Below are 230,686 nucleotides of genomic sequence, written 5' to 3'. Positions count from 1 at the left end.
AAACATCAGACTCGTTTTGAAAGACTATCCGAATTTAAAATACTTTTCCAACAGGGATCGTATGACGATTACATTAAATGGAGAGGATCCTGAGGCTCTTTTTCCTCATTTAAAGCAAGTGTTTGGGATTCAAAGCTTCAGCCTGGCAATTAAATGTGACAGCCGCCTTGATGATATTAAGGCAACCGCACTAAAGGCCATCAAAGATCAATATAAACCAGGTGATACGTTTAAAGTCGCGACAAAGAGAGCGTATAAGCAATTTGAATTAGATACAAACCAGATGAACGCTGAAATCGGCGGCCATATTTTGCGAAATACAGAAGGATTGACGGTCGATGTTCGCAACCCAGACATCCCGCTCAGAATCGAAATCAGGGAAGAAGCAACATTTTTGACAATTCGTGATGAAAAAGGTGCAGGCGGGCTGCCAGTTGGTTCAGCAGGAAAAGCGATGCTGATGCTTTCTGGCGGCTTTGACAGCCCTGTGGCCGGTTTTTATGCGATGAAACGGGGATTGTCGGTAGAAGCTGTTCATTTCTTCAGCCCGCCATACACGAGTGAGCGCGCAAAGCAAAAGGTAATGGATCTGGCGAAATGTCTGTCCCGTTTTGGGGGAAGCATGACACTTCATATTGTTCCATTTACAAAAACGCAAGAGCTCATCCAAAAACAAATTCCTGAAAATTACACAATGACGGCAACCCGCCGCCTCATGCTTCAGATCGCCGACAGAATCAGAGAAAAGAGAAACGGGCTTGCCATTATTACGGGAGAAAGCCTCGGTCAGGTAGCGAGCCAAACGCTTGAAAGCATGTATGCAATTAATGCGGTGACGTCAACACCGATTTTGCGTCCGTTAATCGCCATGGACAAAACAGAAATCATCGAAAAATCACGGGAAATTGGCACATATGAGACAAGCATTCAGCCGTTTGAAGACTGCTGCACGATCTTTACACCGCCAAGCCCGAAAACACGCCCTAAAAAAGAGAAAATTGAACACTTTGAAAGCTTTGTTGATTTCGAGCCGTATATTCAAGAAGCGGTAGATAACATTGAGACAATGACCCTGTATAGCGAACAAGAAGCTAACGATAAATTCGATGAACTCTTTTAAATCAATTTTCAGCTCCTGTATACAATTACCAAAGTTTTTCTGAATGAAGCCATGTGTTTTGACACATTCTATACTCACAAGGAGGTGAGACACATGGCTAACAATAACTCAGGTAACAGCAACAACCTTTTAGTACCAGGAGCTGCTCAAGCGATCGACCAAATGAAATTAGAAATCGCTTCTGAATTCGGTGTAAACCTTGGAGCAGACACAACTTCTCGCGCTAACGGTTCTGTTGGAGGAGAGATCACAAAACGTCTTGTATCTTTTGCTCAACAAAACATGGGCGGAGGACAATTCTAATTTACAATTTCACATAATGGCTTAGGAGTGGGGGTATCCCCACTCCTTTTCATTTTTTACATATAAAAAAGGACCAGCGGCCTATAAAATCTATGTTTACAGAGGTTGCTTTTAGGCATATCCTTACGGAAAGAGCCTGTATTTATGTATAATGGGTGGAGAAAGTGAGGAGTTGTTCGTGTTAAAACGTGAAGATTTAATTGCCCCTATGCAATATAATTTAGTGAATGAAATGGAAAAGTTCAGTGCCGCTGGACAAAAAACCGCTCTTCTGTGGGAGGACGAGTCGGGCAAGCAAGAATCTTGGTCGTATGAAAAGCTGATGGAAGAAACAAATAAAATCGGAGCGGCCTTAGCTGATCTTGGATTTAAAAAGGGAGACAAGCTGATTGTAATGGTTCCGCGGGTGCTTGAAGCCTATGCTGTTTATTTGGCTATCCTGAAATCAGGAATGGTTGTCATTCCGTGCTCCGAAATGCTTCGCGCGAAAGATCTTGAATACCGGATTGAACATGCAGAGGTAAAAGGCGCCATCGTCTACTCAAAATTTATTGGCGCTTTCCGGGATGTCAGTACGGCTGATAAACTGATTACACTGTCTATTGGTGAAAATGATGCCGGCTGGAAAAACCTCTTATCAATTGAAGCGGACGGAAGCCAATTTAAAACAGCTGACACAACAAGAGATGATATGGCTTTCTTATCTTATACATCCGGGACAACAGGTCAGCCGAAAGGTGTTGTACATACACATGGATGGGCATTTGCTCATTTAAAAACTTCTGCCGGCGCTTGGCTTGATATTTCTGAAAAGGATATCGTCTGGGCAACTGCTGCCCCTGGCTGGCAAAAGTGGGTATGGAGTCCATTTTTAGCGGTGCTTGGCAGCGGAGCAACCGGTTTTGTGTACCACGGCAGATTCAAAGCAGAAAAATATCTAGAGCTTTTAAATCGCTACAAAATCAATGTTTTCTGCTGCACGCCGACAGAATACCGCTTAATGGCGAAGGTTGAAGGCTTGGACCGCTTTGATCTTTCTGCCCTGCACAGCGCTGTTTCCGCAGGTGAGCCGCTCAACCGTGAAGTCATTGATGTTTTCCAAAAGCACTTTGGCATTAAGGTACGGGACGGATATGGCCAAACAGAAAGCACGCTTTTGGTTGGTGTTTTGAAGGATACGCCTATTAAACCGGGAAGCATGGGAAAACCAACACCGGGAAATCAGGTGGAGATCATAAATGAAGACGGTGAAATCTGCAAACCTGGTGAGGTTGGCGATATCGCTGTTCACCTCAGTACGCCTGCGCTCTTTAAAGAGTATTTTAAAGATCCGGAAAGAATGAAAACACAAATTCGCGGCGATTATTTCCTAACGGGAGACAGAGCAAGAAAAGATGAGGAAGGTTACTTCTGGTTTGAAAGCCGAAATGACGATATTATTATCAGCTCCGGCTATACGATCGGGCCTTTCGAGGTGGAAGACGCGCTTGTTAAGCACCCAGAAGTAAAAGAATGTGCTGTTGTCGCAAGCCCTGATGAAATCAGAGGCTCCATCGTAAAGGCGTATGTAGTCCTGCAAAATCATGAAAAACGCAGTGATGAGCTTGTCAAAATGCTGCAAAACCATGTGAAGACGATTACCGCTCCATACAAATATCCTAGAGAAATTGAATTTGTGGAAAGCCTGCCGAAAACGGCTTCTGCAAAAATAAGACGAGTGGAATTAAGAAGACGTGAAGAACAGCTCAAAGCCAATAAAAAGGCGTAAAGAAAGAGAGTGAACGTGAATGAAGGCGATATGGCACGGCGGTTTCATTTATACGATGCTCAAAGAAGGTGATCGGACTGAGGCAGTTTATGTTGAGGATGGTGTCATAAAAGGCACCGGCAGCTATGAACGTTTGAAGGAAAAGTACGGGTCGCCGGAAACAGAAGAAATCAGCCTGAACGGAGCAGTGATGTTCCCCGGTTTTGTTGACAGCCATCTACATTTGATCGGCCACGGTGAGAAACAGCTTCAGCTCGATCTATCCGCACTGACGTCGAAAGATGCAATTTTACAGGCTGCGAAGGAAAGAGAGCGGCAGCTTCCTAAAAACGATTGGCTCATTGGAGAGGGCTGGAATGAAAATCAGTTTGAGACACCTGACTACTTGACTAAGCATGATCTTGATCGCCTGTTTCCTGACAGGCCCGTCTTGCTCAAGCGTATATGCCGGCATGCAATAGCTGTCAATTCTGCGGCTCTTCAAGCAGCGGGAATTTCAAGAAATACCCCTGACCCTGACGGCGGAGTCATTGTAAAAGATGCAAATGGAGAGCCGACCGGACTCCTGTTTGATAAGGCGCAGGATTTGATTCTGAAGGCTGTCCCGCCAGTCTCCCAGCACTATGTTGATGAGGCATTAACGGCTGCAATAAAGGATTGCTGGACAAAAGGCCTGACGGGCGGCCATTCGGAAGACTTGTCCTATTATGGTGATGTTTCGGTGCCGTTGAAAGCTTATGAGAAAGCTGCCGCTGGCGGAAAGTATCCGTTCCGCTGCCATTTGCTCGTTCATCATGAAGCGGTCGATCGATGGGAGCAGCTGGAGAAACCGTCCGGCCCGTATGTGGAGTTTGGTGCGATGAAAATCTTTGCGGACGGGGCGCTTGGCGGGAGAACGGCTTTATTGAAGGAACCATATCAGGATGATCCATCAACAAATGGTGTTCAGGTTCATGATGACGAAACCCTTGGCCGGCTCATTCGCAAAGCGAGAGAAAAAGGGATGGAGGTTGCTGTTCATGCAATCGGCGATCTTGCTTTTGAAAAAGTGCTGAACGCAATTGAAAAGCATCCACCCAAAAACGGCCAGCATGATCGGCTTATTCATGCCCAAGTGCTTGATAACGAATTAATCGAGAGAGCAGCACGCATGCCGATCGCACTTGACCTTCAGCCGCACTTCGTTGCAAGCGACTTTCCGTGGGTCATTGACCGTCTCGGAAAAGACCGGATGAAGACTGCATTTGCCTGGAAAACTCTTATATCTAAAGGCATTTTATGCGCTGGTGGTTCAGATGCCCCGATTGAGCCTGTTGACCCGCTTCTAGGGATACAGTCCGCGGTTCTCAGGAAAAGCAGTCATGAGCAAAACGGGCCAAGCTATAATGAAAGTGAATGTTTACCTGTATATGAAGCGATAAAGCTTTATACAGAAGGTAGCGCCGGTATCATTTATAAAGAGAAGTCACGCGGAAAAATTGCGGAAGGCTATGACGCGGATTTTACAGTTCTCAGTGGTGATCCGTTTGCCATTGACCCCGCACAGCTTCATCTTTTAGATATTAAAAAAACCGTGATTAACGGCCAGATTGTATATGAGAAATCGTAAAAGGACAGGCAGCTGCCTGTCCTTTTAGTTTCTATAAAAAAGTACGCTTCACTTTTTCCCAAAATGAATTGTCCTTTAGTTTGACTGTTTTGATTTGCTTATTAGACAGTTTGATTTCGATCGTTTTCACATTTCTCGTGCTGAGTGCTTCATTGTCTAAGCCAATGATTGGGTGCTCATTGCCGTCCTGTACCACACGAAGGGTCAGCTTTCGGTCAGAGCTGAGGACAAATGGCGAGCCGAGTGTCCGGTAGGTGTTATTGTTAAGAGAAGCAAGCTCAGATACCTGCATGCATGGGAGCAGCGGATCAACAACCGCTCCTGCAACAGACTTGTTATAGGCGGTGCTGCCTGTAGGCGTTGAGATGATCATTCCGTCACCTCTAAACGTTTCAAAGTGGAGATCATCAATCAGCACGTCCATCACAAAGGTTTTAATGATGCTTGAACGGATGGAAACCTCGTTTAAGCAATGAAAAGGACTGGCGTTATCCACTGTCACTTCAATCAGCGGATATTTTCTGACTTCAATTTGTTCAAACGTCATAGCATCGACCATTTTTTCACGCTCATCACTATGAAAGTCGCAATATAAATGAGCTTTCCCCTTTTTGGTAATGCCGACGTACAAGCAGTCGTCACGAAAATTCGTCTTTCTGACTGCCTGCAAAAATGTGCCGTCCCCGCCAATGCTAGCGATAATATTGGCGTCTGAGTGCTGGTTCACAACGGTAAATCCATGCTCTTCAGCCAATTGTGTTAACGAGCGGGCTTGTTCGTTTGTTTCCTGATCCTGTTTGTGAAAAAAATAAACATTACGGCGTTGATCGGTCATATCCCATTTCCCCTTTGCTGTCATATTTAAGTTTTTCTGCCATCCAGTATTTGTGATAAAATACCTTTGGCCATAAGTGTACCACGTTTGCCGGCAGCCCGTTAAGCCGGAGCTTTCTCATGAAGTGAAACATTTTTCATATTGAATCGTATAATGAGAGAGTTTAGGAAAAAGGAGGAGAAAAAATGAATGCAAAAAGATGGATTGCATTAGTGATTGCTCTGGGGATTTTCGGCGTGTCTATTATCGTCAGCATCTCTATGAGTTTCTTTGAAAGCGTCAAAGGCGCTCAAACGGATCTCACATCACTGACGGATGAATCGCAGGAAAAGACGCTGGAAAACGGCAGTCTCTCAAGTAAAATTGCCGTATTAGAGGTCAGCGGCACCATTCAGGATAATGGGGACTCAAGCAGTCTGCTTGGTGCAGACGGATATAACCACAGAACGTTCTTAAAAAACCTTGAGCGCGCAAAAGATGACAAGACGGTCAAAGGTATCGTTCTGAAGGTGAATTCTCCGGGTGGCGGAGTGTATGAAAGTGCTGAAATACATAAGAAACTGGAAGAAATCAAGAAAGAAACTAAAAAACCGATTTACGTGTCAATGGGTTCGATGGCAGCATCAGGAGGCTATTACATCTCAACAGCGGCTGATAAGATTTTTGCGACACCGGAAACCCTGACCGGGTCACTCGGCGTCATTATGGAAAGCGTCAATTATTCAAAGCTTGCCGATAAGCTTGGCATTTCTTTTGAAACGATTAAGAGCGGGGCCCATAAGGACATTATGTCTCCTTCCCGTGAGATGACGAAAGAAGAAAAAAACATCATGCAATCGATGGTTGATAATTCGTATGAAGGCTTTGTTGATGTCATTTCAAAAGGGCGCAGCATGCCGAAAGCAGAGGTAAAGAAAATTGCGGACGGCCGCGTGTATGACGGACGGCAGGCAAAAAAACTGAACCTCGTTGATGAGCTTGGTTTTTATGACGATACCATTACGGCGATGAAAAAGGATCACAAGGATTTGAAAAACGCCTCTGTCATTTCTTATGAGGAAAGCTTCGGATTAGGCTCACTGTTTTCCATGGGCGCGAACAAAATGTTTAAAAGTGAAATTGATTTTTTGAATATGAGAGAAATTCTATCGCAATCCGGTTCGCCGAGAATGATGTATCTCTATGCGAAGTAGGAGGGAACAATAATGGACGCGACATATGAAGAGTTAGAGCGCAATGACATCAAAGGCCCGCAAGAAGCGGAGCAGCTGACACATGCCTATGCTGGCTTTTGGGTTCGTTTCTGGGCTTTCCTGCTTGATTGGCTCGTGATATGGGGATTAAACCATTTGCTCGTTTCTCCCCTCTTTACCGTATTGGAACTGCCGAAAACATCCGGCATGTTTACCTTCTCGGCTTACAGTGTGACAACGCTTATTGTGTATCTTGCTTACTTCGCACTAATGACTAAATACTTCAGGCAGACGCTTGGTAAAATGGTGTTCGGCCTCAAAGTGGTTTCTGTGAAGCAAGATAGCAAGCTGACATGGAGTACAGTGATTTTTCGTGAAGTGGTTGGACGGTATATTGATAAGATTTGGATTTTATATATCGTTGTTGCTTTTTCACCAACAAAACAAGGGATTCATGATTACATCGCGGATACCACCGTGGTGCATGAAAAATTATACCGCAAATAACCGATAACCCGGACCTCTGTCCGGGTTTATTTTTTTAGGAATTGGCGATAATGCTCCTAGAGGAAGTGAAGAATATGGTGTATGTACTGACAGCCATTCTTATTCTCATAGGGATCGTACTGCTTCTCAGAATGAAAATCCATGTCGCGCTGGAGTATCTTCATGCCGCTGATAATGACAAATTGACTTTGAAGATTACGGCGCTGTTTGGCCTTATAAGGATCAAAAAAACAATCCCGGCGATTAAGGTGAACAAAGAAGACGGAACAGTGGATATCAAACAAAAAACTGAATCTAAAATGAAAAAAAGCAGCGGAAAGAAAAAAATTACACAAAACGATGTGCAGCAAAGCATTAATAAAATCGAAATGCTTTTGCATCAGGTCACCAGACTACGGAAAATCAGCGCGTCTTTTCTCGCGCATTTACATATCACAAAACTAGAATGGGTTACAGTAATCGGAATTCAGGACGCGGCAGTGACAGGTGTGTTAACAGGTGCTGTTTGGGGTGTGAAGGGCGGTATCGCAGCAATGCTCTACGACCACCTGGACTTTGTGAATAAACCTGTCTATGAGGTAATCCCGTCGTTTCAAGTCCCTGTTTCCAAGACCCATTTTCAGTGTATATTCTTTTTTCGCTTTGGACATGCTATGCTTGCAGCTTTCAAATTCGTCAAATACGGACGGGAGCTATCCGTATTAAAGAAGAATCCGTCGGCTAGAATGACTTCAAAGAATGATTCATCAGTTTAAGGAGGAAGCGTATATGGCAGACCATCCCATCCAAGGGTTAATGAAAACCGCAATGGAAAACTTGAAGGAAATGATTGATGTTAACACCATCATCGGAGATCCAGTAGAAACGCCTGATGGAAGTGTGATTTTAACTGTTTCTAAAGTTGGATTCGGATTCGCCGCAGGCGGAAGCGAGTTTGGCGGAAAGCCGGCCGAAAAGAAATCGGAAGACGATGAGACAAGAGAACAGAAACTTCCTTTCGGAGGCGGAAGCGGGGGCGGTGTGTCCATTACGCCGATCGCGTTTTTAATTGTCGGATCGACAGGCATCAGAATGCTTCATTTAGATGAAAATACCCATTTAATAGAGAAAATTTTAGACGCAGCCCCTCAAACACTCGAACGCATCCAGCAAATGTTCAAGAAAAATAACAAGAACCAAGGCCAGGGCCAAAATCAAAACCAAATGAACAATATGAATTATTAAAAAAAGGTTAACTGCGCTGGCCGCAGTTAACTTTTTTTTGGCATAAACTTTGCAGTTTGCAGGAAACTTTACTATGATAGAGACATACATACAAAAGGGAGGAATTATAATGGCTGAAATTACATTCAAAGGCGGTCCGGTTACAATTGTCGGACAAGAAGTGAAGGTAGGAGATCAAGCTCCTGATTTCACAGTGCTGACTAACAGCCTTGAAGAAAAATCGTTAGCTGACATGAAAGGAAAGGTAACGATTATTTCTGTTATCCCTTCAATTGATACAGGTGTTTGTGATGCACAAACACGCCGTTTTAACGAAGAAGCTGCAAAGCTTGGAGATGTCAACGTCTACACAATCAGTGCAGACCTTCCATTCGCGCAAGCGCGCTGGTGCGGCGCTAACGGAATTGACAAAGTGGAAACACTGTCTGACCACAGAGATATGTCATTTGGCGAAGCGTTCGGTGTGTATATTAAAGAACTTCGTCTGCTTGCGCGTTCCGTATTTGTCCTTGATGAGAACGGAAAAGTCGTTTACGCTGAATATGTAAGCGAAGCAACAAACCACCCGAACTATGAAAAGCCAATTGAGGCTGCTAAGGCATTAGTGAAGTAAGCAGGGAAAAAAGCTCCAGGCTGCCGCCGGAGCTTTTTTCATGGCAAGGAGGAACACAATATGCAAAAAGACCATGTAGGTGCGGTGTATGAGCTGTTAAACGAAGCCGCGATTATGATAAAGAATGAATTGCAGATTTCATATATAGAGGCGCTGGCCGAAGCAGGAGAAATGTATTTTCTTGAAAAAACGGATCAGCTGAAACTGCCTGCTGATCAGAAAACCAAACAACTTCAGGCTCTGCTTGAAAAAGCGGAATTCGGCACGTATGAGCATGAGTGGGTACGCAAGGCTTTTCAGCTTGCCGTCCTTAAAGGAATGAAAGATATCTCCCATCCAAACAGACAAATGACGCCGGATACGATCGGGCTTTTCATCAGCTATTTGGTGAATAAGTTTATGGCGGACAAAAAGGAACTGAACATTCTTGATCCAGCCTTGGGAACTGGTAACCTTCTGTTTACCGTGCTGAACCAGCTGTCTGAAAAAACGGCAAACAGCTTTGGCATTGAAATTGATGATGTGCTCTTGAAGATCGCCTATGCCCAAGCGAACCTTCTGAAAAAAGAGCTTGAGCTTTTTCACCAGGACAGCCTTGAGCCGTTGTTTATCGATCCAGTTGACACGGTCATTTGTGATCTGCCAGTCGGCTATTATCCGAATGACGAAGGAGCAGAAGCGTTTGAGCTCAAAGCTGACGAAGGCCATTCCTTCGCTCATCATCTGTTTATTGAACAGAGCGTCAAGCATACCAAACCGGGCGGCTACTTATTTTTTATGATTCCGAATCATTTGTTTGAGAGCTCCCAAAGCGGCAAGCTGAAACAGTTTTTCAAAGATAAGGTTCATATCAACGCACTGTTGCAGCTACCAAAATCTATTTTTAAAGACGAAGCGCATGCCAAAAGCATCCTTGTGCTTCAGAAACAAGGAGAGAATACGAAAGCGCCGGGGCAAATTCTGCTTGCGAATCTTCCGTCTTTCTCCAATCAAAAGGCGATGCTTGATATGATGGCTCAATTTGATGAATGGTTTAAAAAAGAAAAGTAAGTGTTTTAAAAGCAGCTTAGGCAGCCGTATGAGGTCGATGCCTAAGCTGCTTTTATTTATGCTTTTGAAGACCGGACTTGACGAATTGAATCCAGCTTTGAAACACAAAATACAGAGGGAAAAACCGCAAATTGTAAGCGTTCATCAATACAAAACTTATAGGGAATGTGTCTGAAAATAACGACTTCTTATTGTAAGCGTTATCAATACGCAAGTTGACTTGAAAAGCCGACATGACAATGTTTAAATGGAAAAGTCAGATATTTTTCGGAGAAGATGTTGATATTCACCGGGAAAAAAGTACGAAAAACGAAGTTGTTGATACAGAGTATAAAGGAGCGTCAATCATGTCCAAAATTATTGCAATTAACGCAGGAAGCTCGTCTTTGAAATTTCAGCTTTTCGAAATGCCTTCAGAAACCGTTTTAACGAAGGGTTTAGTTGAACGAATCGGTATCGCCGACAGCGTATTCACAATTTCTGTGAACGGCGAAAAAAATACAGAAGTAACTGATATTCCGGATCATGCGGTAGCTGTTAAAATGCTGCTGAATAAGTTGACGGAATTCGGCATTATTAAAGACTTGAATGAAATTGACGGAATTGGCCATCGTGTCGTTCACGGCGGAGAAAAATTCAGCGATTCTGTTTTATTAACGGATGAAACCATTAAGGAAATCGAAGATATTTCTGAATTGGCACCGCTTCACAATCCGGCAAATATCGTTGGAATTAAAGCGTTCAAAGAAGTGCTTCCAAATGTTCCTGCGGTAGCTGTATTTGATACGGCATTCCACCAAACAATGCCTGAGCAGTCTTACCTGTACAGCTTGCCGTATGAATACTATGAAAAATTCGGCATCCGTAAATACGGCTTCCACGGCACTTCACATAAATATGTAACTGAGCGTGCGGCAGAGCTTCTCGGCCGTCCGTTAAAAGACTTGCGCCTGATTTCCTGCCACCTTGGAAACGGAGCAAGTATTGCCGCTGTTGAAGGCGGAAAATCAATTGACACATCTATGGGCTTTACGCCGCTGGCCGGTGTAGCAATGGGTACACGCTCTGGAAACATCGACCCTGCCCTGATTCCATACATCATGGAGAAAACAGGCCAAACGGCTGACGAAGTATTGAATACATTAAACAAAAAAAGCGGACTGCTCGGCATTTCCGGTTTCTCAAGCGATCTTCGTGACATCGTTGAAGCAACGAAAGAAGGGAATGAGCGCGCGGAAACGGCTCTTGAAGTATTCGCAAGCAGAATCCACAAATACATCGGTTCTTACGCTGCAAGAATGAGCGGTGTCGATGCGATCATCTTTACTGCCGGTATCGGTGAAAACAGTGTGGAAGTCAGAGAACGCGTTCTTCGCGGTTTAGAATTCATGGGCGTATACTGGGATCCTGCGCTTAATAACGTGCGCGGCGAGGAAGCTTTCATCAGCTATCCGCATTCTCCGGTAAAAGTCATGATCATTCCGACTGATGAAGAAGTCATGATTGCGCGCGACGTTGTTCGTTTAGCAAAATAAATCGCATGAAAGCACATTCTCTTGAATGTGCTTTTTTGTTGATGCATGATAGTGACAGACAGAAAACATAAAAGAGGTGGGCCAATGAGCGTTCAAGAGCATAAACAAGAAGCTCCCGATATCGTTCGGTGCAAAGTGATTACTGTCAGTGACACGAGGACAGAGGAAACCGATAAAAGCGGCAAGCTGATGATCTCATTTTTAGAAGGAGCCGGTCATCATATTGCTGCATATGAAATTGTAAAAGACGAAAAGGATGCTTTACATCGGTCAGTGCTTGCGGGCTGCATGGATGAACAGACAGACGCGGTACTCTTAAACGGAGGGACAGGCATAGCAGACCGGGATGTCACAATTGAAGCCATTACGCCGCTGTTTTCGAAAGAACTGCCCGGCTTTGGAGAAATATTCAGGATGCTGAGTTATACAGAGGATATCGGCTCTGCCGCAATCATGTCGAGAGCAACTGCCGGCGTCATTCAGCATACCGCTGTTTTCTCAACGCCAGGCTCAAGCGGCGCAGTAAAGCTGGCAATGAATAAGCTGATTATTCCCGAACTTGCACATGTGGTCAGAGAAATCAGAAAAGACAAGTAAATGAATAAATACTACGAAACTTCACCTGAAATTTAGGTGAAGTTTTTTTTATAAAAGGCTTGAAAAAACCAAACGTACTTGTTAAAGTGTATACATACAAAATGTATTTTTATTAAATATAATTTATTTTTATACAAAATAGCAACACGGTTGAGAGGGGATTATTATCATGTCAGAACAGAAAAAAGTCGTATTAGCATACTCAGGAGGTCTTGATACTTCCGTCGCAATAAAATGGCTTCAGGAGCAAGGATATAATGTAATCGCCTGCTGCCTGGATGTCGGTGAGGGCAAAGATTTGGCATTTGTTCAGCAGAAAGCGCTTGAAGTCGGCGCGACAAACTCCTACGTGATCGATGCAAAAGAAGAATTTGCACAGGATTACGCGCTTATCTCTTTGCAGGCCCACACGATGTATGAAGGAAAATACCCGCTTGTTTCGGCATTATCTCGACCGCTGATCGCGAAAAAACTGGTTGAAATTGCGGAAAAAGAAGATGCACAGGCGATTGCCCACGGATGTACAGGGAAGGGAAATGACCAGGTTCGTTTCGAAGTCTCCATTAAATCATTAAACCCTGACCTTGAAGTCATCGCGCCGGTTCGCGAATGGCAGTGGTCACGTGAAGAAGAAATTGAATATGCGGCTAGCCGCGGCATTCCGATTCCGATCAATCTTGACAGCCCGTATTCTATCGACCAAAACCTCTGGGGACGCGCCAATGAGTGCGGTATTTTAGAAGATCCATGGGCGGCGCCGCCAGAAGGTGCATACGATTTAACAGCTCCGCTGGAAAAAACGCCGGACACGCCGGAAGTGATTGAAATTGCATTTGAACAGGGCGTGCCTGTCTCCATTGACGGTGTTTCCTACTCGCTTTCTGAGCTGATCTTGAAGCTGAATGAAATGGCGGGCGCGCATGGTGTCGGACGTATCGACCACGTGGAAAACCGCCTCGTCGGCATTAAATCCCGGGAAGTATACGAATGCCCTGGTGCGATGACACTGATCAAAGCGCATAAAGAATTAGAAGATTTGACACTGGTGAAAGAGGTAGCCCACTTTAAACCGATCATCGAGCAAAAAATGTCAGAAATCATTTATAACGGCTTATGGTTCTCGCCGTTAAAAGACGCGCTGCACGCTTTCTTAAAAGAAACGCAAAAGCATGTCACAGGCATTGTCCGCGTGAAGCTGTTTAAAGGCCATGCAATTGTAGAAGGACGTAAATCGGAATACTCTCTATATGATGAAAAACTTGCAACATATACAAAAGACGATGCATTTGATCACCATGCAGCAATCGGATTTATCGAGCTTTGGGGACTTCCGACAAAAGTGAACAGCATCGTGAAAAAGAAGGAGCAGATTAAAGCATGAAGAAGCTTTGGGGAGGCCGATTTCAAAAAACACCGGAAAAATGGGTCGACGAGTTCGGCGCGTCCATATCATTTGACCAAAATTTAGTTGCTGAAGACATTACAGGGTCTCTCGCACATGCTGCCATGCTGAAAAAATGCGGTATTCTGACAGCAGAAGAAGAGCTGAAAATCCGAGAGGGCCTGAATACCCTTTTGCAAAAAGCAGAGGAGGGAACATTGGAATTCTCAGTCGATTATGAGGATATTCATTTGAACATTGAGAAAATGCTCATTGACGAAATCGGTCCTCTTGGCGGCAAGCTGCATACCGGCAGAAGCCGGAATGACCAGGTGGCGACTGACATGCATTTATACTTGAAGAATCATGTCGGCCACGTCATCGAGCTGATTGAGGAATTCCAAAGTGCGCTGATTGAAAAGGCGGAAGCGAACGTTGAAACGATTCTGCCGGGCTACACACATCTGCAGCGCGCCCAGCCGATTTCATTCGCTCACCATCTGCTTGCGTATTTCTGGATGCTTGAGCGCGACAAGGAGCGTTTTCAGGATTCAATGAAGCGTATTAACAAATCTCCGCTCGGCTGCGGGGCGCTCGCGGGAACAACCTTCCCAATCGACCGTGATTATTCAGCGGAACTGCTCGGCTTTGATGCCATTTATGAAAACAGCTTGGACGGCGTCAGTGACAGAGACTTCATTTTGGAGTTTTTAAGCAACAGCAGTATGCTGATGATGCACCTATCCCGTCTCGCTGAAGAAATCATTTTATGGTGCTCGCAGGAGTTTAAATTCATCGAGCTTGACGATACGTACGCAACAGGAAGCAGCATGATGCCGCAAAAGAAAAATCCTGATATGGCGGAGCTGATCCGCGGCAAAACAGGACGCGTATACGGCGATATGATGGGACTGTTTACGATCATGAAAGGACTTCCGCTCGCTTACAACAAAGATCTGCAGGAAGACAAAGAGGGCATGTTTGACACGGTGAAAACGGTGGAGGGCAGCCTGCAAATCTTCACAGGCATGATCCAATCAATGACTGTAAACAAAGACGTCATGAAGCAAGCGACAAAACAAGACTTTTCAAACGCGACGGAACTGGCCGATTATTTAGCTAAAAAAGGAATGCCGTTCAGAGAAGCGCATGAAGTGGTCGGGAAACTTGTGTACACATGCATCGAAAGAGGGATCTATTTAAGCGATATGCCGTTTGGCGATTTTCAGCAGGCGAGCACACTATTCGAAGAAGATATTTACACTGTATTAGACCCTTACTACGCAGTTGAAAAAAGAATGAGCGCCGGGGGCACCGGATTCAAACAGGTAAAGCAGGCGCTTGAAAAAGCGAAAGCTTGCGTGGCAGCAGGAGTTTGTTAAAATTTCCTTCATAAAATCCCGTCATTATAGCCAACCTACCTCTATAATGATGGGAGGCAGAATGATGAAAAAAGAACCGGAACGCTATATTTATGATGAACAAGAAAGCCAGGAGACAACAAGGCTCATTTCAGAAGCATATCAAAGCGGTTATGTCGATATGCCTGATCAGGAGTCTTCATCTCCTGCAGAATAAGCTGTCTGTACAGGCAGCTTTTTTTGTATGCCAAAGTGTAAAAAGTGATATTGCAAGCCTTTTATAGTAAAGTAGAAGAAGAAACACTTTATTGAAAGCGGCGACGTTGCTTTGGGAGGTATTCATGTGCGACATGCTTTAATTACTGCCGGTTCGAAGGGTTTAGGCCGCAAAGTGACTGAAACGTTGCTTGCAAAGGGGTATTCAGTAACAGTCAATTACAGACAGGATGAGGAGGCAGTCGGCCGCCTGAAGGAAGCCTGTCCCGATTGTCTTGACCGGCTGCAATTTGTAAAAGGTGATGTCACCAAAAAAGAAGATCTGCTGCGTATTGCAGAGGCTGCCTTAAACCGCTTCGGAAGGATCGACTTTTTGATTAACAACGCGGGACCATACATATTTGAACGTAAAAAGTTAGCCGATTATACTGATGATGAATGGTATGGCATGCTGGAAGGAAATTTAAGCGCCGTCTTTCATTTATTCAAAGCGGTTATTCCTATTATGAGAAAACAGCAATTTGGACGCATCATTACGTACGGATTCCAAGGTGCGGCTCACGCGCCCGGCTGGCTTCACCGATCGGCATTTGGCGCTGCGAAAGTGGGCTTGGCTTCTTTGACGAAGACAATTGCCATTGAAGAAGCCGAATTCGGCATAACCGCCAACATGGTTTGCCCGGGAGACATTGTCGGCGACATGAAAGAAGCATCGATAGAGGAAGCCAGAATGCGAATCGGCAAAGAAAAAACGCCGATAGGAAGATCCGGTACAGGCGAGGATATCGCCCGGATTATCGCTTTCTTGTGTGAGGAGAACTCAGACCTTGTGACAGGGACTGTTATTGAAGCCACCGGAGGCCTCAATGTCATTAACAAGAATCAAACAACATAAGTTTTTCAGCTTTTTAAAAAGGGAAAATAAAAAAATCAAAATCATGTGACGAGGTGAAAGAAATGAAAGTGACATATCACGGACATTCTGTAATTACAGTGGAAACGAAGGACCATCATATTATTTTTGATCCGTTTTTAACAGGGAATTCATTAACGGATATAAAGCCGGAGGATGTAAAAGCGGATGTCATCTTACTAACGCACGGCCACAATGACCATGTCGGTGATACTGAACAAATCGCCAAGCAAAATAACGCGTTGGTTATAGCCCCAAACGAGCTCGCTGTGTACTTAGGCTGGAAAGGCTTGAATGTTCATCCAATGCATATTGGCGGCTCCCGCCAGTTCGATTTTGGAAAAGTGAAGCTCACACAGGCCTTTCATGGATCAGCCATCACAGATGAAGAAAACAAAACGATCACTTACACAGGCATGCCTGCCGGTATTTTGCTGACTGTAGAAGATAAAACGATTTTCCACGCGGGCGATACGGCTCTTTTCTCTGATATGAAACTCATTGGCGAATTGAATCATATCGACCTTGCTTTCCTGCCGATTGGCGATAACTTTACGATGGGACCTGAAGACGCCAAGCTTGCCGCTGAATGGCTGCGCGCAAAACAGGTCGTGCCGGTGCATTACAATACATTCCCGGTCATCGAACAAGACCCAGAAGCATTCGCTGACAGCCTGCCGGGCGGAGTCGGCAAAGTCATGTCGGTCGGTGAGACGATCGAGCTTTAAACCGTGAAACCATCTCCTGATGAATCAGGAGGTGGTTTTTATTTTTTCAGTTATCCTGTAATGGTCTTATTAGAGGTTCCTTCCAATTCTTTGCTGTGCTGCTGAAAACGTTTGGTTATCCGGGCGATTAAGTCCTTCGTGGCGCGGTCAAAATGATTTTCTTTTTGATTTGTCAACAGCCCTATGGGCGGGGTGATATCCAGGTTCAGAATTGGAATGACTTTAGTGCCGTTGAACGGTTTAGAATGTGCGGTGCTGGTAAAGATTGAAATTCCGATGTTTTCACGTACGTAATATTCATGTGACATGCTGCTTGTGAGCTCCATTTTTTTGTAGCGATTCCCGAGTTCTCTATGTAAGTGCTGTTCAATTTGTAAGCGAATGGGGCAATTGGCGGGCGTAAATATGAAGCGCTCTTCTGCTAAATCAGACAAATGGACAGCCTTCTTCTCAGCGAGCGGATGTTGATCAGATACAATCACATTTAATGTGTCATAAAAAAATGGATGGTAGTAATTTTCAAGAATCAGCTCCGGCTCGCCGCAGACTGCAAAATCAATCGTCCCGTCTAAGAGCTTTTGACTGCAAGTATTGGCGTCATCAACCTTGATATTAACCGTTATCTTTGGGTAATCCTTTAAGAAATCCTTTAAAATCTCGGGGAATATCAGACTGGCGGTCGGCTCTGAAACCCCGATGTTGATAATGCCTGCCTCTTCTTCCTTTAAGTCGGAGAGGTTGTGTTTAAGCGCCTCGTATTGCATCAAAAGATCTCCTGTTCGTTCATAAAAAAGTTTCCCTGCTTTTGTCAACTGCAGGCTTTTTCCTCTTTCAAACAGCAGTACGCCTAAATCCTGCTCCAATTGCTTCATACGCATCGATATCGTCGGCTGCGAGTAGTTGAGTTTTTCTGCTGCTTTATAGAAGCTTCCAAATTTTACAATCGTATGAAACGTTTTGATTGAGCGTAACTCCAATGTGTTCCCTCCTGTTTTTCATCATTAAAAATACTGAAGTGAAGGTTTACTTTTTTTGATTAGTCAAAGATCAGAGTATGCTTTATAGTATAAACAATAAAAGCTTAGTAAACAAATAGGAATTATATATTTTGAGAAGAGGAGTGACATAAATGAGTGAGGATATTTTTCGACTGGCAACTGTTGAAGATGCATCGGAGCTGTTGAAACTGGTTAACAGCGCATTTCAGCCCATTCGGCAGCTGGATATTGATTGGCCATCCACGAGAGCTGATATCCAAATGGTATCAGAAAATATTGAACATCATTCAGCGATTGTGCTGGAGCGGGATGGGAAGCTGATTTCAACGATTACAATCAGGTTCCCGTGGGAGAGTGAGACGCCTCCTTCAAAATATCCGTTTGTGTGGTGGTTTGCGACACTGCCGGAATATAAAGGGCAAGGCGCCGGAAGTAAGCTGCTTACGTATGTTGAAGAAAAAGTGCTTCGAGATATGCTGAAGGCTCCTGCGCTGACACTCGGCACATCGGCGCGCAAGCATCCTTGGCTTGCTGACATGTACAAAAGGAGAGGGTATGAAGTGTATTTTGAGCAGGAAAAAGACGGGGACATAGGTGTGATGATGCACAAGGTTTTGATTCCGGAACGATTTAACCCAACGCTTTTAGGTGCGCCCAGCTGGGCATGATGTGAGGCAGCCTATGAATAAGCGTAAAGGATTGGTTTTGCTGCTGTCAGTGTTTGCATTACTTGGCGGGGGATGTTCGCAAACAAATAACAAAACAGATCGTCAGGCTCAAACGGTCATAGTCGGCACTGGAACAGATTTTCCGAATATTGCGTTTTTAAATGAAAAAGGCGATTTGTCCGGGTATGACATTGAAGTGATGAAAGCCATCGATAAGGAGTTGCCTCAATATACATTTGAATTTAAAACGATGGATTTCTCAAATTTGCTGACGAGGCTCGGAAATAAAAAAATTGATGTGATTGCACACAATATGGCCAAAAATAAAGAACGAGAAAAGCGTTTTTTGTATCATAAAGTCCCATATAACTACTCGCCGATGTACATCACGGTGAAAGAGGATAATCACAAGATTCATACATTAAAAGACTTACACGGAAAAACAGTCATAGTTGGCGCCACGTCAAATGCGGCAGATTATATTACAAAGTACAACAAAACGCACGGCAGCCCGATTCATTTGAGATATGCGGGACAGGGAAGCAATGACACCGCCAATCAAATTGAAACCGGGCGCGCAGATGCAACAATAGCTACACCGTTTGCCGTCGATTTTCAGAATAAAACGCACGCCTTCCGCCAAAAGACAGTCGGTGACGTGTTATTAAATACCGAGGTGTACTTTATGTTTAATAAAGGCAGCCAAACCTTGGCGGATGACACGGATCAAGCGATTAAAAAGCTGGAGAAAAACGGAACGCTAAAAAAACTAAGCCGAAAATGGCTCGGGGCAGATTATTCAAAATCAAGTTTTGAAAAATAAATGGGGCGATGAGATGAAAACGAAAGCAGCATTCATGGCAATATTATTTTCGCTTATAACAGTTCTGTCAGCTTGCGGTGCAGGCAGTCAAACGACGGGAGCCGGGCAAAAGAAGGTACAGACGATCACGGTCGGAACTGGAACCCAATTTCCGAATATTTGCTTTATCGATGAAAAAGGCGATTTAACCGGTTATGATGTCGAACTGATCAAAGAGCTTGATAAGCGCCTGCCACATTATAAATTCACATTTAAAACGATGGAATTTTCCAACCTGCTTGTCAGCCTCGGACAGCATAAAGTCGATATCGTGGCACATCAAATGGAGAAAAGCAAAGAGCGTGAGAAAAAATTTCTGTTTAACAAGGTTGCTTACAACCATTTTCCTTTAAAAATTACTGTGCTTCAAAATAACGATACGATCCGTGGAATTGAAGACTTAAAAGGAAAACGGGTGATTACGAGTGCAACCTCCAACGGAGCGCTTGTACTGAAAAAATGGAATGAGGATAATGGACGGCCGTTTGAGATTGCCTATGAGGGCCAAGGCGCAAATGAGACTGCGAATCAGCTGAAATCGGGGCGTGCGGACGCAACGATCTCAACGCCTTTTGCAGTAGACTTTCAAAACAAGACGAGCGCTATTAAAGAAAAAACCGTCGGTCATGTGCTTTCAAATGCTAAAGTGTATTTTATGTTTAACAAAAATGAACAAACGTTAAGTGACGATATTGATAAAGCCTTACAGGAAATCATTGATGACGGAACGCTGAAAAGGCTCAGTTTGAAATGGCTTGGTGACGACTATTCCAAAGAGCAGTATTAGGTAAAAAGAGAGGGAGCAGTGATGGAAAAAGCGTTTGATATGAACATGATTGGAGATTTTGTGCCGACGTTAACCGCTTATTTACCGGTTACATTATACATTTTAACACTGTCCTTGCTTTTCGGTTTTGTATTAGGACTCTTTCTGGCACTGCCCCGCATCTACAATATGCCAATTGTAAATCAATTGGCAAAAGTGTATATCTCATTTTTCAGGGGAACGCCTATCATGGTGCAGCTTTTCATCGTGTTTTACGGAATCCCGGCGCTTACGGGGCTTATCGGGATTGATACAACAAAAATGGACCCGTTTTATGCTGCTGTCGCAACCTACGCGTTAAGCAATGCAGCGGCAGCCGCAGAAATCATTCGAGCGGGGGTGGGCAGTGTAGATAAAGGCCAAACGGAAGCGGCGTACAGTATTGGCTTAAGCGGTAGTCAGGCCTTCAGGCGAATCGTTCTGCCCCAGGCACTTGTCCAAGCGTTTCCGAATATGGGAAACATGGTGATCAGTTCTTTAAAAGATACATCTCTAGCTTTTTCAATAGGTGTTATGGATATGTCCGGAAGGGGCCAAACACTGATTACCTCAAGCAACCATTCTCTTGAAGTTTACATTGCGCTATCCATTGTTTATTATGCTGTAGCGATTTTATTCGAATGGTTCTTTCGAGTGGCAGAAAAACGAATCAAGAAGAATCAAACAAGGATTGTTACTGTTTTTGACATGAACATACATTGATATATTTCTTCGGATGAGGGGGGAGAAGATTGCAATTTGACTTTCCGTTTATCGTTTCCGCCATGAAAGAAATGGTAAAGACCATTCCTCTGACATTGATGATGGCTGTTTTGCCGATTGTGTTTGGATTTCTCGTGGCTCTTGGAAATATAATTGTTAGAATTTTTAGAATTAAGGGCTTGGTGGCTTGCTCAAGGTTTTATGTGTCTTTCTTTCGAAGTACACCTGCAATTCTTCACATTATGTTGATTTATTTAGGGATACCGCCTGTTGCAGATCAAGTCAGCAGTTTTTTTCATCTCGGCTGGTCCGCCAATGAGATACCGGTCTCCATGTTTGTCATCATAGCCTTGTCTTTAACTGCCGGAGCTTATCTGACAGAAATCATCCGGTCGGGCATTCTGGCGATGGATACCGGACAGGTCGAAGCGGCTTATTCAATCGGCTTGACACACAGCCAAACCTTTCGGCGTGTAATATTGCCGCAGGCGTTGATGGTTTCCATCCCAAACTTCACAAATTTGGGTATCGGCTTTTTGCATACCACCTCTATCGCGGCTATAGTGGCTGTCCCAGAGATTACAGGGATGGCGACTATCGTTGCTTCTGATAATTATGCATTTTTAGAAGCGTTTATCGGAGCAGCGATTATCTATTGGGTGCTGACTCTTATCCTAGAATCCGTAAATGGAGTATTAGAGAGAAAGGCAGCCAGATTTCAAGGAGGCACTTTATGATTGAGATTAAGAATATCCATAAACAGTTTGGCATCCACCATGTATTAAAAGGGATAAATCTCACGGTACGCAAGGGAGAAGTTGTGACGATTATCGGGCCGAGCGGATCAGGGAAAACCACCTTTTTACGGTGCCTGAATTTATTAGAACGTCCAGACGAAGGGATCATTTCTATACATGACAAAGTGATTAATTGCAGCTTTCCGTCCAAAAAAGAGGTTCACTGGCTCAGAAAACAGACGGCAATGGTATTTCAGCAATACCACCTGTTTGCTCACAAAACGGTAATTGAAAATGTCATGGAGGGCTTGACGATTGCCCGGAAAATGAGAAAACAAGACGCGTATGCCGTAGCGGAAAATGAACTGAGAAAGGTCGGGCTTCAAGATAAATTGAACGCTTATCCGAGTCAGTTATCGGGAGGACAAAAGCAGAGGGTCGGGATAGCAAGGGCGCTTGCCATTCATCCTGATGTGCTGCTGTTCGATGAGCCGACGGCAGCGCTTGACCCGGAGCTGGTCGGTGAAGTGCTTGAGGTAATGCTGGAAATCGTGAAAACCGGAGCCACCATGATTGTTGTTACACATGAAATGGAGTTTGCAAGAAGGGTCTCTGATCAAGTTGTTTTTATGGATGAAGGAGTCATTGTTGAGCAAGGAACCCCGGAGGAAGTCTTCCGCCATACCAAAAAAGACAGAACGAGGCAGTTTCTCCGCCGTGTTTCGCCGGAATATTTATTTGAACCAAAAGAACACATAAAGGAGCCGGTGATATGATCCGCTTAAGTATTTTAGACCAAAGCTTGATTGGTGAAGGGGAGACAGCAGCTGATACATTACAGCATACAGTGAAATTGGCGCAAATGGCTGAAGAGTGTGGATATTACCGATTTTGGGTGGCCGAACATCACAATAATGATGAGATTGCAGGGTCTGCACCCGAGGTTCTTTTAGGCTATCTTGCTGCAAGCACAAGAAAAATTCGTTTAGCATCAGGCGGAGTGATGCTGCAGCATTACAGCTCCTATAAAGTAGCGGAGCAATTCCATCTTCTATCAGCGTTAGCTCCCGGCCGTATAGATCTTGGAGTGGGCAAAGCGCCCGGCGGGTTTCAGCTGTCCACAGACGCGCTGCAGGCTGAATATAAAAAACCGGTGCGTCAGTTTGATGAAAAACTGGAGGAGCTTACTCATTTCGTTCGGGATGATTTTCCTGATACCCACCGCTATGCTGCATTGCGTCCTAGGCCGCAGGTTGATCGGAAGCCGGGTATTTTTCTATTGGGAGGAAGCGCAGAGAGTGCCATTTCGGCTGCAAAACTGGGAATCTCTTTTGTCTTTGCTTACTTTATTAACGGTGAAGAGGAAGTGCTGAAGGAAGCCCGCCGAGCATTTGACGCGCATCTCCCGCCAGGATCTGAGGCTGAATTTCATCTTGCCCCCGCTGTTTTTGCGGCACATACAAAAGAAGAAGCGGAAAAACATATTGTGTCGCGTGAATCGATAAAAGTGGTTTTGAAAGACGGGCGTAAGGTCAACGTCGGTTCCCGCGAACAGGCTGAGGCCTATCTGGAAAACGTCACAGAGCCCTATGACATCATCGTGCAAAAAACCGGGATTATTGCCGGAACAAAGGAAGAAGTGGCAGAAGAATTAACACGTTTATCAGGCACATACAAAATCAATGATTTTGTTATTTTTACACCGATCAAAAATGCTGAAGAAAAACAGCTGTCTTATCAGCTGCTGAGCGATGCAGTTTTAGCTGCAAAACGTTAAGGAGGGACAGAAGAATGAGTGATGTTTTGAACATTGTGGTTTGGAGTAAAAAAGGCTGTTCGTATTGTGAAGAAGTCAAGAATTATTTGAATGAAAAAGGGTTCCCGTTCCAAAATATCGATGTTTCAGAAAAAGAAAAGCTTAGAGATATTTTACAGGTGAAATATGGGGTACGCCATGTGCCTGTGGTTGAAATTGGGCGCGGCAATCACTATCAAGGGATAACTGAAATCGGCATTGAACACCTTGATCTTGCACTTGCGAATTATATCCAAAGATAAAGGAGGCAAAAAGATGACACGTTCAGATTTTATTCAGTTTGGAGCCATGATTCACGGTGTCGGGGGAACAACTGACGGCTGGCGTCATCCCGATATTGATCCCTCGGCCAGCACGAATATTGAATTTTACATGAAAAAGGCGCAAACAGCCGAAAAAGGCTTGTTTAGTTTTATTTTCATTGCAGACGGCTTATTTATTTCTGAAAAATCGATTCCTCATTTTTTAAACCGTTTTGAACCGATCACCATTTTATCTGCGCTGGCATCAGTTACCAAAAATATTGGTTTAGTAGGGACGTTCTCTACATCTTTTACTGAGCCATTCACTATCTCCAGACAATTGATGTCGCTGGACCATATCAGCGGGGGCAGGGCAGGCTGGAATCTTGTTACTTCTCCGCAGGAAGGAGCGGCGCGCAACCATAGTAAGTCTAATTTGCCAGAACATACTGAACGTTACGCGATCGCACAGGAGCATTTGGATGTTGTGCGCGGGCTGTGGAATTCCTGGGAGCATGACGCATTTATACACAATAAGAAAACAGGGCAGTTTTTCGATCCGGCGAAGCTTCATCGCCTGAATCATAAAGGAAAGTATTTTCAAGTAGAGGGGCCCTTGAATATCGGGCGCTCTAAGCAGGGAGAGCCTGTAGTGTTTCAAGCGGGTTCATCAGAAACAGGCCGGCAGTTTGCTGCTAAAAATGCGGATGCGATTTTTACCCATTCCAATTCATTAGAAGAGACAAAAGCGTTTTATGCGGATGTGAAAAGCCGAGCTGTTGATGAAGGGCGTGATCCTTCAAGTGTGCGGATTTTTCCAGGGATCAGCCCGATTGTGGCAGATACGGAAGAAGAGGCGGAAAAGAAGTATCGTGAATTTGCAGAATTGATACCGATTGAAAATGCTGTTACTTATTTGGCTCGTTTTTTTGATGATTATGATCTGAGTGTTTACCCGTTGGATGAGCCATTTCCCGATATTGGCGATGTGGGAAAGAATGCGTTTCAAAGCACAACAGACCGGATTAAGAGAGAAGCAAAAGCCAGAAATCTGTCATTGCGGGAGGTAGCACAGGAAATGGCTTTTCCACGGCCTCTATTTATCGGCACACCAGAGCGTGTCGCATCCTTAATTGAAACTTGGTTCAACGCTGAGGCGGCGGATGGGTTTATCATTGGGTCGGATATACCGGGAACACTTGATGCTTTTGTAGAAAAGGTGATTCCGATTCTTCAAGAAAGAGGGCTTTATCGTCAAGATTATCGCGGCGGGACATTGCGGGAAAATCTCGGTCTTGGCATTCCGCAGCATCAATCCGTTTTACATTTATCACATCAATAGGTTTCGTCTGATCGAATGCGGAAGCTGAGAGGGGAGGCTGACTTTTTTGACGATCATTGCCGGTACGGTTGTGAAAGGAAAACAATTAGGCAGAACGCTTGGATTCCCCACGGCAAATGTAGATGCAAAAATGCATGGGCTGCGTAATGGAGTTTATGGAGTTCTGGCGACAGTCAATCATCAATTTCATTTAGGGGTTATGAATATCGGTGTGAAACCGACGGTGGGCTCTAACCTTAAAAGGACATTGGAGATTTTTTTGTTTGACTTTCATAGAGACATCTATGGAGAAAAAATCGAATGCAGCATTCTCTTTAAAATTAGAGAAGAAAGAAGGTTTGATTCTTTGGAGTCTTTAACAAAGCAAATTAAAAAGGATATTTCGTGCGTTGCAAAACGCTTTGAGCTGATTGGGATTATGGCACCGAACAAAAAAGAAAGCCTGCTTTCCCATCAGGAGTTAAATCTTCCGGATCTCTGCTTTTACAAGAAGTGTAACAACCTATATGGCATCAACCGAGGCGTATACAATGTTATTGATAACTGGTTTTTTGAGTACGGAATTACACAAGTAGCTTACAGGCGCATTTATATTTTATCTTTTTTAAGCTTTTTGAAAGAAGATAATCCGAAAGTTTCCAGCAAGTATATAAGATTTGGGGCGGGCGGTCTTGCTGATAAATTGAACCGATTTATTTCATCTTATGTTGAAGAGTCTGAAGAAAATATATTGGGATAGGGAAAGGAGCGGAACATATGTCTTTGGATTATTGGAGAAATATAGAAGGCTCCTATCCATATCAGACTACAGGAAATGACATCCTGAAGTTGAAAGAGGAGTATAATCCCGTAAATTTCTCAACGCTAGAAAAGCAGCTCATCGGCATTCGCCGGCACTTGCACCAATATCCTGAACTGTCAAAAGAAGAATTTGAAACAACTGCTTTTATAAAAAAATGCCTTAAAGAAAAGGGGATACAGATTCGCCCTACTGCTCTAAAAACGGGTGTGTTCGCAGACATAGCAGGGGAGTCAGAAGGTCCGGCGATTGCTTTGAGGGCTGATATTGACGCCTTGCCAATTGAAGAAAAAACAGGATTGCCTTATGCGTCTAAACATAAAGGAATCATGCATGCGTGCGGTCATGATTTTCATACGGCAGCGCTTCTTGGTGCGGCCTTTTTATTGAAGGAAAATCAAGACAGTCTGAAAGGGAAGATTCGTTTATTATTTCAGCCGGCAGAGGAAGCGGGTGCCGGCGCTGCAAAAGTGATAGAGGACGGCCAACTGGATGGCATTGGTGCGGTTATTGGACTTCACAATAAACCGGATATCGCGGTTGGGACTGTAGGGTTAAAAACAGGCCCGCTTATGGCTGCTGTTGACCGATTTAAAGTAGAGATAGAAGGGAAAGGCGCTCATGCAGCATTGCCGCATAATGGTTTTGATCCAATTGTCGGCGCCTCTCAGCTTATTGTCGCCCTGCAAACGATTGTAAGCAGAAATGTAAACCCGCTGCAAAGCGCGATTTTAACCATAGGGAAAATCAACGGTGGCAGCACTTGGAATGTCATTCCGGATACAGTTGTCATTGAGGGCACTGTTCGTACATTTGATTCAGAGGTTCGTGATCAAGTGAAACAGCGTTTTTTGGCAGTCACAGAGCAGATTTCTGCCGCTTTCTCGTTAAAGGCAAATGTGAAGTGGCATTCCGGACCGCCGCCGCTTTGTAATGATGAGGAAATTACGGGGCTGGTGCGAGACGCTGCGCATAAAGCGAAACTTCAAGTCATTGATCCCGCCCCATCAACCGCGGGGGAAGATTTTGCTTATTATCTTGAGCATATTCCGGGATCCTTTGCGTTTTTTGGAACAGACGGTGATCATGATTGGCACCACCCTGCATTTACAATTGATGAAACTGCCATTATCAAAGCCTCTTATTTTTTATATGAAAGCGCCAAGAGATTGTTAGATTCGAATGAAGAATCAAAAATATCTGATTGATATAGATGGGGTGTTCTGATGAAGAAATTAATCGTTTTTGCATTTATTGGTCTATTGTCGCAGTTAATAGACGGTTCGTTAGGTATGGCTTATGGGGTTACCTCAACTTCTTTGTTATTGGCGTTTGGCATCACACCTGCTGTGGCTTCGGCTTCTGTCCATTTAGCGGAAGTCGTAACGACTGCCGCATCGGGAGTGTCGCATATTAAATTTGGCAATGTTGACAAACAAACCGTTTATCAGCTTGTCATTCCCGGCTCTATAGGCGCTTTTTTAGGCGCGGCATTCCTCAGCCATTTACCTGGAGATGTAGCGAAACCCTATATTTCTTTGTTTTTGCTCCTTCTGGGCGGATATGTATTGATCAGGTTTTTATTTCAATATAAACCGGCTCTTGAGAAGAAGCATGTGCCGTTAAACCGAAAACAATCCATCCCATTGGGAGTGATCGCTGGTTTTGCAGATGCCACAGGCGGAGGCGGCTGGGGACCGGTGACCACTCCGATTTTATTATCCCGCAAAGGCTTGAGCCCGAGGAAAGTTGTCGGGACTGTAGACACAAGTGAATTTGCCATCGCCGTATCTGCAACTGCCGGTTTTCTTATTTCATTAGGATGGGAGGACGTCAATTGGCTATGGGTGTTTTCACTAATGGCCGGTGGAATTATTGCTGCCCCTATCGCAGCATGGCTGGTGCAGAAGTTTCATCCGCAATTGATGGGTGTGCTTGTAGGAGGATTTATTATTCTGGTAAATGCCAGAACATTAATAAATGAATGGATCGCAAACACAGCTGTTTATCCATTGATCTATACGGCCATAGGGGCGATATGGCTATCCGCAGTTTTATTTGTTTTATCTAAAATAGGGAATCGAAATATTGTTAAGACAGCGGTTGATGTCCATTTAAAAGAAAAATAAAGGTTTTTCCGCTTTACGATGTAAAAGGAATCACGAGGGCCTTGCGCTTGACTGGAACGAAATCAACGCTGTAAGAAGCCGGTCGGGCTTCTTTTTTATTTTCCAGCCTCATTGCGTATAAATCCTTTGAAACCTTATAATAAAAACAAGAAGACTGTCCTTAGAGGTGAAAGGCTTGGCAACGAAGCATGAACAAATTTTAACGTATATCGATTCACTGCCTGTCGGTGAAAAAATTTCTGTCCGAAGAATTGCAAAGGAAATGAAAGTAAGCGAAGGAACCGCGTACAGAGCGATCAAGGAAGCAGAGAATAAAGGGTTTGTCAGCACGATTGAACGTGTGGGCACAATCAGAATTGAACAAAAGAAAAAAGAGAACATTGAAAAGCTTACCTATGCAGAGGTTGTAAATGTTATAGACGGACAAGTGCTCGGAGGCAGGGCAGGGCTCCATAAGACCTTGAATAAATTCGTCATCGGCGCGATGGAGCTTGACGCGATGATGCGTTACACCGCAGCGGGGAATCTTTTGATTGTCGGAAACAGAATCAATGCACACAGGCAGGCGCTTGAAGCGGGCGCGGCCGTATTGGTGACCGGGGGCTTTAACACGGATGACAGCATTGTGCAGCTGGCGGATGAGCTTGAACTGCCGATTTTATCCACAAGCTATGATACCTTTACAGTTGCCGCGATGATTAACCGGGCAATATATGACCAGCTGATCAAAAAAGAAATTGTTTTGGTGGAGGACATCCTAACACCTGCTGACCGCACGGTATATCTTTCGCCTAAGGATAAACTTGAAAAATGGTATGAGAAAAATTTTGAAACGGGGCACGGCCGCTTCCCGGTTGTCGACGATCAAATGAAAATCCATGGCATTCTGACATCAAAAGATATTGCTGGCCATGACCGAAATGCATCTATAGAAAAAGTCATGACCAAAAATCCCGTCACGGTTATTGGGAAAACATCTGTCGCTTCAGCTGCGCAAATGATGGTATGGGAAGGGATCGAAGTGCTTCCCGTCACTGACGGCCACCAAAAACTCATCGGCATGATCAGCCGCCAAGACGTATTGAAAGCTCTTCAAATGATTCAAAAGCAGCCGCAGGTCGGGGAGAAGCTTGATGATATCGTTTCAAGGGGGTTTAAAGATGAGGGTGATGATAAAGAAGATCAAACGGTTTACGAGTATGAAGTCACGCCGCAAATGACAAATCAGCTTGGAACCATTTCTTATGGCGTATTTACGACTATTTTGACGCAAGCGGCAAACCGATTTTTGCGCTCGAAAAAACGCGGCGAACTCGTCATAGAGAGCATCACCATCTTCTTTTTGAAGCCTGTGCAGATGGAATCAGTCATCGAAGTCAAACCTCGCATCTTGGAGGCCGGCAGAAAGTTTGGGAAAATGGAAGTGGAAGTGCACAGCCAAGGTCATATCGTGTCTAAAGCGATGCTGATGGTTCAGCTGATGGAAAGAAGCTAAGGGACGTTCAGGCGCCCCTTACGCGTGATCTCTTTCAGCTTCTTTGGCGTGAAGGGGATTGTAATGCCTGAAGGCTTTATAACCTGCCCAAGCGCTTCCTGCTCCTATGACGATAAAGATACCACCGATTACTAACGTTAATACTGAATGGAATAATATCATTTGGTTAAGCCCGTAGAACAGGACTAGTGACCCTAAGGCCATGCTTGATTTTGCTGAACATATTTCTTTTGCCAAAGATGGCTTTGCCCGTACGCCTTTTACTTTATAGTACACATAAAAGCAGGCTGAAAGCCCAATCAAAAAAACAAGAACCAGCATAAATGAAATCCTCCATCGTAAAAGTTTACAAACCCATTTTATACAAAAACGGGCTTGGTTTTGACGTTATTTTTCTTTTCCGTCGGCAGAGAATGTGATTTAATGAATAAAAACAATAAAGGAGTATCAAATGAAAACAGAATTGATCAGAACCATATCATTATATGACACGATTATCTTACATAGACATGTGCGTCCTGATCCGGATGCCTACGGATCACAGTGCGGGCTTACGGAAATCCTGCGTGAAACATATCCTGAAAAAAATATTTTTGCGGTCGGCACGCCTGAACCGTCCCTCTCTTTCTTATATTCCCTCGATGAGGTGGACAATGAAACATATGAAGGCGCACTTGTCATTGTCTGCGATACGGCAAATCAGGAAAGAATCGACGATCAGCGTTATCCTTCAGGCGCCAAACTAATGAAAATCGACCACCATCCGAACGAAGATCCATACGGTGACCTTCTCTGGGTCGATACAAGCGCCAGCTCAGTAAGTGAAATGATTTACGAGCTGTATTTAGAAGGAAAAGAGCACGGCTGGAAGCTGAATACGAAAGCGGCAGAGCTGATCTACGCCGGCATTGTTGGAGATACCGGACGCTTTTTATTTCCGAATACCACGGAAAAAACATTAAAATATGCAGGCGAGCTCATTCAGTATCCATTCTCTTCCTCAGAGTTATTTAATCAATTGTATGAAACAAAACTGAATGTGGTGAAGCTTAACGGCTTTATCTTTCAAAATGTGTCTTTGTCCGAAAACGGGGCGGCTTCTGTTTTCATCAAAAAGGATACGCTTGAAAAATTCGGCACAACGGCTTCTGAAGCGTCGCAGCTTGTCGGGACGCTTGGCAATATCTCAGGTATTCGCGCCTGGGTGTTTTTCGTAGAAGAAGACGATCAAATCAGAGTCAGATTCCGTTCGAAGGGGCCTGTCATTAACGGACTTGCCCGGAAATATAACGGCGGAGGGCATCCGTTAGCTTCAGGCGCCTCTATTTACAGCTGGGATGAAGCTGATCGGATTTTAGCTGATCTGGAAACATTATGTAAAGAACACGAGTAGAGGGGAGACCCTCTCTCTTAGTGTTCATCTGTGACGGGGATGAACCAGCAGCCGAAATCAGTAAGGTCCTCGTAGACTTGGAGATTGTGTGATTGAAGTTCTTTTTTGATGAGGGAAGCGAGTGAGTTTGTTTCGGCATATGCAGAAAAACCTTGTCTGAGACGGGCTGCTTGATCTTTTGCTAACTGACGGTCACTGTAAACCTCCATTTCCCTTCCTCCTTCCTTTCGCCATTAAGCCTCACATATAGTTTATAAAAAAGAATGGGAAAAAGCGACAGAAGTTTGGAGAATTTGAAAAAAATCCATAATTATGTGGCGAAAGATATTTCAAGTTCCACTGTCAGCCTCGTATAAATAATCAATTCTCTGACGGTTGCCTCGTATTTTTTCTCATTGATCATATAGACTTTATTTTCAATTGTCCGCTTCAAGAGATCCTTTGTTTGATAGACGCTCTCTATGTCTTTTGTAATCACCTCTGAAATATCATCCTTTACATGCTCCTCGAATTTCGTTTTATCCGGCTGTGATATTTTATATTTATCCCCATTCAGCAATTTGACGCTGACGCTTTGAATCAGCAGTTTTCTTTTATTATCTTCATTCAGTTTATGGAGGTCTTCCTGATAGATCGAAATTTGATTGTTCAAGTCTTTTACATGCTCTTTTTGCTTTTCGATGAGGCTGACCTGCTCCTCTTGGAATGTTCCGTAAGTAAACAGGAAAAAGAACCAGCTGATTACGGCCCCGCACATCATTCCCGCGAAAAAACGCTGCCATCCCGGTTTTTTGTAATGCTGGGGGACCCTCATGAAGAAAGATGCTCCTGGGTCAGCCATGATATAATAAGCCAGCCGCTTTGCGCGCCTCCCATGGCCGAAATAATTAAAAGAAGCTGTTTAAAGATATCTCTCGTATTGCCTTCGAGTATGCCGCGTTCAAAGCTGTATACCGCATCAAAGGTGCCTCCGATAGCTGCGACAAGCGCCCATATTTTTAACCGGTTGGCAAGCTTTGTAATGGCTGTAAGCGGGGGTTCGCCTGCCAAGTATGCTCCGAGCCCTCCAATGAGTGCGCCTCCGATCAGCACCCCTAACGCAATGAAGTAGCTATTGATAAAATTCACCATAAATCCTGCTTCCTGATCCATCTTTATCACCTCACCTTTTATATCATATTGAGCTTTCAGGACAAGTATGATGATGAGTCAAAAAAGAACATTTGTTTCTTTTGGAAACCGGCCTTATAATGAAGGAAGAAATGGATCGTAATGAGAAAGAGGTGATAGCATGTCTTTTGTTCACCTGCAAGTGCATAGCGGGTACAGCCTGCTAAACAGCGCCGCGGCTGTGGAAGAGCTCGTCAGTGAAGCTGACAGGCTCGGATATGCGTCTTTGGCGCTGACAGATGATCATGTCATGTACGGAGCTATTCAATTTTATAAAGCTTGCAAGGCGAGAGGGATCAACCCAATAATCGGTTTGACGGCTTCTGTTTTTACGGATGACAGCGAGCTTGAAGCATACCCGCTCGTCCTGCTGGCAAAATCAAATACAGGCTATCAAAACCTGCTGAAAATCAGCAGCGTTCTGCAATCTAAATCAAAAGGCGGACTGAAGCCGAAATGGCTTCACAGTTATCGAGAAGGGATTATCGCAATAACGCCCGGCGAAAAAGGATATATTGAAACGCTTCTTGAAGGAGGGCTGTTCGAACAGGCTGCTCAAGCCTCGCTGGAATTTCAGTCTATATTCGGAAAGGGAGCTTTTTATTTCTCCTATCAGCCTTTTAAAGGGAATCAAGTCTTGTCTGAGCAGATTCTAAAGCTGTCAGAAGAAACGGGTATCCCTGTTACGGCCACAGGCGATGTGCATTACATAAGGAAGGAAGATAAGGCTGCCTACCGTTGTTTGAAAGCGATTAAAGCGGGGGAAAAACTGACGGATGCACCCGCTGAAGATTTGCCTGATCTCGATTTGAAACCACTCGTAGAAATGCAAAACATTTATCGAGAGCATCCCGAGGCACTGCAAGCTTCTGTAGAGATCGCGGAACAATGCCGGGTTGACGTCAGTCTCGGGCAGACCCGTCTACCGTCTTTTCCGACCCCAGACGGAACGTCCGCTGATGATTATTTAACGGATATCTGTATGGAGGGGCTCCGCAGCCGTTTCGGCAAGGCTGATGAACGATACCTTCGCCGTCTTCAATATGAGCTTGATGTCATCAAGCGGATGAAGTTCAGCGATTACTTTCTGATCGTGTGGGATTTTATGAAGCACGCCCATGAAAAAGGGATTGTTACAGGACCGGGAAGGGGTTCTGCGGCAGGTTCTCTTGTGGCATATGTGCTGTATATCACAGATGTTGACCCGATTAAGCATCACCTTCTGTTTGAAAGATTTTTAAATCCCGAACGCGTCAGCATGCCGGATATTGATATTGACTTTCCTGATACTAGAAGGGATGAAGTCATTCAATATGTTCAGCAGAAATACGGTGCAATGCACGTCGCACAGATTATCACCTTTGGAACACTTGCGGCAAAGGCGGCGCTCCGGGACGTCGGCAGAGTATTCGGCGTCAGCCCGAAGGAGGCAGATCAGCTTGCAAAACTCATTCCTTCAAGACCGGGAATGACGCTGGATGAAGCGAGACAGCAGTCACCGCAGCTGGATAAGCGGCTTCGGGAGTCAAGCCTGCTTCAGCAAGTCTATTCAATTGCCCGGAAAATAGAAGGGCTGCCAAGGCATGCATCAACCCACGCAGCGGGCGTTGTCCTGAGTGAAGAACCGTTAACAGATGTTGTTCCGCTGCAAGAAGGGCATGAAGGGATCTATTTAACGCAATACGCGATGGACCATCTTGAAGACTTGGGCCTTTTAAAAATGGATTTCTTAGGTTTGAGGAACCTGACACTTATTGAATCCATCACTTCAATGATTGAAAAAGAAGAAAATATTAAAATAGATCTTTCAAGTATTTCCTACAGCGATGACAAAACGTTCTCCTTGCTGTCAAAAGGGGATACGACAGGCATTTTCCAGCTTGAATCTGCAGGGATGAGAAGCGTCTTGAAACGGCTGAAACCTTCAGGCCTAGAAGATATTGTGGCGGTCAATGCACTGTACCGGCCGGGTCCGATGGAAAATATTCCGTTATTTATCGACCGTAAACACGGCCGGGCGCCTGTTCACTATCCTCATGAAGATTTAAGGAGCATTTTGGAAGATACATATGGCGTCATTGTGTATCAGGAACAAATTATGATGATTGCTTCCCGTATGGCGGGGTTTTCTTTAGGCGAAGCAGACCTATTGAGAAGGGCGGTCAGCAAAAAGAAAAAAGAAATCCTGGACAGAGAGCGAAGCCATTTTGTTGAAGGGTGCTTAAAAAAGGAGTATTCTGTAGACACTGCAAATGAGGTCTACGATTTAATCGTCAAATTCGCAAACTATGGCTTTAACCGAAGCCATGCGGTGGCATACAGCATGATCGGGTGCCAGCTTGCGTATTTGAAAGCTCATTATCCGTTATATTTTATGTGCGGATTGCTGACAAGCGTCATTGGCAATGAGGATAAAATCTCTCAATATCTTTACGAAGCAAAGGGGAGCGGGATTCGTATCCTTCCTCCGTCAGTGAATAAAAGCAGTTTTCCGTTTACAGTTGAAAACGGATCTGTCAGATACAGCCTCCGCGCGATAAAAAGTGTAGGCGTCTCAGCAGTCAAAGATATATATAAAGCAAGAAAAGAGAAACCATTTGAAGATCTTTTCGATTTCTGCTTTCGGGTGCCGTCAAAAAGCGTAAATCGCAAAATGCTTGAAGCACTTATCTTTTCTGGTGCGATGGACGAATTCGGCCAAAACCGGGCCACGCTGCTCGCATCCATTGATGTTGCTTTGGAACATGCTGAGCTATTCGCCGCGGACGATGACCAAATGGGATTGTTTTTAGATGAATCGTTTTCAATTAAGCCGAAGTATGTGGAAACGGAAGAGCTTCCGCTAGTGGATTTACTTGCATTTGAAAAGGAAACGCTCGGCATTTATTTTTCAAATCATCCGCTCTCCGCCTTCCGAAAACAGCTCACTGCGCATGGAGCAGTCTCCATTCTGCAGGCTCAGCGGGCAGTCAAAAGGCAGCTTTCACTAGGCGTTCTGCTGTCGAAGATCAAAACGATTCGGACGAAAACAGGTCAAAACATGGCGTTTTTAACGCTCAGTGATGAAACCGGCGAGATGGAAGCCGTAGTCTTCCCTGAACAATTCAGACAGCTTTCACCCGTTTTAAGAGAAGGCGCTCTTTTGTTCACAGCGGGGAAATGCGAAGTAAGACAAGATAAGATTCAATTCATCATGTCCCGGGCAGAATTATTAGAAAATATGGATGCAGAAAAAGCGCCATCGGTTTATATAAAAATAGAAAGCAGTCAGCACAGCCAGGAGATCCTGGCAAAGATTAAGCGCATTTTGCTGGAGCATAAAGGGGAAACAGGCGTTTATCTCTATTATGAAAGGCAAAAACAGACGATTAAGCTACCTGAGTCGTTCCATATCAATGCAGATCACCAGGTGTTATATCGCTTAAAAGAGCTGTTGGGTCAAAAAAACGTCGTTTTAAAACAGTGGTAACGATTCGCTTTTTGTTATACAATTGGAGCAATTATGTGATCCTGTTTAAATATTCAGATAGATTTACTCCGCAGAATGCAGCAATCAACGCAGCAGTATACGAATCAAAAAATATCCATAAGGAGTGTTTAGGAGAATGTCATTAAGAGAAGAAGCATTACACCTGCATAAAGTCAACCAGGGGAAACTGGAGTCTAAATCAAAAGTAGAGGTCAGAAATGCGAAAGATTTAAGCCTCGCGTATTCTCCGGGTGTTGCAGAACCGTGTAAGGATATTCATGAAGACATTAACAAAGTATATGATTATACAATGAAGGGGAACATGGTAGCAGTTGTAACTGACGGTACAGCTGTGCTTGGCCTTGGAAACATCGGCCCTGAAGCGGCGCTTCCTGTTATGGAAGGGAAAGCTGTTCTTTTCAAAAGCTTTGCGGGCGTAGATGCGTTCCCGATTGCTTTAAACACAAACGATGTTGATAAAATCGTTGAAACTGTAAAATTGCTGGAACCGACATTTGGCGGCGTCAACCTTGAAGATATTGCAGCGCCAAACTGCTTTATCATTGAAGAGCGCCTCAAAAAAGAAACAAACATCCCGGTTTTCCATGATGATCAGCACGGTACTGCCATTGTAACCGTAGCAGGTCTTGTGAACGCGCTGAAACTGTCTGGAAAATCCATGTCATCCATTAAAGTTGTCGCAAACGGCGCGGGTGCGGCTGGCATTGCGATTATCAAGCTTCTTCATCATTATGGCGTTCGCGACATTGTGATGTGCGATTCCAAAGGGGCCATTTATGAAGGGCGCCCGAACGGCATGAACGATGTCAAAAATGAAGTGGCGAAGTTCACGAACCAAGATCGCAAAGACGGTTCTCTGAAAGATGTCATCGTTGATGCTGACGTATTTATCGGTGTCTCTGTAGCAGGCGCGTTAACAAAAGAAATGGTTCAAAGCATGGCAAAAGATCCAATTATCTTTGCAATGGCAAATCCAAATCCGGAAATCATGCCGGAAGATGCGCGTGAAGCCGGAGCAAGCGTTATCGGAACTGGCCGTTCTGATTTCCCGAACCAAGTAAACAATGTTCTTGCATTCCCTGGTATTTTCCGCGGAGCGCTTGATGTGCGTGCCACTCATATTAACGAGGAAATGAAAATCGCAGCGGTTGAAGCCATTGCTTCACTGGTTTCAGAAGATGAGCTTAGCGCAGACTATGTCATCCCTGCACCGTTTGATAAACGTGTTGCGCCTGCTGTTGCGAAGGCTGTGGCAAAAGCTGCGATGGAAACAGGTGTTGCAAGAATCACTGTTGACCCTGAGGAAGTCGCAGAAAAAACAAGAAAACTTACGATTATTGGTGAATAATTAATTCATTCCAAAAATGGCAGCGCGTTGGCGGAGACCGGCGCGCTGTTCTCAAGTTAAACTGACGGCTGAAATTTTTTTAGGGGGTTAGCCTTAAAAAAATTTCAGCCGGGTTTAACATTATTTTTGAATGCGCTGTCAACCTTGTCGTTTCAACACCTTATCTGATTTCATACAAGCCTTTCCGAGCACGTCATCGAATAAAAAGTTGTCGAATTGAGGATGACAGCGTTTGACAAAAAAAGTACAATAGTTTCGGTAAAGTTATTAGCAAGTCTATCTGTTTGATGACATGCGGTGAAGAGAACCCTTCACAAAAGGGAGGTAATCATTTGTTAAAGGATATATTCACGAAAAAGAAAAAGTATGCTTCCGTACCATCTGATCAAGCGAAGCACGATGTTCCGGAAGGCATTATGACAAAATGTCCTAAGTGTAAAAAAATCATGCTCACTAAAGAGTTGGATAAAAATATGCGGGTATGCATGAACTGCGATTATCATTTCCCAATGAACGCAAAACAGCGTATCGAAAGCTTGATGGATGAACAATCCTTTGAGGAATTCAATCAGGGAATGCTCTCGGAAAATCCACTTGGTTTCCCGGGATATCTGGAAAAGCTTGAAAAAGATCGCGAGAAAACATCCTTAAACGAGGCTGTTGTGACAGGCAAGGGCACCATCGGCGGACACCCGGCTGTTGTCGCCGTCATGGACTCTTCATTCAGAATGGGCAGCATGGGTTCAGTCGTCGGTGAAAAAATCACGCTTGCGATTGAAAAAGCAAAAACTGATAAAGTTCCGTTTATTATTTTTACGGCTTCAGGCGGTGCTAGAATGCAGGAAGGCGTATTAAGTTTGATGCAGATGGCTAAGACAAGCTCTGCGTTAAAACTGTTCAGTGAAGAACAGGGTCTTATTATTTCAGTAATGACGCATCCGACTACCGGAGGCGTATCAGCAAGCTTTGCATCCCTTGGCGATTACAATTTCGCTGAGCCTGGCGCGCTGATCGGTTTTGCCGGAAGACGGATTATTGAACAGACAATAGGAGAAAAACTGCCTGAGGACTTCCAAACGGCTGAATTTTTATTAAAACATGGACAGCTTGATGCGGTTATTCATCGCGACGATATGAAAAAAACGTTAGAAAATCTGCTGGATATGCATCAAACAGGAGGTGACATTGAGTGGCTCCAAGATTAGAATTTGAAAAACCGGTGATTGAACTGCAATCCAAAATCGCCGAACTAAAAAAATTCACCCAAGATTCCGATATGGATCTAAGTGCGGAAATCGAACGGCTTGAAGACCGTCTCGCTAAGCTTCAGGATGATATTTACAAAAATCTGAAGCCATGGGACCGGGTTCAAATTGCGCGTCTGGCGGACCGTCCGACAACTCTTGATTATATCGAACACCTGTTTACCGACTTTTTTGAATGTCACGGAGACAGAGCGTACGGGGACGATGAAGCCATTGTTGGCGGGATTGCGAAGTTCCACGGCCTCCCTGTAACGGTAATCGGGCATCAGCGCGGCAAAGACACGAAGGAAAACCTAGTCCGCAATTTTGGGATGCCGCATCCTGAAGGCTACAGAAAAGCGCTTCGTCTGATGAAACAGGCTGACAAATTTAACAGACCGATTATCTGTTTTATTGATACGAAGGGGGCATACCCTGGACGAGCAGCTGAAGAAAGAGGTCAAAGTGAAGCTATTGCCAAAAACCTGTTTGAGATGGCCGGCCTTCGAGTGCCTGTTATCTGCATCGTCATCGGTGAAGGCGGAAGCGGCGGAGCCCTTGGTCTGGGTGTAGGCAATCACTTGCATATGCTGGAAAACTCTACTTATTCTGTTATTTCTCCGGAAGGTGCCGCGGCACTTTTATGGAAGGACTCCAGTCTTGCTAAAAAAGCAGCAGAAACAATGAAAATCACTGCGCCGGATTTAAAAGAATTAGGTATTATAGATCATATGATTAAAGAAGTAAAAGGCGGAGCGCACCATGATGTGAAGCTGCAGGCAAGCTATATGGACGAAACCCTTAAACAATCGTTAAAAACTTTGCTGAAGCTGAGCGAAGAAGAATTAGTTCAGCAGCGCTATGAAAAATATAAAGCAATTGGCAAAGTCTCGGTTGAAGATCAATATATCGGGGTAAACTAAATAAACGTGAAGCCTTTGGCTCACGTTTATTTTTTGTGACATTCCTTAAATTTTATTTAAAAACAATTTATTTAATTGTATAATAGGTAAGGTTTCATAGGGAGGATGGAGATCCCTTTTCATTGTTTTTAGGGCAATGATCATGTTATGTTTAATCATATATGTTGCTGAGGTGAATGGAGAATGAAACGTATAGGGGTATTAACGAGCGGCGGGGATTCCCCGGGAATGAACGCAGCAGTTCGCGCAGTAGTCAGAAAGGCGATCTATCATGACGTTGAAGTTTACGGTATTTACAACGGATACGCGGGATTGATCAGCGGAAAGATTGAAAAGCTTGAACTCGGATCAGTAGGCGATATTATACATCGTGGAGGAACTAAGCTTTATACGGCAAGGTGTCCTGAATTCAAAACAGTTGAAGGCCGTGAAAAAGGGATAGAAAACTTGAAGAAGCTTGGTATTGAAGGCCTTGTTGTTATCGGCGGAGACGGTTCATATATGGGTGCGAAAAAATTAACGGAACACGGGTTTCCATGTGTAGGTGTACCGGGTACAATCGATAATGACATTCCGGGCACTGATTTTACAATCGGTTTCGATACAGCTTTAAATACAGTAATTGACGCAATTGATAAGATTCGCGATACAGCGACTTCTCATGAACGTACATATGTAATCGAAGTAATGGGCCGTCATGCCGGCGATATTGCATTGTGGGCCGGTCTTGCAGGGGGCGCGGAATCGATCTTAATCCCTGAGGCAGACTATGACATGCACGAAATCATTGCTCGCTTAAAACGCGGCCACGAACGCGGCAAGAAACACAGTATTATTATTGTTGCCGAAGGTGTAGGCAGCGGTGTTGAATTCGGGAAACGCATCGAAGAAGAAACAAACCTTGAAACTAGGGTATCTGTATTGGGCCATATCCAGCGCGGAGGTTCTCCGAGTGCTGCTGACCGTGTGTTAGCAAGCCGTCTCGGCGCATATGCAGTTGAACTGCTGCTTGAAGGAAAAGGCGGACGCTGTGTAGGTATACAAAACAATAAGCTTGTAGACCATGATATTATAGAAATACTGGAGACAAAACACACAGTTGAGCAAAACATGTATCAGCTTTCAAAAGAACTGTCTATCTAATGTACAGCTGAAGGCTGAAGATTTCAGAAGGAAGTGAACCAAATGAGAAAAACTAAAATTGTTTGTACCATCGGTCCGGCAAGTGAAAGTATTGAAATGCTTACGAAATTAATGGAGTCAGGAATGAACGTGGCTCGATTAAACTTTTCTCACGGAGATTTTGAGGAGCACGGTGCAAGAATTAAAAATATCCGCGAAGCAAGCAAAAAACTTGGCAAGAACGTTGGTATTCTGCTTGATACAAAAGGTCCTGAAATCCGCACACATACAATGGAAAACGGCGGTATTGAGCTTGAAACAGGCAAAGAGCTCATTATTTCAATGGACGAGGTTGTAGGAACAACAGATAAAATTTCAGTGACATATGAAGGTTTAGTCCATGACGTTGAACAAGGTTCAACGATTCTGTTAGATGACGGCCTTATCGGTCTTGAGGTACTTGATGTAGATGCCGCTAAACGCGAAATCAAAACAAGAGTATTAAACAACGGAACACTCAAAAATAAAAAAGGTGTTAACGTACCGGGCGTAAGTGTCAATCTTCCGGGTATTACTGAAAAGGATGCGCGAGACATCGTTTTCGGTATTGAGCAAGGAGTAGACTTCATCGCACCATCTTTCATTCGACGTTCTACGGATGTGCTCGAAATCCGTGAGCTTCTTGAAGAGCACAACGCTCAGGATATTCAAATCATCCCTAAAATCGAAAACCAAGAGGGCGTTGACAACATCGATGCGATTCTCGAAGTGTCTGACGGCTTAATGGTTGCACGCGGAGACTTAGGTGTGGAAATTCCAGCTGAAGAAGTGCCGCTTGTGCAAAAAGAACTGATCAAAAAATGCAACGCGCTGGGCAAACCTGTTATTACAGCAACACAAATGCTTGACAGCATGCAGCGCAACCCGCGTCCGACTCGTGCGGAAGCAAGTGACGTTGCAAACGCGATCTTCGACGGAACAGATGCGATCATGCTTTCTGGTGAAACTGCTGCCGGAAGCTATCCGGTTGAAGCAGTTCAAACAATGCATAACATCGCGTCCCGTTCTGAAGAAGCTTTAAATTATAAAGAAATTCTCTCAAAACGCAGAGATCAAGTGGGCATGACAATTACAGACGCAATTGGACAATCTGTCGCGCATACGGCGATTAACCTGAATGCTGCTGCGATTGTAACGCCGACAGAAAGCGGCCATACAGCACGTATGATTGCAAAATACCGTCCGCAGGCTCCGATTGTTGCGGTTACTGTAAATGACTCTATTTCCAGAAAGCTTGCCCTCGTATCTGGCGTATTCGCAGAAAGCGGCCAAAATGCGAGCTCAACAGATGAGATGCTTGAGGATGCTGTCCAAAAATCATTGAACAGCGGAATTGTAAAACACGGCGATCTTATCGTTATTACAGCAGGCACTGTCGGTGAGTCCGGCACTACAAACTTAATGAAGGTTCATACTGTCGGCGATATCATCGCTAAAGGGCAAGGCATTGGACGCAAATCAGCTTACGGTCCGGTTGTCGTTGCACAAAATGCAAAAGAAGCTGAGCAAAAAATGACGGACGGTGCGGTACTTGTTACCAAAAGCACTGACCGTGATATGATTGCATCCCTTGAAAAAGCGTCTGCTCTTATTACAGAAGAAGGCGGCTTGACTAGCCATGCTGCGGTAGTCGGATTAAGCCTTGGCATCCCGGTTATCGTGGGTCTGGAAAATGCGACATCTATTTTGACAGATGGCCAGGATATTACAGTTGACGCTTCCAGAGGCGCAGTCTATCAAGGCCGTGCGAGCGTTCTTTAATTACAGGTGAAAACGGAAGGGGAATCCCTTCCGTTTCTCTTTATCATGCCTTTTGTTGAACAGAACGTGTTACACGTGTGGGGGGCTTGGATATGAGATTTTTGTTTTTGCTTTTTATTGTGTTTCCGGCAATAGAAATCGGCATATTCCTGTTTTTAGGCAAGCTGATTGGCATTTTGCCGACAGTTTTATTCATGATTCTGACGGGCATTATCGGCGCAGCAGCTGCAAAAAAACAAGGAACCGAAGTGTATTATAAGGTTCAGCGTGATCTTCAATATGGCAAAATGCCGGGGGAAGCGATTGCTGACGGTCTGTGCATTTTCATCGGCGGTCTATTGCTGATGCTTCCGGGCTTTTTATCAGATTTGGCCGGCGCCTGTCTTCTTATCCCATTTACCCGCGGCTGGTGTAAGCCGATTCTGTTCAAATGGCTGAGAGGAATGTCGAAGAATAAGCGGATCATCATCAAATAAAAAACGGCAGCCATGAAAAAACGGCTGCCGTTTTATTTTTGCTGAACGGTGATATAGGACCATATTTCTTTTAATGCGCCTGTTGTGATGAAAGCTTGGATGATGACGAGTACAGCCGGTCCCGCAATCAGTCCTAAAAACCCGAATAATTTAAAGCCGGCAAACAGGGCGATGAGCGTTGCCAGCGGATCGATCCCGATAGATTTACTTAGTATCTTGGGCTCTGTCAGCTGCCGCTGAATAAGAACGACGAGGTACAGGATACCAATTCCGATCGCTTGGGGCAGCTGGCCCGTAATCGATAAATACAAAATCCAGGGCACAAATACGGAGCCGGCACCTAAGTAAGGGAGAAGATCTACAAGCCCGATTAAAAAAGCAATTGTTGCGGCGTGTTCAACCTTTAAGAGAGAAAGGCCGATAAATACAATCACCATCGTGATGAAAACGAGGACGGCTTGTGCTTTGATAAAACCAGTCATTGCTTTTTTTAATTCGCTGCTGATCGCTTTGCTGTTAGCTGTCACACGATCCGGCAGAATTAAAACAAGCATGGCTTTCAGCTTATGCCAATCTTTTGTCATAAAAAAGGTTGCCAGAAGAGAAAAAATCAGAACCGCCGCCGTATTGGGAAGAAGAGCGAAAAATCTCGGGATCATCTCTAGAATGTGGGACAGCAGGAGCCCGGCATTTTTAGCGGCAGAATCACCGAGTGTCTGGATATGAGTGACGATGGAAGCCTGCTGGTTCGTTTCCAATTCTTGAAACAAAAGAGTTAACTCGTTATAGAGCGGCTGAATATGAGTTGTAAACAATTTTTCGCAATATGAAATAAACGTGCTGATATGCGGAGGCAGCGTTTTTGCTAGATAGGCTGTTCCCGTTACGATTTCGGCTACCAGAATGGTGAGCACACCGAAGGCTGCGAGCAGAAAAAAAGCAAGAACGCCCAGAACATTTATCGTTCGGGGGAATCCTGTCACTTTGTCCAAATAATCGACAACAGGATGAATCACTGATGAAAGAATAAGGGCGATCAGGAACGGATAAGTTAACGGAAACGAATAATAGGCCGCAGCTATCGACCCTGCGGTCATTGATATGACAAAGAGGGTTCTGAAAAAAATAGTGATATAAGATTGATTCACGAAAACGGTCCTCCTCTCGTCAGCATGTCCTATTTTTTATATGTATTCACGCTGTTGCTGAATATGAATACATTCATCTTAAAGGAGGGATGGCATGTGTTTACACAAGCGAATTTATTTTTAATTTTACTCTTGGCCATCGCACTTATCGCAAAAAACCAATCATTGCTCTTTGCTGTATCCGTCCTTTTGATCATCAAAATCGTTGGACTTGATCAGAAATTATTTCCGACCATCCAGTCAAAAGGCATTAACTGGGGTGTGACCATTATTACCATCGCCGTTCTTGTCCCGATTGCCACGGGAGAAATCGGATTTAAGCAGCTTGGAGAAGCAATGCGGTCTTCCTACGCATGGATCGCCCTTGGAGCGGGGATCGCAGTGGCGCTGATTGCAAAAAACGGCCTGACCCTGCTTGAAAATGATCCGCATATTACAACTGCTCTCGTGATCGGGACCATTCTTGCAGTCGCGCTTTTTGGTGGAGTTGCGGTGGGACCGCTGATCGGAGCGGGGATTGCTTATTTAGCCATGCAGATCGTAAAACTGTTCACTTCATAAAAAAAAGCGGCCTTAAAGCCGCTTTTTTTTGTATGCAAAAACCCGCAAATAAAGGCGTTTTTTCGGGGAAATCACAGAATGAAAAAAAAAATTATAGGTAAACATTTAACAAATGTCTGATTATTGTTTATAATGAGAATAGGCTTAAACTTAAATAAGCTTATAAGAATTTGTTATGTTCTTTCATAAGCAAAGGGTTTTAGTACCAGCAGCCAGTAAAATGTAAGCATTTTCTTTTTGGGGGAGAGAAATACTTGCATCGTGCTTTTTAAGTAAGCCTCATGTTTTTACAACACTCTTAAAGGGGAAATTTATTGAAAAGGAGATGTTATATATGACAGCGACACGCGGTCTTGAAGGGGTTGTAGCAACAACATCATCTGTTAGTTCTATTATTGATGATACCCTTACATATGTGGGGTATGATATCGATGATTTGACAGAGAATGCAAGTTTTGAAGAAATCATCTACTTGCTTTGGCATCTAAGGCTGCCAAACAAAAAAGAGCTTGAAGAGTTAAAGCAGCAGCTTGCAAAGGAAGCTGCCGTTCCGCAAGAAATTATTGAGCACTTCAAATCTTATTCCCTCGAAAATGTTCATCCCATGGCTGCTCTTCGGACAGCAATTTCATTACTAGGCCTGCTAGACAGCGAGGCTGATACCATGAACCCGGAAGCCAACTACAGAAAGGCGATCCGCCTTCAGGCAAAGGTGCCTGGCCTGGTTGCAGCGTTTTCCAGAATTCGCAAGGGTCTTGAGCCTGTTGAACCGAGAGAAGATTACGGTATTGCGGAGAATTTTCTTTACACATTAAACGGTGAAGAGCCTTCACCAATTGAAGTTGAAGCCTTCAACAAAGCATTGATTTTACATGCTGACCATGAGCTGAACGCGTCAACGTTCACAGCGAGGGTCTGCGTCGCAACACTTTCTGACATCTATTCAGGCATTACTGCAGCAATCGGCGCGCTGAAAGGGCCTCTTCACGGCGGAGCGAATGAAGGCGTTATGAAAATGCTGACAGAAATCGGTGAAGTGGAAAACGCTGAGCCGTACATCCGCGCTAAACTTGAAAAGAAAGAAAAAATCATGGGATTCGGCCACCGTGTGTATAAGCATGGTGATCCGCGCGCGAAGCATCTGAAAGAAATGAGCAAGCGCCTGACCAACCTGACAGGCGAAAGCAAATGGTATGAGATGTCGATTCTTATAGAAGACATCGTCACATCAGAGAAAAAGCTTCCGCCTAACGTTGATTTCTATTCGGCTTCTGTATATCACAGCCTCGGTATTGACCATGATTTGTTTACACCGATTTTTGCTGTAAGCAGAATGTCCGGCTGGCTCGCTCATATTCTTGAGCAGTATGACAACAACCGTCTGATCCGCCCGCGTGCAGATTACACAGGCCCTGACAAACAAAAATTCGTTCCGATTGAAGAAAGAGCCTAAAGAACCATTGGAGGCTGGCTTGCGTCAATGAGGTTAGCCTCTTGTTCAGAACATCAAAATTGGGTTACACTTTAAATTGAATGTTGGGAAAAATCATTTTGTTTTCTATTTAAGAAAAATAAAATGTTTTCTAAATATGAATTACATACTGGGAGGTTTTTATTGTGGCACAAGGTGAAAAAATTACAGTCTCTAACGGAGTATTAAACGTACCAAACAACCCGATTATCCCATTTATCGAAGGAGACGGAACCGGTCCTGATATTTGGAACGCGGCTTCGAAGGTTTTGGAAGCAGCAGTAGAAAAAGCATACAAAGGCGAAAAGAAAATTACATGGAAAGAAGTTTACGCCGGAGAAAAGGCTTATAATAAAACAGGTGAGTGGCTCCCTGCTGAAACATTAGATGTGATCCGCGAATATTTCATCGCGATTAAAGGCCCGTTAACGACACCTGTCGGCGGCGGTATCCGTTCTTTGAACGTAGCGCTCAGACAAGAGCTTGACCTATTCGTCTGCTTAAGACCTGTAAGATACTTTACTGGAGTGCCGTCACCGGTAAAACGCCCTGAAGATACTGATATGGTCATCTTCCGTGAAAATACAGAAGATATTTACGCAGGCATCGAGTATGCAAAAGGCTCTGAAGAAGTGCAAAAGCTTATCAGCTTCCTTCAAAATGAGTTAAACGTCAACAAAATCCGTTTCCCTGAGACATCAGGTATCGGCATTAAGCCTGTTTCAGAAGAAGGAACAAGCCGCTTGGTCAGAGCTGCCATTGATTATGCGATCGAGCATGGCCGCAAATCTGTAACGCTTGTTCACAAAGGAAACATCATGAAGTTCACAGAAGGCGCCTTCAAAAACTGGGGCTATGAACTTGCTGAAAAAGAATACGGAGATAAAGTCTTCACATGGGCTCAATATGACCGAATTGCTGAAGAAGAAGGAAAAGACGCTGCCAACAAAGCGCAAAGCGAAGCGGAAGCAGCAGGAAAAATCATTATCAAAGACAGCATTGCTGACATTTTCCTTCAGCAGATCTTAACGCGTCCAAACGAGTTTGATGTCGTTGCGACAATGAACTTGAACGGAGATTACATTTCTGATGCTCTTGCTGCGCAAGTCGGCGGAATCGGCATTGCTCCTGGAGCGAACATCAACTACGAAACAGGACATGCGATTTTCGAGGCGACGCACGGAACAGCTCCTAAATATGCAGGCCTTGATAAAGTAAACCCATCTTCGGTTATTCTTTCAGGCGTTCTGCTTCTTGAGCATTTAGGATGGAACGAAGCGGCTGATTTGGTTATCAAATCTATGGAAAAAACAATCGCTTCTAAAGTCGTAACTTACGATTTTGCTAGATTAATGGACGGGGCGACTGAAGTGAAATGTTCAGAGTTCGGAGAAGAACTGATCAAAAACATGGACTAAGCAAGGAAAAAGCCTAAAACTAGCCATAAAGGAGAAGAGAGACATGGGAAATACTCGTAAAAAAGTTTCTGTTATCGGAGCAGGTTTTACCGGAGCTACAACTGCATTTTTAATCGCTCAAAAAGAGCTGGCAGACGTTGTTCTTGTTGACATTCCGCAATTGGAGAACCCGACAAAGGGAAAAGCGCTTGATATGCTTGAAGCAAGCCCGGTTCAAGGCTTTGACGCAAAAATTACGGGAACATCCAATTACGAGGATACAGCTGGCTCTGACATTGTTGTCATTACAGCCGGTATCGCAAGAAAACCTGGTATGAGCAGAGATGATCTGGTCTCTACAAACGAAAAGATTATGAGAAGCGTTACGCGGGAAATCGTGAAATATTCTCCTGACTCTATTATTGTGGTGCTGACAAATCCTGTTGATGCAATGACATACGCGGTGTACAAAGAATCAGGCTTCCCTAAAGAGCGTGTAATCGGCCAGTCCGGTGTGCTTGATACGGCAAGATTCAGAACATTTGTGGCAGAGGAATTAAACCTGTCAGTGAAAGATGTGACTGGTTTCGTACTCGGCGGACACGGTGACGATATGGTGCCGCTTGTGCGTTATTCTTATGCTGGCGGTATCCCGCTTGAAACTCTTATTCCGAAAGAACGGATTGACGCAATTGTGGAGCGCACTAGAAAAGGCGGAGGCGAAATCGTGAATCTTCTTGGAAACGGAAGCGCGTATTATGCGCCTGCGGCTTCTCTGACAGAAATGGTCGAAGCGATCTTGAAAGATCAGCGCCGCGTCCTTCCTACAATTGCTTATCTTGAAGGGGAATACGGCTATGAAGGCATCTACCTTGGTGTTCCTACAATTGTAGGCGGCAACGGTCTTGAGCAAATCATTGAACTTGAACTGACAGACTATGAAAGAGCGCAGCTGAATAAATCAGTTGAATCTGTCAAAAATGTCATGAAAGTATTATCCTAATAAAAAGAGAGAAAGGCTTGCTTAATACAGCCTTTCTCTTTTTACTATAAATGAAAGCGTTATCATGCACATCTATATTTCTTTTAAAAATGATGTAAAAGGCGAATTGTCGGAATGTCCTGCTTTCGCTAAAATAAAATCATGAAACATGTTAAGATGACATAAAATAGAGAAATAGGATGTCGGGGAATTATAATACTGGAGGCACAGCATGAACAAGAAAATTTTAGTTGTGGATGATGAAGAATCTATTGTTACTCTTTTACAGTACAATTTGGAACGGTCAGGCTATGATGTCATTACCGCCTCGGATGGGGAAGAAGCACTCAAAAAAGCGGAAACAGAGAAGCCTGATTTGATTGTGCTTGATGTGATGCTTCCAAAATTGGACGGAATCGAAGTATGCAAGCAGCTGAGACAGCAAAAACTGATGTTTCCCATTTTAATGCTGACAGCGAAGGATGAGGAATTCGACAAAGTATTAGGGCTTGAGCTCGGTGCTGATGATTATATGACCAAGCCGTTCAGTCCAAGGGAAGTAAATGCGAGAGTAAAAGCGATTTTAAGGCGTTCGGAAATGGCTGCGCCCTCTAGTGAGATGAAGAATGATGAAATGGAAGGCCAGATCGTAATTGGCGATCTGAAAATCCTGCCTGATCATTATGAAGCGTACTTTAAAGAAAGTCAGCTTGAACTGACACCGAAAGAATTCGAACTGCTGCTCTATTTAGGCAGACATAAAGGCAGAGTTCTGACGAGAGACCTGTTGCTGAGCGCAGTCTGGAATTATGATTTTGCCGGAGATACGAGAATTGTTGATGTGCACATCAGCCATCTTCGCGACAAAATTGAAAACAATACCAAAAAACCGATCTACATTAAAACGATTAGGGGATTGGGGTATAAACTGGAGGAGCCAAAAATGAATGAATAAATACCGTGTGCGCCTTTTTTCTGTATTCGTTGTCTGTATGATTCTGGTGTTTTGTGTCCTCGGGCTGTTTTTACAGCAGCTTTTTGAAACATCTGATCAAAGGAAAGCAGAGGAACACATTGAAAAAGAAGCAAAATACTTGGCTTCGCTTCTTGATGCCGGCAATCTGAATGATCAAGCAAATGAGAAAATCATTAAAGATGCAGGCGGCGCGCTTGATGTGAGCGCATCCGTTATCGATACAGACGGCAAGGTGCTGTATGGGTCAAACGGGAGAGCGGCTGATTCCCAAAAGGTGCAGGCGCTTGTTTCTGGCCATGAGGGGATTCTGTCAACAACAGATAACAAGCTTTATTACGGACTTTCACTTAGAAGCGAAGGTGAAAAAACAGGATATGTGCTGCTTTCCGCCTCTGGAAAAAGCGACGGCTTAAAAGGCGAATTGTGGGGGATGCTGACGGCCAGTCTTTGTACCGCATTTATCGTCATTGTTTATTTTTATTCCAGCATGACCTCACGTTATAAAAGGTCAATTGAGTCAGCCACAAATGTAGCCACAGAACTCTCTAAGGGCAACTACGATGCACGGACATACGGCGGCTATATTAGGCGTTCTGATAAGCTAGGACATGCGATGAACAGCCTTGCCATTGATCTGATGGAAATGACGCGAACGCAGGAAATGCAGCGGGATCGGCTGCTGACAGTCATTGAAAACATTGGCTCCGGGCTGATTATGATCGACGGAAGAGGCTTTATTAATCTCGTAAACAGGTCTTACGCCAAGCAGTTTCATATCAATCCGAATCATATGCTGCGCCGTCTTTATCACGATGCATTTGAACATGAAGAAGTGATCCAGCTTGTCGAAGACATTTTTATGACGGAGACAAAGAAATGCAAGCTGTTAAGACTGCCGATCAAAATAGAACGGCGTTATTTTGAAGTGGACGGCGTTCCGATTATGGGGCCGGACGATGAATGGAAAGGAATTGTGCTTGTTTTCCATGACATGACGGAAACAAAGAAATTAGAGCAGATGAGGAAGGATTTTGTGGCCAATGTTTCTCATGAGCTGAAAACGCCGATTACGTCCATAAAAGGGTTTACGGAGACGTTATTGGACGGGGCGATGGAGGATAAAGAGGCGCTTTCTGAATTTCTCTCTATTATTCTTAAGGAAAGCGAAAGGCTTCAGTCTTTGGTTCAGGATTTGCTCGATCTCTCAAAAATCGAGCAGCAAAATTTCACGCTCAGTATCGAAACGTTTGATCCGGCCAAAATGCTTGGTGAGATTGAAACGCTTCTGAAGCATAAGGCGGATGAGAAAGGCATCTCCTTGCAACTGAATGTCCCGAAAGACCCTCAATATGTATCTGGTGACCCGTACAGGCTGAAACAGGTATTTCTTAATCTCGTAAACAATGCGTTAACCTACACGCCTGAGGGGGGCTCCGTGGCTATCAATGTAAAGCCCAGAGAAAAAGACATTCAGATTGAGGTTGCCGATTCTGGAATCGGAATTCAGAAAGAAGAAATTCCGCGCATCTTTGAACGCTTTTACCGCGTAGATAAAGACAGAAGCAGGAATTCGGGCGGAACAGGGCTGGGCCTTGCGATTGTCAAGCATTTAATAGAGGCTCATGAAGGGAAAATTGATGTCACAAGCGAGCCTGGACGGGGAACTGTCTTTACCGTGACGCTGAAACGGGCCGCTGAAAAGTCCGCCTAATGTTTACAAAGGTTTAACAATATCTTCATGCACTGTTAAACCTATGCTGGTAGGATGTAGTAGAACCCCTTCATCCAAGGAGCCAATTTTGACGGCGGGAACCTATTTGTGTTCCCGTCCTTTTTTGTGTCTTCTCTTATAGTTCACGTATTTTCCTTTCAAATTGAACTTTGTTAAAATAAGAGGAGCTAATGACTATGTAAGAGATGAATGGAAGCCTGAGGCTTCTTAGGAGGAAATTGAATGACGGAACGAAAAAAATTAGTGCTTGTAGACGGAAACAGTCTGGCTTACCGGGCGTTTTTTGCATTGCCGCTGTTAAGCAATGATAAAGGTGTTCATACGAATGCTGTATACGGCTTTGCGATGATTTTGATGAAAATGCTTGAGGATGAAAAACCGACGCACATGCTGGTTGCGTTTGATGCCGGGAAAACAACATTTCGTCACGGCACATTTAAAGAATATAAAGGCGGCAGACAGAAAACTCCGCCTGAGCTTTCCGAACAAATGCCGTTTATCCGCGAGCTGCTGGATGCCTACCAGATCAGCCGCTATGAACTGGAACAATATGAAGCGGATGATATTATCGGCACACTGGCCAAATCGGCTGAAAAAGACGGATTTGAAGTTAAGGTTTTCTCAGGGGATAAGGATTTAACCCAGCTGGCAACGGACAAAACGACAGTTGCCATTACGAGAAAGGGAATTACCGACGTTGAATTTTACACACCGGAGCATGTCAAAGAGAAATATGGGCTTACGCCTGAACAAATCATTGACATGAAGGGTCTGATGGGCGATTCCTCAGATAATATTCCGGGTGTGCCCGGCGTCGGAGAAAAGACTGCGATTAAGCTTTTAAAACAATTTGATTCCGTTGAAAAGCTGCTGGAGTCCATTGACGAGGTGAGCGGAAAGAAATTGAAAGAAAAGCTTGAGGAGTTTAAGGATCAAGCATTGATGAGCAAGGAGCTTGCGACAATTATGACAGATGCTCCGATTGAGGTATCTGTTTCCGCTCTGGAATATCAAGGCTTTAATCGTGAACAGGTCATTGCCATCTTTAAAGATCTTGGCTTCAACACGCTTCTTGAACGGCTTGGAGAAGACAGTGCAGAAGCAGAACAGGATCAATCGTTGGAAGACATTAATGTCAAAACAGTCACAGACGTGACAAGCGATATATTGGTTTCTCCATCCGCATTTGTCGTTGAACAGATTGGCGATAATTATCATGAAGAGCCGATTCTCGGATTTTCGATCGTAAATGAAACGGGAGCTTATTTCATTCCGAAAGACATTGCCGTTGAGTCTGAGGTGTTTAAAGAATGGGTGGAAAATGACGATCAGAAGAAATGGGTCTTCGACAGCAAGCGGGCTGTTGTCGCTTTGCGCTGGCAGGGCATTGAGCTGAAAGGAGCCGAGTTTGATACGCTCCTTGCGGCTTATATCATCAACCCGGGCAATTCATATGACGACGTTGCGAGTGTGGCTAAGGATTACGGCCTGCATATCGTTTCAAGTGATGAATCAGTTTATGGAAAAGGAGCAAAACGAGCAGTGCCGTCAGAAGACGTACTGTCTGAGCACCTTGGCCGAAAAGCGTTAGCGATTCAAAGCCTTCGGGAAAAGCTCGTTCAGGAGCTGGAAAACAACGACCAGCTTGAACTGTTTGAAGAGCTGGAAATGCCTCTTGCGCTTATTCTCGGCGAAATGGAATCAACTGGCGTCAAGGTCGATGTTGACCGTTTAAAACGGATGGGTGAAGAACTGGGTGCGAAGCTGAAGGAATATGAAGAAAAAATCCATGAGATTGCGGGAGAGCCGTTTAACATCAATTCTCCGAAACAGCTAGGCGTCATCTTATTTGAAAAGATCGGTCTTCCTGTCGTAAAGAAAACGAAAACAGGCTATTCTACGTCTGCCGATGTGCTTGAAAAGCTGGCTGACAAGCATGATATTGTCGACTATATTTTACAGTACAGACAAATTGGCAAGCTTCAATCAACATATATCGAAGGGCTTTTAAAGGTGACGAGACCGGATTCGCATAAAGTGCACACGCGATTTAACCAAGCCTTAACGCAAACTGGCCGTCTCAGCTCGACTGATCCGAACCTGCAAAACATTCCGATCAGGCTTGAGGAAGGGCGGAAAATTCGCCAAGCTTTTGTGCCGTCTGAAAAAGACTGGCTCATTTTTGCAGCCGATTATTCACAAATCGAGCTGCGGGTGCTTGCCCATATTTCAAAGGATGAAAATCTGATCGAAGCTTTTACAAATGATATGGATATTCACACGAAAACGGCAATGGATGTGTTCCATGTCGCTAAGGATGAAGTGACATCTGCGATGAGACGCCAGGCGAAAGCGGTCAACTTTGGCATTGTTTACGGGATCAGCGATTACGGTCTGTCACAGAACCTCGGCATTACTCGGAAGGAAGCGGGAGCATTTATCGACCGCTATCTGGAAAGCTTCCAAGGCGTAAAAGCGTACATGGAAGATTCAGTACAGGAAGCGAAGCAAAAAGGATACGTAACAACGCTTATGCATCGCCGCCGCTACATCCCTGAGCTGACGAGCCGGAACTTTAATATCCGAAGTTTTGCGGAGCGGACGGCCATGAATACGCCGATTCAAGGAAGCGCCGCTGATATTATCAAAAAAGCCATGATTGACATGGCTGCCAAGCTGAAAGAAAAACAGTTGAAAGCAAGGCTTCTGCTTCAAGTACACGATGAATTGATTTTTGAGGCACCACAGGAAGAAATTGGAATTCTTGAAAAACTTGTTCCTGAAGTGATGGAGCATGCGCTTGCATTAGATGTGCCGTTAAAGGTGGACTTTGCATCAGGCCCATCTTGGTACGATGCGAAATAAACAGAGATAGGAAGTGATGGATGTGCCGGAATTACCAGAGGTTGAGACGGTCCGGCGCACTCTGACCGGGCTTGTAAAGGGAAAAACAATCAAATCGGTAGAGATCAGATGGCCGAATATCATCAAACGGCCTGCCGAACCGGAGGAATTTGCGCGAAAACTAGCAGGAGAAACGATACAGTCCATCGGAAGACGGGGAAAGTTTTTACTGTTTCATTTAGATCATTATGTTATGGTTTCTCACCTTCGAATGGAAGGGAAATACGGTCTTCATCAAGCCGAGGAGCCTGACGATAAACACGTGCATGTCATATTCACGATGACGGATGGAACCCAGCTTCGGTACAGGGATGTGCGGAAATTTGGAACCATGCACTTATTTAAACCGGGAGAAGAAGCGGGCGAGCTCCCGCTTTCTCAGTTAGGTCCGGAGCCGGATGCAGAAGAATTTACGAGTGCGTATTTAAAAGAACGGCTTGCGAAAACAAACCGCGCTGTCAAAACTGCCCTACTGGATCAAAAAACGGTAGTTGGACTAGGGAACATTTATGTGGATGAGGCTCTTTTCAGAGCGGGTGTCCATCCCGAGACAAAAGCAAATCAATTATCAGATAAAACAATCAAAACCCTTCACGCTGAAATCAAAAACACCCTGCAGGAGGCGATTGATGCGGGCGGAAGCACAGTCCGTTCATATATCAACTCCCAAGGGGAAATCGGAATGTTCCAGCTGCAGCATTTTGTGTACGGAAAAAAAGACGAGCCATGCAAAAATTGCGGCACGATGATTTCGAAAATTGTCGTTGGAGGAAGAGGCACGCATTTTTGCGCAAAGTGCCAGAAAAAAAAAGTAGCATAATGCTTCATCGTCCAAGCTGTCGGTGCATATATCAGTAACTCTGTAATGGAGGATGCCATTTTCGAAACACGGATTTTTCACTTTCCCATATATATGATTGTGATGAATCCCGGGCATTTCACATCTGATACAAGAGCACCAACAGAAAGGAAGAAACGGATATGCAAATGGTTTCTATACTGCTGCTGGCGTTGGCTGTCAGCTTGGACAGTTTTTCAGTCGGATTTACGTACGGATTGAGAAAAATGAAAATACCGTTTAAAGCGATTTTGGTTATCGCCTGCTGTTCCGGTGCTGTCATGTTTATATCCATGCTGATCGGAAGTTTTCTCACGAAGTTTTTTCCTGTATATGTGACGGAGAAGCTTGGCGGTTTGATATTGGTTGGAATCGGTGCGTGGGTTCTGTATCAATTTTTCAAACCGGCAAAAGATAAAGAATACCTCTTGCATGAAAAAACACTGCTTAATTTAGAGGTTCGGTCATTAGGGATTGTGATTCATATTTTGAGAAAACCCATGAGTGCGGATATCGACAAATCGGGTGTGATCAATGGAATTGAGGCGGTCTTATTGGGATTTGCCTTATCGATTGATGCCTTTGGAGCAGGTATAGGCGCAGCCATTCTCGGTTTTTCACCGATTGTGATGAGCATTGCCGTGGCAATCATGAGCTCGCTGTTTGTATCAATTGGAATCAATGCCGGCCATTTTCTGTCTAAGTGGAAATGGATCGATAAAATGGCGTTTTTGCCGGGGCTTCTATTAATCACGATTGGGCTCTGGAAATTGTAAAAAGGAGTGGATCTCTTGACCTTAGTCATTGGTTTAACGGGAGGAATAGCTAGCGGCAAAAGCACGGTAGCCAATATGCTGATTGAAAAAGGAATAACAGTTATAGATGCAGATATCATTGCAAAACAAGCGGTAGAAAAAGGGATGCCGGCCTACCGGCAAATCATTGACGAATTCGGTGAAGACATTCTGCTCCCAAATGGCGATATAGATCGGAAAAAGCTTGGGGCACTGGTATTTACAAATGAACAAAAGCGTCGCGCTTTAAATGCAATTGTTCATCCCGCAGTCAGGCAGGAAATGCTCAATCGCCGTGATGAAGCCGTTGCAAATCGGGAGACATTTGTTGTATTGGATATCCCGCTATTGTTCGAAAGCAAATTGGAATCATTGGTTGATAAAATTATTGTGGTCAGTGTGACAAAAGAGCTTCAACTGGAACGTCTGATGAAGCGCAATCAGCTGACGGAAGAAGAAGCAGTCAGCCGTATCCGCTCTCAAATGCCCTTAGAGGAAAAAACTGCAAGAGCAGATCAAGTCATTGATAACAGCGGCACGCTTGAAGAGACCAAAAGGCAGCTTGATGAAATCATGAACAGCTGGGCATAATCAAAAAACACCGTTCATATTGAACGGTGTTTTTTTGCCATTAAAAATCAAAGTTGTCCGGATCAGGACCGACGCGCAAGTTTTCATTCAGTGCATCGATTCGGTTCATGTCATCCTGCGTTAATTCAAAGTCAAATACGCTTGCATTTTCTTTAATGCGGTGTTCCTTCGTTGATTTAGGAATCGTAATGATGCCATGCTGCAGATCCCAGCGCAAAATAATTTGTGCGACAGATTTATTATATGTTTGAGCGATGTCAGCCAATACAGGATGATCCAGCAGCTGCCCCTGCATTAAAGGTGACCAAGCCTCCATCTGGATGCCCTGATTTTGGCAGTATCTTATCAACTCTTTTTGTGTAAGGCGCGGGTGAAATTCCACTTGGTTAATCATAGGCTTAATTTCAGCTGCCGTCATCAGATCTTCAAGATGGTGAATTTGGAAGTTGCTTACGCCGATCGCTTTGATACGGCCTTCTTTATACAGCGTTTCAAGCGCTCTCCAAGCTTCTTTATACTTTCCTTCTACAGGCCAGTGGATGAGGTATAGATCCAAATAATCCAGACCGAGTTTGGACAGGCTTGTTTCAAACGCGGCGAGTGTTTCCTCGTAGCCTAAATCCGCATTCCATACTTTCGATGTAATAAACAGATCCTCTCTTGAAATGCCTGCTTCTTCAATGCCTTCCCGAATCCCTTCTCCGACTCCAGCTTCATTTCCATAGATAGCTGCAGTATCAATACTGCGGTACCCGTGAACAATGGCAGTTTTAACTGCGTTTACCAGTTCAGATCCTTCTTCCACTTGGAACACGCCGAGGCCGAACCAAGGCATTTCCACCCCATTATGAAGTGTTGCTTTTGCTTGTAAATGTGTTGTCATGTTCATTTCCTCCTTTAAAATTGTCAGGCTTCCAGCCGATCTCGTTTTTCCATCAAGCGGCTCCAGCCTGTTAAAATGACTGCACCGACCACCATTAATCCGCCTATCCAAGCGGTATGAATCAATCCGATTGAATCGGTGATCACACCGCCAAGGTATGACCCAAGCGCGATCCCTGCATTAAAAGCAGCGATATTCATCGCGGATGCGACGTCAACTGCACTCGGGACAAAACGCTCAGCCAGCATGACGACATACACCTGAAGGCCGGGCACGTTCATAAAGGCCAGCAATCCCATACAGAGAATGGTAATGAGCCCAGCTGCTTGATACGGGGCTGTAAATGTCAGTACGAATAGAACAATTGCCTGTACGATAAACATATAGAATAAAGCGGCAATCGGATTTCGGTTTGACAGCTTTCCGCCAATCATATTGCCGATAGCAATAGCTATTCCGTATCCGAGCAGAATCACTGCAACAGTCCCGGCTTTGAAGCCTGTTACTTCCTGAAGCAGGGGAGACAGATACGTGAACACAACGAATGTTCCTCCGTATCCAAGCGCTGTAATGACAAATAAAAGCAATAACCGGCTGTTTGTCACAAGCTTCAATTGATCCCGCATCGTTGTTTTCGTCCCTTTTCGTAATTTGGACGGTACAAGAATGCCATTTGTAATGAAAGCAATGATTCCGACGGCGATAATGACCATAAAGGCGAAACGCCAGCCGAACTGCTGGCCGATAAATGTCCCAAAAGGAACTCCGGTTACAGTTGCCACAGTGAGGCCAGTAAACATAATTGAAATCGCGCTAGCCCTTTTATCTTCCGGGACAATATCCGCTGCGATTGTCGAACCGATCGACATAAACACACCGTGCGAAAATGCCGATATCACACGTGCTGCTAGTAAAATCCCGATGCTTGAAGCGGTTGCTGCCATCGTATTACCGGCAATAAAAATAAACATGATCCAAAGCAATAGTGTCTTACGTGACATGCTTGAGGTCAATGAAGTTAATATAGGTGCCCCAAATGTAACGCCGAGCGCATAAAGGGAAACGGTCAATCCTGCTGTCGTGACTGGAATATCCAGGTCATCAGCAATGAGCGGCAAAAGGCCGACACTGATAAATTCAGTTGTCCCTATTGCGAATGCACTTACGGCCAAAGCCAGTAGTGCAGGAATACTGCTTTTATTGGCTGAAGTCATGATGTTCCTCCTTTGTAAGATGTGTTGTATGATTGAAATTCTGCCGAGTAAGCTATATAAATAAAAAAGAGCAGATTCAAATCAGCCGGCAAATGTGATTATGAAACATATCGTTAAGAAATAAAAGTACGTACTTTTAAGTGCTATAGTCACTTTTTAGTGCCTGTGAGGAGAATGGATTGTATGGAGAAGAAAAAATATAACATTTCTGTTGAAGCGACTCTTGAAGTGATTGGAGGGAAATGGAAATGCGTCATTTTATGCCATCTGACGCACGGAAAAAAACGCACAAGCGAATTAAAACGCCTAATGCCCAATATCACGCAAAAAATGCTGACTCAGCAGCTGCGCGAGCTGGAAGCGGACGGTGTCATTAACCGAATCGTATATAATCAAGTTCCTCCCAAAGTGGAATACGAGCTCAGCGAATACGGCCGCAGCTTAGAAGGAATTTTAGATATGCTGTGTGCTTGGGGAGCGAATCATATTAACAGAGTGTACGGGGATACATTTTCTGTGCTAGAAGAAAGTGTGCTCAATGATAAGTTAAAACAGGAATCATAAAGCATGAGGGCAGTCAGTGCGGAGCGCTGGCTGCTTTTTGGTTCTTACGCCTGATATTCTGTGCAAGAAAACATAAGATGCATCATAAATTAGCGTTATAATCGTTGATTTTTATCAATATGTACTGGCGAATTTGTTTTAATGTGTTATACTAATTTTAGATAGTAACAAATTAGGATGGCATAATTGATAAGGGGTGTCCAACATGAAGGTAAAAGTAGCGATCAACGGGTTTGGAAGAATCGGAAGAATGGTTTTTAGAAAAGCGATGTTAGACGATCAAATTCAAGTAGTGGCCATTAACGCCAGCTATTCCGCAGAAACGCTGGCTCATTTAATAAAGTATGACACAATTCACGGCAGATACGACAAAGAGGTTGTGGCTGGTGAAGACAGCCTGATCGTAAATGGAAAGAAAGTGCTTTTGTTAAACAGCCGTGATCCAAAACAGCTGCCTTGGCGGGAATATGATATTGACATAGTCGTCGAAGCAACAGGGAAGTTTAATGCTAAAGATAAAGCGATGGGCCATATAGAAGCAGGCGCAAAAAAAGTGATTTTGACCGCTCCGGGAAAAAATGAAGACGTTACCATTGTGATGGGCGTAAATGAGGACCAATTTGACGCTGAGCGCCACGTCATTATTTCAAATGCGTCATGCACGACAAATTGCCTTGCGCCTGTTGTAAAAGTGCTGGATGAAGAGTTTGGCATTGAGAGCGGTCTGATGACTACAGTTCATGCATATACGAATGACCAAAAAAATATTGATAACCCGCACAAAGATTTGCGCCGGGCGCGGGCTTGCGGTGAATCCATCATTCCGACGACAACAGGAGCGGCAAAGGCGCTTTCGCTTGTGCTGCCGCATCTGAAAGGAAAACTTCACGGCCTCGCCTTGCGTGTCCCTGTTCCGAACGTCTCATTGGTTGATCTCGTTGTTGATCTGAAAACGGATGTTACGGCTGAAGAAGTAAACGAGGCATTTAAACGCGCTGCCAAAACGTCGATGTACGGTGTACTTGATTACTCAGATGAACCGCTCGTTTCGACTGATTATAATACGAATCCGCATTCAGCGGTCATTGACGGGCTTACAACAATGGTAATGGAAGACAGGAAAGTAAAGGTGCTGGCGTGGTATGACAACGAATGGGGCTACTCCTGCAGAGTTGTTGATCTGATCCGCCATGTAGCGGCACGAATGAAACATCCGTCTGCTGTATAAAATAAGGTCATGGACACATTTTAAAGAAAAAACCCTTAACAACATATTTCTGAAAAAACGCACCTTGCAAATTAGACTTAAACACAGTATACTATTTTTCGTGAACTTCTTGCTTGAGACTGTTTCGGAATTACTTAAAGGGTTAGGACCTCTCCGGACTAACTTTCCCCCGTGGTAAATGGCCGACCCAGTTGTTGGAATTTCACTTTTTAATTCTTGTTAAGGGGGGTCCATGACTATGGAAACAATGGGGCGTCACGTTATCTCCGAGCTATGGGGATGCGATTTTGATAAGCTGAATGACATGGATTTTATTGAAAAAACGTTTGTAAATGCTGCTCTAAAATCAGGTGCTGAGGTGCGCGAGGTTGCATTTCACAAATTTGCACCGCAAGGCGTAAGCGGAGTTGTGATTATTTCTGAATCACACTTAACGATTCACAGTTTTCCTGAGCACGGATATGCGAGCATTGATGTTTATACTTGTGGAGACTTAGATCCTAATGTCGCTGCTGATTACATTGCAGAGGCATTACATGCTGATACAAGAGAAAACATTGAAATACCAAGAGGAATGGGGCCTGTGCAGATTAAACAGGCGCAAGCGAAAGTACTATAAAGTAAATTGCGAACACAAAGGGAGCTGAAGCTAGAAAGCCATTATGCGCTTTTTAGCTTATGCTCCTTTTATTTTTATAAAGAAACGAGAGTGTCAGCTTTTTCTTTTTTCATTTTTTTTGTAAAATAAGAAGGAGATTTTCACAAACCACCTAATGCTAAAGAAACAAATTTAACACCGGCTCTCCCGACAGATGCTGTCACATCTATTTTTAAAAGGCGGAGGCTGCCGAAAATACATTGCAGGGAACGATATAGTTGGGAGCTGATTTTATTGAAATGTCCTTCATGCCAGCATAACGGAACACGAGTCCTTGATTCACGGCCTGTGGATGACGGAAAGTCGATTCGCCGAAGACGCGAGTGCGAATCCTGCCACTACCGGTTTACGACCTTTGAGAAAGTGGAGGAAACCCCGCTCATCGTCGTGAAAAAAGAAGGTGTGCGTGAGGAATTCAGCAGAGAAAAAATGCTGCGCGGCCTCATAAAAGCATGTGAAAAAAGGCCTGTTTCACTCAAAACGCTTGAAGACATGTGCTTTGATATTGAAAAAGAGCTTCGCAATCAAGGCTGCTCCGAGGTGAAGAGTGAGCTCGTCGGAGAAATGGTCATGGACCGGCTGGCTAAGATTGACGAAGTCGCATATGTGCGGTTCGCGTCCGTCTATCGGCAGTTTAAAGATATAAACGTCTTTATCGATGAATTAAAAGACTTAATAAAGAAAGAGCGTTAAAAGAGCTAAGAGGATTCTTCTAGCTCTTTTCTCATGTGCAAAATTGGCATTTGATAGATATAAGAAACGGTGTAAAATGAAAGGTAGAAACAAATTCGGAAGGTTTGAGAATGTATGGCTGACTATTGGAAAGATGTACTGCCTGTAGACCCGTATGTGGTTAAAAGCAGATCGATGCTGCAGGATATCGACAGACAAATTATTACACAACTGTACCAGCCCTTAATCGGCCCTGTTGCATTCTCTCTTTATATGACATTGTGGGGAGAGCTTGAACAAAACCGTCTGTGGGGCGGAGAGTCCACACATAGACAGCTGATGGGGATGACACAGTCCAACTTAAAAACGATCCATCAGGAACAGGGGAAGCTCGAGGGCATCGGATTGCTGAAAGTATATATGAAAGAATCCGAGCGGCAGGAGCGCCTCTTTATATATGAACTCCTTCCGCCGCTCAGACCAAATGAATTTTTTGAAGACGGAATGCTGAATGTTTTTCTGTATAATAGAGTCGGAAAAACGAAATATCAGCAATTAAAACAATTTTTTACGCACCCGGCCATTTCAGAAGATGCGAAGGACATTACGCGGCCGTTTAATCACGCGTTTGAATCGCTGCAGCCGAGTGAATGGAAGCTCACATCCGATATGGAGGAAACGGTAAGGCTTGCCGAGGGGTCCGAGTATACTTCTGTCGGACAGTCTCCGTCCTACACCATAACGGAGGATGTGTTTGATTTTGATTTGTTTTTAGCGGGACTTTCTGAGACGATGATACCGAGAAAAGCGATGACCCAGCAGGTGCGGGACACAATCAAAAAGCTTTCTTATCTGTACGGAATTGACCCTTTGCAAATGCAAAATGTTGTGATGAGCGCAATTGATGAGCGTGACGTCATTACGACGGAGGCATTAAGAAAAGCGGCGAGCGACTGGTATCAAATTGAAAGAAACGGACAGTTGCCCGATTTGGTGGAAAAAACACAGCCGGTGCATCTGCGTGAAGGCGAAAAACCGGCAGAAGAGGATTCTCTGGATGGGAAGCTGATCGCATTGCTGGAGGCGATTTCTCCGAAGAAGCTTCTGCAGGACATTGCTGACGGAACAGAGCCGTCAAAAGCTGATCTGAAGATCATAGAAGAAATTATGTTCGAACAGAAGCTCGAGCCAGGCGTCACAAATGTGTTAATTTATTATGTCATGCTGAAAACCGACATGAAGCTGTCGAAAAACTATATTCAAAAAATCGCTTCGCATTGGGCACGCAAAAAGGTAAAAACGGTCAGGGAAGCGATGAAGCTCGCAATAGAAGAAAACCGCCAGTATCTTGAATGGGCTGAAGGAAAAACAAAGTCTTCGAAACGAAACCAAAAAGTGATTCGTGAAGAAAAGCTTCCTGATTGGATGACAGAAAAGGAAACAGCGTCTGATTCAGAATCCGGACAGCAGAAGCTGCATCCGCAGGATTTGGAAGAACAGAAGAAAAAGATGATGGAAGAAATGCAAAAACTGAAAAAATACTCTGCCTATTAAAGACAGAGATGCGGGGTGAAGGAATAGATGGAACCAATCGGCCGTTCCCTGCAGGGCGTAACCGGCAGGCCGGATTTCCAAAAACGTCTTGAACAAATGAAGGAAAAAGTCATGAAAGATCAAGATGTTCAAGCATTTTTAAAGGAAAACGAAGAAGTGATTGACCAAAAAATGATCGAAAAGAGTTTAAATAAGCTTTATGAATATATCGAACAAAGCAAGAATTGCTCCTATTGTTCGGAAGATGAAAACTGCAACAATTTGTTGGAGGGCTACCATCCGAAGCTTGTTGTCAATGGGCGGTCTATAGATATCGAGTATTATGAATGTCCAGTTAAACGGAAGCTCGACCAGCAGAAGAAACAAAAGTCTCTTATGAAAAGCATGTATATCCAGCAGGATCTTCTCGGAGCGACGTTCCAGCAAGTTGATATCAGTGACCCGAGCAGGCTCGCGATGTTTCAGCATGTTACAGACTTCCTGAAAAGCTATAATGAGACGGGAAAAGGGAAAGGATTATATTTATACGGGAAATTCGGGGTAGGAAAAACGTTTATGCTCGCTGCGATTGCCAATGAGCTGGCGGAAAAAGAGTATTCCTCCATGATTGTCTATGTGCCTGAATTTGTGAGAGAGCTTAAGAATTCGCTGCAAGACCAGACATTGGAAGAGAAGCTCAATATGGTAAAGACCACACCCGTATTGATGCTTGATGACATCGGAGCAGAATCAATGACAAGCTGGGTAAGGGATGAAGTCATCGGAACGGTGCTTCAGCACAGAATGTCCCAGCAGCTGCCTACTTTCTTTTCTTCTAATTTCTCACCTGACGAGCTGAAGCATCATTTTACGTATTCGCAAAGGGGGGAAAAGGAAGAAGTAAAAGCGGCAAGATTAATGGAGCGGATATTATATTTGGCTGCTCCGATCCGCCTTGACGGAGAAAACCGCCGCCATCCGTAACTGCTGTGGTTCAAAGGGGAAGGAACTGAGGGTATGAATCGAAAAACCGCTTTTAAATGGCTGGCAGTGCTGGCAGGTGCAGGTTTAATCTTTTGGGGAAATAAAATATATTTGAATGTATCGCCGAAAGAGATCAGGGTATGGGTATTGTCGTTCGGAGTCTTTGCACCTCTGATGTTTATCGGGATATCCATCGTCAGGCCACTTGTTTTATTTCCGGTGTCTGTTATTTCAATAGCTGGCGGACTTGCGTTTGGCCCTCTTCTCGGCACGTTTTATACGTTATTCGGTTCGATGTGCGCTTCAGCTGTTTCGTTTTTTGCGGCCGGTTTGTTTGCGGCGAAAAAGAACGGGCATTACGAAAGGCTTGAAGCCATACAGAAGCAAATGGAGGATAACGGATTTTTCTATATCTTTCTTTTGAGAATCCTGCCGATCAATTTTGATTTCGTCAGCTATGCGGCAGGCCTTTCCAATGTCAAAGCTTTGCCGTATTTTGCGGCGACGGCTGTAGGAATCATCCCTGGGACCATTGCGCTGAATGTTCTGGGAGCAAGCTTTTTGACTGGCAATTTGCCAGCTTTCTTTCTTGTCCTCGCTCTATATATCGTGTTTATCTCGCTGCCATTTATCTTCAGAAAGAAAATGCAAAACTTGTTTCAGGAATCAAATTAAGATTTGCCAATGACCTTTACGTCTATTTTAAAAACATCCCCCATATACTTGTAACAGATGCCGTAAGGGGGGACAAACATGCTTGAAATAATCTTTGAAGATGACCATGATGCAGCCGCTTTTTTACATCTCATTCAGCATTCGGACGATCGGAACAATATCATTGTCCGTGAAGGCATACGAAAAATCGGGATTGAAAAAGCGAATCCGGCTTTTCCTATTCAGCGTTTTATGGAGCCGATTCTGGTCAAATTTTTTTTGGAATGCAAAGAAGACGAGCATATGCTGTCATTGATTGAGGAAACGTATTGTTTCACGGACCAGGATGAACAGCAGCAAATCCTTCAGCTCGCACACAGTATTATTGAAGGTGAAGCAGACGATCTTCCGTTTGAGCCGCTGAAGCTTTCACGGAAACAATCAATTTTGGATGAACTCCAAACGATCTGTTTAGAGGAAGGAGTATTTTACATTCGCTCCTTTCAGACCTTCCGACTTGGATCATACTATAAGCAGCTGAGAGATATTACAGAAGCAGCGATTGATGAATATAAGATGGAACAGGAATATCAAAACTTTATTCAAACACTCAGAGACTATGTAAACGCCAAACAGCCGCGAATCAAAAAAGTGCATATTGTCCATGATGGTTCCTTTACATTATGGGAGCTGCGCTATGTGCCGGAACGGGAAAAAATGAAATACATAGACAGGAGATTTGTCCGGGATCATCCTATGTATATTGATTCTCATTTGCTCGCGCCGCTGATTTCCATTGCGCCTGATGAAGTCGTGCTTTATACCGACCAGCCCGAGCACATGATGGCAAGGACCATTCAAAACGTATTTCAAGAGAGAGTGGAAATGCTCCCGCTGCACGCTTTTTCAGATGCAGAAATACCGGTGAAGCACTCGGAAGGATGAGGGCCGGCAGCCTGTCTATATAAGGCTGTCGGTTTAAAAAAAGGAAACGCGATCGTGTTGATTTTTTGGATTGAACAATTTATAATACATAGGAGATTAAGAAAGACACACGTATTGATAAGGACACGAAGGAATGATACCGGCTCAAAGAGAGGGAAGCCCTGGCTGCAAGCTTCCCAGCTAAGGACCATTCGCTTTACCGCCTTTGAACTTCAGCTGTGAACCTCTTGAAAAGGAACAGTAATGGCTGACGGGAACTCCCGTTACAGAGCTTAGAGCCGCAGGTGCCGTGTATTGGCTTTGCGGAAAAAAGGGTGGAACCACGATTCCGTTTATTCAACCTCGTCCCTTTCATAGGGGGCGGGGTTTTTATATGCAAAAAAAGGAGTGACAAAGATGTCAGATATGGTAAAAATCACATTTCCTGATGGAGCAGTCAAGGAGTTTGCGAAAGGAACAACAACAGAAGATATCGCGGCATCCATCAGTCCGGGATTAAAGAAAAAATCATTAGCCGGAAAACTGAACGGAAAAGAAATCGATTTGAGAACGCCGATCAATGAAGACGGTACAGTGGAAATCATTACAGAAGGCTCAGAAGAAGGTCTTCAAATTATGCGCCACAGTACGGCTCACTTGCTGGCTCAAGCGATTAAACGCATCTACAAGGATGTTAAATTCGGCGTCGGTCCGGTTATCGAAAACGGTTTTTACTACGATGTAGAAATGGACGAAGCGATTACACCGGAGGATCTGCCGAAAATCGAGAAAGAAATGAAAAAAATCGTTAATGCGAACCTTCCGATCGTTCGAAAAGAAGTCAGCCGTGAAGAAGCGAAAGCCCGTTTTGCGGAAATCGGCGACGACCTGAAGCTTGAACTATTGGATGCGATTCCTGAAGGAGAAACCGTTTCGATCTATGAGCAAGGCGAATTCTTTGACCTGTGCCGCGGCGTCCATGTTCCTTCAACCGGAAAAATCAAAGAATTTAAGCTGTTAAGCCTTGCTGGCGCATACTGGCGCGGTGACAGCAAAAACCAAATGCTTCAGCGCGTATATGGTACAGCTTTCTTCAAAAAAGCTGATCTTGAAGAGCATCTTCGTATGCTAGAAGAAGCGAAAGAACGCGACCACAGAAAGCTCGGCAAAGAATTAAAGCTGTTTGCGAACTCTCAAAAAGTCGGACAAGGCCTGCCGCTTTGGCTGCCAAAAGGCGCGACAATCCGCCGCGTCATCGAGCGTTACATTGTCGATAAAGAAATCAGCCTCGGCTATGAGCACGTATACACACCTGTGCTTGGCAGCAAAGAGCTGTATGAAACATCAGGGCATTGGGACCATTATCAGGAAGGCATGTTCCCTCCGATGGAAATGGACAATGAAACACTTGTATTGCGTCCGATGAACTGTCCGCACCATATGATGATTTACAAACAAGACATTCACAGTTATCGCGAGCTTCCGATTCGTATTGCGGAGCTTGGAACGATGCACCGCTATGAAATGTCAGGTGCGCTGTCAGGACTTCAACGGGTACGTGGAATGACGTTAAATGATGCACACATCTTTGTGCGCCCGGATCAAATTAAGGATGAGTTTATCCGTACAGTCCGTTTAATCCAGGATGTATATGAAGACTTCGGTTTAAGTGATTACACATTCCGTCTGTCTTATCGCGATCCGGAAGATACAGAGAAATATTTTGATGATGATGAAATGTGGAACAAAGCGCAATCCATGCTGAAAGAGGCAATGGACGAAATCGGCCACGACTATTACGAAGCAGAAGGTGAAGCGGCATTCTACGGCCCTAAACTTGATGTTCAGGTGAAAACTGCGATCGGAAAAGAAGAAACACTGTCTACGGTTCAGCTTGATTTCTTATTGCCGGAACGTTTCGACCTGACATACATCGGTGAGGACGGCAAGCAGCACCGTCCGGTTGTCATTCACAGAGGTGTCGTTTCAACAATGGAACGCTTTGTTGCCTTCTTAATCGAAGAACACAAAGGCGCGCTGCCGACATGGCTTGCGCCGGTTCAGTTCCAAGTCATCCCGGTTTCTCCGGCTGTGCATTTAGACTACGCGAAAAAAGTGCAGGAACGCCTGCAGCGTGAAGGCCTGCGTGTTGAAGTCGACAGCCGCGATGAAAAAATCGGCTACAAAATCCGTGAAGCGCAAATGCAAAAAATCCCGTACATGCTGGTGGTCGGTGACCAAGAAGCAGAAAACGGAGCGGTAAACGTGCGTAAATACGGAGAACAGAACTCTGAAACCATTTCACTTGATGAGTTTGTGAAAAAGGCAGTAGCTGAAGCGAAAAAATAAAATAAAAAGCATGATCTCATTGAAGAGATCATGCTTTTTTATTTCTCTAATATAGGAAACAAATCATGAAGGCTGCTGATGATGTAATCAGGCGTTACGTCAGTTTCGTTTTTCTTATCTGTCCGGTTGATCCAAACGGTTTTGATTCCGGCTCTTGAAGCGCCTAAAATATCAGTATTCAAATTATCGCCGACCATGATGGCATCGTCTTTTTCAATATTCATCAGCTTAAGGCAGTGTTCAAAAATTGAAACATCCGGCTTGCCCTTGCCGAATGCGCCCGAGATGACGATTTCATTGAAGTAAGGAGCGAGCTCAGGTACGCCGGCAAGCTTCTCCTTTTGCAGACTCGGATCGCCATTTGTCAAAAGCAATAATTCATACTTGCCTTTTAATTGATCGAGTACAGCAAAAGTTTCATCATATACAAACGGGCGTTTTCTGCGCTCTGCCGCAAAAAACTCTCCCAAGTATTCGCCATATGCAGGATCATCGATCCCAAGCGCTTTCAGTCCGTTTGTCCATGCATTTCTTCTGTACTCCGGCACAATCTTGTTCAGCTTTTGAAAGCCTTCACTGATTGGCTCTGAGAAATTGGACCACAATCCTTCAAACGGGTTAATGCCGATCATCACTGTATATGGATACGTCTCATATGACATGTACAATTCTCTCGCCGCTTCGCGAACAGCTGCTTCGAATTCCTCAGGGGCAAGGCCATATTTTTTCTCCGCCTGTAAGCAAGTTTCTGCAAATGTTGTTCTGACGCTTTTCTCGTCCCAAAGTAGTGTATCATCTAAATCAAAAAATACGGCTTTCATGATCTTCTCCTCTGCTTCAGATTCAAATCTTTCTGCCAAAAGGCTCATGTTTTATTTTACAATAGATAAAAGCCTTATGAAATATGTTTTCAGACGATTTTAAAAAAACAGTCAGCCGTAAAACGAAAACATGCTAGAATGAAAACGGAAAGAACAGGTGACATGAATGATTCATTTAATGATTATGATGCTGGAGAGAGTGGGGATTATTGTTATATTAGGGTTCATTCTCGCCCATACGAAACTTTTCAGACAAGCTCTTCAGAATCAGGACGGCTATAAAGGAAAAGCGATTTTAATTTCTATTTTTTCTCTTTTCAGCATCATCAGCAATTATACAGGCATCGAAATTCAAAGAAATATGATTGTAAACAATGACTGGGTGTTTACGATAGATCCATCGGGCTCTATCGCGAATACCCGTATTTTGGGCGTGGAAATTGGGGGCCTTCTCGGAGGTCCGTTTGTAGGGGCTGGGATCGGCATACTGGCGGGCCTGCATCGTTTTTCACTCGGTGGCAGCACGGCCTTAAGCTGTGCCGTATCATCTATTTTAGCGGGTGTTCTTGCAGGCTTGATCGGCAGGTATTTTACGAAGCGATATCGAATGCCGACACCGCGCATCGCCGCTCTTGTGGGAATCGGCATGGAGTCACTGCAAATGATCATTATTTTGCTGATGGCAAAGCCGTTCAGTGACGCTTGGGAGCTTGTCAGCATGATCGGAATTCCGATGATACTCATCAATGGAACAGGCAGTTTTATTTTTCTGTCTATTATTCAAGCGATCATTCGCAAGGAAGAACAGGCAAGGGCTCTCGAAACGCATCGAGTGCTGACAATTGCTGATCAGACACTTCCATTTTTTCGCCAAGGATTAAATGAAAACTCCTGTAAAAGTGTAGCGGCTATTATCCATAAGCTGACAGGAACAGATGCGGTGTCTCTCACTGACAAAGAAAAGATCCTTGCGCATGTCGGTGCGGGAATGGATCACCACATCCCATCGAAAAGTTTGATCACCGGCCTGTCCAAAAAGGTGATTAAAACAGGGCATATTATGAAGGCGATTTCGCAGGAAGAAATTGAATGCACGCATGCTGAATGCCCTTTGCACGCTGCAATTGTCCTGCCGCTGACATCGAACGGCAATACAATCGGCACCTTAAAAATGTACTTTAAAAGCCCGGCAGGCCTGAGTCAGGTAGAGGAGGAACTTGCCGAGGGGCTGGCCATGCTGTTTTCGACACAGCTTGAGCTTGGGGAAGCAGAGCTGCAAAGCAAACTTCTCAAGGATGCTGAAATTAAAGCGCTTCAAGCACAGGTGAATCCGCATTTTTTATTTAATGCGATCAACACGATTTCTGCGCTATGCCGTACAGATGTTGAAAAAACCCGTAAGCTCCTATTGCAGCTCAGTGTTTATTTTCGTTCAAACCTTCAAGGAGCGAGACAGCTGCTGATTCCGCTCTCAAAGGAGCTGAACCATCTTAACGCCTATTTGTCATTAGAACAGGCGCGTTTTCCCGGGAAATATAAAATTGAGCTTAATATCGACAGCAGACTGGAGCAGATTGATATCCCTCCGTTTGTTTTGCAGGTGCTTGTCGAGAACGCGCTTCGGCACGCGTTTCCGAAAAAACAAGACATATGCAAGGTTACAGTCTGTGTCTTATCTGATGATGCATCCGTCTATATGAAGGTGGCGGATAACGGACGCGGAATTCCGCCGGACGTCTTGTCGGAACTGGGAAAGAAACCGTTTCCGTCTAAGGAGGGAACCGGTACAGCGCTTTATAACCTAAATCAGCGGCTGATCGGTTTATTCGGACAGCAGGCTGCACTGCATATCAGCAGTGAGGTTCATAAAGGGACAGAGGTTTCCTTTCAAGTGCCAATGCAACAGATGAAAGAGGGAGAAGAACATGCTCAGGGTGTTAATAGTTGATGATGAGATGCTGGCAAGAGATGAACTGGCTTACTTGCTTAAGCGGACCAATGAGGAAATGGAAATCAATGAAGCGGAAAATATCGAATCCGCTTTTGACCAAATGATGGATCAAAAACCTGATTTGCTGTTTTTAGATGTTGATTTATCCGGAGAAAACGGTTTTGATATCGCAAAGCGATTGAAAAAAATGAAGCATCCTCCTGCTGTTGTGTTTGCGACAGCGTATGACCAGTATGCGCTCAAAGCGTTTGAGGTGGACGCTCTTGATTATTTAACCAAGCCTTTCGATGAAGAAAGAATTCAGCAAACGCTGAAAAAATATAAAAAAGTCAATCGGGATATTGTAGAAACAGAGCAAAACAGCCATGCTGGCCAGCACAAGCTCGCGCTATCTGTGGGGGAATCGATTGTGATTGTGGATACGAAGGACATTATCTATGCCGGAACAGAAGATGGTCATGTCAATGTAAAAACCTTCGATCATTCTTATACGGTCAGCGATACACTCGTTGTGATTGAGAAAAAGCTGCCGGATTCTGATTTTATCCGCGTCCATCGGAGCTTTGTCGTGAATACCGAATATATTAAAGAAATTCAGCCATGGTTTAATTCAACGTATAATCTGATCATGAAAGACGGATCGAAAATACCGGTCAGCCGGACATATGCGAAGGAATTGAAAAAGCTGCTCCATATTTGATGGGCGGCTTTTTGCATTTCAGCCATTTGATTCTGCAACTCAGACCCGCTATTCGGCAAGTTATCTTGTAAGCGCTTTATAACAGGGAATTCTTATTTATAATGAGGGTACCAAAGAGAAAGAGGTGAAGAAAATGAGTGCTAAAAAAGTGTACGGGTTTTTAACACAAGCATTTATTTTTGCCGTCATTATGCTGGTTTCGAATATGATTGCCGCTATTGTCCCAATACCTATCCCGGCATCGGTTGTAGGGTTGGTCTTATTATTTCTCCTATTATGTTTGAAAGTCATTAAACTGGAACAAGTGGAAACGCTCGGAACGTCTTTAACCTCTCTGATCGGATTTTTATTTGTTCCGTCAGGTATATCTGTTATGAATTCGCTTGGTGTGATGCAGCAATACGGCCTGCAAATTGTTCTTGTCATTCTGCTCGCAACGATTATTTTGCTGGGGGCTACGGGATTGTTTTCTCAGCTGATTCTTTCGCTGAGCGGAAAACGCAAAACCGCAGCGGACATGAAAACAAAAACAGTGCAAAGCCCGCAGAACAATAACGAACTCGTTCACCATTAAGGGAAACAGGAGGTTCTTCACATGGAAAGCACAATGAGTCCTTATTTTGGGATTGTCGTATCACTTGCTGCATTCGGCATCGGCACCTTTTTATTTAAGAAAACGAAAGGCTTCTTCCTTTTCACTCCTTTGTTTGTTGCCATGGTGCTGGGGATCGCATTTTTAAAAATCGGCGGTTTTTCCTACGCGGATTATAATAACGGGGGAGAGATCATTAAGTTTTTCCTTGAACCGGCAACGATCGCATTTGCAATTCCTTTGTACAAACAAAGAGATAAGCTTAAAAAATACTGGTGGCAAATCATGGCCTCCATTATTGCCGGCTCTATCTGCTCTGTCACGATTGTTTATTTGCTCGCTAAAGGCATTCATCTCGATTCGGCCGTAATGAAAAGCATGCTTCCGCAGGCGGCTACAACGGCAATTGCGCTTCCTTTATCAAAAGGCATCGGGGGCATCAGCGACATCACAGCCTTTGCGGTCATCTTTAACGCTGTCATCGTATATGCGCTCGGAGCATTGTTCTTGAAGGTGTTTAAAGTGAAAAATCCGATTTCTAAAGGATTGGCTCTTGGAACATCCGGACATGCACTTGGTGTAGCGGTCGGGATTGAGATGGGAGAAGTTGAAGCTGCTATGGCAAGCATTGCTGTTGTCGTAGTAGGAGTGGTAACGGTTCTGGTCATCCCAGTGTTCGTGCAGCTGATCGGAGGATAAGCCAAGGCTGAATGCCATGGCTTTTTTTATTTTATGGTGCGTCTTCGGGATCGATATACCCTTGTTTAATGCCCCATTCTACTTGATCGTCATGCCACTTTTTTCGTTCTTCATAACCATAACCATCGTCATCAGGAAGCTCTGAAGCCGGCTGTTGAATGGTTTTATCTGTCTGACTCGAGGAAGATGGTGGATTTTTACTATTAAATGAGGGTGCCTCGGTCTGCTGCCGTTGTGCCTGTGATTGCCGCTTTTTCTCAGCGTTCGCTTTCTGCTCTTTTTTGATTGCTGCCTGCCGCTGTCTTTCAAGTTCAGCTTGTCTTTTTGCTTCCGCTAATCGCTGATTCTCTGCCGCCTGCTGGTCTGCTAATCGCTGTCTCTCCGCTTTTTCCTCCTGCTGTTTCTTTCGTTTCGCCTCCCGTTCTTTTTCAAGCTTTTTCTCGGCGGCGATTTGTCTTTGCTTTTCAGCTTCTTCTTTTGCCTTCCGTTTTCCTAACTCAGTAGCGAGTGGACTCTCGAACTTCATGTCTAATGAAACGGGTTTTAGTTTTTTTAGCTCTTTCTCCAGCTCCTTTTGAGGAAATGCTGCAGTTGTCTTAACAGTTTCGACTTTTGATTCGGAAGATGTGCTGCTATTCGAGCAACCGGTTAATATCAATGTGAAAAATAAAGCAAGCTGTATCAGTTTGTTCATGTGTCAGGCTCCCTTCTGCTTCTTATATCGGTCAGAGATTAACTTTGTTTTACATTTCTTCCTGTCGGTGGTTTTGTTGTAAATTGCGAAATAAGGGGGGAATTGTTGGCTCTTTGCATTCTGGGTGGGGATGAAAGATTTTCTTTTTCTCTCTTGCGCTCATAGAAAACCCATGTTACAATGTAAAAGTTGTTCCGGATAAGTCGTCCTTGACTAAAGATCCGGTATTGTGTAGAATAGTTATTGAATTGAATATAAATCACAAGCAGAAGCACCCGCTTCTCACCTGATTGACACATGCATGTAGTTGGCAGGTTGACCGTACATTTTTATTGATACAGATGTTCGTAGTGTGGGTGTTTTATAATGCCCACACTTTTTGTTTGCCTGCAAAATGCATTCAAAATGAGTTGTGAATCAATTCGAAGAAACTATGGAGGTGGCTCATTATTAGCAAAGATCAATTGGTTAATGAGGGTATCCGTGCACGTGAGGTCCGTTTAATCGGACAAAATGGCGACCAGCTTGGAATCAAGTCCCGTCAGGAAGCACTTGAAATCGCCGGCCGCGCAAATCTTGACCTTGTGTTAGTTGCAGCGAATGCAAAACCGCCTGTCTGCCGAATCATGGACTACGGTAAGTTCCGATTTGAGCAGCAGAAAAAGGAAAAAGAAGCACGCAAGAATCAAAAAATCATTAACTTAAAAGAAGTTCGGTTAAGTCCGACAATCGATGAGCATGACTTTAACACGAAATTGCGCAATGCGATTAAATTCCTTGAAAAAGGCGATAAAGTGAAAGCTTCTATCCGCTTTAAAGGACGCGCAATCACTCATAAAGAAATCGGTCAGCGTGTATTAGACCGTTTCTCCGAAGCATGTGCTGAGGTTGCGACAGTCGAAACAAAACCAAAAATGGACGGCCGCAGCATGTTCTTAATGCTCGCACCGAAAAACGAAAAGCAATAAGGAGGAAATCCCATGCCAAAAATGAAAACTCACCGCGGATCTGCTAAACGTTTTAAAAAGACAGGTTCTGGGAAGTTAAAACGTTCTCACGCGTACACAAGTCACTTATTCGCCAACAAATCTCAAAAGCAAAAGCGTAAGCTTCGCAAGAGTGCTGTTGTAAGCGCAGGAGACTTCAAACGTATCAAACAAATGCTTGCTAACATCAAGTAATCGGATAAGGAACAATTAGGAGGGAAATTCAATGCCAAGAGTAAAAGGCGGAACTGTTACACGTAAGCGTCGTAAAAAGGTTCTTAAATTAGCAAAAGGTTATTTCGGTTCAAAACATACATTATACAAAGTAGCTAACCAGCAGGTCATGAAATCTGGAAACTATGCTTTCCGTGACCGTCGTCAGAAAAAACGTGATTTCCGTAAACTTTGGATCACTCGTATCAACGCAGCTGCTCGCATGAACGGCCTTTCTTACAGCCGTTTAATGCACGGTCTTAAGCTTTCTGGTATCGAAGTAAACCGTAAAATGCTTGCTGATCTTGCTGTAAACGATCTTACTGCATTCAATCAGCTTGCTGATGCTGCTAAAGCTCAATTAAACAAGTAATCATATAGAGCCGCTCTCCAGCAGAGCGGCTTTTTCTATATAAAGGATGAGGCAACATGATTATTGCAGCTTATTTGGTGTTGATTAATCTGTGCGGTTTTTGGGTGATGGGCATTGACAAACGCAAAGCGCAGCAGCACAAGTGGAGAATTTCTGAAGACCGGCTGTGGCTGATAGCCATCGTGTTTGGAGCGCTCGGTGTCTGGCTTGGTATGCAAACCTTCAGACATAAAACGAAACACGCTTCTTTTAAGTATGGAGTACCGCTTCTTCTGGTAATTGAAGCGATTCTCATCGCTATTTACTATAGCCCGTTTGATTTATAAAAAGCAGAAAAGCGTTTAACGCTCTTCTGCTTTTTTTGCGAGTTTAATGGGTTGGTCCCAGTCAATCTTACAATTTGGATATCGTTCCAGCACTTTTTCTTCAATGTTCTCAAAATCTTTTGCAGAGAAATGTTTCAGCTTCTCAGGAGATTCTGTCCAGACAAAGATCGTGTGAATAAACAGCGGATGATCCTTGGAAGGAATATGCTTTTCTCCCTCAAAAAGCACGCCTTTATACGTCAGCTGAAAATTCTTCCGGGTATTGTTTTGTTCATCAATAATATAAAAATGTTCTTTTGATTGGGCCAGCTTAAGCCTTCTCTTAGGATTCGCGACATATTTGACCACGGCATAAATACAATAAGCAAAAAGTGCAAGCAAAATAATCCTTAGAACCATGACAAACATTGTGTGAAGGCACCTCCCTTATTGTGATGATCTGATGTAATACGAAAAGCATAGAAAAAGGTTTCACTTTTTCTAAAAGAAAGCTGTAAAAACATATACCCGATTTTCAAGTGAAATAGTCGTATGGTTAGCGCCATGTTTTGTATAATAAGAATGCAGGACTGATGAAGGAGGGTTTGGAACATGGCAAAATTAGATGAAACATTGACCATGCTGAAAGATTTAACAGATGCAAAAGGCATACCGGGCAATGAAAGAGAAGTAAGGCAAGTGATGAAATCATACATAGAACCATTTGCTGATGAGGTGATAACAGATCGCCTGGGCAGTTTAATTGCCAAAAAAACTGGTGCAGAAAACGGCCCGAAAATTATGATCGCCGGACATTTGGATGAAGTCGGCTTTATGGTGACACAAATCACAGATAAAGGCTTTATCCGTTTTCAAACCGTTGGCGGCTGGTGGGCTCAGGTTATGCTTGCCCAGCGGGTCACCATTGTCACAAAAAAAGGAGAAATCACTGGGGTTATCGGATCTAAGCCGCCTCATATTTTGTCTCCTGAAGCAAGAAAAAAATCAGTGGAAATAAAAGACATGTTTATTGATATCGGAGCTTCAAGCCGGGAAGAAGCCTTGGAGTGGGGTGTACTTCCGGGAGATATGATCGTTCCGCATTTTGAATTTACGGTCATGAACAATGAAAAATTCCTACTCGCAAAGGCCTGGGACAACCGCATCGGCTGTGCGATTGCAATTGATGTGTTAAGAAACTTACAAAACACAGACCATCCAAATATAGTGTATGGCGTCGGAACCGTGCAGGAGGAAGTCGGCCTGAGGGGAGCGAAAACGGCTGCACACACCATTCAGCCTGATATTGCGTTTGGTGTTGATGTAGGGATAGCAGGAGACACGCCTGGCATTTCCGAGAAGGAAGCGCAGAGCAAAATGGGCAAAGGCCCGCAGATTATCGTTTACGATGCATCCATGGTCTCTCACAAAGGTTTGCGCGATGCAGTTGTAGCCACTGCGGAGGAAGCCGGCATTCCGTACCAATTTGATGCCATTGCCGGCGGCGGAACTGATTCGGGTGCCATCCATTTGACGGCAAATGGCGTTCCTGCGCTGTCCATTACTATTGCAACCCGCTACATTCATACGCACGCGGCCATGCTGCATCGTGATGATTATGAAAACGCGGTAAAGTTAATTACAGAAGTCATTAAGAAGTTAGACCGAAAAACGGTTGACGAAATTACGTACCAATAAAAAGATACGGAAGAATCCGCCTATTGAGGCGGATTCTATTTTTTTGTCTGTACAAATTACAGCATAGTGACTACAATAAAGAGGATACCGAAAATTTCCTGAACATGACGATATACGACACGCAGCTCGATTTGACAGGAAGGGAGGATAAACAATCTAATTTGTAAGCGCTCTCTAATATAAAGGAGGTTGAACAACATTGAAAAAGAAAAAAACATGGAAACGCTTCTTACACTTTTCGAGTGCTGCTCTGGCTGCAGGTTTGATATTCACTTCCGCTGCTCCTGCAGAGGCAGCATTTTGGGGTGCATCCAATGAGCTCCTTCATGATCCGACTATGATTAAAGAGGGGAGCTCATGGTATGCGCTCGGAACAGGGCTTACGGAAGAACGGGGACTGCGGGTGTTGAAGTCTTCAGACGCTAAAAATTGGACCGTACAAAAATCCATTTTTAGCACACCGCTATCGTGGTGGTCCAATTATGTGCCGAATTACGAGCCAAACCAATGGGCGCCGGACATCCAATACTATAACGGAAAGTACTGGCTGTATTATTCTGTTTCTACTTTTGGAAGCAATACATCTGTCATTGGCCTGGCATCTTCCACAAGCATTAGTTCGGGGAGCTGGAAGGACGAGGGCTTGGTGATTCGTTCGACAAGCTCAAATAATTATAACGCCATTGATCCGGAGCTGACATTCGACAAGGATGGCAACCCGTGGCTCGCGTTTGGCTCGTTTTGGACCGGCATTAAGCTGACCAAGCTTGATAAGAATACGATGAAGCCTACTGGCTCGCTCTATTCGATTGCAGCCAGACCGAATAATGGCGATGCCTTAGAAGCTCCTACTCTTACGTATCAAAATGGTTACTACTATTTAATGGTTTCATTTGATAAATGCTGTGCTGGAGTAAACAGTACGTACAAAATTGCTTACGGAAGATCTAAAAACATTACAGGCCCTTATCTTGATAAAAGCGGAAAAAGCATGCTCGAAGGCGGAGGCACCATTTTGGATTCGGGCAATGACCAATGGAAAGGACCTGGAGGCCAGGATATTGTAAATGGAAACATTCTTGTTCGCCATGCCTATGATGCCAATAACAACGGCATTCCGAAGCTTCTTATCAATGATTTGAATTGGAGCTCGGGCTGGCCGTCCTATTGAATCAAAAAGCCGGGGGGAGAGCCCGGCTTTTTTTAAAAGAAAAGATTGACAGTATAATAGTCAATTACTATAATAAAATTGTTCGTACAAATATTTATTTATAGGTTTATTATCTATCATTAGTACGTATCTTTTATAATTGAAAGCGTTTTATTTTATGAGAAAGGGGCAGTTTACATGCTTCAGACAAAGGATTATGAATTCTGGTTTGTGACAGGAAGCCAGCACCTATACGGGGAAGAGACGCTGGAACTTGTAGATCAGCATGCTAAAAGCATTTGTGAGGGGCTCAGCGGGGTTTCTTCCAGATATAAAATCACTCATAAGCCCGTCGTCACTTCACCGGAAACCATCAGAGAGCTGTTAAGAGAAGCGGAGTACAGTGAGACATGCGCTGGCATCATTACATGGATGCACACATTTTCCCCTGCAAAAATGTGGATAGAAGGCCTTTCCTCTTATCAAAAACCGCTTATGCATTTGCATACCCAATATAATCGCGATATCCCGTGGGGTACGATTGACATGGATTTTATGAACAGCAACCAATCCGCACATGGCGATCGAGAGTACGGTTACATCAACTCGAGAATGGGGCTTAGCCGAAAAGTCATTGCCGGCTATTGGGATGATGAAGAAGTGAAAAAAGAAATGTCCCAGTGGATGGATACGGCGGCTGCATTAAATGAAAGCAGACATATTAAGGTTGCCAGATTTGGAGATAATATGCGTCATGTCGCGGTAACGGACGGAGACAAGGTGGGAGCGCATATTCAATTTGGCTGGCAGGTTGACGGATATGGCATAGGAGATCTTGTTGAAGTGATGGATCGCATTACGGACGACGAGGTTGACACGCTTTATGCGGAGTATGACAGACTATATGTGATCAGTGAGGAAACAAAACGTGACGAAGCAAAGGTAGCGTCCATTAAAGAACAGGCGAAAATTGAACTTGGCTTAACCGCTTTTCTTGAGCAAGGCGGATACACAGCGTTTACGACATCGTTTGAAGTGCTGCACGGAATGAAACAGCTGCCGGGACTTGCCGTTCAGCGCCTGATGGAGAAAGGCTACGGGTTTGCCGGTGAAGGAGATTGGAAGACAGCGGCCCTTGTACGGATGATGAAAATCATGGCTAAAGGAAAAAGAACTTCCTTCATGGAAGATTACACGTACCATTTTGAACCGGGAAATGAAATGATTCTGGGCTCTCACATGCTTGAAGTGTGTCCGACTGTCGCTTTGGATCAGCCGAAAATCGAGGTTCATCCGCTTTCGATTGGCGGCAAAGAAGACCCTGCGCGTTTTGTATTTAACGGCATCAGCGGTTCTGCCATTCAAGCTAGCATTGTTGATATTGGCGGGCGTTTCCGCCTTGTGCTGAATGAAGTCAACGGCCAGGAAATTGAAAAAGACATGCCGAATTTACCGGTTGCCCGTGTTCTCTGGAAGCCGGAGCCGTCATTGAAAACAGCAGCGGAGGCATGGATTTTAGCCGGCGGTGCACACCATACCTGCCTGTCTTATGAACTGACAGCGGAGCAAATGCTTGATTGGGCGGAAATGGCGGGGATCGAAAGTGTTCTCATTTCCCGTGATACGACAATTCATAAACTGAAACACGAGTTAAAATGGAACGAGGCGCTTTACCGGCTTCAAAAGTAGAGGGGGATGTCACATGGCTTACACAATAGGGGTTGATTTTGGAACTTTATCAGGAAGAGCGGTGCTCGTTCATGTCCAAACAGGGGAGGAACTTGCGGCTGCTGTAAAAGAATACAGGCATGCTGTCATTGATACCATCCTTCCAAAAACGGGTCAAAAGCTGCCGCGCGACTGGGCGCTGCAGCACCCTGCTGATTACCTCGAAGTCTTGGAAACAACCATTCCGTCTTTACTCGAACAGACGGGCGTTGAACCGAAAGACATTATCGGGATTGGAATTGATTTCACGGCATGTACGATCCTTCCTATTGACAGCAGCGGGCAGCCGTTATGCATGCTGCCTGAATATGAAGAGGAGCCGCACAGCTATGTGAAGCTCTGGAAGCATCATGCGGCCCAAAAACATGCTGATCGGCTCAATCAAATCGCGGAAGAAGAAGGAGAGGCTTTTTTACAGCGGTACGGAGGAAAAATTTCATCAGAATGGATGATTCCAAAGGTCATGCAAATTGCCGAGGAAGCGCCTCACATTTATGAAGCGGCTGACCGGATCATCGAGGCTGCAGACTGGATCGTGTACCAGCTGTGCGGCTCGCTCAAGCGAAGCAATTGTACCGCAGGGTATAAAGCGATGTGGAGTGAAAAAGCGGGGTATCCGTCAGATGATTTCTTTGAGAAATTAAATCCTTCAATGAAAACGATTACAAAGGACAAATTGTCAGGTTCTATTCATTCAGTAGGAGAAAAAGCCGGCAGTCTGACTGAAAAAATGGCAAAACTGACAGGGCTTCTCCCGGGAACGGCTGTTGCGGTTGCCAATGTGGACGCTCATGTTTCCGTACCGGCGGTCGGCATTACAGAGCCAGGGAAAATGCTGATGATTATGGGAACCTCAACGTGCCATGTTCTTCTTGGTGAAGAGGTGCATATCGTTCCAGGTATGTGCGGCGTTGTGGACAATGGAATTCTCCCGGGCTATGCGGGATATGAAGCCGGGCAGTCCTGTGTCGGCGATCATTTTGACTGGTTTGTGAAAACATGTGTCCCGCCAGCTTATCAAGAGGAAGCAAAGGAAAAAAACATTGGCGTTCATGAGCTGCTGAGTGAGAAAGCAAACCATCAAGCGCCAGGTGAAAGCGGCCTGCTTGCTTTAGATTGGTGGAATGGAAACCGTTCAACTCTTGTTGATGCAGATTTAACAGGGATGATGCTTGGCATGACACTGCTGACGAAGCCTGAAGAGATTTATAGAGCGTTAGTTGAGGCGACAGCTTACGGAACACGGATGATTATCGAAACATTCAAAGAAAGCGGTGTTCCGATTGAGGAACTGTTCGCAGCCGGCGGAATAGCTGAGAAAAACCCGTTTGTCATGCAGATTTATGCGGATGTGACAAACATGGACATTAAAATCTCTGGTTCACCGCAAGCCCCAGCCTTAGGATCTGCCATTTTCGGCGCGCTTGCAGCAGGCAAAGAAAAAGGCGGCTACGATGACATCAAAGAGGCAGCGGCGAACATGGGAAAACTGAAAGATATAACTTATACGCCAAATGCCGAAAACGCCGCGGTTTATGAAAAATTGTACGCTGAATATAAAGAGCTGGTTCATTATTTCGGAAAAGAAAACCATGTCATGAAACGTCTGAAAACGATCAAAAATCTTCAATTTTCATCTGCCGCCAAAAAGAATTGATAAAGGGTGATGGAGCATGCTTGAAACATTAAAAAAGGAAGTGCTGACTGCCAACCTGAAGCTTCAAGAGCATCAGCTGGTAACCTTTACGTGGGGAAATGTTAGCGGTATTGACCGTGAAAAAGAAAGAATTGTCATCAAACCTAGCGGAGTCGAATACAGCGACCTGACAGCAGATGACTTGGTTGTTTTGAACCTTGATGGAGAGGTCGTCGAAGGCTCGCTTAAGCCTTCTTCAGATACACCTACCCATGTTTATTTATATAAAGCCTTTCCGAATATCGGGGGAATTGTCCATACCCATTCTCAATGGGCGACAAGCTGGGCGCAATCGGGCAGAGACATCCCTCCGTTAGGCACGACCCATGCTGATTATTTTGACAGTGCGATTCCATGTACTCGAGAAATGTACGATGAAGAAATCATTCATGACTACGAACTGAATACAGGAAAAGTCATAGCGGAAACCTTTCAGCATCATAACTACGAACAGGTGCCGGGTGTGCTCGTGAATAATCACGGACCGTTCTGCTGGGGCACTGACGCCTTAAATGCCATTCATAACGCAGTTGTATTAGAAACGGTTGCCGAAATGGCCTATCACTCCATTATGCTGAACAAGGATGTAACCCCAATCAATACAGTCCTGCATGAAAAGCATTTTTATCGAAAACACGGAGCAAATGCGTATTATGGCCAGTCATGATACGCCTGTGTCACCAGCCGGCATTCTGATTGACTTGGACGGTACTGTATTCAGAGGAAATGAGTTGATCGAAGGAGCAAGAGAAGCGATCAAAACGCTTAGGAGAATGGGAAAGAAAATCGTCTTTTTAAGCAACCGGGGGAATATCTCCCGTGCCATGTGCAGAAAAAAACTTCTTGGCGCGGGGATTGAAACGGACGTAAACGACATTGTTCTGTCATCAAGCGTGACAGCGGCTTTTCTGAAAAAACATTATCGTTTTTCAAAGGTATGGGTGCTTGGGGAGCAAGGCTTGGTTGACGAGCTGAGGCTGGCCGGTGTGCAGCACGCGAACGAACCGAAGGAAGCGGATTGGCTCGTGATCTCCCTTCATGAAACGGTCACGTACGAAGATTTAAATCAAGCCTTTCAAGCAGCTGCCGGCGGCGCTCGTATTATTGCTACAAACAAAGACCGCTCTTTTCCGAACGAAGACGGAAATGCCATTGATGTGGCTGGAATGATTGGGGCGATAGAGGCTTCCGCACAAGCGAAGACTGAACTTGTTGTCGGTAAGCCGTCATGGCTGATGGCGGAGGCTGCCTGTACAGCAATGGGGCTGTCCGCACATGAATGCATGATTATAGGAGACAGCATTGAATCTGACATTGCGATGGGGAAGCTTTATGGCATGAAAAGCGCCTTAGTGCTTACTGGTTCTGCGAAACAGGGCGAACAGCGTTTGTACACACCAGATTATGTGCTGGATTCTATTAAGGATGTAACCAAATTGGCTGAGGAGGGGATTCTGATATGAATCGTATCGCAGCTGACGTTCAGCGTGCTTTTGAACACGCCGGAGAAAAGACGTTTCCTATAAAAGTTGAAGAAATTGTTCTCGGTAAACAAGCAGCTGATTCGCTTTTGAATTATGTAAAACGAAAAAACAATAAACATATTGTCCTTGTCTGCGACGCGAATACACACCGCATTGCAGGAATTGATCTGGAAAATCAGCTAAATCAAGAAGGATTTCAGGCCGAGTGCCTGATCATTCCAGAAAATGAAGCCGGAGATGTGACAGCTGATGAACGATCGCTCATTCATGTGCTGATCCATACGAAACAAACAACGGATGTCATGATCGCAGTTGGTTCGGGCACGATTCATGATATCGTCCGCTTTGCGGCGTTTCAAAGAGATTTGCCGTTTATTTCTTATCCGACTGCTCCATCTGTAGACGGTTTTACATCAGCAGGGGCGCCGATTATTTTATACGGTACGAAAACAACCATTCAAACGAAGGCCCCTTCTGCACTGTTCGCTGATCTGGATCTATTAAAAGCGGCACCCCAGTCAATGGTGGCGGCTGGGTTTGGTGACATGCTCGGTAAAATAACGTCTTTAGCAGATTGGGAAATATCCCGGCATCTTGCCGGCGAGCCTTATTCGCCAGCAGGAGCTAAGATTGTTCAGGAGGCGCTTGCTGCCTGCATTGAACACACAGAAGACATTGCGATGAAAACGGAAACAGGCATACAGGTTTTGATGGAGTCTTTAATCGTATCGGGGCTTGTCATGCTGGCATTAGATCATTCCCGCCCGGCATCAGGCGGAGAACATCATATTTCACATTGGATTGAGATGGAATTAATGGAGAAAAAACGGCCACAGATTCTTCATGGGGCAAAGGTGGGCTGTGCAGCTGTTTTATTAACTGACACATACAGAAAGCTTGCTAAGGATGACGGGCTGAACGAATTTTCACCGAGCCGGCGGCAAGCCATCCAATCGGCTTATCAAACTCTCCCGGAAGGAGAAGTGCTGGCTGATTGGCTGAGATCAGCCGGAGGCCCTGCGTATTTTGACGAAATCGGTGTCGGGCAGGATTCCGTCAAGAATGCCTTCAGACACGCGCACACCTTAAGAGACCGCTGCACCGGATTAAGAATCATTAATGAAAACAAAACGCTGATCAACCATGGTCTATATGAATAGCCCGCACCTCGAATGGAAGGGGTAACGCAGATGAAAAAAATGACTGTCTGTTTTCTTGTGCTCATGATGCTGCTGACATTAGTCATTGCTGGGTGTTCAGCAGAAAGATCATCCGGGAAGTCGGGTGAAACCGAGCTGACCTTTTGGACATTTAACGGACTTCATGAGCAGTTCTATGTAGAAATGGTGAAGGAATGGAATGAAAAATATCCTGACCGCAAAATTAAGCTGAATACGGTCGTTTATCCGTATGGACAAATGCACGATAACTTGTCTATCTCCTTAATTGCAGGAGAAGGCGTCCCTGATATTGCCGATGTCGAATTGGCCCGTTTTTCAAACTTTTTGAAGGGCTCTGACATACCGCTTGCCGACTTGACTCCGCTGATTGAAAAGGACCGCGATAAATTCGTTGAGGCGCGGCTAACCCTGTACAGCAAAAACGGCAAGCTTTACGGACTCGATACGCATGTAGGAACAACAGTCATGTTTTATAACATGGATGTTATGAAGAAAGCCGGCGTCAATCCTGACGATATTAAAACATGGGATGATTACCATAAAGCCGGACAGAAAGTGCGCAAAGTGACCGGGAAGCCGATGGGAACGGTGGAAACAAATGATTCCGGAACGTTCTTATCTATGATTTCACAGCAAAACTCAGGCTATTTTGATAAAAACGGCAAGCTGATCCTCAATAATGACACCAACGTAAAAACACTTCAATATTTAAAAGACATGATCAATGATAAAACGATGATTCCTGCGCCGGGCGGCGGGCATCACAGTGAAGAATACTACGGCTTTATGAACCAAGGAGGAGCTGCTTCAGTCCTCATGCCGATTTGGTATATGGGAAGATTTATCGATTATATGCCTGATCTGAAAGGGAAGATTGCCATCAGGCCGCTCCCGGCATGGAAAGAGGGAGGCGACCGCTCGGCAGGTTTGGGCGGTACGGCAACCGTTGTGCCGAAGCAAGCCAAGCATGTTGAGTTAGCAAAAGAGTTTTTAGCCTTTGCGAAGGGTTCTAAAGAAGGAAACAAAAAGCTCTGGAGCGTACTTGGGTTTGACCCGCTTCGCTGGGATGTTTGGAGCTCCAAGGAATTGAAAGAGAAAAACAAATACACGGATTACTTCCAAAACGGAACAGGCATTTTTTCCGTGCTGCTCGATATCAAGGATGAAATCAATCCGATTTATTTACATGAGGATTTTGCCAAGGCTTCAGACCTTGTCAACAGAAGCGTGTTGTTCGACGCACTTAAATCTCAGCAAAAAACGCCTAAACAGGCCTTGGACAGAGCGGCAGGTGAACTGAAACAGAAATAGAATCCCATTCAAAAAGTGAAAGCGGGGAGGTTCTCATGAAACCTGTGAAAACAGGAACGGTTCATCCCGTTCCTTCAGCTGCGAAACAATCAGGCTGGCGAGATCTATTTTATTCAAAAAAAGCGGCGCCCTATCTGTTTACAGCGCCATTCGTTTTATCCTTTCTCGTATTTTTTCTATACCCCATCATTAGTGTCTTCATCATGAGCTTCCAAAGAATTTTGCCGGGAGAGGTGTCCTTTGTCGGATTGACTAATTATACAGCGCTAAACAACCCGACGTTCTATACCGCCCTTTGGAATACGCTGGAATACACCTTTTGGACGCTGATCGTGCTGATTCCTGTCCCATTGCTTCTGGCCATATTCCTGAATTCAAAGCTGGTCAAATTTAGAAATATATTTAAATCAGCGCTATTCATCCCGGCATTGACCTCCACCATTGTAGCGGGGATCATTTTTCGGCTGATCTTCGGAGAAATGGAAACGTCTCTGGCCAATTCCATCCTACTCAAACTCGGCTTTTCACCTCAGAACTGGATGAACAATGAACATACCGGCATGTTTTTGATGGTGCTGCTTGCTTCATGGAGATGGATGGGAATCAACATCCTTTACTTTTTAGCCGGTTTGCAAAATGTGCCGAAAGAGCTGTACGAAGCCGCTGATATAGACGGCGCGAATACAATGAAAAAATTTCTGCACATCACGCTGCCGTTTCTTAAGCCTGTAACCGTATATGTACTGACCATCAGCATCATCGGCGGATTCAGGATGTTTGAGGAAAGCTACGTCCTTTGGCAGAATAATTCCCCGGGTAATATTGGTCTGACGCTTGTCGGATATTTGTATCAGCAGGGGCTTGCCTACAACGAAATGGGGTACGGAGCGGCCATCGGCATCGTGCTTTTGATTGTGATCCTTGTTGTCAGCCTGATTTCATTAAAGCTGTCAGGCTCGTTTAAGGGGGAGGGATAAATGTTGCGGCACAGTCCTCAGTTCAGCGTTTATAGAATTGCGCTAACCCTGTTTTTTATTATGCTGAGCCTATTGTATCTTTTTCCGATTTTCTGTTTGCTTTTAGGATCATTAAAGCCGTCATCTGAGCTTTTGCGTGTGGGGCTCAATCTTGACATTGATCCTAAAGTAATGAGTCTTGATAATTATACATTTCTGTTTAACGGCGGAAGCATTTATTTCAAATGGTTTTTTAACAGTCTTGTACTTGGGCTTTTCACAACCGTGCTCACCCTGTTTTTTTCTTCGATGATCGGGTACGGGCTTGCGGTTTATGATTTTAAGGGCAGAAACATCATCTTTGTTCTTGTGCTGATTATCATGATGGTTCCGCTGGAAGTGATGATGCTTCCACTGTTTAAGCTTACCGTCGGACTGCACTTGATCGATTCATATACGGGTGTCATATTGCCGTTTATCGTTTCACCTGTTGCCGTTTTCTTTTTCAGGCAGTATGCTCTTGGCCTTCCAAGAGATCTGCTGGACTCTGCAAGAATGGACGGCTGTACGGAATTCGGCATCTTTTTCAGGATTATGGCACCGCTGATGAAACCGGCTTTCGGCGCGATGATTATCCTTCAGTCCTTAAACAGCTGGAACAACTTCTTGTGGCCGCTGATTGTGCTTCGGTCGAAAGAAATGTTTACGCTTCCAATAGGGCTGTCCAGCTTGCTGAGCCCTTATGGAAATAATTACGACATGCTTATATCCGGCTCAGTATTTGCGATTTTGCCGGTGATTATCATTTTCTTGTTTTTCCAAAAGTACTTTATCTCCGGCCTGACGGTAGGGGGAGTCAAAGGTTAATGAAGGAGGAAACGTGTGATGAAAAAAGCGCGAATGATTGTAGACAAAGAATATAAAATCGGTGAAGTAGATAAACGAATTTATGGCTCGTTTATCGAACATATGGGTCGTGCGGTATATGAAGGCATATACGAGCCTGATCACCCTGAAGCGGATGAAGATGGGTTTAGAAAAGATGTTCAGTCGCTGATCAAAGAATTACAGGTTCCCATCATCCGCTATCCGGGCGGAAACTTTTTATCCGGATACAACTGGGAGGACGGTGTCGGACCAGTCGAAAACCGCCCGAGACGGCTTGACTTGGCATGGCAAACGACAGAAACCAATGAAGTGGGAACAAATGAATTTTTATCTTGGGCAAAAAAGGTGAACACTGAGGTCAATATGGCCGTCAACCTTGGTACAAGAGGCATAGATGCCGCCCGTAATCTCGTTGAATATTGCAACCATCCGAAAGGCTCTTACTGGAGTGATTTAAGAAGATCGCATGGCTATGAACAGCCGTATGGCATCAAAACATGGTGCTTAGGAAACGAAATGGATGGACCGTGGCAGATCGGCCACAAAACAGCTGATGAATACGGACGGCTAGCCGCAGAGACGGCAAAGGTCATGAAATGGGTTGATCCATCAATTGAACTTGTTGCCTGCGGCAGCTCAAACAGCGGCATGCCGACCTTTATCGATTGGGAAGCGAAGGTGCTGGAGCATACGTACGAGCATGTTGACTATATCTCTCTTCACACCTACTACGGAAACCGGGATAACAATCTGCCAAACTACTTGGCCCGTTCTATGGATCTGGATCATTTTATCAAATCCGTCGCTGCAACCTGTGACTATGTAAAAGCAAAAACACGCAGCAAGAAAACAATCAATCTTTCTCTGGATGAATGGAACGTCTGGTACCACTCAAATGAGGCTGATAAAAAAGTCGAGCCGTGGATCACTGCGCGTCCGATTTTAGAGGATATTTACAATTTTGAAGATGCCTTATTAGTCGGCTCTCTGCTCATTACGATGCTGCAGCACGCAGACCGTGTGAAAATTGCGTGTCTTGCACAGCTTGTCAATGTCATCGCGCCGATCATGACGGAAAAAGGCGGAGAAGCATGGAGACAGCCGATTTTCTATCCATACATGCATGCTTCTGTTTACGGAAGGGGCGAGTCACTGAAACCGCTTATTTCTTCTCCTAAGTACGACTGTTCTGATTTCACTGATGTGCCATATGTTGATGCTGCTGTTGTGTACTCTGAAGAGGAAGAAACCCTCACTATTTTTGCGGTAAACAAGGCTGAGGATCAGATGGAGACGGAGATTTCGCTCAGAGGCTTTGAATCCTACCAAATCGCAGAACACATCGTACTTGAGCATCAGGATATCAAAGCGACAAACCAGCATAACAGAAAAAATGTCGTCCCGCATTCCAACGGAACATCGTCTGTCAGCGAAAACGGCTTAACTGCTCATTTCACGCCGCTTTCCTGGAATGTGATCCGCCTGAAAAAACAGTCATAAGAGAAGCTAAGCCGGAGATTTCTCTCCGGCTTGTCTTTCAACTGCCACGAGCCGGCCCGTTCAAGCCGGCTTTTTGTATAGGAAAAAATGACCGCTTTTCACCATGAAATTGTGATATATTTATGAAAAACAGCAAAGGGGATGGGAGAAAATGAATGCGGTTACAATTGTGATAGCGTCAATGTGTATTTTGGCTATTGCCTATCGTTTATACGGAACATTTATGATGGTGAAGGTTCTCAAAGTGAATGATGACAAGCCAACACCTGCTCATGCGCTTGAGGATGGGAAAGACTATGTGCCTACAAATAAATGGGTTTCGTTCGGCCATCACTTTGCCGCGATCGCAGCGGCCGGTCCGCTGGTCGGACCCATTCTGGCGGCGCAGTTTGGCTATTTGCCGGGATTATTGTGGCTGTTAATCGGGGCGGTAATTGGGGGAGCCGTCCATGATATTGTTGTGCTGTTTGCATCGATGCGCAAAAACGGAAAATCGCTGTCGGAAGTGGCGAAGGATGAGCTTGGCCCTGTTGCAGGATTTTGTACAGGACTGTCCATGCTGTTTATCATCACGATCACAATGGCGGGCCTGTCGATGGTTGTCTTGCATGCGCTTGAACGTAATCCATGGGGAACATTTGCGGTAGGGATTACGATTCCGATTGCGATGGGTGTGGGCTTATTTTATAAGAAAACGGGAAATTTAAAGCTCGCTTCAACGGTCGGCTTTCTCTTTTTAATGGCAGGAGTCTTTATCGGTCCATGGGTACAGACTACCGCGCTCGGTGACTTTTTAACGCTAGATACGAAAACGCTTGCAATCGCGCTTCCTGTTTATGCGTTTTTTGCGGCTGCGCTTCCCGTTTGGCTGCTTCTTGCTCCGCGTGATTATTTAAGCAGCTTTATGAAAATCGGTGTTTTTATCGCTTTGATTGTTGGTGTGTTTGTCGTCAATCCGTCCATTCCGTTCCCTGCGTTTACAGAATTCGTAAAAGGCGGCGGGCCGGTACTGGCAGGACCTGTCTGGCCGTTCATCTCAATAACCATTGCCTGCGGGGCGATCTCTGGGTTCCATGCCTTTGTCGGTTCAGGAACGACACCGAAAATGCTGAATAAATGGAGTGATATGAAGCCGGTTGCGTTTGGCGCAATGCTTGTTGAGTGTCTTGTCGGCATCATGGCGCTGATTGCAGCGACCGCTTTACAGCCTGCTGATTACTTTGCGATTAACAGCACGCCTGAGGTTTTCCGTACGCTTGGCATGAATATCGTACATTTGCCTGAATTGAGCAGGGAAATCGGTCTGGACTTAGAAGGAAGAACAGGGGGAGCCGTCACACTTGCGGTGGGAATGACTTATATTTTTACCGGAATGCCGTTTTTCAGCCATTTGGCCTCATACTTTTTCCAATTTGTCATTATGTTTGAAGCGGTCTTTATTTTAACAGCGATTGACGCCGGCACACGCGTTGCCCGTTATTTGATCCAGGATTTCTTCGGGGAGGTGTATAAACCGCTGAAGAAAACAGACTGGATTCCGGGCTCTGTATTTGCCAGCGCGCTTGCCTGTTTGATGTGGGGGTACTTGCTGTATTCAGGAGATATCGGTTCCATTTGGGCGCTGTTCGGCGTTTCTAATCAGCTGATGGCTTCAGTGGGGCTGATTATCGGAGCGACCATCGTGCTGAAAATCGCTGATAAACGCCGGTACATTCTGACTTGCCTTATCCCGCTTGCCTATTTATATGTCACTGTCAATTATGCGGGCTATTGGATGGTGCGCAATGTGTATCTCAATCCTGAAGCAGCAGGATATAGTGTATTGAATGGCGTATTATCTATCATCATGCTGGTGTTAGGCTTCATCATTATCGTGGCGGCTGTGAAAAAATGGGCGCAGATGTGGAAAGATCCGAGCTTAAGGATGGAAGCGTCTATACCGGGCTAGAAGGACTATTGAAAATGCTGAGGGGGGTTGGCAATGAATCTATCAATGAAATATCTTATTCTATACGTATCGGACAGCAAGCGGGCTATTCATTTTTACCGGGATATTTTAGGACTGCCGATTCGTGCTGAACACGGCACGTATGTCGAATTTGATACAGGGTCTACGATATTGGCGCTTAATACCCGGGAAAGCGCCAGAGACATCACGGCGCTGGACATTCCGGATACATCTGCTTCAAACACATTTGAAATCGGGTTTGTTACTGAAAATGTAGAAGCGGTCATCAAAAGGATGAGAGAACAAGGCGTCTCGATTATCGGGGAGCCGAAAGTGAAACCATGGGGGCAGACGGTCGCCTATATCGCTGATCCGGATGGACATTATATCGAAATTTGCAGTCCGATGGAATAACGCACAAAAGCCCAAAACAATTTCTGTTTTGGGCTTTCTCATGATGTTTTGTGCCCGGCTGCTTCCAATAGCAGATCAGCCAGGTGAACGGCTCTGACTTTACCGCTTAGTCCTTCGCGTTCAATCCCGAGCTTCATCTGCAGCAGGCAGCCGGGATTTGCTGTTACAATGAGGATCGCTTCGGTTGCTTTGACGGCAGCCATTTTGCTGTCCAGTATTTTCATAGACATTTCAGCTTCGACGATGTTGTAAATTCCCGCTGACCCGCAGCAGCTGTCTGCTTTCTCCATTTCTTTGAATTCCGCCCCTTTGATGCTTTTAAGAAGCTGGCGGGGCTCAAGCGACGTATGCATTACATTTCTTAGGTGGCATGAATCTTGGTAGGTAACGACCTGAGGTGTCTCGAGCGCTAAGTCCATTTGATGGAAATCGAGTTCAACCAAAACGGAAGAAAAATCCTTCAGCTTTTGAACAAAAGCGGCGGCTCGCTCCGACCATTCCGGGTCATCCTTCAGCAAATGATCATATTCGGTAAGAAAGGCTCCGCATCCTCCTGCGTTTGTAATGACTGCATCCACGTCTAATGCTTCGAAAGCAGCGATATTTTGTTTCGCGAGCTCTTTCCCTGTGTTTTTTTCACCGCTGTGTCCATGAAGCGCCCCGCAGCAAGCCTGTTCAGGCGGAATGACAATGTCGCAGCCTGCCAGCTGTAAAAGCTTCAGTGTGGCATTATTGGTCGGTAAAAACATTGTATCCATTAAGCAGCCCGAAAAAAAGGCGACCCGCTTTTTCATGGGGCCAATGGACGGCAGGAAACGCGGCCGATGTTTCATGTCTTTGCTTTTAGGAACATCAGGAAGAACGGCTTCCATCGTTCGCAAATGCTCAGGCAGGACCCGAAGCATGCCTGATTTTCGCACAGCGGTTTGCAGTCCTGACCGCTGATACAAACCGATAAGGCTTACAGCTGATCGCATGCGGTTTTGGTGCGGAAACAGCTCGTGAAAAGCCGTCTTTCGCATGACACGTGCGCCGAGCGAGTGTTTTTTGTTTTGGTGGATAATATCTCTGGCTTCCTCAAGCAGCTGTCCGTATTTCACGCCTGACGGGCATACAGGTTCACAGGCGCGGCAGCCGAGGCAAAGTGACAGCGACCGTTCGACATCTTCATCCGGTTCAATCATACCGTCGGCTACGGCTTTCATTAAGGCGATACGCCCACGCGGAGAGTGTGTTTCCTGAAATCCCGATTCGATATAGGTCGGACAGGAAGGAAGACAGAAGCCGCAGCGCATACAATTCAAAAGCTCGCCTTCATCCATGCGCTCTTTAAACTCATTTTGGATCTGTTTCATTTCTTTTTCTGTTGTCATCTTTCTGCCACCACACGTTTTCTGGCATCTTTCGCAAACACTTTGCCCGGATTTAATATGTTCTGGGGGTCAAATGCCGCTTTCAGCGCTTTCATCGCATCAATGCCTTCTTTTTTCAGCTTCATTTCCAAGTAAGGCGCTTTCATTTCCCCGACTCCGTGCTCTCCGGTTATCGTCCCGCCAAGTTCAATCGCTTTCTCAAAAATCTCGGCAAAAGCCTGTTCGACACGTTCCATTTCATCCTTATTTCTTATGTCTGTCGTGCATGTCGGGTGCAGGTTCCCGTCTCCCGCATGGCCAAAGGTGCAGATGGAAATATCATATTTAGCAGCAATATCATTAATCGCTTTTACCATATTGGCGATTTCTGAGCGAGGAACGGTCGCATCCTCTAAAATCGTCGTTGGCTTGAGGCGGGCAAGGGCAGAAAGTGCAGAGCGCCGTGCTTCAGTCAGGGCGAATGCTTCCTCCTCCGTTTGTGCGGTCTGAACGGAAACGGCCTCGCCTTTTTTGCAAATCGCCTCAATCTTTTCCATATCCCGTTCAACAGTTTCAAATGGCCCGTCTTGTTCAATTAACAGAACCGCCTTTGCGTTTGTCGGCAGTCCGATTTTGGCATAATCCTCAATCACCAATAGTGTAGGCTGGTCGAGAAATTCAAGCGTGGCGGGTATGATTTTTGCGGCAATGATGTCTGATACCGTTTGAGCAGCGGCATCGATATTTTCATATAGGGCAAGCAGCGTCTTTTTTGTTTCAGGCTTTGGAACGAGCTTGACGATTGCCTCTGTCACAATGCCGAGTGTTCCTTCTGAGCCGACAAAAAGACGTGTGAGATCGTATCCGGCCACATCCTTTGCGAGTTTTCCGCCGGTGCGGATGATGTCACCATTTGCGAGCACAACCTCCAGTCCAATAACATAGTCGCGGGTGACGCCGTATTTTAATCCGCGGAGCCCGCCGGAATTTTCATTGATGTTTCCGCCCATGGTTGATATTTTCATAGAACTCGGGTCAGGCGGATAAAACAAACCTTTGCTTTCAACCGCGCGAATCATATCCAGCGTAATGACGCCCGGCTGAACTGTGGCAGTTAAATTTTCTTCATCAATCTCAAGAATCTGGTTCATGTGCTTAAAGAGAAGCACAAGTCCGCCTTCAGTCGGGCACGTGCCGCCGCACAGGTTTGTCCCTGATCCTCTTGGAACGATCGGCACTCGATGTTCGCTGCAAATTGTTAAAATGCGTGATACTTCATCAGTATTCCTCGGAGCAATCACGGCATCAGGCATAGACTGATACTGAGGCGTCGCATCATATGAATAGACGAGACGGCCGGCAGTCGAGTCATCAAAGTTTTCTGGTCCGGAGACCCGAATCAGCTGCTCCTTTACATCCTTGGTGATCATTTTACCCATCCCCCTGTCAAAAAACGCTTTCAATCTATTGTAAAAGAAAAAAAGCAAAGCCTTCCATGGAGAAACATACAAAAAATGAAACTGAAACTCTCTCTATTTTGTATCTTGATCTAAAAAATAGAGGGCGACGTACATCGTGACGATGTCCTCGGTACGGTCAAAACGTAAACCCGTCAGCTGTTCAGCCTTAGCCAGACGATATCGCAATGTATTGATATGAATATGCATATCTTCTGCGGTTTGTTTCAAAGACAAATCGAGATGAAAGAAAGTCCGTAACGTATTCATAAGTTCCTGATGCTCTAGCGCCTCTCCTAATACTCTTTGCGGAAATTCGTTTCGGGTTCCCGGGCTGATCTCCGTCAGACACATATCAAGCTTCAGATCCTCTTCAAATATGGGCGTTTTTCGCTTAAGGCTGACAGCCAGCGCTTTTTCCGCTTGCTCGTATGAATCTGTCAGGCTGGAGCTTGCGACAGCCCTTCCGGCGCCAGCTGCTGTATATTGGCTGCTTGCGGTATTGGCAAACGAACAAATGTGAAGGATCTTCCGTAAAAGCTGATCCCTTTGTTCATGCTGCGGCACTTCATGATTAATCAAAATCCGTTCATTTCCCCACCTGATGAACAAATCCGCAGGGTACGAGGATTTCCAGCTGCGTGCCATTTGTTCAATATCATGACGTGACCACTCATACCCCTGAATAAGAATCATTTGGCGCCGGGAGGAAAGGTCAACACCAAGAAGCTGAGCTTTCTCAAGAAAACTGGGAGACCACTCCTTTAATTGCAGCCAATCGATCATAAAGGACTCCAGCATTCTCTCACGCCACTGGGATTGCTCTAAATGCCGCGATTCCTTAATGAACAGCTCTGTCATTTTTCGAAGCAGTTCTCCGAATGGCTGAATCTCTGCAGGCTCACCTGTCAGCCCGAAGACGGCGATCACATCATGGTCAAAAAATACAGGGAGGTTTATGCCTGCTTTCACTCCTTTTAACCTTGTTTCATCTTCTCTTGTAATAATCACGCTGCGTCTTTCTTTTGCGCAGATAAGCGCTCCCTCATGAAATTGTCCGACACGCTCATCGTTTGTGCCTGCCATAATAAGACCGTCCGTGTTTACAATAATGACTTCACGTTCGTACATTTTTTTAACTTCAGCAATAATTTTTTTCGCTAATAACGGCTGTAAAAACATGGCGTTCCCCCTCATCATGTTTTTATTATATAAGAAAAAAACCGGGCGCTGTCACCCGGTTTCATGTCTTATTCGGCGGGTTTTAATCCGTCTTCAAGCGTTTTCAGCATTTCGTTTTTCTCACTTTCAGATGCGTGCTGCCAAATGACTTCGAATAAAACGCCGAGCCCTGGAAGCATTTTTTCTTCACCGCTTTGAATCGCATCTACGATTGTATGCTCAAGCTGCTCCTGATTATTGCCGGTGACATTGGAGATGACGGCATGACGTAAATTAAGATCCATGTAAAACGCTCCTTTTTCTAAAATGTAATACGTATATTCTAACCCTGCACCTGGTTTATTATGTGCTGTTCTTGCGATATAATAACATCATGTTAAAAAAAGGAGCGCCACATAGACAGTGAAACAAATAGAATCGGCAAAAAACCAAAAAGTGAAGGATTGGAAAAAGCTTCACACAAAAAAAGAACGAACAAAAACAAATACATTTCTGATAGAGGGAGAACACCTCGTTGAAGAGGCGTTGAAAAGCCCGGGCATTGTGAAAGAAATCCTTGTAAAGGATGAAACGAAGATTCCTTCAGATCTTGAGACTGGTATCCAGTGCTATACGCTGAGTGAAGATGCGTTTTCAGCTGTGACTGAAACCGAAACGCCGCAGCAGATTGCCGCTGTGTGCCATATGCCTGAAGAAAAGCTGGCAACGGCACGCAAGGTGCTGCTGATTGACGCTGTTCAAGATCCGGGAAACCTTGGCACAATGATTCGAACGGCTGATGCGGCCGGTTTGGATGCGGTTGTACTCGGTGACGGCACGGCGGACGCCTTTAACGGAAAAACACTGCGATCTGCTCAAGGATCTCACTTCCATATTCCTGTTGTGAGAAGAAATCTGCCTTCATATGTGGACGAATTGAAGGCAGAGGGCGTAAAAGTATACGGCACGGCGCTGCAAAACGGAGCGCCTTATCAGGAGATTCCTCAGTCTGAATCCTTTGCGCTCATTGTAGGAAATGAAGGTGCAGGGGTGGATGCTGCATTGCTGGAAAAAACGGATTTGAACCTATACGTGCCGCTTTACGGACAGGCTGAATCACTAAACGTTGCGGTTGCGGCTGCCATCCTCGTGTATCACTTGCGAGGATAGTGTTGCGCCAAGCGTTGGATTTCTCTATAATAGAACATAATATTTCAAAAACCGTGACAGAGGACCTCAATTTCTGATCAACTGCTTTCCAGGGAGAAAATGCCGCTGACTGAGAGCATTTTTAACGCAGCCGGAAATTGGCTTCACCTCTTGAGTTGTCGCCGGGACCGCGTACACTGCGCGTAAAGGTGAACCGGAATCTGATTCCGTTATGTCAATGAAGCTGACGACAGCATCAGTCTGTCTGAAATAAGGGTGGTACCGCGGCCACAACTCGTCCCTTGTACAAGGGACGGGTTTTTTTTATTTTCCAAAGACATATGACGGTTTGTTTACATAAAAGGAGGATGCAAAATGGAAGAAAAGCTAAAACAGCTGGAACAAGAAGCTTTAGAACAAGTAGAAGCGGCAAGCTCATTGAAGGTTGTCAATGATATTCGGGTGCAATATCTCGGAAAAAAAGGGCCGATTACAGAAGTGCTGCGCGGAATGGGCAAGCTTTCTGCTGAGGAACGTCCAAAAATGGGGGCGCTCGCGAACGAAGTAAGGGAGCGTATTGCCAATGCGATTGCTGACAAAAACGAGAAGCTTGAAGAAGAGGAAATGAAGCAGAAGCTTGCAGGACAGACAATTGACGTCACGCTGCCGGGGAACCCTGTTGCAGTCGGCGGCCGCCATCCGCTCACTGTTGTCATTGAAGAAATTGAAGATTTATTTATCGGTATGGGCTACACAGTCGAGGAAGGGCCAGAGGTTGAAACGGATTACTACAACTTCGAATCGCTCAATCTTCCGAAAGAACACCCTGCGCGCGATATGCAGGACAGCTTTTACATCACAGAGGAGACTTTGATGAGAACGCAAACTTCTCCTGTCCAAACACGGACGATGGAAAAGCATGAAGGCAAAGGTCCCGTTAAAATCATTTGCCCGGGTAAAGTATATCGCCGTGATAACGATGATGCGACGCACTCTCACCAATTTATGCAAATTGAAGGGCTTGTCGTTGACAAAAACATCAGCATGAGTGATTTAAAAGGAACGCTTGAACTCGTTGCGAAAAAAATGTTCGGGCAAGACCGCGAAATCAGACTCCGCCCAAGCTTTTTCCCGTTTACTGAGCCTTCAGTAGAAGTGGATGTGACATGCTTTAAATGCGGTGGGAACGGCTGTTCAGTATGTAAAGGAACAGGCTGGATTGAAATCCTCGGCGCCGGAATGGTTCACCCGAACGTGCTTAAAATGGCTGGCTTTGATCCGAAGGAATATCAGGGCTTCGCATTCGGAATGGGTGTTGAGCGCATCGCCATGCTGAAATACGGCATTGATGATATCCGCCACTTCTATACAAACGATGTCAGATTTATTTCGCAGTTTAAACAGGCGTAAGAGGAGGATGCAAGGATGTTTGTTTCTTATAAATGGTTAGAGGATTATGTTGATTTAAAAGGCATGGACCCGGCTGTTCTTGCTGAAAAAATTACAAGAGCCGGTATTGAGGTTGAAGGAATTGAATACAAAGGAGAAGGCATCAAAGGCGTTGTCATCGGCCATGTGCTGGAGCGCGAGCAGCACCCGAATGCTGATAAGCTGAATAAGTGCCTTGTGGATATCGGTGCTGAAGCCCCTGTACAAATCATTTGCGGCGCGCCGAATGTGGATAAGGGACAAAAAGTCGCGGTTGCAACTGTCGGAGCGGTGCTGCCGGGCAATTTCAAAATCAAAAAAGCCAAGCTTCGCGGTGAAGAATCAAATGGCATGATCTGTTCCTTACAGGAGCTTGGTATCGAAAGCAAACTTGTGGCGAAGGAGTATGCAGAAGGCATTTTCGTATTCCCGAATGACGCTGAAACAGGAAGCGATGCCTTAGCGGCTTTACAGCTTGACGATGCGATTCTTGAGCTGGGTTTAACGCCAAACCGCGCGGATGCCATGAACATGCTTGGTGTTGCTTACGAGGTTGCCGCGATTTTAGACACTGAGGTAAAGCTTCCGCAAACGGATTACCCGGCTGCTTCAGAACAAGCGTCTGATTACATTGCAGTCAAAATCGAAGATCAAGAAGCGAACCCGCTGTACACTGCAAAAATCATTAAAAATGTCACGATTGCTCCGTCACCGCTTTGGATGCAGACAAAGCTGATGAATGCAGGCATTCGCCCGCACAACAACGTCGTTGACATCACAAATTTTGTCCTGTTGGAATACGGACAGCCGCTTCATGCGTTTGATTATGACAGATTTGGCTCTAAGGAAGTCGTAGTACGAAAAGCAGCTGAGAATGAAATGCTCGTCACTCTTGATGATCAAGAACGTAAGCTGTCCGCCGATCACCTTGTCATTACAAACGGAACGAAAGCGCAGGCCGTTGCGGGTGTCATGGGAGGAGCAGAGTCAGAGGTTCAGGAAGATACCAAAACGATTTTGCTTGAGGCTGCGTATTTCAACGGGCAGACGGTTCGCAAGGCTTCCAAAGACCTTGGTTTGAGAAGTGAATCAAGCGTAAGATTTGAAAAAGGAATTGATCCGGCGCGCGTACGTCTTGCAGCAGAACGGGCTGCGCAGCTGATCCATCTGTATGCCGATGGTGAGGTGCTTGCTGGAACAGTTGAGGAAGATCACCTGACAATCGAAGCAAATAACATTCACGTATCTGCTGACAAAGTGAGCAGCGTTCTAGGCCTGACGATCAGTAAAGAAGAACTGATCAGCATTTATAAACGTCTCGGTTTTACAGTCGGTGAAGCGGGTGAACTTCTCGTTGTGACTGTCCCATCACGCCGCGGCGACATTACAATAGAAGAGGATTTAATCGAAGAAGCGGCAAGACTGTACGGCTACGATAACATTCCGTCTACGCTTCCTGAGACAGCGGGAACTACAGGCGGATTAACGCCTTACCAGGCAAAACGCCGTAAAGTCAGACGCTTCCTTGAAGGCGCAGGCTTATCACAAGCCATCACTTACTCACTGACAAACGAGAAGAAAGCTGCAGCGTTTGCGATTGAAAAATCACTGAATACTGTGCTTGCGCTTCCAATGAGTGAAGAAAGAAGCATTCTCAGACACAGTCTTGTTCCGAATCTGCTTGATTCTGTTTCTTACAACCTCGCGAGGCAGACTGACTCAGTTGCACTGTACGAAGTCGGCTCCGTTTTCCTGACGAAGGAAGAGGACACAAAACCTGTTGAAACAGAACGCGTAGCAGGAGCTGTTACCGGATTATGGCGCAAGCAGCTATGGCAGGGTGAAAAGAAACCAGTTGATTTCTTTGTTGTCAAAGGAATTGTGGAAGGGCTGTTAGACAAACTCAACGTCCTAGACAGCATTGAATTTGTACAGTCAGAACGCAAACAGCTGCATCCGGGCAGAACAGCGAACATTTTATTAAATGGTTCTCTGATCGGCTTCATTGGCCAAGTCCATCCTTCATTGGAAAAAGAACTGGATATAAAGGAAACATACGTATTTGAGCTCGATCTTCATGCGTTGCTCGCAGCAGAAACAGCACCGCTTGTTTACAAGGCGATTCCGAAATATCCGTCTGTGACACGTGATATTGCTCTTGTAACAGATAAAACCGTCACAAGCGGCCAGCTTGAGAGCGTCATTAAAGAGGCTGGCGGCAAGCTTCTGAAAGAGGTAACTGTCTTTGACGTATACGAAGGCGAACATATGGAGGAAGGCAAGAAGTCAGTCGCTTTCTCACTCCAGTATGTCAACCCTGAACAAACACTGACTGAAGAAGAAGTGACAAAGGCGCACAGCAAAGTGCTGAAAGCGTTAGAAGACACATATCAAGCTGTTTTAAGAGGCTGATAAAAAAGCTTGCAGAGAAATCTGCAAGCTTTTTTCTATGAACGTTTTTTATCAGCAAGGCGCTGCGCTTTTTGCGTATTGGCGAAATGGAGTTTTGTAAAGGTTCTGAGTGTAGATGCCCCTTTTTTGAGGATCAGCTTGGCGGCCGCTTCATCGACGTGCGGACCGGCCCCTTTTGGAAGCGTCATTCCTGCCTCGCGTGATAGTTTATCCATTTCCATTAAAAACGAATATCTTGCAATGATTGAAGCAGCGGCGACAGCCAGGTGAATGCCTTCAGCTTTTGTGCTAAAATAGGTCCGCTCCTTCACAATGTCTCTGCCCTTTAAATGATTGAAGTAGACGCCTGGCTCAGCGAATTGGTCAATCAAAATGGCTTCAGGCTTTACTCCATCCAATTTTCTTAATAAATGGGTGATCGCTTGATTGTGCAGCAAAGCTTTCATTTTCCCTTGGCTCATGCCTTTTTCCTGCATGCTGTTATACTTTTCATTCTTTAAAACCAGCAGGCTATATGGAATAGTTTTGATCAGGTTTCGGGCAATCTCGATGATTTGCGGATCTTTTAAATCTTTAGAATCCTTAACACCGAGTTCCTTCATTAAAGGAAGCATGGTTTTGTCGACGTACGCACATACAACCGTCATTGGGCCAAAGTAATCTCCGGTTCCGACTTCGTCAGAACCGATAACAGACATTCCGGCGATATCTGCCGGAGGGGCATAGCGGGGATCAGCCGGCTTTTTGGCCGTTTTCTTCTTTTCCTGAGGCTCCGCTGTTCCCCAGCGCGCGGATTCTGCCGCTGCGTTTTTGCCTTGAAACAAGACCTTGCCTGATTTATATGCTGTAATGGTACAGCCGGGCGGTTTCGCCTGAAAAACGGCTCCCTGCGGAACAGAGGCTGTAAGCGAACCACTGTATGTCATTTTCATTTGGTCAATAGCAGACAACGATACTTTTATCACTGAATGGGACACGTAATAATCTCCTTTTTTTACACTTTTCGCTGTATATACCAGTGTATCATAACAGCGGGAGGCTCGTCTTTCCATTCATTTAATAAACGTGTTATGATAAGAACTAGGATTCTCGCGGAATGGAGGAGAAACGTTGTCTGACGGCAAAAAAACAAAAACAACCGTTGACATTTACGGCCAGCACTTCACGATTGTCGGTGAAGAAAGCAGAGCCCATATGAGGTATGTCGCCGGAATTGTTGATGATAAAATGAGAGAAATCAATGAAAAAAATCCATACCTTGATATAAATAAACTTGCAGTGCTGACAGCGGTAAATGTGGTGCACGATTATGTCAAATTACAAGAGAAATGTGAAAAACTGGAGCGTCAGCTTAAAGAAAAGGATTGAACAACTATGCTAGATATCATCATCTTAATCTTGCTCCTGATGGGGACTTTACTGGGGTTAAAACGCGGTTTTATCCTGCAGTTTATCCGCTTGACGAGCTTTATTTTATCAATTGCCTTTGCGGCTTTATTCTATAAAAACGTGGCACCGCATTTACATTGGATTCCCGCACCCGATTTTTCAGCGGGACAGCCGGCTCTTTCTTTTTTTACGGGGAATTTGGAAGCAGCGTACTATAATGCGATTGCGTTTATCGTTTTATTTATCATTGCTAAAATCTTACTGAGAATCATCGGCTCGTTCCTGAGTATTGTAGCCGGCATTCCGGTGATTAAACAAATCAACCAGATGCTGGGAGCCGTTCTCGGTTTTCTAGAAGTCTATTTATTTACATTTGTGCTGCTGTATGTCGCATCCGTTCTGCCGGTAGATGCACTGCAGCAAATGATGGGGCAATCGTCTCTCGCAAATGTGATCATTAACCATACACCGTACTTGTCAGGGCTTTTACAAGAGCTGTGGACACAGTACGGGGCATAAAAAAACTTCTCTTGTCCGGAGAAGTTTTTTTCAAGTATGATGGAAACATATGTGAACGTCTGGGGGTTATGATATGCATAAAAAAGATATTATCCGGCTGCTTGAAACCATTGCAGTCTATATGGAACTCAAAGGGGACAACCCGTTTAAAGTATCCGCCTTCCGAAAAGCGGCGGCAGCCCTGGAACAGGACGACCGAAGCTTATCAGAAATGGACGATATGATGTCGCTGTCCGGCATTGGAAAAGGAACGTACAGCGTCATTAAAGAGTATATAGATGAAGGAAAGTCAAGCACGCTCGAATCGCTTCAGAAAGAAGTGCCGGAAGGACTCGTGCCTTTATTGAAGCTGCCGGGGCTCGGCGGCAAAAAAATCGCAAAGCTGTATAAAGAGCTCGGCGTACACGATGCAGAATCTCTGAAGGAAGCCTGTGAGCAGCAAAAGGTCCAGGGTCTTGCGGGCTTCGGCAAAAAATCGGAAGAAAAAATATTACAGGCGCTCGGGGAAGCCGGAAAACAGCCTGAACGGTTCCCGATCGGCTACGCCCTCCGGATCGCGCGGGAAATTGAGGAGCATCTTTCTCAATTTACGCATATCATCAAATTTTCTCGTGCCGGAAGTCTCCGCAGAGCGCGGGAAACGGTGAAGGATCTGGATTATATCATTGCTACAGATCATCCGGCTGAAGTAAGAGAGCAGCTTCTTGAGCTGCCAAACATCAAAAGCGTGATCGCAAGCGGAGATACGAAGGTGTCCGTCATCCTTTCCTTTGAATATGAAACAAGCGTCGATTTCCGTCTTGTGACGGAAGAGCAGTTTCCGACAACACTCCATCATTTTACGGGATCAAAGGATCACAATATTAAAATGCGCCAAATCGCCAAAGAACGCGGCGAGCGGATCAGTGAATACGGCGTTGAGACAGTTGAAACCGGAGAGATCAAAACATTTCCGAGTGAACGTGAATTTTATGCGCACTTCGGCCTGCCGCTGATTCCGCCGGAAATTCGTGAAAGCGGACAGGAAGTGGAAACCTACAGCGACAGCATTGAACTGATAGAACCCGGGCAAATCAAAGGTGATCTCCACATGCACTCAACGTGGAGCGATGGTGCATTTTCGATCAGAGAGATGGCTGAAGCCTGCATCAAAAAAGGCTATCAATACATGGCGATCACCGATCACTCACAATATTTAAAGGTCGCCAACGGGCTTACTGCAGAAAGACTTAAGCAGCAGGCAAAAGAAATTGACGCACTGAATGCAGAGTTTGAAAACTTCCGTATTTTGAAAGGCGTTGAGATGGATATCCTGCCTGACGGTACGCTCGATTATGATGACGATGTGCTTGCGGAAATGGATATCGTTATTGCATCGATTCATTCCAGTTTTAATCAGCCGGAACACGTGATTATGAAACGGCTTGAGACGGCACTGACAAACAAGCATGTTGACATTATCGCACACCCGACCGGGCGCCTTATCGGCAGACGGGCCGGTTACGAAATCGATATTGATCAGCTGATTGAGCTTGCGAGGAAAACAAATACGGCGCTTGAACTCAACGCCAACCCTGCGCGCCTTGATCTGCGCACAGAGCATTTAATGAAAGCAAACGAACAAGGGGTTACATTGGTGATTAATACTGATGCCCATAATATTGAGATGTTAGACGATATGAAAACTGGCGTTACTGCCGCGCGCAAAGGATGGACGGAAACGAAAAACGTTCTGAATGCCCGGTCGCTTAAAGACGTAGAGGCATTTCTGAAGCGCAACGATTAAGTAAGGAGGCTCACACAATCGTGCAGCAAAAAGTATTATCAGCTCTTGAATTTCATAAAGTGAAAGAACAGGTTATTGGGCATGCCGCTTCATCGCTCGGAAAAGAAATGCTTCTCGAGCTTAAGCCTTCTGCTTCTATAGACGAAATCAAAAAACAGCTTGATGAAGTAGACGAAGCTTCTGACATTATCCGGCTGAGAGGCCAAGCGCCATTTGGCGGCCTTGTAGATATCAGAGGAGCGTTAAGACGGGCGGAAATCGGCAGCGTTCTCAGTCCTTCTGAATTCACTGAAATCTCAGGCCTGCTTTATGCAGTTAAACAAATGAAACATTTTATCACCCAAATGGCTGAAGACGGTGTCGACATTCCGCTGATCCATCAGCATGCTGAACAGCTTATCACGCTGTCCGATTTAGAGCGGGACATTAATTCCTGCATTGATGATCACGGAGAAGTGCTTGATCATGCATCGGAAACATTAAGAGGAATCCGCACACAGCTCAGAACACTCGAATCAAGAGTCAGAGACCGGTTAGAGTCGATGCTGCGTTCCTCTTCCGCTTCGAAAATGCTGTCTGATACGATTGTTACGATTCGGAATGACCGCTTTGTGATCCCGGTCAAACAGGAGTACAGATCCAGCTATGGAGGAATTGTGCACGACACCTCATCCTCTGGTGCGACACTATTCATTGAACCGCAGGCGATTGTAGATATGAACAATTCCCTTCAGCAGGCGAAAGTGAAAGAAAAGCAAGAAATTGAACGGATTTTGCGTGTGCTGACAGAGAAAACGGCAGAGCATACAGAGGAGCTATTTCTAGATTTGCAAGTGCTGCAGACGCTTGACTTTATTTTTGCAAAAGCTAGATATGCAAAAGCGGTTAAAGCGACAAAACCGATTATGAACGACACCGGCTTTATCCGTTTGAAAAAAGCCCGCCATCCATTGCTTCCGCCTGACCAGGTTGTTGCCAATGACATCGAGCTTGGCCGCGATTTTTCAACCATTGTCATCACAGGGCCAAACACCGGGGGGAAAACAGTCACCCTTAAAACGTTAGGCCTGCTAACCTTAATGGCGCAATCAGGTCTTCATATCCCGGCAGATGAAGGGTCAGAAGCGGCAGTATTTGAGCACGTATTCGCTGATATCGGTGATGAACAGTCGATTGAGCAAAGTTTAAGTACGTTCTCATCCCATATGGTGAACATTGTCGGCATTTTAGAACAGGTCAATGAAAACAGCCTTGTGCTTTTCGATGAACTTGGTGCAGGGACAGATCCGCAGGAGGGGGCGGCCCTCGCCATGAGCATATTGGATGACGTGCATCGCACCAATGCACGAGTGTTAGCTACGACGCATTATCCGGAATTGAAGGCGTACGGCTATAACAGAGAAGGCGTCATGAATGCCAGCGTTGAATTTGACATTGAAACGCTGTCACCGACCTATAAACTTTTAATTGGTGTGCCGGGTCGAAGCAATGCTTTCGAAATTTCAAAACGCCTCGGGCTTCCGGACCATATCATCGGGCAGGCGAAGTCAGAAATGACGGCCGAGCATAACGAAGTCGATACGATGATTGCGTCGCTGGAACAAAGCAAAAAACGTGCGGAAGAAGAGCTTTCTGAGACAGAATCAATCAGAAAAGAAGCGGAAAAACTGCATAAAGAGCTGCAGCAGCAAATCATCGAGCTTAACAGCAAAAAAGACAAAATGCTTGAAGAGGCAGAACAGCAGGCTGCTGAAAAAGTAAAAGCGGCAATAAAAGAAGCCGAGGACATTATTCATGAATTGCGCTCCATAAAAGAAGAACACAAATCCTTCAAGGATCACGAGCTGATTAACGCGAAGAAACGGTTAGAAGGCGCTATGCCGGCTTTTGAAAAGTCCAAGAAACCGGAAAAGCCAAAAGCGCAAAAACGCGACTTTAAGCCTGGTGACGAGGTGAAAGTCCTCACTTTCGGGCAAAAAGGAACATTGCTCGAAAAAACAGGCGGCAATGAATGGAATGTTCAAATCGGTATTTTAAAGATGAAAGTAAAAGAAAAAGATCTGGAGTTTATCAAATCAGCTCCGGAGCCAAAAAAAGAAAAAATCATTACAGCGGTCAAGGGAAAGGACTATCACGTATCGCTTGAACTTGATCTCCGCGGCGAACGCTATGAAAATGCCCTCAGCCGGGTTGAAAAATACTTGGATGATGCGGTGTTAGCCGGATATCCAAGAGTGTCAATCATCCACGGAAAAGGAACCGGCGCTTTAAGAAAAGGCGTACAGGATCTTCTGAAAAACCACCGCAGCGTCAAAAGTTCCCGTTTCGGTGAAGCAGGTGAGGGAGGATCAGGCGTTACGGTTGTTGAACTAAAATAAAAGGGAGTATGGCCATGAGTGATTTTTGGGAAAACGAGCTTGTGGAAATCGCGGCATATTACAGTGTCGCGGTTCTCTGCCTCGTCCTCTTTTTGACTGTGTTTGAGCTGGTGACGGCTTATAAAAACTGGGAAGAGATTCAAAAAGGAAATCTTGCGGTGGCAATGGCGACCGGCGGAAAAATTTTGGGAATCGCAAACGTATTTCAGCATTCCATCTCCCAGCATAATTCGCTGCTGCAAATGATCGGCTGGGGCGTTTACGGGTTTGTTATGCTTCTGATCAGCTACTTTATTTTTGAGTTTTTGACTCCGCGGTTTAAAATTGATCAGGAAATCGAGAATGATAACCGGGCTGTCGGCTTTATTTCATTTGTTATTTCTGTCGGGCTTTCTTTTGTGGTGGCAGCCGGAATATAAGGGGACGGAGAATAGATGGAAAAGCTTGCGAAAATACTGCTCGCCGCGGCGGGAATCTTTTTGTTAATTGGTCTTATATATCTGTTCATATTATGAGAAAAAGAAAGATTTACCTTTCTTTTTCTTTTTTTTGCCGTCCATCTGCTATAATGATAAGGTGGATCTCTAAAATCGAAAGGGGAGGTTTTATGCAGTCTCAAAAGCCGTGGCTTGCCGAGTATCCCAACGATATCCCGCATGAGCTTCCGTTGCCCAATAAAACCCTGCAATCCATCCTGACAGACTCCGCCGCACGATTCCCTGATAAAACCGCAATATCGTTTTATGGAAAAAAACTCACCTTTCATGACATTCTGACGGATGCTCTTAAACTTGCAGCTTTTTTGCAGTGCAATGGCCTGCAAAAAGGAGACAGAGTGGCTGTTATGCTGCCCAATTGCCCGCAAACAGTGATTTCTTATTATGGCGTCTTGTTTGCCGGTGGCATCGTGGTGCAGACGAATCCGCTTTATACCGAGCATGAGCTTGAATACCAGCTTAGAGATGCTCAGGTAAGTGTGATCATCACCCTAGATTTGCTTTTCCCGAAGGTAATAAAAATGAAAACGTTATCAATAGTCGACCAGATTTTGATAACCAGCGTAAAAGACTATTTGCCTTTTCCGAAGAATATTCTTTACCCGCTGACGCAAAAACAAAAAGTGCATATCGACTTTGACAAAACAGCTAACATTCACACGTTTGCTTCCAGTATGAAGCAGGAAAAAACTGAACTCCTGACAATCCCGAAGATCGATCCTGAGCATGATATCGCTGTCCTCCAGTATACCGGAGGAACAACCGGAGCTCCAAAAGGGGTCATGCTCACGCACCAAAATATTTTGGCAAATACTGAAATGTGCGCCGCTTGGATGTATGACGTGAAAGAAGGCGCTGAAAAAGTGCTGGGCATCGTCCCGTTTTTTCATGTTTACGGACTGACGGCAGTCATGAACTATTCGATTAAACTAGGCTTCGAAATGATTCTTCTTCCTAAGTTTGATCCGCTCGAAACACTTAAAATCATCGACAAACACAAACCAACGCTCTTTCCTGGCGCACCGACAATTTACATTGGCCTTTTGCATCACCCCGAATTGCAGCATTATGATCTGTCATCCATTAAAAGCTGTCTTAGCGGATCAGCCGCGCTCCCCGTGGAGGTAAAGCAGAAATTTGAAAAGGTGACTGGCGGAAAGCTTGTGGAAGGCTATGGTTTGTCTGAGGCATCTCCAGTGACACATGCTAACTTTATCTGGGGAAAAAACAAGCCGGGCAGTATCGGCTGTCCTTGGCCGAGTACGGACGCCGCGATCTATTCTGAAGAGACGGGTGAGCTTGCCGCTCCGTATGAGCATGGAGAAATCATTGTAAAAGGTCCGCAAGTCATGAAAGGATACTGGAATAAACCAGAGGAAACCGCAGCAGTGCTGAGAGATGGCTGGCTGTTCACCGGGGACATGGGCTATATGGATGAAGAAGGCTTTTTCTATATTGCTGACAGGAAGAAGGATATCATCATTGCCGGCGGTTACAATATTTACCCGCGTGAGGTAGAAGAAGCGCTTTATGAACATGAAGCTATCCAGGAAATTGTTGTCGCAGGCGTTCCCGATTCTTACAGGGGAGAAACAGTAAAAGCATTTGTAGTATTAAAGAAAGGCGCAAAAGCCGATACAGAAGAACTGGACACTTTTGCGAGATCACGTCTAGCTCCCTATAAGGTGCCCAAAGCCTATGAGTTCAGAAAAGAGCTGCCGAAAACGGCGGTGGGGAAAATTTTAAGAAGGCGTTTACTTGAAGAAGAAGCCGAAAATCATCATATCAAATAAAAAAGAGAACTCCTATGAATAAACTTGACAAACCTGAAAATCCTTCTTATCATGAAATTATGAATGAATAGTCATTCATTTCTATAGGAAGGAACGATGAACATTGAAGCAAAAACGGCCAAAGTATATGCAGATTATTGATGCAGCAGTAGAAGTCATTGCAGAAAACGGCTACCACCAGTCACAGGTATCCAAAATTGCCAAACAAGCCGGAGTAGCGGACGGCACCATCTATCTCTATTTTAAAAACAAAGAAGATATTTTAATTTCTCTTTTCAAAGAAAAAATGGGTCAATTTATTGAGCGGATGGAAGAGGACATTAAAGAAAAAGCAACAGCGAAAGAGAAATTGGCGCTTGTGATTTCAAAGCATTTTTCCCTTTTAGCGGGTGACCATAATCTCGCAATTGTCACGCAGCTCGAGCTCCGCCAATCCAACTTGGAGCTGCGCCAAAAAATCAACGAAATATTAAAAGGCTACTTAAATATTTTGGATGGCATTTTGACGGAAGGTATACAATCAGGCGAATTAAAAGAAGGCCTCGACGTCCGCCTCGCCCGGCAGATGATTTTTGGAACGATTGACGAAACCGTGACAACTTGGGTGATGAATGACCAAAAGTACGATCTCGCTGCGCTTTCAGACAGCGTTTTAGAATTATTGGTGTCTGGAATTCATAATAAGTAAAGGAGTTCTGTCCTATGAATGCAATATCACTGGCAGTTGATCAATTTGTGGCAGTTTTGACGATTCACAATCCGCCGGCAAATGCACTTTCCAGCCGGATATTAGAAGAGCTGTCTTCCTGTCTTGATCAATGTGAGACAGATGCAGGCGTACGAAGCATTATCATTCACGGCGAGGGAAGATTTTTCTCAGCCGGCGCTGATATTAAAGAATTTACATCGCTTAAAGGCAACGAGGATTCCTCACTGCTGGCTGAGCGCGGCCAGCAGCTGATGGAAAGAATCGAAAGCTTTCCAAAACCGATTATCGCGGCGATTCACGGCGCTGCTCTTGGAGGCGGGCTGGAGCTGGCGATGGCTTGTCATATCAGAATCGCGGCAGAAGACGCCAAGCTGGGGCTCCCGGAGCTTAATCTCGGTATCATTCCGGGTTTTGCGGGGACACAGCGCCTTCCGAGATATGTCGGTACAGCCAAAGCACTAGAGCTCATCGGATCAGGAGAACCGATATCCGGAAAAGAAGCGCTTGATCTCGGACTTGTCTCAATTGGAGCGAAAGATGAGGCAGAAGTGATTGAAAAAGCAAAAGCACTTGCCGCTAAGTTTGCAGAGAAAAGCCCGCAAACGCTGGCATCTTTGCTTGAACTTCTTTATTCCAACAAGGTGTATTCCTATGAAGGCAGCTTAAAGCTTGAAGCAAAGCGATTTGGGGAAGCATTTGAGTCAGAGGACGCCAAGGAAGGCATCCAGGCATTTCTCGAAAAAAGAAAGCCTCAGTTCAAAGGCGAATAAAAGGGGATATGATCATGAATCTATTTGTACTGATGAAACGGACGTTTGACACAGAAGAAAAAATCGTCATTGAAACAGGAAAGATTCAGGATGACGGAGCGGAATGGATCATTAATCCATATGATGAGTACGCGATAGAAGAAGCCATCCAGCTGAAGGAAAAGCATGGCGGCACGATCACCGCCGTCACGGTCGGCGGTGAAGAAGCGGAGAAAGAATTGCGTACGGCGCTGGCCATGGGTTGTGACCAAGCTGTTTTAATCAACATAGAAGATGATCTCGAAGAACCCGACCAATATTCCATTTCTCAAGTTTTATACCACTATATGAAGGATCAGGAGTTTGATTTGATTCTCGGCGGAAATGTTGCCATTGACGGAGGATCAGGACAAGTGGCGCCTCGGCTTGCCGAGCTACTGGACATTCCGTGTATCACTACGATCACCAAACTCGAAATCAACGGCACTGATGCAGAAGCAGAAAGGGACGTCGAAGGGGATGTTGAAAAAATCAAAACGACGCTCCCATTGCTTGCCACAGCTCAGCAGGGCTTAAACGAGCCGCGCTATCCATCGCTTCCGGGAATTATGAAGGCTAAGAAAAAGCCGCTTGAAGAGCTTGAACTTGATGATCTTGACCTGGACGAAGAGGATGCTGAACCAAAGCTGAAAACCATTGAGCGTTTTCTGCCGCCAAAAAAAGAAGCCGGGAAGCTTCTCCAAGGTGAGCCTGCCGAACAGGCAAAAGAGCTTGTCTCATTGCTCCGCAGCGAAGCTAAAGTCATTTAAAGCTTGGACATTCAAAGAAACAGGGGGATGTTAGAATGGGAAAAAAAGTGATCGTACTTGGAGAAATACGCGATGGGGAATTGCGGAATGTCACCTTTGAAGCAATAGCTGCAGGAAGAACCATTTCAGGAGATGGAGAAGTCATCGGTGTTCTCATCGGTGAAAATGTACAAAGCATTGCACAAGAGCTTATTCATTACGGAGCAGATAAAGTTCTTACCGCTGAGGACCCGAAGCTGAAAACATACACGGCAGACGGGTACAGCCAGGTCATGAGAGGTGTTATCGAGCAAGAAAATCCTGATTCAGTCATCTTCGGGCATACGGCAATGGGCAAGGATCTTTCACCGAAGCTTGCTGCCCGGCTGCAAACAGGCTTAATTTCTGATGCTATAGATGTAAGCGTTACCGGAGGGAATGTTGTGTTCACACGGCCGATTTACTCGGGGAAAGCTTTTGAACGCGTCATTTCAACCGATCCGATGATCTTTGCGACAATTCGCCCCAATAACATACAAGCTTCAGAAAAAGACACCAGCAGATCGGGGAGCATCGAAAGCATTGATGTTTCTCTTACTGACCTCCGCACTGTTATCCAAGAGGTCGTGAAAAAAACAGCTGACGGCGTTGATCTCTCCGAAGCAAAAATTATCGTTGCGGGCGGCCGAGGAGTCAAAAGCAAGGAGGGATTTCAGCCTCTGCAGGAGCTTGCAGAGGTGCTAGGGGCCGCAGTCGGGGCTTCTCGCGGGGCATGTGACGCTGATTATTGCGATTACGCTCTTCAAATCGGGCAGACGGGGAAAGTCGTCACTCCGGATTTGTACATTGCATGCGGCATTTCCGGCGCCATCCAGCATTTGGCCGGCATGTCAAACAGCAAGGTGATCGTCGCCATCAATAAAGACCCCGAAGCCGATATCTTTAAAATAGCGGATTACGGCATCGTCGGTGATTTATTTGAAGTTGTCCCGTTATTAACTGAGGAATTCAAACAATTGAATATACACTCATAAAGGAAATCCCGGACTTTAAAAGTTCGGGATTTTTTCATAGTTATAAATACATACGTACAAATATAAAAACAATAGAAAATGTCGTTGACATGTACGAACATATATAATATGGTTACTTTAAAAGCGCTTACATTCATGATGACTCCTCAGGCAAAAGACAGATCACATATTTGACTGTGGTGCTTTTCATATCCGTATGAAAGGAATGATCAGAGGCATGTCTGAACATCAAGCAGTGATTCAAACAGATATCGTAAAAGGAACCATTAACAAAAATATATACGGTCATTTTGCTGAGCATTTAGGAAGAGGGATTTATGAGGGGATCTGGGTCGGAACGGACTCAGACATCCCCAATATCAACGGGATACGAAAGGACGTGCTGGAGGCGCTCAAACAGCTGCACATTCCTGTCCTCAGATGGCCGGGCGGGTGTTTTGCGGACGAATACCATTGGGCAAACGGTGTCGGTGACCGTAAGACAATGCTGAACACTCACTGGGGCGGTACAATTGAATCAAATGAATTCGGAACGCATGAATTTATGATGCTTTGCGAGCTGCTTGAATGCGAGCCATATATTTGCGGCAATGTCGGAAGCGGAACCGTTCAGGAAATGGCGGAGTGGATTGAGTATATGACATTTGAAGAAGGCACGCCGATGTCAGACTGGAGAAAACAAAATGGAAGAGAAGAGCCTTGGAAGCTGAAATATTTCGGCGTGGGCAATGAAAACTGGGGCTGCGGCGGCAACATGCATCCCGAATACTACGCAGATCTGTACCGGCGTTTTCAGACTTATGTCCGTAATTACAGCAGGAATGACATTTATAAAATTGCCGGCGGCGCAAATGTGGATGATTTTAATTGGACGGATGTGCTTATGAAAAAAGCCGCTGGCCTGATGGACGGGTTGAGTCTTCATTATTACACGATTCCGGGGGATTTTTGGAAGGGCAAAGGATCAGCCACAGAATTCACGGAAGATGAATGGTTTATTACGATGAAAAAAGCCAAATACATCGATGAATTGATTCAAAAACACGGCACGATTATGGACCGGTACGATCCGGAGCAGCGGGTCGGGCTGATTATTGATGAATGGGGCACGTGGTTTGATCCCGAGCCAGGCACGAATCCCGGTTTCTTATATCAGCAAAACACCATTCGTGATGCGCTGGTGGCGGCTTCTCATTTCCACATCTTCCATCAGCATTGCCGCCGGGTGCAAATGACAAATATCGCCCAAACGGTCAACGTTCTTCAAGCGATGATTTTGACTGAGGGAGAGCGGATGCTTTTGACACCGACGTACCATGTATTCAATATGTTTAAGGTGCACCAGGACGCTTCTCTTTTAGCCACAGAGACAATGTCTGCCGACTATGAATGGAACGGTGAAACGCTTCCGCAAATCAGCATTTCAGCGTCGAAACAAGCTGAAGGTGATATCAATATCACTATTTGCAACATCGATCACCAAAACAAAGCGGAGGCGCAAATCGAGCTGAGGGGCCTACACAAGGCAGCGGACCATTCCGGAGTCATTCTCACGGCAGAAAAAATGAATGCGCATAACACGTTTGACGATCCTCATCATGTCAAACCGGAATCCTTCAGACAATACACGCTCAGCAAAAACAAACTGAAAGTAAAACTCCCGCCAATGTCAGTCGTCTTACTTACGCTGCGTGCTGATTCTTAATCGCGTAAGAGCGCCGGAGCTTCATGCCGGCGCTCTTTTTCAGGTTTTAAAACAGCTCCGGCAGGGCATGGTAAAGTACATGACAGTGAAGAGGAGATGTGATCTTATGCTTCGTACCATTTTAATGATTATTGGGGCAATTGTAGTGATCGGGGCCATTATCAGATTTGTGTTTTAAAAAAAGAGCATATCCCATTCAACCATATAAAAATGAGTAAACCGGCTGTGATCAGGAAAAAATAATTTGTAAGCATTAAAATAGCGTGAACGAATGGGAGATGCTATACTAAAAATCATCATTTCACATTGGAGGAATTCAATAATGGCTATCGTAAAAGCAACTGATCAATCTTTCTCAGCTGAAACAAGCGAAGGCGTCGTACTGGCAGACTTCTGGGCTCCTTGGTGCGGACCTTGTAAAATGATTGCACCTGTTCTTGAAGAATTGGATCAAGAAATGGGAGACAAACTGAAAATCGTAAAAATCGATGTAGATGAAAACCAAGAAACTGCCGGAAAATACGGCGTTATGAGCATCCCGACTCTTCTTGTGTTAAAAGACGGCGAAGTAGTTGAAACTTCAGTCGGCTTCAAACCAAAAGAAGCGCTTCAAGAGCTTGTAAACAAACATCTTTAATTTTCCGCTGCTTACATGCCAGAGCGATTCCGATTGAGGGATCGCTTTTTTTATTCGCCAATTGTGAATCATAGAGAAAAACAAACGTTCGTGTTAAACTAGGAATAAAGGATTAAACATAAGGAAGGGTAACATATGAACAAACAACTGAAAGAAAAACTCGCCCTCCTTCCTGATCAACCGGGTTGTTATCTCATGAAGGACCGGCAGCAGACTGTGATCTACGTAGGGAAAGCAAAAGTGCTGAAAAACAGAGTACGCTCCTACTTCACCGGTTCTCACGACGCGAAAACCCAAAGGCTTGTGACGGAAATCGAGGATTTTGAATATATCGTGACGTCCTCCAATCTTGAAGCGCTTATTTTAGAAATGAATCTGATCAAAAAGCATGATCCGAAATACAACGTCATGCTCAAAGACGACAAAACCTATCCTTTCATAAAACTCACCCATGAACGCCACCCAAGGCTGATTGTCACCCGCAATGTCAAAAAAGACAAAGGGCGCTATTTCGGGCCGTATCCGAATGTACAGGCAGCAAGGGAAACAAAAAAACTGCTCGACCGTCTGTATCCTCTCAGAAAATGCTCCAAGCTCCCGGACAGAGTGTGCCTTTACTATCATCTGGGCCAATGCCTCGCTCCGTGCGTAAAGGATATTTCCGAAGAGACGAACAGAGAGCTGGTTGAAAGCATTACACGTTTCTTAAGGGGCGGCTATAATGAGGTCAAAAAAGAGCTTGAAGAGAAAATGCATGAAGCTGCTGAGAATCTTGAGTTTGAACGAGCAAAAGAGCTTCGTGACCAAATTGCCCATATTGAATCAACGATGGAAAAACAAAAAATGACGATGAACGATCTAGTCGACCGTGATGTATTCGCGTACGCGTACGATAAGGGCTGGATGTGCGTGCAGGTCTTTTTCATCCGCCAAGGAAAGCTCATTGAACGCGATGTCAGCATGTTCCCGCTTTATCAGGAAGCAGATGAAGAGTTCCTCACGTTCATCGGGCAGTTCTATTCAAAAAACAACCACTTCCTTCCGAAGGAGATTTTAGTTCCGGACAGCGTAGATCAATCCATGATCGAGCAGCTGCTGGAAACAAACGTTCACCAGCCGAAAAAAGGCCCGAAAAAAGAACTGCTCATGCTTGCCCATAAAAATGCGAAAATCGCATTGAAAGAAAAATTCTCTTTAATCGAACGGGACGAGGAGCGTTCAATCGGGGCTGTGCAGAAGCTAGGTGAGGCATTAAATATTTATACGCCGCACAGAATTGAAGCGTTTGATAACTCAAACATACAGGGGACAAACCCGGTTTCCGCGATGATTGTGTTTATCGACGGCAAACCATACAAAAAGGAATACCGCAAATATAAAATCAAAACTGTTACAGGGCCGGATGATTACGGTTCTATGAGAGAGGTTGTCAGAAGACGCTATACGAGAGTGCTTCGTGAGAATCTGCCGCTGCCCGATCTGATCATCATTGACGGAGGAAAAGGGCAGATCAACGCAGCAAGGGATGTCATTGAAAATGAACTCGGCTTGGATATCCCGATCGCCGGTTTAGCGAAAGATGAAAAACACAGAACCTCAAATTTACTGATCGGTGAGCCGCTGGAGGTGGTGTATCTGGAACGAAACAGCCAGGAATTTTACCTCCTGCAGCGCATTCAGGACGAGGTGCACCGTTTTGCAATCAGTTTTCACAGGCAAATCCGCGGAAAAAGCGCGTTTCAATCCGTTTTGGACGACATCCCGGGTATCGGAGAGAAAAGAAAGAAAATGCTGTTAAAGCATTTCGGTTCCGTTAAAAAAATGAAGGAAGCAAGCCTTGAGGACATCAAAAAAGCCGGTGTTCCCGCAGCGGCGGCTCAGCTCCTTTACGGCAAATTGCAAAAATAATGTTGTCCTTTTAAATAAGATCTGATAAAATGTGAACTAATTTCATAGTTAGATCGTGTTATATGGTGAAGATAGAGGTGCGAACTTCAAGAGTATGCCTTTGGAGAAAGATGGATTCTGTGAAAAAGGCTGAAAGGGGAGCGTCGCCGAAGCAAATAAAACCCCATCGGTATTATTTGCTGGCCGTGCATTGAATAAATGTAAGGCTGTCAAGAAATCATTTTCTTGGAGGGCTATCTCGTTGTTCATAATCATTTATGATGATTAATTGATAAGCAATGAGAGTATTCCTCTCATTGCTTTTTTTATTGTGGACAAAGCGCTCTTTCTCCTCACCCGCACGAACCAAAATGTAAAGGGTGGTAATACATGGGTCTTATTGTACAAAAATTCGGAGGCACTTCCGTCGGCTCAGTCGAAAAAATTCAAAATGCGGCAAACCGCGCAATTGCAGAAAAACAGAAAGACCATCAAGTCGTTGTCGTCGTTTCAGCAATGGGAAAATCCACTGACGAATTGGTCAGCCTTGCAAAAGCTATTTCTGACCAGCCGAGCAAACGCGAAATGGATATGCTGCTGGCGACAGGCGAGCAGGTCACGATTTCACTCCTTTCAATGGCATTGCAGGAAAAAGGCTATGACGCTGTGTCTTATACTGGCTGGCAGGCGGGAATCCGTACGGAGGCCATTCACGGAAACGCCAGAATTACAGATATCGACACTTCGGGTTTAGCAGACCAGCTTGAAAAAGGAAAAATTGTCATTGTTGCAGGATTCCAAGGCATGACAAAGGATTGTGAAATTACGACATTGGGCCGGGGCGGTTCAGATACAACAGCAGTTGCTTTGGCTGCCGCTTTAAAAGCTGATAAATGTGACATATACACAGACGTGCCAGGCGTGTTTACAACCGATCCGCGCTATGTGAAATCAGCGAGAAAACTTGCGGGCATCTCATACGATGAAATGCTTGAGCTTGCCAATTTAGGCGCCGGTGTTCTTCATCCGAGAGCAGTTGAGTTCGCGAAAAATTACCAAGTGCCGTTAGAAGTGCGTTCAAGTACAGAAACCGAAGCGGGAACATTAATTGAGGAGGAATCATCCATGGAACAGAATTTAATTGTCAGAGGCATTGCATTTGAAGATCAAATCACAAGAGTAACCATTTACGGGCTGACTAGCGGCCTGACAACTTTGTCTACTATTTTTACAACACTTGCCAAAAGAAACATAAACGTAGATATCATTATCCAAACGCAGGCCGAGGACAAGACTGGAATTTCCTTCTCTGTCAAAACAGAAGATGCAGACCAAACCGTTGCGGTGCTTGAAGAGTATAAAGACGCGCTGGAATTTGAGAAAATCGAGACAGAAAGCAAATTGGCTAAAGTATCCATTGTTGGATCCGGCATGGTCTCAAATCCTGGTGTAGCGGCTGAAATGTTTGCTGTACTGGCGCAAAAAAACATTTTAATCAAAATGGTCAGCACATCTGAAATCAAAGTGTCAACAGTCGTAAGCGAAAATGACATGGTGAAAGCAGTCGAGTCGCTTCACGATGCATTTGAGCTTTCAAAACATCCTTCAGCTGTGTAATGACAATCAAAAAGGCGGGACTATGCAGTCACCGCCTTTTTGATTACACTGGGTCTTTCATATCCCATTTCACAGTCAGAACCACTTTATCGGCTCTCTTTTTCACTTGTTCATATGATTCGGCAATCTGATCATTCATCAATTGAATTTGTTCAGCGATAAAACCAGCCTCCAGCTGAAAGCAAGGTTCTTTCTGATGTTTAAGCCGGTTGGAAATGATCGGCCCTTCAAGTTCAAATTCAAGCTCCTGTTTTTTAGCGCTTACGTTGGTGAGGGTTCCCCAGCCCGCTTCTTCAAAGAAGGCCGGAAATTCCTCCCATGATTCAAGAGGAAACTTACGGGCGAGATGTTTTCCTGCCCAATACATCATGGAAGAGTAATCTTGGCCAAGCATATCTGGGAGAACGATCTCTCGTATTAGTTCGTAGGCATAGGCGTTCATTTCAATTTCTTTTAGGTTGTCAATAGATGCTTCAAATTTAGACTTCATATCTGTCTCCCCTCTCTCCTGCGTATATTATAGCTCAAACAGGGGGGAGGATTACAGAATGATCCTGTAATTCTTATGAAAAATTAAGCAAGAAATATATATTGATAAAATAAAATTTTTCAATCAACTAATCAATTCGGAAAATTATAATTTATGTACGCGTTTTCTTGACGCCCTTTTGAGGGAGGAGTAAAATGAAATTGTCAATAAATCTTAATAAAGTGCTTACAATTGAAAGAAGTGGGGGAAGAGATTTAGCACATTTCGCACTTATCAAACAGGGGGTAAAGTAATGTCTGGGAACAGAGAGTTTTATTTTCGAAGATTGCATTCCTTGCTTGGCGTCATACCGGTCGGCATCTTTCTTATTCAGCATTTAGTCGTCAACCAGTTTGCCGCAAGGGGCGCTGAAGCATTCAATAGCGCTGCTCATTTTATGGATAGTCTGCCTTTCAGGTATGCCTTGGAAATTTTTATTATCTTCTTACCATTAATTTATCATGCAGTTTATGGTGTGTACATAGCGTTTACTGCGAAAAATAACGCAGGCCAATACAGCTACATGAGAAACTGGCTATTCGTCCTGCAGCGTGTAACCGGTATCATCACCCTCATTTTCGTCAGCTGGCACGTGTGGGAAACCCGCATTGCTGCACAAATGGGCGCTGAGGTCAATTTCGACATGATGGCGAATATTTTGAGCTCTCCGGCTATGCTTGGTTTTTACATTGTCGGTGTTTTATCAACAATTTTCCACTTCTCGAACGGTTTATGGTCTTTCGCTGTTACATGGGGCATCACGGTAACGCCTCGTTCTCAAAGAATTTCGACATACGTTACGCTGATTATTTTTGTTGCACTGTCATACGTAGGCTTAAAAGCGATTTTTGCATTTGTTTAAGAGTACTAGATTACTAGAGGGAGAGGGGCTATCATGAGTCAATCAAGCATTATCGTAGTCGGCGGGGGTCTTGCCGGCCTCATGGCGACAATTAAAGCAGCGGAATCAGGAATGGCGGTTAAGCTGTTTTCCATCGTTCCTGTCAAACGTTCTCATTCGGTTTGTGCGCAAGGCGGCATAAACGGAGCGGTCAATACAAAAGGGGAAGGTGACTCTCCGTGGGAACATTTTGATGACACGGTATACGGGGGAGACTTTCTTGCCAATCAGCCGCCGGTCAAGGCGATGTGTGAAGCGGCGCCTTCTATCATCCACTTATTAGACCGAATGGGCGTCATGTTTAACCGGACGCCTGAAGGCCTGCTTGATTTCCGCCGATTCGGGGGTACACAGCACCACAGAACTGCTTATGCTGGTGCGACGACGGGACAGCAGCTGCTTTACGCACTGGACGAGCAAGTGCGCAGATACGAAGTTGCGGGTCTGGTCACAAAATACGAAGGCTGGGAATTCCTTGGCGCTGTTTTAGATGATGACAGAACCTGCCGCGGAATTGTTGCACAAAACCTGACAAACATGCAAATTGAATCCTTCCGTTCAGACGCTGTCATTATGGCGACGGGCGGACCGGGAATCATTTTTGGAAAATCAACGAACTCCATGATTAATACAGGATCTGCTGCATCAATCGTTTATCAGCAGGGAGCGTATTATGCAAACGGAGAATTCATTCAAATCCACCCGACAGCCATACCGGGCGATGACAAACTAAGACTGATGAGTGAATCAGCGCGTGGAGAAGGCGGGCGCGTGTGGACATATAAAGACGGCAAACCGTGGTATTTCCTGGAGGAAAAATATCCGGCATACGGAAACCTGGTGCCGCGTGATATTGCGACACGCGAAATATTTGATGTGTGTGTGAACCAGAAGCTCGGCATTAACGGTGAAAACATGGTCTATCTCGATCTGTCTCATAAAGATCCGAAAGAGCTTGATATTAAGCTTGGCGGCATCATTGAGATTTATGAGAAATTCATGGGAGACGACCCGCGTAAGCTTCCAATGAAAATCTTCCCTGCGGTCCATTATTCTATGGGCGGTTTATGGGTGGATTACGATCAAATGACAAACATCCCTGGACTGTTTGCGGCTGGGGAATGTGATTATTCTATGCACGGCGGCAACCGCTTGGGAGCGAACTCCCTGCTGTCTGCGATTTACGGAGGCATGGTGGCCGGTCCGAATGCGGTGAAATATGTAAACGGCTTAGAATCTTCAGCGGAAGACATGTCTTCATCTTTATTCGACGCTCACGTTAAGAAAGAAGAAGAAAAATGGGCTGATATTATGAGTATGGACGGAACGGAAAATGCCTATGTTCTTCACAAAGAGCTCGGTGAGTGGATGACGGCGAACGTAACGGTTGTCCGCCATAATGACAAGCTTTTGAAAACGGATGACAAAATTCAGGAGTTAATGGAGCGCTTCAAAAAGATCAACATCAATGACACGACAAAATGGAGCAACCAGGGAGCGATGTTCACACGCCAGTTCTCGAACATGCTTCAGCTTGCGAGGGTGATTACCCTTGGCGCATACAACCGTAATGAAAGCCGGGGCGCCCATTATAAACCAGATTATCCTGAACGTAATGATGACGAATGGCTCAAAACAACAATGGCTAAACATGTAAGCCCGTATGAAGCGCCGGAATTTGAGTATCAGGATGTCGATGTATCACTGATAACGCCTCGGAAACGGGATTACTCGAAGAAGAAGGTGGCGAAATAATCATGAGTGAACAAAAAACCATACGATTTATTATCACACGTCAAGATACAGCCGACAGCACGCCTTACGATGAAGAATTTGAGATTCCATACCGCCCGAATCTGAACGTCATTTCCGCTCTGATGGAAATCCGCCGGAATCCGGTTAATGTCAAAGGTGAGAAGACAACCCCTGTCACATGGGATATGAACTGTCTTGAGGAAGTATGCGGCGCATGTTCAATGGTCATAAACGGAAAACCCCGCCAGTCTTGTACGGCGCTTATTGACCAGCTTGAACAGCCGATCCGTTTAAAACCAATGAAAACATTCCCAGTCGTTCGTGATTTGCAGGTTGATCGCAGCAGAATGTTTGATTCATTGAAAAAAGTTAAAGCGTGGATACCGATTGACGGTACGTACGATTTAGGACCGGGGCCGAGAATGCCGGAAAAACGCCGTCAATGGGCATATGAATTATCAAAATGCATGACATGCGGCGTCTGCCTCGAAGCTTGCCCGAATGTGAACAGCAAATCGAAGTTCATGGGGCCTGCACCGATGTCGCAAGTCCGCCTGTTTAACGCGCATCCGACAGGCGCCATGAATAAATCTGAACGATTAGAAGCATTAATGGATGAAGGCGGCCTTGCAGATTGCGGCAACTCGCAAAACTGTGTTCAATCCTGTCCGAAGGGGATTCCGCTTACCACTTCGATTGCAGCCTTGAATAGAGATACAAACTTACAAGCGTTCCGCAATTTCTTCGGAAGCGACAGAGTATAAGAAGAAAAAACCTCTTCCGCATGGGAGAGGTTTTTTTAAACAATAAGGAGATGAAAAAAGATGAAGCTTCCCGCTTATATTGATATGCCGTTTCAAGAATGGAAAACATCCTTTTCTTTTTTCAATGAGGTATCCGTAAGATTTTCCGAGACAGACATGTTTGGGCATATGAATAATGTAACCCCTTTTATATATTTTGAGGAGGCGCGGATTTCTTATTTTAAGAAGCTGAATATGATGAGTGAAAACAAACAGACCATGACAGTCGTGGCAAGCCAGCAATGCGATTATTTGCGCCAAGTCATGCCTTATGAAGAGTTGCGTATCTATGTGAAAACAAGCGCAGTCGGCAGTTCATCTCTTACCTTGCACTATCTCGGAGAGAACCTCGAAGGCGAGCCCTGCTTCACCGGGACAGTCGTGATGGTTCAAGTCTCAAAGGAAAGCGGCAAGGCTGTCAGCTGGACGGATGAGGAGAAAGAAACGCTTCTTCATACACGATAAACTAATTATCTTGTAAACGTCACCTCCTGCGCCCTTCTTACATATGATATCTCGACTATATCAAAACCCATTCGTTTCTGATTCGCTCTCACCTTAGCAAGGAGGGTTACAATACTTGAAGGAGAAAGAATTTCAATCGAAGCCGCTGCTAACGAAAAGAGAAAGAGAAGTGTTCGAATTGCTCGTTCAAGATAAGACAACAAAGGAGATTGCAAGCGAGCTATTTATCAGTGAGAAAACCGTTCGAAACCATATTTCAAATGCCATGCAGAAATTGGGTGTGAAAGGGCGTTCGCAAGCCGTTGTTGAGCTTCTTAGAATGGGTGAGCTAGAGCTTTAATCCTTGCCGGTATTCCTTCTTTTGGAAGGAGCCGGTTATTGCTGTTTGTTTGGAACATTCGAAACCATATTTGGAATGCTGTGCAAAACGTAGGCAAGTCATAAATTAAATTTTATTTCTTGATGTTGTTTGACTAAAGTCCTCTATTTCTCTCCTGCGAGTCTTGCATTTTCTTCAAAAAAGAAGGAAAATAGACACGGAACGCTTTTGTGCGTAAGAGATCCTTGAGTGAGGGATGGACAAATGACATCAAAACCTTTGGAGCATGTTGCGGATATTGAAAAGTCACTCCGCCACATTGCCGCGATCATTAAGCAAAAAGGACGAGAAATCCTTAACCAATATGCGATTACGCCGCCGCAATTTGTCGGCTTGCAATGGCTTTATGAATTAGGAGATATGACAATCGGTGAATTATCGGGCAAAATGTATCTGGCATGCAGCACGACAACAGACTTAATCGACCGCATGCAAAAAAATGAGCTTGTTGAGCGGGTCAAGGACCCGGCGGACAGACGTGTTGTCCGGATACATCTGCTGCCTGAAGGAGAACGGATTATCCAAGAGGTCATTACAAAAAGACAGGAATATCTGCGTGATATGTTCGAATCGTTTACAGATGAAGAAATAGCCATCTTCGAAAAATCTTTGATGAAACTGCAGCATGAAATGAAGAGAAAATGAGGCGATTTTGTTGGAACAACCAATAGGAGTCATTGATTCCGGGGTTGGCGGTTTAACCGTTGCGAAGGAAATCATGAGACAGCTACCTAAAGAAAATATTATCTACGTCGGGGATACGAAACGGTGTCCTTATGGGCCGCGCCCTGAAGAAGAGGTGCTTCAATATACGTGGGAGCTGACGAATTATTTACTCGAAAACCACCACATCAAAATGCTGGTGATCGCCTGTAATACAGCAACAGCGATCGCATTGGATGACATCCAGCGAAGCGTCGGTATACCGGTGGTCGGAGTGATTCAGCCTGGTGCGAGAGCAGCGATAAAAGTAACGGATAATCAGCATATCGGTGTCATCGGCACAGAGAATACGATTAAGAGCAATGCATACGAAGAGGCGCTTTTGGCATTAAACCCTGATCTGAAGGTTGAAAACCTTGCCTGCCCGCTGCTTGTGCCTTTTGTGGAAAGCGGGAAGTTTCTCGACAAAACAGCAGACGAGATTGTCAAAACCTCGCTGTATCCGTTAAAAGATACATCGATTGATTCGCTGATTTTAGGCTGCACCCACTATCCCATTTTGAAAGAAGCCATTCAAAGATATATGGGAGAACACGTTAACATTATTTCGTCCGGCGATGAAACAGCCCGGGAAGTCAGCACGATTCTCTCGTATAAAGGGCTGCTGAACCAGTCTGCGAATGCCCCGGATCATCAGTTCTTGACAACAGGAGCGCGTGATCAGTTTGCGAAAATCGCAGACGATTGGTTTGGCCATGAGGTGGGCCATGTGGAATGCATCTCACTGCAAGAACCGATTAGAAGATAGTTTTCCCCGCAACGTTATGTTGCGGGTTTTTTTCTGTTTTGCCGGAATTCTTCGGTCTATTTCCTAAAGAGGCTCGTATACATAATAGTACAAACATCCTTAGGAGGGAAAAGTATGCTGAAAAAAGGACCTGCAGTCATTGGTGCCACTTGTCTCACCTCTGCCTTGCTTTTATCCGGATGCGGTTTGTTTCAATCTGATAAGGCAGCCGAGGAAATTGATCCGCCTCAAGACGTTACATTCGTGAACGATGAAGCGGGTGCCAATTCAAATACAACAGCAGCCAAAAAAACAGAAAGTGAAAAAAGCGATACCGCAAAAGCGGATCAGGCCTCATCTACTGTCATGAGGGAGCTTTATCTCATTGATAAAAACGGGTATGTTGTTGCGCAAACGCTGCCTCTTCCTAAAAGTGAGAGCACGGCTAAGCAGGCGCTTGAATACCTCGTACAGGGCGGGCCTGTGTCTGAAATTCTTCCGAATGGCTTCAGAGCGGTATTGCCGGCTGACACAACTGTTAACGTTGACATCAAAAAAGATGGAACCGCGATAGCTGATTTCTCTAATGAGTTCAAAAATTATAAGAAAGAAGACGAACAGAAAATCGTTCAGTCTGTGACGTGGACGCTGACGCAATTTAGTTCGATAGATAAAGTGAAGCTGAGAATAAACGGGCATGAACTGAAGGAGATGCCTGTAGGAGGGACACCGATCTCAGATGATTTAAGCCGCAAAGACGGCATTAATTTGGAGACAGCCGGTGTAAATGATCTCACTGCTACCCATCCGCTGACAGTCTACTACTTGGCGGAAAACGAAGACAGTGAATACTACGTGCCGGTGACCAAACGAATCGACAATTCGGAAAAAGACGACATCACAGCAGCCATTAATGAATTGGCTAAAGGCCCAAGCAAGGTGAGCGGGCTGTTAACAGACTTCAGTGAAGATGTAAAGCTGGTCAGCAAACCGAAAATCAAAGACGGGCGCGTGACGTTGGATTTCAATCAATCTATATTCGGCAGCGCCGATGAGAAGACGAAAATGATTTCTTCAGAAGTGCTGAACAGCATTGTGCTCACGTTAACGGAGCAGCCGGATATAAAAGGCGTGTCTGTTAAAGTGAACGGAAAATCAGAGCTGGTAAATGAAAAAGGCGAAAAGCTCACAGAACCGGTCTCCAGACCATCTCAAGTGAATACGGGTAGTTTTTAAATTGGGATTTTTGATATACTAGAAAGAAAGAGGTTAGCGTTCCGGCTGCCTCTTTCTTTATTCAATTCCGGGACAAAAATGGTTTATGTACATACAATCGGAGGTAAAACATGAGACATGACGGAAGACAACACGATGAGCTGCGTCCAATCACATTCGATTTGGATTTTATCAGCCATCCGGAAGGTTCTGTTCTAATAACAGCGGGAAATACAAAGGTAATCTGCAACGCGTCTGTTGAGGACCGCGTACCGCCGTTTTTGCGGGGCGGAGGGAAAGGCTGGATTACAGCAGAGTACAGCATGTTGCCGCGGGCAACAAACCAAAGAACAATCAGAGAATCTTCTAAGGGGAAAATTTCCGGCAGAACAATGGAGATCCAACGCCTGATCGGCCGCGCGCTTCGAGCTGTTGTAGATCTGGAAAAGCTCGGTGAACGGACGATTTGGATTGACTGTGATGTCATTCAAGCTGACGGAGGAACTAGAACAGCTTCCATTACAGGCGCATTTCTTGCTATGGCGATTGCGATTGGCAAGCTGATCAAAGCAGGAACAATCAAGACAAATCCGATCACTGATTTTCTTGCTGCAATCTCTGTTGGAATTGATAAGGAACAGGGAATTTTGTTAGATTTAAATTATGAAGAAGATTCCTCCGCTGAAGTTGACATGAATGTCATCATGACAGGCAGCGGCCGTTTTGTGGAACTGCAGGGAACCGGGGAAGAGGCGACTTTTTCAAGAGAGGATCTGAACGGTCTTCTGGGTCTTGCGGAAAAAGGAATTCAAGAGCTGATTGACAAGCAAAAAGAAGTGCTGGGTGATTCTCTGCCAGAACTGAAATAAAGACAGAAAGGCTTGATCATCATGAAAGAAGCAATTATTGCGACACATAATCCGGGAAAAGTGAAGGAATTCAAAGAAATTCTTGAGCCAAGAGGCTATGATGTCAAATCTTTAGCTGAAATTGGATTCACAGAAGAAATTGAAGAAACAGGCCATACATTTGAAGAAAATGCCATTCTGAAAGCGGAAGCTGTTGCCAAAGCAGTGAACAAAATGGTGATTGCGGACGACTCCGGTCTATCAATCGATAATCTTGGCGGCAGACCCGGGGTTTATTCAGCCCGCTATGCAGGGGAACAGAAAGACGACCAGGCAAATATCGAAAAAGTGCTCAGCGAGCTGAAAGGTATCGAAAAAGAACAGCGCACCGCCCGTTTCCGCTGCGCACTGGCCGTGAGTATTCCCGGTGAGGAAACAAAAACAGTCGAAGGCCATGTTGAAGGGTATATTGCCGAAGAACCGAGAGGAGAATATGGCTTTGGCTATGACCCAATCTTTATCGTGAAAGATAAAGATAAGACAATGGCTGAACTGACAAGTGATGAAAAAAATAAAATCAGCCATAGGGCTGACGCGCTTAAAAAGCTGTCTAAGCTTTTGGAGGCATAAGGAGGAAGCTTGTACATGAACGTGCTGATTATCAGTGACAGCCATGGGCTTGAAGAAGAACTCCAAACCATTGCGAAACGGCATGAGGCAGAAGTTGATCTCATGATTCATTGCGGGGACTCTGAGCTTGAAACGGGGCATCCTGCATTGGAGCCTTATGCGGTTGTAAAAGGCAATTGCGATTTTGCCGGCGATTTTAAGGACGAGCTTCTTCTGACTGCCGGTTCAAGAAAAATACTGGTCACACACGGCCACCTTCACGGTATAAAACAGACCTTGTTAAACGTATACTATCGTGCAGAGGAGCTCGGAGCGGATATTATCTGCTTCGGGCATTCGCACATCGCGGGAAGCGAAGTGCTGCGGGGCAAACTGATGATTAACCCAGGCAGCATCCGGCTTCCGAGGGTGCGCAGGACAGAAAGCTATGCTATACTGACATTAGAAAATGATGCTGCGACAGTCCGTTTTTACGACCAAGCAGGCAATGAAATTGAGGATCTGCAAAACCGAGTCACACTATGAAAATGTCATGAGGAAGAAAATTTTCTTCCTCATGAAAAAAAATCTAAAAAACCGTTGACTTATTGTTGCATCCCATATATAATAAATCTTGTCGCTGATAGTTAAAGCGAAAAACAAAAAAACAAAACGTGTCCCAGTAGCTCAGCTGGATAGAGCAACGGCCTTCTAAGCCGTCGGTCGGGAGTTCGAATCTCTCCTGGGACGTACTAAAAGAAAAACCTCAAATCCATTTAGGATTTGAGGTTTTTTGTTGTCAGCTTATGATTTTCATTTGTTATTTAACGGATCATCATCCAAGCCGTCAACTTTTCCGTCTTTATTCAGACGAGGTTCTTCTTTTTTCACAGTTTCAGAAATATGTTCATTTTCTTCAACAGTGCGTTTACCGACAACCACTTCATCAGTGACAACTGGTTTTTTAGTCACTTCCAGCTTTTCCTCAACGATTGGAACTCTAATCTCTTCCGAATCGTTGACGGGAGCAGCGTCCGTTTTATTTTCATCCACTGGACGGCGTTCGACATAAATTTCATCATGTCTCACAGGAATGTCCATATCTCTTTTTTCTGTTTTCACTTCTTTTCCTATTTCTACTTCGCCGGTTTGAACGTCTTCCTTATCGACTTTCAGCTGTTCTTCCCGGAGCGGCATCGTTTTTTCTTCTTTCGTTGTATAATCCAATTCATTTGTGCTTGAAAAGCCGCCTGAAAGGGCATTGCCGTTATCAATAGGAGCATTTACATCTGCATCTGTATCGACGGCTACCAGAAGTTTTCCGTCGTCCAAATCTTCTTGATACTTGTCTATTTCATCCGTTTTAATATCCAATTCGGATAATGCTTTGCTGTGTGTAGCAGTATCATCCATTGTGAAATAATCTTTCAGTTTATCGAAAAAAGATTCAGATTCGTCTTGATGTGCATCGATGGCTTGATTGACTTCTGTTCCTGTACGTGACTCCAAATAATCTGTATCTCGCCGGCTTGTCACAACAGAAATGTCATCAGAATCATAGCCTTTTGTGAGTAAGCCTTCAATCGCTGCGATGGTTTCCTGCGGGGTATCGTATACACCAACTATGCTTTTCATATCAATCTCCTCCTTTATGAATTTGCATTATATCGTTCATGTCGTTTGTAATTCCCGCTGTTTTTTAGATTAAACAAAATTGAAAACATCCGAGTTTTTTTAGAGAAAACTTTAATTAGAGTTTCCTGAAAAATGAATATACAGGAAAAGATATGAAAAAATTCATAGTCTTGCCGATATTTGTTATGTGAAACAATTAAATAAAGGAGTGTTTTCTTTTGAAAAAATGGTTCGTTGTTTTTTTCTTATTTGTTATTGCGCTGTTTCAATCGCTCCAAACAGTTAGCGCGGAAACAGTTGAATGGAAAGAAAGAGCAGATTTGCCTGAGCCGCGTGTCGGCGCAAGCAGCGGTGTAGTAGATGGAAAGATATATGTGATAGGTGGCGGAACTGTAAAACCAGATACTTATGGGAATCAAACGTTTGTCTATGATCCTAAAACAAATGAATGGACAAGAAAAGCCGACATGCCCACAGAGAGGGGAGGTGCTGCAACAGTTACAGTTGACGGTAAAATTTATGTCATGGGTGGAAGGTCAAACGATGGAGTTGTCAAGACAGTAGAAGTTTATGATCCAAAAAAAGATACATGGGAAAAATTAGATGATCTTCCCTTTGGAAATAATAAAGTTCCAGCTTATAAGATTTATGCAGAAGCTATAGGAAAGAAAATATATGTTGTGGCCTATGAAAATTCTAGATATGCAACGACTTACAGTTACGATCTCGAAACGAAAAAATGGGAGAAAAAACAGAATTTAAATTATGAAGTAACAGGAGCTTCTACTGCAGTAATTGATAATAAACTATATATTCTTGGCGGAACGCATTATATTCCCCAAATCGTTTATGTTTATGATCCAGAAAAAGACACATGGGCAGAAAATGGTAAAGGATTCACAGCAGGATATTATTCTGCGCTTGCTTATAAAGGGAAAATTTTGATGACTGGAGGTGTAAACCGAATTAAGGTGTACGATCCTAAAAGTCAATCAGTTACAGCAGTGACAAATCCGAAAGCGCTATACAGAATGGCGCATTCTTCTGCCATTATTGATGATACACTTTACGTAATTGGTGGAAGAGAAGAAAACTCCAGTTTTGGTGGAAGTTTTGGTGATAATGCAAATGCTAAAATTAAATCAGTTATATCTATTTCGCTCAAGGATTTAAACATACCATCCGATTCGGAGGAAACTCCGGGAGATAAGGATAAAGGATCAACAACACCTTCTGAGGATAACTCAGCAGAAGACGGAGACGCCCTTCTTGTTGTCACCATGGTAAACGGTTTGCAAAAAGAATATCAGCTGTCTATGAAAGAAGTGAACGGATTCCTCAAATGGTACAAGCAGCGTGATGCCGGAGAGGGACCAGGCTTTTATGAAATAGATGAGCATGACAACAACAAAGGGCCTTTTGAAAGTAAAAAGGATTATGTTGTGTTTAAAAACATCTTGATGTACGAAGTAAATAAATATAAATAAACCATCCATCCAAAAACCATCCAATGCAATGTTGGATGGTTCTTGTTGACTTACTCTATTAAACTTTAGAAGGGAAACGGTAAGAGATAGACAGACCTTCCCCTGCACCTATCTATCCTCATAAAGCAGTCTCACAATTCCTTCGTCATAAACACACTGTTTGGATCTTCAACATAGTCTGCAAACGGTTCACAGTACTGAAAATCGAAGCTTTCATACAACTTTCTTGCCGGCTCAAATGAAGCCATTGAACCCGTTTCTAAGCTTAACCGCTCATAGCCTCGCTTTCCAGCTTCTTCAATGATATGCTGGAGAACTTGTTTGGCAACGCCTTTTCTTAAATGTGATGCAGATGTTCGCATTGATTTGATTTCTCCGTGCCGGCTGTCCAGTTCTTTTAGCGCTCCGCAACCGGCTAGTTCATCACCCTCCCATGCACTCCAAAATGTTATTCCAGGGCCTCTTAGTTTCTCTAAACCTAAGGCATGGATGCTTTCCGGCGGGGACATAAGCGTCATGCTATGTAAATGCTCATTCACCAGTGAAACCACCTGATGTCCAGTTAAATCATCTATTTTTATATACATTTTATTCCTCCTCAAACATTCATCTTAATCATATTCCATCCTGTTTCCAACTATAAAGACAGAAAATCTGACAGTATTGAAGCACTTTTGGAATGTATGAGTTGCAGAAGATGCTTGAAAGAAAAAAAGGCCGAAATCGTTGTTCGGCCCTTGTAGTTTTCTTTAATATCTAAAGCCTCCATGCACACCGGCTGTTCCGCTGAACCCGCCGACGTGTGTCGCCGGAATACTGAACCCGCCGCTATGGCCGCTGAAGCCAGTGCCTGAAAATTGCTGCCCGAAAAAATCTGAAGTGTATGGATAAGAGGAGTACATAGCAGAGGGAGTGGTCAACGGGCTATATGCCTGGCTGAACGGCTGTCCGTATCCGTAGCCTCCAAATGGCTGATGGCTTTGCTGGTAAAAGGCAGGGACAGCAGGATAGTACTGCTGCGGAAAGCTCGGGAAGCTTGGAAAGCCTGCAGGGAATCCTTGCATGTCTGCTAATGATTTATTCATCGTATCACCTTTTCTTTGCAAGATACCATTAATGTATGCCGGGGAATAATAGGGGTGCCTATCCGAAATTGAAATGGATTGCAATATGATCTGTCAGACTCAATCCATATACGAACCGTAGCGTGTTATAAAATCTTACATATTTATTTAAAATTAAATAATTCTGGTGTATTGTTGATAGATTAATAAAAAAATTATAAAAACTTTTAACATTTGCGATTCCTTTTGTACCAATCATGAAAGCGTATACAATATAGATTGATTAATCAAAATTGTCTAATAATTTTAAAAAATGCTGTTGACACTGCGTCCAAAGCGGCGTAATATGAGTTCAACAAAAGATAAACGCAAGCTTCACAAGCGAAAATCATCGCAGTATGATTCTAAAAAAATGAAAAACAAACGACCTTCTTGAACAGCTGGAAAGCCGTTCCGAAGGCTGAATATGAAAAGCGCAGATGAGGATAAGTAGCCTTGAAAAAGCTTTCCACAGAGAACCGGGGTAGCTGAGAACCGGCGAAGCTTTACAAGGTGAACTCGCCTCAGAGTGCCAGTCTGAAATGACAGTAGGACTTGGCCGGGTGAACTTGATTCACTCGTTACTAAAGCGGATAGAAATATCCATGAGACGGCCGATTAACAGGCCGTAAACAAGGGTGGTACCGCGGAAAGAAAAGCCTTTTCGCCCCTTTTAGCTATCGCAGTTACTGCGCGGCTGATTGTGGGCGGAAGGGCTTTTTTTATTGAATAATCAGCTATCTAGCTAATGAAAAGATGATCTTTAAAGGATGAAAATCCAAAAGGAGGAACTAAAATGGGGACTAATGTACAGGTGGATTCAGCATCTGCCAAATGTACACAGACGATGAGCGGAGCATTAATGCTGATTGAATCATTAAAAAAAGAGAAAGTAGAAATGATCTTCGGTTATCCGGGCGGGGCTGTGCTTCCGATTTACGATAAGCTATACAATTCAGGGTTGGTACATATCCTTCCCCGTCACGAACAAGGCGCAATTCATGCAGCGGAGGGATACGCAAGAGTCTCCGGAAAACCGGGTGTCGTCATTGCCACGTCAGGCCCGGGAGCGACAAACCTTGTTACAGGCCTTGCTGATGCCATGATTGATTCATTGCCGTTAGTTGTCTTTACAGGGCAGGTAGCAACCTCTGTAATCGGGAGCGATGCATTTCAGGAAGCGGACATTTTAGGGATTACGATGCCAGTAACAAAACACAGCTACCAGGTTCGCCAGCCGGAAGATCTGCCGCGCATCATTAAAGAAGCGTTCCATATTGCAACAACTGGAAGACCCGGACCTGTATTGATTGATATTCCGAAAGATGTAGCAACAATTGAAGGAGAATTCAGCTACGATCATGAGATGAATCTCCCGGGATACCAGCCGACAACAGAGCCGAATTATTTGCAGATCCGCAAGCTTGTGGAAGCCGTGAGCAGTGCGAAAAAACCGGTGATCCTGGCGGGTGCGGGCGTACTGCACGGAAAAGCGTCAGAAGAATTAAAAAATTATGCTGAACAGCAGCAAATCCCTGTGGCACACACCCTTTTGGGACTCGGAGGCTTCCCGGCTGACCATCCGCTTTTCCTAGGGATGGCGGGAATGCATGGTACTTATACAGCCAATATGGCCCTTCATGAATGTGATCTATTAATCAGTATCGGCGCCCGTTTTGATGACCGTGTCACAGGAAACCTGAAACACTTTGCCAGAAACGCAAAGATTGCCCACATCGATATTGATCCAGCTGAAATCGGAAAAATCATGAAAACACAGATTCCTGTAGTCGGAGACAGCAAAATTGTCCTGCAGGAGCTGATCAAACAAGACGGCAAACAAAGCGATTCAAGCGAATGGAAAAAACAGCTCGCAGAATGGAAAGAAGAGTATCCGCTCTGGTATGTAGATAATGAAGAAGAAGGTTTTAAACCTCAGAAATTGATTGAATATATTCATCAATTTACAAAAGGAGAGGCCATTGTCGCAACGGATGTAGGCCAGCATCAAATGTGGTCAGCGCAATTTTATCCGTTCCAAAAAGCAGATAAATGGGTCACGTCAGGCGGACTTGGAACGATGGGATTCGGTCTTCCGGCGGCGATCGGCGCCCAGCTGGCCGAAAAAGATGCTACTGTGGTCGCGGTTGTCGGAGACGGCGGATTCCAAATGACGCTTCAAGAACTCGATGTTATTCGCGAATTAAATCTTCCGGTTAAGGTAGTGATTTTAAATAACGCTTGTCTCGGAATGGTCAGACAGTGGCAAGAAATTTTCTATGAAGAACGTTATTCAGAATCTAAATTCGCTTCTCAGCCTGACTTCGTCAAATTGTCCGAAGCGTACGGCATTAAAGGCATCAGAATTTCATCAGAAGCGGAAGCAAAGGAAAAGCTGGAAGAGGCATTAACATCAAGAGAACCTGTTGTCATTGATGTGCGGGTTGCCAGCGAAGAAAAAGTATTCCCGATGGTGGCTCCGGGGAAAGGGCTGCATGAAATGGTGGGGGTGAAACCTTGAAAAGAATTATCACATTGACTGTGGTGAACCGCTCCGGAGTGTTAAACCGGATCACCGGTCTATTCACAAAAAGGCATTACAACATTGAAAGCATTACAGTTGGACACACAGAAACAGCCGGCGTTTCCAGAATCACCTTCGTCGTTCACGTTGAAGGAGAAAATGATGTTGAACAGTTAACGAAACAGCTCAACAAACAGATTGATGTGCTGAAAGTCACAGACATCACAAATCAATCGATTGTCCAGAGGGAGCTGGCCTTAATCAAGGTTGTCTCCGCACCTTCAACGAGAACAGAGATTAATGGAATCATAGAACCGTTTAGAGCCTCTGTCGTTGATGTCAGCAGAGACAGCATCGTTGTTCAGGTGACAGGTGAATCTAACAAAATTGAAGCGCTTATTGAATTATTAAAACCTTATGGCATTAAAGAAATCGCGAGAACAGGTACAACGGCTTTTGCGAGGGGAACCCAGCAAAAGGCGTCATCCAATAAAACAATATCTATTGTATAAAACATAACAAGGGAGAGATTAAAATGGTAAAAGTATATTATAACGGTGATATCAAAGAGAACGTATTGACTGGAAAAACAGTAGCGGTTATCGGGTACGGTTCGCAAGGTCACGCACATGCCCTGAACCTTAAAGAAAGCGGAGTAGACGTGATCGTCGGTGTTAGACAAGGAAAATCTTTCACTCAAGCCCAAGAAGACGGACATAAAGTATTTTCAGTAAAAGAAGCGGCAGCCCAAGCCGAAATCATCATGGTTCTGCTTCCGGATGAGCAGCAGCAAAAAGTATACGAAGCTGAAATCAAAGATGAATTGACAGCAGGAAAATCATTAGTATTCGCTCATGGATTTAACGTGCATTTCCATCAAATTGTTCCTCCGGCGGATGTAGATGTATTCTTAGTGGCGCCTAAAGGCCCGGGACACTTGGTCAGAAGAACATATGAGCAAGGAGCTGGCGTACCTGCATTGTTCGCAATCTATCAAGATGTGACTGGAGAAGCAAGAGACAAAGCCCTCGCTTATGCTAAAGGAATCGGCGGCGCAAGAGCGGGCGTACTAGAAACGACATTTAAAGAAGAAACAGAAACAGATTTGTTCGGTGAGCAAGCAGTTCTTTGCGGCGGATTAAGCGCGCTTGTCAAAGCAGGATTTGAAACATTAACTGAAGCAGGTTATCAGCCTGAACTTGCATACTTCGAGTGTCTTCATGAGCTGAAATTAATCGTAGACCTTATGTATGAAGAAGGACTTGCAGGAATGAGATATTCAATCTCTGACACAGCACAGTGGGGAGATTTCGTATCAGGCCCTCGCGTTGTGGACGCTAAAGTAAAAGAATCTATGAAAGAAGTATTAAAAGATATCCAAAACGGTACATTCGCAAAAGAGTGGATCGTCGAAAACCAAGTAAACCGTCCTCGTTTCAACGCTATCAATGCAAGCGAGAACGAACATCAAATCGAAGTAGTGGGAAGAAAGCTTCGTGAAATGATGCCGTTTGTGAAACAAGGCAAGAAGAAGGAAGCGGTGGTCTCCGTTGCGCAAAATTAATTTTTTCGATACGACGCTTCGTGATGGTGAACAGTCCCCTGGAGTGAACTTGAATACACAGGAGAAACTTGCCATAGCTAAGCAGCTCGAAAGACTCGGGGCAGATATCATTGAAGCGGGATTTCCCGCTTCGTCCCGAGGTGACTTTTTAGCTGTTCAGGAAATCGCAAGAACCATTAAAAATTGTTCAGTAACTGGTCTGGCCCGTTGTGTAAAAGGTGATATTGATGCTGCTTGGGAAGCGTTAAAAGAAGGTTCTCACCCGAGAATTCATGTTTTTATCGCCACATCGGACATTCATTTGAAGCACAAGCTGAAAATGACACGTGAGCAAGTCATTGAAAGAGCGGTTGAAATGGTGAAATACGCAAAAGAACGTTTTCCGATTGTGCAATGGTCAGCTGAAGATGCCTGCCGCACTGAACTGCCGTTTCTAGCAGAAATCGTCGAGAAAGTGATTGACGCAGGCGCCAGTGTTATCAATCTTCCAGACACTGTCGGCTACCTGGCCCCGGCGGAATACGGAAATATCTTTAAATATATGAAGGAAAACGTTCCGAACATTCACAAAGCAAAGCTTTCAGCCCACTGTCATGATGATTTAGGAATGGCAGTCGCAAACTCTCTTGCTGCGATTGAAAATGGCGCTGATCAAATCGAATGCGCTGTGAATGGGATCGGTGAAAGAGCCGGAAACGCAGCATTAGAGGAAATTGCCGTAGCCCTCCATACCAGAAAAGATTTCTACCAAGTCGAAACAGGTATTACACTAAACGAGATTAAGAGAACAAGTGATTTAGTAAGCAAACTGACAGGCATGGCTGTCCCGCGCAACAAAGCGGTTGTTGGAGATAATGCATTTGCTCATGAATCAGGCATCCATCAGGACGGCTTTTTAAAAGAAAAATCGACTTATGAAATTATTTCACCGGAGCTTGTCGGCGTAACCGCAGATGCGCTTGTCCTAGGTAAACATTCCGGACGCCACGCATTTAAAGACCGGCTGACTGCTTTAGGATTCCAATTTGACAGTGAAGAGATTAATAAATTCTTTACGATGTTCAAAGAGTTGACTGAGAAGAAAAAAGAAATCACTGATGAGGATCTTGTTTCTCTTATTTTAGAAGAAAAAGTAACAGATCGCAAGATTGGGTATGAATTTCTTTCTCTGCAAGTACATTACGGAACAAGTCAGGTCCCTACGGCTACTCTTTCTTTGAAAAATCAAGAAAACGCAGAGCTTATTCAGGAAGCTGCAACTGGAGCTGGAAGCGTGGAAGCAATCTACAATACGCTTGAGCGCTGCATCGATAAGGATGTGGAGCTCTTAGACTACCGCATTCAGTCTAACAGAAAAGGCGAAGATGCATTTGCCCAGGTGTATGTAAGAGTTTTGGTGAACGGAAAAGAATCAGCAGGGCGGGGCATAGCGCAAGACGTATTAGAAGCATCAGCGAAAGCTTATTTGAACGCAGTAAACCGTCAATTGGTTTTCCAGTCGAATATGAGTGGGTTGAAAAACCACACAGCTGTCGGATCATAAAAGAAAGGAGAACGGTTAACTTGAAGAAACGTATTGCTCTATTGCCCGGAGACGGGATCGGCCCTGAAGTATTAGAATCAGCGACAGACGTACTGAAAAGTGTTGCCGAACGCTTTAACCATGAATTTGAATTTGAATATGGCCTGATTGGAGGGGCGGCTATTGATGAACATCATAACCCCCTCCCGGAGGAAACCGTTGCTGCTTGTAAAAATGCAGACGCGATATTGCTTGGCGCTGTCGGCGGACCGAAATGGGATCAAAATCCTTCGGAACTGAGACCGGAAAAAGGGCTGCTCAGCATCAGAAAACAGCTTGATTTGTTTGCGAACTTGCGGCCTGTGAAGGTATTTGAAAGCCTTTCTGACGCTTCGCCTTTGAAAAAAGAATATATAGATAATGTTGATTTCGTTATCGTTCGTGAGCTCACAGGCGGCTTGTATTTCGGCCAGCCGAGCAAACGCTATGTAAACACTGAAGGTGAGCAGGAAGCAGTAGATACACTGTTTTATAAGCGAACGGAAATTGAACGGGTGATCAGAGAGGGCTTCAAAATGGCGGCAGCCAGAAAAGGCAAAGTGACCTCTGTAGATAAAGCGAATGTTCTTGAATCAAGCCGGCTGTGGCGTGAAGTGGCTGAGGACGTTGCACAAGAGTTTCCTGATGTGAAGCTTGAGCACATGCTTGTGGATAACGCGGCCATGCAGCTAATTTATGCACCGAATCAATTTGATGTCGTGGTGACTGAAAATATGTTCGGTGATATTTTAAGCGATGAAGCGTCCATGCTTACAGGCTCGCTCGGAATGCTCCCGTCAGCCAGCCTATCAAGCTCTGGTCTTCATCTGTTTGAACCTGTTCATGGCTCCGCGCCTGATATTGCTGGTAAAGGGATGGCAAATCCGTTCGCAGCCATATTGTCAGCGGCAATGCTTTTGAGAACATCTTTCGGGCTTGAAGAGGAAGCGAAAGCTGTAGAAGATGCGGTAAACAAAGTCTTGGCTTCCGGAAAAAGAACAAGAGACTTGGCACGGGGTGAAGAGTTCAGCAGCACTCAGGCCATTACAGAGGAAGTTAAGGCAGCAATCATGAGTGAAAATACAATTTCTAATGTGTGACAGCTTACGTTAAGCGGTCTTAGCTCTAGGTAGAGGGAGGAAATAAAAGATGATGCCTCGAACAATCATCGAAAAGATTTGGGATCAGCATATTGTAAAACATGGTGAGGGAAAGCCGGATCTTCTCTATATTGATTTGCACCTCATTCATGAGGTGACGTCTCCTCAGGCATTTGAAGGCTTGAGACAAAAGGGAAGAAAGGTCAGAAGACCCCAAAATACATTTGCGACAATGGACCACAACATCCCGACTGTCAATCGTTTTGAGATAAAGGATGAAGTTGCGAAACGCCAAGTAACGGCGCTTGAAAGAAACTGTGAGGAATTTGGCGTGCGCCTTGCCGATCTTCACAGTGTGGATCAAGGGATTGTCCATGTCGTCGGCCCTGAACTGGGCTTAACGCTTCCGGGGAAAACGATTGTGTGCGGTGACAGTCATACATCAACACATGGCGCATTCGGCGCTCTTGCATTTGGTATCGGGACGAGTGAAGTTGAACATGTCCTTTCCACACAGACACTTTGGCAGCAGCGTCCAAAAACACTTGAAGTGCGCGTAGATGGAACGCTTCAAAAAGGGGTAACGGCAAAGGATGTCATCCTTGCTGTCATCGGCAAATACGGTGTGAAATTCGGCACAGGCTACGTCATTGAATACACTGGGGAAGTATTCAGAAATATGACGATGGATGAACGAATGACTGTTTGTAACATGTCAATTGAAGCAGGAGCAAGAGCAGGTTTGATTGCACCTGACGAGGTGACGTTTGAATATTGCAAAAATCGCAAGTACACGCCAAAAGGCGAAGAATTTGACAAGGCCGTAGAGGAATGGAAGGCGCTGCGCACAGACCCGGGCGCTGTTTACGATAAATCTATCGTCCTTGACGGCAACAAAATTTCCCCTATGGTGACATGGGGCATTAACCCGGGAATGGTTCTTCCTGTCGATTCTGAAGTTCCTGCGCCGGAAAGCTTTTCTGCAGAAGATGACAAAAAAGAAGCGATTCGCGCTTATGAATATATGGGACTCACTCCTCATCAGAAAATTGAAGACATTAAAGTGGAGCACGTATTTATCGGTTCCTGCACGAATTCCCGCATGACTGACCTTCGCCAGGCTGCTGATATGATCAAGGGGAAGAAGGTAGCTGACAGCGTAAGGGCCATCGTCGTGCCCGGATCCCAAAGCGTGAAGCTTCAGGCTGAAAAAGAAGGGCTTGACCAGATTTTCTTGGAGGCTGGATTTGAATGGAGAGAGTCAGGCTGCAGCATGTGTTTGAGTATGAATAATGATGTTGTTCCTGAGGGAGAGCGCTGTGCATCAACCTCTAACCGCAACTTCGAGGGCAGACAAGGAAAAGGTGCAAGAACACATCTCGTCAGCCCGGCAATGGCTGCGATGGCTGCCATTCACGGACACTTCGTTGATGTCAGAAAGTTTTATCAGGAAAAAACAGTTGTGTAAGGAGTGCGCGAGATGGAACCTTTGAAATCACATACGGGGAAAGCGGCCGTATTAAATCGGATCAATGTGGATACAGACCAGATTATTCCTAAGCAATTTTTGAAGAGGATTGAAAGAACAGGCTACGGGCGTTTTGCATTCTTTGACTGGAGATATGATGCGAATGGTGAACCGAACCCTGAATTTGAATTAAACCAGCCTGTTTATCAAGGAGCTTCCATTTTAATAGCGGGAGAAAACTTCGGCTGCGGGTCATCGCGTGAACACGCTCCGTGGGCACTTGATGATTATGGGTTTAAAATTATCATTGCACCGTCATTTGCTGATATTTTCCATCAGAACTGCTTTAAAAATGGCATGCTTCCGATCCGCATGCCATATGACAATTGGAAACAGCTTGTCGGCCAGTATGAAAACAAGTCATTGCAAATGACTGTTGACCTTGAAAATCAGCTGATTCATGACAGTGAAGGCAATCAAATTTCATTTGAAGTTGATCCGCATTGGAAAGAGATGCTGATCAACGGATATGATGAAATTTCATTAACGCTGCTGCTGGAGGATGAAATCAAGCAATTTGAATCACAAAGAAGCTCTTGGCTTCAAGCCTGAAAAAGCGGCCGGTATTTGTCCGGCGGCTTTTTTTGCCTAATGAAACCTTTCAATTCTTGTGTTTGTTCACAGGTGTTGATACACTTGAACAAAATAAATGCCTGAAAGGAATATAGGTATGACGCATGACAAGAAGAACGCAAAAATTATTCCTTTTCCTCATCTGAAAGACCGCCTTGTGGAAAAAGGGATGTCATCACTAAAGGAAAAAAAGTATCAAGAAGCGCTTGAACTGTTTTCAGAAGCGATGAAATATGATGATACTGAATCCGATCTTCACTTAGGGATGGCCATCTGCTTTTTAGAGCTGGGCGAGCTGGAAGAGGCAAAAAGCGTGTGCGAGAAGATGCTCAAAGAAGGTTATGGCCATTATTTTACGGTTTTGCAGGTGTACATGACCATCTTAATTCAGCTCAAAAAATATGAAGAAGTCAAAAGCACCATTGAAGCCGTTTTGGAAGAAAATCAGCTGCCGGCAGAAAGCGCCGAGCAATTTTATAAGCTGCTGGATTTCAGCCGGAAAATGACCGATCCGGATCGTGAGGACGAGGCTTGGGCCGAAGAATATGAGGATACAATTGACACCGAGAAAGTGCTGGCAAGCCCTGAGGAGCAAATGAATCTCATTCATTCCTTAAAAGACCGTAACGTAGCAAAGTATACAGGATTGCTCAAAACAATTCTCCAAGACCCCTCAGCCCATCCGATTATCAAAACGATGATTGTCATGCTATTGGCTGAGCATGAGTACAGTAAACCTGTGCACATTAGTAAATTTGGCGAGTCTTTGACAATTGAACCGTCTGAGATTGTTCCGCCTGATGCCGCCCCGATTCTGCACCGTGTTCTCAGGGTGCTGGATGAGACACTTGGAAATGAAAATCCTACCTTATATGCGGCAGTAGAAGAATTGTGGAGAAGACATTTGTACGTTTTATATCCGTTCCAGCCGAAATTGCTGTCGGCTGACCTTTGGGCGGCTGCCCTTCATAAAGTCGGTTACGAGATGCACGGGATTGAAATTGAAAGCGAAGAACTTCATATGATGTATGAATTTACAGACAGAGAACTCGATGAAGCTTGCACAATGTTAAAAGATATTGAAGAAATTTCTTATTTGTAAATCGCGCCATATAGTTGAAAGCGCTATGTGTTATGTTATAATATAGTGGTTGTATTTGTGTATAACGGGTTATAAGAAATACGGTTGGACAGGCTTTGCAGTTCATTATTAACATCTATACATAATGATTCTGATCTTTGGCAGCTTTGTTTTTGTTGGACGAAGCCGAATGATTGCTTTAGAATGGAAGACCGACACAACCTGAATAGATTTTTGGAGGGAAACACATGTCTGTAAAATGGGAAAAACAAGAAGGCAACGAAGGCGTTTTAACGGTTGAAGTTGATGCTGAAACGTTTAAAACAGCACTTGATGATGCATTTAAAAAAGTAGTAAAACAAGTTTCAATTCCTGGATTCCGTAAAGGTAAAATTCCTCGCGGATTATTCGAACAGCGCTTTGGCGTAGAAGCTCTTTACCAAGATGCTTTGGATATTCTTCTTCCTGTAGAATACCCTAAAGCGGTTGAAGAAGCTGGAATCGAGCCTGTAGACCGTCCTGAAATCGATGTTGAAAAAATCGAAAAAGGCGAAAGCTTAATCTTCACTGCGAAAGTAACAGTAAAACCTGAAGTGAAGCTTGGCGAATACAAAGGCCTGGGCATTGAAAAAGACGACACAACTGTAACTGACGAAGATGTTCAAAACGAACTAAAAGCCCTTCAAGAGCGTCAAGCTGAGCTTGTTGTAAAAGAAGAAGGCGCCGTTGAAGAAGGAAACACAGTTGTTCTTGATTTCGAAGGATTCGTTGACGGCGAAGCTTTCGAAGGCGGAAAAGCTGAAAACTACTCTCTTGAAGTAGGATCTGGCTCATTCATCCCTGGCTTCGAAGATCAGTTAGTTGGTCTTGAAGCAGGCGCTGAAAAGGATGTTGAAGTGACATTCCCAGAAGAATACCACGCTGAAGAGCTTGCAGGCAAACCAGCTGTGTTTAAAGTGAAAATTCACGAAATCAAAGCGAAAGAGCTTCCTGAGCTTGACGATGAATTCGCAAAAGATATCGATGAAGAAGTGGAAACACTTGCTGAATTAACTGAAAAAACAAAGAAACGTCTGGAAGAAGCAAAAGAAAACGAAGCTGACGCTAAATTACGTGAAGAGCTTGTTCTGAAAGCTTCTGAAAATGCTGAAATCGACGTTCCGCAAGCAATGGTCGACACTGAGCTTGACCGCATGCTGAAAGAATTCGAACAGCGTCTGCAAATGCAAGGCATGAACCTTGAGCTTTACACTCAATTCTCAGGTCAAGATGAAGCTGCGCTTAAAGAGCAAATGAAAGAAGATGCTGAAAAACGCGTAAAATCTAACCTGACTCTTGAGGCGATTGCGAAAGCGGAAAACCTTGAAGTATCAGATGAGGAAGTTGATGCTGAGCTTACTAAAATGGCTGAAGCATACAACATGCCTGTTGAAAATATTAAACAAGCCATCGGTTCTACTGACGCGATGAAAGAAGATTTAAAAGTTCGCAAAGCAATTGATTTTCTTGTAGAAAACCGTTAATATGGTGCATAATAATAGTAATAGTACTAATAAAACAGGGCGCGAATCATTCGTGCCTTGTTTTGTACAATTATGAGTTATCTCTTTTTCTTGGGGCAATATAGTTAATGCAGGGCTGTTTTTTGTCATACATATAGAATGTGCAAGTCAGAAACACATTGTTACCGTCTTTTTGGAAAGTATGGTAAAATGCAATACATACTCGTTCGTTTCAAGAATCATTTTCTTTTGCTCTGCCGGTAAAAGAAAAAGTGAGACAAGATTAAGGGGTGAAAGAATGTTTAAATTTAACGAGGAAAAAGGACAATTAAAATGCTCGTTCTGTGGAAAAACACAAGATCAGGTTCGTAAGCTTGTAGCTGGACCTGGTGTATATATATGTGACGAATGTATCGAACTCTGCACTGAAATTGTAGAGGAAGAACTCGGAACAGAAGAAGAAGTAGAATTTAAAGACGTACCAAAGCCTCAGGAAATTCGTGAAATTTTGAATGAATATGTCATCGGCCAAGATCAAGCGAAGAAATCACTTGCTGTGGCTGTGTATAACCACTATAAGCGCATTAACTCTAACAGCAAAGTTGATGATGTTGAGCTTTCAAAAAGTAATATTTCATTAATCGGCCCTACGGGAAGCGGTAAAACCCTTCTGGCGCAAACATTGGCTCGCATTTTAAATGTGCCGTTTGCGATTGCAGACGCTACATCTTTGACTGAAGCTGGATACGTGGGTGAAGATGTAGAGAATATTCTCTTGAAGCTCATCCAAGCTGCTGATTATGATGTGGAAAAAGCCGAAAAAGGCATTATCTATATTGATGAAATCGATAAAGTGGCTAGAAAATCTGAAAACCCGTCTATCACACGTGATGTGTCAGGTGAGGGTGTACAGCAGGCATTGCTTAAAATTCTTGAGGGTACAGTGGCAAGCGTACCGCCTCAAGGTGGACGTAAGCATCCTCATCAAGAATTCATTCAAATTGACACAACAAATATTTTGTTCATTTGCGGCGGAGCTTTCGATGGTATCGAACAAATCATCAAACGCCGTTTAGGCCAAAAAGTGATTGGATTCGGTGCCGACAATAAAGCTGCTGATCTTGAGAAAGAAGACCTTCTTTCAAAAGTGCTTCCTGAAGATTTGCTTCGTTTCGGGTTAATTCCTGAATTTATCGGACGTCTTCCGGTTATTGCAAGCCTTGAAAAGCTTGACGAAGAAGCATTGGTTGCGATCTTAACAAAACCGAAAAACGCTCTTGTTAAGCAATTCAAGAAAATGCTTGAGCTTGACAACGTTGAGCTTGAGTTTGAAGAAGAAGCGCTTTCTGAAATTGCTAAAAAAGCAATTGAACGCAAGACTGGAGCACGCGGACTCCGTTCCATCATTGAAGGCATCATGCTTGATGTGATGTTTGAGCTGCCTTCTCGTGATGACATTGAAAAATGTGTAATCACCGGGGCAACTGTGACACACGGAGAGCCTCCTCGCCTCTTATTAAAAGACGGCACTGAGGTAAGCCAAGATAAAACATCTGCATAAAGATAAGTACAAACCTCCTGAGTGGTAACACTCAGGAGGTTTTTTTGCATGCAACTCTTCTGGAAAAACGTTTATTCCCGTCTTCTATGGGAGATACTAGCAATCAGAGGAATGAATTGGATACATAAATTGTTTTTCAGGAGGGACCACCATGAGTTGGACAGGGATCGCGTTATTTATTCAGCTGTTTTTTGGGATCATCATCGGTTTGTATTTTTGGAATTTGCTTAAAAATCAAAGGACACAAAAGGTCACGATAGATAAAGAATCAAAGAAGGAAATGGAGCAGCTTCGGAAAATGCGCGCTATCAGCTTGTCCGAGCCATTATCTGAGAAGGTCCGCCCCAAAAGCTTTAAAGATATCGTCGGACAGGAAGACGGCATTAAAGCATTAAAGGCTGCTTTATGCGGGCCAAATCCTCAGCATGTGATTGTCTATGGGCCACCGGGAGTTGGGAAAACGGCTGCTGCGCGGCTTGTGTTGGAAGAAGCAAAAAAACATAAACAATCACCGTTTAAAGAGCAGGCTGTCTTTGTGGAACTCGATGCGACAACAGCCCGTTTTGATGAAAGAGGAATTGCCGATCCGCTCATTGGCTCTGTCCATGACCCGATATACCAAGGGGCCGGAGCGATGGGACAGGCTGGGATTCCGCAGCCGAAGCAGGGAGCTGTCACCCATGCCCATGGCGGTGTGCTGTTTATTGATGAAATAGGGGAGCTGCATCCTATTCAAATGAATAAAATGCTGAAGGTGCTTGAGGACAGAAAAGTCTTTTTAGACAGTGCGTATTACAGTGAGGAAAATACACAAATTCCGAATCATATTCATGATATTTTTCAAAATGGGCTGCCGGCTGATTTTCGCTTGATTGGCGCGACCACGAGAATGCCAAACGAAATTCCGCCAGCTATCCGGTCCCGCTGTTTGGAGGTTTTTTTCCGCGAGCTTGAAAAGGACGAGCTGAAAACGGTTGCTAAAACAGCAGCTGATAAAATTGAAAAAAATATCTCCGAAGAAGGACTGGATCTTTTGACCAGCTACACGCGGAACGGGCGGGAAGCCGTCAATATGATTCAAATCGCAGCGGGGATGGCTGTAACGGAGAATCGGAAAGACATTACGATTGAGGATATTGAATGGGTCATTCACTCCAGTCAGCTTACTCCAAAGCACGAGCAAAAAATCGGTGTTGAACCACAGGTTGGCATTGTAAATGGGCTTGCAGTCTATGGGCCTAACAGCGGATCGCTTCTGGAAATCGAAGTGAGTGTAACCTCGGCTCAAGATAAAGGATCAATTAACATCACAGGAATAGCTGAAGAAGAAAGCATCGGCAGCCAATCAAAATCAATCAGACGAAAAAGCATGGCGAAGGGTTCGGTTGAAAATGTATTAACCGTGCTCCGGACAATGGGAATGAAGCCTTCTGATTATGATATTCACATCAATTTCCCAGGAGGGATTCCAATTGATGGGCCGTCAGCAGGCATTGCGATGGCGGCGGGGATTTTCTCGGCGATACACAAAATTCCTATTGACAATACCGTTGCGATGACGGGCGAAATCAGCCTGAACGGTCTTGTGAAACCCATCGGAGGCGTCATTCCGAAAATAAAAGCGGCCAAGCAGTCCGGTGCGAAAAAGGTGATTATCCCATATGAAAATCAGCAGGCGATCTTAAAGCAGATTGACGGGATCAAGATTATTGCAGTGAAGACGTTCCAGGAAGTGCTTGATGAAATTTTAGTGAATCCGCCAACGGAACAAAAACCGTTTCATATTGAAATCAATAAAGAATCCGTTTAAACCCTATTTTGATAATAGGGTTTTTTTCATGAAGGACATCTTTTCCTTTTTCATATCAGAAAGAAAGGGTATACTACGAGGAGACTGTTTTATAGAAAATGGAACCATGCCGTTTATTGTACAAGGATGAAAAAGTTGTATTATAATGGTTCATACTAAAGTCACGGAGGTGTCAGTCACATGGCAGAAGAATTAAAACGCAGCATCCCGCTCCTCCCTTTAAGAGGTTTATTAGTGTACCCGACGATGGTTTTGCATTTAGATGTAGGACGTGACAAGTCGGTTCAGGCTCTTGAACAGGCAATGATGCATGATCATATGATATTTTTAGCCACTCAGCAGGATATTTCGATAGACGAACCTGGTGAAGACGAGATTTTCACTGTCGGCACCTATACAAAAATTAAGCAAATGCTGAAGCTTCCGAACGGTACGATTCGTGTGTTGGTGGAGGGCCTCAAGCGCGCCCATATCGTCAAATACAATGAACACGAGGATTACACGTCGGTAGACATTCAACTTATTCATGAAGATGATTCAAAAGATACAGAAGACGAAGCATTGATGCGGACTTTGCTAGACCACTTTGATCAGTACATAAAAATTTCTAAAAAAATCTCGGCCGAAACGTACGCCGCGGTTACTGATATCGAAGAGCCGGGGAGAATGGCAGACATCGTTGCTTCTCATCTGCCCCTTAAACTAAAGGATAAGCAGGATATTTTAGAAACGGCTGATGTCAAAGACAGGCTGAACAAGGTCATTGATTTTATTAATAATGAAAAAGAAGTGCTGGAGATTGAGAAAAAAATCGGCCAGCGTGTCAAACGTTCGATGGAGCGTACGCAGAAGGAATACTACTTGCGTGAACAAATGAAGGCGATCCAAAAAGAGCTTGGCGATAAAGAAGGCAAAACTGGCGAAGTTCAGACACTGACGGAAAAAATCGAAGAAGCAGGCATGCCTGAGCATGTGAAGGAAACAGCGCTTAAAGAATTGAACAGATATGAAAAAATTCCGTCAAGTTCTGCGGAAAGCTCCGTGATCCGCAACTATATCGACTGGCTGGTTGCTCTTCCATGGACGGATGAAACAGATGATAAGCTTGATTTGAAAGAAGCAGGACGTCTCTTGGACGAAGAGCACCACGGGCTTGAAAAAGTAAAAGAACGTATTTTAGAATATTTGGCTGTCCAGAAGCTGACCAAATCCCTGAAAGGCCCGATTCTCTGTTTGGCAGGACCTCCGGGTGTCGGAAAAACGTCTTTAGCCAAATCAATTGCAAAAAGCTTGGGACGCAAATTCGTCAGAATCTCACTCGGAGGAGTACGGGACGAATCAGAGATACGCGGACACAGACGGACCTATGTCGGAGCAATGCCTGGACGTATTATTCAAGGGATGAAAAAAGCGGGCAAGCTGAATCCGGTCTTCTTATTAGACGAAATTGACAAAATGTCATCTGATTTTAGAGGAGACCCATCATCCGCTATGCTTGAAGTGCTTGATCCAGAGCAAAACAGCAGCTTCAGTGATCACTATATTGAAGAAACCTTTGATTTATCCAAAGTGCTGTTTATCGCAACGGCGAACAATTTGGCCACAATCCCGGGCCCGCTCAGAGACAGAATGGAAATTATTAATATCGCAGGCTACACAGAAATAGAAAAACTTGAAATCGTAAAGGATCACTTGCTCCCAAAGCAAATCAAAGAACACGGGCTGAAGAAAAGCAACCTGCAGCTGCGTGATCAGGCGATTCTTGATATTATCCGCTACTATACGAGAGAAGCTGGTGTGAGAAGCCTTGAACGCCAGCTTGCCGCGATTTGCCGTAAAGCTGCAAAAGCCATTGTTGCTGAAGAGCGAAAACGGATTACGGTTACTGAGAAGAACCTTCAAGACTTTATCGGAAAACGTATTTTCAGATATGGACAAGCTGAAACAGAGGATCAGGTTGGTGTAGTGACAGGGCTTGCTTATACAACCGTTGGCGGAGATACGCTGTCGATTGAAGTATCGCTTTCTCCGGGGAAAGGGAAATTAATCCTGACAGGAAAGCTCGGAGATGTTATGAGAGAGTCAGCTCAGGCTGCATTCAGCTATGTGCGATCCAAAACAGAAGAACTTGGCATTGAACCTGACTTTCATGAGAAGTATGATATTCATATACATGTACCAGAGGGTGCGGTGCCAAAAGATGGTCCGTCAGCCGGTATTACGATGGCAACAGCGCTTGTTTCTGCTTTAACGGGACGGGCGGTTTCGCGTGAAGTCGGCATGACTGGGGAAATCACGCTTCGCGGGCGCGTGCTGCCGATCGGCGGCTTGAAGGAAAAAGCGCTTGGCGCACATAGAGCGGGATTAACGACCATTATTGCGCCTAAAGATAATGAAAAAGATATAGAGGATATTCCGGAAAGCGTCAGGGAGGGGCTGACATTTATATTGGCGTCCCACTTAGACGAGGTTTTGGAACATGCCTTAGTAGGAGAGAAGAAATGAAAGTCACAAAGTCAGAAATCGTGATCAGTGCAGTAAAACCGGAACAGTACCCTGAAGGGGGGCTTCCGGAAATCGCATTGGCCGGAAGATCGAACGTAGGAAAATCGTCTTTTATCAATTCATTAATCAATCGCAAAAATCTTGCGAGAACGTCATCAAAGCCAGGAAAAACACAAACGCTTAATTTCTATATTATCAATGATGAGCTGCATTTTGTGGATGTGCCGGGCTACGGTTTTGCCAAAGTGTCAAAGTCTGAGCGTGAAGCATGGGGCAGAATGATTGAAACCTACATCACGACACGCGAGGAATTAAAAGCTGTGGTGCAGATCGTTGATTTGCGGCATGCGCCATCTAATGATGATGTACAGATGTATGAATTCTTAAAGTATTACGGCATTCCTGTTATTGTTATCGCTACAAAGGCGGATAAAATCCCGAAAGGCAAATGGGACAAACATGCGAAGGTTGTCCGACAAACATTAAATATTGATCCGGAAGACGAGCTGATTCTCTTTTCCTCAGAAACGAAAAAGGGAAAAGACGAAGCTTGGGGAGCGATCAAAAAAATGATAAACCGGTAGAGAATCCTCTACCGGTTTTATTTATCGTATAGATTTTTTTCGTTTTATCAATAATAACAATAAACTAATTCCAATAAAGACAAACGGCCAATACTCCTTCAGAAGCGCTGTTGGAATATGCGCAGACTCAAGCCATGCCATAATTTGTTTAAAAAAGTACAAAAACAGGGAAAAACAAATCATCGACACAGCTTCATATACATATTCTTTTTTTTGAACGGCTGAAACGAGAAGTGAGAAGCCGATCATAAAGAGGAGCATTTCAAAATCATCCGGCCACCATACCCATTTCGGCTTGGCAAAAAAGTGTAAACCGATCCCGAAGAGAAGTAAACCGATGAAGAAATGGGGTGTAACGGCTTCTTTTTTTCCTTGATATACAAAGGCTGCGCCTAACAGCATGAGGAGAACAGGCCATTGATCCTGCCCTGAAAACAGTTCGGCTTGGCCGCTTTCTAGCCATGCATATACAGAAGCGGCAAGCAGCAGACAAGGGAATAAAATTGATTTTTGTTTCATGCATATCACCTTCTTGTTTTTTAGAGCTGATGTGTAGTAAATTTCTGCTGTTTTTGGTATTGTCAATAGGAATGCTTCTTTTCCCTGAAGCTTTTTCTAATATAGCATAAGAATTTTAAAATCTGTTCACATTTTGTGAAAGAAACTATGTTATAATTATTATAAATAATGAGTTCTATGTTAGAATGATTATAAATTAAGATTCGGTGTTGGGGGTGTAATTAGAGCGATGCATATACTTGTTGTGGGAGTAGATTATAAATCCGCCCCTATTGAGATACGTGAAAAAGTAAGTTTTCAGCCGAATGAGCTGGCAGAAGCAATGGTGCAGCTGAAAGAAGAGAAAAGCATTCTTGAAAACATCATTGTCTCAACCTGCAACCGCACTGAAATTTATGCGGTAGTCGACCAGCTTCATACCGGCCGTTATTATATAAAAAAGTTTTTAGCTGATTGGTTTCAATTAAGCAAAGAAGAGCTGTCACCGTTCTTAACGTTTTATGAGAGCGATGCCGCTGTTGAGCATTTATTCCGTGTAGCCTGCGGACTTGACTCTATGGTGATTGGCGAAACGCAGATTCTCGGACAGGTACGCGACAGCTTTAAAACAGCTCAGCAAGAAAAAACGATCGGGACTATTTTTAATGAGCTGTTTAAGCAGGCGGTTACAGTGGGCAAACGGACTCACGCCGAAACAGACATTGGCTCAAATGCGGTGTCAGTAAGCTATGCTGCAGTTGAACTTGCTAAAAAAATCTTCGGGAATCTTTCAAGCAAGCACATATTGATTCTCGGTGCGGGAAAAATGGGCGAGCTTGCTGCGGAAAACCTGCACGGACAGGGAATCGGCAAGGTCACTGTCATTAACCGAACATACTTGAAAGCGAAGGAGCTTGCAGACCGTTTCTCAGGTGAAGCGAGAAGCTTGAATCAGCTTGAAAGCGCGCTTGCGGAGGCTGATATTTTAATCAGTTCAACCGGTGCAAGTGAATTTGTCGTGTCCAAAGAGATGATGGAAAACGCGAATAAGCTTCGCAAGGGACGTCCGCTGTTTATGGTGGACATTGCCGTGCCTAGAGATCTTGATCCGGCGCTGAATGATCTTGAAGGTGTTTTTCTTTATGATATCGACGATCTGGAAGGCATTGTAGAAGCGAACATGAAAGAACGGAGAGAAACAGCTGAAAAAGTTGAACTGTTAATTGAAGAAACCATTGTGGAATTTAAACAATGGATGAATACACTTGGTGTTGTGCCGGTTATTTCTGCATTGCGCGAAAAGGCGCTTGCCATCCAGTCAGAAACGATGGACAGCATCGAGCGTAAGCTGCCTCACTTAAGCACAAGAGAGAAAAAACTGTTGAACAAACACACCAAAAGTATTATTAACCAAATGCTTCGTGATCCGATTTTAAAGGTGAAAGAGCTTGCGGCAGATGCTGATTCTGAAGAAAAGCTCGCGTTGTTTATGCAGATTTTTGATATTGAAGAAGCTGCGGGCCGTCAAATGATGAAAACCGTTGAAAGCAGCCAGAAGGTCCACTCTTTTAAGAAGGCTGAATCAAAAGCGGGCTTTAGCCCACTTGTAAGTGAGTGAAAGCTGAATGATTGATACTGCAATGGCAAGACTTAATGAGGGGACAATCGTCATTTACGCGTTAAGTGTACTCTTTTATTTTATAGATTTTCTTCAACACAACCGGAAGGCTGGAAAAATGGCCTTCTGGTTGCTTTCTATTGTCTGGACTCTGCAAACCGTGTATTTAGCCTATTTTATGTGGGTGACGGGGCGGTTTCCCGTATTAAATGTGACGGAGGCGCTTTATTTTTATGCCTGGGTGCTTGTCACGCTGTCACTTGTACTGACAAAGCTTTTACGTGTTGACTTTATCGTGTTTTTTACAAATGTTATAGGATTTTCTATGATCGCCATTCACACATTTTCACCGACAGAGCAGCAGTCAGCTGCTTTTTCCGGGCAGCTTGTATCCGAGCTTTTGGTGATCCATATTACAATGGCGATTCTTTCATACGGCGCTTTTTCCCTTTCTTTCGTTTTTTCTGTGCTATATATGTTTCAATATCATCTGCTGAAAAAGAAAAAGTGGGGAAAATGGCTGTTGAGAATAGAAGATTTATCTAAGCTTGATTATATGGCGTATGTTTTAAATGTCATTGGGGTTCCGATGCTGCTGCTGAGTTTGATTCTCGGCGTCATTTGGGCATATGTCTCACTAGAAACGCTGTATTGGTTTGACGCCAAAGTGCTTGGTTCGTTTGTCGTCCTGCTGCTGTACAGCTATTATCTTTATATCAGGCTGATTAAAGAGCTGCAAGGAAAGGTCGCTGCACTGTGGAATACGGCTTGTTTTCTGGTGCTGATGATCAATTATTTCCTGCTTGGAAGCCTGTCGCAATTCCATTGGTTCAGTTAAACGATGTCCCAAGCAGATTCGGGAGGAAAGAAATGATGAGAACGATTAAAGTAGGTTCCAGACGAAGCAAACTCGCTATGACTCAAACAAAATGGGTTATTCAAAAACTGAAGGAAATCAATCCTTTGTTTGCTTTTGAAATTAAAGAGATCGTGACAAAGGGCGACCGGATTGTCGATGTTACACTCTCAAAAGTGGGTGGAAAAGGGCTGTTTGTCAAAGAAATTGAACAGGCGCTTTTAAACGAAGAGATTGATATGGCAGTGCACAGCATGAAGGACATGCCTGCTGTTTTGCCTGAAGGCCTTGTGATCGGCTGTATTCCTGAACGGGAAGATCCTCGTGATGCCCTTATTTCAAAGAATCGCGTAAAGCTTTCAGAAATGAAGGAAGGTGCTGTCATTGGCACAAGCAGTTTAAGAAGAAGCGCGCAGCTTTTGATTGAGCGCCCTGACCTTACAATTAAATGGATTAGAGGTAATATAGATACAAGACTTCAAAAGCTGGAAACAGAGGATTATGACGCGATTATTTTAGCGGCAGCCGGCCTTTCTAGAATGGGGTGGAAGCAAGATGTCGTAACCGAATTCCTTGAGCCTGAGCGCTGTTTGCCTGCTGTGGGGCAGGGAGCACTGGCGATTGAGTGCCGAGAATCGGATGAAGAGCTGTTGGCGTTGTTTTCTCAGTTTACAGATGAATATACAAAACGGACTGTCTTAGCGGAACGTGCTTTTTTAAACGCGATGGAGGGCGGCTGCCAGGTTCCGATCGCAGGCTACTCCGTGTTAAATGGACAGGATGAAATTGAAATGACAGGTCTTGTCGCTTCACCTGACGGCAAAATCATTTTTAAAGAAACCGTCACCGGAAACGATCCGGAGGAAGTAGGAAAGCGCTGTGCCGCTCTTATGGCTGACAAAGGAGCAAAAGATTTAATTGATCGTGTAAAACGGGAGCTTGATGAGGATGGAAAATGATTTTCCGTTGAAAGGAAAAACAGTGCTTGTCACCCGGAATAAGGCACAGGCAGCATCATTTCAGCAAAAAGTGGAGGCGCTTGGCGGTAAAGCGGTTTTAACCTCTTTGATTACGTTTCGCCGCGCTTTGCCGAATGATGTTGCGGAACAGGTAAGAGAGGATCTTGCCGCGCCAGGCTGGCTTGTTTTTACAAGTGTGAACGGGGCAGACTTCTTTTTTTCTTATCTGAAGGAAAATCAGCTTATTCTCCCTGCGCATAAAAAAATTGCAGCCGTCGGTGAAAAAACCGCCCGCCGTTTAAAAACGCATAACGTATCGGTTGATGTGATGCCACAGGAGTATATTGCTGAACAATTGGCTGACGCTCTTAAGCAGCATGCTGAACCGGGGGAGCCCATTACCGTGATGAAAGGGAATTTGTCACGTGATGTGATAAAACAAGAGCTTGTCCCGCTCGGTTTTGAAGTAAAGGAATGGGTTCTCTACGAAACGATTCCGGATGAAGAAGGCATTGAGGCACTGAAAGACGCTGCGGGTCAATATTCCTTTGACTATGTAACATTTACGAGTTCATCAACCGTACATACGTTTATGCATGTCTTGGGAGAAGAATTAAAAAAGTGGAAGGCGAATGGGACGGCCTGTATCAGCATTGGGCCTTTAACAAGTGATGCCCTTCTGACGTACGGCATCACATCGCATACGCCTGATACATTTACAATAGATGGCATGCTTGAGTTAATGTGCAGCATGTCAAGAGAGGAAGAGAGAATATGAGTCAATCATTTAATAGACACCGCCGCCTGCGGACATCAAAAGCAATGAGAGAAATGGTAAAGGAAACACGTTTGCATCCATCAGATTTTATTTATCCGATTTTTGTCGTTGAAGGTCTGGAAGGCAAAAAAGCTGTTCCGTCAATGCCTGATGTTTACCATGTATCATTAGATTTATTGAAGGATGAAGTAGCGGAGCTGGTCAAACTGGGCATTCAATCTGTTATCGTGTTCGGCATCCCGGAAGAAAAAGATGATTGCGGAACACAAGCGTACCATGATCACGGAATTGTCCAAAAAGCCATCACAGAAATTAAAGAACACTTCCCTGAAATGGTTGTTGTCGCTGACACGTGCCTGTGCGAATATACAGACCACGGCCATTGCGGACTTGTCAAAGACGGGGTCATCCTCAATGATGAATCGCTGGAGCTTTTGGCGCAGACAGCTGTCAGCCAAGCGAAAGCAGGTGCGGATATCATTGCGCCATCAAACATGATGGACGGATTTGTTACAGTGATCAGAGAAGCACTTGATAAAGAAGGATTCGTCAATATTCCCATCATGTCTTACGCTGTGAAATATTCTAGCGAGTTTTACGGTCCGTTCCGTGATGCAGCAAACAGCACACCGCAATTCGGAGACCGCAAAACATATCAGATGGACCCTGCCAACCGTATGGAGGCACTCCGCGAAGCACAATCAGATGTCGAGGAAGGCGCGGACTTTTTGATTGTCAAACCTTCGCTTTCTTATATGGATATCATGCGTGACGTAAAAAATGAGTTTACTTTGCCGCTCGTCGCTTATAATGTAAGCGGAGAGTATTCAATGGTGAAGGCTGCAGCGCAGAACGGCTGGATCAAAGAAAAAGAAATTGTGTTGGAAATTTTGACAAGCATGAAGCGCGCGGGTGCCGACCTGATTATTACGTATCATGCGAAAGACGCAGCGAAATGGCTTGCGGAGTAATTTTATTCAGTTGACAGGAGTTGAGGCAGATGAGAAGCTATGAAAAATCAAAAACGGCTTTTAAAGAAGCGCAAAAACTCATGCCGGGCGGTGTGAACAGTCCCGTTCGCGCATTTAAATCGGTAGACATGGACCCGATTTTTATGGAACGCGGAAAAGGCTCGAAAATCTTTGATATTGACGGGAATGAATATATTGACTACGTCTTGTCATGGGGGCCTTTAATTTTAGGGCATACAAATGACCGTGTCGTAGAAAGTCTCAAAAAAGTGGCTGAATACGGGACAAGCTTCGGTGCTCCGACTGAAGTGGAAAATGAACTGGCTAAGCTCGTCATTGATCGTGTGCCATCTGTAGAAATTGTACGAATGGTAAGCTCCGGAACAGAGGCTACAATGAGTGCCCTCCGTTTGGCAAGGGGCTATACAGGGCGCAACAAGATTTTAAAATTTGAGGGCTGCTACCACGGGCACGGCGATTCTCTCTTGATTAAAGCTGGTTCAGGTGTTGCCACTCTCGGTCTGCCTGACAGCCCGGGGGTGCCTGAAGGCATTGCGAAAAACACCATCACCGTTCCGTACAATGATTTAGAAAGTGTAAAGCTTGCTTTCCAGCAATTCGGTGAAGACATTGCGGGAGTCATTGTAGAGCCAGTTGCCGGAAATATGGGTGTTGTTCCGCCGCAAGAAGGTTTCCTGCAGGGTCTGCGTGATATCACTGAGCAGTACGGCTCCCTGCTGATTTTTGATGAAGTGATGACAGGCTTCCGGGTCGATTATAACTGCGCTCAAGGCTACTTCGGCGTAACGCCTGATCTGACTTGTTTAGGAAAAGTAATTGGGGGCGGACTTCCTGTCGGGGCCTATGGCGGAAAGGCAGAAATCATGGAGCAGATCGCTCCAAGCGGTCCGATCTATCAAGCTGGTACATTGTCAGGCAACCCGCTTGCAATGACGGCTGGCTTAGAGACATTGAAACAGCTGACACCTGATTCCTACAAGAATTTCATCAAAAAAGGCGACAGACTGGAAGAAGGAATTTCAAAAGCCGCCGAGGCTCATGGCATTCCGCATACCTTTAACCGTGCAGGTTCGATGATCGGTTTCTTCTTTACAAACGAACCAGTCATCAATTATGAAACAGCGAAATCATCTGATTTGAAGCTGTTCGCAAGCTATTATAAGGGGATGGCAAATGAAGGGGTATTCCTTCCGCCATCACAATTCGAAGGTCTTTTCCTCTCAACGGCCCATACTGATGAAGATATTGAAAACACAATCCAGGCAGCTGAGAAAGTATTTGCTGAGATCAGCCGCAGATAAGAGTGAAAACCGGTATCAAGGACTCCTTGTGCCGGTTTTTTCGTGCTCTCCCACTCATATTTTCTCCAGTTCATACATACACCTTTAGTGACATCTAATTTTAAGGATTAGATGAAAGGAGGATATGAACTTGCCGCAAAATCATCGATTGCAATTTTCTGTAGAAGAATCGATCTGTTTCCAAAAAGGACAGGAAGTTTCTGAACTGCTTTCTATTTCATTAGATCCTGATATTAGGGTTCAGGAAGTAAATGATTATGTATCAATCATAGGATCGCTTGAACTTACAGGTGAGTACAACATAGATCAAAACAAACATACCGAAGAGATTTATACAGATAAGCGGTTTGTTGAACAAGTCAGAAAGAGAGAGGATGGAAGTGCGGAACTGACTCACTGTTTTCCTGTGGATATTACCATTCCGAAAAATAAAGTGAGCCATTTACAGGATGTCTTCGTCTTTATTGACGCATTTGACTATCAATTGACGGATTCGCGCATTTTAACAATTCAAGCTGATTTAGCGATCGAAGGGCTTTTGGATGATACGCAAGACAAAGAGCAGGAGATACCTTTATATGAAGCTCCTGCGGCATTCAGGGAGGAAGAGCTTTCAGAGCCGCCGGCACATAGTGTAGTAGAAGAACCGGGTGCATCATCGGCAGAGGAAGCAGTTATTCAGCATGAACCGCCAGCCGAACCGCCAGAACTTTTTATCTCGAAAGCGGGGCTCCGTGAAGAACTGGAGACAGAAAAAGCAGAATCTGAGCCGCCTGAATCGGTTGCTTCAGAACCAGAGGCCAGAGAAGATGTGAAAGAGGAAGACGAGTCAGAAGAGCTTGCTGTGCCGGAAACGGAGGTTCGTGCTGAATCGGAAACAGAAGAATCTGAGCCAGAACCTGATCCTTCAGAAATAGAGATTCAAGAGATCGTTAAAGCAAAAAAAGAAACGGCAGAGCCGGCATCTGCAATAGCGGATGTTCGTGAAGAAGCAGACGCTCCAGCGGAGACTGAGCTTCGTGAACACGCTGGAGCAGAAGAATCGCCTGCTTTGGAAGCTGAGCTTCATTCAGAGACTGTGATTGCTGAGGAAAAAACGGAAACAACAGTGTCTCCCAATCATGAATATGCGCTGCGCCAAGAGGCTCAAAATGAAGAAGCAGCTCAATCGGATCAGGCTGATCCTGCGCTTTGCCAAGAAGAGGCGGAACCGGATGAAGCTTTGGAGATTGTATCAGAGGCCGCTCTCTCCATAGAAGATAGCAGAGAAACAGCTTCAGCTGTATATGTGGAGAATGACAAAGCCGATTTACATTTCCATTTCAACCAAAAAACAAGCTCGGAGGAGGCATCTCAAGAAGAATTGCCTGAACCGGCATACCGTACCTTCCCGCCTGAACAAGAAGAGGAGGATTCTTTTTATTCAGCGCCTAAGCTGCTGGAGGAGGAAGAACAAGAGGAAGAGAGCTTCGAAATTGAAGTGAGAAAAACACCATCAGCTGAAGAGCCTAAGGAAGAAACACCTTTTCAATCCTTCCAGCTGCCTGAATCTTCTGAGACTGAAAGGAAGGAAACGGATGCTGTTCCTAGGGTTGCTCCTGCTGCTGAAACGAAGGAACCTCAAACAAAGGAAAGTGATAATTCTCTTTATTTAACAAAACTCTTTACAAAAGAAGCGGATGAGTTTTCGAGAATGAAAATTTGTATTGTGCAGCAGGAAGATACGATCGAGCGTTTATGCGAACGGTATGAAATTACATCTCAGCAGCTGATCAGGATGAATTCTTTAGCCTTGGATGATGAATTAAAAGCAGGACAGATTCTCTATATTCCTCAATATAAAAATAGCCATGCGTAAACCGTAAGTGATCGGAAAATGTGGTGAATGAAATGGAAGATACCCAATCGGTTCTTCAGGAATACGGACTGACTGCTCAATTTATTGAGCCTGTCAGTCCTCTTGTTTGGAAAGTGTATACAGACTACGGCATATTTGCCCTGAAAAAATTGAAAGAGGGGCGCGGCAAGCATTTTACAGATCATATGGTGGCGATTGAGGAAAAAGGCTTTCGTTCATTCGTTCCCGTTTACAGAACAAATAGCGGTGAGTTTTTCTCAGCAGGCATACAATACGGAGATACCTACTATTTAATGCCTTGGCTCCAATTTGACCAAGAGGAAGAGCGGGATCAGAAGCATGCTTATTTATTTAGAGAAACAGCCCGTCTTCACGAGAGAACTGCACAGGAACTAAAGGTTAGACGTGATGAGATTGAACGTTATTACGGGCAAACGAAAAAAAAGTGGGAACAAGATAAAATTTTCTATGAGCAGTTTGTGGATAGAGCGGAGAAGGAATGGTACCTTTCTCCTTTTGAACTCCAGGCCATAACCTATTTTTCAGAAACCATTTCCGCGGTGAATTTTGCGCTGGAACGGTTGGAGGACTGGTATGAGTCTGCAAAGGAAAAGGACGTTTCACGGGTTGTAATGAACCACGGCAGCCTGTCTATACACCATTTTCTGTATAATGATGCTGGGACCGGATATTTTACAAACTTCGAAAGAGCATCTGTCGGTCCGCCGCAAAACGACCTGCTCGGCTTTTATACAAAAATGTTCAGAGGCTTTCCGAAAGCTTGTCCGGAATGCGTCGAATGGTTTTATGGATATACGAAATCATTCCCTTTGCGTGAAGCGGAAGTCAGCCTTTTTCTCAGCTATATGGCATATCCGGCAGCCATGTACAAGGTGCTGAACGGTTATCAAACTGGGAAAAGACAGCATGAAAAAGAGGAATGTACACAATTATTAAAGGCTTATTGGCAAATGAAAAACATAGAGCCGTTTGTGATGAAAATTCATCAGATTGAACAAGAGAAAAAATTTCAGGCTGAAAACGAGTCCACGTCTTAATGGCGCGGACTTGTTTGTTTATATCCATTCTAAATGAAGGGCGCAAGCTAAAAAGATTAGGATTGCGAGCAGCAAAACATCAAAGGTTGTCGGAAAGAAAATGGTTCTGATTCCTTGAAAAATCGTAATGGGAATAATCACTTGTGCGGATACAAGCCGAAGTTGCCTTACCCATGGCGGCAGCGAATAAGAGCTGAAACGTTTCTTCACGGTGCATCCTCCTCTACGCATTTACAAGCATCATATGTAAACTTGGGCAATAGGTGCCTGCCCATCTGTATAGAAAGCGGTGTTTTTGGAAAAGATGATTGACGAATCAAAAACACTTTTACTATAATAAAGAACATAAATAATGTATACAATGAGCTGATAAATACACCTGCTTAGAACGGGAAGAGTACAAAAAAGGCGCATGCAGAGAGAGAAGCCGTTTGCTGAAAGGCTTCTTATGTTGTCTGATTGGAAGGTCGCCCGGGAGCATAATTTCTTGAAAGAAGAGTAGAGAAATTCGGGAAACACCCGTTATCCGTTATAAGTGCATGAACTGATAGAGTTCATGAAAAAAGGTGGTACCGCGAAAGAGCTTTTCGTCCTTTTACAGGGATGAAGAGCTCTTTTTTCGTTCTCAGCCATTTTTAAACATGCTGGAGGGTTATGATGGAAACGAATGAACAAACAATGCCGACGAAATATGATCCGGCAGCGGTTGAAAAAGACCGATATGATTTTTGGCTAAAAGGCAAATTTTTTGAAGCGGGCAGTGACCAGACAAAAGAGCCATACTCTGTTGTCATCCCGCCGCCAAACGTAACAGGAAGACTTCACCTTGGCCACGCATGGGACACAACGCTGCAAGACATTGTAACAAGAATGAAACGCATGCAGGGCTATGATGTGCTGTGGCTTCCAGGCATGGACCACGCCGGCATCGCGACACAGGCTAAAGTGGAGGCGAAACTTCGTGAAGAAGGCAAATCCCGCTACGATTTAGGCCGTGAAAAATTCCTCGAAGAAACGTGGAAGTGGAAGGAAGAATATGCTGACTTTATTCGCAGCCAGTGGGCGAAATTAGGTCTTGGCCTAGATTATTCCCGTGAACGTTTTACGCTGGATGAAGGATTGAGCAAAGCGGTAAGAGAAGTATTCGTTAAGCTTTATGAAAAAGGCCTGATCTACAGAGGCGAATATATTATTAACTGGGACCCAGCGACAAAAACAGCCCTATCCGACATTGAGGTGATTTACAAGGATGTTCAAGGCGCGTTCTATCATATGAGCTATCCGCTTGCTGACGGTTCAGGCTCAATTGAAATTGCGACGACACGTCCTGAAACAATGCTCGGTGATACAGCTGTTGCCGTTCACCCTGAAGACGAGCGCTATAAACACCTTATCGGAAAAACGGTGATCCTGCCGATTGTAAATCGTGAAATTCCGATTGTCGGTGATGACTATGTTGATATGGAATTTGGTTCAGGTGCCGTGAAAATTACGCCTGCTCATGATCCGAACGACTTCGAGCTTGGCAACCGCCACAATTTAGAACGCATTCTTGTCATGAATGAAGATGGCACGATGAATGAAAATGCTCTGCAATATCAAGGTATGGATCGTTTTGAATGCCGCAAAAAGCTCGTGAAAGATTTACAGGAGGCGGGAGTTCTCTTCAAGATCGAGGATCATATGCACTCTGTCGGCCATAGTGAACGAAGCGGGGCTGTTGTGGAGCCTTATCTTTCTACACAATGGTTTGTGCGCATGCAGCCGCTTGCTGATGCAGCGATTGAGCTGCAAAAGAAAGAAGAAAAGGTCAACTTTGTGCCTGACCGTTTCGAAAAAACGTATTTACACTGGATGGAAAACATCCGCGACTGGTGTATCTCCCGTCAATTGTGGTGGGGCCATCGTATTCCTGCTTGGTATCATAAAGAAACAGGCGAGCTATATGTCGGGCTTGAAGCGCCGGAAGACAGCGAAAATTGGGAACAGGATACAGACGTACTGGATACATGGTTCAGTTCTGCGCTATGGCCTTTCTCCACAATGGGCTGGCCTGATGTAACGGCTGAAGACTTTAAACGCTACTATCCGACAGATGTTCTCGTGACAGGGTACGATATCATTTTCTTCTGGGTATCACGCATGATTTTCCAAGGCATTGAATTTACAGGCGAGCGCCCGTTCAAAGATGTTTTAATCCACGGCTTAATCCGTGACGAGCAAGGCCGGAAAATGAGTAAATCTCTTGGCAACGGTGTCGACCCGATGGATGTGATTGACAAGTACGGAGCCGATTCTCTGCGTTATTTCCTTGCGACTGGAAGCTCTCCTGGCCAGGATCTGCGCTTCAGCTATGAAAAAGTGGAATCGACCTGGAATTTTGCCAATAAAATTTGGAACGCCTCCCGTTTTGCATTAATGAATATGGATGGCATGACGTACGATGAACTTGATCTGTCAGGCGAAAAGTCAGTCGCTGACAAGTGGATTTTAACGCGATTAAATGAAACGATCGAGCACGTGACCCAGCTTGCTGACCGATATGAATTTGGTGAAGTAGGACGCCATTTATATAACTTTATTTGGGACGATTTCTGTGATTGGTATATTGAAATGGCGAAGCTTCCGCTTTATGGAGAAGACGAAGCGGCTAAGAAAACTACCCGTTCCATCCTTGCTTACGTACTTGATCAAACGATGCGTCTGCTCCATCCGTTTATGCCATTCTTAACGGAGGAAATTTGGCAGCACCTTCCTCACCAAGGGGAATCGATTACAGTAAGTCAATGGCCTGTAGTAGTGCCGGAGCATACCGATACTGAAGCGGCAGCTGACATGAAGCTTCTTGTTGAGCTGATCCGTTCTGTGCGTAATATCCGCAGTGAAGTCAATACGCCAATGAGCAAGCAGGTTGAACTATATATTAAAACAAGCACAGACGAAATAGCGGCCCGCCTCGAAGCGAACCGTTCATATGTTGAACGTTTTACGAATCCGAGCGTGCTTAAAATCGGCACCGATATTGAGGCTGTTGATAAGGCGATGACGGCCGTTGTCTCAGGAGCAGAGGTTATTCTTCCGCTTGAAGGCTTAATCAATATTGATGAAGAAATTGCCCGTCTGCAAAAAGAATTTGATAAACTGACAAAAGAAGTTGAGCGTGTCCAAAAGAAACTTGGAAATGAAGGATTTATGAAAAAAGCGCCTGCACACGTAATTGATGAAGAACGTGAAAAAGAAAAAGATTATGTGGCGAAGCGTGACGCTGTTCAAAAACGAATGGCTGAGCTGAAGGGTTAATGAAAAGCCGGGGCGGTTTCTAGAGAAACCGCCTTGTCTCATAAAAGAGGGGATTATCATTGTTTACTGCATATCAAGATGCGCGCAGCTGGATTCACGGGAGGCTGAAATTCGGGGTGAAGCCCGGACTTGGCCGAATGAAACAGCTGATGGCGCGGTTAGGACATCCTGAAAAAAAAATCCGGGCGTTCCACGTCGCAGGAACAAACGGTAAAGGATCAACTGTCGCTTTTATCCGTTCTATGCTGCAGGAAGCCGGATATACGGTTGGAACATTTACATCGCCTTATATTATTACGTTTAATGAACGGATCAGCGTAAACGGGATACCGATTTCAGATGAGGAATGGACAGCACTTGTCAATCAAATGAAACCGCACGTTGAAGCCCTTGATCAAACGGAATACGGACAGCCGACAGAATTTGAAATTATGACAGCTTGTGCATTTTTATATTTCGCAGAGTTTCATAAGGTCGATTTTGTTATTTTTGAAACAGGTCTGGGCGGTAGATTCGATTCTACTAATGTGGTTGAACCGCTCTTAACTGTGATTACAAGCATCGGACACGATCATATGAACATTTTGGGAAACACCATTGAAGAAATTGCAGGAGAAAAGGCCGGTATTATTAAAGAAGGTATTCCAATCGTTACAGCAGTTACCCAGCCGGAAGCTTTACAGGTCATCCGCCATGAAGCTCAACGGCATGCTGCGCCGTTCCAGTCATTGCATGATGCATGTGTTATTTTCAATGAAGAGGCTCTGCCTGCAGGAGAACAGTTTTCATTCAAAACGGAAGAGAAATGCTATGAAGATATTCGGACATCTCTGATTGGCACCCATCAAAGACAAAATGCTGCTTTGTCCATTTTGGCAGCGGAGTGGCTCAATAAGGAGAATATTGCCCATATCAGTGACGAAGCGTTAAGGAGAGGGCTTGTGAATGCTGCTTGGCCGGGACGGTTAGAGCTTGTTCAGGAGCATCCTCCGGTATATTTAGACGGTGCGCATAACGAAGAAGGTGTCGAAAAGCTGGCGGAAACGATGAAGCAGCGTTTCGCCAATTCACGCATTTCTGTGGTGTTTAGCGCGTTAAAGGACAAACCGTATCAGAACATGATTAAAAGACTGGAAACCATTGCTCATGCGATTCATTTTGCTTCTTTTGATTTCCCGCGTGCTTCTCTTGCAAAAGATCTCTATGATGCAAGTGAAATCAGCAATAAAAGCTGGAGTGAAGATCCAGACGATGTGATCAAATTCATAGAAAGTAAAAAGGGCTCAAATGAAATTGTGCTGATTACCGGATCTCTTTACTTTATTTCTGACATTCGCAAAAGGTTGAAATAAAAGCATCCGGCTCCGGCAGAATCAAAAAAAGATTCTGCCGTTTTTTTTATGTGTAAAATTGAATATCCCCAATTGGAGCTCAGGATGCTCATTTTGCTACAATCCATACCAGAACTCAATGAGTAAAGGTGTGTTGTCTATGCTATCCATTCTTTTTATCTTCGGGCTTATCCTTGGTTCTTTTTACTATACGGCCGGGTGCCGTATCCCCTTACATCTATCTATTATTGCGCCCCGTTCATCATGCCCGTTTTGCCGGCGGACATTAACTCCTGCAGAATTAATTCCCATCCTGTCATTCCTAATTCAAAAAGGTAAATGTAAAAGCTGCGGGCATAGGATTTCTTTTATGTATCCCGCAGCAGAGCTTGTGACAGCGTGTTTATTTGCCGCCGCAGGAATACGCTTTGGCACGTCGCTGGAACTGTTTCCCGCTCTGGTGTTTATCTCTCTTCTCATTATTGTTGCAGTGACAGATCTTCATTTTATGCTGATTCCAAATCGAATATTGATTTTCTTTCTTCCCTTTTTGGCGGCCGCGAGATTGATTTCTCCGCTTGATTCCTGGTATGCAGGCCTGTTAGGTGCGGCAGCCGGATTTCTATTTCTGGCTGTAATTGCCGCAATCACCCATGGGGGAGTAGGGGGAGGAGATATTAAATTATTTGCGGTGATTGGCTTTGTGCTTGGTGTGAAAATGCTGGCAGCTGCCTTTTTCTTTTCTGTTTTGATAGGTGCATTATATGGAGCGGCAGCTGTTCTGACTGGTAGACTCGCTAAAAGGCAGCCGCTTCCCTTCGCCCCCGCTATAGCCGCAGGGAGCATTTTAGCCTATTTATACGGTGACTCTATCATTTCTTTTTATATCAAAATGGCATTGGGCTGACTGCTGAAAAATTTGACGAACGTTTTTTGGACAAGGCGACAAAAGTCTTGTTCTTTTTTTCTTTGCCTGTGCTAAAGTGTGTAGCATGAAAAGCCGACAAGAACGGTCAAGCAAATGAAGGGAGGAAGCGGAATTGAAAAAAAGAAAGAATAAAAAAAACAGTAAAGCCGCAGAAAAAGCCCTCAAGGTGACGATTAATGGAAAAGAAGAGACGGTTTACGAACAAGAGACGCCTGAGACAGAGGCGGATAAAAGCATGACATTTTCAAATTGGGAGGAAAAAAGACAGGCAGAACAAGAGGTTGCGGCATCCCAGGAACATCCTGATGAAGATGAATTCAATTGGGATTCCGAGGAGGACAAGGTGTTTAAAGAGGATCCAAAAGTTGTTCCTCCTTTTCAAAAGAAAAAAACAAAGCTTTATGCAAAAGGAAAGACCGGGGCTGCCAAACCGGTAAAAAGAGTGGCCGCGACGATTGCCTTCGCGGCTGTCATTGGCACTGGATTAGGGTTATTCGCGTTAAACATATCGGGGAATAAAGAAGCGTCAGCACCGGCCTCTTTAGAGGATTCTTTAGGCAGCCAAGCGGCAAAAGCAGGGGATACTTCAACTGAAAAACAAACTTCAGGCACAGAAAAACAAGCGGCGCAAACTGAAGGTACATATAAAACATACGCTGTACAAGCCGGAAAATTTTCAAATGAAAAGGGTGCCGAAACGTTAACAGAACAATTGACCGAAAAAGGATATTCCGCCGTGTCACTGTCAAAGGATGACGGGTATACGTATGTCATCGCGGGCTTAGCCAGTGATAAGGATGTCTCACAGCAGTTAGGACAGGTTTTAATCGACAGTGATTTTGAAGCCTGGGGAGGCAAGGAGCTTTCTTTATCAATAGAGTCAGATATGACAGATTCTTTTAAGGAAACAGCGGAAGTTGCAGCAAAGGCGATTCTCGGCGAAGACATTACAAAAGCGAGTATAGAGAAAATAGAAAAGTCGCTTGGTGAAACAAAAGCGTCAGAAACAGAAGAGAAAAAAGCGATTTTGCAGGCTTTAAAGGAATTAGAGGATCCAAGTGCTGAAGCCGGGTGGAAGGCTCAGCAGGAGCTGTTAGCCGTCGTAAAATAAGAGATAGTGCCCTGAGCCTTCGTCCTTTAGTGACAGGCTTTTTTTATTTTGTCATGAAAAAGTTATTTTTCTGAAATTGTGACAAGCCTCGTGATTTGGTAGGATAAACGAGTATCTTTTTTTCTTAAGCAAACCCTGAAAGGATGACGAACATGACAAAACCGCTAATACTTGCATCACAATCTCCGCGCAGGAAAGAACTCCTCGATCTTCTCCAGCTGCCCTACTCCATTATTGTCAGTGAAGTAGAAGAAAAATTAAATCGAAACTTTTCACCAGAAGAAAACGTCCAATGGTTGGCAAAACAAAAAGCTAAGGCTGTAGCTGATCTCCACCCGCATGCAATCGTTATCGGTGCTGATACAATGGTATGCCTTGACGGCGAATGTCTTGGCAAACCGCAGGATCAAGAAGAAGCTGCTTCTATGCTGCGGAGGCTTTCAGGCCGAAGTCACTCAGTAATAACCGCGGTCAGCATTCAAGCTGAAAATCACAGCGAGACTTTTTATGATAAGACAGAAGTTGCGTTTTGGTCCCTCAGTGAAGAAGAGATTTGGACGTATATTGAAACAAAAGAGCCGATGGATAAAGCAGGTGCATACGGCATCCAAGGAAGAGGCGCGCTTTTTGTAAAGAAAATAGACGGAGATTATTATTCAGTCATGGGCCTTCCTATATCAAAAACAATGAGAGCTCTTCGCCATTTTGATATAAGGGCATGACGGTTCTATAAACGGGAAGGGAAAGAAAAGGAGTGCTTGGTCATACACGATCTGCCATTAAAACTCAAAGATTTCCCAATCAAAGAAAAGCCAAGAGAACGGCTTCTGAAAGTCGGAGCCGAGAACTTAGCGAACCATGAACTTTTGGCTATATTATTGCGGACAGGGACTAAACACGAATCTGTTTTGGACCTGTCAAACCGGCTGCTGCGCTCATTTGACGGGCTGCGCCTGCTCAAGGAAGCATCGGTTGAAGAGCTGTCAAGCATCCCGGGAATCGGTATGGTAAAAGCGATTCAAATACTGGCTGCAGTTGAGCTTGGAAGCCGGATTCATAAATTAGCCAACGAAGAACATTTCGTTATTCGCTCCCCGGAAGACGGCGCTAATCTTGTCATGGAGGATATGCGCTTTTTAACCCAGGAGCATTTTGTCTGTTTATACTTAAATACAAAAAATCAAGTCATCCATAAACGCACCGTATTTATCGGAAGCCTGAATTCATCTATTGTCCACCCGCGAGAGGTGTTTAAAGAAGCGTTTAAACGATCTGCCGCCTCCTTTATTTGTGTTCATAATCATCCTTCTGGAGATCCGACGCCGAGCAGGGAAGATATTGAAGTGACAAGACGGCTGTTTGAATGCGGAAACCTGATTGGCATCGAGCTGCTTGACCATTTGGTGATCGGGGATAAAAAATTTGTGAGTTTAAAGGAAAAAGGATATTTGTAACACTTTTTTTTTCGTCGAATTAAGCTATAATAGAGTTTATGAGTTTTTCCCTTTAGGGTATTTTTGCTTTAAGAAAGGAAGATACATACATATGTTTGGAATTGGTGCTAGAGACCTTGGTATAGATCTTGGAACTGCGAATACGCTTGTTTTTGTAAAAGGAAAAGGAATTGTTGTGAGAGAGCCGTCAGTTGTCGCTTTGCAGACGGATACGAAATCGATTGTCGCTGTCGGAAATGATGCGAAAAATATGATTGGACGGACACCGGGCAACGTGGTGGCTCTTCGCCCGATGAAAGACGGCGTTATCGCTGATTATGAAACAACGGCGACGATGATGAAATATTACATCAATCAGGCCATAAAAAATAAAGGCATGTTTGCCAGAAAACCATATGTAATGGTATGTGTCCCATCAGGCATTACAGCTGTTGAAGAACGCGCTGTTATCGATGCGACAAGACAGGCTGGAGCGCGTGACGCGTATCCGATTGAAGAGCCTTTTGCCGCAGCAATCGGAGCCAATCTGCCAGTTTGGGAACCAACTGGAAGCATGGTTGTTGATATCGGGGGCGGTACGACAGAAGTTGCGATTATTTCCCTCGGAGGCATTGTAACGTCTCAGTCAATCCGTGTAGCCGGTGATGAGATGGATGACGCGATTATCAACTACATCAGAAAAACGTACAACCTGATGATCGGTGACCGTACGGCTGAAGCGATTAAAATGGAAATCGGATCTGCAGAAGCTCCTGAAGAATCCGACAACATGGAAATCCGCGGACGCGATTTGCTCACAGGTCTGCCGAAAACAATTGAAATTACAGGAAAAGAGATTTCTAATGCTCTACGCGACACTGTATCTACAATTGTCGAAGCAGTGAAGAGCACACTCGAAAAAACACCGCCTGAGCTTGCAGCAGATATCATGGACAGAGGTATAGTGTTAACCGGCGGCGGAGCGCTTTTGCGCAATTTGGACAAAGTCATCAGCGAAGAAACGAAAATGCCGGTCCTTATCGCCGAAGATCCGCTTGATTGTGTAGCGATCGGAACAGGGAAAGCACTGGAGCACATCCATCTTTTCAAAGGGAAAACTAGATAATCGGGAGTTCAATAGAAGAGGTGTAACACGATGCCGAATAAGCGGTTAATGCTATTACTTCTGTGTATTATCATATTGGTGGCTATGATTGGATTTTCGCTGAAGGGCGGCCGCAATACCACCTGGCCTGAGAAAGTGATCGGCGATACGACGGGAGTATTTCAAAATATTTTTCATACGCCTGCCGAATTTTTTGCAGGAATATTTGAGAACATCAATGATTTAAAAAACACATACAAAGAAAACGAGCGTCTAAGAGAAAAGCTTGACGGACAGACACAATATGAAGCCAAGCTTCAAGAGCTTGAAGAAGAAAACAAATCCTTGCGAGACGAGCTTGGCCATGTCAAATCGATTAAAGATTACAAGCCGATTTTAGCAACGGTCATCGCCAGAAGCCCTGATAATTGGGCGAAACAGGTCACCATTAACAAGGGGACTCAGCAAAACGTAGCGAAAGATATGGCCGTTACAAACGAAAAAGGCGCATTAATCGGCAAGATCAAAAGTTCCGGACTTAATAATTTTACGTCTACTGTTCAGCTTTTAAGCGATACTGACCGCAATAACAGAGTCGCGACGAAAATTTCCGGAAAAAAAGGAAGCAAAGGCTACGGCTTGATCGAAGGATATGACAAAGAGAAAAAACGTCTTAAGATGACAATTATTGAGCGTAAGGATAAACAAGACGTGAAAAAAGGCGATCTTATTGAAACATCAGGGACAGGCGGTGTTTTCCCAGAAGGGCTGACAATCGGTGAAGTGACTGATATCGAGTCAGATTCCTATGGACTAACGAAGGTTGCTTATGTAAAACCTGCGGCTGACCTTACCGATTTAAATAATGTGATCGTTGTTAACCGTGACGTGCCGACTGTCGATACAGAGGAGGAAGGATCGTGAAACGTTTCCTTCTCCCTTTCGTTATGATGCTTGTTTTTTCTGCGGAAAGCATTTTTACAGATTTGGTGCATTTTCCTTTCGTTACAGATGACCAAGTGCTCGCCCCGCGTTTTTTGATGCTTGTATTGATATTCATGTCGGCTTTTATCAACCAAAAACACGCGATGATTTACGGATTTATTTTTGGTTTTCTATATGACATGAACTATACAAGTCTATTAGGCGTTTACATGTTTGGTTTTGCAGGGCTATGCTATTTGGCTTCAAAAGCGTTTAAAGTGTTGCATACAAACGCATTTGTAGTGATATTGATAGCAGTTCTCGCTGTCTGTCTGCTCGAATTTTACGTATTCGGCATTCAGTCTTTGATTCATAAAGACATAATGACGTTTAACGGATTTGTGCTTGACCGGTTTATACCGACAATTTTATTAAATATTGCAGCAGCTCTTATTCTTGTTCTGCCATTTAGATTGTTTTTTATGAGTCTAAAGAAAGAATTGAGAGATGAGTAAAAAGGATTTTATCTTTTTTTGACGAAATGAGTATGTTGTTGAGGTGAATATTGTGAAGACCAAAAAGCAGCAATATGTAACAATAAAAGGAACAAAGAATGGACTAACATTGCATCTGGATGATGCGTGTTCTTTTGATGAGCTACTCGATGGTCTTCAGAATATGCTGTCAATTGAACAATATACCGATGGAAAAGGCCAGAAAATCAGCGTCCATGTTAAGCTGGGAAATCGCTTTTTATATAAGGAGCAAGAGGAACAGCTGACCGAATTGATTGCGTCAAAGAAAGATTTGTTTGTTCATTCTATTGACAGTGAAGTCATTACTAAAAAAGAAGCACAGCAGATAAGAGAGGAAGCCGAAATTATTTCTGTATCAAAAATTGTCCGTTCAGGCCAAGTGCTGCAGGTAAAAGGCGACTTGCTCCTGATCGGTGACGTGAATCCCGGCGGAACAGTCAGGGCCGGAGGGAACATTTTTGTTCTGGGCTCACTGAAAGGAATCGCGCATGCCGGATTTAATGGAAATAATCAAGCGGTCATCGCCGCCTCTGAAATGCTTCCGACACAATTAAGAATCAATCATGTGTTAAATCGCTCCCCAGACCACATTCAAAAAGGGAACGAAATGGAATGTGCTTATTTAGATACAGACGGAAATATGGTCATTGAACGCCTTCAACATTTGGCTCATTTAAGACCTGATCTAACAAGGCTTGAGGGAGGAATGTGAATTGGGTGAGGCTATCGTAATAACTTCGGGAAAAGGCGGAGTAGGTAAGACAACAACATCTGCGAACCTCGGTACCGCCTTAGCCATTTTAGGGAAGCGCGTATGCTTAGTAGATACTGATATAGGACTGCGCAACCTTGATGTTGTAATGGGTCTTGAAAATAGAATTATTTACGATCTGGTAGACGTTGTAGAGGGCAGATGCAAAATGCATCAGGCGCTCGTAAAAGACAAACGTTTCGATGATCTGCTCTATTTAATGCCCGCTGCTCAAACGAGCGATAAGACAGCTGTTGCTCCTGAACAAATTAAAAACATGGTCCAAGAGCTTAAACAGGAATTTGACTATGTCATCATAGACTGTCCTGCCGGAATCGAGCAAGGGTACAAAAATGCCGTTTCAGGAGCTGATAAAGCGATTGTGGTCACTACGCCTGAAATCTCAGCTGTTCGTGATGCTGACCGTATTATAGGACTGCTGGAGCAAGAGGAAAATATTGAACCGCCGCGGCTCGTTGTTAACAGAATCAGAAATCACCTGATGAAAAACGGTGATACGATGGATATCGACGAAATCGTACAGCATTTGTCGATCGATTTGCTAGGAATCGTGGCTGATGATGATGAAGTCATCAAAGCTTCCAACCATGGTGAACCGATTGCGATGGACCCGAAAAACCGCGCTTCTATTGCATATCGCAATATTGCCCGCCGCATCTTAGGTGAATCTGTTCCTTTACAGGTGCTTGAAGAGCAAAACAAAGGAATGATGGCTAAGATTAAGTCATTTTTCGGAGTAAGATCTTAATGTGATAGAATCAAAGAGAAGAATCTGACAAAGCAAATGCTATGTCAGGTTTTTTTGTTTTTGCCTGCTTTGTTCTTGACTAAACCGAATATTTGCCATGGACAAGACATATGATGTACAAACCCAACGAATGCAAAGGATGATGGCAATGAGTCACAGAGCAGATGAAATCAGAAAACGATTAGAGAAAAGAAGAAAGCAGCTTTCCGGCTCAAAACGTTTCTCTACTCAGACAGTTTCTGAAAAGCAGAAACCCCCGTCCTGGGTGATGGTAACGGATCAGGAAAAGCATGGAACACTTCCGGTCTACGAAGATAACATGCCAACATTCAACGGAAAACACCCATTGGTGAAAACAGATTCAATTATCCTGAAATGTCTTCTGTCGGCCTGCCTTGTTCTCGTTTCAGCTATAGCCTATAAAACAAACATTGGACCCGTCAGTCAGATTAAACCCGCCGTAGCCAAAACCTTTGAAACTGAATTTCAATTTGCCTCAGCAAGCCATTGGTTCGAAACCAAATTCGGAAATCCGCTTGCTTTCCTGGCCCCTGAACACAAAAATAAGGAACAGCAGATTGAAGTAGGCAAAGATCTGATCGCGCCTGCATCCGGGAAAGTACAGCAGGATTTTCAGGACAATGGGGAAGGAATTAAAGTCGAAACAAGCAGCGATAAGATTGATAGTGTAAAAGAAGGCTATGTGGTTGAAGTCAGCAAAGACAGCCAGACGGGACTGACGGTTAAGGTGCAGCATGCTGACAACACCTATAGTATTTATGGCGAGCTCAAAGATGTGGATGTTGCTTTATATGATTTTGTTGATAAAGGCAAAAAGCTCGGTTCGATTAAGCTTGATGATCATAATAAAGGGGTCTATTATTTTGCCATGAAAGACGGCGATAAATTTATTGATCCGATTCAGGTGATTTCATTTGAATAAATGGCTCGACCTTATCTTAAAGATCCATGTGCATCCTTTTCTTTGGATTATCGCGGCATTGGGCTTGCTCACAGGCCATATGAAAGCATTATTATGTCTGCTCCTGATTGTATTGATTCATGAGCTGGGGCATGCTGCTCTGGCCGTGTTTTTTTCTTGGAGAATCAAGCGTGTTTTTTTGCTGCCGTTTGGGGGAACGGTCGAAGTGGAAGAGCACGGGAATCGACCGTTAAAGGAAGAGTTTGCGGTTATTATTGCCGGCCCTCTTCAGCACATCTGGCTTCAGTTTGCCGCCTGGATGCTTGCAGAAGTCTCAGTGATTCATCAGCATACCTTTGAACTCTTCACCTTTTATAATCTTTCTATCTTATTTGTCAATTTACTGCCGATCTGGCCGCTGGATGGAGGAAAACTGTTATTTTTGTTGTTTTCCAAACAGCTGCCTTTTCAAAAGGCTCACCGGCTTAATCTAAAAACGTCGCTCTGCTTCTGCCTGTTGCTCGGGTGCTGGGTTTTATTCGTGATTCCTCTGCAAATCAGCGCATGGGTTTTGTTTGTCTTTCTGGCTGTTTCCTTGTTTGAGGAATATCGGCAAAGGCACTATACCCATGTGAGATTTCTCCTCGAAAGGTATTACGGAAAAAACAGGGAGCTTGAGAAACTTCTGCCGCTGACAGTAAGGGCGGAGGATAAAGTCTATCATGTGATGGCCGAGTTCAAACGTGGCTGTAAGCATCCGATTATTATAGAAAAATCAGGCCAAAAGCTCAGCCAGCTTGACGAGAATGAAGTGCTGCACGCTTACTTTGCCGATAAGCGGACGAATTCTTCCATGGAGGAACTGCTGCTGCCCTACTAAAACTGATTGACAAACGCCTTGTATTTTGGTATATTTTTTAATGTTATGGATGTAGCACCATTGCTACAACCGCTCAGTACAGGTGTTAAGAGCTTTTACAGCCCCCTGGTATCTGGCGAGTCTTAGTCTAATAGGAGGTGCAGAGAATGTACGCAATCATTAAAACAGGCGGTAAACAAATCAAAGTTGAAGAAGGCCAAACTGTTTACATCGAAAAACTTGCTGCTGAAGCAGGTGAAACAGTTACTTTTGAAGACGTTTTGTTTGTTGGCGGAGACAACGTGAAAGTCGGCAACCCTACAGTTGAAGGCGCAACAGTAACGGCTAAAGTTGAAAAACAAGGCCGCGCGAAAAAAATCACTGTTTTCAGATACAAACCAAAGAAAAACGTTCATAAAAAACAAGGTCATCGTCAGCCTTACACTAAAGTGACGATCGAAAAAATCAACGCGTAAGCATGATTCAGGCAACAATCAGAAGGTCTCATGATAAAGGCATATTGTCTTTTGAAATGACGGGCCATGCGAATTTTGCTGAACATGGACAAGATCTTGTTTGTGCCGGAGTGACAGCCGTTGTGTTTGGAGCCGTTAACGCGGTCATTGTGCTCGCGGGCTTCGAGCCGCTTCTTGATATAGGGGAGGACGGGGGTTATTTTTATTTTGAATTCCCTGAATCTCTTGATCCAGAGGCACGCCAAAAAGCTCAGCTGCTGATTGAAGGCATGATTGTTTCGCTGGAGACAATCGAACGGGATTACAAAGACAACTTGCGTGTGACCACAAACATAATATAGGAGGTGAGCTACATGCTTAGATTAGATCTTCAGTTTTTCGCTTCTAAAAAAGGAGTAGGTTCTACAAAGAACGGACGTGACTCTGAGGCTAAACGTTTAGGTGCTAAACGTGCTGACGGTCAATTCGTAACAGGCGGTTCTATCCTTTACCGTCAACGCGGAACAAAAATTTACCCAGGTGAAAACGTGGGCCGCGGCGGAGATGACACTCTATTTGCGAAAATCGACGGAACTGTTAAATTCGAACGTTTCGGCCGTGACCGCAAAAAAGTGAGCGTATATCCTGTAGCTCAATAATGATTCAAAAAACTCCGGTCGATGATGACTGGAGTTTTTTTTGCAATATGCGGAGTAAACACCTAGAATGAAATGCAGAGTATGTGCGAGCAGACCCCGCCAAGAATGAGAATAAACATCTCAAACCCACTGGATATGTTCCCCAAGCAGTAATACATAAAATGTTCTGCCTGGCTGCAAATCAACCAAAGCCAGAAAAAAGGAACATGATATTTCTGGGAAAAACAATTGTTTTTCTAACAAAGCCTTCTCTGTTATAATTCATAATACACACTTATACAGACTCCTAAATAAGAAATTAAATGATTGGGAGTGCGAAAATGAAGGATGTTTCAAAAAATCAAGAAGAAAATATAAGCGACGACACGGCATTAACAAACGAACTGATTCATCTGCTTGGCCATTCCCGGCATGATTGGATGAATAAGCTGCAGCTGATTAAAGGAAACTTAAGCTTGCAGAAGTATGACCGCGTCTTTGAAATGATTGAAGAAATGGTTATAGACGCAAAGCACGAATCAAAGCTCTCAAACCTGAAAACACCGCATTTGGCGTTTGATTTTCTTACGTTTAATTGGAAAACCCATTATATGACGCTTGAATATGAAGTTCTCGGAGAAATTAAGGATTTGTCGGCTTATGATCAAAAGCTGGCGAAACTGATGAGAAAGCTGTTTCATCTGTTTGATCAAGCAGTCAGCAGAGAGAGTGAAAATCATTTAACGGTTTCGCTTCAAACAGATCATCCTGACAGACAGCTGATTCTGTACCTTGATTTTCACGGCGCCTTTGCCGATCCATCTGCTTTTAATGATATTCGGCAGAATGGATATGAGGACATTGATATCATGCGTTTTGAAATCACGAGTCACGAATGTCTGATTGAAATTGGGTTGGACTAGCGGAGTTTTTAACGGTTTAGAACGGAGGACATTATGTTTGTAGATCAGGTCAAAGTATATGTAAAAGGCGGCGACGGCGGCAACGGTATGGTTGCGTTTCGCCGTGAAAAATATGTGCCGAAAGGCGGCCCTGCCGGCGGTGACGGAGGAAAGGGAGGAGACGTCGTTTTTGAAGTAGATGAAGGTCTCCGCACCCTGATGGATTTTAGATACAAAAAACACTTTAAAGCGATTCGCGGCGAGCATGGCATGTCCAAAAACCAGCACGGACGAAATGCTGATGATATGGTCATTAAAGTTCCGCCGGGCACCGTTGTGACAGACGATGATACGAAACAGGTCATCGCTGATTTAACAGAGCACGGACAGCGGGCTGTCATTGCAAGAGGCGGAAGAGGCGGACGAGGAAATAGCCGCTTTGCTACACCGGCTAATCCCGCGCCTCAGCTTTCAGAAAACGGCGAGCCGGGAAAAGAACGCTACATTGTTCTTGAATTAAAAGTGCTTGCAGATGTCGGACTTGTCGGGTTCCCGAGTGTGGGAAAATCGACTTTGCTGTCTGTTGTCTCATCTGCAAAACCGAAAATTGCGGACTATCACTTTACAACGCTTGTCCCGAATCTCGGCATGGTTGAAACGGATGACGGACGCAGCTTTGTCATGGCTGATTTGCCAGGACTGATTGAAGGCGCACACCAAGGCGTCGGACTGGGCCACCAGTTTTTGCGCCATATTGAACGGACGAGGGTTATTGTTCACGTCATTGACATGTCGGGCTTAGAGGGCCGCGATCCGTATGAGGATTATCTTACGATTAACCAGGAGCTGAGCGAGTACAATCTGCGTCTCACTGAGCGTCCGCAAATTATCGTTGCAAATAAAATGGACATGCCGGAGGCTGCGGAAAATCTCGAAGCCTTTAAAGAAAAGCTGACGGATGATTATCCGGTATTCCCGATCAGTGCGGTGACAAGAGAAGGTCTGCGTGAGCTTCTGTTTGAGGTTGCCAATCAGCTTGAGAACACACCGGAATTCCCGCTGTATGACGAGGAAGAGCTTACACAAAACCGTGTCATGTACACGATGGAAAATGAAGAAGTGCCATTTAACATTACACGCGATCCAGACGGTGTATTTGTGCTTTCAGGAGACAGCCTTGAGCGGTTATTCAAGATGACTGATTTCTCACGTGATGAATCGGTTAAACGGTTTGCAAGACAGATGCGCGGAATGGGTGTTGATGAAGCACTCAGAGAACGCGGAGCCAAGGATGGAGATATAATCAGGCTTCTGGAATTTGAATTTGAATTTATTGATTAATGAATGTTGGCTGAAAAGAGAGCCTGGTGTCAGGCTCTCTATTTTAAAGGGGGGATGCAAATGAAAGAGGAGACATTTTATCTTGTCCGTGAAGATGTATTGCCCGATGCAATGAGAAAAACATTGGAAGTCAAAAAGCTGCTTGATCGAAAAAAAGCAGATTCAGTAGCAGATGCCGTTCAAAAGGTCGATTTAAGCAGAAGTGCGTTTTATAAATACAGGGATGCTGTTTTTCCATTCTACACCATGGTAAAAGAACAAATTATCACACTTTTCTTTCATTTAGAGGATAGGTCAGGTGCGTTATCTCAGCTTCTTCAGGCGGTAGCTGATTCTGGAAGCAACGTTCTTTCCATTCACCAGACCATTCCGCTTCAAGGCAGAGCAAATGTGACACTGTCTATCAGTACGTCGGCAATGGAAGAAGACATTCATACATTAATGAATAAGCTCAGGAAGTTTGATTTTGTAGAAAAGGTTGAAATATTAGGTTCAGGTGCATAAGGGAGAGAAAATCGTCATGAAAGTCGGTTATTTAGGTCCAGTAGCTACATTTACACATCTAGCAGTCAGTTCTTGTTTTCAAAACGGCGCCGAACATGTTGCTTACCGCACCATTCCGGAGTGTATAGATGCAGCCGTTGCAGGCGAAGTTGATTTTGCTTTTGTTCCTTTGGAAAATGCATTAGAAGGATCTGTTAATCTAACAATAGACTATTTAATACATGAACAGCCCTTGCCAATCGTGGGTGAAATGACGTTGCCGATTCATCAGCACTTGCTCGTCCATCCCTCTAGAGAGAATGCATGGAAAGAGCTCGACAAAATTTACTCGCATTCACACGCGATTGCGCAATGCCATAAATTTCTCCATCGACATTTTCCTTCCGTTCCATATGAATACGCCAATTCTACCGGGGCGGCAGCAAAGTTTGTCAGTGACCATCCCGAGCTGAATATCGGGGTCATTGCCAATGATATGGCAGCTTCTACATACGAATTAAAAATCGTGAAACGGGATATACAGGATTATAGGGACAATCATACAAGATTTGTTATTCTATCTCCTGATGAAAACATATCTTTTGAAGTGAATTCAAAATTGAGCTCTAGGCCCAAAACGACCTTAATGGTCATGCTGCCGCAAGATGATCAGTCCGGGGCGCTGCATAGAGTGCTGTCTGCATTTTCTTGGAGAAATTTAAACCTGTCAAAAATTGAGTCACGTCCGACTAAAACCGGATTAGGCCATTATTTCTTTATTATTGATATTGAGAAATCGTTTGATGATGTATTGATTCCAGGGGCCATGCAGGAGCTTGAAGCGCTCGGCTGCAAAGTGAGGCTTCTGGGTGCATACCAGTCTTACCAATTATAAAAAAAGCCCACTAGAGGGCTTTTTTTAGTCTTTAATTAAAATGCCGGCTTCTTCAAGTGCTTGGCAGGCTTGATCGATGCGATGTTCATCAGGTGCTGTCAGTGTATGCAGGTGCACGCCGTCGGTCAGCTGTGATAAGTAGGCAGCATTCGTAGAATTGATTTTTTTGATGAAATGGCTAACTTCCTTCCGGGTGCCTACTTGGATGGCTGCAGTTAAATCTCCGTATACGGGATGCTCGATTTTTACGTCTTTTACTGTAACGCCTTCGTCGACGATGAGCTGCAGTTCCTCTTCTGTTCGTTCAGGACCGTGCATACATGCTATGATTCTTTCTGCCTGCTGGTGCTGCTGAGCGGCTGCATCCATGTATACATATCCTTGGCTTGTGGCGATAATCGGTACATTTTTCGCTTTCAAGAGGGATATATCCTGTACAATAACCTGTCTTGAAACGTTCGCTTTTTTTGCGAGTTCTCCTCCTGTCAGCGGTGATTTAGATTCCTTCAGCCACAGAAGAAGCTGGTCACGCCTGTTGGCGCCCATTAGCTTTAATTCTTCGGTCAATATCAAATTCTCCTTTCTTTTGTTCCCAAAGCACTGTAAACGTATGTAATAACTGCTCCAGCTGTTCAGCTGTTGTATGCCTGCCAAAAGAGATGCGGATAAATTGCAGAGCTTCTTGTTCGGTTTTTCTTAATGCTTTCATTGTTTCAGACGGACCGTGGTAACCTGCAGAACAAGCGCTGCCGGTTGAAATGCAAATATTACTCCGATTACATTCTAACATAACATATTGTCCTTCAAATGAGTGAAAAAAACACCCTATAATATGTGGAAGACATTCTGCTTGCGAAGTGTCTGCCGCAAGGGTTACAGGGAGAGACCGAATACGGATTTGGTCTAGAAAGTAAGTTCTTAATGCCTCATTACGGGATATCTGTTTTTCCATTTCGCTTACGATCAATTCTGCAGCGGCAGTGAAGGCACCGATCCCGGGAACATTTACGGTGCCGGCTCTGAATCCGTATTCGTGAGTAGTCAGAGGATAAACGGGTTTCCAAGGGACATCCGGTCGGATATAGACCGCCCCTACTCCTTTAGGACCGTGGATTTTATGGCTGGACATTGAGAGTGCATCTACTCCCAGATTTTTTGTATTGATCGGGATCTTTCCAAACGTTTGAACAGCGTCGCAATGAAGAAGAATCCCCTTATTGTGCAGGTATGAAGACAGGCGTTGAATGGGCTGAATGATCCCGGTTTCAGAATTTGCATGCTGAATAGATACAAGGCCTGTTTCCGGCCGAATATGGGCTAGTAATATTTCCTCGGTAATAAGCCCGTATTCATTCGGTTCAATGACTGTTACATCATATCCCTGCTGTTCCAAAAAAGCAGCACAATTATGAATGGACTGATGCTCCATGGCAGTCGTAATAAAATGTCTTTTCGTTTTTGGCAGACCGTTTAGCAATGATTGAATGGCCAGAAAGTTGGATTCAGTGCCGCCGCTTGTAAAATAGATGCCGCTTGCTTCTCCGCCAATGATGTTGGCGATTTTTTTACGGCAGTACTCCAGTATGTGCTTTGCTTTTCCTCCTGCATCATGCAGGCTGCTGGCATTTCCGTACACATCCATACTAAGCTTCTGATATACGGTAAGGGCTTCCTCACAAATAGGCGTTGTCGCTGCATAATCTAAATAAATCATCCGGTCTTCCTCCATCCGTTCTCCATAAAAAACTCTTGAGTTTATTTTACCCTTGTGTAAATATAGGTGTCAAGACAGGTGTAAACAACAGGAGGGTGGCATATGTCTAAAAAGACGATTGCAGTCATCGGTTCAGGGGCGGCGGCACTTTCCTTAGCTGCAGCTTTCCCGCCATCATACGAAGTGACTGTTATCACAAAAAAAAGCGTCAAAAACAGCAATTCTGTCTATGCACAAGGCGGGATTGCTGCGGCCTATGCAAAAGATGACTCGATTGAAGCCCATCTGGAGGATACGTTATACGCAGGGTGCGGCCATAATAATCTAGCTATTGCAGCAGACGTTTTACATGATGGAAAAATGATGGTTCAAAGCCTATTGGAGCGTGGATTTCCATTCGACCGCAATGAACGAGGCGGTGTTTGTCTTGGAAGAGAAGGGGCCCACTCATACAACCGCATATTTCATGCAGGCGGAGACGCAACAGGCAGGCTGCTTATCGATTATTTGCTCAAAGGGATCAACAGCAAAATCAAGTTAATCGAGAATGAAATGGCAGCAGATTTGCTTATAGAGGACGGACGATGTATCGGCGTCATGACAAAAGACAGCAAAGGGCGGCTCAAGGTAAGGCACGCAGACGAAGTTGTGCTGGCTGCCGGCGGCTGTGGAAACCTGTTTCTTCACCATACGAATGATCCTACTGTCACAGGTGACGGTCTTTCTCTGGCTTTCCGGGCCGGGGCGGAATTAACGGATTTGGAGTTTACTCAATTTCACCCGACACTGCTTGTGAAAAATGGTGTTTCCTACGGGCTTGTTTCAGAAGCTGTCAGAGGGGAAGGCGGATGTTTAGTAGACGAAAACGGTCGCAGGATTATGGCTGAACGGCATCCCTTAGGTGACCTGGCTCCAAGAGATATTGTCTCACGGGTTATTCACGAAGAAATGGCAAAAGGAAATCGCGTTTATATAGACTTCAGTGCGATTTCTGATTTTGAGACACGTTTCCCTACCATCACCGCCATTTGTGAAAAAGCAGGGGTTGATATTCACAGCGGAAAAATTCCTGTTGCTCCGGGAATGCATTTCTTAATGGGAGGTGTTTCAGTTAATCGCTGGGGAGAAACGACAGTGCCGGGGCTTTATGCGATTGGCGAGACAGCATGTTCCGGTTTACATGGAGCAAACAGGCTTGCAAGCAATTCTTTATTGGAAGCGCTGGTATTTGGAAAAAGGGCAGCAGAGCATATTATCCAAAAACCGGTTTATAACAGGCAATATCAATCAAGGCTAGAAACCAGTGTCGTCTACGAGGTGCCGGATATAGAGATGCATGAACTGCAAAGCAAAATGACAAGCCACATGTCTATTCTGCGGGAACAAAGCAGTTTGATTGAGCTTAGCATCTGGCTTCATATGCTGCCTTTTCAGGAAGTAAATGTGAAGGATATCACAATTCGGCAGATGGAGCTTTCTCATCTATGGCAAACTGCAAAGCTGATGACGTTTTCTGCGCTTTTGCGGGAGGAAAGCAGAGGGGCTCACTTCCGCACCGATTTTCCTCATGCTGAGGTGAGCTGGCAAGGAAGACAAATTGTCCATACAAAAAAAGGAACGAAGATCAGAAAAAACGGGGGGATTTGGAACAATGAATCATTTACAGCTGAAAAAATTACTGAATCACTTTTTTCTTGAGGATATTGGGACAGGGGATCTTACATCGCAGTCTATTTTTGGAGTACAGAGCTGTGAAGCGGAGATTGTTGCAAAGTCAGAGGGTATCTTTGCAGGAGCAGCGATCATAAAAGAAGGCTTTTCGTTATTGGACGAAAGTGTTCGAACCATATTACGCAAATCAGATGGGGACATGTTGCATAAAGGTGAAGTGATTGCCGAGTTACAAGGTCCCGCAGCTGCGCTCCTTTCAGGAGAGCGGGTCGTATTAAATCTTATTCAGAGGCTGTCAGGAATTGCGACAATGACAAGAGAGGCTGTTCGTTGTCTGGATGATGAACAGATTAAAATTTGTGACACGAGAAAAACAACACCGGGGCTCAGAATGCTGGAGAAATATGCTGTCAGAGCCGGCGGCGGGTATAATCATCGATTCGGTTTGTATGACGGCATCATGATTAAAGATAATCATATCGCAGCATGCGGTTCTATTTTAGAGGCGTGCAAAAAAGCCCGTCAGGCCGCAGGGCATATGGTAAATATCGAGGTGGAAATTGAAACGGAGGAACAGCTGCGGGAAGCAATTGCAGCTGGCGCGGATGTTATTATGTTTGACAACTGTCCGCCTGATACGGTCCGTCATTTTGCAAAGCTCACACCGGATCATATAAAAACTGAAGCCTCCGGCGGGATTACGTTAGAATCTTTGCCTGCTTTTAAAGGGACGGGTGTGAATTATATTTCATTAGGATTTCTGACTCATTCCGTCAAAAGTTTAGATATCAGCATGGATGTTACGTTATCAAATGAATCTGTGGAGGAATGCCGTTATGTCAATTCTTGATGTGATCAAACAATCGAATGATATGATGCCCGAAAGTTATAAAGAACTATCGAGAAAGGATATGGAAACGCGCGTTGCCGCCATTAAGAAAAAGTTCGGCAGCAGGCTCTTTATACCAGGCCATCATTATCAAAAGGATGAAGTGATACAATTTGCTGACCAAACAGGCGACTCCCTGCAATTGGCCCAAGTAGCGGAAAAAAACAAAGAAGCGGATTATATCGTATTTTGCGGCGTTCACTTTATGGCAGAAACCGCCGATATGCTGACAAGCGAGCAGCAAACGGTCGTCCTGCCAGATATGAGAGCTGGATGTTCTATGGCTGACATGGCTGACATGCAGCAGACCAATAGGGCATGGAAGAAGCTTCAGCATATATTTGGAGATACGATCATACCTTTAACTTATGTGAACTCCACTGCGGAGATCAAGGCATTCGTCGGAAAGCATGGCGGAGCAACTGTGACTTCTTCGAATGCGAAAAAAGTGCTTGAATGGGCGTTTACACAGAAAAAAAGAATTTTATTTTTGCCTGATCAGCATTTAGGGAGAAATACGGCTTATGATCTGGGCATTGCGCTTGAAGATATGGCTGTGTGGGACCCGATGAAAGATGAATTAGTAGCTGAATCCGGGCATACGAATGTGAAAGTGATTTTGTGGAAAGGGCATTGCTCTGTTCACGAGAAATTCACCACTAAAAATATTCATGATATGAGAGAGCGAGACCCCGACATTCAGATCATTGTGCACCCGGAATGCTCACACGAAGTCGTGACACTAAGCGATGATAACGGATCAACGAAATATATTATCGACACAATCAACCAGGCTCCGGCGGGAAGCAAGTGGGCAATCGGGACAGAAATGAATCTTGTTCAGCGGATCATTCACGAGCATCCAGATAAACAAATTGAATCACTCAACCCTGACATGTGCCCTTGCCTGACAATGAACCGAATTGATTTGCCGCATTTGTTGTGGTCGTTGGAACAAATTGAAAAAGGAGAACCTTCAGGCGTCATCAAGGTGCCAAAAGCCATTCAGGAAGATGCACTCCTTGCCCTGAATCGAATGCTTTCGATCACGTAGATCAGAAATATTTTCCCTTCCTGTACTCATAACTTCTTTTGTTCAGTCATATGTTGTGAAGAAACATATTGTAATCACAGCTGAACTGTTCACGTTTTGCATAGGAGGGGAAAACGTTGAAAATCCATATCGTTCAAAAAGGCGATTCGCTCTGGAAAATAGCTGAAAAGTACGGAGTCGATGTTGAGGAAGTGAAAAAACTCAATACACAGCTTAGCAATCCAGACTTAATCATGCCTGGAATGAAAATAAAAGTGCCGTCAGAAGGAGTCCCGGTCAGAAAAGAGCCAAAAGCGGGCAAAAGTCCTGCGGCCGGGAGTGTGAAGCAAGAACATCCGTATGCAAAAGAGAAGCCTAAATCCGTTGTCGATGTAGAAGACACAAAGCCGAAAGAAAAGAAGTCCATGCCGTATGTCCCGCCGATGCCTAATTTGCAGGAAAATGTGTACCCTGAAGCTGATGTGAACGATTATTATGATATGAAACAGCTTTTCCAGCCTTGGTCGCCTCCTAAACCGGAGGAGCCGAAAAAACATCATGACGGAAATATGGATCATATGTATCATATGCAAGACCAATTTCCACAACAGGAGGCTATGAGTAATATGGAAAATGCAAATTATCCGAATATGCCTAATATGCCAAAGGCGCCAGAGGTAGGCGGTGTAGAAGAAGAAAACGTTCATCATACAGTTCCGAATATGCCGGCTGTTCAGCCTTATTATCATTATCCGGCTCATTTCGTACCGTGTCCGGTGCCTGTTTCGCCAATTCTTCCAGGATCAGGGTTATGCTATCCGTACTATCCGGCACAAGCTTATCCAATGCATCCGATGCATGGATACCAGCCAGGCTTTGTATCGCCTCAGTATGACCCGGGTTATGAAAACCAGCATCATGAAAACAGCCATCATGGACATTACGGTTCATACGGTGCGCCGCAATACGCATCTCCGGCTTATGGATCTCCGTTTGGACATATGCCGTATGGCCCTTATTACGGCACTCCCCAAGTAATGGGAGCATACCAGCCTGCTGCGGCTCATGGTTACATGCCATACAAAGATCATGACGACTGCGGCTGTGACGGTGATCATCAGCCATATTTCTCTGCGCCTGGCCATTCGGGAATGGGAGCTTATGGAAGCCCTAATATGCCATATGGCACAGCTAACCCAAATCCAAACCCATATTCGGCAGGAGTTTCTATGCCAATGACGAACCAGCCTTCTGTAAACCAAATGTTTGGCCGGCCAGAAGAAGAAAATGAGTGATCGTTCGGAACGATGTAAATCGTTCCTTTTTTTGTTTTCAAGCAGATCACTGCCAAATGGAGAGAACTGACACGCTTAACATGCCCCCCATACGCACATGATAAAAGCGAGCAAACATGCTCAATTCGTCCACGGGGGGTTTTTCCATTGGGTAAAAAAATGACGATCGCTAGCCTGATTCTAATGACAGCCGGCTTAACAGCATGCGGAGCAAACGATAATGCTATGAATGATACGCGCAATAACGGCAATACCCGTCCAATCGGATATTATACAAATGAAAATGACGCCGATAGACAGGGAGACGGAATCGACCACGATGGTCCTGTTTCTGAATTAATGGAGGATCAGAACGATGGTAACCGAAACACCACGAATGTAAATAACCGTGACCGTGTTACCGCTGACGATCGTGTTCCTTTGGCAACTGACGGAACATATAACAACACGAATAACCGAAACATGAATCGGAATGCAGCGAACAACGGGTATGACAACCAAGAAAACAGAAGACTGGCTGCAAAAATTGCCAACCGTGTGAAACAAGTGAAAAACGTCAATGACACACAAGTTATGGTATCGGATGACCGAGTAGTTATCGCAGTCAAAAGCCACAGAGAGTTCACAAAGTATGACAGAGATAATGTCGTAAAAGCAGCGCGCAACTATGCAAATGGCCGTGACGTCCAAGTATCAACAGATAAAGGGCTGTTCAGAAAACTTCATAAAATGAACAACCGCTAGGAAGGAAGGGCTGCCGGAAGTGATATTCGGCAGCCTTTTTCTTTGCATCAGCGAACAATTCCCATTAAAGTGTACATAGAAAATGTAAAAGAAGGTGAAAACATGGCAGGCCATTCCAAGTGGAAAAACATTCAAAAAAGAAAAAATGCACAGGATGCAAAGCGCGGGAAAATATTTATGAAGCTGGCAAAAGAAATCTATGTGGCAGCGAAAGAAGGCGGAGCGGATCCAGAAGCAAATTCAGCATTGCGTCTTGTCATCGAAAAAGCAAAAGGCGCCAATATGCCGAATGAAAATATAGATCGGGCCATTAAAAAAGCTGCGGGAGGCCAAGACGGAAGCAGCTATGAAGAAATCACCTATGAAGGCTACGGCCCTTCAGGGATTGCCGTCATGGTTGAATGCGTAACAGATAATAAAAACCGAACGGCGTCAAATGTGCGGACAGCCTTTAATAAAAATGGCGGAAGTCTGGGAGAAAGCGGATGTGTAGCCTTTTTATTTGAACGAAAGGGGTTCATTACGATAGACCGTACTGAACGGCAAATAGAAGAAGATGAGCTCATGCTTGATGTGCTTGAAGCAGGAGGAGAAGAGCTGCGAATTGAAGAAGACCTATATGAGGTTTTCACAGAGCCTGAGCATTTTGAAGAGGTGAAAACAGCCCTCGAATCGAAATATCTAATTTCTTCGGCGGAGGTGACCATGCTTCCCAATACCTATGCAGAAGCCGATGATCAGGCTGTTGAGAAGCTGGAAACATTAATAGACGTCCTTGAAGATGACGATGATGTTCAAGAAGTGTATACAAACTATCGTTCATAAAAAACCGGCACGATTTCATATCGGGCCGGTTTAAGTATGTTCAGGAGACACGTTCACTTTCATGAGTGTATTCTTTCTCCCAGAAATCAGCGTTTTTGATACCCAGCGCTTTTGGATCAAAGACCGGGTCTAAGCCCTGCTTCTTTTGGCGCTCATAATCCTTTAAAGCAAGAAGCGCCGGCTTGGCAAGCAGCACAATGGCAATGACGTTCAGCCATACCATAATGCCAAGCCCTGCATCCCCTAATGCCCAAGCAAGTGAAGCTGTTTTCACAGTACCATAGAACGTGGCGGCTAAAATAATCAGTTTTAAGCCAAGCATTGCCCATTTGCTTTCTCTGCCTCGTGCTAAATAGGCGATATTTGTTTCTGCGATGTAGTAATACGCCATAATTGTTGTAAAAGCGAAGAAGAATAAAGCGATGGCAACAAAGCCTGCACCGAATCCGGGAAGAACACTGTCAATTGCCGCTTGTGTGAAACCAGGTCCTGCTTCTACGCCTTTAAGCTGGTGAACGATAAAGGAACCATCTGCAGCCTGGGTATTGTACATGCCGGTAAACAAGATCATGAAAGCTGTAGCGGAACATACAAACAAGGTGTCAATATAAACAGAAAATGCCTGAACCAGTCCCTGCTTGACCGGATGAGAAACCTCTGCAGCAGCTGCCGGATGCGGGCCTGTTCCCTGGCCGGCTTCGTTTGAGTAAATGCCACGTTTAACGCCCCAGGAAATCGCCATGCCGATCAAGCCGCCAAAAGCGGAATCCAATGCAAAAGCACTTTTGAATATTAATGAGATCACAGCAGGCAATTCAGACACATTCATGACAATAATAATCAAAGACAGCAGGATATATCCAATGGCCATAAATGGAACAATCATTTGCGCCACATTGGCAATTCGTTTGACGCCGCCAAAAATAATGAACCCTAATAATAAAACCAGACCACACCCTGTGACGAAAGGAGAGATGCCGAATGCATTTTGGATCCCAGCCGCAATGGAGTTGGACTGTACGCCCGGCATTAGAAAGGCCATTGCAATAAGGGCAGCAGCGGCAAATAAGACGGCAAACCACTTAATGCCTAAGCCTTTTTCTATATAATAAGCAGGGCCGCCCCGATATTGACCGTCTTGTTTCACTTTGTAAATTTGAGCAAGCGTTGATTCTACAAAGGCACTCGCCGCCCCGATAAAGGCAATCGCCCACATCCAGAACACTGCACCGGGTCCGCCGAATGCAATTGCTGTCGCCACTCCCGCGATGTTTCCTGTGCCCACACGGCCGGACAGCGCAATCGATAGCGCTTGGAAAGATGAAACGCCGGCTTCAGAGCTCTTGCCTTTGAACATCTGAACAATCATTTCTTTTAAATGTCGGACTTGTAAAAAACGGGTCATAATTGAAAAGGCGAATCCAATTCCCAATAAAATATAAATGACGGGCGTACTCCATAAGACCGCATTCAAACTAGCAACAAAATCTGCCATCAAGCTTCCCCCTCACTTCAAATTCGAATACATGTATAAAAAGGATTTTGGTCTAAACGAACTATTTCTACAATCGATTTGTCACATTATATGACCTGTAATTATCAATAAGAAGAGGAAGGGAAAAAGAAAAAACGCGGCGTATCGACTACGCTGCGTTTTTCTACAGAGGCAAACTTATGGCAATTGTTATAAAATCCTTCAGCAACAAATAGCCTAGTTCAGTCAAACCGTATATAAAGGATAAAGCAATCACAAAATGATTGAAATGCTTTTCATCATTTGTTCCGTTCATCTTATTCATGTTTCATCACCTCACTGACGCCTGCGGCGGTTCTTCACGGATCCAATGATCATCTTTTCGCCAATCATACGTTTCATCAGTATCGAGATGTAAAGTCTGATTGCCGATTTTCACTGTATTGTGATTGATCCACGTCACTGCTGGGCGGCTGTCCGGGTAATTCCAGTAGATTGTTCTCTTGACAAGTGTTTTTTCATTTACAAGTTCACCTCTGGCTGCATCTAAGCTCAAGGTGTTTTCGGATACATAAGTGTTTAACGTATAGCTGCCGTCCGGCGATTCAACCGATTGGACGAGATTGCCTTTCGGAACGTTTTTTAGTGAAAATAACATCCAATAGATGGCGCCGCCGAAGAAGACCAGCAGGGCAAACATAATAAGCGGGATGTTGCTGCGTCTCTTAATGTGACTCTCTCCCTTTTTTTCTCTCATTTTACCATATATCGGATTCATATGATCTTTACATTTCTTTAAAATTACCTCAATAAAGCGATGATATGATGAAATAAAGCCAATAAAGGGTGGGGGGAGACAGAAATGGAAAAAACGTATTGTCATTCCGGCGAGAAGGACCCAGAAGCGGTCTACTTAACTGTGAGAGGCTATCGAATTAAGCTGTCGCCTGAACAAATGAAACTGATTTCTGCCGTCAGAAAGTAAAAAATACATGATAAAGGCAGCCGCTTGTGCGGCTGCCTTTTTGATTTAAGAATATTTTCTTTTCCGCTGTGCGAAATGCTTTTGAAACCAATCTTTCTTATATAAAAATGCGATGATCTCCAGCCAAAAACCCGGAATCTTTTTGGGGAATATCGGTTTTTTGTAGAGTGCATCATATGCGGATTTTAAGTCGTCCCACTGCGTGCATGTTTTTGTCTGCTCAAATCTCGCAACATCAATCACTCGCACCGCCCCGGTTTCTGTCAATATCAGATTCCGCAAATGAATATCTGACGGGTTCAGTCCGGCTGCCCGGGCGTCAGAAAGCGCTTCTTCAACCTGCTGAATCATGTCATCACTGATTGCAATGCCTTTCTTCAGACAGTTATAAAAGGTTTCACCTTTAATATATTCCATGAGAATAAATGAATCGCCAGTTTCGTAAATGTCAGGATAGAATGCGGACCCGGCTAATTTTTCATAGATCGCTGCTTCTTTGACTGCTGTCGCTTGATATTCCGGAAAAAATACTTTCAGCGCCATTTTTCGACCGCCTTCTGTTAAGGCAAACACATAGGCGCTTCTTCCCTTGCCGATTAGTGTTAATTCCTCGGATTTCTCTTTGACTTTATCAAATCTGCTGTTCTTGCGGTATATGACGGAATGGGCCAGTGCCTCTGCTTTTGTCAGCATTTCATTCACCTTCTTTGCTCTATTTTATGCAGCTGTTTATAGGAAAATCATAAACTGTTCAGGAAAAAGAGCCTAATTCTAGTGTATCTGGTCTTGAAGAAGAAGGCTACTTATAAGCATGAATTGTGATAAAAGAGACATAGAACGTTTAATTTCCATTCTTGAAAAGCGCTTACAAATGGGATAGTATTAATTTTAAATAAAGCGCTTTCGTGAATGATCAAGGGGGAAAAAGCCATGACAAAACAGATTGTGACAGGGATTATCGGTGCAGGCCGCATCGGCAAACTTCATGTTCAAAATATAAGCCGGATTCCTCATATGAAAATAAAAGCAGTCTCTGACATTCAGGCAAGCCGTATAAAAAGCTGGGCCGACAGTCATCAGATTGAATACATAACCTCTGATTATCGTGATTTATTACATGATCCTGATATTGATGCTATTTTTATTTGCTCTCCTACAGCCGTACATGCACAGATGATCAAAGAAGCAGCCGAGGCGAAAAAGCATATATTTTGTGAGAAGCCCGTTAGTTTCTCTCTGGACGAAACGAGTGAAGCGCTTGCGGCTGTCCGGAAACACGGGGTAACACTTCAAGTCGGATTTAACCGCCGCTTTGATCCTCATTTTAAGAAAATCAAAACGATTGTTGAAAATGGTGAAATCGGCACACCTCATTTATTAAAAATCACGTCCCGGGACCCAGAACCCCCGAATATAGATTATGTCCGTACGTCAGGCGGATTGTTTATGGATATGTCGATCCATGATTTTGATATGGCCAGATATATTATGGGAAGCGAAGTGACGGAAGTGTATGCCAAAGGGGCGGCTTTGGTGAATCCTTCTTTTGCGGAGCTGGGTGATATTGATACAGCTGTTATTACACTGACCTTTGAAAACGGTGCCATGGCGGTGATTGATAACAGCCGCCAAGCTGTGTACGGATATGACCAGCGGGTTGAGGTTTTCGGGACGAAAGGCTCTGCAGCGGCTGACAATAGCAGGCCGACAACGGTTGAGGTGTCAACAGCTGATTTTGTGATGAAGGATAAACCGCATTTCTTTTTCCTTGAACGCTATAAGGATTCATATGAGGAGGAGATTCTCCGTTTTGCAGAAGCGATCGGCACAAACCAGGAGACTCCCTGCACCGGTAATGACGGTTTACAGGCCGGAAGGATCGCCAGAGCAGCACAGCAATCGCTTGCTTTTGGCATGCCTGTCAGCATTGAGCACACTGAAAAAATCGCTTTTTAATCTAACAGGATTACAATTCAGCAAGCTTGGGTATATACTCCATTGATACTTTAAGTAGGCGGTGGAGAAAATGAATACAGTACATGCTAAAGGAAATGTTTTGAACAAAATCGGAATTCCTTCTCACATGGTTTGGGGTTATATTGGCGTTGTCATCTTTATGGTTGGAGATGGCCTCGAACAAGGCTGGCTGTCTCCTTTTCTCGTTGATCATGGTCTCAGTATGCAGCAATCCGCATCGTTATTTACCATGTACGGCATTGCTGTCACCATCTCAGCTTGGCTTTCAGGAACGTTTGTCCAAACTTGGGGGCCGAGAAAAACGATGACTGTCGGATTGCTTGCATTTATCCTCGGTTCGGCCGCTTTTATCGGCTGGGCGATTCCTCATATGTATTATCCGGCTCTCTTGGGCAGCTATGCTCTTAGAGGCTTGGGATATCCGCTGTTTGCATACTCTTTTCTCGTATGGGTGTCATACAGCACCTCTCAAAATATTCTCGGAAAAGCCGTCGGCTGGTTTTGGTTTATGTTTACGTGCGGCCTTAACGTGCTCGGCCCGTTCTATTCCAGCTATGCAGTTCCGGCCTTTGGAGAAATCAATACGCTTTGGAGCGCTTTACTGTTTGTGGCGGCAGGCGGAATTCTTGCCTTATTTTTTAACAAAGATAAATTTACTCCGATACAAAAACAAGATCAGCCGAAATGGAAAGAATTGTCGAAGGCATTTACAATTATGTTTGAAAACCCTAAGGTAGGCATCGGCGGAGTGGTCAAGACGATTAATGCGATAGGACAATTTGGATTTGCCATCTTTCTTCCTACTTATTTAGCACGATACGGGTATTCGGTTTCGGAATGGCTGCAAATATGGGGGACGCTGTTTTTTGTGAATATTGTGTTTAATATCATTTTCGGTGCAGTCGGAGATAAACTTGGCTGGCGCAATACGGTCATGTGGTTTGGCGGTGTCGGATGCGGTATTTTTACGCTGGCGCTGTATTACACGCCCCAGCTGATCGGGCATCAGTATTGGGTGCTCATGATTATCGCCTGCTGCTACGGCGCGGCTTTAGCAGGGTACGTTCCATTAAGCGCGCTTTTGCCGACGCTTGCACCTGATAATAAAGGTGCTGCCATGTCAGTGTTGAATTTGGGATCTGGTTTATGTGCGTTTATCGCGCCGGGCATCGTGAGTCTTTTCATTGGGCCGCTCGGTGCAGGTGGCGTGATTTGGATCTTTGCGGCATTGTATTTTTTCAGTGCCTTTCTGACGCGATTCTTGACAATTTCTGAGCAAAGCACAGATGTGTATACGGAGGAACGGTTTGTCAGGGAAAATGTGCAGACAAATTTTGATAAAACGGTTAAGCAGTAGCCTCTTTGGTCAAACTAATCATAAACGTGTGCAAAGAGGTGTAGAGGGTGAAACGATTCAGCACGGCGTATCTTTTGCTGGGCATTCTTTGCTCAGCGGCAGTATTTTTAATAGGAGCTCCTTCCCGCGCACTTGGCGCGGAAGTGGAGCACTATGAGCCGCTGCAGGTGCATGTGCAGCTTGAAAAGGTGTATTTGGACGGCGATGTCAGCATTGAGCATAAGCATGAAAAAGTGTTTTCTATGGATGATTTTTGGGCAGCTTATGCCGGATGGACGCTTGTGGAACAAAAAAAGGGATATGTGCTCTTCCGGAAGCAAATGGACGATATTTCTCCGCTCAGCAAGGTCAACGGGTATATCGGTGTATCGGATAATGGAGTGATTTCCACTTTTCATGGGCGGCCTGAGCCAGCTTCCGAACCAATTCAGTCTTTTTTTCAAATTGATTTAGAAAGGCTGGAAAGCCATATGCAAAAAAATCTGCTGAAAGGCATTCCATTTCGGACAAAAGCGGAGTTTGAGGATGTCATCGAACATATGAAGACATACAGCGGGTAGCGTCCGCTGATTGAAGACATGTATTCATGTCTTTTTTTTCGTGAAAGAATGAGAGAGAAGCGAACATATGTTAACTTTTCTATAAGACTTTGGCTGTTTTTATGGTACAATGAAGAACAGTCAAAGAGGTGAATTTGCGTGATTGAATTTGTTAAAGGGACGATTGATTATGTATCTCCCCAATATATTGTCATAGAGAACGGCGGCATCGGCTATCAGATTTTCACGCCGAATCCGTTTATATATAAGGAGAGAAGCCAAGAAACGATTTTTACATACCATCATATCAGAGAGGATACTTTTTCGCTTTACGGTTTTTCAACAAGAGAGGAGAAGGCGCTCTTTACAAAGCTGTTAAACGTGACCGGAATTGGCCCGAAAGGAGCACTTGCCATCTTGGGCTCGGGTGATCCCGGAGCGGTCATCCAAGCAATTGAAAATGAGGATGAAGCTTTTTTGATCAAGTTTCCTGGAGTAGGAAAGAAAACCGCACGCCAGATTATTCTAGATTTAAAAGGAAAGCTAGCAGATGTTGTGCCTGAAATGATTGAAAATCTGTTTAATCATGAAGAAAGGCTTGAAAAGCAAACAGCGGAAACGGCTCTTGAAGAAGCACTTGAAGCCCTCAGGGTTCTCGGATATGCTGAAAAAGAAATCAAAAAGGTGCTTCCTCACCTTAAAGAAGAAATTGGGCTGACAACAGACCAATATGTGAAAAAAGCATTACAAAAACTATTAAAGTAAGGTGATGTTCATGGATGAACGGCTCGTCTCAAGTGAAGCAGACAACCATGAATCAGTGATAGAGCAAAGCCTGAGGCCGCAAAATCTGGCACAGTATATCGGGCAGCATAAGGTAAAAGAAAATTTGCGCGTGTTTATAGATGCGGCGAAAATGAGACAGGAGACGCTGGATCATGTTCTTCTGTACGGGCCGCCCGGACTCGGAAAAACAACGCTTGCTTCCATTGTAGCCAATGAAATGGGAGTGGAATTGCGGACGACATCAGGGCCTGCGATTGAAAGGCCTGGTGATTTGGCTGCTATATTAACGGCGCTGGAACCGGGAGATGTATTATTTATTGATGAAATACATAGGCTGCACAGATCGATCGAAGAGGTGCTTTATCCTGCAATGGAAGACTTTTGCCTGGACATTGTGATTGGCAAAGGCCCATCTGCCCGCTCGGTTCGGCTCGACCTTCCGCCTTTTACGCTGGTGGGAGCCACGACGAGGGTGGGGCTTTTGACGGCTCCTTTAAGAGACAGATTCGGCGTCATGGCTCGCCTTGAGTACTATACACAAGAAGAACTGGCGGATATTGTCACAAGAACCGCTGATGTATTCGAGGTTGAGATTGATAAACCGTCGGCTCTTGAAATTGCAAGAAGATCGAGAGGGACGCCCCGCGTGGCGAACCGCCTGCTGAGAAGGGTGCGCGATTTCGCCCAAGTGCTGGGTGACAGCAGGATTACGGAAGACATTTCTCAGAATGCGCTGGAGCGGCTTCAGGTTGACCGCCTCGGTTTGGATCATATTGATCATAAGCTGCTGATGGGCATGATCGAAAAATTCAACGGCGGCCCAGTAGGCCTTGATACGATTTCAGCTACCATCGGCGAGGAATCGCATACGATTGAAGACGTATATGAACCATATCTGCTGCAAATTGGATTTATACAAAGAACGCCGCGTGGAAGGATCGTGACACCGGCCGTTTATCATCATTTCCAAATGGAGGCTCCCCGATATGACTGAATTTCCTAAGATCATTATGATTCTTGGTGCTGTTTTGCTTATTATCGGAGCAGTTTTGCATTTTGTCGGCAAGATGCCGGGAGATATTTTTGTAAAAAAAGGAAATGTCACGTTTTTCTTCCCGGTTGTCACTTGTATTATTATAAGTGTGGTATTATCAATTTTGCTTAATCTTTTTGGCAGAATGAAATAACAAAAGACTAGAATAAAGGTGAAATCATCATGAAAGTCGATTTATTTGATTTTGAACTACCAGAACGTTTAATTGCACAAGTACCGTTGGAGCAGCGTGATGCTTCAAGGCTGATGGTGCTCGATAAACATACAGGAGAGCTTACTGACAGCTCGTTTAAACACATTATCAACTTCTTTAACGAAGGCGATTGTCTTGTCCTGAACAATACCCGGGTGCTGCCTGCGCGGTTATTCGGCACAAAAGAGGATACCGGCGCGAAAGTGGAACTTCTTTTGCTGAAACAGGAAACCGGTGATAAATGGGAAACACTTGCCAAACCGGCGAAACGGGTGAAAAAAGGAACTGTTGTCACATTTGGAGACGGAAGATTGAAGGCAATCTGCACGGAAGAGCTTGAGCACGGCGGCAGAAAGATGGAATTTCAATATGACGGTATTTTCTACGAGGTGCTCGAATCCCTTGGAGAGATGCCGCTCCCTCCATATATCAAAGAACAGCTTGATGACAAAGAGCGCTACCAGACAGTGTATTCAAAAGAAATCGGCTCTGCTGCTGCGCCTACAGCTGGCCTTCACTTCACGGAAGAAATCTTACAGCAGCTGAAAGACAAAGGCGTGCAAATTGAGTTCATCACACTCCACGTAGGCCTTGGAACGTTTCGCCCTGTGAGTGCCGATGAAGTGGAAGAGCATAATATGCATGCAGAGTTTTATCAAATGTCAGAAGAAACGGCTGCAGCCTTAAACAAAGTAAGAGAAAATGGCGGCAGAATCATTTCTGTCGGCACGACCTCGACACGCACGCTTGAGACGATTGCCGGGGAACATGACGGGCAATTTAAAGCATCAAGCGGCTGGACATCTATTTTTATTTATCCGGGCTATGAATTTAAAGCCATTGACGGAATGATTACAAACTTCCATTTGCCGAAATCGTCATTGATTATGCTGGTAAGCGCGCTTGCCGGAAGAGAAAACATTCTGCGTGCCTATAACCATGCAGTGGAAGAGGAATACCGTTTCTTCAGCTTCGGAGACGCGATGCTGATTATATAATTTGAGAACAGGAGGCCTCATCAAAAGTGGCTGAACAACCAATACGCTATGAATTTATAAAAGAATGCAAACAAACAGGAGCGCGGCTGGGCAAAGTGCATACTCCTCACGGCTCCTTTGAAACGCCGGTTTTTATGCCGGTCGGCACACTGGCGACAGTCAAAACAATGTCGCCTGAAGAGCTGAAAGCAATGGATGCAGGCATCATTTTGAGCAACACTTATCATCTATGGCTTCGTCCGGGCCAAGACATTGTCAAAGAAGCGGGCGGGCTCCATAAATTTATGAACTGGGACCGCGCAATTTTAACAGATTCAGGCGGTTTTCAGGTCTTTTCTTTAAGCAAGTTTCGTAATATAGAGGAAGAGGGTGTCCATTTCCGCAACCATCTAAATGGAGACAAGCTGTTTTTATCTCCGGAAAAAGCGATGGAGATCCAAAACGCACTCGGCTCTGATATTATGATGGCGTTTGACGAATGCCCGCCATACCCGGCGGAGTACGACTACATGAAGAGGTCAGTTGAACGGACAAGCCGTTGGGCGGAACGCTGCCTGAATGCCCACAATCGTCAGGATGAACAAGGGCTGTTTGGTATTGTACAAGGCGGAGAATATGAAGATCTGCGGACACAAAGTGCGAAGGACTTGATTTCCCTTGATTTTCCGGGATATGCTATAGGCGGATTGTCTGTAGGTGAACCGAAGGATGTCATGAACCGTGTACTCGAATTTACAACACCGCTCTTGCCGAAGGATAAACCGAGATATCTGATGGGAGTAGGTTCTCCGGACGCACTGATCGACGGAGCGATCCGAGGGGTCGACATGTTTGACTGTGTGCTGCCTACACGGATTGCAAGAAACGGCACAGTGTTTACTGCTGAAGGACGACTCAATATGAAAAATGCGAAATTTGAAAGAGACTTCCGTCCGATTGATGAAGAGTGTGATTGCTATACATGTAAAAACTACACTCGCGCGTACATTAGGCACTTGATTCGCTGCAATGAAACATTCGGCCTTCGATTAACAACTTACCATAACCTTCATTTTCTGTTACACTTAATGGAGCAGGTAAGACAGGCTATTCGCGAGGATCGTCTAGGTGATTTCAGAGAAGAGTTCTTTGAGCGTTACGGCTATAACAAGCCAAATGCGAAAAGCTTCTAAATAAAACATAACAGGCTTACAGAAAGGGGTGAAAATGATGACTGGCACTTTAGGTACATTGGTTCCTATTATTTTAATGTTTGCGGTCCTTTACTTCTTGCTGATTCGTCCTCAGCAAAAGCAGCAAAAGGCTGTACGCCAAATGCAGGAGGAACTGAAAAAAGGCGATTCAGTAGTGACAATCGGGGGATTGCACGGTACTGTTGACTCTATCGACGAAAGCAAAGTCGTAATTAAGACTGGTGATAACACACGTCTTACGTTCGACCGCCGCGCGATCAGAGAAGTTTCTGCTGCTGAATAACAGCAGGAGCTATACATAGCAAACAAAAAAGAGCGGGCGAGTGAGCCCGCTCTTTTTTATGTGGAAGACCTGTTTCCCCTCATGTTCACGCCGAAAATCCCGCCCAGCATGCACACCCCTAAAAATCCCAGATGGAAGATCAGCTGTTCTGCTGTAAATGTTTTTCCGAATCCTAAATACTGAAACAATAAGATAATCAGAGAAAAACTTAAGGCGGTCAATGCGCCAATCATCCAGCCTCTTTCCTTGCCTTTCCCGCCTGAAATGAACCCGCCGATAAATAAAGAGAGAAATGAGATAGCTGTGATCAGCCAGTTAAATGATGATTCTTCCAGCGAGGTTGCGGTCAATAAAAGTGAAACCGCCAAACTTGTCAGGAGCATGGCTGAAAATATGGCGATTAAGCCGTAAAGAATGCCTTTTCCAACTTGTTTCGTTTCCTCCATGATTGTCTCCTCTCTGCCTGTATTAAAAGGCTTCTGTTCTTTTTGTTCAAAACCGTCAGACATGCTGATGGCTCGTCTTTGTAAAAATGTATTCCCTTATCCCATGAATTAGACGTAAAAGCTTTGTGAAATGCAATCGGTTTTTCTTACATAAATTGATCATTTTGTTGCATCCTATAATGAGTTGGAGGTGCATAATGGAAGAGCTTCTCACTATTGCGTTTCGCACAGTCGTATTGTATTTTGTGATATTGGTCATTTTTCGTTTCATGGGCAAACGGGAGATCGGAGAGCTTAGTATTTTAGATCTCGTTGTCTTTATCATGATGGCTGAAATTGCCGTTTTAGCCATAGAAAACGTAGACGATCATCTATTTCATACCATTTTGCCAATGCTTGTATTAATGATCATTCAAGTGACTTTGGCATACTTTTCTTTAAAAAACCGAAAAGTCCGCCAGCTTCTTGATGGTAAGCCGACCATAATTATCAAATATGGAAAAATTGACGAAGACGCCATGAAATCACAGCGTTATAATTTTGATGATTTAATGGTTCAGCTCAGAGAAAATAGCGTCGACAGAGTAGCTGACGTATCATTTGCCATTTTAGAGCCGTCGGGCAAACTGACTATTGTAAAGAAAGAAAATAGCGGAGAGCATCGGCAGCTCGAAATGCCGCTCATTATAGACGGCTTCATTCAAACAGAAAACCTGTCCAGAATCAGTAAAGATAGAAAATGGCTGCTTGAAAGTTTGCAAAAACACGGATACACAAACCCTTCAGATATTTCATTTTGCTCGTTTACAGACGGAGAATTATTTATTGACGAAAAAGATGGGCACCACACGTGACCATTATCGGACGATCAGACGTCCGATAATGGGAATGCGGCGAAGCTCATCTTTTTTAATTAAACGGAAAACGAGCAGGAGGATCATATAAATGGCGGCGCTCGCCGCAATCCATCCGGCTAGATTGACAGCCTCAGATGCTCCAAAGCTTATATATTGTTTGATGGTGGAGCTGATGAATCCGCAAATTACAATAACAGCGAAGCTGAGCGCGTACTCCTTGATTTTGATGCTGATCGGCAGCACTTTGCTAACGGTTGCTGCGTGCAATAGCGTGACGAGCACCATGCCTGTCACAATGGCTAATGCCGCGCCCATAATGCCAAGAGAAGGCCTTGTGGCAAGGACAAAAATAAGGCCTGTTTTGACAAGCGCTCCGATTAAGCTGTTCATCATCGCAGCTCCTGCCAAATTAAGCGCCTGCAGCACAGCTTGAAGCGGGCCTTGGAAATAATAAAGCAGAAAAAACGGGGCCATCACTTTTATAAATACAGCTGCGCCTGAGGAACCGTACATCACTCTCATCAGCTCATCCGCAAATACAAATAAAATAACAACTGAAATGCCTCCGCTGAGCAGACAGAGACGCATCGCCTGTTCCAAGCGGTATTCCACCACCTGCAATTTTTTCTGCTCCATTCCTTCACTGATCGCAGGAACAAGCGCGGTCGACAAAGAATATGTAATAAAGCTGGGCAGAGTCAGCAGCGTCATGGCAAAGCCGGTCAGTTCCCCGTATTGCTTTGTTGCGGCAACTGTTGCCACACCGGCGATGGCAAGGCTTTGAGCGACGACGATTGGCTCGAAAAACCAAGAGAGGTTTCCGATAAAGCGGCTCCCGGTTGTTGGAAGTGACACGCTCATTAATTGGGTAAAGGTTTGTTTTCCGTTTTTAATTGACTGGAAAAAATGCTTTCTGATTTTAATTGTCTTTTTATACTTAAAGCAAACGAATAAATAAAGAAGTGATGCCAGCTCCCCTGCCACTGAGGATAGCATTGCCCCCGCTGCAGCATATTCAATTCCGTAAGGGAGAAAAATCGTTGTGCAGACAGCCACGAGTGAAATGCGGACGACCTGTTCAAGGACTTGTGACATAGCAAGCGGGTTCATATTCTGTTTTCCTTGAAAGTATCCCCTCAGCACACTCGATATAGCAATAATCGGCACAACCGGCGTAATGGCCAAGAGCGGATACAGTGTTCGCTTATCTGTCAGCATCGTTTCAGCCATAACCGGGGCGAAAAACAGAAACAGCGGTGTAAAGATGAGGCTGAGCACTCCCGTAATGGTCAGAGACATGACTAAAATATTTTTCGTTTTTTGATGATCTCCGCGCGCACTGGCTTCAGCGACTAGCTTGCTGATCGCGACCGGCAGACCGAATTGAGTTAATGTAGTGGCCAAGAAGAAGGTGGGCGCTGCCATCATGTAAAGCCCGACTCCTTCTTCACCGATAAAACGGGCGATAACCACCCGGTTGACAAACCCGAGCATTCTTGTAACCATTCCTGCTGCGATAAGGATAAGTGTGCCCTTTAAAAACGTCTGTTTCGCCATTTTTACCCCCTGCCTTCTCAAACTACCTGGAATCATATACAATAAAGATATGCGTATATGTCGTCCAAGCATGACAAGTCTTCTTGAAAAACAATAAAAAAGGAGCGTGGAATTCGTGGAGAAGCATCCAGCCGATCTATATAAAGACCACGTCAGGCCGTTTCTTTACAGCAAACTGGAAGAGTTTAAGATTCTCGGGTATGATGATGTTGAACTCGAAAGTTTGTGGTCATACTTAACAGATAAGAAGTGGAAAAAGAAAACGGAACTGAACATTTATGAACTGGCGAGTGATATTTTATCAGTGAAAATTGGCGAATTTATGAACTATGCAACCGTTGAGTCATTTAAAACGTCTAATTGGCTGGGCAGTGAAGAGGGCCAGGAAGCATTGGAAGAACTGCTGAGATAGCAGGTTGATTCGCACAGGTTTAAGGGAGGATATACATAATGAAAAAAGGACGCTTGATTGCGTTTTTCCTTTTCGTTCTATTGATCGGCACGGGCTTGGGCTACTTTACGAAGCCTGCCGCTAACAATATTACGTTAGGATTGGATTTGCAAGGCGGATTTGAGGTGCTGTATGATGTACAGCCTGTAAAAAAAGGTGACAAAATCACAAAAGACGTTCTGGTCAGCACTGTAGAGGCATTGAACCGCCGGGCCAATGTTCTCGGTGTCAGCGAACCGAACATCCAAATTGAAGGGAATAACCGGATTCGCGTTCAGCTCGCTGGTGTGACAAACCAAAACAGAGCGCGTGAAATTCTGGCGACTGAAGCGCAGCTTTCTTTCAGAGATACGAATGACAAAGAATTGCTGAATGGCTCTGACCTCGTCGAAAACGGAGCTAAACAAACGTATGACGCCAAAACAAATGAACCGATTGTCAGCATTAAACTGAAAGATGCTGATAAATTCGGCGAAGTGACCAAAAAGGTCATGAAAATGGCGCCAAACAACCAGCTAGTTATTTGGATGGATTACGAAAAAGGGGACTCCTTTAAAAAAGAGGTTCAAAAAGAGCACCCTAAATATGTATCTGCCCCAAATGTAAGTCAGGAATTAAACACAACTGACGTTACAATTGAAGGGCAATTTACGGTTCAAGAAGCGAAAGATTTAGCCAGCATTTTAAACGCAGGCGCACTTCCTGTAAAACTGACTGAAAAATATTCAACATCAGTAGGCGCACAATTCGGCCAGCAGGCTCTCCATGATACGGTGTTTGCCGGTATTGTCGGTATCGCAATTATTTTCTTATTTATGCTTTTCTATTACCGTCTGCCGGGATTAATCGCGGTGATAACACTATCGGTTTATGTATACATTACGCTCCAGATTTTTGACTGGATGAATGCTGTACTTACACTTCCGGGAATTGCCGCTCTCATTTTAGGTGTCGGGATGGCTGTTGACGCCAACATTATCACCTATGAGCGGATTAAAGAAGAGCTCAAGCTAGGAAAGTCAGTCCGCTCTGCCTTCCGTTCAGGAAACAGACGGTCATTTGCGACGATTTTTGACGCGAATATTACAACCATTATTGCAGCGGTTGTGCTCTTTATCTTTGGGACAAGCTCTGTTAAAGGGTTTGCGACAATGCTGATCCTATCGATTTTGACAAGCTTTATCACTGCCGTTTTCTTATCGAGATTTCTCCTCGCTCTCCTTGTGGAAAGCAGATGGCTTGATCGGAAAAAAGGCTGGTTTGGTGTCAATAAGAAACATATCATGGATATTCAGGATACGGATGAAAATACAGAGCCGCATACGCCATTCCAAAAATGGGATTTCACGAGCAAACGCAAATACTTCTTTATTTTCTCCAGTGCGGTCACGGTTGCCGGGATTATTATCCTGCTTGTGTTCAGGCTGAATCTTGGCATTGACTTTGCAAGCGGTGCACGGATTGAAGTACAAAGCGACCATAAGCTGACGACAGAGCAAGTTGAAAAGGATTTTGAATCTCTGGGTATGGACCCTGATACTGTAGTTCTGTCAGGCGAAAAGAGCAATATGGGTGTTGCCCGTTTTGTCGGGGTGCCAGATAAAGAAACCATTGCAAAAGTAAAAACGTATTTTAAAGACAAATACGGATCTGATCCAAATGTCAGCACAGTTTCACCGACAGTCGGTAAGGAGCTGGCAAGAAATGCGCTGTACGCAGTTGCTATAGCTTCTATTGGCATCATTATTTACGTTTCAATCCGATTCGAATACAAAATGGCGATTGCTGCCATCGCTTCATTGCTATATGACGCATTCTTTATCGTCACGTTCTTCAGTATTACAAGGCTTGAGGTAGATGTTACGTTCATCGCGGCCATCTTGACGATAATCGGGTATTCCATTAACGATACAATCGTTACATTTGACAGGGTCCGCGAGCATATGAAAAAGCGTAAGCCGAAAACATTTGCCGATCTGAACCATATAGTAAACCTGAGCCTGCAGCAAACCTTTACACGTTCAATTAACACTGTATTAACTGTTGTGATTGTTGTTGTGACATTGCTGATCTTTGGAGCATCTTCTATTACTAACTTCTCAATTGCTTTATTGGTCGGGCTGTTAACAGGCGTTTATTCTTCTCTATACATTGCCGCACAAATTTGGCTTGCATGGAAAGGAAGAGAACTGAAAAAAGATTCGGCGCAATAAAAAATATCAGGCTGTCCTCTGCAGGGCAGCCTGTTTTTTGAAGTTTCATTGAACTTAAAATAGACATTTGCTATAATGACATACGCTTACATTTAAACATATATATGGTGTTAAAAGTGTTTATGACTGGTTTTCAGATATGTAGGAGGGTTTATATATGAGGGTTCGCGAATCAGAGCTGCCGGGCATAGGACAAAAAGTTGAAATGATTACTAGAAACCGTGATAAAATTTCAATTATCATTCATCATGACGGACGGAGAGAGCTTTACTATTTTGACGAAAACGACCATGAGGAATGTGTTGCCTCCGTGCAGTTTGATGACGCTGAAGCAAGGCAAATGTCTGCAATTCTTGGCGGAATGGCCTATAAACCGAAAGCATTAGAACAGGTCGAGTCAGCCCTTGATGATTTGATTATAGAGTGGTGTAAAGCAGAGGCGGGAGCGCCTGCTATTCATCAGACGATTGGTGAGTTGAATGTGGGTCAGGAATATCATGTGACGGTCATTGCAATTATTAAGAAGAATCAGGATAAACAACTGAATCCGAGCTCTGAAACAGTCATTGACGAAGGCGATACACTTGTGATTTCCGGTGAGGGAACCGGACTGAAGAGGCTGATCCGGGAAAAATTAACAGCAAAGGGGGCTTAACCTAGTGTTAAGCCATGTTTAAAACCAGTCTTGATGGGGAAAGTTACCTCAATAAGAAGTTTGGGGGAAAAGAGAATGAATAAACAATGGACCATTATTTTCGCACTTATTTTCACCTTAATTGTCGCTATTTTCGCAGTCATTAATGTTCGATCCGTAGAAGTTGATTACCTGTTTGGAAGATCAGAATGGCCGCTCATTCTTGTTATTTTGGGCTCAGTTTTAATGGGAGCGCTGATCGTATTTTCTGTCGGCATTTTTCAGGTAATGAAATTGAAGCGGGAAATAAAAATCTTGCGGAAAGAAAATAGAACGGCAATACATAAACAAGAGGATACTCATCTTGCTGATCAGACTGACACACAGGATGCATCAGCCATGATTGAGAAAAAAGACTAGTTTTCGAATATTATTTGAAACCCCTCAGCCTGCTCTAGTATAATAGGGTGGTTGAGGGGTGAATTTATGTTAGCGTCAAAAATGCGATGGGAAATCCAGCGACCAGATCAGGATAAGGTCAAATCACTCACAGAACAATTGCATATAACACCTCTTGTTGCGTCCCTGCTTGTAAAAAGAGGCTTTGATACGGCAGAAAGCGCTAGGCTGTTTTTACATACAAAGGATGCCGATTTTTATGATCCTTTTGAAATGAAAGGCATGAAAGAAGCGGCAGATCGAATAAAACAGGCGATTTCACAACAAGAAAAGATTATGATATATGGCGATTATGACGCCGATGGGGTTACAAGTACGTCAGTCATGCTTCACACGCTGCAAAAACTGTCGGCTCAAGTTGATTTTTATATACCTGACCGTTTTAAAGAAGGATATGGACCTAATGAACAGGCGTTTCGTTCGATTAAAGAACGGGGCTTCTCTTTGATCATTACGGTTGATACAGGAATTGCCGCTGTGCATGAAGCGAAGGTGGCAAAGGAACTCGGACTGGATGTCATCATTACCGATCATCATGAACCGGGACCGGAGCTTCCAGATGTCCATGCGATCGTCCACCCGAAGCAGCCTGGCTGCACTTACCCGTTTAAGGAGCTTGCCGGGGTTGGAGTCGCGTTTAAGCTTGCCCACGCTTTATTGGGTGAACTTCCTGATGAACTGCTTGACCTGGCGGCTATCGGCACCATTGCCGATCTAGTCCCGCTGCATGACGAAAACAGATTAATTGCAACACTAGGACTTGAAAGGCTTCGACGGACAAATCGGCTCGGCTTAAAAGAGCTGATTAAGCTGTCAGGCGGAGACATCGGAGAAGCGAACGAAGAAACTGTCGGATTTCAGCTCGCACCAAGGCTGAATGCCGTCGGAAGAATCGAACAGGCGGATCCCGCTGTTCATTTGCTTATGTCAGAGGATTCGTTTGAAGCGGAAGAGCTTGCCGCAGAAATTGACCAGCTGAACAAAGAGCGCCAAAAAATGGTCAGCAAAATGACGGATGAAGCGATTGAAATGGTTGAACAGCAAGGGCTCGATCAAACTGCAATTGTCGTGGCCAAAGCCGGATGGAACCCGGGAGTCGTCGGGATTGTGGCTTCAAAGCTTGTGGACCGTTTCTACCGACCGGCCATTGTTCTTGGCATTGATGAAGAAAAGGGAATCGCTAAAGGTTCGGCCCGAAGCATCAGAGGATTTAATTTATTTGAGAGCCTTTCTGAATGCAGAGATATTCTTCCTCATTTCGGCGGCCATCCAATGGCTGCGGGGATGACGCTGAAAGCCGAAGATGTGCCGGATTTGCGAAGCAGGCTGAATGAAATAGCGGACAATACGCTTACGGAAGAGGATTTTATTCCCGTACAGGAAGTCGACCTTGTCTGCGGCGTCGAAGACATTACAGTTGAAAGCATCGCAGAAATGAACATGCTGTCTCCTTTTGGCATGCTGAACCCGAAACCGCACGTTCTCGTAGAAAACGCAGTACTGGAAGATGTCCGCAAGATAGGGGCAAATAAAACTCATGTCAAAATGACGATCAGAAACGAGTCGTCCCAGCTTGATTGCGTTGGTTTTAATAAAGGCGAGCTTGAAGAAGGCATCGTACCGGGTTCAAGAATTTCCATTGTCGGTGAGATGTCAATCAACGAATGGAACAATCGAAAAAAGCCGCAGCTTATGATAAAGGATGCCGCTGTTTCTGAATGGCAGCTGTTTGATTTAAGGGGAAAACGGACGTGGGAAGACACAGTTTCCGCCCTTCCATCTGCTAAACGGGCCATTGTCTCTTTCAAAGAAGACTCAACAACATTACTTCAAACTGAAGACCTTCGCCGAGAAGTGCACGTCATCAGTTCTAAAGATCAAGCAAAGGCGTTTGACCTCGATGGTGCATATATTGTATTACTGGATCCGCCGCCTTCGCTGGACATGCTCGCACGTTTGCTGGAGGGCAAAGCGCCTGAGCGGATATATTTTATTTTTCTTAATCATGAGGACCACTTCTTATCAACTTTTCCCGCAAGAGACCACTTTAAATGGTATTATGCGTTCTTGCTGAAAAGAGGCGCTTTTGACGTGAAAAAACACGGTTCAGAGCTTGCAAAACATAAAGGATGGTCCGTTGAAACAATCAATTTCATGACAAAGGTGTTTTTTGATCTCGGTTTTGTTAAAATAGAGAATGGTGTGCTGTCTGTTGTGAGCGGAGCAAAGAAACGCGACTTAACAGACTCACAAACATATCAGGCGAAACAGCAGCTGATGGAACTGGATCAAAAGCTGAATTATTCTTCTGCTGAAGAGCTGAAGGAATGGCTGAATAAGCTGATGAAACAAGATTCAGAGGCTTATGAAAGTACGAGGAGGACATAAAACAGATGGATTTAAAACAATACGTAACAATTGTACCGGATTACCCGAAAGAGGGCGTGCAATTTAAAGATATTACGACACTGATGGATAAAGGCGATGTATACCGCTATGCCACAGATCAAATTGTTGAATATGCGAAAGAAAAGCAAATTGATTTGGTCGTTGGCCCTGAAGCGCGCGGCTTTATTATCGGCTGTCCCGTTGCTTACGCGCTTGGCGTAGGTTTTGCGCCGGTCCGCAAAGAAGGCAAGTTGCCTCGTGAAGTAATCAAAGTGGATTATGGCTTGGAATACGGAAAAGACGTATTAACGATCCACAAAGATGCGATTAAGCCTGGTCAGCGTGTGCTTATTACAGATGACCTGCTTGCGACAGGCGGTACAATTGAAGCGACAATCAAACTTGTTGAAGAACTTGGCGGCGTTGTTGCTGGTATCGCTTTCTTAATCGAGCTTTCTTACCTTGACGGCAGAAATAAGCTCGAAGATTACGACATCTTAACATTGATGAAATACTAAGGATAACCGCATAACGAAAAAGCACTCCATGTCAGGGTGCTTTTTTCCTATTGTTTTGCATTTATTTTATATAATATTTGGCTATTTGAACTTCTGCTCTTTACATCTTTCGTTTTTTTCTTGATAATAAACTACAATACAGTTTACATTTTAAAAAAGGTGATTCCATGGCGAACGAACAAGTATTGACTGCCGAGCAAGTTATAGATAAAGCGCGCAGCTATCTATCTGATGAGCATATCGCATTTGTCGAAAAAGCATATCTGTACGCTGAAGATGCTCATCGCGAGCAATACCGCAAATCGGGCGAGCCATATATTATTCATCCGATTCAGGTTGCGGGGATTCTCGTTGATCTTGAAATGGACCCTTCCACAATCGCGGGCGGATTTTTGCACGATGTCGTGGAAGATACAGATGTGACGCTCGATGACCTGAAAGAAGCATTTTCCGAAGAAGTGGCAATGCTTGTAGACGGCGTAACGAAACTCGGCAAAATTAAATATAAATCTCAAGAGGAACAGCAGGCGGAAAATCATCGCAAAATGTTTGTCGCTATGGCTCAAGATATCAGGGTCATATTGATCAAGCTGGCGGATCGTCTTCACAATATGCGGACACTGAAACATCTGCCTCAGGAAAAACAGCGGAGAATCTCCAATGAAACGCTGGAAATTTTTGCTCCTTTGGCGCATCGTCTCGGGATTTCAAAAATTAAGTGGGAATTGGAAGATACGGCGCTCCGTTATTTGAACCCTCAGCAATATTACAGAATTGTCAACCTCATGAAGAAGAAACGTGCGGAACGTGAGCTTTATGTCGATGAGGTTGTCAATGAAGTGAAGAAACGTGTCGAAGAAGTAAATATCAAGGCTGACTTCTCGGGACGCCCGAAACATATTTACAGCATTTATCGAAAAATGGTGCTGCAAAATAAGCAATTCAATGAAATTTACGATTTGCTGGCTGTCCGTATTCTTGTGAATAGCATAAAGGATTGCTACGCGGTGCTTGGCATCATTCACACATGCTGGAAACCGATGCCCGGCAGATTCAAAGATTATATCGCAATGCCGAAGCCGAATATGTATCAATCGCTTCATACAACGGTTATTGGGCCTAAAGGCGATCCGCTTGAAGTGCAGATCCGCACCTTTGAAATGCATGAAATAGCGGAATACGGGGTTGCGGCTCACTGGGCTTATAAAGAAGGGAAAGCAGCCACTGAAGGTGCAACCTTTGAGAAAAAGCTTTCTTGGTTCCGTGAAATTTTAGAATTTCAAAATGAATCGACAGATGCAGAAGAATTTATGGAATCGCTCAAAATTGATTTGTTCTCTGATATGGTGTATGTCTTTACGCCAAAAGGAGATGTGATCGAGCTTCCGTCCGGTTCTGTTCCGATTGATTTTTCTTACCGGATTCACTCTGAAATCGGCAATAAAACAATCGGTGCCAAAGTAAACGGAAAAATGGTTACGCTTGACCATAAGCTTCGGACAGGTGATATCGTTGAAATTCTCACCTCTAAGCACTCCTACGGTCCGAGCCAGGATTGGGTGAAGCTTGCCCAAACATCCCAAGCGAAGCATAAGATCCGTCAATTCTTTAAGAAACAGCGGCGTGAAGAAAATGTCGAAAAAGGCCGTGAACTGGTCGAAAAAGAAATTAAAAACCTGGATTTTGAATTGAAGGATGTTTTAACGCCGGAGAATATTCAAAAGGTTGCTGACAAATTTAATTTCTCAAATGAAGAGGATATGTACGCGGCGGTCGGTTACAACGGCATCACAGCTCTGCAGGTGGCGAACCGCCTAACAGAAAAAGAGAGAAAGCAGCGCGATCAGGAAGAACAGGAAAAGATCGTTCAGGAAGTTACTGGGGAACCTAAGCCATATCCGCAAGGAAGAAAACGGGAAGCTGGCGTTCGTGTCAAGGGCATCGACAACCTCCTTGTCCGTTTATCAAAATGCTGCAATCCTGTGCCAGGTGATGATATTGTCGGCTTTATCACAAAAGGCAGAGGGGTTTCGGTCCATCGCGAAGACTGTCCGAATGTCAAAACGAATGAAGCCCAAGAGCGGCTGATCCCGGTAGAGTGGGAGCATGAGTCACAGGTTCAAAAGCGCAAGGAATACAATGTTGAGATAGAGATTCTTGGGTATGACCGCCGCGGATTGCTGAACGAGGTACTCCAGGCAGTGAATGAAACGAAAACCAATATTTCATCTGTCTCTGGCAAATCGGATCGCAATAAAGTGGCAACCATCCATATGGCGATTTTTATCCAGAATATCAATCACTTGCACAAAGTCGTCGAGCGTATTAAACAGATTAGAGATATCTACTCTGTGCGCCGCGTCATGAACTAAAGGGGTTAGAAAATGAGATTAGTTGTTCAGCGAGTAACAGAAGCAAGCGTTACAGTGGACGAAGAGGTCGTCGGCCAAATTGGACAAGGCCTCATGGTGCTGGTCGGCATCACTCATGATGATACAGAAGATGATGCAGCTTATTTAGCCGATAAAGTTGTCAATCTCCGTATTTTCGATGACAGTGAAGGAAAAATGAATCTGTCTCTTGTAGATATAGGAGGAGAGATTTTATCCGTCTCACAGTTTACGCTTTATGGAGATACGAAAAAAGGGCGCCGGCCGAACTACATGAACGCGGCCAAACCTGATAAAGCTTTAGGTCTTTATGAAAAATGGAATGACCTGCTTCGTGAAAAAGGAATCAAAGTGGAGACCGGAACGTTTGGAGCAATGATGGATGTACAGCTTACAAACTCCGGACCGGTCACGCTCATTATGGATTCAAAATAAAAAAGCTGCCAAAAGGCAGCTTTTTTTATTGGAAGTATTTCTCTAATCCGCTTTCGATCCCATCTGTTACTTTTTCTTGGTATGAATTGCTATGTACAATGGCTTCTTCCTGCGGATGGCTTACATATCCCAGCTCGTACAGCATAGCGGGCTGTCTGTTTTCCCGGAGCACATAATAATCTCCGAATAATACGCCGCGGTCTGGAATGGAAGAACGCTTCACTACTTCTGAGTGGACATCTGATGCGAGTTCCTGATCTTTGGCAGGACTGTAGTAATATGCAGTACTGCCTCTTGTAGAGGTATCCGCATAGCTGTCATAATGAATGCTGATAAAGGCGTCAGCGTTGCGGTAGTGAGACGTAGAGACCCGTGACTGCAGGCTGACAAAGGTATCATCCTGGCGTGTCACATATACATCCGCTCCAGCCGATCTAAGTTTGCTGGCGAGCAGTTTTGCCGTTTTGATCGTCAGGTTTTTCTCGAATTTCCCCGAATACCCGATCGTTCCGCTGTCTTTTCCTCCATGTCCCGGGTCAACAATAATCGTTTTATTGTTTAGAGAGCCGTTTCCAGACGGGGGATCAGAGACTGGCGGTTCACCTGCTTCTTCTGCGCTTTTAGACGTTTGGACCACCCAATTGGCTACATAAGCAGTCTGCCCGTTATCAAGCTTTATTTCATACCAGCTTCCCTTTGAACCGGTAATGGTGTATGAATCTCCTTTGGCAGCACGCTCAACGATCGAAGCTGATGTTGACGCATCACTTCTTAGATTCGTTCCTCCGTACATGATATAGGCTTTTTTAGCGGAGGATGAACTGCCGGCATTTGCTGAATCATCAGCTGGAACAGAACTAGTCAAAAGGTAATGGCTCGCAACCCAGCCTTTTAGCCCGTTCACCTCAATGTGAGCCCAGCCATTTTTCTCGTTGAGAACCGTCAGTTTCGTTCCGCGATCAAGTTTTGTTATAATTGCCGCGTCATGTGAGGCGGAGGCCCTTACATTTAGCGAAGAAACACCGACTGTGCCCGTCGTTGACGCACCGGAATCCTCGGTTTGGTCACTCTCATCAGACGCTGAACTGCTGCCTCCTGACGTGACATATTCAGATGATACCCATCCGGTGGCACTGTGATAGGATATCTTGATCCAGCCCGAATCTTTATCAATGACAGATGCTTGGCTGCCTTGCGGGAATTTGCCGATGACTTCGTAGGAAGTGCCCGGACCGCTTCTCATCCGCAGATCGGGGTCTGTTGATGTCACAGTGCCACTGCTTCCTGAGGAGCTTGTGTTGGCCTGGTCTTCCTTTGTAATAAGCCAGGAGACTACCCAGCCCTTTTCTCCGGAACCAAGCTGTATCTGCACCCAGTCTCCATCTTCCTTTAAAATCGGATAGCGTTCTCCCTTTTTTACTTCCGCTGTAATGCCGTAGCTAAGCCCAGGGCCGCTTCTGACGTTCATTTCATCTGTTGCGATGACCGCTTCTCCTTGAGCAGCTGTAACGGATGAAAAGGTCGGGAATAGCGCTGCGGTGCAAATAATACATACAATAAGGACAAAGTATTTCTTGTTCATTGTGTCCTCCTTTCTGATGATCATTAAAAAAGCATTCTTGTTTAATATCGTAAAGTCCTTTCTGATTTTTAAATAAAAATAAAATGATTTGTTTATACTAAGCGTAAATACAATCAAAAAGGTGTGCAAATCATGAAATATCATCCAAAAATGGGACGTGCATTTCACGACGGTGAAGCGAATCTGCATTACAGCGATCACGCAGATCCCGATACGACTGGTTATCTTACGGAAACAGCATCTGAATTTGGTCTTATGTCCAAAGAAGCAGCGCTGAGGAAAAACAACCGGAATAAAGCTTGACAGAGAACCCTAATCCCATTATTATAATAGAAATTGAGTACATAGCAAATGATGAAAGATTTGAACCAATAATGGAGAAGAGTAGGTCAGATTGCATGATTAGAGAGGAACCCGCCCCAGGCTGAAAGCGGATCCCATTGCGTCTTTCTCGAAACAACACTCCGGAGGTTTCCTGCTGAACGCGTGAATAACGCCATTAGGCAGTGAACGTGAACCTGCGTTAAAGGATCGAGCGGGAATATGAACGTATTCCAACTAGGGTGGCACCACGGGTATAACTCTCGTCCCTACTATCATGTATAGTAGGGGCGGGAGTTTTTTTCATTTTCATCATAAACGATCATTGGATATTTTATAAGGAATACATAAGGAGGTCTACCTATGGGATATAACATTCCGAGAGGAACACAGGATATTCTGCCTGGAGAATCAGATCGCTGGCAGTATGTTGAACAAATTATGAGAGACACTTGCCGCACTTATCAATATAAAGAAATCCGCACACCGATTTTTGAGCATACAGAACTGTTTGCCAGAGGCGTCGGAGAATCAACGGATATCGTACAAAAAGAAATGTATACCTTTGAGGACCGCAAAGGCAGAAGCCTGACGCTTCGTCCGGAGGGAACAGCTGCTGCGGTTCGCGCTTTTAATGAAAACAAGCTGTTCGCAAATCCTGTACAGCCGACAAAGCTTTATTATGTCGGGCCGATGTTCCGTTATGAACGTCCTCAGACGGGCCGTTACCGCCAGTTTTATCAGTTTGGAATTGAAGCGATTGGTTCGAAAGACCCTGCAATCGACGCTGAAGTAATGGCGCTTGCGATGAGTATTTATCAAAAAGCGGGTCTGCAAAACGTTAAGCTTGTCATAAACAGTCTTGGCGATCAAGATAGCCGCAAAAGCTACAGAGAAGCGCTCGTGAAACATTTTGAGCCTCGCATCGAAGAATTTTGTTCAGACTGCCAGTCACGGCTGCACACGAACCCGCTTAGAATCTTGGACTGCAAAAAAGACCGAGATCATGAGCTGATGAAATCAGCGCCTTCAATTTTGACGTATTTAAACGATGAATCGGCCGCTTATTTTGAAAAAGTGAAACAATACTTAAATGATCTGGGCATTTCGTATGAAATCGATCCGAACCTTGTGAGAGGGCTGGATTATTACAACCACACCGCATTTGAAATTATGAGCAATGCGGAGGGCTTCGGCGCGATTACGACACTTGCCGGCGGCGGACGCTACGACGGACTTGTCGAACAGATCGGCGGACCTGAAGCACCGGGCATCGGATTTGCGATGAGCATCGAACGCTTGCTTGCCGCAATTGATGCTGAAAAACGAGAGCTGCCTGTTGATAAGGGAATCGACTGCTATATCGTCACACTCGGCGAAAAAGCAAAGGATTATTCTGTTTCATTGGTGTACAAACTGAGAGAAGCAGGCATTTCCAGTGAAATCGATTATGAAAATAAGAAAATGAAAGGCCAGTTTAAAACAGCTGATCGCTTAAATGCCAGATTTATTGCGATTTTGGGTGAAGATGAGCTTGCCCAAAACAAAATCAATGTAAAGGATGCACAGACGGGCGAACAGATTGAAGTGGCACTTGATGAATTTATACATGTGATGAAGGCAAACCAAAAGGGATAAGGAGTGAAACGCATTGTTTGGAAGAACATATTATTGCGGTGATATAACTGAAAAAGCAATTGGCGAATCTGTAACGCTGAAAGGCTGGGTCCAAAAAAGACGAGACCTCGGCGGATTGATTTTTATTGACTTGCGTGACCGTACGGGCATTGTTCAAGTCGTTTTTAACCCTGATGTGTCAAAAGAAGCGCTTGCTATTGCGGAAGGCATCAGAAATGAATACGTGCTTGATATTCAAGGAAAAGTGGTGGCGCGTGAAGAGGGAACAGTTAATCCGAATTTGAAAACAGGCGCGATCGAAATACATGCTGATGGAGTGAACGTATTAAATGCTGCAAAGACACCTCCATTTGCGATTTCTGATCAAGCAGAAGAAGTGTCAGAGGACGTTCGTTTAAAACACCGTTACTTAGATTTGCGCAGACCGGCTATGTTCCAGACGATGCAGCTGCGCCATAACGTGACGAAAGCTGTTCGCAGCTTTTTAGATGAAAATGGGTTTCTTGATATTGAAACGCCGATTTTAACAGGAAGCACGCCTGAAGGCGCACGTGACTACTTGGTGCCAAGCCGTGTGCACGAAGGTGAGTTCTACGCGCTGCCGCAGTCCCCGCAGCTATTTAAACAGCTTCTGATGGTATCAGGCATTGAACGATATTATCAAATTGCCCGCTGTTTCCGCGATGAAGACTTGCGTGCGGACCGTCAGCCTGAGTTTACGCAAATTGATATTGAAATGTCCTTTATGAGCCAGGAAGACATTATGTCATTGGCTGAGGAGATGATGGCAAAGGTTATGCGTGAAACAAAAGGTGAGGAACTTAAGCTTCCTCTTCCTCGAATGACGTATGACGAAGCAATGAACAAGTACGGTTCTGATAAACCGGATACGCGTTTTGACATGCTTTTGACGGATGTGTCTGACATTGTAAAGGATACGGAATTTAAAGTGTTCTCATCAGCTGTAGCAAACGGCGGCGTGGTTAAAGCCATCAACGTAAAAGGCGGTGCCGGCGATTACTCCAGAAAAGACATCGACGCTCTTGGCGCTTTTGCTGCAAACTACGGGGCAAAAGGGCTTGCCTGGGTGAAGGTTGAGGCAGACGGAGTGAAAGGCCCGATCGCTAAATTCTTTGATGAAGAAAAGCAGTCTAAGCTGATTGAAGCACTTGATGCTGCTGAAGGTGATTTGCTGCTGTTCGGAGCGGATCAATTCGAAGTTGTGGCCGCATCACTCGGCGCCCTGCGCTTAAAGCTTGGGAAAGAACGCGGGCTGATTGACGAAAAATTGTTCAATTTCTTATGGGTCATCGACTGGCCGCTATTAGAGCATGATCCGGAAGAAGGCCGTTTTTACGCAGCGCACCATCCGTTCACAATGCCTGTCCGGGAAGACCTTGAGCTGATTGAAACAGCGCCTGAAGACATGAAAGCACAAGCTTATGACCTCGTCTTAAACGGCTATGAGCTTGGCGGCGGTTCAATTCGTATTTTTGAAAAGGATATTCAGGAAAAAATGTTTGCGCTTCTCGGCTTCTCACCAGAAGAAGCGGCTGAACAGTTCGGATTCCTGCTGGAAGCATTTGAATACGGCGCTCCTCCGCACGGCGGAATCGCACTCGGTTTAGACCGTCTCGTTATGCTTCTCGCTGGACGTACGAACCTGAGAGATACGATTGCATTCCCGAAAACGGCAAGTGCAAGCTGCCTGATGACAGAAGCGCCGGGAGAAGTAAGTGACGCCCAGCTTGACGAGCTTCATCTTTCTATCAAGAAAAAAGTTAAGAACTGATTGAGCAGTTCGATTCTTGAAAATCAAAATCGTCTGTGATATGATTTTGACAAGTTAAATAAAGTCCTGATGTGTTAGTTGTACACCTAGTTTTGACCGAACATTTTTTTGACTTGGGAGCCCGCATTTTTAAATGGCGTACATGCCTCTTTTCATTCGGTAAAGAGGACTTACAAGTTTTAAAAGAGGGCACCCACCTGCTGAGAGCGGGTTCAAAACAAAGGAAAGCTGCAACGGCACTATTGGGACTTTATTTTTTGTGCGCAGAAAAAACGGCTGCTCATGGATCAGCCATTTTATAGATGAAACCAGAATACGAATGTGGAGTGAGGTTCTTGTTACACCAGTTTTCACGCAATGAATTAGCTATCGGAAAAGAAGGCCTTGAAACGCTGAAAAACAGCACAGTTGCTGTGCTTGGAGTCGGGGGAGTCGGGTCGTTTGCGGCGGAAGCTCTCGCGCGGTCAGGCGTCGGCCGCATTCTGCTTGTCGACAAAGATGATGTCGACATTACAAATGTAAACCGTCAGCTTCACGCGCTGCTTTCAACTGTCGGACAGCCGAAAGTTGATTTAATGAAGGCGCGGATCGCAGACATTAACCCGGAGTGTGAAGTGATCGCGTTAAAAATGTTCTATACGGAGGAAACGTATGAGCAGTTTTTTGATTATGATCTTGACTATGTCATTGATGCGTCAGACACCATTTATTATAAAATTCATTTAATGAAAGAATGTCTGAAACGGGATATTCCGCTCATCTCCAGCATGGGTGCAGCAAATAAAACGGACCCGACACGCTTCCAAATCGCTGATATCTCAAAAACGCACACTGATCCAATTGCGAAGGTCGTTCGTACGAAATTACGCAAAGAGGGGATCAAAAAAGGTGTTCAAGTGATTTTCTCTGATGAAAGCCCGATTGTCATTCGGGAAGATGTCAGAAAAGAAGTGGGAAATGACGAAGCGAAAATCCGTAAAGCAAAAATGCCGCCTTCCTCTAATGCTTTTGTGCCGTCAGTTGCAGGTTTGATTATGGGCGGACATGTTGTCATGGATCTTTTGAAAGGCATTGAAATCAAACGTGTGAAGGATAAATAATGCATAAAAACAGCCTTGATGATCAAGGCTGTTTTTGTTTTATTTTCTTTTCATTAATTTATCGTACACCTGCTTTAAGGCGGATTCGAATTTTCCTGTCTGTTTCGGCTTATAGTATTGCTTATTTTTCAGAGGATCAGGGAGGTATTGTTGTTCGACCCAACCGTTGTCGTAATTGTGCGGGTATTTATAGTCGATTCCCCTTCCTAATTCCTGAGCTCCTTTATAATGCGCGTCTTTTAAATGCTTCGGTACATCCCCGATTTTTCCGGCTCTAATATCAGCCAGAGCCTCATCGATTGCCAGAATGGCTGAGTTTGATTTCGGTGAGAGGCAGAGTTCAATGACTGCGTTGGCCAGCGGGATTCGCGCTTCAGGAAACCCGACTCGCTCAGCGGTCTGAATAGCGTTCAGCACTCTAGGGCCGGCTTGCGGGCTTGCTAAACCGATATCTTCATAGGCGATAACAAGCAATCGTCTTGCGATGCTCTCCAGATCACCGGCTTCAATTAATCTAGCCAAATAGTGGAGAGCAGCGTTGGCATCAGAGCCACGTATCGATTTTTGAAAAGCGGACAGTACATCATAATGCGCGTCACCATCTTTATCGTGAGAAAAGCTTTTTTTCTGCAAGCATTCTTCCGCGGTTTCTAATGTAATGTGAATTTCACCGTCTGCTGACTCCTTCGTTGACAACACGGCAAGTTCAAGCGCATTTAAAGCGGAGCGGACATCTCCTCCGCATCCGTGGGCGAAATGCTCCATCGCCTGATCATCAATGGATACAGAATAGGTGCCAAGGCCCCGATGTTCATCATGGAGCGCACGTTCCAGTGCCTGTTTAATCAGATCGGGTGTTAACGGCTCAAGCTCAAAAATCTGGGTCCGGCTTCTGATCGCCGGATTAATGGCATGATACGGGTTAGCTGTGGTTGCTCCGATCAAAATGATCATCCCGTTTTCCAAATAGGGTAATAGAAAATCCTGTTTTCCTTTATCCAGCCTGTGGACTTCATCCAGAATCAAAATCACTTGGCCGGACATCTTGGCTTCCTGGGCTACAATTTCCATATCTTTTTTATTGTTAATGACAGCATTCAGCTTTCGAAAAGCAATACTTGTTGAACCGGCGATTGCTGTTGCGATTGATGTTTTTCCAATTCCGGGCGGCCCGTACAAAATCATGGATGACAAATGTTTTGCCTGGACCATTCTGCCAATAATTTTATCTTCAGCCACCAGATGCTGCTGGCCGATAATATCCTCTATTTTTGTCGGACGCATCCGATATGCCAATGGCTTCATCTATCATCTCTCCTTACTTAATTACAGGGTAACGGAAAACCGTACATTAGAAAAGGGGAAAGGCCCCTTTCCTTCTGCCTCAATGAAAATTCGCTGAAGGTATGTTATAATAACAGTTGGTCTATAAGATAATAAACGGACGAAACATATAGAAATTACCATTATAAATGTGGAAAATCATGAAATAACAGAGGTGTTCATGTTGAAAATATCAACTAAGGGAAGATACGGGCTCACCATTATGATCGAGCTTGCAAAAAAGCACGGTGAAGGCCCGACTTCATTAAAAAGCATCGCACAGACGAATAATTTGTCCGAGCATTATTTGGAGCAGCTGGTATCGCCGCTCAGAAATGCCGGTTTAGTGAAAAGCATCAGAGGCGCATATGGCGGATATGTATTAGGCAGTGAGCCGGATGCCATTACCGCGGGAGATATTATCCGTGTGCTTGAGGGGCCGATCAGCCCTGTTGAAGTGCTGGAAGATGAGGAGCCTGCCAAGCGTGAGCTCTGGATTCGCATCCGGGATGCTGTAAAAGAGGTTTTAGACAGTACGACATTAGAGGATCTTGCCAGCTATACAGACGGAGAGCAAGAAGCTTATATGTTCTATATTTAGATCAGAGGTGTAAACATAATGGAACGGATTTATTTAGATCATGCCGCAACGTCTCCGATGGATGAGCGCGTGCTGGAAAAAATGATACCGCACTTCTCCGGCAGTTTCGGTAATCCATCCAGTATTCATTCATTTGGCAGAGAATCTCGAAAATGGGTGGATGAAGCAAGAGCGCAGATCGCAGCAGAAATCGGAGCGGCAGAGCAGGAGATCATTTTTACAAGCGGGGGAACGGAAGCTGATAACTTGGCGATCATGGGAACCGCACTTGCAAGAAAAGATCTTGGCAGACATATCATCACAACAAAAATTGAGCATCACGCCGTGCTTCACACATGTGAAAAACTTGAGGAAGACGGATTTGACATAACGTATCTGGACGTTGACCAAAATGGAAGAGTCAGTGCAAAACAGGTGAAAGAAGCACTGCGTGATGATACAATCCTTGTGACAGTGATGTATGGAAATAATGAAGTTGGAACAGTGCAGCCGATCGAAGAAATCGGTGAGCTGTTAAAGGAACACAAAGCTTATTTTCATACCGATGCTGTTCAGGCATTCGGGTTGCTGCCAATTGATGTGAAAAACAGCCATATTGACCTTCTGTCTGTTTCCGGGCACAAGCTCAACGGGCCAAAAGGGACAGGCTTTTTATATGCTAGTAAAGATGTGAAGCTTTCACCGCTTTTATTCGGAGGAGAGCAAGAAAGAAAACGCCGTGCCGGAACGGAAAATGTTCCAGGCATTGTCGGGCTGAAAGAAGCGATTAAGCTGTCAAGTGAAGAACGGGACGAAAAAAACGAGAAGTATCAATCGTTTAAAGCAATCTTTGCCGACACGCTTAGAGATGCAGGTGTGTCATTCGAGATCAACGGGGACAAAGAGCATAGTCTGCCGCATGTTCTGAATCTTTATTTCCCCGGTGTGTCAGTGGAAGCCCTGCTGGTCAATCTTGATATGGAGGGTGTCGCTGTCTCCAGCGGTTCAGCGTGCACGGCCGGTTCAGTCCTGCCGTCACATGTTCTGACTGCTATGTTCGGAGAAGAGAGTGACCGGCTGACGTCCTCTATTCGAATCAGCTTCGGCCTCGGCAATACGGCTGAGCAAGTGAAAACTGCTGCCAAACATGTGGCCCACGTTGTCAAACGGCTGACACAATAAGGCGGCTTAGTAATTGGAGTGAATGAAATGGAAAAACGGCCGGAGGATACAAGAGTCGTCGTCGGCATGTCCGGCGGAGTAGACTCATCTGTGGCGGCCCTGCTGTTAAAAGAACAGGGCTATGATGTAATCGGAATCTTTATGAAAAACTGGGATGATACGGACGAAAACGGTTTTTGCACGGCGACAGAGGATTATGAAGATGTGATCCGCGTCTGCAACCAAATCGGAATTCCGTATTATGCCGTAAACTTTGAAAAGCAATATTATGAGAAGGTATTTCAATACTTCCTTGATGAATATAAAGCAGGCAGAACACCAAACCCGGATGTACTGTGCAACAAAGAAATTAAATTCAAGGCCTTTTTGGAGCATGCATTGTCACTTGGCGCCGACTATTTAGCGACTGGCCACTATGCAAGAGTAGACAGAAGCGGCGGAAAAGTCAGAATGCTGCGCGGCATTGATGAAAACAAGGATCAAACGTACTTCTTGAATCAGCTGACAGAAGATACGCTGAGCAAAGTCATGTTTCCGATCGGCGAACTTCAAAAAAGCCGTGTGCGTGAAATCGCCAAAGAAGCAGAACTTGCAACGGCGACGAAAAAAGACAGTACAGGCATCTGCTTTATCGGCGAACGCAACTTCAAAACGTTTCTCAGCCAATATCTCCCTGCACAGCCGGGCGATATGATGACGATGGACGGCGAAGTAAAAGGCCGCCACGACGGGTTGATGTATTACACGATCGGACAGCGTCACGGCCTTGGCATCGGCGGAAGCGGCGAGCCGTGGTTTGCGGTAGGCAAAGATCTTGAAAAGAACATCCTCTACGTGGATCAAGGGTTCCATAACCCGCTTTTATATTCTGACAAAATCACAGCAACAAATATCAGCTGGGTGCGTTCGGATATCATGAAGGGCAAAGAGATTTCCTGCACGGCTAAATTCCGTTACCGCCAAGAAGATCATAAAGTAACGGTGCGCATGACTGGCGAGGGTGAAGCGGAAGTCATCTTTGATGAACAAGTCCGCGCTGTAACGCCGGGACAAGCCGTTGTCTTCTATGACGGCGAAGAATGTCTTGGCGGCGGGACAATTGATGATGTGTACAAAGACGGAACAAAATTGTGGTACGTATAAAAGATGAAAAACCTCAACACTGAGTTGGGGTTTTTTAATGAAAGGAAGATGATCGGTGGATTATAATCAACTCGGTATAGAGGCGATGCAGGAAGGCGATTACGAGAAAGCGGCAGAGGCATTTACAAAAGCGATTGAAGAAAATAAAGAAGACGCGATTCCGTATATCAATTTTGCCAACCTGCTTTCATCCGTAAACGAGCTGGAACGAGCGCTTGCGTTTTATGATAAAGCGCTTGAATTAGACAGTAGCGCAGCCACTGCTTATTATGGAGCAGGAAATGTCTATGTTGTAAAAGAAATGTACAAAGAAGCCAAAGACATGTTTGAAAAAGCGCTACGTGCGGGGATGGAAAACGGTGACCTGTTTTACATGCTCGGAACGGTACTTGTCAAGCTCGAACAGCCTAAGCTTGCACTGCCATATTTACAAAGAGCGGTCGAACTGAATGAAAACGATACGGAAGCGCGTTTTCAATTCGGGATGTGCTTAGCCAACGAGGGCATGCTGGACGAAGCGCTCAGCCAATTCGCAGCTGTGACAGAGCAAGACCCGGGGCATGCAGATGCATTTTATAATGCCGGTGTCGCTTATGCTTATAAAGAAAACCGAGAAAAAGCGCTGGAAATGCTGGACAAGGCAATCGATATCCAGCCAGATCATATGCTTGCGCTTCATGCTAAAAAACTGATTGATCCATCATAACAGGCACAGGAGGAGGAACAGCTCGTGCAGCAGCATCCGGATCAGCTTAAACTGGAGGAAGAGCCCTATTTAAAAGGGACAGTCAACACAGTCATCTATCATAATGACACCAATTTATATACGGTTCTGAAAGTGAAAGTCACAGAGACCTCCGAAGCCATTGAAGATAAAGCCGTATCCGTGACGGGCTACTTCCCTGCGCTTCAAGAAGAAGAGACCTACACGTTTTACGGAAAGATCGTAACCCATCCAAAATTCGGGCTCCAATTTCAGGCGGAGCATTTCAAAAAAGAGATACCGACGACTAAGGAAGGCATCATTCAATATTTATCGAGTGATTTATTCGAGGGAATCGGCAAAAAAACTGCTGAAGAAATTGTGAAAAAGCTGGGCGACAGCGCCATTAATAAAATATTGGCTGACGCTTCAGTGCTTTATGATGTTCCCAGACTCTCAAAAAAGAAAGCCGACACGCTGGCTGGCGCATTGCAGCGGCATCAGGGACTGGAGCAAATCATGATTTCCTTGAATCAGTTTGGTTTTGGCCCGCAGCTGTCTATGAAAATCTATCAAGCCTATGAATCCGAGACGCTTGAAAAGATTCAGGAAAATCCTTATCAGCTTGTGAAGGATGTAGAAGGCATCGGGTTTGGGAAAGCGGATGAGCTGGGCAGCAGAATGGGTCTTTCGGGTAACCATCCTGAGCGGGTAAAAGCTGCTATTTTGTACACGCTTGAAACGACTTGTCTGTCAGAGGGGCACACGTACATAGAAACAGAACAGCTGATCATTGACACCCAATCCCTGTTAAATCAGTCAGCAAGGGAAGGGCAGCGCATCACAGAAATGGATGCCGCTAACGCAATTATTGCCCTTGGAGAAAATAAAGACATTGTCATAGAAGATGGCCGCTGTTATTTTCCATCGCTGTTTTACGCAGAACAAAACGTTGCAAAGCGTGTGAAACATATCGCTAGCCAAACCGAATATGAGAACCAGTTTCCCGAATCAGAGTTTTTGCTCGCGTTGGGAGAACTGGAAGAACGGATGAACGTTCAGTATGCCCCCAGCCAGAAGGAAGCGATTCAAAAAGCCCTTTCCTCGCCGTTGCTTCTTTTAACAGGCGGTCCGGGAACAGGGAAAACGACGGTAATCAGAGGGATTGTCGAGCTCTATGGAGAGCTTCACGGTGTGTCACTAGACCCGTCAGCTTATAAAAAGGATGAAGCTTTTCCGATTGTTTTGGCCGCTCCGACAGGGAGAGCAGCAAAACGGATGAGTGAATCAACGGGACTCCCTGCAGTCACGATACACAGGCTGCTTGGCTGGAACGGCGCTGAAGGCTTTACTCATACAGAGGATCAGCCGATCGAAGGGAAGCTGTTAATTATCGATGAAGCCAGTATGCTTGATATATGGCTGGCGAATCATTTGTTCAAGGCGATCCCTGATCATATACAAATCATCATTGTCGGAGACGAAGACCAGCTGCCTTCCGTCGGTCCGGGACAAGTGCTCAGAGACCTGCTGGCATCCCAGGTGATTCCGACTGTGAGACTGACAGACATCTATCGTCAGGCGGAGGGGTCATCAATCGTCGAGCTTGCCCACCAGATGAAAAATGGATTGCTGCCGAACAATTTGACTGCCCCGACAAAGGACCGTTCCTTTATTCGCTGCGGAGGCTCGCAAATTAAAGAAGTTGTTGAGAAGGTTGTCGCTAATGCATTGAAAAAAGGCTATACGGCAAAGGACATTCAGGTCCTCGCTCCGATGTACAGAGGAAAAGCCGGCATTAATGAATTGAATGTGATGCTGCAGGACATTTTAAATCCTCCTAAAGAAAAACGGAGAGAATTGAAGTTCGGGGATGTTGTCTACAGAACCGGAGATAAAATTTTGCAGCTTGTCAATCAGCCGGAAAACAATGTGTTCAACGGAGATATTGGCGAAATCACGTCGATATTTTATGCAAAGGAAAATACAGAAAAAGAAGACATGGCCGTCGTTTCTTTTGACGGCAATGAAATGACATTTACGAAAAAAGATTTTAATCAATTTACCCATGCGTATTGCTGTTCTATTCATAAATCGCAGGGAAGTGAATTTCCGATTGTGGTTTTGCCTGTTGTGAAAGGCTATTATAGAATGCTCAGAAGAAACCTTCTTTATACCGCGATTACAAGAGCGAAGAAATTTCTCATTTTATGCGGGGAAGAGGAGGCGCTGGAGTGGGGCGTGAAAAATAATGATGCAACTGTCAGACAGACCTCCTTGAAAAACAGGCTGTCCGTACAGGTTGAGGAAATGGATGCCGAGCTTGAAGCTTTGCAAAAAGAGCTCCCGTTCAGCGTACACGACGCCAACATTGGCATGGAAGGCATTACACCATTCGATTTTATGAAAGAAGAACAGCAATAAAATGCTCCCGTGCAAGCGGGAGTTTTTTCATTTGCAGTGGAATTGATTTCATCGTATGAGTCTAAGGCGCAAAGCAAAACCTAAGCCTGTTCAACAAAAGGTGGTTGATCACACTTTGAGAACATGCCATGAAGTAGAAGGATTCCCAGTATACTCAGAACGAACTTCTTGTTATCTCGGGGCAATTTCTGATATTTGTTTTTCTACGAAGGGAGATTGTCTCGGGTTTATTCTTGCACAAAAACGCTTTTTGCATCATCATCATGCGCTATTACGGGCGTGTGATATCTCTTCCATTCTTGATGACCGCATATTGGCTTCGGTCAGTTCAGAACAGCTTCTGCCTCTTCCGAAAACATGCTTCACATACGAGCAGATGAAGATGAAGCTTGTGAAATCGCAAGAGGGGGATATATTGGGGATGCTGGAAGATGTATACTTTTGTTTGGACAGGGGCATAATCGTAGCATATGAACTCTCGGACGGTTTCTTTTCTGACCTGGCGGGAAGCAAGCGCCAGATCCAAAGAGCGGATTCGCTTGTCGAGGTGCGGAAAGACGAGATCGTTCTGAACGGATAGAGGTGTGAGGTATGCTTATATGCCCGAATTGCAAAAGTAAGGATATCGGCAAAATCGGCGTGAACCAATATTATTGCTGGGGCTGTTTTATTGAACTGACAGTGGCGAAAGGGAAGATTGCAACTCATCAGGTGGAAGAAGACGGAACGTTAAGCAGCTTGGATGATTTGTTTTCTGAGGATGAACGCAGCATCAATTTTTAATCATGAAAGGAGATGCGCAGGATGAATCGGACGATGACTTCTCTTTTGGCAATGGGAGCCGGAGCTCTCGTGTACCGAATGGCGACTCAATCTGACATGCTGAATAATCGAAGCATGAAGCGGATGAGAAGAAGAATTACGAAAATGTTTTAATGCAAAAAGGATACTCTCCAAAGAGTATCCTTTTCTATGTTTGCCGGACCTCGAGGCGTCTTGCTGCGAGTGAAAGGCTGTAGTTGACTGCGAAATACATAAGGGCCGCAAGTAAAAAGATCGGGAAAAAATAACTGCCGTCTGCGCTTTGGCCGTTAATAATTTGCGCGTTGTGAATCAGTTCAGGCAGGGCGATCACAACAGCGAGCGATGTATCTTTTAATAAAGAAATAAACTGGCTTACGATGGGCGGAACCATGCGGCGAAGCGCTTGCGGCATGACGATAAAGAACAGGGTCTGTGTATAGCTCAGCCCGGAGGAGCGCGCCGCTTCAATTTGTCCTTTGTCAATTGATTTCAGTCCGCTTCGGATAATTTCAGATAGCATAGCGGATTCAAAAATCGTTAGTGCTGTAATTGCAGCAGCTGTAATTTCAAGCTTAATCCCAATTTCCGGAAGGGCAAAAAACGTAAAGAAAATAATTAACAGCAAGGGGAGGTTTCTGATCGTTTCAACGAGAACCGCAATCAATTGAGAAAGAACGGGAACTTTCGCATAACGCAGGGTGCCTGCGATTAAACCGAAGAAAAAGCTCAGAATGATGGAGATAAAAGCAACGTACAAGGTGACGAGAAAGCCATCCCATAAAAACGCTAAATGCTCCTGTGAATAAGCACCGATGAAATCCAATGTAACTCACTCCTTATCAATAGCTTTTTTCCAGCCGTTTTTCCAGATAGTTAACACCGATGCTAAGCGGAATCGTCAGCACTAAGTAAAAAAGCGCCACAAAAATATAAACATCAAATACAACGAGTGTGCTCGACGAAACTAAATCGGCTTGGTACATAAGATCCAATCCGGCCACAACCCCAAGAATCGAAGAGTTTTTGACTAAGTTTAAAAATTGATTGCCTAAAGGCGGAATGACGATTTTGATTGCCTGCGGCAAAATGATATGGAGCATGGCTTGGTTGTAGGTAAAGCCTGACGAGCGTGCCGCTTCCATCTGCCCTTTTGAAACAGACTGGATGCCTGCTCTGATGGCTTCAGCGATAAACGCAGAGGTATAAATGGTGAGAGCAACCGTTCCCGCTTGAAAACCGTCAAGCCTCAGGCCTGCGTTTGGAAGTCCGAAATAGAAAACAAAGGTAATTAAAAGAAGAGGGATGTTGCGGATGAACTCTACATATGCGGTCCCGAGCCATTGCAGCGGCTTAAAGACTGTTATTCTCATAACCGCTACAGCAACGCCGAGGACAAAACTGCCGGCCAGCGCGATAACACTTGCGAGCAAGGTATGGTAAAAACCGTCCATATACATGCCAAAGTTATCGAAAAGAATTGACACATTCATCAGCCTATTCACTCCTTATCAAATTGGGATGAGCATCGCCTGCTCATCCCGGGATGGTTGTTATTCAGCTGGGTCTTCTTTAATCCATTTTTTATAAATTTCATCGTATCTGCCATCCGACTTCATCTTTTTAAGTGAAGCGTTGATTTCTTTCGCGAGAGCCGATTGCCCTTTTTTCACGGCGATCCCGTAAGGCTCATCTGTAAAAGGCTTTCCTGTTAATTGATAATTTTTATTTTCATCAGCCATTCCATATAAAATCGCATTATCTGTGGTGAGGGCATCGCCTTGCCCCGATTTAAGGGCTGTAAAGGCTTCTGCGTAGTTTTCAAATTCTAAAACCGATGCTTCAGGCGCCTTTTCACGAATGTTTTGAGAGGAGGTGGAGCCTTTTACTGCAAGAACTTTTGAGCCTTTGCCAAGATTCTCGACACTCTTGATTTTGCTGCCTTTTTTCACGAGAAGCGATTGCCCGGCCTCGAAATAGACATCAGAAAAGTCAACTTCCTTTTTTCGTTCATCAGTGATCGTCATTGTGGCGACAATGGCGTCGATATCCCCGTTTTGCAGCATAGGAATCCTTGTTTTTGAGGTGACCTCTTTAAATTCAGCTTTTTTCTCATCACCTAAAATGTCTTTAGCGATTTGTTTGGCAATATCAATATCAAAACCCTCAATCTCACCTGAGCTTGGATTTTTAAGACCGAACAGTCGAGTGTCCGTTTTTACGCCGAAGACAATTTTGTCATTGTCTTTAATGGCTGCTAGCGTATCTTTTTTGCTCTCCTTTGAGGCTTCTCCATTTGATCCCTTGCTGCCGCAAGCGGCAAGCAAGATGACAGCGAATAAAGAAATCAATGCTAAAGAAAAAATCTTTTTCATACAAGCTCCCCCATTTCTGTTTTAATGATTTAAAATACGGCTTAAGAATAAGCGGGCCCGTTCTTCCTTCGGATTCGCGTAAAACTCAGCCGGCACTGCTTCTTCTAAAATTTTTCCTTCGTCAATGAAGACAATCCGGTCGGCAACTTCTTTGGCAAACCCCATTTCGTGTGTCACGACAACCATTGTCATGCCTTCTTTGGCGAGAGTTTTCATGACATCTAGCACCTCGCCGATCATTTCAGGATCAAGTGCTGATGTCGGCTCGTCAAACAGCATGACCTCCGGCTTCATCGCCAGTCCTCTTGCGATGGCAACACGCTGCTGCTGCCCGCCGGAAAGCTGGAAAGGATAGGCGTCAGCCTTGTCTGGGATGCCGACTTTTTCAAGATAGTACCGCGCCGTTTCCTTTGCTTGTTCAGGTGATTGTCTAAGCACTTTTACCGGAGCCAGCATGATGTTCTGCAGCACTGTTTTATGCGGATATAAATGAAAGTGCTGAAACACCATCCCGATATTCCGCCGCACTTGATTGATATCAGTTTTTCTGTCGTTAATGGCGGTGCCGTTTACTGTGAGCACTCCCTCATTGATCGTCTCAAGTTTGTTGATACATCTGAGCAATGTGCTTTTACCGGAACCGGATGGGCCGATGATAACAACGACTTCCCCTTTTTCGATTTGAAGATTAATTTGTTTTAACGCGTGAAAACCTCCATAATGCTTGTTAACATTTTGAAATGTGATCATCGCAATCCTCCTATCAGAAATTTGACTAAAAAGTATACATGAAATCAAACTTTTCTGAAAATTAAATGCGGAAAAATGTCCATGACTTCTGGCTGACTAAAGAAACATAAAGAATAATTCCGTGTAAACCTCAAAAGATATAGGTGAGGTGAAAGCAGATGCTCCAAAAACCGGTGCAGCTTTTGTTGTGGGTGGCTATTTGTTTGCTGGTTCTGTTAACAGTCTATGTCTTTTTTATGCTTGATATGTTATGGTCACCCTTTTGGCTCGTCATAAAAACGATCTTTATTCCCTTGATCATTTCTATTTTTATATCTTATTTATTGCTTCCGGTCACGGAATGGCTGCATAGCAAAGGATTGCCTAGGACTTTGAGCATCTTGGTCATTTATGTTCTTTTTTTTGGCGGGATTGGCTGGGCGTTGTATAAAGGGGTGCCTGTTTTAATCGTGCAGCTGACGGATTTGTCAGAAAATATACCCATGTTTGCCGAAACGTATAACGGGCTTCTTCTTCATGTGCATAACCATACGGATGACTGGCCTGATGGTATGCATCACCGTATAGATAAAATGATCCGCCAGACGGAGGCGTTTTTTGCGGGAACGATCGAGGGTGCGATCAGCGGGATCCGCAATGTGCTTGATTACTTCTTAATTGCTGCAACAATCCCTTTTCTCGTGTTTTATATGGTGAAGGACATTGAGTTAATGAAAAAGACAGTATGGTACTTGACTCCGAAGTCGTGGAGAAAGCGGGGCAGCGCCTTTTTGCGGGATGTGGATGATTCGCTTGGCGATTATATCCGCGGCCAGCTTTTGGTCTGCTTGATTCTTGGCGTGATTGCAGGCATTTCGTTCTGGGTATTTGGGCTTCCATATCCGCTGATACTTGGCCTTATCTCTGGAGTAACGAATGTCATCCCGTATTTTGGCCCTTTCATCGGAGCTGTTCCTGCGTTGTTAATTGCGATGACGATCTCAGTCAAGGCTGTTCTTGTTGTGGTGATTACGGTGTTTATTCTGCAGTTTATGGAAGGAAATATCCTCAGTCCGTTCATTGTCGGCAGAAGCCTTAAAATGCATCCGGTCGTTATCATGCTTGCGCTCCTTGCCGGAGGGGAGCTTGCGGGAATCGTCGGGATGATTCTGGCAGTTCCTGCGACGGCTGTTTTAAAAGTAATGATGATCCATTTTTTGCGGATGAGGACGGAGCATTGACATCGGCGTGCCGCTTGTCTATAATTTCTCGTAGAATACATACGAATCTCGAGTGACGGATCTGAGTACGCCGAAGCCCTGTTAAAGAGAGAAGCTCCATAAGCTGAAAGGAGCTTTATCAGAAGATCGGAGGAAGCTAATCCTGAGTGCAGTTAATCACTGCCGCTTATCCTGCGTTACAGGGTTAAAGGTGACGGGCGAATGAATGCCCGTAATCAGGGTGGTACCGCGAGACAGCTCTCGTCCCTGTGTAAACGTTGGTTTGCATAGGGGGGAGGGCTTTTTTGCTGTCACTGAAGAGAATTTCGATTTTTATAGAGGAGGAAATACAATGAAACACTTAACTTCTGCGGAAGTGCGTCAAATGTTTTTGGATTTCTTTAAAGAAAAAGGACATGCGGTAGAGCCAAGCGCGTCATTAGTGCCTCATGAGGATCCTTCACTGCTTTGGATCAACAGCGGTGTTGCGACGCTGAAAAAATATTTTGACGGCCGTGTCGTGCCGGAAAATCCAAGAATCGTAAACGCTCAAAAAGCGATCAGAACAAATGATATAGAAAATGTAGGTAAAACTGCGCGCCATCACACTTTCTTTGAAATGCTCGGAAACTTTTCCATCGGCGATTATTTCAAAGAAGAAGCCATTACATGGGCTTGGGAGTTTTTAACGAGCGACAAGTGGATTGGCTTCGACAAAGAGCTTCTCTCTGTTACGGTTCATCCTGAAGATGAAGAGGCATATGAGTTTTGGGCAAAAAAAATCGGTATTCCTGAAGAAAGAATTATCCGTCTGGAAGGGAACTTCTGGGATATCGGTGAAGGGCCGAGCGGACCGAATACGGAAATCTTTTACGACCGCGGTGAAGCATATGGTAATGATCCAGAAGATCCGGAGCTTTACCCAGGCGGGGAAAACGACCGTTACCTGGAAGTATGGAACCTTGTGTTCTCAGAGTTCAACCATAACCCTGACGGCACGTACACACCGCTTCCTAAGAAAAACATTGATACAGGCATGGGTCTTGAAAGAATGGTATCTGTCATCCAGAATGTTCCGACAAACTTTGACACCGATTTGTTTATTCCGATCATTAAAGCAACAGAATCGATTTCTGGTGAAACATATGGCAAAGACAATGTGAAAGACACTGCGTTTAAAGTGATTGCTGACCATATCAGAACGGTTGCCTTTGCTGTCAGTGACGGTGCGCTGCCGTCAAATGAAGGCCGCGGCTATGTATTAAGACGCTTATTACGCCGTGCTGTGCGTTATGCCAAAACGATCAACATCCATCGTCCGTTCATGTTTGATTTAGTGCCGGTTGTCGCAGAAATCATGGCTGATTTCTATCCTGAAGTGAAAGAGAAAGCGGATTTCATCGCAAAAGTCATTAAAACCGAGGAAGAACGCTTCCATGAGACCCTTAATGAAGGGCTTGCGATCCTGTCAGAAATGATCAAAAAAGAAAAAGACAAGGGCAGCAGCGTTATCTCAGGTGCTGATGTGTTTAAACTGTATGATACGTATGGATTCCCGGTTGAATTGACTGAAGAATACGCAGAAGACGAGAACATGACGGTTGACCATGAGGGCTTTGAGGAGGAAATGAACCAGCAGCGTGAACGGGCAAGAAACGCCCGCCAGGATGTCGGCAGCATGCAGGTGCAGGGCGGCGCACTGCGCGACGTAACAGATGAAAGCACATTTGTCGGCTACTCTCAAACCAAAGCTGATGCCAATATCATTGTGCTTCTTCAGGACGGCCAATTAATCGAAGAGGCTCATGAAGGAGAAAGCGTTCAAATCATTCTTGATGAAACACCGTTCTATGCAGAAAGCGGCGGCCAAATCGGCGATAAAGGCTATCTCCGAAACGAGCAGGCAGTTGTAAGAATTAAAGATGTTCAAAAAGCGCCGAACGGCCAGCATGTGCATGAAGGTGTTGTGGAGAGCGGTACTGTTCAAAAAGGCCTGCATGTTACGGCTGAAGTTGAAGACCATATGAGAAGCGGCGTCATTAAAAACCACACGGCAACGCATTTATTGCATCAGGCTCTAAAAGATGTTCTTGGAACTCATGTCAATCAGGCGGGCTCTCTTGTAACGGAAAACCGTCTTCGTTTTGACTTCTCGCACTTTGGCCAAGTGACAAAAGAAGAGCTCGAACAAATTGAAAGAATCGTAAACGAAAAGATCTGGGCGAGCATCCCGGTCAGCATTGATTTGAAACCGATCGCTGAAGCAAAAGAAATGGGTGCGATGGCACTGTTCGGCGAAAAATATGGCGATATTGTCCGTGTCGTTCAAGTTGGAGATTACAGCTTAGAGCTGTGCGGCGGCTGCCATGTCAGAAATACAGCAGAAATCGGCTTGTTTAAAATCGTTTCTGAATCTGGAATCGGAGCAGGCACAAGACGGATTGAAGCTGTAACGGGACAAGGCGCTTACGTCGAAATGAACAGCCAGATTTCTGTATTGAAAGAGGCTGCTGACGAGCTGAAAACAAATATCAAAGAAGTGCCGAAACGGGTCGCGGCTCTGCAGGCTGAACTGAAGGAAGCACAAAGAGAAAATGAATCTCTTCTTGCAAAACTAGGCAACGTGGAAGCAGGAGCAATCCTGTCGAAAGTAAAAGAAGTGGACGGCGTAAACGTGCTTGCGGAAAAAGTAAATGCAAAAGACATGAATCATCTCCGCACAATGGTCGATGAACTCAAAGCAAAGCTTGGCTCTGCGGTGATCGTGCTTGGTGCGGTACAAAACGATAAAGTTAATATCTCTGTCGGAGTCACAAAGGACCTCATCGACAAAGGCCTTCACGCTGGCAAGCTGGTTAAACAAGCTGCGGAAGTTTGCGGCGGAGGCGGCGGAGGCCGTCCGGACATGGCGCAGGCAGGCGGCAAACAGCCGGAAAAATTAGAAGAAGCTTTGGCTTCTGTAGAAGATTGGGTGAAATCCGTTTTATAATTCGCCCATGTAGTGTAGAATGATGGTAAGATTAGGACCCCAGGCTGAACTTTGCCTGCGAATTTGGGAAAGAGGTGCAAAACGGTGAGCTCGTTTGATAAAACGATGAAATTTAATTTCTCCGATGATTCTGCTGAGACTAACGTAAATGAGGTGCTGATTACAGTGTATGACGCGCTTCAGGAAAAGGGCTACAATCCAATCAACCAGATTGTCGGATACTTGCTGTCAGGTGATCCCGCTTATATTCCTAGGCATCGTGACGCTCGCAATTTAATTCGCAAACTTGAAAGAGACGAATTAATCGAGGAATTGGTGAAGTCTTATTTAGAACAGCATAAAGAGGCGTAAATAAAGAATGAGAATATTAGGACTCGATTTAGGAACCAAAACACTCGGTGTAGC

Annotated in this window: 228 protein-coding genes, 1 tRNA gene, 1 other RNA gene, 2 pseudogenes, 1 riboswitch and 5 other annotated features (2 of these 238 cut by a window edge); of the genes and pseudogenes, 193 read left to right on the top strand and 39 right to left on the bottom strand. The window is 44.6% G+C overall.

Annotation, left to right across the window (positions count from 1 at the left end; all coding sequences use genetic code 11):
- From thiI to AC0OMU_RS15360, 4 genes are all read left to right on the top strand, one after another.
- Positions 1 to 1,120, top strand: the 3' portion of a protein-coding gene (gene thiI / locus AC0OMU_RS15375) for a tRNA uracil 4-sulfurtransferase ThiI (RefSeq protein WP_015384377.1). Its footprint begins 86 nt before the window's first position; only the last 1,120 of its 1,206 coding nucleotides appear in the window; its start codon lies off the left edge, out of view; the stop codon is at positions 1,118 to 1,120.
- Positions 1,121 to 1,213: 93 nt separating this feature from the next.
- Complete coding sequence (sspA, locus tag AC0OMU_RS15370; protein WP_003223491.1) at positions 1,214 to 1,423, top strand: alpha type acid-soluble spore protein SspA; 210 nt, start codon at positions 1,214 to 1,216, stop codon at positions 1,421 to 1,423.
- Positions 1,424 to 1,601: 178 nt separating this feature from the next.
- Positions 1,602 to 3,191, top strand: a complete 1,590-nt coding sequence (mbcS, locus tag AC0OMU_RS15365; RefSeq protein WP_015483564.1) for an acyl-CoA synthetase MbcS — start codon at positions 1,602 to 1,604, stop codon at positions 3,189 to 3,191.
- Between the two features lie 19 nt (positions 3,192 to 3,210).
- Positions 3,211 to 4,800 (top strand): amidohydrolase, encoded by a 1,590-nt coding sequence (locus tag AC0OMU_RS15360; RefSeq protein WP_474241277.1) that lies wholly within the window; start codon positions 3,211 to 3,213, stop codon positions 4,798 to 4,800.
- 31 nt (positions 4,801 to 4,831) lie between these two features.
- Here the strand turns inward: AC0OMU_RS15360 and AC0OMU_RS15355 are convergent, their stop codons facing one another.
- Positions 4,832 to 5,635 carry an NAD kinase gene (locus AC0OMU_RS15355; RefSeq protein WP_015384374.1) on the bottom strand — a complete coding sequence of 268 codons (804 nt, stop codon included), beginning with the start codon at positions 5,633 to 5,635 and terminating at the stop codon, positions 4,832 to 4,834.
- A 185-nt stretch (positions 5,636 to 5,820) separates the two neighbouring features.
- On the opposite strand from AC0OMU_RS15355, the gene sppA reads away from it, so the two are divergent.
- From sppA to AC0OMU_RS15285, 14 genes are all read left to right on the top strand, one after another.
- Positions 5,821 to 6,828: a signal peptide peptidase SppA gene (gene sppA / locus AC0OMU_RS15350; protein WP_021480310.1), complete on the top strand. Its 1,008-nt coding sequence runs from the start codon at positions 5,821 to 5,823 to the stop codon at positions 6,826 to 6,828.
- 12 nt (positions 6,829 to 6,840) lie between these two features.
- Positions 6,841 to 7,335, top strand: coding sequence for an RDD family protein (locus AC0OMU_RS15345; RefSeq protein WP_474241276.1), 495 nt, complete (start codon positions 6,841 to 6,843; stop codon positions 7,333 to 7,335).
- A gap of 74 nt (positions 7,336 to 7,409) precedes the next feature.
- The gene (locus AC0OMU_RS15340) at positions 7,410 to 8,090 is read left to right on the top strand and encodes a DUF2953 domain-containing protein (RefSeq protein ID WP_015483561.1); all 681 of its coding nucleotides are present in this window, start codon (positions 7,410 to 7,412) and stop codon (positions 8,088 to 8,090) included.
- 13 nt (positions 8,091 to 8,103) lie between these two features.
- Positions 8,104 to 8,559, top strand: a complete 456-nt coding sequence (ytfJ, locus tag AC0OMU_RS15335) for a GerW family sporulation protein (protein WP_003223504.1) — start codon at positions 8,104 to 8,106, stop codon at positions 8,557 to 8,559.
- Between the two features lie 109 nt (positions 8,560 to 8,668).
- On the top strand, positions 8,669 to 9,172 hold the full coding sequence (gene tpx / locus AC0OMU_RS15330) for a thiol peroxidase (RefSeq protein WP_474241275.1): 504 nt from the start codon (positions 8,669 to 8,671) through the stop codon (positions 9,170 to 9,172).
- A gap of 60 nt (positions 9,173 to 9,232) precedes the next feature.
- Positions 9,233 to 10,222 (top strand): class I SAM-dependent methyltransferase, encoded by a 990-nt coding sequence (locus AC0OMU_RS15325; RefSeq protein WP_474241274.1) that lies wholly within the window; start codon positions 9,233 to 9,235, stop codon positions 10,220 to 10,222.
- The gene (locus tag AC0OMU_RS15320; RefSeq protein WP_123372909.1) at positions 10,194 to 10,397 is read left to right on the top strand and encodes a hypothetical protein; all 204 of its coding nucleotides are present in this window, start codon (positions 10,194 to 10,196) and stop codon (positions 10,395 to 10,397) included. The genes AC0OMU_RS15325 and AC0OMU_RS15320 overlap by 29 nt, the downstream gene beginning before the upstream one ends.
- Before the next feature lie 172 nt (positions 10,398 to 10,569).
- The gene (locus AC0OMU_RS15315; RefSeq protein WP_003223511.1) at positions 10,570 to 11,757 is read left to right on the top strand and encodes an acetate kinase; all 1,188 of its coding nucleotides are present in this window, start codon (positions 10,570 to 10,572) and stop codon (positions 11,755 to 11,757) included.
- An 84-nt stretch (positions 11,758 to 11,841) separates the two neighbouring features.
- Complete coding sequence (locus AC0OMU_RS15310) at positions 11,842 to 12,354, top strand: MogA/MoaB family molybdenum cofactor biosynthesis protein (protein ID WP_123372910.1); 513 nt, start codon at positions 11,842 to 11,844, stop codon at positions 12,352 to 12,354.
- A 169-nt stretch (positions 12,355 to 12,523) separates the two neighbouring features.
- Positions 12,524 to 13,735 carry an argininosuccinate synthase gene (locus AC0OMU_RS15305; protein ID WP_003229357.1) on the top strand — a complete coding sequence of 404 codons (1,212 nt, stop codon included), beginning with the start codon at positions 12,524 to 12,526 and terminating at the stop codon, positions 13,733 to 13,735.
- Positions 13,732 to 15,117 carry an argininosuccinate lyase gene (gene argH, locus AC0OMU_RS15300; protein ID WP_474241273.1) on the top strand — a complete coding sequence of 462 codons (1,386 nt, stop codon included), beginning with the start codon at positions 13,732 to 13,734 and terminating at the stop codon, positions 15,115 to 15,117. Before AC0OMU_RS15305 ends, argH begins: the two co-directional genes overlap by 4 nt.
- Positions 15,118 to 15,178: 61 nt before the next feature.
- Complete coding sequence (locus tag AC0OMU_RS15295) at positions 15,179 to 15,313, top strand: hypothetical protein (RefSeq protein ID WP_004399018.1); 135 nt, start codon at positions 15,179 to 15,181, stop codon at positions 15,311 to 15,313.
- 126 nt (positions 15,314 to 15,439) lie between these two features.
- A complete protein-coding gene (locus AC0OMU_RS15290; protein WP_015384368.1) occupies positions 15,440 to 16,207 on the top strand; it encodes an SDR family oxidoreductase in 768 nt (255 codons plus the stop codon).
- A 62-nt stretch (positions 16,208 to 16,269) separates the two neighbouring features.
- Positions 16,270 to 16,953: a metal-dependent hydrolase gene (locus tag AC0OMU_RS15285; protein ID WP_003245964.1), complete on the top strand. Its 684-nt coding sequence runs from the start codon at positions 16,270 to 16,272 to the stop codon at positions 16,951 to 16,953.
- A 50-nt stretch (positions 16,954 to 17,003) separates the two neighbouring features.
- On the opposite strand, the gene ytlI is transcribed toward AC0OMU_RS15285, so the two are convergent.
- A complete protein-coding gene (ytlI, locus tag AC0OMU_RS15280) occupies positions 17,004 to 17,930 on the bottom strand; it encodes a LysR family transcriptional regulator YtlI (RefSeq protein ID WP_047183020.1) in 927 nt (308 codons plus the stop codon).
- 152 nt (positions 17,931 to 18,082) lie between these two features.
- Between ytlI and snaA the strand changes: the two genes are divergently transcribed.
- From snaA to AC0OMU_RS15215, 13 genes and pseudogenes are all read left to right on the top strand, one after another.
- Positions 18,083 to 18,619 carry an N-acetyltransferase SnaA gene (gene snaA, locus AC0OMU_RS15275; RefSeq protein WP_322839752.1) on the top strand — a complete coding sequence of 179 codons (537 nt, stop codon included), beginning with the start codon at positions 18,083 to 18,085 and terminating at the stop codon, positions 18,617 to 18,619.
- Positions 18,620 to 18,632: 13 nt separating this feature from the next.
- On the top strand, positions 18,633 to 19,442 hold the full coding sequence (tcyJ, locus tag AC0OMU_RS15270; protein ID WP_474241272.1) for a sulfur-containing amino acid ABC transporter substrate-binding protein TcyJ: 810 nt from the start codon (positions 18,633 to 18,635) through the stop codon (positions 19,440 to 19,442).
- Between the two features lie 13 nt (positions 19,443 to 19,455).
- The gene (tcyK, locus tag AC0OMU_RS15265) at positions 19,456 to 20,268 is read left to right on the top strand and encodes a sulfur-containing amino acid ABC transporter substrate-binding protein TcyK (protein WP_024572165.1); all 813 of its coding nucleotides are present in this window, start codon (positions 19,456 to 19,458) and stop codon (positions 20,266 to 20,268) included.
- 21 nt (positions 20,269 to 20,289) lie between these two features.
- On the top strand, positions 20,290 to 21,009 hold the full coding sequence (gene tcyL / locus AC0OMU_RS15260) for a sulfur-containing amino acid ABC transporter permease TcyL (protein ID WP_015384364.1): 720 nt from the start codon (positions 20,290 to 20,292) through the stop codon (positions 21,007 to 21,009).
- Between the two features lie 29 nt (positions 21,010 to 21,038).
- On the top strand, positions 21,039 to 21,746 hold the full coding sequence (tcyM, locus tag AC0OMU_RS15255; RefSeq protein ID WP_474241271.1) for a sulfur-containing amino acid ABC transporter permease TcyM: 708 nt from the start codon (positions 21,039 to 21,041) through the stop codon (positions 21,744 to 21,746).
- Positions 21,743 to 22,522 carry a sulfur-containing amino-acid ABC transporter ATP-binding protein TcyN gene (gene tcyN / locus AC0OMU_RS15250; protein ID WP_003229383.1) on the top strand — a complete coding sequence of 260 codons (780 nt, stop codon included), beginning with the start codon at positions 21,743 to 21,745 and terminating at the stop codon, positions 22,520 to 22,522. Before tcyM ends, tcyN begins: the two co-directional genes overlap by 4 nt.
- Positions 22,519 to 23,523 (top strand): LLM class flavin-dependent oxidoreductase, encoded by a 1,005-nt coding sequence (locus AC0OMU_RS15245; RefSeq protein WP_015384361.1) that lies wholly within the window; start codon positions 22,519 to 22,521, stop codon positions 23,521 to 23,523. The genes tcyN and AC0OMU_RS15245 overlap by 4 nt, the downstream gene beginning before the upstream one ends.
- Before the next feature lie 14 nt (positions 23,524 to 23,537).
- A pseudogene (locus AC0OMU_RS15240) lies at positions 23,538 to 23,821 on the top strand (glutaredoxin family protein).
- Positions 23,818 to 25,146, top strand: coding sequence for an LLM class flavin-dependent oxidoreductase (locus tag AC0OMU_RS15235; RefSeq protein WP_474241270.1), 1,329 nt, complete (start codon positions 23,818 to 23,820; stop codon positions 25,144 to 25,146). The pseudogene AC0OMU_RS15240 and the gene AC0OMU_RS15235 overlap by 4 nt, the downstream one beginning before the upstream one ends.
- A 46-nt stretch (positions 25,147 to 25,192) precedes the next feature.
- Positions 25,193 to 25,885, top strand: coding sequence for an RNA-binding riboflavin kinase RibR (ribR, locus tag AC0OMU_RS15230; RefSeq protein WP_047183016.1), 693 nt, complete (start codon positions 25,193 to 25,195; stop codon positions 25,883 to 25,885).
- Between the two features lie 17 nt (positions 25,886 to 25,902).
- Positions 25,903 to 27,153: an S-alkyl-N-acetyl-metabolite deacetylase SndA gene (gene sndA / locus AC0OMU_RS15225; RefSeq protein ID WP_047183015.1), complete on the top strand. Its 1,251-nt coding sequence runs from the start codon at positions 25,903 to 25,905 to the stop codon at positions 27,151 to 27,153.
- 18 nt (positions 27,154 to 27,171) lie between these two features.
- A complete protein-coding gene (locus tag AC0OMU_RS15220; protein WP_015384356.1) occupies positions 27,172 to 28,074 on the top strand; it encodes a sulfite exporter TauE/SafE family protein in 903 nt (300 codons plus the stop codon).
- A gap of 175 nt (positions 28,075 to 28,249) precedes the next feature.
- Complete coding sequence (locus tag AC0OMU_RS15215; protein ID WP_004398641.1) at positions 28,250 to 29,569, top strand: CBS domain-containing protein; 1,320 nt, start codon at positions 28,250 to 28,252, stop codon at positions 29,567 to 29,569.
- Between the two features lie 18 nt (positions 29,570 to 29,587).
- Here the strand turns inward: AC0OMU_RS15215 and AC0OMU_RS15210 are convergent, their stop codons facing one another.
- On the bottom strand, positions 29,588 to 29,890 hold the full coding sequence (locus tag AC0OMU_RS15210; protein WP_003229401.1) for a YtpI family protein: 303 nt from the start codon (positions 29,888 to 29,890) through the stop codon (positions 29,588 to 29,590).
- Between the two features lie 130 nt (positions 29,891 to 30,020).
- Here AC0OMU_RS15210 and nrnA point away from each other — a divergent pair, with 130 nt between their 5' ends.
- Positions 30,021 to 30,962: a bifunctional oligoribonuclease/PAP phosphatase NrnA gene (nrnA, locus tag AC0OMU_RS15205; protein ID WP_004398971.1), complete on the top strand. Its 942-nt coding sequence runs from the start codon at positions 30,021 to 30,023 to the stop codon at positions 30,960 to 30,962.
- A gap of 17 nt (positions 30,963 to 30,979) precedes the next feature.
- On the opposite strand, the gene AC0OMU_RS15200 is transcribed toward nrnA, so the two are convergent.
- The 3 genes from AC0OMU_RS15200 to ytrH all read right to left on the bottom strand — a co-directional run bounded on the left by AC0OMU_RS15200 (position 30,980) and on the right by ytrH (position 32,114).
- Complete coding sequence (locus tag AC0OMU_RS15200) at positions 30,980 to 31,171, bottom strand: YtzJ family protein (protein ID WP_003229407.1); 192 nt, start codon at positions 31,169 to 31,171, stop codon at positions 30,980 to 30,982.
- 101 nt (positions 31,172 to 31,272) lie between these two features.
- Positions 31,273 to 31,776 carry a sporulation membrane protein YtrI gene (ytrI, locus tag AC0OMU_RS15195; protein WP_003229408.1) on the bottom strand — a complete coding sequence of 168 codons (504 nt, stop codon included), beginning with the start codon at positions 31,774 to 31,776 and terminating at the stop codon, positions 31,273 to 31,275.
- Positions 31,773 to 32,114, bottom strand: a complete 342-nt coding sequence (gene ytrH, locus AC0OMU_RS15190; protein WP_003229410.1) for a sporulation membrane protein YtrH — start codon at positions 32,112 to 32,114, stop codon at positions 31,773 to 31,775. The genes ytrI and ytrH overlap by 4 nt, the downstream gene beginning before the upstream one ends.
- Positions 32,115 to 32,253: 139 nt before the next feature.
- On the opposite strand from ytrH, the gene dnaE reads away from it, so the two are divergent.
- The 7 genes from dnaE (at position 32,254) to AC0OMU_RS15155 (ending at position 42,556) form a co-directional block, all read left to right on the top strand.
- Positions 32,254 to 35,601 carry a DNA polymerase III subunit alpha gene (gene dnaE, locus AC0OMU_RS15185; RefSeq protein WP_327830630.1) on the top strand — a complete coding sequence of 1,116 codons (3,348 nt, stop codon included), beginning with the start codon at positions 32,254 to 32,256 and terminating at the stop codon, positions 35,599 to 35,601.
- Positions 35,602 to 35,737: 136 nt separating this feature from the next.
- Positions 35,738 to 36,970: an NADP-dependent malic enzyme gene (gene ystJ, locus AC0OMU_RS15180; protein WP_014664951.1), complete on the top strand. Its 1,233-nt coding sequence runs from the start codon at positions 35,738 to 35,740 to the stop codon at positions 36,968 to 36,970.
- A gap of 332 nt (positions 36,971 to 37,302) precedes the next feature.
- Positions 37,303 to 38,175, top strand: a complete 873-nt coding sequence (gene accD / locus AC0OMU_RS15175) for an acetyl-CoA carboxylase, carboxyltransferase subunit beta (RefSeq protein ID WP_474241269.1) — start codon at positions 37,303 to 37,305, stop codon at positions 38,173 to 38,175.
- Positions 38,160 to 39,137 carry an acetyl-CoA carboxylase carboxyl transferase subunit alpha gene (gene accA / locus AC0OMU_RS15170; protein WP_015384352.1) on the top strand — a complete coding sequence of 326 codons (978 nt, stop codon included), beginning with the start codon at positions 38,160 to 38,162 and terminating at the stop codon, positions 39,135 to 39,137. Before accD ends, accA begins: the two co-directional genes overlap by 16 nt.
- Positions 39,138 to 39,320: 183 nt before the next feature.
- Entirely contained in the window at positions 39,321 to 40,280 is a 960-nt protein-coding gene (pfkA, locus tag AC0OMU_RS15165) for a 6-phosphofructokinase (RefSeq protein ID WP_003237788.1), read from the top strand.
- A 42-nt stretch (positions 40,281 to 40,322) separates the two neighbouring features.
- A complete protein-coding gene (pyk, locus tag AC0OMU_RS15160; RefSeq protein ID WP_474241268.1) occupies positions 40,323 to 42,080 on the top strand; it encodes a pyruvate kinase in 1,758 nt (585 codons plus the stop codon).
- 92 nt (positions 42,081 to 42,172) lie between these two features.
- Positions 42,173 to 42,556, top strand: coding sequence for an FxsA family protein (locus AC0OMU_RS15155; protein ID WP_015251477.1), 384 nt, complete (start codon positions 42,173 to 42,175; stop codon positions 42,554 to 42,556).
- Between the two features lie 32 nt (positions 42,557 to 42,588).
- Here the strand turns inward: AC0OMU_RS15155 and ytvI are convergent, their stop codons facing one another.
- Positions 42,589 to 43,704 carry a sporulation integral membrane protein YtvI gene (gene ytvI, locus AC0OMU_RS15150; protein WP_004399115.1) on the bottom strand — a complete coding sequence of 372 codons (1,116 nt, stop codon included), beginning with the start codon at positions 43,702 to 43,704 and terminating at the stop codon, positions 42,589 to 42,591.
- A gap of 96 nt (positions 43,705 to 43,800) precedes the next feature.
- Between ytvI and AC0OMU_RS15145 the strand changes: the two genes are divergently transcribed.
- From AC0OMU_RS15145 to coaE, 10 genes and pseudogenes are all read left to right on the top strand, one after another.
- The gene (locus AC0OMU_RS15145) at positions 43,801 to 44,265 is read left to right on the top strand and encodes a DUF441 domain-containing protein (RefSeq protein ID WP_004398695.1); all 465 of its coding nucleotides are present in this window, start codon (positions 43,801 to 43,803) and stop codon (positions 44,263 to 44,265) included.
- Between the two features lie 334 nt (positions 44,266 to 44,599).
- Entirely contained in the window at positions 44,600 to 45,718 is a 1,119-nt protein-coding gene (citZ, locus tag AC0OMU_RS15140; protein ID WP_015483552.1) for a citrate synthase, read from the top strand.
- A gap of 164 nt (positions 45,719 to 45,882) precedes the next feature.
- Entirely contained in the window at positions 45,883 to 47,154 is a 1,272-nt protein-coding gene (gene icd, locus AC0OMU_RS15135) for an NADP-dependent isocitrate dehydrogenase (protein WP_014477637.1), read from the top strand.
- A gap of 43 nt (positions 47,155 to 47,197) precedes the next feature.
- A complete protein-coding gene (gene mdh / locus AC0OMU_RS15130) occupies positions 47,198 to 48,136 on the top strand; it encodes a malate dehydrogenase (RefSeq protein WP_003237775.1) in 939 nt (312 codons plus the stop codon).
- A gap of 211 nt (positions 48,137 to 48,347) precedes the next feature.
- A complete protein-coding gene (gene phoP, locus AC0OMU_RS15125) occupies positions 48,348 to 49,070 on the top strand; it encodes a two-component system response regulator PhoP (RefSeq protein ID WP_014477634.1) in 723 nt (240 codons plus the stop codon).
- Entirely contained in the window at positions 49,063 to 50,802 is a 1,740-nt protein-coding gene (phoR, locus tag AC0OMU_RS15120) for a sensory box histidine kinase PhoR (RefSeq protein WP_015483551.1), read from the top strand. The genes phoP and phoR overlap by 8 nt, the downstream gene beginning before the upstream one ends.
- 243 nt (positions 50,803 to 51,045) lie before the next feature.
- Positions 51,046 to 53,688: a DNA polymerase I gene (polA, locus tag AC0OMU_RS15115; protein WP_251218134.1), complete on the top strand. Its 2,643-nt coding sequence runs from the start codon at positions 51,046 to 51,048 to the stop codon at positions 53,686 to 53,688.
- Between the two features lie 22 nt (positions 53,689 to 53,710).
- Positions 53,711 to 54,547 (top strand): DNA-formamidopyrimidine glycosylase, encoded by an 837-nt coding sequence (gene mutM, locus AC0OMU_RS15110; RefSeq protein WP_080019510.1) that lies wholly within the window; start codon positions 53,711 to 53,713, stop codon positions 54,545 to 54,547.
- A 143-nt stretch (positions 54,548 to 54,690) separates the two neighbouring features.
- Positions 54,691 to 55,341 (top strand): annotated as a pseudogene (ytaF, locus tag AC0OMU_RS15105) (sporulation membrane protein YtaF); the annotation flags it as partial.
- 15 nt (positions 55,342 to 55,356) lie between these two features.
- Positions 55,357 to 55,950, top strand: coding sequence for a dephospho-CoA kinase (gene coaE, locus AC0OMU_RS15100; RefSeq protein WP_474241267.1), 594 nt, complete (start codon positions 55,357 to 55,359; stop codon positions 55,948 to 55,950).
- A gap of 40 nt (positions 55,951 to 55,990) precedes the next feature.
- On the opposite strand, the gene ytbE is transcribed toward coaE, so the two are convergent.
- Both ytbE and AC0OMU_RS15090 read right to left on the bottom strand, forming a co-directional pair.
- Entirely contained in the window at positions 55,991 to 56,833 is an 843-nt protein-coding gene (gene ytbE / locus AC0OMU_RS15095) for an aldo/keto reductase YtbE (RefSeq protein WP_003229455.1), read from the bottom strand.
- Between the two features lie 23 nt (positions 56,834 to 56,856).
- The gene (locus tag AC0OMU_RS15090) at positions 56,857 to 58,047 is read right to left on the bottom strand and encodes an MFS transporter (protein WP_047183008.1); all 1,191 of its coding nucleotides are present in this window, start codon (positions 58,045 to 58,047) and stop codon (positions 56,857 to 56,859) included.
- Positions 58,048 to 58,230: 183 nt separating this feature from the next.
- On the opposite strand from AC0OMU_RS15090, the gene AC0OMU_RS15085 reads away from it, so the two are divergent.
- The 9 genes from AC0OMU_RS15085 to thrS all read left to right on the top strand — a co-directional run bounded on the left by AC0OMU_RS15085 (position 58,231) and on the right by thrS (position 67,613).
- Positions 58,231 to 58,611 (top strand): winged helix-turn-helix transcriptional regulator, encoded by a 381-nt coding sequence (locus AC0OMU_RS15085; protein ID WP_003229458.1) that lies wholly within the window; start codon positions 58,231 to 58,233, stop codon positions 58,609 to 58,611.
- Between the two features lie 205 nt (positions 58,612 to 58,816).
- Positions 58,817 to 59,839 (top strand): glyceraldehyde-3-phosphate dehydrogenase, encoded by a 1,023-nt coding sequence (locus AC0OMU_RS15080; protein WP_003229459.1) that lies wholly within the window; start codon positions 58,817 to 58,819, stop codon positions 59,837 to 59,839.
- 238 nt (positions 59,840 to 60,077) lie between these two features.
- On the top strand, positions 60,078 to 60,458 hold the full coding sequence (gene speD / locus AC0OMU_RS15075) for an adenosylmethionine decarboxylase (RefSeq protein ID WP_003223584.1): 381 nt from the start codon (positions 60,078 to 60,080) through the stop codon (positions 60,456 to 60,458).
- 273 nt (positions 60,459 to 60,731) lie between these two features.
- The gene (gene nrdR, locus AC0OMU_RS15070) at positions 60,732 to 61,190 is read left to right on the top strand and encodes a transcriptional regulator NrdR (RefSeq protein ID WP_003223586.1); all 459 of its coding nucleotides are present in this window, start codon (positions 60,732 to 60,734) and stop codon (positions 61,188 to 61,190) included.
- Positions 61,191 to 61,304: 114 nt separating this feature from the next.
- On the top strand, positions 61,305 to 62,723 hold the full coding sequence (gene dnaB, locus AC0OMU_RS15065; RefSeq protein WP_015251489.1) for a replicative helicase loading/DNA remodeling protein DnaB: 1,419 nt from the start codon (positions 61,305 to 61,307) through the stop codon (positions 62,721 to 62,723).
- Between the two features lie 27 nt (positions 62,724 to 62,750).
- A complete protein-coding gene (gene dnaI, locus AC0OMU_RS15060) occupies positions 62,751 to 63,686 on the top strand; it encodes a primosomal protein DnaI (RefSeq protein ID WP_014480531.1) in 936 nt (311 codons plus the stop codon).
- 33 nt (positions 63,687 to 63,719) lie between these two features.
- Positions 63,720 to 64,361 carry a TVP38/TMEM64 family protein gene (locus AC0OMU_RS15055; protein WP_015384338.1) on the top strand — a complete coding sequence of 214 codons (642 nt, stop codon included), beginning with the start codon at positions 63,720 to 63,722 and terminating at the stop codon, positions 64,359 to 64,361.
- A gap of 78 nt (positions 64,362 to 64,439) precedes the next feature.
- The gene (gene ytxC / locus AC0OMU_RS15050) at positions 64,440 to 65,285 is read left to right on the top strand and encodes a putative sporulation protein YtxC (protein WP_015384337.1); all 846 of its coding nucleotides are present in this window, start codon (positions 64,440 to 64,442) and stop codon (positions 65,283 to 65,285) included.
- Positions 65,286 to 65,681: 396 nt separating this feature from the next.
- Positions 65,682 to 67,613: a threonine--tRNA ligase gene (thrS, locus tag AC0OMU_RS15045; protein WP_014480529.1), complete on the top strand. Its 1,932-nt coding sequence runs from the start codon at positions 65,682 to 65,684 to the stop codon at positions 67,611 to 67,613.
- Between the two features lie 38 nt (positions 67,614 to 67,651).
- Here thrS and AC0OMU_RS15040 read toward each other — a convergent pair whose 3' ends face one another.
- The gene (locus tag AC0OMU_RS15040) at positions 67,652 to 68,434 is read right to left on the bottom strand and encodes an HAD family hydrolase (RefSeq protein WP_015251491.1); all 783 of its coding nucleotides are present in this window, start codon (positions 68,432 to 68,434) and stop codon (positions 67,652 to 67,654) included.
- A 166-nt stretch (positions 68,435 to 68,600) separates the two neighbouring features.
- Here AC0OMU_RS15040 and lytS point away from each other — a divergent pair, with 166 nt between their 5' ends.
- From lytS to lrgB, 4 genes are all read left to right on the top strand, one after another.
- On the top strand, positions 68,601 to 70,382 hold the full coding sequence (gene lytS / locus AC0OMU_RS15035; RefSeq protein WP_015384334.1) for a two-component system sensor histidine kinase LytS: 1,782 nt from the start codon (positions 68,601 to 68,603) through the stop codon (positions 70,380 to 70,382).
- Entirely contained in the window at positions 70,360 to 71,085 is a 726-nt protein-coding gene (gene lytT, locus AC0OMU_RS15030; protein ID WP_015251493.1) for a two-component system response regulator LytT, read from the top strand. The genes lytS and lytT overlap by 23 nt, the downstream gene beginning before the upstream one ends.
- Before the next feature lie 133 nt (positions 71,086 to 71,218).
- Positions 71,219 to 71,659, top strand: coding sequence for an antiholin-like murein hydrolase modulator LrgA (lrgA, locus tag AC0OMU_RS15025; RefSeq protein ID WP_014477620.1), 441 nt, complete (start codon positions 71,219 to 71,221; stop codon positions 71,657 to 71,659).
- 21 nt (positions 71,660 to 71,680) lie between these two features.
- Positions 71,681 to 72,376 carry an antiholin-like protein LrgB gene (lrgB, locus tag AC0OMU_RS15020; protein WP_003229482.1) on the top strand — a complete coding sequence of 232 codons (696 nt, stop codon included), beginning with the start codon at positions 71,681 to 71,683 and terminating at the stop codon, positions 72,374 to 72,376.
- Positions 72,377 to 72,407: 31 nt separating this feature from the next.
- Here the strand turns inward: lrgB and AC0OMU_RS15015 are convergent, their stop codons facing one another.
- The gene (locus AC0OMU_RS15015) at positions 72,408 to 73,070 is read right to left on the bottom strand and encodes a hypothetical protein (protein ID WP_474241266.1); all 663 of its coding nucleotides are present in this window, start codon (positions 73,068 to 73,070) and stop codon (positions 72,408 to 72,410) included.
- A gap of 257 nt (positions 73,071 to 73,327) precedes the next feature.
- Positions 73,328 to 73,458, top strand: a sequence feature (ribosomal protein L20 leader region).
- Between the two features lie 58 nt (positions 73,459 to 73,516).
- Between AC0OMU_RS15015 and infC the strand changes: the two genes are divergently transcribed.
- Genes infC through AC0OMU_RS14995 form a run of 4 tightly spaced genes read left to right on the top strand, consistent with a single transcriptional unit; the run spans position 73,517 to position 74,968 of the window.
- The gene (gene infC, locus AC0OMU_RS15010; protein WP_010886591.1) at positions 73,517 to 74,038 is read left to right on the top strand and encodes a translation initiation factor IF-3; all 522 of its coding nucleotides are present in this window, start codon (positions 73,517 to 73,519) and stop codon (positions 74,036 to 74,038) included.
- 12 nt (positions 74,039 to 74,050) lie between these two features.
- Complete coding sequence (gene rpmI / locus AC0OMU_RS15005) at positions 74,051 to 74,251, top strand: 50S ribosomal protein L35 (RefSeq protein WP_003222418.1); 201 nt, start codon at positions 74,051 to 74,053, stop codon at positions 74,249 to 74,251.
- A 31-nt stretch (positions 74,252 to 74,282) separates the two neighbouring features.
- On the top strand, positions 74,283 to 74,642 hold the full coding sequence (rplT, locus tag AC0OMU_RS15000) for a 50S ribosomal protein L20 (protein WP_003222420.1): 360 nt from the start codon (positions 74,283 to 74,285) through the stop codon (positions 74,640 to 74,642).
- 56 nt (positions 74,643 to 74,698) lie between these two features.
- Positions 74,699 to 74,968: a DUF1294 domain-containing protein gene (locus AC0OMU_RS14995; protein ID WP_003229490.1), complete on the top strand. Its 270-nt coding sequence runs from the start codon at positions 74,699 to 74,701 to the stop codon at positions 74,966 to 74,968.
- Between the two features lie 15 nt (positions 74,969 to 74,983).
- Here AC0OMU_RS14995 and ysdB read toward each other — a convergent pair whose 3' ends face one another.
- Positions 74,984 to 75,376 carry a sigma W pathway protein YsdB gene (gene ysdB / locus AC0OMU_RS14990; RefSeq protein ID WP_003229493.1) on the bottom strand — a complete coding sequence of 131 codons (393 nt, stop codon included), beginning with the start codon at positions 75,374 to 75,376 and terminating at the stop codon, positions 74,984 to 74,986.
- 183 nt (positions 75,377 to 75,559) lie between these two features.
- Between ysdB and AC0OMU_RS14985 the strand changes: the two genes are divergently transcribed.
- The 14 genes from AC0OMU_RS14985 (at position 75,560) to AC0OMU_RS14920 (ending at position 90,901) form a co-directional block, all read left to right on the top strand.
- On the top strand, positions 75,560 to 76,645 hold the full coding sequence (locus AC0OMU_RS14985; protein WP_063335818.1) for a M42 family metallopeptidase: 1,086 nt from the start codon (positions 75,560 to 75,562) through the stop codon (positions 76,643 to 76,645).
- 199 nt (positions 76,646 to 76,844) lie between these two features.
- Positions 76,845 to 77,816, top strand: a complete 972-nt coding sequence (gene abnA / locus AC0OMU_RS14980; protein ID WP_327845057.1) for an arabinan endo-1,5-alpha-L-arabinosidase AbnA — start codon at positions 76,845 to 76,847, stop codon at positions 77,814 to 77,816.
- A 177-nt stretch (positions 77,817 to 77,993) separates the two neighbouring features.
- Positions 77,994 to 79,484 (top strand): L-arabinose isomerase, encoded by a 1,491-nt coding sequence (gene araA / locus AC0OMU_RS14975; RefSeq protein WP_014477615.1) that lies wholly within the window; start codon positions 77,994 to 77,996, stop codon positions 79,482 to 79,484.
- A gap of 13 nt (positions 79,485 to 79,497) precedes the next feature.
- Complete coding sequence (gene araB, locus AC0OMU_RS14970; RefSeq protein WP_474222206.1) at positions 79,498 to 81,180, top strand: ribulokinase; 1,683 nt, start codon at positions 79,498 to 79,500, stop codon at positions 81,178 to 81,180.
- 16 nt (positions 81,181 to 81,196) lie between these two features.
- On the top strand, positions 81,197 to 81,886 hold the full coding sequence (araD, locus tag AC0OMU_RS14965) for an L-ribulose-5-phosphate 4-epimerase (protein ID WP_015384326.1): 690 nt from the start codon (positions 81,197 to 81,199) through the stop codon (positions 81,884 to 81,886).
- Complete coding sequence (gene araL / locus AC0OMU_RS14960) at positions 81,864 to 82,682, top strand: sugar-phosphatase AraL (protein ID WP_080344279.1); 819 nt, start codon at positions 81,864 to 81,866, stop codon at positions 82,680 to 82,682. Before araD ends, araL begins: the two co-directional genes overlap by 23 nt.
- Complete coding sequence (gene egsA / locus AC0OMU_RS14955) at positions 82,679 to 83,863, top strand: sn-glycerol-1-phosphate dehydrogenase (protein ID WP_047183000.1); 1,185 nt, start codon at positions 82,679 to 82,681, stop codon at positions 83,861 to 83,863. Before araL ends, egsA begins: the two co-directional genes overlap by 4 nt.
- A 30-nt stretch (positions 83,864 to 83,893) precedes the next feature.
- Positions 83,894 to 85,195, top strand: a complete 1,302-nt coding sequence (locus tag AC0OMU_RS14950; RefSeq protein ID WP_047182999.1) for an ABC transporter substrate-binding protein — start codon at positions 83,894 to 83,896, stop codon at positions 85,193 to 85,195.
- Between the two features lie 35 nt (positions 85,196 to 85,230).
- Positions 85,231 to 86,172 carry a carbohydrate ABC transporter permease gene (locus tag AC0OMU_RS14945; protein WP_047182998.1) on the top strand — a complete coding sequence of 314 codons (942 nt, stop codon included), beginning with the start codon at positions 85,231 to 85,233 and terminating at the stop codon, positions 86,170 to 86,172.
- On the top strand, positions 86,173 to 87,018 hold the full coding sequence (gene araQ, locus AC0OMU_RS14940) for an arabinose ABC transporter permease AraQ (RefSeq protein ID WP_015251504.1): 846 nt from the start codon (positions 86,173 to 86,175) through the stop codon (positions 87,016 to 87,018). It begins immediately after the preceding gene.
- An 18-nt stretch (positions 87,019 to 87,036) separates the two neighbouring features.
- Positions 87,037 to 88,539, top strand: a complete 1,503-nt coding sequence (gene abfA, locus AC0OMU_RS14935; protein WP_003222445.1) for an alpha-L-arabinofuranosidase AbfA — start codon at positions 87,037 to 87,039, stop codon at positions 88,537 to 88,539.
- A 151-nt stretch (positions 88,540 to 88,690) separates the two neighbouring features.
- The gene (gene cstA / locus AC0OMU_RS14930; RefSeq protein WP_474222205.1) at positions 88,691 to 90,487 is read left to right on the top strand and encodes a carbon starvation protein CstA; all 1,797 of its coding nucleotides are present in this window, start codon (positions 88,691 to 88,693) and stop codon (positions 90,485 to 90,487) included.
- Complete coding sequence (locus AC0OMU_RS14925) at positions 90,430 to 90,618, top strand: hypothetical protein (RefSeq protein ID WP_100506469.1); 189 nt, start codon at positions 90,430 to 90,432, stop codon at positions 90,616 to 90,618. Before cstA ends, AC0OMU_RS14925 begins: the two co-directional genes overlap by 58 nt.
- The gene (locus AC0OMU_RS14920; protein WP_225510034.1) at positions 90,533 to 90,901 is read left to right on the top strand and encodes a VOC family protein; all 369 of its coding nucleotides are present in this window, start codon (positions 90,533 to 90,535) and stop codon (positions 90,899 to 90,901) included. The genes AC0OMU_RS14925 and AC0OMU_RS14920 overlap by 86 nt, the downstream gene beginning before the upstream one ends.
- Before the next feature lie 38 nt (positions 90,902 to 90,939).
- Here the strand turns inward: AC0OMU_RS14920 and AC0OMU_RS14915 are convergent, their stop codons facing one another.
- The 4 genes from AC0OMU_RS14915 to sspI all read right to left on the bottom strand — a co-directional run bounded on the left by AC0OMU_RS14915 (position 90,940) and on the right by sspI (position 95,176).
- Entirely contained in the window at positions 90,940 to 92,274 is a 1,335-nt protein-coding gene (locus AC0OMU_RS14915) for a (Fe-S)-binding protein (protein ID WP_100506470.1), read from the bottom strand.
- Positions 92,271 to 93,683 (bottom strand): glycolate oxidase subunit GlcD, encoded by a 1,413-nt coding sequence (gene glcD, locus AC0OMU_RS14910; protein WP_474241265.1) that lies wholly within the window; start codon positions 93,681 to 93,683, stop codon positions 92,271 to 92,273. The genes AC0OMU_RS14915 and glcD overlap by 4 nt, the downstream gene beginning before the upstream one ends.
- A 102-nt stretch (positions 93,684 to 93,785) precedes the next feature.
- Positions 93,786 to 94,892, bottom strand: a complete 1,107-nt coding sequence (locus AC0OMU_RS14905) for a CdaR family transcriptional regulator (protein WP_015483539.1) — start codon at positions 94,890 to 94,892, stop codon at positions 93,786 to 93,788.
- A gap of 68 nt (positions 94,893 to 94,960) precedes the next feature.
- On the bottom strand, positions 94,961 to 95,176 hold the full coding sequence (gene sspI / locus AC0OMU_RS14900) for a small acid-soluble spore protein SspI (RefSeq protein WP_015384315.1): 216 nt from the start codon (positions 95,174 to 95,176) through the stop codon (positions 94,961 to 94,963).
- Positions 95,177 to 95,294: 118 nt separating this feature from the next.
- Here sspI and AC0OMU_RS14895 point away from each other — a divergent pair, with 118 nt between their 5' ends.
- On the top strand, positions 95,295 to 96,041 hold the full coding sequence (locus tag AC0OMU_RS14895) for a TrmH family RNA methyltransferase (RefSeq protein WP_015384314.1): 747 nt from the start codon (positions 95,295 to 95,297) through the stop codon (positions 96,039 to 96,041).
- A 66-nt stretch (positions 96,042 to 96,107) separates the two neighbouring features.
- On the opposite strand, the gene AC0OMU_RS14890 is transcribed toward AC0OMU_RS14895, so the two are convergent.
- On the bottom strand, positions 96,108 to 96,314 hold the full coding sequence (locus tag AC0OMU_RS14890) for a hypothetical protein (protein ID WP_004398812.1): 207 nt from the start codon (positions 96,312 to 96,314) through the stop codon (positions 96,108 to 96,110).
- 81 nt (positions 96,315 to 96,395) lie between these two features.
- Here AC0OMU_RS14890 and pheS point away from each other — a divergent pair, with 81 nt between their 5' ends.
- Together pheS and pheT are read left to right on the top strand one after the other, a co-directional pair.
- Complete coding sequence (gene pheS, locus AC0OMU_RS14885) at positions 96,396 to 97,430, top strand: phenylalanine--tRNA ligase subunit alpha (RefSeq protein ID WP_004398818.1); 1,035 nt, start codon at positions 96,396 to 96,398, stop codon at positions 97,428 to 97,430.
- A 15-nt stretch (positions 97,431 to 97,445) separates the two neighbouring features.
- Positions 97,446 to 99,860: a phenylalanine--tRNA ligase subunit beta gene (pheT, locus tag AC0OMU_RS14880; RefSeq protein ID WP_474241264.1), complete on the top strand. Its 2,415-nt coding sequence runs from the start codon at positions 97,446 to 97,448 to the stop codon at positions 99,858 to 99,860.
- A 35-nt stretch (positions 99,861 to 99,895) separates the two neighbouring features.
- On the opposite strand, the gene rnhC is transcribed toward pheT, so the two are convergent.
- Positions 99,896 to 100,837 (bottom strand): ribonuclease HIII, encoded by a 942-nt coding sequence (gene rnhC, locus AC0OMU_RS14875; protein ID WP_474241263.1) that lies wholly within the window; start codon positions 100,835 to 100,837, stop codon positions 99,896 to 99,898.
- Positions 100,838 to 100,970: 133 nt separating this feature from the next.
- On the opposite strand from rnhC, the gene zapA reads away from it, so the two are divergent.
- The 14 genes from zapA (at position 100,971) to AC0OMU_RS14805 (ending at position 117,348) form a co-directional block, all read left to right on the top strand.
- Entirely contained in the window at positions 100,971 to 101,228 is a 258-nt protein-coding gene (gene zapA, locus AC0OMU_RS14870) for a cell division protein ZapA (protein WP_003229534.1), read from the top strand.
- Between the two features lie 6 nt (positions 101,229 to 101,234).
- Positions 101,235 to 101,768, top strand: a complete 534-nt coding sequence (locus AC0OMU_RS14865) for a CvpA family protein (protein WP_003229537.1) — start codon at positions 101,235 to 101,237, stop codon at positions 101,766 to 101,768.
- A gap of 73 nt (positions 101,769 to 101,841) precedes the next feature.
- Positions 101,842 to 103,554 (top strand): DNA polymerase/3'-5' exonuclease PolX, encoded by a 1,713-nt coding sequence (gene polX, locus AC0OMU_RS14860; RefSeq protein ID WP_015384310.1) that lies wholly within the window; start codon positions 101,842 to 101,844, stop codon positions 103,552 to 103,554.
- A gap of 20 nt (positions 103,555 to 103,574) precedes the next feature.
- A complete protein-coding gene (locus AC0OMU_RS14855; protein WP_015384309.1) occupies positions 103,575 to 105,932 on the top strand; it encodes an endonuclease MutS2 in 2,358 nt (785 codons plus the stop codon).
- Between the two features lie 14 nt (positions 105,933 to 105,946).
- The gene (locus AC0OMU_RS14850) at positions 105,947 to 106,351 is read left to right on the top strand and encodes a DUF350 domain-containing protein (protein ID WP_003237674.1); all 405 of its coding nucleotides are present in this window, start codon (positions 105,947 to 105,949) and stop codon (positions 106,349 to 106,351) included.
- 188 nt (positions 106,352 to 106,539) lie between these two features.
- A complete protein-coding gene (gene lcfA, locus AC0OMU_RS14845; protein WP_474241262.1) occupies positions 106,540 to 108,222 on the top strand; it encodes a long-chain-fatty-acid--CoA ligase LcfA in 1,683 nt (560 codons plus the stop codon).
- Between the two features lie 103 nt (positions 108,223 to 108,325).
- Positions 108,326 to 108,910, top strand: a complete 585-nt coding sequence (fadR, locus tag AC0OMU_RS14840; protein ID WP_014477593.1) for a fatty acid metabolism transcriptional regulator FadR — start codon at positions 108,326 to 108,328, stop codon at positions 108,908 to 108,910.
- A gap of 14 nt (positions 108,911 to 108,924) precedes the next feature.
- Positions 108,925 to 109,701: an enoyl-CoA hydratase gene (locus AC0OMU_RS14835; protein WP_003229549.1), complete on the top strand. Its 777-nt coding sequence runs from the start codon at positions 108,925 to 108,927 to the stop codon at positions 109,699 to 109,701.
- A 14-nt stretch (positions 109,702 to 109,715) separates the two neighbouring features.
- Complete coding sequence (etfB, locus tag AC0OMU_RS14830; protein WP_474222202.1) at positions 109,716 to 110,489, top strand: electron transfer flavoprotein subunit beta; 774 nt, start codon at positions 109,716 to 109,718, stop codon at positions 110,487 to 110,489.
- A gap of 35 nt (positions 110,490 to 110,524) precedes the next feature.
- Positions 110,525 to 111,502 (top strand): electron transfer flavoprotein subunit alpha, encoded by a 978-nt coding sequence (gene etfA, locus AC0OMU_RS14825; protein ID WP_004398999.1) that lies wholly within the window; start codon positions 110,525 to 110,527, stop codon positions 111,500 to 111,502.
- A gap of 217 nt (positions 111,503 to 111,719) precedes the next feature.
- Positions 111,720 to 113,207: an alpha-L-arabinofuranosidase AbfB gene (abfB, locus tag AC0OMU_RS14820; protein ID WP_474222201.1), complete on the top strand. Its 1,488-nt coding sequence runs from the start codon at positions 111,720 to 111,722 to the stop codon at positions 113,205 to 113,207.
- A 322-nt stretch (positions 113,208 to 113,529) separates the two neighbouring features.
- Entirely contained in the window at positions 113,530 to 113,844 is a 315-nt protein-coding gene (gene trxA / locus AC0OMU_RS14815; RefSeq protein ID WP_003222500.1) for a thioredoxin, read from the top strand.
- A gap of 135 nt (positions 113,845 to 113,979) precedes the next feature.
- Entirely contained in the window at positions 113,980 to 115,752 is a 1,773-nt protein-coding gene (uvrC, locus tag AC0OMU_RS14810; RefSeq protein WP_474222200.1) for an excinuclease ABC subunit UvrC, read from the top strand.
- Positions 115,753 to 115,816: 64 nt separating this feature from the next.
- Positions 115,817 to 115,996, top strand: a riboswitch (Lysine riboswitch).
- 125 nt (positions 115,997 to 116,121) lie between these two features.
- A complete protein-coding gene (locus tag AC0OMU_RS14805) occupies positions 116,122 to 117,348 on the top strand; it encodes an aspartate kinase (RefSeq protein WP_474241261.1) in 1,227 nt (408 codons plus the stop codon).
- Positions 117,349 to 117,391: 43 nt separating this feature from the next.
- On the opposite strand, the gene AC0OMU_RS14800 is transcribed toward AC0OMU_RS14805, so the two are convergent.
- Complete coding sequence (locus AC0OMU_RS14800) at positions 117,392 to 117,838, bottom strand: YslB family protein (protein ID WP_003222508.1); 447 nt, start codon at positions 117,836 to 117,838, stop codon at positions 117,392 to 117,394.
- Positions 117,839 to 118,130: 292 nt separating this feature from the next.
- Here AC0OMU_RS14800 and sdhC point away from each other — a divergent pair, with 292 nt between their 5' ends.
- From sdhC to AC0OMU_RS14740, 12 genes are all read left to right on the top strand, one after another.
- Complete coding sequence (gene sdhC / locus AC0OMU_RS14795; protein WP_003222512.1) at positions 118,131 to 118,739, top strand: succinate dehydrogenase cytochrome B558; 609 nt, start codon at positions 118,131 to 118,133, stop codon at positions 118,737 to 118,739.
- Between the two features lie 33 nt (positions 118,740 to 118,772).
- Positions 118,773 to 120,533: a succinate dehydrogenase flavoprotein subunit gene (gene sdhA, locus AC0OMU_RS14790; protein WP_003229567.1), complete on the top strand. Its 1,761-nt coding sequence runs from the start codon at positions 118,773 to 118,775 to the stop codon at positions 120,531 to 120,533.
- Between the two features lie 2 nt (positions 120,534 to 120,535).
- Positions 120,536 to 121,297: a succinate dehydrogenase iron-sulfur subunit gene (gene sdhB, locus AC0OMU_RS14785; RefSeq protein ID WP_003229569.1), complete on the top strand. Its 762-nt coding sequence runs from the start codon at positions 120,536 to 120,538 to the stop codon at positions 121,295 to 121,297.
- Positions 121,298 to 121,357: 60 nt separating this feature from the next.
- The gene (locus AC0OMU_RS14780) at positions 121,358 to 121,801 is read left to right on the top strand and encodes an acyl-CoA thioesterase (protein WP_015384296.1); all 444 of its coding nucleotides are present in this window, start codon (positions 121,358 to 121,360) and stop codon (positions 121,799 to 121,801) included.
- A gap of 115 nt (positions 121,802 to 121,916) precedes the next feature.
- Positions 121,917 to 122,141, top strand: coding sequence for a spore germination transcription factor GerE (gene gerE / locus AC0OMU_RS14775; RefSeq protein WP_003184172.1), 225 nt, complete (start codon positions 121,917 to 121,919; stop codon positions 122,139 to 122,141).
- 243 nt (positions 122,142 to 122,384) lie between these two features.
- Positions 122,385 to 122,825 (top strand): MarR family winged helix-turn-helix transcriptional regulator, encoded by a 441-nt coding sequence (locus AC0OMU_RS14770; RefSeq protein WP_003229573.1) that lies wholly within the window; start codon positions 122,385 to 122,387, stop codon positions 122,823 to 122,825.
- A 7-nt stretch (positions 122,826 to 122,832) separates the two neighbouring features.
- Entirely contained in the window at positions 122,833 to 123,651 is an 819-nt protein-coding gene (gene racE, locus AC0OMU_RS14765; protein WP_015251521.1) for a glutamate racemase, read from the top strand.
- A 114-nt stretch (positions 123,652 to 123,765) separates the two neighbouring features.
- Positions 123,766 to 124,866: a spore germination protein GerM gene (gene gerM, locus AC0OMU_RS14760; protein ID WP_021480263.1), complete on the top strand. Its 1,101-nt coding sequence runs from the start codon at positions 123,766 to 123,768 to the stop codon at positions 124,864 to 124,866.
- Positions 124,867 to 124,976: 110 nt separating this feature from the next.
- On the top strand, positions 124,977 to 125,714 hold the full coding sequence (rph, locus tag AC0OMU_RS14755) for a ribonuclease PH (protein WP_003246039.1): 738 nt from the start codon (positions 124,977 to 124,979) through the stop codon (positions 125,712 to 125,714).
- Between the two features lie 12 nt (positions 125,715 to 125,726).
- On the top strand, positions 125,727 to 126,323 hold the full coding sequence (locus tag AC0OMU_RS14750; RefSeq protein ID WP_015251523.1) for an XTP/dITP diphosphatase: 597 nt from the start codon (positions 125,727 to 125,729) through the stop codon (positions 126,321 to 126,323).
- Between the two features lie 15 nt (positions 126,324 to 126,338).
- Positions 126,339 to 126,848, top strand: coding sequence for a metallophosphoesterase (locus tag AC0OMU_RS14745; RefSeq protein ID WP_014664882.1), 510 nt, complete (start codon positions 126,339 to 126,341; stop codon positions 126,846 to 126,848).
- A 130-nt stretch (positions 126,849 to 126,978) separates the two neighbouring features.
- A tRNA-Arg gene (locus AC0OMU_RS14740) sits at positions 126,979 to 127,052 on the top strand.
- 63 nt (positions 127,053 to 127,115) lie between these two features.
- On the opposite strand, the gene AC0OMU_RS14735 is transcribed toward AC0OMU_RS14740, so the two are convergent.
- Positions 127,116 to 127,937, bottom strand: a complete 822-nt coding sequence (locus tag AC0OMU_RS14735; protein ID WP_474241260.1) for a YsnF/AvaK domain-containing protein — start codon at positions 127,935 to 127,937, stop codon at positions 127,116 to 127,118.
- A gap of 218 nt (positions 127,938 to 128,155) precedes the next feature.
- Here AC0OMU_RS14735 and AC0OMU_RS14730 point away from each other — a divergent pair, with 218 nt between their 5' ends.
- Positions 128,156 to 129,424, top strand: coding sequence for a Kelch repeat-containing protein (locus tag AC0OMU_RS14730; protein WP_474222195.1), 1,269 nt, complete (start codon positions 128,156 to 128,158; stop codon positions 129,422 to 129,424).
- Between the two features lie 131 nt (positions 129,425 to 129,555).
- On the opposite strand, the gene AC0OMU_RS14725 is transcribed toward AC0OMU_RS14730, so the two are convergent.
- Together AC0OMU_RS14725 and cotQ are read right to left on the bottom strand one after the other, a co-directional pair.
- Positions 129,556 to 130,011, bottom strand: coding sequence for a GNAT family N-acetyltransferase (locus AC0OMU_RS14725; protein WP_047182984.1), 456 nt, complete (start codon positions 130,009 to 130,011; stop codon positions 129,556 to 129,558).
- Positions 130,012 to 130,173: 162 nt separating this feature from the next.
- Positions 130,174 to 130,509, bottom strand: a complete 336-nt coding sequence (gene cotQ, locus AC0OMU_RS14720) for an inner spore coat protein CotQ (RefSeq protein ID WP_015483533.1) — start codon at positions 130,507 to 130,509, stop codon at positions 130,174 to 130,176.
- A gap of 446 nt (positions 130,510 to 130,955) precedes the next feature.
- Positions 130,956 to 131,202, top strand: a binding site (T-box leader).
- 121 nt (positions 131,203 to 131,323) lie between these two features.
- Between cotQ and ilvB the strand changes: the two genes are divergently transcribed.
- The 13 genes from ilvB (at position 131,324) to yihA (ending at position 148,420) form a co-directional block, all read left to right on the top strand.
- On the top strand, positions 131,324 to 133,048 hold the full coding sequence (ilvB, locus tag AC0OMU_RS14715) for an acetolactate synthase large subunit (protein WP_015251528.1): 1,725 nt from the start codon (positions 131,324 to 131,326) through the stop codon (positions 133,046 to 133,048).
- Positions 133,045 to 133,563: an acetolactate synthase small subunit gene (gene ilvN / locus AC0OMU_RS14710; RefSeq protein WP_004399096.1), complete on the top strand. Its 519-nt coding sequence runs from the start codon at positions 133,045 to 133,047 to the stop codon at positions 133,561 to 133,563. Before ilvB ends, ilvN begins: the two co-directional genes overlap by 4 nt.
- Before the next feature lie 23 nt (positions 133,564 to 133,586).
- Positions 133,587 to 134,615, top strand: a complete 1,029-nt coding sequence (gene ilvC / locus AC0OMU_RS14705; RefSeq protein WP_015384289.1) for a ketol-acid reductoisomerase — start codon at positions 133,587 to 133,589, stop codon at positions 134,613 to 134,615.
- Positions 134,602 to 136,158, top strand: coding sequence for a 2-isopropylmalate synthase (locus tag AC0OMU_RS14700; protein ID WP_100506482.1), 1,557 nt, complete (start codon positions 134,602 to 134,604; stop codon positions 136,156 to 136,158). The genes ilvC and AC0OMU_RS14700 overlap by 14 nt, the downstream gene beginning before the upstream one ends.
- Before the next feature lie 20 nt (positions 136,159 to 136,178).
- Positions 136,179 to 137,276 (top strand): 3-isopropylmalate dehydrogenase, encoded by a 1,098-nt coding sequence (gene leuB, locus AC0OMU_RS14695; RefSeq protein WP_015251530.1) that lies wholly within the window; start codon positions 136,179 to 136,181, stop codon positions 137,274 to 137,276.
- Positions 137,277 to 137,325: 49 nt separating this feature from the next.
- The gene (gene leuC, locus AC0OMU_RS14690) at positions 137,326 to 138,744 is read left to right on the top strand and encodes a 3-isopropylmalate dehydratase large subunit (RefSeq protein ID WP_003229604.1); all 1,419 of its coding nucleotides are present in this window, start codon (positions 137,326 to 137,328) and stop codon (positions 138,742 to 138,744) included.
- Between the two features lie 12 nt (positions 138,745 to 138,756).
- On the top strand, positions 138,757 to 139,356 hold the full coding sequence (leuD, locus tag AC0OMU_RS14685; protein WP_063335546.1) for a 3-isopropylmalate dehydratase small subunit: 600 nt from the start codon (positions 138,757 to 138,759) through the stop codon (positions 139,354 to 139,356).
- A 118-nt stretch (positions 139,357 to 139,474) separates the two neighbouring features.
- Positions 139,475 to 140,479 (top strand): DNA damage checkpoint antagonist DdcA, encoded by a 1,005-nt coding sequence (ddcA, locus tag AC0OMU_RS14680; protein ID WP_015483530.1) that lies wholly within the window; start codon positions 139,475 to 139,477, stop codon positions 140,477 to 140,479.
- A 227-nt stretch (positions 140,480 to 140,706) separates the two neighbouring features.
- The gene (gene tig, locus AC0OMU_RS14675) at positions 140,707 to 141,981 is read left to right on the top strand and encodes a trigger factor (RefSeq protein ID WP_014477565.1); all 1,275 of its coding nucleotides are present in this window, start codon (positions 140,707 to 140,709) and stop codon (positions 141,979 to 141,981) included.
- A gap of 277 nt (positions 141,982 to 142,258) precedes the next feature.
- Positions 142,259 to 143,521 (top strand): ATP-dependent protease ATP-binding subunit ClpX, encoded by a 1,263-nt coding sequence (clpX, locus tag AC0OMU_RS14670; protein ID WP_003229613.1) that lies wholly within the window; start codon positions 142,259 to 142,261, stop codon positions 143,519 to 143,521.
- 151 nt (positions 143,522 to 143,672) lie between these two features.
- Complete coding sequence (gene lonB, locus AC0OMU_RS14665) at positions 143,673 to 145,331, top strand: ATP-dependent protease LonB (protein ID WP_015483529.1); 1,659 nt, start codon at positions 143,673 to 143,675, stop codon at positions 145,329 to 145,331.
- A gap of 180 nt (positions 145,332 to 145,511) precedes the next feature.
- Complete coding sequence (gene lon, locus AC0OMU_RS14660) at positions 145,512 to 147,836, top strand: endopeptidase La (RefSeq protein ID WP_015384282.1); 2,325 nt, start codon at positions 145,512 to 145,514, stop codon at positions 147,834 to 147,836.
- A complete protein-coding gene (yihA, locus tag AC0OMU_RS14655) occupies positions 147,833 to 148,420 on the top strand; it encodes a ribosome biogenesis GTP-binding protein YihA/YsxC (RefSeq protein WP_003229621.1) in 588 nt (195 codons plus the stop codon). The genes lon and yihA overlap by 4 nt, the downstream gene beginning before the upstream one ends.
- 21 nt (positions 148,421 to 148,441) lie before the next feature.
- Here yihA and AC0OMU_RS14650 read toward each other — a convergent pair whose 3' ends face one another.
- Entirely contained in the window at positions 148,442 to 148,939 is a 498-nt protein-coding gene (locus tag AC0OMU_RS14650; RefSeq protein WP_014477563.1) for a hypothetical protein, read from the bottom strand.
- 229 nt (positions 148,940 to 149,168) lie between these two features.
- Here AC0OMU_RS14650 and hemA point away from each other — a divergent pair, with 229 nt between their 5' ends.
- The 8 genes from hemA (at position 149,169) to cotN (ending at position 158,338) form a co-directional block, all read left to right on the top strand.
- The gene (gene hemA / locus AC0OMU_RS14645; protein ID WP_004399038.1) at positions 149,169 to 150,536 is read left to right on the top strand and encodes a glutamyl-tRNA reductase; all 1,368 of its coding nucleotides are present in this window, start codon (positions 149,169 to 149,171) and stop codon (positions 150,534 to 150,536) included.
- A 7-nt stretch (positions 150,537 to 150,543) separates the two neighbouring features.
- Positions 150,544 to 151,374, top strand: a complete 831-nt coding sequence (locus tag AC0OMU_RS14640) for a cytochrome c biogenesis protein (protein ID WP_003222575.1) — start codon at positions 150,544 to 150,546, stop codon at positions 151,372 to 151,374.
- Between the two features lie 32 nt (positions 151,375 to 151,406).
- A complete protein-coding gene (hemC, locus tag AC0OMU_RS14635) occupies positions 151,407 to 152,351 on the top strand; it encodes a hydroxymethylbilane synthase (protein ID WP_080030685.1) in 945 nt (314 codons plus the stop codon).
- Positions 152,341 to 153,129, top strand: a complete 789-nt coding sequence (gene hemD, locus AC0OMU_RS14630) for a uroporphyrinogen-III synthase (RefSeq protein ID WP_474241259.1) — start codon at positions 152,341 to 152,343, stop codon at positions 153,127 to 153,129. The genes hemC and hemD overlap by 11 nt, the downstream gene beginning before the upstream one ends.
- Complete coding sequence (gene hemB / locus AC0OMU_RS14625) at positions 153,126 to 154,100, top strand: porphobilinogen synthase (protein ID WP_015483525.1); 975 nt, start codon at positions 153,126 to 153,128, stop codon at positions 154,098 to 154,100. The genes hemD and hemB overlap by 4 nt, the downstream gene beginning before the upstream one ends.
- A gap of 29 nt (positions 154,101 to 154,129) precedes the next feature.
- On the top strand, positions 154,130 to 155,422 hold the full coding sequence (gene hemL / locus AC0OMU_RS14620; protein WP_015384279.1) for a glutamate-1-semialdehyde 2,1-aminomutase: 1,293 nt from the start codon (positions 154,130 to 154,132) through the stop codon (positions 155,420 to 155,422).
- 130 nt (positions 155,423 to 155,552) lie between these two features.
- Positions 155,553 to 157,280 carry a spore coat morphogenetic protein SpoVID gene (gene spoVID / locus AC0OMU_RS14615; RefSeq protein WP_474241258.1) on the top strand — a complete coding sequence of 576 codons (1,728 nt, stop codon included), beginning with the start codon at positions 155,553 to 155,555 and terminating at the stop codon, positions 157,278 to 157,280.
- Between the two features lie 32 nt (positions 157,281 to 157,312).
- Positions 157,313 to 158,338, top strand: a complete 1,026-nt coding sequence (gene cotN, locus AC0OMU_RS14610) for a spore coat protein CotN (protein ID WP_014480462.1) — start codon at positions 157,313 to 157,315, stop codon at positions 158,336 to 158,338.
- An 18-nt stretch (positions 158,339 to 158,356) separates the two neighbouring features.
- On the opposite strand, the gene AC0OMU_RS14605 is transcribed toward cotN, so the two are convergent.
- Positions 158,357 to 158,548, bottom strand: a complete 192-nt coding sequence (locus tag AC0OMU_RS14605) for a hypothetical protein (protein ID WP_047182973.1) — start codon at positions 158,546 to 158,548, stop codon at positions 158,357 to 158,359.
- 165 nt (positions 158,549 to 158,713) lie between these two features.
- Positions 158,714 to 158,936, top strand: a binding site (T-box leader).
- Positions 158,937 to 158,995: 59 nt separating this feature from the next.
- On the opposite strand from AC0OMU_RS14605, the gene valS reads away from it, so the two are divergent.
- The 16 genes from valS to rpmA all read left to right on the top strand — a co-directional run bounded on the left by valS (position 158,996) and on the right by rpmA (position 173,421).
- Positions 158,996 to 161,638, top strand: coding sequence for a valine--tRNA ligase (gene valS / locus AC0OMU_RS14600; protein WP_017697542.1), 2,643 nt, complete (start codon positions 158,996 to 158,998; stop codon positions 161,636 to 161,638).
- A 59-nt stretch (positions 161,639 to 161,697) separates the two neighbouring features.
- Positions 161,698 to 162,990, top strand: coding sequence for a bifunctional folylpolyglutamate synthase/dihydrofolate synthase (locus tag AC0OMU_RS14595; protein WP_063335539.1), 1,293 nt, complete (start codon positions 161,698 to 161,700; stop codon positions 162,988 to 162,990).
- 139 nt (positions 162,991 to 163,129) lie between these two features.
- Positions 163,130 to 163,876, top strand: coding sequence for a prepilin peptidase (locus AC0OMU_RS14590; protein ID WP_080344219.1), 747 nt, complete (start codon positions 163,130 to 163,132; stop codon positions 163,874 to 163,876).
- Between the two features lie 133 nt (positions 163,877 to 164,009).
- On the top strand, positions 164,010 to 165,008 hold the full coding sequence (spoIIB, locus tag AC0OMU_RS14585) for a stage II sporulation protein SpoIIB (protein WP_063335537.1): 999 nt from the start codon (positions 164,010 to 164,012) through the stop codon (positions 165,006 to 165,008).
- Positions 165,009 to 165,160: 152 nt separating this feature from the next.
- Positions 165,161 to 165,730, top strand: coding sequence for a Maf family nucleotide pyrophosphatase (locus AC0OMU_RS14580; RefSeq protein WP_004398496.1), 570 nt, complete (start codon positions 165,161 to 165,163; stop codon positions 165,728 to 165,730).
- A gap of 36 nt (positions 165,731 to 165,766) precedes the next feature.
- The gene (radC, locus tag AC0OMU_RS14575; protein ID WP_014480455.1) at positions 165,767 to 166,462 is read left to right on the top strand and encodes a RadC family protein; all 696 of its coding nucleotides are present in this window, start codon (positions 165,767 to 165,769) and stop codon (positions 166,460 to 166,462) included.
- Positions 166,463 to 166,553: 91 nt separating this feature from the next.
- On the top strand, positions 166,554 to 167,567 hold the full coding sequence (mreB, locus tag AC0OMU_RS14570; RefSeq protein WP_003229650.1) for a cell shape-determining protein MreB: 1,014 nt from the start codon (positions 166,554 to 166,556) through the stop codon (positions 167,565 to 167,567).
- A 30-nt stretch (positions 167,568 to 167,597) separates the two neighbouring features.
- Positions 167,598 to 168,470: a rod shape-determining protein MreC gene (gene mreC, locus AC0OMU_RS14565; RefSeq protein ID WP_003222609.1), complete on the top strand. Its 873-nt coding sequence runs from the start codon at positions 167,598 to 167,600 to the stop codon at positions 168,468 to 168,470.
- A complete protein-coding gene (mreD, locus tag AC0OMU_RS14560; RefSeq protein WP_004398811.1) occupies positions 168,467 to 168,985 on the top strand; it encodes a rod shape-determining protein MreD in 519 nt (172 codons plus the stop codon). Before mreC ends, mreD begins: the two co-directional genes overlap by 4 nt.
- Before the next feature lie 52 nt (positions 168,986 to 169,037).
- Positions 169,038 to 169,718: a septum site-determining protein MinC gene (gene minC / locus AC0OMU_RS14555; protein WP_004398901.1), complete on the top strand. Its 681-nt coding sequence runs from the start codon at positions 169,038 to 169,040 to the stop codon at positions 169,716 to 169,718.
- A 1-nt stretch (position 169,719) separates the two neighbouring features.
- Complete coding sequence (gene minD / locus AC0OMU_RS14550) at positions 169,720 to 170,526, top strand: septum site-determining protein MinD (protein WP_004398624.1); 807 nt, start codon at positions 169,720 to 169,722, stop codon at positions 170,524 to 170,526.
- Between the two features lie 148 nt (positions 170,527 to 170,674).
- The gene (spoIVFA, locus tag AC0OMU_RS14545) at positions 170,675 to 171,469 is read left to right on the top strand and encodes a stage IV sporulation protein SpoIVFA (protein WP_004398684.1); all 795 of its coding nucleotides are present in this window, start codon (positions 170,675 to 170,677) and stop codon (positions 171,467 to 171,469) included.
- Positions 171,462 to 172,328, top strand: coding sequence for a stage IV sporulation intramembrane metalloprotease SpoIVFB (gene spoIVFB, locus AC0OMU_RS14540; protein WP_015483522.1), 867 nt, complete (start codon positions 171,462 to 171,464; stop codon positions 172,326 to 172,328). The genes spoIVFA and spoIVFB overlap by 8 nt, the downstream gene beginning before the upstream one ends.
- 57 nt (positions 172,329 to 172,385) lie before the next feature.
- Positions 172,386 to 172,461: a sequence feature (ribosomal protein L21 leader region), on the top strand.
- A 13-nt stretch (positions 172,462 to 172,474) separates the two neighbouring features.
- Positions 172,475 to 172,783 carry a 50S ribosomal protein L21 gene (gene rplU / locus AC0OMU_RS14535; protein WP_003229668.1) on the top strand — a complete coding sequence of 103 codons (309 nt, stop codon included), beginning with the start codon at positions 172,475 to 172,477 and terminating at the stop codon, positions 172,781 to 172,783.
- Positions 172,784 to 172,785: 2 nt separating this feature from the next.
- Positions 172,786 to 173,124, top strand: a complete 339-nt coding sequence (locus AC0OMU_RS14530; protein ID WP_003229669.1) for a ribosomal-processing cysteine protease Prp — start codon at positions 172,786 to 172,788, stop codon at positions 173,122 to 173,124.
- Positions 173,125 to 173,136: 12 nt separating this feature from the next.
- The gene (rpmA, locus tag AC0OMU_RS14525; protein WP_003222623.1) at positions 173,137 to 173,421 is read left to right on the top strand and encodes a 50S ribosomal protein L27; all 285 of its coding nucleotides are present in this window, start codon (positions 173,137 to 173,139) and stop codon (positions 173,419 to 173,421) included.
- Positions 173,422 to 173,541: 120 nt separating this feature from the next.
- On the opposite strand, the gene AC0OMU_RS14520 is transcribed toward rpmA, so the two are convergent.
- Positions 173,542 to 173,664: a hypothetical protein gene (locus AC0OMU_RS14520; protein WP_003229671.1), complete on the bottom strand. Its 123-nt coding sequence runs from the start codon at positions 173,662 to 173,664 to the stop codon at positions 173,542 to 173,544.
- Positions 173,665 to 173,741: 77 nt separating this feature from the next.
- Here AC0OMU_RS14520 and spo0B point away from each other — a divergent pair, with 77 nt between their 5' ends.
- Genes spo0B through pheA form a run of 4 tightly spaced genes read left to right on the top strand, consistent with a single transcriptional unit; the run spans position 173,742 to position 177,021 of the window.
- A complete protein-coding gene (spo0B, locus tag AC0OMU_RS14515) occupies positions 173,742 to 174,323 on the top strand; it encodes a sporulation initiation phosphotransferase Sop0B (RefSeq protein WP_015483521.1) in 582 nt (193 codons plus the stop codon).
- A gap of 33 nt (positions 174,324 to 174,356) precedes the next feature.
- On the top strand, positions 174,357 to 175,643 hold the full coding sequence (gene obgE, locus AC0OMU_RS14510; RefSeq protein ID WP_003229675.1) for a GTPase ObgE: 1,287 nt from the start codon (positions 174,357 to 174,359) through the stop codon (positions 175,641 to 175,643).
- 60 nt (positions 175,644 to 175,703) lie between these two features.
- On the top strand, positions 175,704 to 176,147 hold the full coding sequence (thrR, locus tag AC0OMU_RS14505) for a transcriptional regulator ThrR (RefSeq protein WP_003222630.1): 444 nt from the start codon (positions 175,704 to 175,706) through the stop codon (positions 176,145 to 176,147).
- 16 nt (positions 176,148 to 176,163) lie between these two features.
- Positions 176,164 to 177,021 (top strand): prephenate dehydratase, encoded by an 858-nt coding sequence (gene pheA, locus AC0OMU_RS14500; RefSeq protein WP_047182971.1) that lies wholly within the window; start codon positions 176,164 to 176,166, stop codon positions 177,019 to 177,021.
- Between the two features lie 24 nt (positions 177,022 to 177,045).
- Here pheA and AC0OMU_RS14495 read toward each other — a convergent pair whose 3' ends face one another.
- A complete protein-coding gene (locus AC0OMU_RS14495) occupies positions 177,046 to 177,588 on the bottom strand; it encodes a transcription repressor NadR (protein WP_015483519.1) in 543 nt (180 codons plus the stop codon).
- The gene (gene nifS / locus AC0OMU_RS14490; protein WP_063335536.1) at positions 177,548 to 178,735 is read right to left on the bottom strand and encodes a cysteine desulfurase NifS; all 1,188 of its coding nucleotides are present in this window, start codon (positions 178,733 to 178,735) and stop codon (positions 177,548 to 177,550) included. Before nifS ends, AC0OMU_RS14495 begins: the two co-directional genes overlap by 41 nt.
- Positions 178,736 to 178,837: 102 nt before the next feature.
- Between nifS and nadB the strand changes: the two genes are divergently transcribed.
- The 6 genes from nadB to AC0OMU_RS14460 all read left to right on the top strand — a co-directional run bounded on the left by nadB (position 178,838) and on the right by AC0OMU_RS14460 (position 185,192).
- Complete coding sequence (gene nadB / locus AC0OMU_RS14485; RefSeq protein ID WP_181219988.1) at positions 178,838 to 180,433, top strand: L-aspartate oxidase; 1,596 nt, start codon at positions 178,838 to 178,840, stop codon at positions 180,431 to 180,433.
- Positions 180,387 to 181,256, top strand: a complete 870-nt coding sequence (gene nadC, locus AC0OMU_RS14480) for a carboxylating nicotinate-nucleotide diphosphorylase (protein ID WP_100506495.1) — start codon at positions 180,387 to 180,389, stop codon at positions 181,254 to 181,256. Before nadB ends, nadC begins: the two co-directional genes overlap by 47 nt.
- Positions 181,243 to 182,349, top strand: a complete 1,107-nt coding sequence (gene nadA, locus AC0OMU_RS14475) for a quinolinate synthase NadA (protein WP_003229691.1) — start codon at positions 181,243 to 181,245, stop codon at positions 182,347 to 182,349. Before nadC ends, nadA begins: the two co-directional genes overlap by 14 nt.
- 116 nt (positions 182,350 to 182,465) lie before the next feature.
- Positions 182,466 to 183,623: a spore coat assembly protein SafA gene (gene safA / locus AC0OMU_RS14470; protein WP_063335533.1), complete on the top strand. Its 1,158-nt coding sequence runs from the start codon at positions 182,466 to 182,468 to the stop codon at positions 183,621 to 183,623.
- A 147-nt stretch (positions 183,624 to 183,770) separates the two neighbouring features.
- Positions 183,771 to 184,367 carry a spore germination protein SgpA gene (gene sgpA / locus AC0OMU_RS14465; protein ID WP_474241257.1) on the top strand — a complete coding sequence of 199 codons (597 nt, stop codon included), beginning with the start codon at positions 183,771 to 183,773 and terminating at the stop codon, positions 184,365 to 184,367.
- Between the two features lie 102 nt (positions 184,368 to 184,469).
- On the top strand, positions 184,470 to 185,192 hold the full coding sequence (locus AC0OMU_RS14460) for a YebC/PmpR family DNA-binding transcriptional regulator (RefSeq protein ID WP_004398802.1): 723 nt from the start codon (positions 184,470 to 184,472) through the stop codon (positions 185,190 to 185,192).
- A gap of 40 nt (positions 185,193 to 185,232) precedes the next feature.
- Here AC0OMU_RS14460 and AC0OMU_RS14455 read toward each other — a convergent pair whose 3' ends face one another.
- From AC0OMU_RS14455 to AC0OMU_RS14445, 3 genes are all read right to left on the bottom strand, one after another.
- Positions 185,233 to 186,687, bottom strand: a complete 1,455-nt coding sequence (locus AC0OMU_RS14455) for an alanine/glycine:cation symporter family protein (RefSeq protein ID WP_014477537.1) — start codon at positions 186,685 to 186,687, stop codon at positions 185,233 to 185,235.
- A 163-nt stretch (positions 186,688 to 186,850) separates the two neighbouring features.
- Entirely contained in the window at positions 186,851 to 186,991 is a 141-nt protein-coding gene (locus AC0OMU_RS14450) for a hypothetical protein (protein WP_004398683.1), read from the bottom strand.
- Between the two features lie 6 nt (positions 186,992 to 186,997).
- On the bottom strand, positions 186,998 to 187,366 hold the full coding sequence (locus AC0OMU_RS14445) for a DUF5412 family protein (protein WP_158324506.1): 369 nt from the start codon (positions 187,364 to 187,366) through the stop codon (positions 186,998 to 187,000).
- A gap of 162 nt (positions 187,367 to 187,528) precedes the next feature.
- On the opposite strand from AC0OMU_RS14445, the gene AC0OMU_RS14440 reads away from it, so the two are divergent.
- Positions 187,529 to 187,651 carry a hypothetical protein gene (locus AC0OMU_RS14440; protein ID WP_003229707.1) on the top strand — a complete coding sequence of 41 codons (123 nt, stop codon included), beginning with the start codon at positions 187,529 to 187,531 and terminating at the stop codon, positions 187,649 to 187,651.
- A gap of 45 nt (positions 187,652 to 187,696) precedes the next feature.
- Here AC0OMU_RS14440 and AC0OMU_RS14435 read toward each other — a convergent pair whose 3' ends face one another.
- Complete coding sequence (locus AC0OMU_RS14435; RefSeq protein ID WP_015483514.1) at positions 187,697 to 188,344, bottom strand: phosphotransferase; 648 nt, start codon at positions 188,342 to 188,344, stop codon at positions 187,697 to 187,699.
- Positions 188,345 to 188,581: 237 nt separating this feature from the next.
- Between AC0OMU_RS14435 and iolG the strand changes: the two genes are divergently transcribed.
- The 9 genes from iolG to yajC all read left to right on the top strand — a co-directional run bounded on the left by iolG (position 188,582) and on the right by yajC (position 196,031).
- Positions 188,582 to 189,607 carry an inositol 2-dehydrogenase gene (iolG, locus tag AC0OMU_RS14430; RefSeq protein ID WP_032726305.1) on the top strand — a complete coding sequence of 342 codons (1,026 nt, stop codon included), beginning with the start codon at positions 188,582 to 188,584 and terminating at the stop codon, positions 189,605 to 189,607.
- Positions 189,608 to 189,677: 70 nt separating this feature from the next.
- Positions 189,678 to 190,985, top strand: a complete 1,308-nt coding sequence (locus AC0OMU_RS14425; RefSeq protein WP_003246197.1) for an MFS transporter — start codon at positions 189,678 to 189,680, stop codon at positions 190,983 to 190,985.
- 47 nt (positions 190,986 to 191,032) lie between these two features.
- A complete protein-coding gene (gene bofC / locus AC0OMU_RS14420) occupies positions 191,033 to 191,545 on the top strand; it encodes a sporulation cell-cell signaling protein BofC (protein ID WP_003229715.1) in 513 nt (170 codons plus the stop codon).
- A 138-nt stretch (positions 191,546 to 191,683) separates the two neighbouring features.
- Positions 191,684 to 192,289 (top strand): Holliday junction branch migration protein RuvA, encoded by a 606-nt coding sequence (gene ruvA / locus AC0OMU_RS14415; RefSeq protein WP_474241256.1) that lies wholly within the window; start codon positions 191,684 to 191,686, stop codon positions 192,287 to 192,289.
- A 10-nt stretch (positions 192,290 to 192,299) separates the two neighbouring features.
- On the top strand, positions 192,300 to 193,304 hold the full coding sequence (gene ruvB / locus AC0OMU_RS14410) for a Holliday junction branch migration DNA helicase RuvB (protein ID WP_309530194.1): 1,005 nt from the start codon (positions 192,300 to 192,302) through the stop codon (positions 193,302 to 193,304).
- Positions 193,297 to 193,497 carry a DUF2905 domain-containing protein gene (locus AC0OMU_RS14405; protein WP_003222669.1) on the top strand — a complete coding sequence of 67 codons (201 nt, stop codon included), beginning with the start codon at positions 193,297 to 193,299 and terminating at the stop codon, positions 193,495 to 193,497. The genes ruvB and AC0OMU_RS14405 overlap by 8 nt, the downstream gene beginning before the upstream one ends.
- A gap of 29 nt (positions 193,498 to 193,526) precedes the next feature.
- Entirely contained in the window at positions 193,527 to 194,555 is a 1,029-nt protein-coding gene (queA, locus tag AC0OMU_RS14400; RefSeq protein ID WP_474241255.1) for a tRNA preQ1(34) S-adenosylmethionine ribosyltransferase-isomerase QueA, read from the top strand.
- A gap of 26 nt (positions 194,556 to 194,581) precedes the next feature.
- Complete coding sequence (tgt, locus tag AC0OMU_RS14395) at positions 194,582 to 195,727, top strand: tRNA guanosine(34) transglycosylase Tgt (RefSeq protein ID WP_003229725.1); 1,146 nt, start codon at positions 194,582 to 194,584, stop codon at positions 195,725 to 195,727.
- Positions 195,728 to 195,764: 37 nt separating this feature from the next.
- Positions 195,765 to 196,031 carry a preprotein translocase subunit YajC gene (gene yajC, locus AC0OMU_RS14390; RefSeq protein WP_004398708.1) on the top strand — a complete coding sequence of 89 codons (267 nt, stop codon included), beginning with the start codon at positions 195,765 to 195,767 and terminating at the stop codon, positions 196,029 to 196,031.
- A 56-nt stretch (positions 196,032 to 196,087) separates the two neighbouring features.
- Here yajC and AC0OMU_RS14385 read toward each other — a convergent pair whose 3' ends face one another.
- The gene (locus AC0OMU_RS14385) at positions 196,088 to 196,477 is read right to left on the bottom strand and encodes a TIGR04086 family membrane protein (protein ID WP_004398667.1); all 390 of its coding nucleotides are present in this window, start codon (positions 196,475 to 196,477) and stop codon (positions 196,088 to 196,090) included.
- Positions 196,478 to 196,674: 197 nt separating this feature from the next.
- Between AC0OMU_RS14385 and AC0OMU_RS14380 the strand changes: the two genes are divergently transcribed.
- Positions 196,675 to 197,331 carry a DUF421 domain-containing protein gene (locus AC0OMU_RS14380; RefSeq protein WP_474241254.1) on the top strand — a complete coding sequence of 219 codons (657 nt, stop codon included), beginning with the start codon at positions 196,675 to 196,677 and terminating at the stop codon, positions 197,329 to 197,331.
- A gap of 3 nt (positions 197,332 to 197,334) precedes the next feature.
- On the opposite strand, the gene spoVB is transcribed toward AC0OMU_RS14380, so the two are convergent.
- Positions 197,335 to 198,891: a stage V sporulation protein B gene (gene spoVB, locus AC0OMU_RS14375; RefSeq protein WP_474241253.1), complete on the bottom strand. Its 1,557-nt coding sequence runs from the start codon at positions 198,889 to 198,891 to the stop codon at positions 197,335 to 197,337.
- A 115-nt stretch (positions 198,892 to 199,006) separates the two neighbouring features.
- Here spoVB and comN point away from each other — a divergent pair, with 115 nt between their 5' ends.
- The 8 genes from comN (at position 199,007) to dtd (ending at position 208,379) form a co-directional block, all read left to right on the top strand.
- A complete protein-coding gene (gene comN / locus AC0OMU_RS14370) occupies positions 199,007 to 199,303 on the top strand; it encodes a post-transcriptional regulator ComN (protein ID WP_003229735.1) in 297 nt (98 codons plus the stop codon).
- Between the two features lie 38 nt (positions 199,304 to 199,341).
- Positions 199,342 to 201,555, top strand: coding sequence for a protein translocase subunit SecDF (gene secDF / locus AC0OMU_RS14365; RefSeq protein WP_100506502.1), 2,214 nt, complete (start codon positions 199,342 to 199,344; stop codon positions 201,553 to 201,555).
- Positions 201,556 to 201,712: 157 nt separating this feature from the next.
- A complete protein-coding gene (locus AC0OMU_RS14360; RefSeq protein WP_015384249.1) occupies positions 201,713 to 202,210 on the top strand; it encodes a cation:proton antiporter regulatory subunit in 498 nt (165 codons plus the stop codon).
- 75 nt (positions 202,211 to 202,285) lie between these two features.
- Positions 202,286 to 202,609 (top strand): LapA family protein, encoded by a 324-nt coding sequence (locus tag AC0OMU_RS14355; protein ID WP_015384248.1) that lies wholly within the window; start codon positions 202,286 to 202,288, stop codon positions 202,607 to 202,609.
- A 66-nt stretch (positions 202,610 to 202,675) separates the two neighbouring features.
- Positions 202,676 to 205,036 (top strand): single-stranded-DNA-specific exonuclease RecJ, encoded by a 2,361-nt coding sequence (gene recJ / locus AC0OMU_RS14350; RefSeq protein ID WP_181217296.1) that lies wholly within the window; start codon positions 202,676 to 202,678, stop codon positions 205,034 to 205,036.
- A 5-nt stretch (positions 205,037 to 205,041) separates the two neighbouring features.
- The gene (locus tag AC0OMU_RS14345) at positions 205,042 to 205,554 is read left to right on the top strand and encodes an adenine phosphoribosyltransferase (RefSeq protein ID WP_003229745.1); all 513 of its coding nucleotides are present in this window, start codon (positions 205,042 to 205,044) and stop codon (positions 205,552 to 205,554) included.
- 167 nt (positions 205,555 to 205,721) lie between these two features.
- A complete protein-coding gene (gene relA / locus AC0OMU_RS14340; protein ID WP_015483507.1) occupies positions 205,722 to 207,926 on the top strand; it encodes a GTP diphosphokinase in 2,205 nt (734 codons plus the stop codon).
- A 12-nt stretch (positions 207,927 to 207,938) separates the two neighbouring features.
- Complete coding sequence (gene dtd / locus AC0OMU_RS14335; RefSeq protein WP_004398689.1) at positions 207,939 to 208,379, top strand: D-aminoacyl-tRNA deacylase; 441 nt, start codon at positions 207,939 to 207,941, stop codon at positions 208,377 to 208,379.
- A gap of 25 nt (positions 208,380 to 208,404) precedes the next feature.
- Here the strand turns inward: dtd and AC0OMU_RS14330 are convergent, their stop codons facing one another.
- Positions 208,405 to 209,961, bottom strand: a complete 1,557-nt coding sequence (locus AC0OMU_RS14330) for an SH3 domain-containing protein (protein ID WP_474222178.1) — start codon at positions 209,959 to 209,961, stop codon at positions 208,405 to 208,407.
- A 132-nt stretch (positions 209,962 to 210,093) separates the two neighbouring features.
- Between AC0OMU_RS14330 and AC0OMU_RS14325 the strand changes: the two genes are divergently transcribed.
- The 5 genes from AC0OMU_RS14325 to AC0OMU_RS14305 all read left to right on the top strand — a co-directional run bounded on the left by AC0OMU_RS14325 (position 210,094) and on the right by AC0OMU_RS14305 (position 214,812).
- The gene (locus AC0OMU_RS14325; protein WP_004399157.1) at positions 210,094 to 210,264 is read left to right on the top strand and encodes a YrzK family protein; all 171 of its coding nucleotides are present in this window, start codon (positions 210,094 to 210,096) and stop codon (positions 210,262 to 210,264) included.
- Positions 210,265 to 210,323: 59 nt separating this feature from the next.
- Positions 210,324 to 210,556: a binding site (T-box leader), on the top strand.
- An 89-nt stretch (positions 210,557 to 210,645) separates the two neighbouring features.
- Entirely contained in the window at positions 210,646 to 211,920 is a 1,275-nt protein-coding gene (gene hisS, locus AC0OMU_RS14320; protein ID WP_047182959.1) for a histidine--tRNA ligase, read from the top strand.
- Between the two features lie 13 nt (positions 211,921 to 211,933).
- On the top strand, positions 211,934 to 213,712 hold the full coding sequence (aspS, locus tag AC0OMU_RS14315; RefSeq protein ID WP_015384241.1) for an aspartate--tRNA ligase: 1,779 nt from the start codon (positions 211,934 to 211,936) through the stop codon (positions 213,710 to 213,712).
- Positions 213,713 to 213,772: 60 nt separating this feature from the next.
- Positions 213,773 to 213,965, top strand: a non-coding RNA gene (gene ssrS / locus AC0OMU_RS14310) — 6S RNA.
- Positions 213,966 to 214,047: 82 nt separating this feature from the next.
- Positions 214,048 to 214,812 carry a tRNA threonylcarbamoyladenosine dehydratase gene (locus tag AC0OMU_RS14305; protein ID WP_474241252.1) on the top strand — a complete coding sequence of 255 codons (765 nt, stop codon included), beginning with the start codon at positions 214,048 to 214,050 and terminating at the stop codon, positions 214,810 to 214,812.
- A 39-nt stretch (positions 214,813 to 214,851) separates the two neighbouring features.
- On the opposite strand, the gene AC0OMU_RS14300 is transcribed toward AC0OMU_RS14305, so the two are convergent.
- A complete protein-coding gene (locus tag AC0OMU_RS14300) occupies positions 214,852 to 216,117 on the bottom strand; it encodes a replication-associated recombination protein A (protein ID WP_015714437.1) in 1,266 nt (421 codons plus the stop codon).
- Positions 216,118 to 216,319: 202 nt separating this feature from the next.
- Here AC0OMU_RS14300 and cymR point away from each other — a divergent pair, with 202 nt between their 5' ends.
- The 8 genes from cymR (at position 216,320) to AC0OMU_RS14260 (ending at position 223,103) form a co-directional block, all read left to right on the top strand.
- Positions 216,320 to 216,736, top strand: a complete 417-nt coding sequence (gene cymR / locus AC0OMU_RS14295) for a cysteine metabolism transcriptional regulator CymR (protein ID WP_003225879.1) — start codon at positions 216,320 to 216,322, stop codon at positions 216,734 to 216,736.
- An 18-nt stretch (positions 216,737 to 216,754) separates the two neighbouring features.
- Entirely contained in the window at positions 216,755 to 217,897 is a 1,143-nt protein-coding gene (locus tag AC0OMU_RS14290) for a cysteine desulfurase family protein (RefSeq protein ID WP_474241251.1), read from the top strand.
- Positions 217,898 to 217,924: 27 nt separating this feature from the next.
- Complete coding sequence (gene mnmA / locus AC0OMU_RS14285) at positions 217,925 to 219,040, top strand: tRNA 2-thiouridine(34) synthase MnmA (RefSeq protein ID WP_015483502.1); 1,116 nt, start codon at positions 217,925 to 217,927, stop codon at positions 219,038 to 219,040.
- A gap of 85 nt (positions 219,041 to 219,125) precedes the next feature.
- Entirely contained in the window at positions 219,126 to 219,746 is a 621-nt protein-coding gene (locus AC0OMU_RS14280; RefSeq protein ID WP_206697897.1) for a tetratricopeptide repeat protein, read from the top strand.
- A 24-nt stretch (positions 219,747 to 219,770) separates the two neighbouring features.
- Positions 219,771 to 222,167: an SF1B family DNA helicase RecD2 gene (gene recD2, locus AC0OMU_RS14275; RefSeq protein WP_474241250.1), complete on the top strand. Its 2,397-nt coding sequence runs from the start codon at positions 219,771 to 219,773 to the stop codon at positions 222,165 to 222,167.
- Between the two features lie 55 nt (positions 222,168 to 222,222).
- Positions 222,223 to 222,747 carry a PRC-barrel domain-containing protein gene (locus tag AC0OMU_RS14270; protein ID WP_080344218.1) on the top strand — a complete coding sequence of 175 codons (525 nt, stop codon included), beginning with the start codon at positions 222,223 to 222,225 and terminating at the stop codon, positions 222,745 to 222,747.
- A gap of 11 nt (positions 222,748 to 222,758) precedes the next feature.
- Positions 222,759 to 222,950 carry a hypothetical protein gene (locus AC0OMU_RS14265; RefSeq protein ID WP_003225893.1) on the top strand — a complete coding sequence of 64 codons (192 nt, stop codon included), beginning with the start codon at positions 222,759 to 222,761 and terminating at the stop codon, positions 222,948 to 222,950.
- Positions 222,951 to 222,971: 21 nt separating this feature from the next.
- On the top strand, positions 222,972 to 223,103 hold the full coding sequence (locus AC0OMU_RS14260) for a YrzQ family protein (RefSeq protein WP_003229780.1): 132 nt from the start codon (positions 222,972 to 222,974) through the stop codon (positions 223,101 to 223,103).
- A 34-nt stretch (positions 223,104 to 223,137) separates the two neighbouring features.
- Here AC0OMU_RS14260 and AC0OMU_RS14255 read toward each other — a convergent pair whose 3' ends face one another.
- Genes AC0OMU_RS14255 through AC0OMU_RS14240 form a run of 4 tightly spaced genes read right to left on the bottom strand, consistent with a single transcriptional unit; the run spans position 223,138 to position 226,093 of the window.
- The gene (locus AC0OMU_RS14255; protein WP_003229784.1) at positions 223,138 to 223,794 is read right to left on the bottom strand and encodes an amino acid ABC transporter permease; all 657 of its coding nucleotides are present in this window, start codon (positions 223,792 to 223,794) and stop codon (positions 223,138 to 223,140) included.
- A 16-nt stretch (positions 223,795 to 223,810) separates the two neighbouring features.
- Positions 223,811 to 224,461 carry an amino acid ABC transporter permease gene (locus AC0OMU_RS14250; protein ID WP_047182956.1) on the bottom strand — a complete coding sequence of 217 codons (651 nt, stop codon included), beginning with the start codon at positions 224,459 to 224,461 and terminating at the stop codon, positions 223,811 to 223,813.
- Between the two features lie 60 nt (positions 224,462 to 224,521).
- Positions 224,522 to 225,343, bottom strand: coding sequence for a glutamine ABC transporter substrate-binding protein GlnH (gene glnH / locus AC0OMU_RS14245; protein ID WP_015384233.1), 822 nt, complete (start codon positions 225,341 to 225,343; stop codon positions 224,522 to 224,524).
- 21 nt (positions 225,344 to 225,364) lie between these two features.
- Positions 225,365 to 226,093, bottom strand: a complete 729-nt coding sequence (locus AC0OMU_RS14240) for an amino acid ABC transporter ATP-binding protein (RefSeq protein WP_474241249.1) — start codon at positions 226,091 to 226,093, stop codon at positions 225,365 to 225,367.
- Between the two features lie 158 nt (positions 226,094 to 226,251).
- On the opposite strand from AC0OMU_RS14240, the gene AC0OMU_RS14235 reads away from it, so the two are divergent.
- The 4 genes from AC0OMU_RS14235 to ruvX all read left to right on the top strand — a co-directional run.
- Positions 226,252 to 227,313 carry an AI-2E family transporter gene (locus AC0OMU_RS14235; protein WP_047182955.1) on the top strand — a complete coding sequence of 354 codons (1,062 nt, stop codon included), beginning with the start codon at positions 226,252 to 226,254 and terminating at the stop codon, positions 227,311 to 227,313.
- A 331-nt stretch (positions 227,314 to 227,644) separates the two neighbouring features.
- The gene (gene alaS / locus AC0OMU_RS14230; protein ID WP_015483498.1) at positions 227,645 to 230,281 is read left to right on the top strand and encodes an alanine--tRNA ligase; all 2,637 of its coding nucleotides are present in this window, start codon (positions 227,645 to 227,647) and stop codon (positions 230,279 to 230,281) included.
- Positions 230,282 to 230,365: 84 nt separating this feature from the next.
- On the top strand, positions 230,366 to 230,632 hold the full coding sequence (locus AC0OMU_RS14225; protein WP_003225903.1) for an IreB family regulatory phosphoprotein: 267 nt from the start codon (positions 230,366 to 230,368) through the stop codon (positions 230,630 to 230,632).
- A 7-nt stretch (positions 230,633 to 230,639) separates the two neighbouring features.
- Positions 230,640 to 230,686: the start of a Holliday junction resolvase RuvX gene (gene ruvX / locus AC0OMU_RS14220; RefSeq protein WP_003229795.1), read on the top strand. 370 nt of this gene lie beyond the right edge of the window; 47 of the gene's 417 nt are visible here — the first part of the coding sequence; it begins with the start codon at positions 230,640 to 230,642; the stop codon falls past the right edge of the window.

The sequence above is a fragment of the Bacillus sp. FAU18 genome (genome assembly GCF_056033885.1).
Note: the sequence above shows the minus strand (reverse complement) of the source record. Positions and strands in the feature narration are given on the sequence as shown.

Bases quoted from the DNA above. Each gene is read 5' to 3' on its own strand.
- sspA (WP_003223491.1), top strand. From the start codon at position 1,214: ATGGCTAACAATAACTCAGGTAACAGCAACAACCTTTTAGTACCAGGA.
- AC0OMU_RS15360 (WP_474241277.1), top strand. From the start codon at position 3,211: ATGAAGGCGATATGGCACGGCGGTTTCATTTATACGATGCTCAAAGAA.
- AC0OMU_RS15355 (WP_015384374.1), bottom strand. From the start codon at position 5,635: ATGACCGATCAACGCCGTAATGTTTATTTTTTTCACAAACAGGATCAG.
- sppA (WP_021480310.1), top strand. From the start codon at position 5,821: ATGAATGCAAAAAGATGGATTGCATTAGTGATTGCTCTGGGGATTTTC.
- AC0OMU_RS15345 (WP_474241276.1), top strand. From the start codon at position 6,841: ATGGACGCGACATATGAAGAGTTAGAGCGCAATGACATCAAAGGCCCG.
- AC0OMU_RS15340 (WP_015483561.1), top strand. From the start codon at position 7,410: ATGGTGTATGTACTGACAGCCATTCTTATTCTCATAGGGATCGTACTG.
- ytfJ (WP_003223504.1), top strand. From the start codon at position 8,104: ATGGCAGACCATCCCATCCAAGGGTTAATGAAAACCGCAATGGAAAAC.
- tpx (WP_474241275.1), top strand. From the start codon at position 8,669: ATGGCTGAAATTACATTCAAAGGCGGTCCGGTTACAATTGTCGGACAA.
- AC0OMU_RS15325 (WP_474241274.1), top strand. From the start codon at position 9,233: ATGCAAAAAGACCATGTAGGTGCGGTGTATGAGCTGTTAAACGAAGCC.
- AC0OMU_RS15315 (WP_003223511.1), top strand. From the start codon at position 10,570: ATGTCCAAAATTATTGCAATTAACGCAGGAAGCTCGTCTTTGAAATTT.
- AC0OMU_RS15310 (WP_123372910.1), top strand. From the start codon at position 11,842: ATGAGCGTTCAAGAGCATAAACAAGAAGCTCCCGATATCGTTCGGTGC.
- AC0OMU_RS15305 (WP_003229357.1), top strand. From the start codon at position 12,524: ATGTCAGAACAGAAAAAAGTCGTATTAGCATACTCAGGAGGTCTTGAT.
- argH (WP_474241273.1), top strand. From the start codon at position 13,732: ATGAAGAAGCTTTGGGGAGGCCGATTTCAAAAAACACCGGAAAAATGG.
- AC0OMU_RS15295 (WP_004399018.1), top strand. From the start codon at position 15,179: ATGATGAAAAAAGAACCGGAACGCTATATTTATGATGAACAAGAAAGC.
- AC0OMU_RS15285 (WP_003245964.1), top strand. From the start codon at position 16,270: ATGAAAGTGACATATCACGGACATTCTGTAATTACAGTGGAAACGAAG.
- snaA (WP_322839752.1), top strand. From the start codon at position 18,083: ATGAGTGAGGATATTTTTCGACTGGCAACTGTTGAAGATGCATCGGAG.
- tcyJ (WP_474241272.1), top strand. From the start codon at position 18,633: ATGAATAAGCGTAAAGGATTGGTTTTGCTGCTGTCAGTGTTTGCATTA.
- tcyK (WP_024572165.1), top strand. From the start codon at position 19,456: ATGAAAACGAAAGCAGCATTCATGGCAATATTATTTTCGCTTATAACA.
- tcyL (WP_015384364.1), top strand. From the start codon at position 20,290: ATGGAAAAAGCGTTTGATATGAACATGATTGGAGATTTTGTGCCGACG.
- tcyN (WP_003229383.1), top strand. From the start codon at position 21,743: ATGATTGAGATTAAGAATATCCATAAACAGTTTGGCATCCACCATGTA.
- AC0OMU_RS15245 (WP_015384361.1), top strand. From the start codon at position 22,519: ATGATCCGCTTAAGTATTTTAGACCAAAGCTTGATTGGTGAAGGGGAG.
- AC0OMU_RS15235 (WP_474241270.1), top strand. From the start codon at position 23,818: ATGACACGTTCAGATTTTATTCAGTTTGGAGCCATGATTCACGGTGTC.
- sndA (WP_047183015.1), top strand. From the start codon at position 25,903: ATGTCTTTGGATTATTGGAGAAATATAGAAGGCTCCTATCCATATCAG.
- AC0OMU_RS15220 (WP_015384356.1), top strand. From the start codon at position 27,172: ATGAAGAAATTAATCGTTTTTGCATTTATTGGTCTATTGTCGCAGTTA.
- AC0OMU_RS15210 (WP_003229401.1), bottom strand. From the start codon at position 29,890: ATGCTGGTTCTTGTTTTTTTGATTGGGCTTTCAGCCTGCTTTTATGTG.
- nrnA (WP_004398971.1), top strand. From the start codon at position 30,021: ATGAAAACAGAATTGATCAGAACCATATCATTATATGACACGATTATC.
- AC0OMU_RS15200 (WP_003229407.1), bottom strand. From the start codon at position 31,171: ATGGAGGTTTACAGTGACCGTCAGTTAGCAAAAGATCAAGCAGCCCGT.
- ytrI (WP_003229408.1), bottom strand. From the start codon at position 31,776: ATGAGGGTCCCCCAGCATTACAAAAAACCGGGATGGCAGCGTTTTTTC.
- ytrH (WP_003229410.1), bottom strand. From the start codon at position 32,114: ATGGATCAGGAAGCAGGATTTATGGTGAATTTTATCAATAGCTACTTC.
- dnaE (WP_327830630.1), top strand. From the start codon at position 32,254: ATGTCTTTTGTTCACCTGCAAGTGCATAGCGGGTACAGCCTGCTAAAC.
- ystJ (WP_014664951.1), top strand. From the start codon at position 35,738: ATGTCATTAAGAGAAGAAGCATTACACCTGCATAAAGTCAACCAGGGG.
- pfkA (WP_003237788.1), top strand. From the start codon at position 39,321: ATGAAACGTATAGGGGTATTAACGAGCGGCGGGGATTCCCCGGGAATG.
- pyk (WP_474241268.1), top strand. From the start codon at position 40,323: ATGAGAAAAACTAAAATTGTTTGTACCATCGGTCCGGCAAGTGAAAGT.
- AC0OMU_RS15155 (WP_015251477.1), top strand. From the start codon at position 42,173: ATGAGATTTTTGTTTTTGCTTTTTATTGTGTTTCCGGCAATAGAAATC.
- citZ (WP_015483552.1), top strand. From the start codon at position 44,600: ATGACAGCGACACGCGGTCTTGAAGGGGTTGTAGCAACAACATCATCT.
- mdh (WP_003237775.1), top strand. From the start codon at position 47,198: ATGGGAAATACTCGTAAAAAAGTTTCTGTTATCGGAGCAGGTTTTACC.
- phoP (WP_014477634.1), top strand. From the start codon at position 48,348: ATGAACAAGAAAATTTTAGTTGTGGATGATGAAGAATCTATTGTTACT.
- phoR (WP_015483551.1), top strand. From the start codon at position 49,063: ATGAATAAATACCGTGTGCGCCTTTTTTCTGTATTCGTTGTCTGTATG.
- polA (WP_251218134.1), top strand. From the start codon at position 51,046: ATGACGGAACGAAAAAAATTAGTGCTTGTAGACGGAAACAGTCTGGCT.
- ytbE (WP_003229455.1), bottom strand. From the start codon at position 56,833: ATGACAACACATTTACAAGCAAAAGCAACACTTCATAATGGGGTGGAA.
- AC0OMU_RS15090 (WP_047183008.1), bottom strand. From the start codon at position 58,047: ATGACTTCAGCCAATAAAAGCAGTATTCCTGCACTACTGGCTTTGGCC.
- AC0OMU_RS15085 (WP_003229458.1), top strand. From the start codon at position 58,231: ATGGAGAAGAAAAAATATAACATTTCTGTTGAAGCGACTCTTGAAGTG.
- AC0OMU_RS15080 (WP_003229459.1), top strand. From the start codon at position 58,817: ATGAAGGTAAAAGTAGCGATCAACGGGTTTGGAAGAATCGGAAGAATG.
- speD (WP_003223584.1), top strand. From the start codon at position 60,078: ATGGAAACAATGGGGCGTCACGTTATCTCCGAGCTATGGGGATGCGAT.
- dnaB (WP_015251489.1), top strand. From the start codon at position 61,305: ATGGCTGACTATTGGAAAGATGTACTGCCTGTAGACCCGTATGTGGTT.
- dnaI (WP_014480531.1), top strand. From the start codon at position 62,751: ATGGAACCAATCGGCCGTTCCCTGCAGGGCGTAACCGGCAGGCCGGAT.
- AC0OMU_RS15055 (WP_015384338.1), top strand. From the start codon at position 63,720: ATGAATCGAAAAACCGCTTTTAAATGGCTGGCAGTGCTGGCAGGTGCA.
- ytxC (WP_015384337.1), top strand. From the start codon at position 64,440: ATGCTTGAAATAATCTTTGAAGATGACCATGATGCAGCCGCTTTTTTA.
- thrS (WP_014480529.1), top strand. From the start codon at position 65,682: ATGTCAGATATGGTAAAAATCACATTTCCTGATGGAGCAGTCAAGGAG.
- AC0OMU_RS15040 (WP_015251491.1), bottom strand. From the start codon at position 68,434: ATGAAAGCCGTATTTTTTGATTTAGATGATACACTACTTTGGGACGAG.
- lytS (WP_015384334.1), top strand. From the start codon at position 68,601: ATGATTCATTTAATGATTATGATGCTGGAGAGAGTGGGGATTATTGTT.
- lytT (WP_015251493.1), top strand. From the start codon at position 70,360: ATGCTCAGGGTGTTAATAGTTGATGATGAGATGCTGGCAAGAGATGAA.
- lrgA (WP_014477620.1), top strand. From the start codon at position 71,219: ATGAGTGCTAAAAAAGTGTACGGGTTTTTAACACAAGCATTTATTTTT.
- lrgB (WP_003229482.1), top strand. From the start codon at position 71,681: ATGGAAAGCACAATGAGTCCTTATTTTGGGATTGTCGTATCACTTGCT.
- AC0OMU_RS15015 (WP_474241266.1), bottom strand. From the start codon at position 73,070: ATGAACAAACTGATACAGCTTGCTTTATTTTTCACATTGATATTAACC.
- rpmI (WP_003222418.1), top strand. From the start codon at position 74,051: ATGCCAAAAATGAAAACTCACCGCGGATCTGCTAAACGTTTTAAAAAG.
- rplT (WP_003222420.1), top strand. From the start codon at position 74,283: ATGCCAAGAGTAAAAGGCGGAACTGTTACACGTAAGCGTCGTAAAAAG.
- AC0OMU_RS14995 (WP_003229490.1), top strand. From the start codon at position 74,699: ATGATTATTGCAGCTTATTTGGTGTTGATTAATCTGTGCGGTTTTTGG.
- ysdB (WP_003229493.1), bottom strand. From the start codon at position 75,376: ATGTTTGTCATGGTTCTAAGGATTATTTTGCTTGCACTTTTTGCTTAT.
- AC0OMU_RS14985 (WP_063335818.1), top strand. From the start codon at position 75,560: ATGGCAAAATTAGATGAAACATTGACCATGCTGAAAGATTTAACAGAT.
- araA (WP_014477615.1), top strand. From the start codon at position 77,994: ATGCTTCAGACAAAGGATTATGAATTCTGGTTTGTGACAGGAAGCCAG.
- araB (WP_474222206.1), top strand. From the start codon at position 79,498: ATGGCTTACACAATAGGGGTTGATTTTGGAACTTTATCAGGAAGAGCG.
- araD (WP_015384326.1), top strand. From the start codon at position 81,197: ATGCTTGAAACATTAAAAAAGGAAGTGCTGACTGCCAACCTGAAGCTT.
- araL (WP_080344279.1), top strand. From the start codon at position 81,864: ATGCGTATTATGGCCAGTCATGATACGCCTGTGTCACCAGCCGGCATT.
- egsA (WP_047183000.1), top strand. From the start codon at position 82,679: ATGAATCGTATCGCAGCTGACGTTCAGCGTGCTTTTGAACACGCCGGA.
- AC0OMU_RS14950 (WP_047182999.1), top strand. From the start codon at position 83,894: ATGAAAAAAATGACTGTCTGTTTTCTTGTGCTCATGATGCTGCTGACA.
- AC0OMU_RS14945 (WP_047182998.1), top strand. From the start codon at position 85,231: ATGAAACCTGTGAAAACAGGAACGGTTCATCCCGTTCCTTCAGCTGCG.
- araQ (WP_015251504.1), top strand. From the start codon at position 86,173: ATGTTGCGGCACAGTCCTCAGTTCAGCGTTTATAGAATTGCGCTAACC.
- abfA (WP_003222445.1), top strand. From the start codon at position 87,037: ATGAAAAAAGCGCGAATGATTGTAGACAAAGAATATAAAATCGGTGAA.
- cstA (WP_474222205.1), top strand. From the start codon at position 88,691: ATGAATGCGGTTACAATTGTGATAGCGTCAATGTGTATTTTGGCTATT.
- AC0OMU_RS14925 (WP_100506469.1), top strand. From the start codon at position 90,430: ATGGGCGCAGATGTGGAAAGATCCGAGCTTAAGGATGGAAGCGTCTAT.
- AC0OMU_RS14920 (WP_225510034.1), top strand. From the start codon at position 90,533: ATGAAATATCTTATTCTATACGTATCGGACAGCAAGCGGGCTATTCAT.
- AC0OMU_RS14915 (WP_100506470.1), bottom strand. From the start codon at position 92,274: ATGACAACAGAAAAAGAAATGAAACAGATCCAAAATGAGTTTAAAGAG.
- glcD (WP_474241265.1), bottom strand. From the start codon at position 93,683: ATGATCACCAAGGATGTAAAGGAGCAGCTGATTCGGGTCTCCGGACCA.
- AC0OMU_RS14905 (WP_015483539.1), bottom strand. From the start codon at position 94,892: ATGTTTTTACAGCCGTTATTAGCGAAAAAAATTATTGCTGAAGTTAAA.
- sspI (WP_015384315.1), bottom strand. From the start codon at position 95,176: ATGGATCTTAATTTACGTCATGCCGTCATCTCCAATGTCACCGGCAAT.
- pheS (WP_004398818.1), top strand. From the start codon at position 96,396: ATGGAAGAAAAGCTAAAACAGCTGGAACAAGAAGCTTTAGAACAAGTA.
- pheT (WP_474241264.1), top strand. From the start codon at position 97,446: ATGTTTGTTTCTTATAAATGGTTAGAGGATTATGTTGATTTAAAAGGC.
- AC0OMU_RS14865 (WP_003229537.1), top strand. From the start codon at position 101,235: ATGCTAGATATCATCATCTTAATCTTGCTCCTGATGGGGACTTTACTG.
- polX (WP_015384310.1), top strand. From the start codon at position 101,842: ATGCATAAAAAAGATATTATCCGGCTGCTTGAAACCATTGCAGTCTAT.
- AC0OMU_RS14850 (WP_003237674.1), top strand. From the start codon at position 105,947: ATGAGTGATTTTTGGGAAAACGAGCTTGTGGAAATCGCGGCATATTAC.
- lcfA (WP_474241262.1), top strand. From the start codon at position 106,540: ATGCAGTCTCAAAAGCCGTGGCTTGCCGAGTATCCCAACGATATCCCG.
- AC0OMU_RS14835 (WP_003229549.1), top strand. From the start codon at position 108,925: ATGAATGCAATATCACTGGCAGTTGATCAATTTGTGGCAGTTTTGACG.
- etfB (WP_474222202.1), top strand. From the start codon at position 109,716: ATGAATCTATTTGTACTGATGAAACGGACGTTTGACACAGAAGAAAAA.
- etfA (WP_004398999.1), top strand. From the start codon at position 110,525: ATGGGAAAAAAAGTGATCGTACTTGGAGAAATACGCGATGGGGAATTG.
- abfB (WP_474222201.1), top strand. From the start codon at position 111,720: ATGTCTGAACATCAAGCAGTGATTCAAACAGATATCGTAAAAGGAACC.
- trxA (WP_003222500.1), top strand. From the start codon at position 113,530: ATGGCTATCGTAAAAGCAACTGATCAATCTTTCTCAGCTGAAACAAGC.
- uvrC (WP_474222200.1), top strand. From the start codon at position 113,980: ATGAACAAACAACTGAAAGAAAAACTCGCCCTCCTTCCTGATCAACCG.
- AC0OMU_RS14805 (WP_474241261.1), top strand. From the start codon at position 116,122: ATGGGTCTTATTGTACAAAAATTCGGAGGCACTTCCGTCGGCTCAGTC.
- AC0OMU_RS14800 (WP_003222508.1), bottom strand. From the start codon at position 117,838: ATGAAGTCTAAATTTGAAGCATCTATTGACAACCTAAAAGAAATTGAA.
- sdhC (WP_003222512.1), top strand. From the start codon at position 118,131: ATGTCTGGGAACAGAGAGTTTTATTTTCGAAGATTGCATTCCTTGCTT.
- sdhA (WP_003229567.1), top strand. From the start codon at position 118,773: ATGAGTCAATCAAGCATTATCGTAGTCGGCGGGGGTCTTGCCGGCCTC.
- sdhB (WP_003229569.1), top strand. From the start codon at position 120,536: ATGAGTGAACAAAAAACCATACGATTTATTATCACACGTCAAGATACA.
- AC0OMU_RS14780 (WP_015384296.1), top strand. From the start codon at position 121,358: ATGAAGCTTCCCGCTTATATTGATATGCCGTTTCAAGAATGGAAAACA.
- AC0OMU_RS14770 (WP_003229573.1), top strand. From the start codon at position 122,385: ATGACATCAAAACCTTTGGAGCATGTTGCGGATATTGAAAAGTCACTC.
- gerM (WP_021480263.1), top strand. From the start codon at position 123,766: ATGCTGAAAAAAGGACCTGCAGTCATTGGTGCCACTTGTCTCACCTCT.
- rph (WP_003246039.1), top strand. From the start codon at position 124,977: ATGAGACATGACGGAAGACAACACGATGAGCTGCGTCCAATCACATTC.
- AC0OMU_RS14745 (WP_014664882.1), top strand. From the start codon at position 126,339: ATGAACGTGCTGATTATCAGTGACAGCCATGGGCTTGAAGAAGAACTC.
- AC0OMU_RS14735 (WP_474241260.1), bottom strand. From the start codon at position 127,937: ATGAAAAGCATAGTTGGTGTATACGATACCCCGCAGGAAACCATCGCA.
- AC0OMU_RS14725 (WP_047182984.1), bottom strand. From the start codon at position 130,011: ATGTATATAAAAATAGATGATTTAACTGGACATCAGGTGGTTTCACTG.
- cotQ (WP_015483533.1), bottom strand. From the start codon at position 130,509: ATGAATAAATCATTAGCAGACATGCAAGGATTCCCTGCAGGCTTTCCA.
- ilvB (WP_015251528.1), top strand. From the start codon at position 131,324: ATGGGGACTAATGTACAGGTGGATTCAGCATCTGCCAAATGTACACAG.
- ilvC (WP_015384289.1), top strand. From the start codon at position 133,587: ATGGTAAAAGTATATTATAACGGTGATATCAAAGAGAACGTATTGACT.
- leuC (WP_003229604.1), top strand. From the start codon at position 137,326: ATGATGCCTCGAACAATCATCGAAAAGATTTGGGATCAGCATATTGTA.
- leuD (WP_063335546.1), top strand. From the start codon at position 138,757: ATGGAACCTTTGAAATCACATACGGGGAAAGCGGCCGTATTAAATCGG.
- ddcA (WP_015483530.1), top strand. From the start codon at position 139,475: ATGACGCATGACAAGAAGAACGCAAAAATTATTCCTTTTCCTCATCTG.
- tig (WP_014477565.1), top strand. From the start codon at position 140,707: ATGTCTGTAAAATGGGAAAAACAAGAAGGCAACGAAGGCGTTTTAACG.
- clpX (WP_003229613.1), top strand. From the start codon at position 142,259: ATGTTTAAATTTAACGAGGAAAAAGGACAATTAAAATGCTCGTTCTGT.
- lonB (WP_015483529.1), top strand. From the start codon at position 143,673: ATGAGTTGGACAGGGATCGCGTTATTTATTCAGCTGTTTTTTGGGATC.
- lon (WP_015384282.1), top strand. From the start codon at position 145,512: ATGGCAGAAGAATTAAAACGCAGCATCCCGCTCCTCCCTTTAAGAGGT.
- yihA (WP_003229621.1), top strand. From the start codon at position 147,833: ATGAAAGTCACAAAGTCAGAAATCGTGATCAGTGCAGTAAAACCGGAA.
- AC0OMU_RS14650 (WP_014477563.1), bottom strand. From the start codon at position 148,939: ATGAAACAAAAATCAATTTTATTCCCTTGTCTGCTGCTTGCCGCTTCT.
- hemA (WP_004399038.1), top strand. From the start codon at position 149,169: ATGCATATACTTGTTGTGGGAGTAGATTATAAATCCGCCCCTATTGAG.
- AC0OMU_RS14640 (WP_003222575.1), top strand. From the start codon at position 150,544: ATGATTGATACTGCAATGGCAAGACTTAATGAGGGGACAATCGTCATT.
- hemC (WP_080030685.1), top strand. From the start codon at position 151,407: ATGATGAGAACGATTAAAGTAGGTTCCAGACGAAGCAAACTCGCTATG.
- hemD (WP_474241259.1), top strand. From the start codon at position 152,341: ATGGAAAATGATTTTCCGTTGAAAGGAAAAACAGTGCTTGTCACCCGG.
- hemB (WP_015483525.1), top strand. From the start codon at position 153,126: ATGAGTCAATCATTTAATAGACACCGCCGCCTGCGGACATCAAAAGCA.
- hemL (WP_015384279.1), top strand. From the start codon at position 154,130: ATGAGAAGCTATGAAAAATCAAAAACGGCTTTTAAAGAAGCGCAAAAA.
- cotN (WP_014480462.1), top strand. From the start codon at position 157,313: ATGGAAGATACCCAATCGGTTCTTCAGGAATACGGACTGACTGCTCAA.
- valS (WP_017697542.1), top strand. From the start codon at position 158,996: ATGGAAACGAATGAACAAACAATGCCGACGAAATATGATCCGGCAGCG.
- AC0OMU_RS14590 (WP_080344219.1), top strand. From the start codon at position 163,130: ATGCTATCCATTCTTTTTATCTTCGGGCTTATCCTTGGTTCTTTTTAC.
- AC0OMU_RS14580 (WP_004398496.1), top strand. From the start codon at position 165,161: ATGACAAAACCGCTAATACTTGCATCACAATCTCCGCGCAGGAAAGAA.
- mreB (WP_003229650.1), top strand. From the start codon at position 166,554: ATGTTTGGAATTGGTGCTAGAGACCTTGGTATAGATCTTGGAACTGCG.
- mreC (WP_003222609.1), top strand. From the start codon at position 167,598: ATGCCGAATAAGCGGTTAATGCTATTACTTCTGTGTATTATCATATTG.
- spoIVFA (WP_004398684.1), top strand. From the start codon at position 170,675: ATGAGTCACAGAGCAGATGAAATCAGAAAACGATTAGAGAAAAGAAGA.
- rplU (WP_003229668.1), top strand. From the start codon at position 172,475: ATGTACGCAATCATTAAAACAGGCGGTAAACAAATCAAAGTTGAAGAA.
- AC0OMU_RS14530 (WP_003229669.1), top strand. From the start codon at position 172,786: ATGATTCAGGCAACAATCAGAAGGTCTCATGATAAAGGCATATTGTCT.
- rpmA (WP_003222623.1), top strand. From the start codon at position 173,137: ATGCTTAGATTAGATCTTCAGTTTTTCGCTTCTAAAAAAGGAGTAGGT.
- spo0B (WP_015483521.1), top strand. From the start codon at position 173,742: ATGAAGGATGTTTCAAAAAATCAAGAAGAAAATATAAGCGACGACACG.
- obgE (WP_003229675.1), top strand. From the start codon at position 174,357: ATGTTTGTAGATCAGGTCAAAGTATATGTAAAAGGCGGCGACGGCGGC.
- thrR (WP_003222630.1), top strand. From the start codon at position 175,704: ATGAAAGAGGAGACATTTTATCTTGTCCGTGAAGATGTATTGCCCGAT.
- pheA (WP_047182971.1), top strand. From the start codon at position 176,164: ATGAAAGTCGGTTATTTAGGTCCAGTAGCTACATTTACACATCTAGCA.
- nifS (WP_063335536.1), bottom strand. From the start codon at position 178,735: ATGATTTATTTAGATTATGCAGCGACAACGCCTATTTGTGAGGAAGCC.
- nadB (WP_181219988.1), top strand. From the start codon at position 178,838: ATGTCTAAAAAGACGATTGCAGTCATCGGTTCAGGGGCGGCGGCACTT.
- nadC (WP_100506495.1), top strand. From the start codon at position 180,387: ATGAATCATTTACAGCTGAAAAAATTACTGAATCACTTTTTTCTTGAG.
- nadA (WP_003229691.1), top strand. From the start codon at position 181,243: ATGTCAATTCTTGATGTGATCAAACAATCGAATGATATGATGCCCGAA.
- AC0OMU_RS14460 (WP_004398802.1), top strand. From the start codon at position 184,470: ATGGCAGGCCATTCCAAGTGGAAAAACATTCAAAAAAGAAAAAATGCA.
- AC0OMU_RS14455 (WP_014477537.1), bottom strand. From the start codon at position 186,687: ATGGCAGATTTTGTTGCTAGTTTGAATGCGGTCTTATGGAGTACGCCC.
- AC0OMU_RS14450 (WP_004398683.1), bottom strand. From the start codon at position 186,991: ATGAATAAGATGAACGGAACAAATGATGAAAAGCATTTCAATCATTTT.
- AC0OMU_RS14445 (WP_158324506.1), bottom strand. From the start codon at position 187,366: ATGTTTGCCCTGCTGGTCTTCTTCGGCGGCGCCATCTATTGGATGTTA.
- AC0OMU_RS14440 (WP_003229707.1), top strand. From the start codon at position 187,529: ATGGAAAAAACGTATTGTCATTCCGGCGAGAAGGACCCAGAAGCGGTC.
- AC0OMU_RS14435 (WP_015483514.1), bottom strand. From the start codon at position 188,344: ATGCTGACAAAAGCAGAGGCACTGGCCCATTCCGTCATATACCGCAAG.
- iolG (WP_032726305.1), top strand. From the start codon at position 188,582: ATGACAAAACAGATTGTGACAGGGATTATCGGTGCAGGCCGCATCGGC.
- AC0OMU_RS14425 (WP_003246197.1), top strand. From the start codon at position 189,678: ATGAATACAGTACATGCTAAAGGAAATGTTTTGAACAAAATCGGAATT.
- ruvB (WP_309530194.1), top strand. From the start codon at position 192,300: ATGGATGAACGGCTCGTCTCAAGTGAAGCAGACAACCATGAATCAGTG.
- AC0OMU_RS14405 (WP_003222669.1), top strand. From the start codon at position 193,297: ATGACTGAATTTCCTAAGATCATTATGATTCTTGGTGCTGTTTTGCTT.
- queA (WP_474241255.1), top strand. From the start codon at position 193,527: ATGAAAGTCGATTTATTTGATTTTGAACTACCAGAACGTTTAATTGCA.
- yajC (WP_004398708.1), top strand. From the start codon at position 195,765: ATGACTGGCACTTTAGGTACATTGGTTCCTATTATTTTAATGTTTGCG.
- AC0OMU_RS14385 (WP_004398667.1), bottom strand. From the start codon at position 196,477: ATGGAGGAAACGAAACAAGTTGGAAAAGGCATTCTTTACGGCTTAATC.
- AC0OMU_RS14380 (WP_474241254.1), top strand. From the start codon at position 196,675: ATGGAAGAGCTTCTCACTATTGCGTTTCGCACAGTCGTATTGTATTTT.
- spoVB (WP_474241253.1), bottom strand. From the start codon at position 198,891: ATGGCGAAACAGACGTTTTTAAAGGGCACACTTATCCTTATCGCAGCA.
- secDF (WP_100506502.1), top strand. From the start codon at position 199,342: ATGAAAAAAGGACGCTTGATTGCGTTTTTCCTTTTCGTTCTATTGATC.
- AC0OMU_RS14360 (WP_015384249.1), top strand. From the start codon at position 201,713: ATGAGGGTTCGCGAATCAGAGCTGCCGGGCATAGGACAAAAAGTTGAA.
- AC0OMU_RS14355 (WP_015384248.1), top strand. From the start codon at position 202,286: ATGAATAAACAATGGACCATTATTTTCGCACTTATTTTCACCTTAATT.
- recJ (WP_181217296.1), top strand. From the start codon at position 202,676: ATGTTAGCGTCAAAAATGCGATGGGAAATCCAGCGACCAGATCAGGAT.
- AC0OMU_RS14345 (WP_003229745.1), top strand. From the start codon at position 205,042: ATGGATTTAAAACAATACGTAACAATTGTACCGGATTACCCGAAAGAG.
- relA (WP_015483507.1), top strand. From the start codon at position 205,722: ATGGCGAACGAACAAGTATTGACTGCCGAGCAAGTTATAGATAAAGCG.
- dtd (WP_004398689.1), top strand. From the start codon at position 207,939: ATGAGATTAGTTGTTCAGCGAGTAACAGAAGCAAGCGTTACAGTGGAC.
- AC0OMU_RS14330 (WP_474222178.1), bottom strand. From the start codon at position 209,961: ATGAACAAGAAATACTTTGTCCTTATTGTATGTATTATTTGCACCGCA.
- AC0OMU_RS14325 (WP_004399157.1), top strand. From the start codon at position 210,094: ATGAAATATCATCCAAAAATGGGACGTGCATTTCACGACGGTGAAGCG.
- hisS (WP_047182959.1), top strand. From the start codon at position 210,646: ATGGGATATAACATTCCGAGAGGAACACAGGATATTCTGCCTGGAGAA.
- AC0OMU_RS14300 (WP_015714437.1), bottom strand. From the start codon at position 216,117: ATGAAGCCATTGGCATATCGGATGCGTCCGACAAAAATAGAGGATATT.
- AC0OMU_RS14290 (WP_474241251.1), top strand. From the start codon at position 216,755: ATGGAACGGATTTATTTAGATCATGCCGCAACGTCTCCGATGGATGAG.
- mnmA (WP_015483502.1), top strand. From the start codon at position 217,925: ATGGAAAAACGGCCGGAGGATACAAGAGTCGTCGTCGGCATGTCCGGC.
- AC0OMU_RS14280 (WP_206697897.1), top strand. From the start codon at position 219,126: ATGCAGGAAGGCGATTACGAGAAAGCGGCAGAGGCATTTACAAAAGCG.
- AC0OMU_RS14270 (WP_080344218.1), top strand. From the start codon at position 222,223: ATGAGTCTAAGGCGCAAAGCAAAACCTAAGCCTGTTCAACAAAAGGTG.
- AC0OMU_RS14265 (WP_003225893.1), top strand. From the start codon at position 222,759: ATGCTTATATGCCCGAATTGCAAAAGTAAGGATATCGGCAAAATCGGC.
- AC0OMU_RS14260 (WP_003229780.1), top strand. From the start codon at position 222,972: ATGAATCGGACGATGACTTCTCTTTTGGCAATGGGAGCCGGAGCTCTC.
- AC0OMU_RS14250 (WP_047182956.1), bottom strand. From the start codon at position 224,461: ATGAATGTGTCAATTCTTTTCGATAACTTTGGCATGTATATGGACGGT.
- glnH (WP_015384233.1), bottom strand. From the start codon at position 225,343: ATGAAAAAGATTTTTTCTTTAGCATTGATTTCTTTATTCGCTGTCATC.
- AC0OMU_RS14240 (WP_474241249.1), bottom strand. From the start codon at position 226,093: ATGATCACATTTCAAAATGTTAACAAGCATTATGGAGGTTTTCACGCG.
- AC0OMU_RS14235 (WP_047182955.1), top strand. From the start codon at position 226,252: ATGCTCCAAAAACCGGTGCAGCTTTTGTTGTGGGTGGCTATTTGTTTG.
- alaS (WP_015483498.1), top strand. From the start codon at position 227,645: ATGAAACACTTAACTTCTGCGGAAGTGCGTCAAATGTTTTTGGATTTC.